This window comes from Corynebacterium macginleyi, assembly GCF_003688935.1.
Lineage (GTDB): Bacteria > Actinomycetota > Actinomycetes > Mycobacteriales > Mycobacteriaceae > Corynebacterium > Corynebacterium macginleyi.
Genome location: NZ_REGE01000001.1, coordinates 1 through 228,401, shown reverse-complemented (window position 1 = coordinate 228,401; position 228,401 = coordinate 1). Strand labels below are relative to the sequence as shown.

Here is a 228,401-nt window from a genome sequence, read left to right as displayed (position 1 = left end):
CTCAGGAATCCCCGCAGACGAATGGGGAGACGGTTGTAGATGTTGCAGGGATCATTACGCGCATGGCGCATGGCGGCTGGCCCGCTAACCGGAATTATTCCGTCGAGGCGGCGCAAGAGAACCTGCGCAGTTATATCGATACCGTGACCCACGTGGATATCACCGCCGCCGATGGTGTGCGAAGGGACCCGGTAAAAGTAACGACACTTATTCGTTCGCTTGCCCGTGGGGTAGCCACAGAACAGTCCATTTCTTCTATTGCTACAGATATTGGCGCGCAAAGGGCTACGGTCAGCGAGTACCTTGCCGCGTTGCAGCGCATCTTCATCGTGGAAGAACAATTGGCATGGTCCTCTCATCTTCGCTCCCGGGCTAGCCTGCGAACGGCACCGAAGAGGCATCTGGCGGATCCGGCATTGGCGGCTGCTGCCGTGGACGCGTCCCCAGATAAGTTACTGCGCAACCTTGCCTTTGCCGGACAGCTTTTTGAATCCCAGGTAGTCCATGACCTGGCGGTGCTCAGTGGGAAGCGTATTTTTCACGCCCGTGACGCCTCTGGGCTGGAAGTAGATGCGGTATTTGAGCTGGCAGGCAGAACCGTCTTCGTAGAAATTAAATTGGGGCAAAGCCAAGAGATTATTGAGGAGGCGGTAAGCAATTTGCAGGCCTTCGCGCAGCGTTTTGAGTGGGAAGTTCCGCCGGTCTTGATGATCGTGACGGGAGGAAACCTGAGCTTTTGGCATCCGAGCGGAGTGCACGTGGTGTCCCTGACACACTTGGCGCCGTAGCGTGGCTCGGCAGCAGAGGTCGCGTCGTTGTTGAGGGTTAGCAGTCACGAGGGTAGAGTGCTAATCAGGTTGTTTGACCCACAGTTGTTCACCCGCGACGACGGCTGTGCTGGACATCCACAACCGGCACGCGCGCGCCATTAAGGTGCGCAAACGAACAATACGGAGGAAACATCATGGCAACTATTAAGCCGCTTGAGGACCGCGTCCTCGTACAGATCGTAGAAGCAGAATCCACCACCGCATCCGGCCTGGTTATCCCGGACTCCGCAAAGGAAAAGCCGCAGGAAGCAACCGTTATCGCCGTCGGCCCGGGCCGCTGGGAAGATGACGATGACCGCATCCCCATGGACGTGAAGGAAGGCGACACCGTTGTCTTCTCCCGCTACGGCGGCACCGAGCTGAAGTACGACGGCGAAGAGTACTTGCTGCTGAGCCAGCGCGACATCCTCGCCATCATCGAGAAGTAGGAACTACTTATGGCAAAGCTGATTGCATTCGACCAAGAAGCCCGCGAGGGAATTCAGCGCGGCGTCGATACGCTGGCTGATGCCGTCAAGGTCACCCTCGGCCCGCGCGGCCGCAACGTCGTTTTGTCCAAGGCCTTCGGCGGCCCGACCGTTACCAATGACGGCGTAACCATCGCCCGCGATATCGATGTTGAGGAGCCCTTCGAGAATCTCGGCGCGCAGCTAGTTAAGTCCGTTGCGGTCAAGACCAACGACATCGCCGGCGACGGTACCACCACCGCGACCTTGCTGGCCCAGGCGCTCATCTTTGAGGGCCTGCGCAACGTTGCAGCCGGCGCTAACCCAATTGAGCTCAACCGCGGCATTTCCGCGGCGGCAGAAAAAGTCGTTGAGGAGCTCAAGGCACGCGCCACCCCGGTCAACTCCGCTTCCGAAATCGCGCAGGTAGCCACCGTGTCCTCCCGTGATCCGGAGGTCGGCGAGATGGTTGCCGGCGCCATGGAAAAGGTGGGCAAGGACGGCGTCGTCACCGTCGAGGAGTCCCAGACCATGGACTCTACCGTGGATGTCACCGAAGGTATTTCCTTTGACAAGGGCTACCTTTCCCCGTACTTCGCTACGGAGGAAGAGACCAACCACGCTGTGCTTGATGATGCCGCTATTTTGCTCGTCCGCAACAAGATTTCTTCCCTGCCGGACTTCTTGCCGCTGCTGGAAAAGATCGCGGAAACCAGCCGCCCGACCCTCATCATCGCGGAAGACGTTGAAGGCGAGCCGCTGCAGGCGCTCGTAGTCAACTCCATCCGCAAGGTCCTGAAGGTCGCCGCTGTAAAGGCACCGTACTTTGGCGAGCGCCGCAAGGGCTTCATGGATGATCTGGCCGTAGTTACCGGCGCCACCGTGGTGGACCCTGAGGTGGGCGTCAACCTGAACGAGGTCGGCCTCGAGGTATTAGGCTCTGCACGCCGCGTGACTATTACCAAGGACGATACCGTGCTTGTCGATGGAGGCGGCAGCGCCGCAGCCCTCGACGATCGCCGTGAACAGATCCGCGGTGACATCGCCCGCACCGACTCCACGTGGGATAAGGAAAAGCTCGAAGAGCGCTTGGCCAAGCTCTCCGGCGGCGTTGCCGTTATCCGCGTCGGTGCCGCAACCGAGACCGAGGTCAACGAGCGCAAGCTGCGCGTCGAGGACGCCATCAACGCCGCGCGTGCAGCGGTAGAAGAGGGCGTCATCGCCGGCGGCGGTTCCGTGCTGGTGCAGATCTCCAAGGAACTCGAGACCTTTGCCCAGGACTTCGAGGGTGAGGCCAAGGTCGGCGTTCTCGCCGTTGCCCGCGCACTAACCCGCCCGGCATTCTGGATCGCAGAAAACGCCGGACTCGATGGTTCTGTTATCGTCTCCCGCGTATCTGAGATGGCCAACGGTGAAGGCTTTAACGCCAGCTCTCTGGAGTACGGCAACCTCATCGATAACGGCATTATCGATCCCGTGAAGGTAACCCACTCCGCCGTGGTTAATGCCGCCTCCGTTGCCCGCATGGTTCTTACCACCGAGGCATCCGTGGTGGAAAAGCCGCAGAACGACAACAATGCTGAGACCGGTCACGGTCATCACCACTAATTCCTGCGCTTAACCTAGCCCATAACCCGCCACGCCTTCTCTCTTCGTTGGGGAGGGCGTGGCGGGCTTCTGGGTTGTACGTGAACCGTGCAGGAATAAGAAGCTGTGCGATGCCGCGGTTGACATGGCCCAGTGCTAGCGGACTATCTTTAACGGCGTCTCAGATTCCGGCAGAACCCCTCTGGCGGCCGTACCTAAAAGTGTCAGCAGGAAAATGCTCATAGCATGGGCGCGCTGTTAATCTCCGCTGCCTAAAGCCAAAGGGGAGCTAAGCCTGGTGGTCTATTCAGCCGCCGGGCACGCTCCTGCAGCGCAATGGCGCGGGGTAGGGGGTTAGGCGTTGACCGTTGCGCGGCGGCGATTGCGTAGTGCCACGACGCGCTCAGACTCGCTCATTCCGCCCCATACGCCATACGGTTCTGCCGAACGAAGGGCATGTTCGCGGCAAATCTCAATAACTGGGCAAGAATTACAAATGGCCTTGGCGTGGTTTTCGCGCTGGGCGCGGGCGCGGCCACGTTCTCCGTCTGGATGATAAAACACATCCGAGTTTTCACCGCGGCACGCACCTTGCAACTGCCAATCCCATAAATCTGCGGTAGGTCCGAGAAGAGACTTGGGCTGAGACACGTTACTTAAGCTCCTTTAGCAGAACGAGAATTTTTTAGGTTGGCGGCCAGTGGAGAGTAATCCGAGAACCGCAACGATTCGTAGTGTGTCGTGTCTGTGTAAACATAGGGTTACTAGTATTCAACTTCCCGGTATTGTCTCCCTTTAAGGGGCGCGTCAGTGCCCATTTACCTGCAATAATGACTAAGGTTAACGAATTATGAATTTTCCTCTCCCTGGCGTGTAGAGGGAATAAATCCTGTTGTGGATCCAGTACAACCGCAGGCATAACTTGCTTTCACCGCTCGTCTCACCCTTCGTTTCACGGTGGCACCGCCCAGCAAGAGCGTTACCGCGAGTCGCCCTGCCGGTTTGCTGGTGTGCAACGTAGTAGTCTCTTTGCATTCAGTGCCCCAGGGGAAATATGGTTGAATATCGATGTAAAAGTCTGCAGAGGGTGCACTCGTGAGCGATAACGATAAAGAGCTAGCGGATCTCGTCCCGCTGGCCGCTGCGGGAAGCCGCCGCGCACTGCAATCTATCCTGCACATTATTCATCCGCAGGTGCTGCGCTATTGCCGTGCGCGTATCGGTGGTGGTTACCAGCCCACCGCAGAAGACGTGACCCAGGAAATCTGCCTTGCTATTGCCACATCTATCGATTCCTATGAAGATAAGGGTCGGCCTTTCATGGCCTATGTTTATGGCATCGCTTTTCATAAGGTCACCGATGCCCACCGCGCTATGAGCCGGGATCGCTCCACGCCCACCGAAGAGCTTCCAGAAAACTCCACAAACGAGGCGACTCCCGAGGAATGGGCGCTGGAAAATGATGGTAGTAACAGAATGCGCGTCTTGCTCGATACCTTAAGTGACAAGGCAAAAAACATCGTTATTCTGCGCGTGTTCGTTGGTCTTTCGGCGGAAGAAACCGCCGAAATTGTGGGATCGACCCCGGGTGCGGTTCGCGTCGCACAGCACCGAGCTCTCGCACAATTGCGAAAGGCTCTCGGGCAAGCAGTAGCGTACGAGAGCTAAAGCCGTAATTTACGTTCTAGCAGCATGCTTAAACCCTAAGAAAGGAAGGAGGGACAGATACCATCATGGCCTCCAGACATTCCAAAAAGAATAACGATGACCTGACGGAGCAGCTCCAGCCCCTGGTAGATGATGATGTATTCCTTACCGAGCTGTCGCAGGGTAAGGATCCTTCCCACGGGTGCGATGAGCTCGCTGGGCTGCTGCTAGGGCTGAAAGGGGACATCGATAAGCAGATGCCGCCGGCCCCGCGCGTGGACGGGGTGGAAGACGAACCGGAAATCATCAGCCTCGATAAGGTGCGCTCTCGTCGGCGCAATCGCCCCGTCATGCATGGACTCATCGGCGCGGCCGCCGCCACCGTGATCCTCGCCGGCGCGGGAGGGGTCATGGCTAATTCCGGCCTGTTTGATCGCCCAGATGAAACTCGTAATGTGGAGCTGGCTAGCACCTTAGACGAGATGGAATCCCGCGCGGCAGAGGGAGATATTGAAGGTGCGCGCGAACTTATGAAAGAAGCCCGCGCCAAACTCGAAAACGCCGAAAGCAAGGAAGAAAACGCCATTACCGCTAAGGAAGAGGCCGAAAAGAAGCGTTCTGCCCGCCCGAAACCCGTAACCGTGACAGCAACCGTCACCGAAACTGTATCGAGCCAGCAGCAGGTCAAGCCCGAGTCGGCGCCGAAGACCGTGACGGAGACGCAGTACCAGACCTCCACCGTACTGGTAACGGAGCAGGCGCCGGCGAACCCGCAGCCGGAAATGCGCGAGCCTGAAGAGGCACCCGCCACAAGTACCCAGGTGGAGCCCGGCTCCGAGTAGCGAGGGGCGTACTAAACGCCTAGTGGCCCTCGAAGCCGTCCACGTAGCCCAGCGCGTAGTCCCACGGCACGTATCGGCGTGGGTCTGGCTCCGCCCCCGGCTCGTGCACTGGGGCGAGCTCGCCAGCCAGCGTGGCGCGCATATTAGCAGCCATAATATCCCACTCGTAGAAGTGGTTTTCCTGGCAATCTTCACACAAGAAAAAGACGCCATCGATTCCGCGCGGGCCGAGCACGGTTGCGAATTTCTCTACCAGGGCTAGATCGTGGATGAGGGCAAGGCGGTCTTCCTCAGAAAGCGGCATGACCTGCTCGTCTTCCTCCAAGAAGGAGGCGGGGTCATTCGGATCATCCGCAAAAGGATCGCGGGGCATATTGGCGAAGAAGTTCACGCCTGCGAGCCTATTGAACTTGCCCGCTTAAGGCAATTAGCCCCTAGCCTGAATGGTGCCATGGGCCGGGCACGCACTACAGTTGGGGTAGCCGCTGAACCTGTTAAAGGAGATACCTCGATGAGCGATTACCCTATTCCTACTGGTGGAGATGACCCGAACAAAGTAGCCCTGCGCGGCTTGACCTTCGATGACGTGCTTCTTTTGCCTGCCGAGTCTAATATCGTGCCTTCTGAAGTCGATACCGGCGCGCAATTTACCCGCAACATTCGCCTAGGCGTGCCGTTGGCATCCGCAGCGATGGATACCGTAACCGAGGCCCGCATGGCCATTGCCATGGCGCGCCAAGGCGGAATCGGTGTGCTACACCGCAACCTTTCCGCACAAGCGCAGGCTGAGCAAGTGGAAATCGTCAAACGCTCCGAGTCCGGCATGGTCACGGACCCGGTCACCGCCCGACCGGAGATGACCATCGGCGAGGTCGACGCACTGTGCGCCCGCTTCCGCATTTCCGGCCTGCCTGTCGTGGATGGGGACGGCACCTTGCTGGGCATTTGCACTAACCGCGATATGCGTTTTGAGCCGGACTTTAACCGCAAGGTCAGTGATGTCATGACCGCGATGCCGCTCGTCGTCGCGCACGAGGGCGTGTCCAAAGACGAGGCCCTGGAGTTGCTATCGGCTAATAAGGTAGAAAAGCTGCCCATTGTTGACGCCGACAATAAACTCAGTGGCCTTATTACCGTCAAGGATTTCGTAAAATCTGAGCAATACCCCAACGCCTCAAAGGATGCTTCCGGCCGCCTGCTGGTTGCCGCGGGTATTGGCACTGGCGAGGAATCCTATCAGCGTGCTGCTGCGCTTGTCGATGCCGGCGTTGATGCCCTCGTCGTCGACTCCGCCCACGCGCATAATAACCGCGTGCTCGAGATGGTCGCTCGCGTCAAGAAGGACTTCGGCGATAAGGTTGATGTCATTGGCGGTAACCTCGCCACCCGCGAGGCTGCCCAAGCAATGATCGACGCTGGTGCGGACGCCATCAAGGTTGGCATCGGCCCAGGATCCATCTGCACGACCCGCGTCGTGGCCGGCGTCGGCGCGCCGCAGATCACCGCGCTGATGGAGGCTGCAGCCGTGGCCGCCCCTGCGGGCGTGCCGATCATTGGCGATGGCGGCATGCAGTACTCCGGTGACATCGCCAAGGCGCTGGCTGCCGGTGCCGATACTGTCATGCTGGGCTCCATGTTCGCCGGCACCACTGAGGCACCCGGCGAAATCGTGGTCTACCAGGGCAAGCAGTATAAGCGCTACCGCGGCATGGGCTCTATGGGCGCCATGCAGGGCCGCGGGCTCTCCGGTGAGAAGCGCTCCTACTCCAAGGACCGCTACTTCCAGGCCGACGTACGCAGCGAAGACAAGCTAGTGCCAGAAGGGGTGGAGGGCCGCGTTCCCTTCCGCGGCGAGATCGATGCCATCGTGCACCAAATCATCGGCGGCTTGCGCGCGGCCATGGGCTATACCGGCTCGGCTACCCTAGATGAGCTCAAGACCAAACGGTTTGTCCAGATTACGGCCGCGGGCCTAAAGGAATCCCACCCGCACCACCTGCAGCAAATCGCCGAAGCCCCGAACTACCGCTAGGATTAACATGCGTGAATACGCCGAAATCGGCATCGGCCGCGAGGCCCGCCGAACCTTTGATTTAGACCAGGTCTCCATCGTTTCCCAGCGCCGCACGCGCTCGTCCAAGGACGTGGATACCACGTGGAATATCGATGCCTATACCTTCGATACTCCCTTCGTTTCGCATCCCACCGATGCCCTCGCTACGCCAGAGTTCATTATCGAGATGGGCAAGCAGGGCGGGCTCGGTGTTATCAACGCCGAAGGTCTGTGGGGACGCCACGAGGATCTCGACGGTGCTTTGGCACGCATCTATTCCGAACCGGGCGATAACTCCACCATTCAGGAATTGCACGCCGCCCCGCTTGACGATGCCCTCCTCGCATCCCGCATTGCCCAAGTTCGCGAGTCCGGTGTCACCGTCGCCGTGCGTGTCTCGCCCCAAAATGCTCGCGAGATGGCGCCGAAGGCCATCGCCGCTGGTGCCGAGCTACTGTTCATCCAAGGCACACTGGTGTCTGCGGAGCACGTTGCTACCGGCGGCGAGCCGTTGGACCTGAAAGAATTTATTGGCTCGCTTGAAGTACCCGTCATCGTCGGTGGCGTGGCCGATTACACCACCGCGCTGCACCTGATGCGTACCGGGGCGGTCGGCGTTATCGTGGGCGCGGGCGTGACAACCAACGCCGAAACCGTTGGTATCGATACCGCCATGGCCACCGCCATTGCCGATGCTGCCGCGGCCCGCCGCGACTACCTCGACGAGACCGAGGGCCGTTACGTGCACATCATTGCGGATGCGGAATTCGATAATTCCGGGACCATCGCCAAGGCCTTCGCCTGTGGCGCCGATAGCGTCGCGCTCGGTCCCCTTCTTGCCCAGGCTCGTGAGGCAGGCGGTAAGGGATGGTACTGGCCGGCTACCGCAGGTCACCCGCGGTTCCCGCGCGGATATGCACAGTTTGCTGGTGCCGATACCACCCTCGATGTGGATTTCCTCACTGCAAGCGACGCTGCACCCGCGGCTGCGCCGAGCTTAGAAACCGTCCTGCACGGCCCGTCCAGCGAGCCATTTGGCCAAACTAATCTCGTGGGTGCGCTGCGGCGTGCACTCGCAAAGTGCGGGTACACCGACTTAAAGTCCTTCCAGAAGGTTGAACTCGCGGTTCGCTATTAATTAACCCGCGGCGCGCCTCGCACCGTGTGACCCCGCGCTGCTTGTGCGGACCGCACCCCATGGTGCGAAAGCCGCCGCGATGCCTTACATAGGCGCGCTTCCTGGGCCGCAGGGCCTATGGGCTAGACTGTGGGGCGTGACTAAGCCAAATACTACCCCGCGCCCAGTTCTCGTCGTGGACTTTGGCGCTCAGTACGCGCAGCTTATTGCCCGCCGCGTGCGCGAGGCCAAGATCTACTCCGAGGTTGTTTCCAACTCCGCCCCCATCGAAGAAATTAAAGCCAAAAACCCCGCCGCGCTCATTTTGTCCGGCGGTCCGTCGTCTGTCTATGCGGACGGTGCCCCAGCGCTCAAGCCTGAGCTGCTGGAGCTTGGCGTCCCGGTCTTCGGTATTTGCTACGGCTTCCAGGCTATGAATCATATCCTCGGCGGTACCGTATCGTCTACCGGTGAGCGTGAATACGGCCGCACCGATATCGAGGTCAAGGGCGGTATCCTGCACGAGGGCCTCGAGTCCACGCACAAGGTGTGGATGTCCCACGGCGACGCTGTCTCCACCGCCCCCGAAGGGTTCGAAGTAACCGCTACCTCAGCAGGCGCCCCCGTTGCCGCCATGGAGTGCCCGGCTAAGCAGATGGCCGGCGTGCAGTACCACCCGGAGGTTATGCACTCGCCGCACGGCCAAGAAGTGCTCACCCGCTTCCTCACGGAAATCGCCGGTCTGGAGCAGAACTGGACCGCCGATAATATCGCTGAGCAGCTCATCGCGGATATTCGCGCTCAAGTAGGCGAGGAGGGCCGCGCTATTTGCGGCCTGTCCGGCGGCGTGGATTCTGCCGTGGCTGCGGCATTGGTGCAGCGCGCCATCGGCGACCGCTTGACCTGTGTATTCGTCGACCACGGTCTGTTGCGCGCGGGCGAGCGCGAGCAGGTTGAAACGGACTTCGTGGCCTCGACCGGCACCAAGCTAGTCACCGCTGACGAACGCTCCGCCTTCCTTCAGAAGCTCGCTGGCGTGCGCGACCCCGAGGAAAAGCGCAAGGCCATCGGCGCGGAGTTCATCCGATCCTTTGAGCGCGCAGTGGTCGGTGTGCTAGAAAATGCCCCCGCTGGATCCACCGTTGACTACCTTGTCCAGGGCACCTTGTATCCAGATGTCGTTGAATCCGGCGGCGGCGACGGCACCGCTAATATTAAGTCGCACCACAATGTTGGCGGCCTGCCGGATGACGTCGAGTTCGAGCTCGTCGAGCCGCTGCGCCTGCTTTTTAAAGATGAGGTGCGCGCGGTGGGCCGCGAGTTGGGCTTGCCGGAAGAGATCGTCGGCCGCCAGCCCTTCCCAGGCCCGGGCCTGGGTATCCGCATCATCGGTGAGGTCACTGCGGACCGCCTCGAGACCCTGCGCCAGGCAGATCTGATTGCCCGCACTGAGCTGAGCAATGCCGGCTTGGATGAGGAGATTTGGCAGTGCCCGGTCGTGCTGCTTGCCGATGTCCGCTCTGTCGGCGTCCAAGGCGATGGCCGCACCTACGGCCACCCTATTGTGCTGCGCCCGGTATCTTCCGAGGATGCCATGACCGCGGACTGGACCCGCTTGCCCTATGACGTGCTAGAGAAGATTTCTACCCGTATTACCAACGAGGTTAAGGATGTCAACCGCGTGGTTTTGGATTGCACCTCTAAGCCACCAGGAACCATCGAGTGGGAGTAAAACCCGCAAAACGGCATGCGTTAGAGGCGCTCAGTGTTTGAGCGCCTTTTCGCATACCTGCGGCTAGTTGCGGGGTGTTACGGGTGGCCGCCAGACGATGCGACCGCCTACTCTTTCTAGCCGCCCGCGCCGGGGCGGGGCATGGGGATCGTCGTCGTTGATACCGTTGTGGTAAGCGCAGCATACGACGAGATTTTTCATATTGGTCTCCCCGCCGCGGCTCCAGGCTGTAAGGTGGTGAACTTGGGATAAATCGGCCGGCTGGTTGCATCCGGGCCAAGCACAGCGCGGATTTTCCGCGGCCGCCATCATTCTTTGTTTATCGGTGGCCACGCGCGCCGTGCGGTAGAGGTTGACTGGCCCTTCTACCGGATGCACGAGGGTGACATATCCCGTTTCGCCGTCACCATTGCCGCTGCTATCACCGTCGCTGTGACCGCTACCGCTGTCACCGCTGCCGCTGCTAGTGGGGCTGGGGCCGGGGGCGGAATAGCCGGCATCGTTAAGCACGCGGCGCAGGTACTCGGTACCGGACATGGTCGCGCCATTGGTGAGATCGAGCTGCACGTCATCGCCGTGGCCATCGCGGATGCGGATGAATTTCTCCAGCGGCACGACGGCATTAGTGACCACCGTGGAACGCGCGGCGCTGCCGGCACCGAAGAAGATATCTTCTACCGCCTGCAGCGGTTTTTTATCAGTGGCCGTAATAGCGCCCTGCAGATCCGCAATAAAGCTGGAGGTGCCCGTAATGGCGAGCGTCCAGTAGTCATTGGGCCGCCGGTACGTGCGCACGCCGGGGCTGACCGTGGATTTTTTCATCTCGCGCACCCGGCGCCGAGCGTGTTTGATGATCGTGCTCATCTCCGCAGACATCGCACAGCATTCCGCGCGCAGTTCCCACGCCTGTTTTTTGCTGGGAGCGCGGTTAACTACGCGCTCGATGCCTGCGAGAAGGGCAATGGAGTGGGCGTTGGCGCGGGCATCAGCAATGGCGCGGCGCTGCATCCGGCTAAAGGCGGTGCGGCCATAGTAGCTTTCGCACAGAAGGAGCAGGTCGGCGGCGATGGCGTCGGGTGCGCCGCGCTCCATGAGCTTAACCCCAGATAACCCGCGGCACTCGGCGATGATATCCATGCCGGGTGCGAGGGCGGTGAGGTAGGTCTCGAGTGCGTTCATGCCGCCTACGCTAGGGCGGTGTCAGCCCACGTTCAATCGGTAGGGCAACCGCAAAGCCGCCAGCTGTGGATAACCCTGATCCGCAGCGCAAAACTAGGGGAAATCCTGTGGATAAGTCCCCACAGTGTCGCGTGGATTAGACAAAGGCTAGTTGGCGCGTGCCATCCACGTGGGAAAAGGCGATAAAGCTGATACATGACACCGCAATCCACACCAGCGCCGAGCTCCACGCGGGTACGCCCAGGATGGGCGCGAGCATGACGAAGAGCCACACAATCTCAGTGGTACTAGCTGCGCGATGGTGGGGATGGGTTCTTGTGCGTAACACCGTAGGCCTTGTTCACGTTCATGCATTTAATACTATTATTCGAACGTATAGTTGCATGTGTCCGGCGGAGGGTTCATACTGTGGGAGTGAGTCAAACGAGCGTTCGCCTAGAAAAAGCGGTGGCTGGACTAAATGGTTCCGACCGCGTTGCGGTGTTACGCGCCCGCATGCAGGCGATGGTGCAGGAGGATGAAGATGAGCTGGTAGATACCCTTCCGCAGTTGGCGCGGTTACTTCCCGCAGGTGGGCTCGCTCGGCGGAAAGTGGTTTCGTGTGCGGAGTGCCCCGCGCTCGTGGTGGAGCTTATTTGCCATCTTACGGCCCACGGGGGCCACGTGGGGATAGTGGGGTGGTCGGATCTTTCTCTCGCACAGGTTGCCGAAATGGGGCGGCTCAACAACGTGATCACCGTTCCCGATCCGGGTCTGGAGGCGTGGGCGGTAACCGGCGTACTGGCAGAGGGTATGGACCTTATTATCCATCGTGGCCTGCCCGGCGAGCTGAGCCCGGCCAAGGCGCGGCCGGTATGGGCGAAGATCCGCGGCGGGCGGGCCGCGGTGCTGACCGTGGGCGCACGGCTGCCGGGCACCGCAGTGCGCATTGGGGCTGAGGTGAGTACGTATCGGGGTATCGGCAAGGGCAGCGGGCGCATCCGTGGCATGGATATTGATCTTGCGGTGGACTCGAAAAAGGGCACCGCGCGCGGGAGCCTCACCACGGGCGAACCCCGCAGGTTGGAGGCCGTATGAGGGTGGCTGCGGTGTGGTTTCCGGATTGGCCCGTCCAGGTAATTGGGCAGGCGGGGCCGGTGTTGGTTGTGCGCAATCATGCGGTGTTGGTCTGCGATAGTATGGCGCGCCGGGCGGGCATTCGGCGTGGAATGCGTCTGCGCCACGCCCAGGCGATTTGTCCTGAGGTAAAGGTGGTGGAGGCGAACCCGGATAGAGAGGGCGCGGCATTCGCGGAGATTGCGGCGGGTTTGGATTCCGTGGCTTCGTCCGTGGAGGTCTTGCGCCCTGGGCTGGCCATCGTGGATGCGGGTGCGGCGCTGCGCTATCACGGGCCAGAAGCGCTGGAGATGCTTGCTGATGCCACCGCGTACGCCGGTTTTGATTCCACCCTTGGCGTGGCAGATGAGATTGCCACGGCCATCATCGCGGCCCGGCACCGCGGGGTAGGTGCGGTGGTGCCGGAGGGCGAGTCGCTGGATTTTTTGGCCGCCCAGCCTGTGAATGTTTTAGCTGCGGAGGCCGCGTTGGGTTTTTCTGTGGAATTTGTGGCCCAGCTGCATAAATTAGGCGTACGCCGGTTGGGGGATGTGGCGGCGCTACCATTTAAACAGGTGGTCACTCGGTTTGGGCAGCAAGGCAAACGCGCACACGAGGTGGCGCACGCACGGGCGGACCGGCGTGTATCCCCGGAGTTAGAGAGGCCTGACTTGTCCGTTGCCAGCGAGCAATCCATCGAGCGCGTGGATACGGCGGCGTTTGTGGCTCGGCAATTGGCCGCGCAGCTACACGTGCGGTTGGCGGAGGCGGAAGTGGTGTGCATGCGCTTGCGCGTGGTGGCGGAGCTAGCTACCGGTGAAACCGTGGCCCGGGTATGGCGCACGCATGAGGCGTTGACGGAGCAAGCTACCGCAGATCGGGTGCGTTGGCAGCTGGATGGTTGGCTTACAGCGGCGCGGTCGAGCGGCAAGGATGGTGCTGAAATAGTGCGGTTAGTGCTTGAGCCGGTCGAGGTGGCCAGGCCACAGGTCGCTGGCCTTTGGGGCGGGGATACCTCGCAGGAACAGGTCAAGCGGGTGATTTCGCGCGTGCAATCACAGCTGGGCATAGATCACGTCTTACAGCCGCGGGCCGCCGGTGGACACGGGGTGGCCGAGCGTATCGAGTACGTGCCCTATGGGGAGCAGCGCGATGTCACTTCGCAAGGTAGCTGGCCCGGCAGGATCCCCCCGCCGCTTCCTGCACGCCTAGGCGGCGGGCCGAACCACCCGGCTGCGCGCATTCGGCTGATCGATGCCGCCGCGCAGGACGTCATCGTCACCGCCGAGGCCCTCCTATCCTCTGTGCCCGTAGCACTCGGATGGGGTGCGCACCATTACCGCGTTATCGGCTGGGCTGGCCCGTGGCCGGTGGATACGCAGTGGTGGACCGAAAAGCCGCAGCACGTGGCGCGGTTACAAATTGTGGGCCAGGCTGAACGGGAACAATGCCAGCGCGCCTGGCTTTTGGTGTGGTCGCAGGGGCGCTGGTGCGTGGAAGCGACGTATTAAGAGCGAATATCTACCACGAGGCGCGTGGGATTTTCTAGTACTTGCACGGAATAAGGCTTGCGCTGGTTCATACCGATGACAAACTGGCTGCGGCCTTCATAAGTGCGGCCGTTGACAACTTGGGTGATAACCCCATCGCCGGGTGCATCGACGATGCCGATACGGGGCTCGTCGATGCCGGCCTCAAAAGGATAGACCACGCCGTCGATATTGACATTGAGTGCGGTTTCTCCTGCATAGTTAATGGGCTGGCCAGAACCTTGCTGTTTGGGATTATCGGCATAATCCACGAACCAGCCCGGGGACCCCTCACCTTCGAACTCGAAGACGGCGCGCTCGAAACCGTCGTGCTGGCCCACGCGCACTTTGGTTACCACGAGCTTCGACGGAGCCGTTGGCCGCAGTGTTTTCATGCTCATATCCGCCTCACCTAGTGGGCTGATGCGCGAGTTTCCCACAGAGGCTGCCATGGTGGTGTCATCCGCTGATTCGGCGCTGCAGCCGGTAAGGAAGGCTGCAGCTGCAAGCAGGAGCGAGAGACGGGCTTTATACATGACCACTAGAGTATAATTTCCCGTAATTGCTGCCTAGCATTGGGGCAGATCTTGACCGAATTGTTGCTAAATATGTGAAATGAATTGCACACGGGTTAGGCTAGGATATATGACCGATTTTTGTTCAGATTACCAGGTGGAACCGCTGCCCGGCACGGCGAAAAAACAATCCGTGTTTGTCCTCTTTGAATGGCCCGGCGGTTGGTCGCGCGACGTGCTTGATGGCAATACTTTTGGATCTGAGCTTACGGCCCAGCTGAAGGACAAACTCAAGGGCCGGGCCGGGCTACAATTGATTCGCCGCCCCGGTCGCGATGGCCGCCAAATCGGCAGCATGCACCGGTGCTATCTGGTATGGGCCGAGCAGGGCGTGATGGAATTGGTCCTTATGACTGGACCGGAAAAGATTCTGGATTTGGATTTATCTGCGCCGGGCCGCAATGGAGGCGGAACTCTCGATACTCCCCTGGTTTTGGTGTGTACGCATGGTAAGCGCGATAAGTGCTGCGCCGTGAAGGGGCGGCCGCTCGCCGCAGAACTAGTGGAGGATTACCCGGATATGGTGTGGGAGACCTCGCACACGAAGGGGCACCGCTTTGCACCCTCGGTCATGCTCATGCCGTGGGGATATTCCTTTGGCCGGATGAATAGGGAAGCCGCTGCGCAGATGATTGCGGCGGCGGCGGAAGGAAAATATTTTTACCCGGTCAATCGCGGCCGTGGCACCTTCGGCCCGCGCGGCCAGGTGGCGGAGTTGGCGGTAGCGCGTGAGCTTATTGATTCCTGCGAGGATCTCTACTACGGCCAGCTCCACGCAGAAGACCACAAACAGAGCACCGTGGTCACGCATGCCGATGGCCGACAGTGGAGCGTGGTGCTCGAGCAGCGCGCCGTGGAGGGAGTGGTTTCTTCCTGCGGTGACGCGCCCAAGACCGGCAAGGCATTTGTGGCCACGGATGTGGAGCTTATTAGCGGCGCATAATCTTAGCGGATAGCCAGTTGCCAAAGAACTGCGCTGCCTGCACCAGTACAATGATGATAAGCGTGGCTACGACGGTAACTTCCCACTCGAAGGCGCGGTAGCCGTAGACGATGGCGAAGTCGCCCAGTCCGCCGCCGCCGACGTAGCCGGCCATGGCGGACATATCTACGATGGCAATAAACAGGAAGGTATAGCCCAGAATCAGCGGGCCGAGAGCTTCCGGAACGATCACGGAGTAAATGATCTTCCACGGCGAAGCACCCATGGCACGGGCGGCCTCGATAACTCCCGGGTCGATTGCTACGAGGTTTTGCTCCACTACACGGGCCACGGAGAACGTGGCGGCGATGATCATGACGAAGGTGGCCGGTTCCCGGCCGATGGATCCGCCCATCACAGCGACGGTGAGTGGCTGCGCAAACGCCAGCAAGATAATAAAAGGGATGGGGCGAACGAAGTTCACCAGCAGGTTGACCACCAAGTAGACGACCTTATTTTGCAGGATGCCACCTGGGCGGGCGGTGTAGAGCAAGATACCGAGCCCCAAGCCCAGAATGCCGGCGACGACAAGGGTGGTCGAGACCATGATGAGGGTGTCGACGATGGCATCGATAAGCGATCCGCCTAAGCGGTCCCAGTCGGCTGCGGCGAGATAGGTGACGTTCATCGTTCAATCTCCTCAATTTGAGTGGTGGCAGAAAGGGCGCGGTAGAACTCTGCGATGGCGGCATCGTTCCCGCTCAAACGGACGGTGAGTTTGCCAAAGGAGTGCTGCTGCAACGTGGTGATACCGCCGTGGACAACGGCAATGGATACGCCCGCATCCTTTAGCTTGGCGGCGGCACTGAAGAAGCCGGATTCTTCGGTCAGGGTGATGGTAAAAAGGCGTCCTTCGTGGGCAAGCAGGTCATCGGTTTCCACCACATCGGGCTCATTGCGCAGTGAGGTGGCGACGAACTTGGCGGCCACGGCGGTCTGGGGATTGGAAAATACCTGGTAGACGCTGCCTTGTTCTACGACGCGACCATTTTCCATCACCGCAACCTTATCCGCGATGGAGCGCACGACTTCCATTTCGTGGGTGATGACCACGATGGTGATGCCGAGTTCCTTATTCACCCGACGCAGCAGGTCGAGGACTTCCTGCGTGGTAGTGGGGTCGAGGGCGGAAGTGGCTTCGTCAGCAAGCAGCAGCGAAGGATTTGTGGCCAGGGCACGCGCGATGCCCACGCGCTGCTTCTGACCGCCGGAGAGCTGCTCCGGGTAGCTTTTTCCCTTGTCTCCTAGGCCAACGAAATTCAGCAGCTCTTGTACACGCTGCTGGCGCTCGCGCTTGCCGATACCCTGCAGCTGCAGCGGGTACTCAATATTGCCCGCCGCGGTCCGGGAGTTCATGAGGTTAAATTGCTGGAATATCATGCCGATATTGCGGCGGATACCGCGCAGCTTTTTTTCGGACATGCCGACGATATTCTGGCCATCGAGCAGTAACTCGCCGGAGGTCGGCGTATCCAGGCCGTTGATCATGCGGACCAGGGTGGACTTGCCGGCGCCGGAGTAACCGATGATGCCGATGATGTCGCCGGAATTGACGGTCAAGGAGACATCGTCAAGAGCTTTAACTTCGATCTTTTTTTGCTGGAAGACCTTGGTGATATTGCGGAACTCAATGCGAGTGCCGTTCTGGGTGGAATCTGCCACGGGTTGCGTCCTTAGTGAGGAAGTGCCAAACCCCGCCGGGGTAAAAACCGGCGGGGTAGAAGGCAAGGGTGATTAGTCCAAATCTGCTTCGAGCTTGTCCAGGATTTCCTTGAGCTCTTCTGGGGTGCGCTTGACCTGGACGGAGGTGCCTGCGGAGTCCTCGTCGACGCCCTTTTGTACCGCATCAGAGTGCCAGAGCTCGGCGAGCTTCTTGATGTCCTCGTTATCGGCGTCTTCCTCGCGGACGGCAAAGACGTTGATATAAGGCTCTGCTTCTGCGGAGTTTGGGTCATCCTGGAAGACAGCAGTAGCCGGGTCGATGCCGGCGCGCTCCAGGAAGGAGTTATTGATAATCGCCGGAGTGCCCTCGCCGTGCGCGGAAGGGGTCTGGGCGGCATCGACCGGCACGACCTTAACCTTGGATTTCTTCTCGTCGATGTCTAGCGGGGTCGGGGTAATAATCCCGTTCTTCTTCAGGGTGATAAGACCCGCCTGGACCAGCACGTTGATGGCGCGACCCTGGTTGGTGGAATCATTCGGGATGGCAACTTCTTCGCCCTCAATGCCATCGAGGGAATCGTGGCCCTTCCAGAACAGTGCCAGTGGCACGATTTCGGTGGCAACGATGGGGACCAGGTTGGTGCCATTGCCGTGGTTGTACTCCGCCAGGAACTTCAAGTGTTGGAAATTATTGGTATCCAGCTCGCCTTGGTCTAGGGCCTGGTTGGGGGTGTTGTAATCCGAGAAAGACTTGATGTCGATGTCGTAGCCGGCGTTCTTGGCTTCTTGTTCAAAGGCAACCCAGGCCTGCTTTGCATCATCGGTGGTGCCAACGGTGATGGTCTTGTCATCATCTGCGTCGGAGGAGCAGGCCACGAGGCTAGTGGCGGCGACGGTAACGGCGGCGGTAACGGCCGCTGCGCGACGAATCTGCATGAGGTTCCCTTACATGTAGGAGTTGAAATAAATTGACCTTTTAGCAATCTAGCAATAAGCGAACCGCTTTGTCTATTGAATGTGTCTCAGCGTGCCGGTTTGATTAGAACAATAATTCGACATTATCCTGTGTGGGGTGGAATTTAATGGTGGAAAAGCTCTCCCGTGGTCGCGTTTAGAAAGGGTATTATCCGGCAAGGGCACCGCCGTACCTATCGCTGTAGACCACTTCGGTGGCGGCGCTGGTCCTGTCCAGCGCGGGCGCTCTATGGTGCCCTTTGCGGAGCTGCATGCGGTAAGTTCCTATAGTTTTCTGGACGGGGCTGCCGAGCCAGAAGAGTTGGTTGCCCGGGCCTTAGAGCTTGGCCTCGAAGGAATGGCCGTTGTGGATCGGGATGGCTTCTACGGGTTGATGAAATTTGCGGAAGCCGCAGCTAAGGCTGAACTTCCGGCGATTTATGGAGCGGAGCTTTCCCTTGCGGAGACCTTAGTGACCGTGCTGGCGCGCACGCCGGAAGGCTATCGCCGCCTCTCGCGCCTTATTGCCCGTGCACGGATGGATGCCGGTGAGAAGGGCAGCGTTGCATATCCACCCCTAGATGTCGTGGTGCGTGAGCTAGAAGGGGAGTGCTTTTTCCTGCTGGGGTGGGAAGCTATGCAAAAAATCGATCACGTTCTCGATAGAATAAAAATAGACAGCATAGTTCTCGAATATGCGTGCACAATGTCTCCCGAAGATGCAGATCGCCACAGTTTCTTAGATAAGTACAATAACCTCCGCGCCATCGCAACCGCTCGACCTGCGGCAGCGACGCGCGACCAGGTACGGCTCGCCGCCGCAAAACGTGCTTTGGCGCACCGCCAATCCTTAGCGGAAGCCGCACCGGATGCCCACCCGATGGGCGCAGGTTGGATGCGCTCTGGTGAGCAGATGGCCCAGTTGCTTCCAGGCCGCCCTGAGCTTATTGCCGAAACCGTCCGCCTTGCCCGCGAGTGCGCCTTTACCTGGGAAGCCCTCGCGCCCAACCTGCCGGGCTTTGTCGTGCCGGAGGGGCATACCGAGATGAGCTGGCTTGAACACGAGGTCTGGCGGCGCGGTAAAAAGCGCTACGCTGCGCGCCCGCCGGAAATACAGGCCAAAGCGAAAAAACAGATGCGGCACGAGTTGGACATCATCAAGCAACTGGGTTTTCCGGGCTATTTCCTCATTGTCTGCGACCTGGTGGATTTTTGCTACCAGGAAAATATCCTGTGCCAGGGGCGCGGGTCGGCGGCCAATTCTGCCGTCTGCTTCGCGCTGGGTATTACCAACGTTGAGCCCATCTCCGCGCAATTGCTCTTCGAGCGCTTCCTGTCACCGGAACGCGATGGCCCACCCGATATCGACATCGACATCGAATCCGGCCGGCGCGAGGAGGTCATCCAATACGTCTACCGCACCCACGGCCGTGACCACGCCGCGCAGGTAGCCAACGTCATTACCTACCGCCGCAAGGGCGCTACCCGCGACGCAGCCCGCGCGCTGGGCTATCCGCAGGGCTCGGCTGATGCGTGGTCGAAGGGTATAGCCGAGCCGCCTGCCGATGTCGCCTTACTCGCCGAGCAATTCCGTGACCAGCCGCGCCACCTCGGTATCCACTCCGGCGGCATGGTCTTATGTGACCGGCCGATTGCGGATGTGGTGCCGATGGAATGGGCCCGCATGGAAGGCCGCTCCGTGCTGCAGTGGGATAAGGATGATTGCGCCGCTGCCGGACTGGTGAAATTCGACCTGCTTGGCCTTGGCATGCTGGAGGCGCTGCACCACATGATCGATGCCGTGCGCACCACCACCGGCCGCGAGGTGCGCCTGTGGGAGCTCGACTTGGCCGAGCCCGCGGTCTATGACATGCTCTGCCGCGCCGATGCCGTCGGTGTCTTTCAGGTAGAGTCCCGCGCGCAGCTGGCCACGCTGCCGCGGCTAAAACCGCGCTGTTTCTTCGACCTCGTGGTGGAGGTTGCGCTTATCCGCCCCGGTCCGATCCAGGGCGGCTCTGTGCACCCTTACCTGCGCCGACGCGATGGCCTCGAGCCTGTGACCTATGACCACCCGGTGCTGGAGAAATCGCTGGGCAAGACCCTGGGCATCCCGCTTTTCCAGGAGCAGCTGATGCAGATTGCGGTGGATGCCGCCGATTTTACCGGCGCCGAGGCCGATGACCTGCGCCGCGCCATGGGCTCGAAGCGCTCGCCGGCCAAGATGGCCGCGCTGCGCAGCCGCTTTTTCGAGGGCCTGCGTGCCACCAACGGCATCGACGGTGAGGTCGCAGAGAAGCTCTGGGGCAAGATCACCGCCTTTGCCGCCTACGGTTTCCCGGAATCACACTCGCAGTCCTTCGCCTCGCTGGTGTATTTTTCCGCGTGGTTCAAGCACCACTACCCGGCGGAGTTCTGCGTGGGCTTGCTGCGCGCGCAGCCGATGGGCTTTTATTCGCCGCAGTCGCTCATTCAAGATGCCCGGCGCCACGGCGTGCGCGTGCTGCCGGTAAGCATCAACGACTCCGGGGCACAGGCCAGGGCACTGCCCACCGGCGAGATCCGGTTGGGGCTTAACCTTATTAAGGGGCTGGGGGATAAGGCCGCCGAGCGCGTGGAGGCCGCCGCGCCCTTTAGTAGTGTCCCCGATCTATCGCGCCGGGCGGATCTCAGCGTGGAGCAGGTGGAGGCGCTGGCCACGGCGGGCGCGCTAGAGTGTTTGGGGTTGGAGCGGCGCCAAGCGCTCTGGCAGGCTGGTGTCGCCGCCACCGAGCGCGCGGGCATGTTGCCCGGTACGTCGGCGCTTACCTCGCCGCACCTGCCTGGCATGTCGGCATTCGAGTTGATGGCTACCGATGTTGCTGCCACCGGAGTCACCCACGACAAACAGCCTATGGAGCTGGTTAGAGCCGCGCTTGGTGATGTCCTGCCTTCCTCCCACCTTCCCCACGTCCCCGATGGCACCCGCGTGCGCATCGCCGGCATTATTACGCACCGCCAGCGCCCGCGCACCGCCTCCGGCCTGACCTTTTTGGGGGTGGAGGATGAAACTGGGCTGATGAATGTGATGGTGTCACCAGGGCTGTGGTCCCGGCAGAAGGTGCTCGCTCGCACCGCCCGCGCGCTTGTTATCCGCGGCATAGTGCAAAATGCGACCGGCGCGGTAAGCGTGGTGGCGGACAAGCTGGAGCCGCTGGACTTTGGTGATTACCTCTCGCGCGGCTCCCGCGATTTCCGCTAGTTTTCTGCGCTGCGCAGTTCGTCTGTGTTGAGCTTAGTGGCCAATTCCTTGACCACTGCAAACGGAACCCACAGTAGCTGGAGATAGATGAGCTTGGCAAAGAAGATAGCGATATTATTCCCCGAGGTCGCTTCCTCCATTGCGACCTGCTCTGCACCGAAGAATCGAAGCACAGATGCGGTGGCGCCGGCGACGAGGAAGAGCGCTATGGACGTGGACACAGCGGTCTTAAGCCCCTTGTCGCGGGCCTCGGTATGCAAGCGCAGCTCGTATTCGTCCATCTCGGTGGTGGGAGCATCGAGGTGGCGAATGGAGTGGCGCAGCCGCATGGTGCAGAAGGTAGCCGCAATGCCGACAATCGGCCAGAGCAGATTAGATAGTCCAAGTGCGAAGAAGTGCAGGGCCGCAGCCACGATGGACAGGCCGAGGAAAACATCGCCGCCCAGTACTAAGCGCTTGCGGCGAGTGACGGCGGCGGGAAGTGAGGTAGTCATGAGGAATTCTTCCTATAGATTTCAGCGGACATAGGGGCAAATTCCTGGCGGGAAAAAATAGCCTCCACGGGAAGGTCAAAAACCTCGCAGACGCGGAAAGCTAAGTCCAGGCTGGGGGAGTGATCCCCGCGCTCGAGGGCGCCGACGGTCTGGGGGTTGACGTCGATGGCCTCAGCCAGCTGCGCGCGCGACATGTCCCGCTCGGCGCGCAGCACACGTACCCGGTTATAGATGGGTGCGGAAGGCTTTTTCTTTGGGGACATGATACAAAGTATTACATAAACCCAACACTCTGACAAGGTTTTCTATTTCACTTCGAAGATATCGCCCGGCTGGCAGTCTAACGCCGCACAGAGTGCCGCGAGGGTGTTAAAGCGTACGGCCTTGGCGCGATTATTCTTCAGGACGGACAGGTTAACTGGGGTAATACCTACCTCTTTGGCAAGCGCCGCTCCGGTAATGCCGCGCTCCTCCATTATCCGGTCGAGGTGGCAGATTACCTGGGGTTCTTGCTCCTTAGACAAGGCCTTCGACCTCCTCTTCGAGCTTGCAGCCGCGCTTGATGGCAACTGAGAAGAGCTGGAGGGTGCAGACAAAAAGGTAGGGCAGCGCAAGCTCGCCTGATGGGGATCCGCTCTGATCGAACCACCAGTCAATTTCGAGCTGCCAGGAAGCCCAGTTATTGCCCATACCTTCGAGTGGGAAGCGTCCGATAAACCAGACGAGAATTCCAAAGGTCATTCCATTAAGGAAGCGGACATTTTTCATATTGAAAACCTGCCCACGAAGCATTGGTTTGACCAAACGGTAGGCAAAGAACGCGATAATCAAGATTCCTGCAATCTTGACGACGAGCCCCGCGGTGAGCATCCAGAATGGCCCGCCGTCGAGGTTGTGCTTGCTTAGACCTTCGGGGATGGCCGCACTCAGTGCGGTGGAAAAGCGTCCGGTGACAAGTTCGCGCAGGTAGGTGGGACCGAGGATGAAAATAACGAACAGGCAAATGGCGGCCGCCGCCTTAATTTCGCGGCGCTCAGTTTGAGAGGTGGGTTGCGGGGTGGTCATGACAAGCCTTTCCGCCGATTGCTTATCGACTTTCGATGTTGTTGTAATTCGATAATATCGATTAACGATAAGTTGCGCAAGGGTGTGGAACCGATTGCTACTGTCAGTAGATATGAGCGAAGAAATGAACCCCATCTCGCCGCGTTTGGTTACGGTGCGCTACATTTGCCACCTGGGCTGGACGGCTTTCTTTGCCGCGGCGGCCGCAGCGGCAGGGTACTGGTGGACCCCGTGGTTCTACTGGGCGGCGGGGCTCTTTACCGTCCTCTTTTTCTGGCTGCTCTGGCTCATTCCGGCCCAGGTGCGCCGGATGGGCTGGTGTGAAACCGACGATGAGCTGCTCATTACGCGCGGCAAGCTGTGGCATTCCTTTACCGTCGTGCCTTATGGCCGCATCCAGTTCGTGGATGTGACCGCCGGCCCCCTCGAGCGTGCCTTCGGGCTTAAGGAGCTGCAGCTGCACACCGCTTCCGCCACCACGGACGCCACGGTGAAGGGTTTGGACGCCCCGCTTGCCGATGCCCTACGTACCCGCCTTACCCACCACGCCCGCGAACGGATGAGCGGGCTATGAGGTACCACCGCGTCCACCGCTTGACCCCGCTGCTGCGGCTGTGGTCGGTTATCCTGGCCGTCATCGCAGCATTTGCCTTAAACGTCAATATGGAGGCGCTGCGCGGACTCTTTGCCTTCGTTACCGGCGAACACAGCGCGGCAGACCTGCGCGATATTGGCCTCGCGCTGGCCGGGTTCATCGCAGTGTGCGCGGTGGTCTGGATCGTCTCTGGTGTGTGGTGGCGCCAAATGGGCTACCAGTTGGGCGAGGAGGAACTCACCTTGCGCCATGGGGTTATTTCGAAGCAACAGCGCACCGCGCGCTATGACCGCACGCAGGCGGTTGACGTCGTCGAGCCCGTTATCGCCCGCCTCTTCCGGCTTGCGGCTGTGCGCGTGGAAACGGCCGGCGGGCAGTCGTCCGCCATCGAAATCGCCTTTTTGAAAAAGCGCGATGCCGAGGCCCTGCGCGCCGAAATCCTCTCCCGCGTCCACGGCGAGCTGCGAGTCCGGCCGGCTGAGGAGCAGCCGGCCGAAGAAGAGGACAACGTCCTCATCCCCGAAATTCCGATCGCGCGTTCCCTAGCCGCGGCCGCCTTGCACGCGTCTACGATTGTGCTTTTCGCAGTTATCGTCTTTCTCGTGGTCACACCGCTGTCGCTGACCATCACGCTGCCATTTCTGTTAGCAACCGTGCCGCGAGCCTGGAACGTGATCGACTCCTCGTGGCACTATACCGCCAGCCTTGATGATGGCGTGCTCAATATCACCTACGGCCTTGCTGATCGCCGCCGCCAAAACATCCGCCTCGAGCGCATCCACGCCGTCCAGGTCACCCAGCCCTTCCTGTGGCGGCCCTTCGACTGGTACGAAACGCGCGTATCGGTCGCCGGCTACGGCGGTATGGCCAGCGGCGAGGGATCGGGGTCGACGCGTATCGTGCCCGTCGGCACGCGCGCCCAGGCCTGGCAATTCCTGCCCGCCGATGCCGCCCCAACCTACGCCTCGCCCGCGCGCGCCAAATGGGTCTCGCCCATCGATTATCGGCAGCAAACCGTCGCGCTGGCCGGCGACTACGTGATCGTGCGCGCCGGACGCTTCAACCGCCGCGTGCAGGCCATCGAGCTGCGTCACATTCAAGAACTCACCCTGCGCCGCGGACCGATATCCCAGCTGCTTGGCCTGGCCACGGTGGAACTTGACCTCGTACAAGGGCCTGTGTCCATGGCGGCGCGCAACCTCACGCTTGCTGATGCCCACGCGCTCCTCAACCGGCTGCGCTCTCGCGACCTGCCGGGACTTACACCGCTCCCTTAAAACCAAGCTGGCGCCAGGCCTCAAAGACTGCGGTCGATGCGGCGTTGGAAAGATTCATCGAGCGCCTGGCCGGGACCATCGGAATGCGCACCTGATCGGTAACTCGCGAATGGTTGACGTGCTCATCCGGCAGCCCGGTCGGCTCCGTGCCAAAAAGCAGAACGTCGCCATCTTGGTATTCGACCTCCGTGAACCACTTATCCGTATGCGTGGTAAACGCGAAAACGCGCGCCCCAGGAAGCGCCTCCATGCACGCATCGAAGTTCTTATGGATCTGCACATCTGCCAAATCGTGATAGTCCAGACCTGCGCGTTTTAAGTGCTTATCGTCAAAGTTGAATCCCAGCGGTTCAATCAGGTGCAGGCTCGCGCCCGTCACCGCCGCGGTGCGAATAGCATTACCGGTATTAGTTGCAATGACGGGATTATCAAAGACGATGTGCAGCTGGTTCATGCCTTCAGTCTAGGATGGGGGCTATGAGCGCTACCAAACTAGATGGCACCTTGTACCGTGACGAGATTTTTGCGGACCTCGCCGAGCGCGTGGCCGCCCTGAAAGACAAGGGGATAACCCCTGGCCTAGCCACCGTTCTGGTGGGCGAGGACCCAGGCTCCCAGTCCTATGTGAAGATGAAGCACCGCGATTGCGAAAAGCTGGGCATCAACTCCATTCGCAAGGACCTGTCGGCGGATATTTCGCAGGAGGAACTCGAGGCTGTCATCGATGAGCTTAATGGTGATGATGCCTGCACCGGCTACATCGTTCAGCTCCCGCTGCCTAAGCACCTGGATGAAAATGCCATCCTCGAGCGTATCGATCCGGAGAAGGACGCCGATGGCCTCCACCCGGTCAACCTGGGCAAGCTCGTGCTCAACGAGGAAGCCCCGCTGCCGTGCACCCCGAATGGCTGCCTGCACCTGTTGCGCCGCTTCGGCGTGGAGCTGGGCGGGGCCAAGACCGTCGTCATCGGCCGCGGCGTGACCGTTGGCCGCCCTATTGGCCTGATGCTGACCCGCCGCAGCGAGAACTCCACCGTCACCCTGTGCCACACCGGCACGAAAGATCTCGCCGCCGAAACCCGTAATGCCGATATCGTTATCGCCGCTGCCGGCCAGCCGCACATGCTTACCGCAGACATGATTAAGGAAGGTGCCGCGCTTCTTGATGTCGGCGTTTCCCGCGTTGATGGCAAGCTCACTGGCGATATCGCCCCCGATTGCTGGGACAAGGCCGGGTACGTCTCGCCCAACCCGGGCGGCGTCGGACCGCTCACGCGCGCCTTTTTAGTACGCAACATCGTTGAGCGCGCGGAAAAGCTGGCGTGAGCTTAGACAATCCCCACGACGCGCACCTCAAACCGTCCCCGCTGCCCGCCTCCGTGCAGTGGGGGGCCATTGGGCTCTTTATCGCCGGGGTGGCCTTGTCCGGCGGCTACGCCGTTTTCGAGTATTGGCGCAGGGCCACCTTCTTGCTCGGGCTCGCGTTGCTATGGCTGACGGTGGTGCGCCTGACCTGCGATTCGCGCCGTGTTGGCGTGCTAGCAGTGCGCTCGCGCCGCTTCGATGCCACGTTTACCGGAGCCACCGGCGCGTTGATGGCCTTTCTCGCCTACTCCGTGGATGCGCTGGGTAGCTAGTTATCCACAGGGGATTGTTTTAGCATCACCACACTGCGGCGTGTCGCGCGGTTTTCCACAGCCGCCGTGTTCTTGGCTTCGCGCTCTCCACCGCCCACGGTTTAGGCTCGAGACCATGATTTCGGATTACCTCGCAGCGATTAACTCCCCAATGGTGCTCATCGGGGAGTGTGCTGGGCTATCTGAAGCCGAATTGGTGGACCGCGGCTTTAGCGATAAAGAGGCCGCAGAATTCGCGCGCTTGGCGGATACGTATTTCGGCGCGACATCGTTTAGCGCCAAGCAGCGCGCCGCCCGCACCACTGCGCTTCCGCTCGATGCGCTGAAAATCATCGAGGTGCACGCGCAGAAGCTAAAGACCCAGCGCGCGGCGTGGGCCCTGCGCGAGGAGCTATGCCGGCTCAACGTTTCTACCAGCGAGATAGAAAAGCGCGCCCGCCGGCGCGTGAAGGAGGAGCGCACCCAGAAGCGCGCGGAGGGCGTGCGGCTGACCCGCCGTACCGATGATTTGTGGACGTTGACCATCACCGCGGAATCGGACCTGGTGGCTGAGATTAATAACCACGTCTCCACCGTGGACGATGCGCGCCGGGTATTTGCAGAGGGTGCGGCCACATCTACCATCACCACTAACGTGGTCCTTACCCTGGATGACATGGTGAAGGTTACCCACGGCGAGGACGAGGTCACCCTGCAACTGACCAATGGCGCTACCATCACCGGTGCGCAGCTAGCGGAGCGCGCTCTTGCCGATGTCGGCCTCATCACCCTCATCCACCCCGTCACCGGCCCCGTGAATCTGTACCACACGCGCCGGCTGGCCACGTGGAAGCAGCGGCAGATGGCGATGGCGGAAAATCCGGTGTGTCCGTGGCCCGATTGCCATATTCCGGCCGATGAATGCCAGGTTCATCACCTGCAACCGTGGCTGCTCGGCGGCGAGACCAATGCCGAGAACCTGACCATCGTCTGCAAGTATCACAATGCTGTCAACGATGATGATCCGAATGCCCCGCCGCGGCGTGGGCGCTTGGAACGTCGCCCGCATGAAGGCATTGTGTGGCGCCCGCCCTGGGCTGGATAAGACACATTGCCGAAGCCAGCGCAGCTAAATCTGCGCCGCTTAGGCGATCCATCTGCATGCCGCACTGGTGCGCAGAGGTTGCGCTTCGCAACAGCCGGGACCGTGAACCGCGGCCGTGAACCGCGGCCGAGGGGGTGTGGCATCGTGCCCCGCGCCGATGTGCAGGTGGGACTGGCTAGATGGCATAGTCGATTGTGCTGTCCGTGTCCCACGGGTGCGGTTGGGATAGGGTGAGGAAATTGCGCAGGATGCGGTCCATCTGGCGCGACTCCGTGAGGAATGCGTCGTGGCCAACAGGCGAGACCACCTTCGCCATGGCCAGCAGGTTGCTTAGGTTGCGCGAGAGGTGTTCCTGCTGGTGATATGGATAAAGAATATCCGTGTCGACGCCTACGACCATGGTCGGTACTTGCGAAGAACCAAGCGCGCGGTTCAAGCCGCCGCGGCCGCGGCCGATGTCGTGGCGGTTGAGGGCCTCGGTAAGCGTGACATAGGAGCCGGCATCGAAGCGATCCGTCAGCTTCGATCCCTGATAATCCAGATAGGAGTTCACAGCGAAGCGCTGGTCGTGCCGGCGATAGGGCCCAAGTGGTTCTTCGCCGGTTTGCGCCTGGACGCCAAAACGCTCGTCGATTTCTTGTTCACCGCGATACGTCAGGTGGGCGATACGCCGTGCCGCAGCCAGGCCCTCGCGGGGGCGCTGGGAGGAGGAGTAATAGTCGCCGCCGTGCCAGAACGGATCGCGCTCGATCGCGGAAATCTGCGCAGACTGGATGCCAATCTGCCATGCGGAGGCGCGCGCGGAGACGGCAATAACGCACGCAGCATCGACGGCATCGGGATACATCAGCGTCCATTCCAAGGTGCGTGCGCCGCCCATGGAACCACCGATAATCGCATGTACGTGCGTTATCCCGAGCTCTTCCAGCGCCTTTTTCTCTGCGGCGACCAAATCGCGAATAGATAGCGCTGGGAAGCGCGATCCCCAACTGCGGCCATCCGCATGTGGGGAAGAGGGGCCGGTGGAGCCATTGCAGCCACCGAGTGCGTTCATGGCAATTACGCACCACTTCGTGGTATCTAGCGCCTTGCCAGGGCCAATGAGATCGCCCCACCACTCGGCCACATCGGCATTGCCGGTCAGCGCGTGTTCAACCAGGATCACGTTATTTCCGCCGTGCGGATCGCCGAGGAAATGGCCGAAGCGGTGGTAGGCAATGTGGGCATCGGTAAGTGCGGCGCCAGCTTCGGTGCGAAAATCGCCAATACTTATACGCCTCATGCCAATGTGTTAAATCCCATTTCAAGGTCACCAATAATGTCATCGATATCTTCAATGCCCACGGACAAGCGGATGGTGGACTGCGTAATACCCGCCGCGGCCAGTGCTGCATCGTCAGATTGCGAGTGCGTGGTGGTCGCCGGGTGGACCGCGAGCGAGCGAGTATCGCCGATATTGGCGAGGTTGGAGTGAAGCTTTAGGGCATCGATAAACGCCCACGCTTCCGCGCGCCCGCCTTTAATATCGAAGGACAGGACGGAGCCGGTGTAGGAGTAGCCTAACTTCTCCTTGACCTTCTTATACGGCGAAGAATCCAGGCCGGCGTAGTTGACTTTCGTCACCTTGGGGTGGGCTTCCAGATACTTGGCCACGGCTTGGGCGTTGGCATTGTGCTTGTCGATGCGCAGCCCTACCGTTTCAATACCATTAAGCGTCAGCCATGCATTGAACGGGGAAATGGCGGCACCTGTATCGCGCAGTAGGCCGGCGCGGGCCTTGAGTGCGAAGGCCGGGGCGCCGAGGTCGGCGTACTTTAGGCCGTGGTAAGCCTCGTCCGGGGTGACGAAGTAGGGGAACACTGGCTTGCCGTCGCGCTCGACGGTCCAGTCGAAGGAGCCGCCGTCAATAATCGCGCCGCCCACCGCAGAACCGTTGCCGGTGTAGAATTTCGTGGTCGACACAACGACTATGTCCGCGCCGAGGTCGAGGGGGCGGGCCAGTGCAGCGGTGGCGATAGTGTTATCCACGATGAGCGGTACCTGGTTAGTGTGGGCGACTTCGGCGATGGCCGGGATATCGAGGACATCAGCGACCGGATTGCCGAAGGTCTCGCCATAAAACGCCTTGGTATTGGGCTGCACGGCGTCCTGCCAGGACTGGGGATCGTCTGGGTTCTCGACGAGTGTGACGTCAATGCCGAGGCGTTTGAGCGTGACCGTAAAAAGGGTGTAGGTACCGCCGTAGAGGCGTGGGGAAGTAACGATGTGGTCGCCTGCCGAGGCGAGGTTTAAAATAGCCGCGGTCTCTGCGGCCTGGCCTGAGGCAAAGGCCACGGCGGCCACGCCACCTTCAAGCGAGGCCAGGCGCTCTTCCAGTGCGTCCTGCGTGGGGTTGGTCAGACGGGTATAGATGGGGCCTGCATCGGAGAGGTTAAAGAGGTTGGCTGCGTGCTCGGCGTCATTAAAGACATATGAGGTGGTTTGGTAGATGGGTACGTTGCGGGAGTTGTGTACGCCGTCGAGGTTTTGCCCTGCGTGAATGGAACGGGTAGCGAAAGACCAGGTTGCGTTGGAATTGTCGTATTTCGTCGTCATGCAACGCAAGACTAGACCAAGCGGTATGTCACGTACAGCTCCCCGCGATGAAACCGCAGGATAGTCCAAGAATAAAAATAGACTGAGCGGTAAATTCCTCGTCCGATTTTCACTGCCTATCACCCTGGACCTCGGACGGGTGGTTGATGTACTGATGCGCCGGGTGGATCAGGCGATCCAGGAAGTAGCCAACGTTGGCTGGGCGCGGTATTCGGGTGGGTCGGCGCGTGCTGGTCACTGCGGACCTCAATATTGAGGCCAGCGCCGGTGATGGCCTCACCCGTTCGGGCCAAGATACCGCGTCCCAGATGTTTGGGTCTTCGCGGCGAAGACTTCGACACCGCCGGCGAGATCGCACAAGCGCTCAAAGAACACATCAAGTGGCACAACGCCGAACGCATCCCACAAGGACTTGAGGGCCTGACCCCGATGCAATATCGGAATCAGGCCCTTAAATCCCGAACCGCTGGGAACTAAAACAGTCCAACTTTTTGGGGGCTACTTCAGGTCATAATTATGCGGTTTATTTTCTCTCTACTTACGCAAAGCGTGGCCGATAAATTGACCATAAGCGGCTGTGCCGTGGGCGTTGAGGTGCAGAGGAAGGTTACCAGGAGCAGGTGGTAGTGGATCAACGAGGTTAACCCACCAGCGGTGTGGGGAGCACATGTCATGTCCATCCGACATAGGGTGTGCATCCAAGAATGTTGCTCCGTTTTGCTCAGACACCTCACGTAGGGTGTTTCGGAGCCGCTGTTCTGTGTCAGAGACAGCTGCGATAGGCAAAGGGATCATCGAGGAGGTCAAGCAAGTCGTGTTGCCGCGGGCAACCTGCGGGTAACTTGCGACAATTACCTTGGCGTTCGGTGCATGTTGGTGGGCAATATTCAATGCGCTGCGAAGACCACCGCGAATCGCGCGGTCAGACGCTGCGATATCCGCTTTGTAGGGATAAGTGTCATTGGCGCCGGCAACGATAACGACGTTTTTGGTTTGGTGGTTGAGGTTGCCGTCTGCTGCTGCTTTGCGGAGAGAGTCATCGACGTGAATGCCTCCAGTAGCAAACGACGCACCCGGGCACTGGTACTGGTCAACGTGTGCGCCGGAAACATGACTCATCTCGTTTGCTATGGCGTTGTCTGTAACGCAACCTACTCCGGTATTAGCCTTCTTATGCGCCTTATTTAGTACATAGTCAGCGACGGTTGGATTGGCTACAATACTGTCACCAACGAGAACAGTGTTTCCTGGGACTGCAGCTGTGGCACCCGTGCTCGTGCCCGCAAGCGCTGTGATGAAAGCAGTAGCTGCGGCGAGCTTACGAAAACGCTTCACCTTACCTCCGATTTTTACTTCCATGGAATTGGGGGCGGGGTCTAGTTCTTAAGGCTATTCGTAATAATGCCTGCCATTCCTGTGTGTCCAACATCAGTTGGGTGCATTGGCATTACGGAAGGAGCCGTGGGGGTCCTAACCGCGACTGCCCATCGCTGGCTTGTGTCAGGCTGGCAAGGATCATGGGTCTTTGCCTGGTTGTGTAGGTCGATGAAGTTTACGCCAAGCGAACCAGCGGCACGTCCAATTTCGCGGTTGAACTCTTCTTCTGCGCGAGTAGCGCCTGGGAAGGACAGCGGCAGCTTTAGTAGGTTGCTGTGAATTACACAGAGGGTGTCATTTACTGTCATTGGGACGTAATTGACCATCGTGATGCGGGCATTCGGAGCTGCGGACCGAATCCTGTGGAACTGTGCAGCCAGGAACCCGCGGAAGTTCGAGCCCTTGGGGATGTTTGGGAGAGTAGCGTTAGCTAGTGTATCGACGTAAGTGTCAGGCTGTAAGCCGCCATACATTAAGGTTACTTCCTTCGTATTGGGGCCGATATTGCCGGAACGTACTGCGTGTTCGATGTAGGCAGCTATCGTGTAATTGGTTCCGTTGCACGTGTAGTCTGCAAGGCTATAGCCGAGATTCCGGGCAGTTTGGTGCGCCCAGTTGTGATTGTCATTTTTGCACACGGGTGGCAGGGGTAGGGAGGCCAAGAAAGGGCTTGCCGCCGCGCGGTCCCCTTGGGCGCCACCGTTAGCAGAGAAAGAGTCACCAAAGGTGACCATTTCCTTGCCATGTGTTTCTGCCGCGTTGGCAGACTGGGCCATCGTCAAGGCTGTGCCAAGCGCGAGGAGACCGCTGGCGATCTTTTTCTTGATGCTCTTATTTCCGATCATAATTATTCTTTTCGACTGGGAGAAAAATTACCGTTCAGTAAACGCTCTCAATGTAGCATCTTAATTAGCTGCGGGCCAACGAATTATGTGAAAAATGTTGTCAGATGCGATACAAAAACACGTAATTCAAGGTTTTGGTCCTCACCCGGTGTGTTACCCAACCAGTTGTGCTGGTCAATGTGAAGACATTTGCAAAGAAGGTACGCTACTGAGACCAAGATGGTGGTGAGGCAGCCAGTCTCCGGTGGCTGGGTGAAGCCCCGGATGCGGTTGCCACACTATTTAGCGTTAATGACAAGGAAATCGTTACAGAGCGCACCGACGAGGTAGCCCCCACGGCGGCGGCGTGGCAATGGGCGCCTAGCTCGCTTGTATGCATCGTCCGGGTGCTGATTTTTCGGTGGCACACCGTGTATAGGGAGGGGGAGTTCTCGTTGGCATCGTGGAACAGGAATGCACTTCCGCGAATAAATGAGGTGAATTCGATACCCAGCAGTGTGCGCTTTCCTATGCGGAGCCGACCGGGATCAGTACCTTGCAGCAGGACCCGGTCTAGTTGGTCTGCGGCGCGAGTGTCGCCCATAGCTGGGACGTGGCGCTGTGTTTATCTATGGTGACCGCGTGCATCCACGGTGGCCTGCGGGCGGGCAACGGGCTCTTGCTGCCGAGGGCGGCATCATGACTGATCCCGCTTCTCACCGTGGACACCGTATACAGACCTGGACATGTTGGCGCTGTTTGGGCGCCTTATATAGAGGACATAGAAGACATCTTCCATGGCTGTGGTCTACCGGTGGATATTAAGACCTGGATTCCATGCACCACCTGCACCCATTGGCTGCGCACGCGCTTACGCCTCGTGCGAATCGTAAATGGGCGCTGGAACGTGCAATATTTGCCACGCTTGAGGTGCCGGCCAATCTGTTTAGACGGTTGGCCCTTGCGGCATTTGGCGTTTATGCTCGCCGCGGCGCCACAGGGTCTCGATGCGCTCGCGAGCGGCATCGGGAACCGCCTTGCCTTCTAGATAGTCATCGATGTAGGCGTAGGTGACGCCGAGTGCCTCTTCATCGGGAAGCTGTGGCTTATCGTCTTCCAAGTCTGCGGTAGGGACCTTGGCCCAGGTGGACTCTGGCGCTCCTAGGTGCTTGAGCAATGCCGCGCCTTGGCGTTTATTCAGTCCTGCCAAAGGGAGTAAGTCCGCCGCGCCATCGCCCCACTTGGTGTAGAACCCGGTGACGTTTTCCGCGGCGTGATCCGTTCCTACAACGAGCGCACCGAGCTCGCCGGCGATAGCATATTGAGCGGTCATGCGCATGCGTGCCTTGGCGTTGCCGCGATTGAAATCATTCAAAGTATCTTGGACTACAGCGCGCGCTACCTCTCGGCTTAGCGCCGCGGTGGCCGGTTGAATATCTACAGTGAGCCGATGATCGGGGCGAATGAAATCCAACGCGATCTGGGCATCGTCTTCATCCGCCTGCGTGCCGTGGGGCAGGCGTACGGCCCAGAATTCGGCGCCGTCTACTCGCTCTACTGCCAGCTGGGTGAGCTTTCCCGCCAAGGTAGAATCCTGGCCACCGGAAATGCCCAACACGTAGCCGCTAGCATGGGTCTTATCCAGGTATTCCACGAGGAAATTCACCCGGCGGGTGATTTCTTCTTCTGGATCGATAAAGGGGCGTACATCCAGCTGCTTTATGATGGATTGTTGCAAGTTTTCGGCATCGGGCGACATGACGTCCATCGTAGTCTCCTGACACAATTGCGTGTTGTGAATAAAGAAAGTTATGTCAAGGTAGTTGCGGCAATTGCCGCCCTTGGCGGTTTATTATTTGGATACGACACCGGCGTGATGTCTGGTGCTTTGCTGTATATCACCCCGGAATTTAATATGACCGCCCACCAAGAGGGATGGGTGACCTCTATGCTGCTGGTGGGGGCTGCGGTGGGTGCGTTGACCGCCGGGCGTATTGCTAACCGGTTTGGTCGCCGCTTTACGCTGATCGCCGGAGGCCTCATTTTTGTTTTGGGTTCCATCTGGTGTGCGTTGGCTGGATCGGTGACTATGCTAGCCACGGCCCGTACCTTCCTGGGCTGTGCCGTTGGTGCGGTATCGATTGTTTCGCCCATGTATATTTCGGAGATGGTGCCGGCCAAGATCCGCGGGCGCATGGTTTCCCTGAATACCTTGCTGATTGTGGTGGGCCAGCTCTTGGCCTACCTGGTAAATTCGGCCCTCGCGCCCGCAGAAAGCTGGGAATGGATGCTAGGGCTTGCAGCCGTACCGGGTGTCGCCCTTGTCGTGGGCATGTTTTTTTTGCCAGAAACCCCAGTCTGGTTGGCCACGCACAGCAAGATGGAACGAGCTCGTGAAGTTGCCGGCCGGGCCGGTATGGATCTGGCTGAGTTGACATCTCAGGAAACGGCGCGCCGGTCCAGTGGCTCCGAGTGGAAGGCACTGAAGGCCAATCGCTGGATGCGGGTGACAGTATTGCTCGCTATGTTAATGGGGCTGACACAGCAGATTACTGGTGTTAATGCCATCGTCTATTTCGCGCCCACCATGATGAGCCAGGTGGGAATTTCTACCACAAACTCGGTCTATACCTCGATTGTCATTGGCGTAGTCTCTGTCATCGCCTGCTGGGTGGGCCTCAAGATGGTCGATCGTATCGGCCGTAAGCGACTGCTCCTCATCGGCTTGACCGGCAACGTGATTTCGTTATTCATCTTGTCCGTCGCGTACTCACACGCTGCAGATTCCACCATGATGGCGATGGTCTCACTCGTATTTATGGCCTCGTTCATCGCCTTCCAGCAAGCAGCGGTATCACCGACGACCTGGCTGCTGATCTCGGAACTCGTACCTCTGCAGGTCCGTGGCCTGGGAATGGGCATCGCCGGGCTTTCGCTGTGGGCAACTAACTGGGCCGTGGCTCAGTACTTCCTGCCGTTGGTGGAGTGGCTCACCGGCCCGGTGGCCTTTGCGGTCTTCGGCGTGCTGGGGCTCATCGCCATCGGCTACACCCGTATTTTGGTGCCAGAGACCATGGGACGTAGCCTGGATGAAGTAGGTGAGGAGATGAAATCCTGCTACTCGCGAGAGCCCGCACCCCGTTGAGCCTGAGTGTTTTGGTCTTGGTGGCCGGGTGGGGTAAAGTTTCTCCTCGTGTCATGGCTGGGCTTCCCAGTCCGTGCTTTATTTATTCAACCGCATGTAGATTGCGCATAACGAAAGGAGCGCCCGATGAAGGTCCGTAAGTCCCTTCGGTCGCTGAAGAAGAAGCCGGGCGCCCAGGTTATTCGCCGCCACGGTAAGGTCTTCGTGATCAACAAGAAGGATCCACGTTTCAAAGCTCGTCAGGGCTAAGTGAAACTTAAGAAAATCCGCCTCCTCCAATTATTCGGAGTGGGGCGGATTTTTTGTTACTACCGTTTAGGGCCAGAATGTGAACTTTAACACATGTCTAGGTGAACAGAAGGTAAATCTGCAGGAATGTCAGGCGTGTAGTTTCATGGTTGGATGTCAGGGCGGTCAACATGTGGGGTCTCACCCTTAGTCCGCCTGGGAATACCACGGGTGTAACTACTATATATTGTGTTAGTTGCAGTCAATTCCCCCAAAGTATAGTGTCGTAGGTGTCGCTCGGAGTGGTGCAGGAATCGGCCTGAGAAAAGGTCGGCGCCACCGCTTTCCACGGGCAAAAAACAACTCGGAAAGGGATTTTAGGGAGTTTTTATGTCTATCACCGTCTACACCAAGCCTGCCTGCGTTCAGTGCAATGCCACCAAGAAAGCTCTTGACCGCGCGGGCCTGGAATATAGCGTGGTAGATGTTACCGTGGACAACGAGGCCCGCGACTACATTATGGCTTTAGGCTACGTCCAGGCACCAGTCGTGGAAGCACACGGAGAGCACTGGTCTGGCTTCCGTCCTGACCGCATCAAGAACCTCGCAGTACTAGCCGCCTCTGCGTAATTAGCCGGGGAAGGAGGTGCCATGATGTTGGTCGTGTATTTTTCCTCTACTACGGAAAATACGCACCGGTTTGTGCAGAAGCTAGGTTTTCCTAGCGCACGAATCCCCCTTCGCCGCACTGAGGAGCCGCTAGTGGTCGATGAGCCTTTCGTCTTAGTATGTCCTACTTACGGCGGGGGTGCCTCCATTAGTCACCAAAACTCCCGGCCCGTACCGGTGCAGGTGATTAGATTCCTTAACAATGAGCACAACCGCGGTCTTATTCGGGCGGTTATCGCTGGGGGAAATAGCAACTTCGGTGCCGATTTTGGTAAAGCTGGTGACGTCATCAGCGCCAAATGTAAGGTGCCCTATGTATATCGTTTCGAATTGCTCGGCAACGATGAAGATATAAAGATTTGTCGCGAAGGTTTGCTGGCTAACGCCTCCTTGCTGGGACTGGATGCGGCAGCCTAGCCGTGGTGCGACACACCTATAGATCCTAATTTAAGAAAGGCCGCGTCAGCTTTGAGTAAGCAATTGGGAAAGACAGTAGCAGAGCCAGTATCGCCGCAAGAGCAGCTGGATTACCACGCGTTGAATGCCATGCTGAATCTCTACGATGGAGATGGCAAGATTCAGTTTGATAAGGACCGCGAGGCCGCTAACCAGTTCTTTTTGCAGCACGTTAATCAGAACACGGTGTACTTCCATGACCTGGAAGAAAAGATCGGTTATCTGGTGCGCAACAAGTACTATGCTCCTGCGGTCATTGAGGCTTATGACTTCGAATTTATCAAGTCCTTATTCAAACGCGCCTATTCTTATAAATTCCGCTTCAAGTCCTTCCTTGGTGCCTATAAGTACTACACCAGCTATACCCTGAAGACATTCGACGGCCGCCGGTACCTCGAACGCTTTGAGGACCGCGTCTCTATGACGGCGCTTTTCCTGGGTGATGGCGATTGTGAGCTAGCAGAGCGCCTCGTCGATGAGATCATGACTGGCCGCTTCCAACCGGCTACGCCGACCTTCTTGAATGCCGGAAAGCAACAACGCGGCGAATTGGTCTCCTGCTTCCTGTTGCGCATTGAAGACAACATGGAATCCATTGGTCGCTCCATCAACTCCGCGCTGCAGCTGTCTAAGCGTGGTGGCGGTGTTGCGCTGCTGCTGTCCAATATCCGCGAATCCGGCGCGCCTATTAAGCACATCGAGAACCAATCCTCTGGTGTCATCCCGGTGATGAAGATGCTGGAGGATGCGTTCTCCTATGCTAACCAGCTGGGCGCACGCCAGGGGGCAGGAGCGGTGTACCTCAACGCCCATCATCCAGATATCATGAACTTCCTCGACACCAAGCGTGAGAACGCAGATGAAAAGATCCGCATTAAGACGCTGTCCTTGGGCGTGGTGATTCCTGATATCACTTTCGAGCTTGCTAAGAACAATGACGATATGTACCTGTTCTCGCCATACGATGTCGAACGCGTTTACGGCAAGGCCTTCGGCGATATCTCCATTACCGAGCATTACGAAGAAATGGTTGAAGATCCGCGCATTCGCAAGAAGAAGATTAACGCGCGCCATTTTTTCCAAACCGTGGCGGAGCTGCAATTCGAGTCCGGTTACCCCTACATGATGTTCGAAGATACGGTAAACCGCGCCAACCCGGTCAAGACCTCCCGGATCAATATGTCCAACCTGTGCTCGGAGATCCTGCAGGTTAATTCCCCATCGGAACTCAACGCGGACCTGTCTTATGACCAGGTGGGCAATGATATTTCCTGCAACCTAGGTTCGCTGAACATAGCCATGACCATGGATTCGCCGAACTTCTCCCAGACGGTGGAGACAGCGATTCGTGGACTGACCTCCGTGGCGGATAAGACCTCTATCGATTCCGTGCCGTCCGTGCGCAAGGGCAACGATGACTCGCATGCCATCGGCTTGGGCCAGATGAACCTGCACGGATACCTGGGCCGCGAGCGCATCGAGTACGGCTCCGAGGAGGGGCTGGATTTTACCAACGCCTACTTCGCGGCCATCATGTATGCCGCACTGCGCGCTTCCAATAAGATTGCCCGCGAACGCGGCACGACCTTTAGTGAGTTTGCGGAATCCGACTACGCTACCGGCGAGTTCTTCGACTCCTACGATCCAGCGGATTTCCAGCCGCGCACGGAAAAGGTTAAGGCTCTTTTCGATGCCTCCTCGGTCTACACACCCACCGCAGAGGACTGGGCGCTGTTGAAGGAGGACGTCGCCAAGCACGGGCTCTACAACCGCAACCTGCAGGCGGTGCCGCCGACGGGCTCGATTTCCTATATCAACAATTCGACTTCGTCCATCCACCCGATTGCTTCCAAGATTGAAATCCGCAAGGAAGGCAAGATTGGCCGCGTGTACTACCCAGCCGCGCATATGGACAATGACAACTTGGAGTATTTCAAGGACTCTTACGAAATTGGCTACGAGAAGATCGTCGATACCTATGCTGCAGCCACCAAGTACGTGGACCAGGGGCTATCGTTGACGCTGTTCTTCAAGGACACTGCTACCACTCGCGATGTCAATAAAGCGCAGATTTACGCTTGGCGCAAGGGCATTAAGACCTTATACTATATTCGCGTTCGTCAGATGGCCCTGGAAGGCACCGAGATCGAAGGTTGTGTTTCCTGCATGCTCTAAGAGCGAGTGCGGTCCAGGATAGCGCGGGAGGTACGCTCGGCGGCTTCGGCCTCGCCAGCGTTAATCTCCTGCGCTAATTCCATATGTAGCTGCGCGGTGCCGCGAATCGGATCCCGCTTTCGGGAACCAAATACGGACTTGCCCTTTAACATTGCCAACAATGTCGGCGCCAAAGCCGCGAACATCTCGTTGCCGGAGGCCTCCAGGATGATGGTATGGAATTGCAGGTCGGTTTCGAGCTCGTCGCCCACCCGTGGGGAAGGGGTGGTCTCGAGCTCGGCGAGGCGCCCGGCTAGCCGCAGCAATTCGCGGCGCTGCTGCGGGGTGGCATTACGCGCGGCAAGCTGGGCTGCCACCGGCTCGACGCCAAGGCGCAGCTCGTTGAGGCGGGCGGCCTGTTCCGGGCGTGTTTTATCGTGCGCCAGCCGCCACGAAATAATAGCTGGATCATAAACCGCCCAGCTGCTGCGCGGCAACACCCTGAGGCCCACCCTGCGCCCAGAGGAAATCATCCCCAAATGCTCGAGCGTGCGCATCGCTTCGCGCGCTACGGTGCGGGAGATGCCAAAGCGCTTTTCGATGTCCTCGAGCCGAAACCGTGTGCCTTCTGCCATATTCCCACTGACGATATCCGTGCCAAGTTGGTCGACTACAGGGCCTAATAGGGGAGTGGTTTTTACCATAGCGTGGTCGTCCTTTCTTGGCTGTATAGTGCGCTTTTAGCGTAGGCGCGATGCGGCGGGTTGAGGTGCGATGGCATTGGGTATGCTGGGACTCGAAATTCTACACAGTGAAGCATTGGAGTGACATCGCGTGCCGCACGAATACGATGACTACGTTGCTAGTCATGAAAGCCCGGTTAAAGCTATCAACTGGAATACCATCCCCGATGATAAAGACCTCGAGGTATGGGAGAGGTTGACCGGCAACTTCTGGCTCCCGGAAAAGGTCCCGGTTTCTAATGATCTCCCCAGCTGGAAAACGCTGACGGACAAGGAAAAAGAAACTACTATGCGGGTCTTCACCGGCCTGACTCTGTTGGATACTATCCAAGGTACGGTGGGCGCGATTTCTCTGCTGCCGGACTCGCAGACCCTGCACGAGGAGGCGGTGTATACCAATATCGCCTTCATGGAATCGGTGCACGCTAAGTCCTATTCCAATATTTTTATGACTTTGGCTTCCACGCCGATGATCAATGACGCCTTTCGCTGGTCCGAGGAAAACGAAAATCTGCAACGGAAGGCCAAGATTATCTTGGCCTACTACAACGGCGATGACCCATTGAAGAAGAAGGTGGCCTCTACGCTGCTGGAGTCCTTTTTGTTCTACTCCGGCTTCTACCTGCCAATGTACTTCTCTTCCCGCGCGAAGCTGACCAATACCGCCGACATTATTCGTCTGATCATCCGTGACGAGGCCGTGCATGGATACTACATTGGCTATAAATTCCAGCAGCAATACAAGAAGCTAGATGAAAAGCGCCAGGCAGAATTGAAGGAATACACCTTTGATCTGGCTTTCGAGCTCTATGACAATGAGATCGATTACACGGAGGACCTTTATGACGAGCTGGGCTGGAGCGAAGACGTCAAGCGTTTCTTGCGCTATAACGCCAATAAGGCCCTGAATAACCTGGGCTTCGAGGGCCTCTTCCCGGCCGATGAAACCCGCGTCTCGCCGGCCATCTTGTCCTCGCTGTCACCAAATGCCGACGAGAATCACGACTTCTTCTCCGGCTCGGGTTCGTCCTACGTTATCGGTAAGGCCGAGGACACCACGGACGATGACTGGGACTTCTAACCGCTCTTAGTCCTCGCGCACCTTCACTTCGGACTCAACCGAAAGGTTGATAACGAGCGGGGGTGCGTTTTTCAGTTTTTGACCTGCATATACCGTATTTTTTGTGACATGTGACACCGCAGTTAGGATCGAGGGGTATAAGCCTTGAATGGTGCCCGCCCCAGGTGCAGGGGCTATGGGACAGTTGTGGTAAATGAAGTAGTGCGCCAAGCTGGAAGACCTTTGTGGGAAGCTGGCAACAACTGGGGAAAGTGTCCTAATATTATCGGGGTAAACCTAGGTGTAGGCGGACTTAGTCCGCTGACACTTTGTTATTCAGGAGGATTCTATGACCGCTGTGGCGCCACGGGTCGACGACTACGTCGCTCCCACACGTCCAGAGCCAACCGGTAGAGCAAAGACCGGTTCAAAGGCTTGGGTATTTTTAACCACCACTGACCACAAGCAGCTGGGCATCATGTACATGATCATGGCTTTCAGCTTCTTTTTCCTCGGTGGATTTATGGCATTGCTGATTCGTGCGGAGCTCTTTACCCCGGGTCTGCAGTTCCTGTCGAATGAGCAGTTCAACCAGCTGTTCACCATGCATGGCACCGTGATGCTGCTGTTGTTTGCTACGCCAGTGGTATGGGCCTTTGGCAACTACATCCTGCCCCTCCAGATCGGCGCGCCGGACGTGGCCTTCCCGCGTCTGAATGCCTTTGGTTTCTGGGTTACCCTGCTCGGTGGTGTCGTCATGCTGCTGGGCTTTGTCACCCCTGGCGGTGCGGCTGACTTCGGATGGACAATGTATATGCCGCTTGCTGATGGCGTGCATACCCCCGGTATCGGCGCCGATATGTGGATCGTCGGCGTGGGTGCTACCGGTGTCGGTACTATTGCCTCCGCCGTCAACATGATCACCACCATTCTGACCTTGCGCGCACCGGGCATGACCATGTTCCGTATGCCGGTCTTCTGCTGGGCAATCTTCACCGCCTCCGTTATCGTGCTGATGATCTTCCCGTTGCTGACCGCAGCCGCCTTGGGCGTGCTGTATGACCGCAAGCTGGGCGGCCACATCTACGATTCTGCTAACGGCGGTGCCATTCTGTGGCAGCACCTGTTATGGTTCTTCGGCCACCCTGAGGTTTACGTTCTCGCGCTGCCGTTCTTCGGCGTTGTCTCTGAGATCGTCCCGGTGTTCTCTCGTAAGCCAGTTTTTGGTTACATCGGCTTGGTCTTCGCCATCCTGGCCATCGGTTCGCTGTCTATGGCCGTGTGGGCACACCACCTGTTTGTTACCGGCGCTATTTTGCTGCCATTCTTCTCGTTCATGACATTCCTTATTGCGGTGCCTACCGGTGTCAAGTTCTTCAACTGGGTCGGCACCATGTGGAAGGGCCACATCACTTGGGATACCCCGATGATTTGGGTCATGGGCTTCATGGGAACCTTCCTCTTCGGCGGTATGACCGGTGTCATGCTTGCCTCGCCGGCGCTGGACTTCCACTTGGCTGAATCCTACTTCCTGATTGCACACTTCCACTACACCCTGTTCGGTACGGTTGTGTTCTCCGCATTCGGTGGCCTGTACTTCTGGTTCCCGAAGATGACCGGCCGCATGCTAGATGAGCGCTTGGGCAAGATTCACTTCTGGCTGACCTTCGTCGGCTTCCACGGCACCTTCCTAGTTCAGCACTGGGTCGGCAACATGGGTATGCCGCGTCGTTACGCTGACTACTTGGAGTCTGATGGATTCACGGTCTTTAACCAGATTTCCACCATCTTCTCCTTCGTTCTTGGTGCTTCTGTTATTCCGCTCATCTGGAACGTCTTTAAGTCCTGGCGCTACGGCGAGGTCGTTACGGTGGATGACCCGTGGGGCTATGGCAACTCCTTGGAGTGGGCAACCTCCTGCCCGCCGCCGAGCCACAACTTCACCTCTTTGCCACGCATTCGCTCCGAGCGCCCGGCATTCGAGCTGCACTACCCACACATGGTTGAGCGCATGCGCGCGGAAGCCCACGTGGGCAAGCACTAGACCCGCACTTTAACTCCTGACTGCAGCCGCCTTCTCCAGCCTTAAAAAGGTAGGGAAGGCGGCTTTGGCGTGTATGGGATAATAGCCGATGTGAATACTCAAGCTGATACCATGACCATTACTAGCTTTGGACCGAATGAAGCCGGCGCAGCCGCGGCTTTTTTTACCACGTTGGCTGATTTTTCCGTCTCGCGTGCCGATCTCCATCTCGCCACGTCGTCCAACCATCTCTCGCTTACCGCGCAGTGTGGTAGTCTCGGCCGCGAGACCACAGCCCTCGAGGGGCATTTGCGCGACGCTATGGCGCCTTTTGGACATGAGGTGTCTGTAGCACCGAGCTACGCGGTCGCGCTCATCGGCGCGAAGATTACTGCGGCGGATATTACTGCGGCCCAGGGGGCGGTGAAAGGAAAGACGCTCCGCATGCGCAGGATAGAACTGGAGTCTCTTTGTGCCGTGGAGCTTACCGTGATACTAGAAGACGCCGCCGCAGCGCGACGTGACCTGCGGCAGGTCGCCAATGAACGCGACATCGATATCTGCCTCGAGAGTCTGGCTAACCGGAGGCAGCGGTTGGTGTGCTTTGACTGCGATTCAACCCTCATTGAAGGTGAGGTCATCGAGATGCTCGCCGCACACGCGGGTAAAGAAGAAGAGGTGGCCGCCGTGACCGAGCGGGCTATGCGTGGTGAATTGGACTTCGCGGAGTCGCTGCGCGAGCGCGTTGCGGTTCTTGAAGGACTCGATGCCTCCATTATCGATGAGGTCGCGCGCGATATCGAGCTTAGCCCGGGCGCGAAAAAAGCTATCAGTACGCTTCGCCGCTTAGGCCACCGCACTGCTGTGGTCTCGGGCGGCTTTATACAAGTACTCGAGGGCCTGGCTAAAGACCTCCAGCTCGACTACGTTCGGGCAAATACTCTCGAAATCCGCGATGGCAAGCTGACGGGCAAAGTCACGGGTCAGATCGTCGACCGCCAAGCCAAGGAGGATTTGCTGCGCGAATTCGCTGCGGATTCGGGAATCGGTATGGAGTCTACCGTCGCGGTGGGTGATGGCGCTAATGATATCGCCATGGTCACTGCCGCCGGGCTAGGCATTGCCTTCGATGCGAAGCCGGCGCTGCGAGAGGTCGCTGATGCTTGCATCACCTCTCGTCGCCTTGATGCTGTCCTACCCATGGTGGGGATTGCCGGTGACTAAGTTTGCGATAGCGCACCAACGCCTCGTCGCTGCCTGCACTGCCCGGGATTCCCACGAGGACCCTGCGGATCCGTCCACCGTGCAAGCTATGCAGATAGCCCTTCACCTTCCCAAGCAGGGGACCCCAGCGCGCAGTGAGGTGCTCGCCGCAGCCGCTCGCGCCGTGGTGGCTGCCTGCTTGGATGATCGCGCCGGTGAGGACGGTGCCTTCGCGGCAGCACTCGCGGGTTGGTATGGACACCGGATCCGCAAAATAGCTCGGCGCGCACGCAACAAGGCATGGCGCGATGTGCAGCTGCTGCCTGGTGTGACCGTCGATGATCGCGCGCGTGCTTTTGCGCCCTCTGCGGTGGGTGAGGTGGACCCGTTAATTAATAAGCTGCAGATCGGTCATACCGACCTCGCGATGGATCAGCCAGGGCCCCCGCTTGCCGATGCCCCCATTATCTACGTTGACCGCAGCCTCGTCATGACCGCAGGAAAAGCCGCTGCCCAGGTGGGTCACGGTTCGATGATGCTCGCCGCGGACATGAGTCAAGAGGAAGCCGCCGCCTGGGCGGCAGAAGGTTTTCCACTCGTCGTTCGCGAGGTGGACGCGGAGTTATTTCGCACCGCCTGTGCGCAGGAGGACGCGGTGGTCATTATCGATGCCGGGTTTACTGAGATCGCCCCAGACTCGGCTACCGTGTGTGCGCTGCGGCGACCAATCGCTTAAGCGCCCCGCGCACTGTCTCCGGGTTTGTGGTTTGCCAGAACGGCGGCATGGACGCTTTGAGGAAAGCGCCGTAGCGCTTGTATTCCAGCCGGTTATCCAGCACTGCGACGACCCCGCGGTCCGTGACGTGGCGCAAAAGCCGTCCTGATCCCTGCGCCATGAGCAGAGCCGCGTGATTGGCGGAGACCTCCATGAACCCGGATCGTCCGGCGGCGTCAGCGGCCTGTGAGCGGGCCTGAAGCAGTGGGTTATCGGGCCGAGGGAAGGGGATGCGGTCGATGAGGACCAGTGAGCACGATGGCCCCGGCACATCCACGCCCTGCCAGAGGGTCAAGGTGCCAAAGAGGCAGGAATTTTCCTTCGTGGAAAACTTTTCTACAAGCGTGCCGATAGCATCTTCGCCCTGCACATAAAGGTCAAACGGCAGGCGTGGCGCTAAGGCCTCCGCGGCTTCTTCTACCGCTCGGCGCGAGGAGAATAATCCTAGCGTGCGCCCGCCGGCTGCCATGATGAGCTGATACATTTCCTCCAGGGTTTCGGAGGAAAGGCCATCTCGCCCCGGCGCCGGGAGGTGCTTAGCGGTATACAAGATGCCGGATTTAGCCGGATTAAATGGCGTGCCTGCATCGAGTGAGTCAAAGGTACCGGACGGCAAGCCCCACTGTGCTGCCATGGCGTCGAACCGCCCGCCCAGGGTCAGGGTAGCCGAAGTGAGCACTACCGTTTGCTCTCCAAACAGGTTCTCGCGCAGCATTTGCGCGATAGACAGCGGCGCGACGGCAAGTGTATCGGTGCCTTCCAGCCATACCACATCGTCGTGCACGGCAGGATCGTCGGTAGCGAAGATTTCCAGGATTCGCCCGATCGCCTCGGCTAAGTCCGTGAGGTGATTGCTTAAGTTTTGGCGTTCGGCGTTCTTTTCGGGGTCATTGTTGACCTCGCCGTCTGGGGCGCGGGAGATGAGGGATTTGACGCGCAAGAACTCATCGGCAAGCGCTCGCAAGTGCGCCTGGGAGGTCTCATCTAAATTTGTCCAGCGGCCCGGTTCCTGGGCGTGCAGCACATCATCGAATTCATCAGCCAAATCTGCCAGGTTTCCGGCATTGCCTAAAGACTTTGCTCGATTTGCCGCCATCTTAATGGCGCGGGAGGTAATCTCCGCAGTGGAAACGGAGGTGATGCGCCCGTCGAGCTCGTGTGCCTCATCGATGATCGCGACATCATGCTCGGGGAGGATATTGGCCTCAGAGATGGCATCGATGGCGAGCATAGCGTGGTTGGTAACAATGATATCGACATCGGCAGCTGCCCTGCGGGCTTCTTCGGCGAAACAATCCGCACCGTGCGGGCAGCGCCCGGCGCCTAAGCATTCTTTCGAAGTTACCGATACCGCTCGCCACACGAGATCCGGAACGCCAGGCTCTAAATCGTCTCGGTCGCCGGTCTTGGTCTCCTGCGCCCAGTCGTGGATGCGGCGAACGGTCTTGCCCCGGTAGGAGATATCGGATTCATCGATTAGAGCTTCAGGGTCATCCGGGGTGGCCGCGATCTTATTCAGGCACACGTAATTGTTGCGGCCCTTCATGATGGCGAAGGTGGGGGTGCGCTCCATGACATCTGAGAGCGTCTTCGTCAGCCGCGGCAGGTCGCGCTCTACCAACTGGCGTTGTAGGGCCAGCGTGGCTGTGGATACGACGACGGTGGAACCCGATTTCATCGCATGCCGTATGGCCGGAACCAGGTAGGCCAGGGATTTACCCGTACCCGTACCCGCCTGGACGGCTAGGTGCCGCTCAGTCTCTAAGGCCTTGGATACCGCGTTGGCCATGCGAACCTGGCCTTCGCGGCGAGAACCGCCGAGCGCATCCACCGCTGCGCCGAGCAGCGTTTCCGTGTCGTGGTTCAGGGGCTCATTCACCCCACACAGTCTAGCGGCCTAGTCCGCGAAGCCCACCATTCGTGTGGGCACGGCGGCGTCACCACGCGAGAGTGCGAGGCCTTCCCATGGCAGAGTTTTGCGGGCCTCGTCTAGGTAGACGCGGGAGGCCTTCAGATCGGGCAGGTTCTCTACAATATGCCCGTCGCGCATCAAAGCAGTGGTTAACTCACGGGTGGTGAGCTGACCGGTATCCGGTGCCTCCGAGGAAAAGGGGTAGACGACTTCTTCTACAGCGACGCCGGAAGACCGGTAGGTGCGCAGCGCGCGCTTGGCCCCACCCACCGAGTGCTTAGAGGATGAGCGTTTGGCCACCGGCACGCCGTCAACCTCGACGACCTTGTAGACCATGCCCGCGGTCGGGGCACCAGAGCCAGTGACCACGGAGGTGCCTACGCCGTAGACATCGACGGGATCGCCGCGCAGACCCGCGATAGTGAACTCATCTAAATCAGAGGAGACAACGATATTGGTGTTGTGATTGCCTAGCTCGTCGAGCTGTTTGCGCACGCGGCGGGTCACTGCGCCCAAGTCACCAGAATCGATGCGCACTCCGCCAAGTTCTGGGCCGCCGACCTTGACAGCGGTTTCGACGCCCTTGGTGATGTCGTACGTATCCACCAGCAGGGTGGTATCGATGCCCAAGGTATCGATTTGTGCTCGGAAGGCCGCTTCCTCATTACTGGTGCCATCCGGGTTCGTATGCGCCAGGGTCCAGGCGTGGGCGGCGGTGCCGGATACCGGTATGCCGTAGCGGAAGCCGGCCTCCAGGTTGGAGGTGGCGGTAAAACCCGCGAGGTACGCCGCGCGGGCGGCGGTCACAGCCGCGTACTCGTGGGTGCGGCGGCTGCCCATCTCTAAAATTGGGCGCCCATCGGCGGCGGTGACCATGCGGGACGCGGCAGAGGCAACGGCGGAATCGGCATTCAAGATGGATAGCACGATGGTTTCAAGCATCAAGCATTCACCAAAGGTGCCGCGCACCGTCAAGATGGGTGAGTTGGGAAAGTACAGCTCGCCTTCGCGGTAGCCATCGATCTGCCCAGAAAAGTGCCAGTCGCGCAGGTACAGGCGGGTATCTGCATCCAGAAAATCCATCTGTTCTAGCTGCTCGGGGGAGAAGCGAAAGTTCTCTACAGCGCGTAGCACGCGGTCGGTGCCGGCGACGACGCCATAACGACGCTCATTGGGCAGGCGGCGGGAAAATACCTCACAAGTTACGTTGCGGTGGGCGGAGCCATCGCGAAGCGCGGCTTGCAGCATGGTGAGCTCGTATTTATCCGTGAGCAAGGCGGTGGAGTGATCGATAGGGCGTGCTATGTCATTCATGGGCTTGATACTACTCACAGCTTCAGCAGCTTTCAGTATACTCGGCCACCACCTCGGTGAGCTGGGGGCGACCGAATACTCAAAATGCCAGCGAAAATTGATTAGGCTATAAGGCATGAAGCCGCAACACCCCGAAGTCTGTATGAGCTCTCCCATGGCTACGCCCGACTTGGATGAAGCAATCGAAGTCGATGTGGCCACGAGCGAGAACCTGCCGTGGATGTGCATCGTCTGGGACGATCCCGTCAATTTGATGAGCTACGTGTCCTACATATTCCAAACCGTTTTGGGCTACGACAAAAAGCGGGCCAACGAGCTGATGATGCAGGTCCACACGGAAGGCAAGGCCGCCGTGTCCAGCGGTGAGAAAGACAAGGTAGAGGCAGACGTAAAAAAGCTCCAGATCGCTGGTCTGTGGGCGACGATGCAACAGGCAGGGTAGATAGATGCAACCGTGGAAAAAGAAGAAATCGCTCATGCGTGGGCCCAAATTCACGGCGGTATTCGAACCCATGGAGCGCGAAGTCATCGGCAACCTTACCGCCACCGTCTCTGAAGCGATCATAGGCCGCGCCCAGTCCGCGCCAAAGGACGAGCTGGCGGAAATGCTGGACATGCCCGTCGGCCATACTGAGGCCCCAAAGGATGCCTCCCTGGCGCGGCTATTCCCGGACTTCCAAAAGCCCGGCGATGAGGAATACGATGGTGAGGCGTCCCTGTTGCGTTCGCTGCACGAGAACGACATCGCGCGGGCGAAGCTGGCGAATCTGCAGGTCATCGGCGATGCACTTGGTCCCACCGGCGGGGTAGGGGTCGCAATTTCGGAGCAGGAAGCCCAGGCTTTCGTGGCGGGGCTCAATGACCTGCGCTTATACGTAGCTGCCGGGGACGCAGCTAATGACAATTTCATGACGGATCGCGATACTTTGGTGGAATGGCTGGCCTATTGCCAGGATTCTTTGCTGCAAGTGTTGATGGATCAATGATTGACGGCATTAGCATTGGCCATTTTTCCGGCGAGGATACCGGCGCCACCGTCCTATACTGCGGTCCGAAGGGGGCGCTAGCCAGCGTGGATGTGCGTGGCGGCGGGCCTGGCACGCGCGAGACCGATCTCTTGCAGCCGCACAATACGGTTGAGCGCGTCCACGCCGTTGTGCTCGCCGGCGGGTCCGCCTTTGGCTTGGCGGCCGCGGACGGCGTCATGCGCGAACTGGAAGCGCACGGCGTCGGTTTTCCCGTCTTTGGTGAGGATAAGCCCGGACCGCGCGTGCCTATCGTGCCGGCTGCGGTGATTTTCGATCTGCTGGTAGGGCCCTCCCGCCCCGGACCGGAGGACGGCGCGGCGGCTTTGCGGGCAGCAATGACTAGCCACGATGAGACCGTCGGCACGGTGGGCGCTGGCGTTGGTGCTACTGCAGGCAAGTTGCGTGGCGGCTTTGGATTCGCCACTCGTAAAGTGGGAAAGTACGAGGTCAGCGCCGCAATGGTGGCCAATCCCGTGGGTGAAGTCATCGACCCGCAATCCGGCTGCCTTTATGGCGCGCCGGGGAGAACACCGGTCAACGCGGCTGCCTACCGCGACTTGCCTCACCCGGCGGCGAAGCTGAATACGACGATTGGCGCCGTGCTTACTGATGCCCCCATCACAAAAGCCCAGGCCCGACGCCTTGTCGTGACGGCCCACGACGGCATTGCACGTGCCGTTCGCCCCGCGCATTCGCCATTGGATGGCGATACCATTTTCGCCTTGTCGACGGCGCAGCAATCCGCCGAGGTGGATATGGTCTCGCTGTGTGGTGCGGCGGCCGATGTGGTGGAGGAGGCCATTGTTGTCGCCGTCACGGCCGCACGTCCCGGCCTGGGGCTTCGCGCTTATCGCGAATTGCTTGACTAAGATATAGGCCATTATGACTATAGGTGGAACTTCACGTAATCGGCCGACGCCGACCAGCACGACCAATCGCGGCCGCGGCCGCTTAAGCACCGGCTTATTCTTGGCCCTGGGGTTCCTCGCGGTGGGATGGTCGGTTCACTTCATCAACGCTGTCGTCTTCGGTGGTGGGCTTTCTAATTACGGCATACGCCCGCTCGACGTGGACGGCCTGTGGGGCATTATTACGGCGCCGCTGCTGCACGGGAGCTTGGAGCACTTGATGTCCAACTCGCTGCCGGGCGCCCTGTTTTGCTTCCTTATTGGTTGGTCGGGCCGCCGGGTGTGGTGGGAAGTCACCTTGATCACCACCGTGGTGGCGGGTCTTGGCACGTGGTTGTTGGGGGGAGCAGGAACCTCCCATATCGGCGCGTCCGGGCTAGTCTACGGCTGGCTGGCCTACCTAGTGGTGCGCGGTATTTTTAATCGCTCCCTGCTACAAATTATCTTGGGCATTATCCTGGGCTTTTCCTATTCCGGGCTGATTTGGGGGGTGCTGCCGGTTTCTGAGGGTGTTAGTTGGCAAGGCCATCTTTTTGGCGCCCTGGGCGGAGTATTGGCCGGTATGTTCATCTCTTCCGATAACCCGGTGAAAGCTGAGAAGAAATAATGCCTACCGCGTCGTCTCCCATCGGCATCTTTGATTCGGGCGTCGGTGGGCTGACCGTGGCCCGCGCGGTGATGGAACAGTTGCCGCAAGAGTCCGTTATCTATACTGGCGATACTGCCCACGGGCCTTATGGGCCGCTGCCCATCTCGCAGGTACGGGCTTTTTCCCAGGATATTGCTGATAAGTTGGTAGAACGGGGCTGCAAGATGCTGGTCATCGCCTGCAATACCGCCACTGCGGCCTTCCTGCACGATGCCCGCGAGCGCTACGATATCCCCGTCGTGGAGGTCATTCATCCAGCTGTGCGCCGCGCTATGTCCACCACGCGCAATGGGAAAATCGGGGTCATCGGCACCACGGGCACCATCAAATCTGGTGCGTACCAGGATCTTTTTGCGCTCAACCCCAATGTTGAGGCGGTAGCTACTGCCTGCCCGGACTTCGTGCCCTTTGTCGAGCGCGGGATTACCGCAGGCCGCCAGATCCTCGGCGTTGCTGAGGGGTATCTCGCACCCTTGCAGGACCAAGGTGTGGACACCTTGGTGCTGGGCTGTACGCACTACCCGCTACTTACCGGCGTTATCCAGCTGGCAATGGGCGAAAACGTTTCTCTGGTGACGTCTTCGGAAGAGACCACCAAGGACGTCATCCGCCTGCTCACGGAAACCGACATGCTTGCTCCGGAAGGTAACCAGTCGGTCCACTCCTTCGAATCTACTGGTGATCCCGAGGTTTTCACCCGCCTAGCCAAACGCTTTTTGGGACCGCAAATTGGCTAAGCATAGCGAGATTCTTTCCCCCCCTTTTGCGCACGGTCCCAGCATTCGGGCCGGATTCATGGAACTATTGATTTCATGAAGCTGACCATCCTAGGCTGCTCCGGTAGCGTACCCACCGCAGACAACCCTGCTTCCGGCTACGTCGTGTCCTTCGACAATGCACCGTCCATCATCCTGGATATGGGTTCGGGTACACTGGGCCAGCTGGCTAAACTGCAGGATCCGTGCGATGCTCACGTGGCTTTTAGCCACCTGCACGCGGATCACTGCGCGGATTTCCCCTCCCTTATGGTGTGGCGCCGCTTCCATCCCACCGCCCCGGCCGTCTCGCGCAACTTTTGCTTCGGTCCCTCTACCACTCCGACGCACCTCGGCCGCTTGTCTTCCGATGAAACAGATGGGATCGACGATATGTCCGATACCTTGGCGTTTAGCCCGTGGGTAGCGGGGGAGCGTCAACTTGTCGATGACGTCTTTATCACCCCTTTCCCCGTCAATCACCCGGTCGAGGCCTATGCGCTGCGCATAGAGCACGCGAAAACCGGGAAGATCATTACTTATTCCGGCGATACGTCCTATACGCCCGCGCTTGTCGATGCCGCCCGGGGTGCCGATCTCTTCCTTTGCGAGGCTACCTGGGGGGCTTCCTCCGAGGGTATGGCACCTGGTATGCACATGTCGGGCGCGGAGGCGGGGCGTGCGGCACGGGAGGCGGGCGTTCGCAAGCTGGTGTTAATCCACATCCAGCCCTGGGGAGATGTGGAGGCCACGGTGGCCGCGGCGCGGCAGGAATTCGATGGTGAGATTGTGCTGGGGACTGCGGGCTTGCAGATCTAGGTTACGCTGGAGGGTATGACTGAATTTACTCGTGCCGATGGGCGCGCGCTTGACCAGATGCGCAGCGTCCGCATTACCCGCAATTTCACCACCAACCCGGCTGGATCCGTTTTGGTGGAATTTGGCAATACTCGCGTGATGTGCACCGCCTCCGTCGAACTCGGGGTGCCGCGTTTCAAGCGCGATTCCGGCGAGGGTTGGCTGACCGCCGAGTATGCCATGCTGCCCTCCGCCACCCACGACCGCATGCCGCGCGAGTCCATGCGCGGCAAGGTCAAGGGCCGTACCCACGAGATTTCCCGCCTGGTCGGCCGCTCCCTGCGCGCCGCCGTGGATTTGGAGGAGCTTGGAGAAAACACCATCCAGCTCGATTGCGACGTGCTGCAGGCCGATGGCGGCACCCGCACCGCCTCAATCACCGGCGCCTACGTTGCGCTTGCCGATGCCATCGCCCACCTCAAGTCCAAAGGCGTCGTTCCCGGTGAGCCGCTGCTGGATCCCATCGCCGCGGTTTCGGTGGGGATTATCGACGGTGAAATCTGCCTCGACCTGCCCTATGAGGAAGACTCCCGCGCCGAGGTTGACCTCAACGTGGTGATGCAAGAATCCGGCGACTTCGTAGAAATCCAGGGCACCGGCGAGCACGGCCTCTTCGGCCGCGAGCAGCTCAACGGCATGTTAGATGTGGCCCAAAAGGGCTGCAGCGAGCTCATCGCGGCGCAGAAAGCAGCGCTGGGATGGTAATTCTCGTTGCATCCGGCAATCCGAAGAAGCTAGCTGAGCTCGATCGCATCCTGTCTGAGGCTGGCATTGAGGGCGTGGATCTGCGCCTGCTTTCCGAGGTCGATCCCTACCCAGAACCCGTCGAAGATGGCCGTACCTTTGCCGATAACGCGCTCATTAAGGCTCGCGCCGGCGCCGTCGCTACGGGTTTGGTGACGATCGCGGATGACTCCGGGCTGGCCGTCGAGGAGCTCAACGGCATGCCCGGTGTGCTGTCCGCCCGCTGGTCCGGTGACCACGGCAATGACCAGGCCAATAATGACCTGCTCTTGGCACAAATGGCCGATGTGCCGGACGAACGGCGCTCTGCCGCATTCGTTTCCGTGTGCGCCCTTGTTACCCCAGACGGCGCCGAGCATGTGGCCGAAGGACGGTGGGAAGGCCACTTCCTGCGCGAGCCGCGCGGGGAAAACGGCTTTGGTTATGACCCACTCTTCCAGCCAAAAGGCGAGTCCCGCTCCGCGGCCGAAATGTTGCCAGAAGAAAAGAACGCGGTCTCGCATCGCGGCCGCGCCCTTTCCCAGTTGGTACCGGTCATCGCGGAGATGGCCGGATAATTAAGCGTTGAGCTGGAATTGTTCCTCGGTTTCCTTGCGGCGCTTGTGCTCCATCCAGAAAGATAAGAAAGGCACCACGCCGGCGAGCGCTGTAATAATCAGCTTGCTGGCTGGCCACAGCGCGCGCGGGCCTAAAATCAGGATAGAGAGCAGGTAGGCCATGTAGGCGATGCCGTGCACGATCGCGATATAGGTCGCCCATTCGGGAATCTCCGTGCCCATGATGTACTGGAAGAACATGCGGATGACCAGGATGATGAGGAAAATACCGGTCACCGTTGCCGCGACGGAAAAGAATTTCAGCGGTCCGCGGATACGCGCCTTGCGGTCCGGGTGTACCTGGTTGGTCATGATTTGCTTTCTCCTTTATTTTTTTGGGACTTCGTTGCACCCCTCTGCGGGGGAACCGCGGCGGCGCCGTGGCCTATTCAACGCATTAAACTCTTCTACATTAAGCTGCGGGCGGCGCGGCAAGAAATCCTCATCGATAGCGGTTTTCTTCGTTGGATCGCCACCCGCTGAACCCCCCACCTTAGAGCCAACGGACGAACCATACTCTGCGCCGGCCGTTGTTCCGACATTTTCAGAAGCGTGTCCTCGGTTCTGTAGCGAATCCATCTCGCGGGCCTCGCTTTCTGCGGCGAGGCGCTCGTTTTCATAGCGCAGGGTGGTGCGATAAGCATAGACCACGAACACGGCAAACAGCGGCCACTGAAAAGCGTACCCTAGGTTTTGGAAGGTTCCCGAGCCGGAGCGGAAGCGCGTCCACTGCCAGTAGGCCAGGAATAGGAAGAGCACGACGAAAAACACGATCAGGAGGATGTGCCACCATCGCACCTGTACGCGCCTGTTCTTCTGTTCCTCATGAGTGCTCACGAGTTCCACCCTACCCACCCGGCACCGAAAAACAGAACACCCCCTGGTTTCTTGTTTATTCGTGCGCCGTGTACACTATGGTAAGTTCCCCGCGCCCGTGGCGGAATTGGCAGACGCGCTAGATTTAGGTTCTAGTGTCTTAGGACGTGTGAGTTCAAGTCTCACCGGGCGCACAATCGGCGCCGTCGGCCCTCGTGGCCGGCGGCGCTTTCGCGTACCCCCACTTCATATCCGCCCTATGATGGTCATCATGAAAAAGCGGCTTTCCACCCTTTTTGCCCTTATCACCGTCATCCTTATAGCCGCCGTGGCTGCCACCGCGGTGGTGGTCTGGCAGGTAAAAAATCCGGTGGACGTGGAGACAGAATCGAGCAATACCAAGGTCATCAAGGCCGTAGAACGGGAGGAACAGGTGGTGCTCGTCTCGCTGGGGATGGAGGGGCTCTCGGAGAAATCCGCTAATAGTAAGCTGTGGAATTGGCAAGTCCCAGGCAGCCAGCGCACCCAGTACATCAAATACTCCTACCGCGCGAAGCTGGGTATCGAGGGATCGCAGGTCCAGGTGGAAAGAAGAATCCCCGCACCACTTCCGCGTGCAGATCCCGGAATTTATTTTCATCGGACATTCGGATGAGAACTTCGAAACTGCGGTGAAAGATAATGGCGCGCTGAGCTGGATTACCCCGGATATCGATACGGCGGAAACTAGCACCAAAATCCTCAACGAGGACAAAAAGAAAGAGGACTTCGCGGATAATCGCGATATCCTCCAATCCCAAGCCAAGCAGTTCTACACCGTAATTATCTCCGGCGTGGACCCAGAGGCCGAGGTGGATTTTTCCTTTCGCTAGCTAGTCCACCTCGGTGAACTTGCGGTCCCACGAGGAGCGGACCGGATTTGCATCTGCCAACAAAATATCGAAGCGGTCATTGGCGATCTCGACGATTTCGCTCAGCGCGGTGCGGTATTCTTGTTCCGGGGAGTTGGCTAGGCGGCGCACGCCGGCATCAATGACGCGGTCGACGGTGTCATTGGTATCCAAATAAGCCACAAACGGCATGCCGAAGCGCTCGCGGTAGGCGGCAGAAAGCTCGGTGATTCGCTCGGTTTGTACATCATCCAAGTCAGTCAGCCCCAGGGAGCCGCGGTCGGCGGAGATGGTGGCGGCCTCGTCGGCGTCAGCAAGCAGCAGCTCATCCATGGCTGGGTAGTCGTGGATGAGCGCATCGCGGCGTTCAGAATCCGCGGTCAGCACTGCAACTTGGATGGCGGCGCGCAGTTCGTTGACATCGCTAAATGGGCGGGACTGCCAGGCTAGCTCGAGTGGCCAGGTTTCATTATTAAATAGCGGGCGCAGCGCGGCGGTGAACTCCTCGCGCGAGGCCTTGTTGAGCTCGTCCAGGCTCACACCCTTACCTGCAACGCGTGAGACCTGTGCGCCCGCGCTGCCGGTGTGGAAGAACACCAGGTTGAGCAAAATGGCGGTAATCCCGCCGATGGACATGCCAGAAGAGACAAAGGTTCGCGCCCACTCCGGGAAGGCAGCGGCCACCTCCGGCTTGAAGGTCACTAGCATGGCTAGACCCAGGGCGGAGGTGACAATAACGGAGTTGCGCCCATCGCTGAGATCCGATTTTGCGATGGTCTGCAGACCCACCCACGCCACATTGGCAAAAAGCGCCAGCGAAGCGCCGCCAAGTACCGGCGATGGAATCGCGGCTACGACCGCACCGGCCTTTGGCAAAAGGCCCAGCACAATCATGAATCCCGCGGCCGCTACGGCCACCCAGCGCGATTTCACGTTGGTCAGGCGCACCAGGCCAACGTTTTGCGCAAAGCAGGTATAGGGGAAAGAATTCATCACGCCGCCTATTAGGGTGGATACACCATCGGCGCGGATGGCGCGTACTACGTCAGCGCGGCGGATGCGCTTTTTGACTATCTCTCCTGTGGCAAACACATCACCGGTGGTTTCGACCATGGTGATAATCATGACGATAATCAGCGAGAAGATTGCCACGAGGTCGAATTGCGGCATGCCGAAATAAAACGGCGTGGTAATGCCGAGGGCAGGGGACGTAGAGACTTCGTTAAAGGAGGCATCGCCAAGCGCGAGCGCTACGCCCGTGCCAAGAACCAAGCCGATGAGCACCGCCAACGTGCCCATGAAGCCGGAGGAAAAACGCTGCACGAGAATGATGACTGCTAGTGTGCCAAAGCCATAAAGCAAATCCCGTGTGGCCGGCACGCCCTCCGCATAATTGACAAAGTCATTAGCTGAAACCGCTAGCAGCGAGGTGCCCATGACCAGCAGCACCGAACCGGTGACCACCGGCGGGAAGAAGCGCAGCACCTTGCCAAAAACCGGTGCGGCGAAAAAAGTAAACAGGCCTGCGACGATGATGGCACCGTAAATCGCGGGCAGCGATGCAACCCCGCCCTCGCCATCGGTGGCACCCAGGCCAATCGCGATGATGGGCGAGACAGCCGTCGTGGTCACGCCCTGCACGATGGGTAGGCGTACGCCAATATGCTTGCCGATGCCCACCGATTGAATAATCGTCGCTATGCCGCAGGTTAATAGGTCGGCATTGATGAGATGGATGGTCGTTTCTGAATCAAGGTTCAACGAGCTGGCGATAAGCAGTGGAACGATGACCGCCCCCGCGTAAAACGCGAGGACGTGTTGCAGCCCAAGGGCGGCAAGTTTCGGCGTGGGGGGAACGATGTCGACGGGGTGCTTGGGCCGGGGCGCCACGAAGTCCTCCTTGGTACGGAAGCGAAGCTGACCGCATTAACAGTAGAGGCAGACACAGGTTGCGCCAAAGTGCACGTGAGCAAAGCCACGAACGGGGCTAGATTGCCCCCGAATAAAAACGTACGGGTGGTTTATATGAATCGGGTAACCAGCAAAGCATGATGACCGGTTTATAACTAGTGCTCAAGGGGATGTTTGCGTTTGTTAATCTCGCGAATCGAAGCAACAATGGGGAGGTGACGGGGCTTGATGCTGCGGGCTAAAAAGGCGGCATGTGCCCCGGGAAATTTGACCCAAAAGAAGGGAATTATGACTACCGCAACGAAGCCCCAGCAGTATCAAGGGTGGGAAGGTTTCGCCCCCGGCCCTTGGACCGAGGGTATCAACGTCCGGGATTTCATCCAGCGCAACTACACACCTTATGACGGCGATTCCAGCTTCCTCGCAGGGCCTACCGATAAGACTCTGCGCGTGTGGGACACCCTAGAAAAGAACTACCTGTCGGTTGAGCGCGAAAAGCGGGTCTACGACGTCGATACGCACACCCCTACCGATATCGATGCCTTCCCGGCCGGTTACATCTCTGAAGACGATGACGTCATCGTCGGTCTGCAAACCGATACGCCGCTCAAGCGCGCAATGATGCCATTCGGCGGCTGGCGCATGGTCAAGCAGGCTATTGGTGAGGCGGGTAAAGAGGTAGACCCTGAGGTGGAGAAGATTTTCACCCGCTACCGCAAGACCCACAATGACGCGGTCTTCGATATGTACACCCCGCGCATCCGCGCCGCTCGATCATCACACATCATCACGGGCCTGCCCGATGCCTATGGTCGCGGCCGCATCATCGGTGATTACCGCCGTGTGGCATTGTACGGCGTGGACTTCCTCATCCAGGAAAAGATTGAGGCCCGCGATGCTATTGCTGATGCCGGCTTTTCCGAGCACTGGGCCCGCTACCGCGAGGAGCACTCCGAGCAGATTAAGGCCCTGAAAAAGCTCAAGACAATGGCCGAGTCCTACGGTTTCGATATCTCTGAGCCGGCGCGCACCGCGCACGAGGCTGTGCAGTGGACTTACTTCGGCTACCTCGCCTCCATCAAGTCCCAGGACGGCGCCGCCATGTCCATCGGACGCTTGTCCGCGTTCTTCGACTGCTACTTTGAGCGCGACCTGGCCGCTGGCCTCATCACCGAGGAGCAGGCACAGGAAATTATCGATGCGCTTGTGCTCAAACTGCGTATCGTCCGCTTCTTGCGCACCATCGACTATGACCAGATCTTCTCCGGCGACCCGTATTGGGCTACCTGGTCCGATGCAGGCTTCGGTAGCGATGGCCGCCACATGGTTACCAAGACCTCCTTCCGCCTTCTGCAGACTCTCGTTAACCTGGGGCCATCACCGGAGCCGAATATCACCATTTTTTGGGATCCGGAGCTGCCCGCAGGCTACAAAGAATTCTGCGCGCACATCTCGATCGAAACCTCCTCCATCCAGTACGAGTCGGACCGTCAGATTCGCGATGAATGGGGCGATGACGCTGCGATTGCCTGCTGCGTTTCCCCGATGGAAGTGGGCAAGCAGATGCAGTTCTTCGGTGCTCGCGTCAATGCCGCCAAGGCCCTTCTCTACGCCATGAACGGTGGCCGGGACGAGGTCTCCGGCAAGCAAATCGTCGAAGGCTATGAGCCGATTCAGGGCGATGGCCCGTTGGATTTCGACGAGGTTTGGCAAAAGTACGAGGAGATGCTGGATTGGGTGGTTGGCACTTACGTCGAGGCCCTGAACATCATCCACTACTCGCACGATAAGTACGCCTACGAGGCCGTGGAAATGGCACTGCATGATTCCAATATCATCCGCTCCATGGGCTGCGGCATTGCGGGACTTTCCATCGTCGCCGATTCGCTATCTGCCATCAAGTACGCCAAGGTCACCCCGGTCCGCGATGAGACCGGCCTGATTACGGACTACATCACTGAGGGCGAGTTCCCGTTCTACGGCAACGACGACGACCGCGCCGATGACATCGCCGCCACGATCGTGCACACCGTGATGGCAAAGATTAAGGCCATCCCGATGTACCGAAACGCCATCCCCACCCAATCTGTGCTGACAATTACCTCAAACGTGGTCTACGGCAAGGCAACCGGTTCCTTCCCGTCAGGCCACAAGGCCGGCACTCCCTTCTCCCCAGGTGCTAACCCCGAAAACGGCGCGGATAATCACGGCATGGTCGCTTCCATGCTGTCGGTGGGCAAGCTGGATTACAAGGATGCCCTGGATGGCATCTCACTGACCAATACCATCACCCCGTCCGGATTGGGTCGCACCCCAGAAGAGCGCATCACCAACTTGGTGGGCGTGCTGGATGCCGGCTTCATCATGGAACAATAACAACCCCGAAAAGGAGAACCATCATGGCAACCCCAACCTTTGCAGAACGCCTTTCAGATATGAAGGCCAGCCGCGACGATCACAAGATGAATTCTGGTCTGTACCACGCCAATATCAACGTGCTGGACAAGTCCACGCTGGAAGATGCCGTCGAGCACCCGGAGAAGTACCCGAACCTTACCGTTCGTGTCTCTGGCTACGCGGTTAACTTCGTCAAGCTCACCAAGGAACAGCAGCTTGACGTTATCTCCCGCACCTTCCACCAGGGTTCATAATCATGGCTGATGGCATTACTGGTGTGGTTACCCTGTCGCCGGAATCCGGCGAGCGTGTTCGCGGCGTCGCCGCGGGCCTTGGGGTCGACCACGCACTCGATGAGATTACCCGCCCCGAACTCATGGAGGCGCGCCGCACTGGCGATATCGCCCTCGTGCATTCCTGGGAGCTGGTAACCGCCGTCGACGGCCCGGGGACCCGCATGACCATGTTCATGTCCGGTTGCCCCCTGCGCTGCCAGTATTGCCACAATCCGGACACGATGGAGATGAAGACCGGCACTTTGGAACGGGTAGACGATGTGGTTACGCGCATCAAGCGCTATAAGCCCATCTTCCGAGCCTCCGGTGGCGGCCTGACCATCTCTGGCGGCGAACCCCTGTTCCAGATTGCCTTCACCCGCCGTGTCCTTAAGGAAGTCCACGACGCCGGCATCCACACCACCATCGATACCTCTGGCTTTCTAGGCTCGCGCCTGCGCGATGAGGACCTTGACAATATCGACCTGGTGCTGATGGATGTGAAGTCGGGCGATGAGGAAACCTATCAGCGCGTCACCCGGCGTCAGCTGCAGCCCACGCTCGATTTTGGTGACCGTCTCAACAGGATAGGCAAGCCGGTGTGGATTCGCTTCGTCCTTGTGCCGGGGCTGACAGATTCGGCCGAGAACGTTGAAAACGTCGCCTCCATTGTGGAGCGGTGGAAGTCCAATGTGGAGCGCGTAGAGGTCTTGCCCTTCCACAATATGGGCAAGGACAAGTGGGAGGGGCTCGATATGACCTACCACTTGGCAGATACTAAGCCTCCGAGGCCGGAAGACGTGGAAAAAGTCCGCGACGTTTTCCGCGCGAAAGGCCTGGAGGTCTACTAACGTGGGTCGGCATGACTCACTACCGCCGCTTTGGCCACGACATTATTGAACATACCCTTGAAGTCCCGTGGGATTATGACAATCCGCGCGGGACTTTTGATCTTTATGCCCGCGAAATCATTCCGCAGGGTGGCGAGGAGCTGCCGGCGCTGCTGTACCTGCAGGGTGGGCCTGGTTTTCCGGCTCCGCGGCCGGTGAAACCGACGGGGCTTATTGGCAAGGCGCTCGAGCGCTACCGCGTTTTCCTCCTCGATCAGCGCGGGACGGGCCGCTCCCATCGCATCGATAGGCTAAGCCCTGCAGGAGAGCGCAGCGCGGAACACCTGGCTTTGCTGCGCCAGGACAATATCGTGCGCGATGCAGAGCGCCTGCGCGAACACCTGGGGCTCGGCACGTGGTCCCTGTTTGGCCAGTCTTTTGGCGGTTTTTGCATTACTGCGTACCTGTCTCAGGCTCCCGAATCCGTCAAGCATGCGTTTTTTACCGGCGGCATCCCCACGTTGCAGGGCGCGGATAGCCTCTACCGCGCGACTTTCAGCAAGCTTAAATCCCGTCAAAAGCGCTTTTACCACGAGTTCCCTTGGGCGCAACGCCGCATCGAAGAAATCATTTCCCACCTGGATAATTCCGACGAACGCCTGCACACCGGTGAGCGGTTATCCTCGCTGCGCTTTCGCACCATCGGCGCCAATTTGGGCCGGGGCACGGGCTTCGAAGACCTGGCATACCTCCTGGAAGAGCCCTTCCGCACCGTGCGAGGAGAGAAGGTGCTGCGGGATGATTTCCTATGGAGTATCGGCGAGTGCGTGAGCTTTGCAGAGGCCCCACTGTACGCGGCGATCCATGAGTCCATTTATGCCGGCAGCGGCGGGCAGGCGGCGACGCAGTGGTCGGCGCACCGCGTACGGGAGGAATTCCCGGAGTTTGCCGAGTCCGGAACCTGGCTTACTGGCGAGCATATTTTCCCTTGGCAGTTCGACGAGGATCCGGCGCTGCAGGCCTTCAAGGAGGGCGCGCACGGCCTGGCGGAGCGGGAATTTTCTGCCCCTTACGCGCTTGCCGATGTCCCCACTACCACCGCCGCAGCCATCTACTTCGACGATATATTCGTGCCCCTAGAGGAATCCTTGGCCACGACCGCCCACTTAGGCGATCTGCGCCCGTGGGTGACGAATGAGTACCAGCACAATGGCATCGGCGAGAACGGCGCGGAGGTGATGGGCAAGCTCTTTGCGCTTATTGATGACCACTAGCGAACATCTCCGTGCCTATGCGAGAATAAAACTCGCACCCGTAGTTAGGGAGAGGGAATGTTTAGTTTGATCATCATCGGCATCGTTATCTTACTGGTTCTTTGTACCTTATTTGATGGGTACTACATAGTGCGCACCCGTGAGGCGGCAATTGTGGAGCGTTTGGGTAAATTCCAGACGGTCGCGCACGCTGGGTTCCACTTGAAGTTGCCTTGGATTGACCGAGTGCGCGATAAGATTTCGTTGCAGGTGCGTCAGTTGGACGTGATGGTAGAAACCAAGACGAAGGACAATGTCTTCGTCCAAATTCCGGTCGCGGTGCAGTACGAGGTGGTGCAAGGCCGCGAGCGCGAGGCCTTTTATATGCTATCCAATCACGAGCAGCAGATTGTAGCCTACGTGCAAGATAATGTGCGTTCGTCGGTGGCAAATATGGGTTTGGATGAATCATTTTCTTCCAAGGACACCATCGCGCAGAACGTGGCGACCTCGCTGCGGGACAATATGGCCGAATACGGCTGGAACTTCGTCAACACGCTGGTGACCGATATCCGCCCGGATTCCCGTGTGCGCGAGTCTATGAATTCCATTAACGCGGCGCAGCGCGAGCGCGAGGCGGCCATCGCCCAGGCGGAGGCGGAAAAGATCCGTGTAGTTAAGGAAGCTGAAGGGGCCGCGGAGGCAAAGAAACTGCAGGGTAGGGGTGTCGCGGAGCAGCGCAAGGAGATTGTTGAGGGCATCGCCCAGCAGTATGAGCTCCTGCGCGATGCCGGGGTGCAGGAATCCCCCGAGGTCCTGATGTTGGTATCGCAGTACCTCGATGCGATGGTCGATGTCTCGAATAACGGCCAAGCTTCCGTGCTCTATATGCCGTCCAACCCGCAGGGGATGGGTGATCTATTCAGCGGCATGCGCGACGTGCTCATGGCAGACCGCGCCCTGGATGAATCAGCCGGGCGATAGGGGCCTACCTGGGCCGCGGGAGGAATGGCCCGAAGATAACGGGGACGCTATCCATAACGATGAGGTAGGTCGTTTCGGCGGGCTCCGAGGTTGGATCGTGAAGCTGATCATCGATCCGCCTAGCAAGGGTCGGTGGCCACGGTGAGAAAGTACCGCGCGGAAAAGCAGGGACCGTAGACCTGCGGTGCGTGGGAGGGGCATACGTCCATGCTTACTGGGCCGATGAAGAGCTCTCCGAATGACACTAAAAGATGGTGCCCGCTATTACTAAGAACGCCATAGATTTGCGGTTGCAGGGCCTGGTAGGCCGTTGAGCAGGCAATGAGTTAAGTGCAATCCGGGATGCGGTGCCGCTCGTCCGCGGTGACCTGTGCGGGGACCGCAGCATGTTGGGGAAAAGCCCCGCCGCGGCGAAGAAGTCGGCATGGTAGCCCTACTTCCTTGGCCAGTTACCCGGTGAGCATCGGGTTGAAGCGCTCGTCGGCATTGTTGCTGAGCTAGAACCGAGGTAGGAGATCTCGAAGGTCTCGTCGCGCGCGGGTCTCGGTGGGGAAAGCCACACTTAAGAATTTGCCGCAACCGCTGGTAAAACCAGGGGTAAGCGGGGAATTGAACAATGTTCAATAACTTTCACTAAAGTACTATCCTGGGCTAGATTGTATGCTAAATCTAATTTGGTGGATATTTCTACTAACGACATAGCGACAATCGATGCCCACCATATCTGGCATCCCTACGCCGAGCCCGGCGCGCCCACGCGCATTGTCGAGTCGGCCGCAGGCGTTTACCTCACTCTCGCCGACGGCACTCAACTCATCGACGCCATGTCCTCCTGGTGGGCCGCTGCTCACGGGCATAGCCACCCGCGGCTTACCGCCGCCGCCAAGGAGCAAATCGACCGCATGAGCCACGTGATGTTCGGCGGGCTCACGCACGAGCCGGCGGCCCGGCTCACGGCTAATCTTATGAAGCTCACGCGCTATGACTTCGCGCAGGTCTTTTATGCGGATTCGGGATCTGTATCGGTAGAAGTCGCCATCAAGATTGCCCTGCAATACCAGCAGGGGATCGGACATCCAGAGCGCACTAAGATGCTCACCTGGCGCTCGGGCTATCATGGCGATACCTTCGCTGCGATGAGCATATGCGATCCTGATGGCGGTATGCACTCTATGTGGACCGGCACGCTGGCGCAGCAGATTTTCGCCCCGGCGCCGCCCACCCGCGGGGCAAGCGAGCAGGCGCGCGCGGACTACCTGCGTGAGTTGGAGGGCTGCATTACCGATGAGGTGGCGGCCTTGGTTATCGAGCCCGTCGTCCAAGGCGCCGGGGGCATGCGCTTCCACGACCATGAACTGGTGCGCGAGGCACGCAATATTTGCGACCGTCACGGAATCGTGCTGATCGCAGATGAAATTGCCACGGGATTTGGCCGCACCGGGGATCTTTTTGCCACCCAGGCGGCGGGAGTGGTACCGGATATCATGTGCGTGGGTAAGGCAATGACCGGCGGATTCATGACGATGGCGGCCACGCTCGCCACCGCCCGGGTTGCCGAAGGTATGAACCCGCGCGCCCTCATGCACGGCCCGACTTTTATGGCTAACCCACTAGCCTGCGCGGTATCGGCTGAGGCGACCGCCATGATTCTGGAGGGCACATGGCGGGGACAGGTGGAGCGCATCGAGGAACAGCTGGGCGTGGGACTTTCCGAGCTGGAAGAGGATCCGGGCGTAGCGGACGTGCGCGTGTTGGGCGCTATCGGCGTGGTGGAGATGGAACGCGAGGTGGACATAGTCGGCGCCACAGATGCGGCGGTGGACCAGGGCGTGTGGCTGCGTCCGTTCGGCCGTCTCATCTACATCATGCCGCCATTTATTGTTACCGATGATGAGGTCGCACAGATTTGCCGCGGGGTGCGCGCCGCGGCAGCGGGAGGGAAGCGATGATTATTTTCGTCACCGGTACCAATACTGACGTGGGAAAGACCGTGGCGACTGCGACAATCGCCGTAGCTTTAGCCCAGAGTGGGTACAAAGTTGTCTATGCCAAGCCCTTGCAGACCGGCGAGGCGAACGATAGCGGCGACGCGGCGACGGTGCGGGCCCTGGCCGGGGTCGAGGTCATGGAGATGGCGCGTTTCCCCGAGCCGTTAGCGCCGAATCTTTCGGCGCGCCGGGCGGGCATGATACCACCAACTAGGGAGGAGCTTAGGGGTTGGGTCACGGGATTGGATACACCAGACCGCGTGGTGTTGGTGGAAGGCGCCGGCGGTCTGCTGGTGCGTTTGGCGGATGACTACACGCTTGCTGATGTCGCCACCAATCTCCTCATCGTCACTTCCCTAGGCCTCGGTAGCCTCAATGCCGCCGAGCTCACCGTCCACGAGGCGCAGCGGCGCGGCATTAACGTGATGGGCCTTATCGGTGGCAGCGTACCCGGGGAGCCAGATCTGGCGACGAGGCTGAATGTGGACGAGCTTCCGGTGGTCACGGGTTGCCGGTTGTGGGGCAGTGTGCCAGAGGGGGCCGGGGCGCTGGGGCGGGGCGAATTCGCCCGGATGGCCCGGGCCCAATTTCCCGCTGAGGTGTGTGCGGAGCTGCTTGCGCACGCCGACTAGCGCTGCCCCGATGAGGCAGCGCTAGCGGACCCAGTGCACCTTGCCGTTTACCCGAGCGAGGCGGCCGCGCAGGGGAGGAGCATTGGGATCGTCTTGGTTTACCCCGTTGTGGTAGGGGCAGCACACCGTGAGGTTGTCGGCGTTGGTCATCCCACCATGCTTCCATGCCTGTAGGTGGTGGATCTGAGATTTATCCGCCGGGTGATTGCACGGTGGCCACGGGCAGGTGGGGTTTTCGGCGGCGGCCATCAGCCGCTGCTTTTCCGATGCAAAGCGCGAGGTCCGATACAAATTGACCGGGCCCTTAACCGGGTGAATAAGCGTGGCTAAACCGTGTTCGCTGAAGGTGCGCTCGACTAACTGCGCTCCGGTAATGGTCGAGCCGTTGGTCAGCCGCAGTGTGACCTCGTCGCCATCGCCATCTAAAATCTGGTCTAGCGCGTTGAGCGGGATAATCACGTTTGTCGTGGTCTGTACCGTGGGCGCGCCTTCGCCGCGGAGGAGCTCACGGAAAGAATCGAGTGGGTTTTCAGGATCGAGGGCGGAATCGAGATCCGCGAGGAAAGACGAAGGAGCAGTAATGCGCATCGTCCACGGGCCTTCCGGGCGCCGCAGGAGCTGTATTCCTTCGCGTGGTGATCGGCGGCGCGGGCGCCATTCGCGCAGGCGCTTCTTAGCGCGCCGGGCTATCTCGGAGGCCGGGCTGTGTAGCCGACACAGCTCCACGCGTAGGTTCCATGCGGCGCGTTGGGTGGCCGCGCGAGTTGCATAGCGCTCGATGAGCTTGAGCGTGATCAAGTCGTGGTGGCGCGCGCCCGCAGCGGCAAGGCGCTGCTTGTGGGTGAAGGACGTGGCGCCAAAATAAACTTCCGCCAGTGCGAGCAGATCGCGGGCTTCCACATCCGGCAGGCCGAGCTCGATGAGTGCGCTTTCAGGCATGCCGTGCGCCTCGGCGAGTATATCCATCGCCGAGGAAATGTGGGTAGCGTAGGCCTGCAGTGCGCTCATGCCTGCAAATCTAGGAGCGTGCTACCGCGGCGCCAATAGGACGCTGCCCCTGCTTGTGGATAACTTGTATAAACGTCCACTAAATTATCCCGCAGCCACCGCCCGAAGGTAACACATCGGCATGCGTTTTAGCTCGCTGACCACGGAATCGCACTTGTTTAGGTCCGCCCAAACGGCATAATCCAATAGCGAGACCACGGTGTGGATAAGGCAGCGGGTTGGCTCAATGTGTTGCGCATCGTTGTGCTCGGTGGAAAGCGTACGAAGACTCTCGGCCTGTGGCACTAGGAGGCGTACTTAGGTACCGGCTGCGGTGGCGCGCGTCGCTGGGGGTGGACTAGATGGCCGGCCAGATGGAGCGCAGGGAGGGGTCCCCGCGCCACATTCGCGTTCTGCGGTCGATGAATTTGTCCAACACATCCGGCGATTTCGGTGCTGGCATGAGGTGCAGCAGGCTCGATTTCGGTCAGGCCGGTGGCCGCATCGTGCCGCTCGAGCTTGCTGATGAGCACGTATTTATTGGCAAAGAAATGATACAGCGTGCACACGGGAACCTCGGCACGGCGGGTGGCTTCATCGACGATAAAAGATTCGACACGCTTCCGAACGTGCGCATGCGCTAGCCGATGTCGCAGGGACGAGCATATTCTCTGCCGGCTTACTCGAGGCCCTTCATCACGCGCGCGACGTGCCCGGTGGCCTTGACGTTATAGTAGGCCTGGCCGATGGTGCCATCCGGCTCTATGAGGAAAGTGGAACGGATAACGCCCTGGACCACCTTGCCGTAGTTCTTCTTCTCCCCGAAAGCGCCATAAGCGGTCATAACGGATTTATCAGGATCGGAGAGCAGTGGGAAGTTTAGCTCTTGGTCATCGCGGAACTTCGCCAGTGTCTCGGGCTTATCGGGGGATATGCCTACCACCGCGATATTGAGCTCATTGAGCTTCTCCAAAGAATCGCGAAAATCGCAGGCTTCTTTCGTGCACCCGGGTGTGTTGGCGCGCGGGTAGAAGTACACGAGCACGCGCTGGCCCGCGTAATCGGAAAGGGATACGGTGTTGCCGGTGGCATCGGCAAGCGAAAAAGCGGGGGCCGTATCTCCTACGTTCAAACGAGTTTCAGTCATGGGTTCTACTCTACGTGTTCCCCGGCCTGCGCGGTGGAGACCCTGCACGGTAAGATAAGGCGAGTTAAGAGCAAAAATTAAGCTAGGAGGAAAATTCCGTGGCACGCAATATTGAAGATATTCAACGCGATATCGAACGCACCCGGCGCCAGCTGGCTAGCACCCTGGATGAAATTGCGGATCGCAGCAATCCGCAAAACCTCGTCGATGATGCCAAAGATGCAGCCACCGAAAAGTTGCAGGATCGAAATGTGCAGCTAGTACTCGGTGGCGTGGGCGCGGCTGTCGTCGGGCTCATCGCCTATACCGTGTTCCGTTCGCGCCGTCGCAAGAGCGACCTGAAGGAACTGCAGCGCTTGCTGTCTGAGCGTCACTAGTTTTCCCGGCCTTACCTCCACAGCGTGAACTGCTCTTTGTTAGTAGGTAACTGATTTCTCAGTCCACCTAGTGAGGAGCAGTTCAGCGGCGTGGGGGCTTTTTTCGTATGATAGGTCGCGATGAAAACTCCCATTCCTTTTTATTTGCAGGAAATTTTGACCCAGGTGCGAGGAAACCGCAGTGGCGCAGTGGCGAACTACATTCCTGAGCTCGCGAAGGCGGAACCGGACTACCTTGGCGTGGCCGTGTGTACCACCACGGGGCACGTATACTCCGCCGGTGATGCAGAGGTGGAATTCACCCTCCAGTCCGTGTCAAAGCCTTTTGCGTATGCCTTAGCTTTGCAGGAACTTGGTTTGGATGCGGTGCGCGAGATCGTCGGCATGGAGCCGTCCGGCGAGGCCTTCAATGAGCTTTCGCTCAACCGCGATGACCATCGACCCGTCAACCCAATGATCAACGCGGGAGCTATTGCGGTTACACAGTTGATTAATGGCGTAGATTCGGATCCCGCCGAGCGGGTGGAACAGTTACGCACCTACTTTTCGCGGCTGGCAGGCCGGGAGCTGGCCATCGATGGCAAGGTGCGCGATTCTGAGCTGCAGGTCTCCGATCGGAACCTTTCTTTGGCACACATGCTACGCAATTATGACATCATACAGGATGAGGCCCACGATGCGGTTTCCACCTACGTGGAGCAGTGTTCGATTTTGGTCACGGTGCGTGATTTAGCCGTGATGTCTGCCACCCTGGCCAATGGTGGTACGCAACCGGTGACGGGCGAGAAGATCCTCGATGCCGATGTCTGCCGCCTGACGCTTTCTGTCATGAGCTCTGCGGGCATGTACGACGGGGCTGGGCGCTGGATGGCGGAGGTGGGAATTCCAGCTAAATCAGGCGTATCAGGCGGCCTGTTAGGCACCCTGCCGGGGCAGTTGGGGGTAGCGACGTTTTCACCACGTCTCAATAAGGAGGGTAATTCCGTGCGCGGGGTGGATGCCTTGACCTTGCTTTCGAAGGATATGGGGCTGCATTTGATGTCCACGGATGAACGCTACGGTGTGCACCCCGTGCGCAGGATGGAAACCGAGGATGATCTCACGGTGATCTTCCTGCAGGGGCTTATCAACTTCAACGCGGCGGAGGCTATCTTGCATCAGCTGACCGAATGCGAATTCGGCGAGGGTACGGTGGTGCTGGAGCTATCCCATATCACCGGATCCAACCGGATGGGTCGGCGCATGCTAAAGGAAGGCCTCCGGCGCATCCGTGAGGCTGGTTTCGATATTGCCATCGTGGATCCGGACGGCGAATTGGAAGACCGCACCATGGCCGACGGCACTGAGGTACCCAAAGGCGAGCCGGCGGATTACGCCATCAGCGAGGAATTCATTTAGGTTTGGTTCACTTTACTTTTATAGGCTAGTATGAGTGATCACGTATCCTCCCACCGGGGATTCCGACCGAGTAAGGACTTAAAATGACATATAAATTCCCCAAGGTAATGGCCGTGGTGGTGGCCTCGGCCACCGTATTGGCAAGCTGCAGTTCTGCCGAAGAAACTACCGACAACAGCGGTGGCGGTGGCAAGGACGACGCTGCCCTGTCCTTCACGGACCTCGCGGGCCGCGACGTAGAACTCGATAAGGCCCCTGAGCGCGTCCTACTGGGTGAGGGACGCTCCATCTTTGCCACCGGCATCCTCAACACCAAGGATCCGCTGGATAAGGTCGTAGGCATCGGATCCGATCTGAAGAAAAATGTGCCGGACTACTACAAGGTCTTGGAAGAAAAGCTCCCCAAGGTCAATGAACTGCCGGAGGTCGGTGCTATTGCTAAGGGCGATGTCACCGTGGAAAACCTGGTGAGCCTAGACCCAGACCTCATCGTGTTATCCAAGGATCAGTACGAGGCTTCGCAAGAGGCAGGCCTGACCGAGAAGATGGATCAGGCGGGCCTGAAGTACGCGGTGACCGATTTCCGTTCCAAGCCGCTGGAAAACACCACCAAATCCATGGAAATCTTCGGTGAGATCTTCGGCCAAGAAGAGCGCGCCGAGGAATTCAACAAAGAGTGGCAAAAAACCGTGGACTTGGTCAAAGAGCGCGCGGACAAGGTGAAGGATAAGCCCAAGACCTTCGTCTGGCGCGCGGCCGGCGTCATGGACTGCTGTGGCTCCTGGAATAACTCCAATATCGCGCAGCTGGTCAACGAGGCCGGTGGCGAAAACGTAGCTGATGGCGTCATCACGGGCGAGGCCGGTGCCGTGACCCCTGAAAAGGTCCTCGAATCGGACCCAGACATGGTGATTGCAACCGGCGGCGACTGGTCTGAGAAGAAGGATGATCAGGGCAACCCCGTCGGCTACGCTGCGGTGGGCTATGGCATCGGCGAAGATGAGGCGGAGGCAAGCATCGCTAAGCTGCCGAGCAACCAGCCGGGCTTTGAGAACCTGCGCGCGGTCAAGGAGCACAAGCTGCACGGCATGTGGCACCAGTTCTACAACTCGCCGTTCAACTACCTCGCGCTGCTGCAGATCGCGGCGTGGATCAACCCGGAGGCGTATAAGGATATGGACGTCGATAAGCAGTGGATGGAAGCGCAAGAAAAGTACTCGCCGGTTGCTGGCGAGGGAACCTTCTTTAGCACGAATTAATGGTTAGCGCGGAGGTAGCTGCCCTAACGCAGCAACACAAAAAGCTCACCTGGCAGCGCATTAGTATCGTCGCAGGCCTGTGCCTTATCGCGGCGGTGGCGTTTGTGGTCAGCAACTTCGTTGGCGCCATTGACATCAGCCCCGGCGAGGTGATCAGGGGTATTATGAATCCCTCGAGCCTGGATGACCAGACGCACACGGTTCTGTGGAAGCTTCGCTTGCCGATGGCCGTCATGGCCCTGCTCATCGGCGTCAGCCTTTCCTTGGCCGGAGCGGAGATGCAAACCATCTTGAATAACCCGCTGGCGGAGCCGTTTACCCTCGGCATTTCCGCCGCGGCGGCCTTTGGGGGAGCTAGCTCCATCGTGCTGAAATGGCAGCTACTCACCCAACCGCAGTTCAACCTGGCGCTGGTGGCATGGTTATCCGCGGCGGTAGCCACGGCGATCATCGTCGTCGCGGCCATTATCCGCGGCGCCAAGGCGGAGACTATGGTGCTGCTCGGTATTGGTTTGGTCTTTTTCTTCCAGGCCATGCTCGCGCTCATCCAATACCAGTCTTCGGCGGAGGCGCTGCAGCAGATCGTCTTTTGGTCTATGGGTTCGCTCACGCGCGCTAACTGGGCCGCCAACGGCGTGCTAGCAGCTGTGCTGCTGGTAGCCCTGCCCATTTTGTGGGCGCTGTCGTGGCGGCTTACCGCCTTGCGGCTTGGCGATGCCCGCGCTGCCGCCATGGGCATCAATACCGCGCGGCTGCGCGTGGTGGTGCTCATCGTGGTGTCCCTCGTGGCTGCAACAACGGTGGCCTTCGCTGGCATCATCGGCTTTATCGGACTTGTCGGCCCGCACATCGCCCGCATGTTGGTGGGCGAGGACCAGCGCTACTTCGTGCCTGCCTCCATGGCTGCCGGTGCGGCAGTGATGTGCGCGGCGCACGCGGTGAGCCTGATGATTAAGCCTGGACTGTCCATTCCGATCGGCATTGTGACCTCGCTATTGGGCGTGCCGTTCTTTATCGCCATCGTGATGGCTCGAAGGAGGGCGCTATGGACGTAGAACTTACTCTGCGCGGTGTAAGCGCCGCCTATGGAAAGCACACGGTGCTCGAAGCGGTAGATGTGGATACGCTGCGGGGCGGACAGTTGGTGGGCCTCTTGGGGCCCAACGCGTCGGGCAAGACCACGCTGGTTAAGTCGCTGGCGGGCGTACATCGCGGATACAAGGGCGATGTAGAGTTCCAGGTGAATGGCGAAACCCCGTCAGGCAAGCGCCGCCGCCAGCTCATTGGCTACGTCCCGCAGGATCTGCCCAGTACGGCGGCGCTGCGGGCATTTGAGACGGTGCTGATCGCGGCGCGTCGGGAAGCATGCGAGGATCCCATCACTCGCACCGGCGAGGTGCTGCACGCGATGGGGTTAGATGCAATCGCTTCGCGGTACCTCAACGAGCTATCTGGCGGGCAGCGCCAGCTCGTAGCCGTGGCGCAGATGCTGGTGGGCACACCAGGACTGATGCTCTTGGATGAGCCGACTTCTGCGCTCGATCTACATCGTCAGTTCTTCGTCCTCGAGGAGGTGCGCGAGAAGGCAAAACGCGAGGGCAGCCTGGGCTTGGTGGCCATTCATGACATCAACCTAGCTGCGCGAATGTGTGACCAGCTGGTGGTGCTCAAAGCGGGCCATATTTGTGCCCAGGGCACGCCAGGAGATGTGCTCACGTGCGAGCTGGTGGAACATGTTTATGGGGTAGAGGCGGACATCGTGGAGCATCGCGGTGTTCCGGTGGTTGCCCCCCAACGTGTGAAATAAGCGAAGGCCGAGCGGTGTGCTCGGCCTTTTTGCTATCTTTTATCTTTAAAAGCGAAAATCGCGGGTTAAAAACCCGCGATTTAGCTATTGTGCGCCATCAGGGAATCGAACCCCGAACCCACTGATTAAGAGTCAGTTGCTCTGCCAATTGAGCTAATGGCGCAATCGTTGACACTTGCCGTGTGGCGTTCTGTGCAACGAATACAAACTTTAGCACTCTGGTTAAAAAAGTGTAAAATCGCCTGTTCATTGCGTGTTTCTGGGGGAGTGTAACAGTTTGGATAAGGGTGTGTTTGTTTCTGGTATTTGAGGTGGCAAGGCGATAGTCTGAATTGGTCTTGCAAGAACTATTGTGTGTCTAAGGTCTACTTGGTGATTAACTCTCTGCCTAATTCTCGCCGCATTGCTGCTGGGAGCATCGCGTGCATTTCCCTAGCAGTAGCCTCGTGCTCCTTTAATTCCGCCGCTGAAAACCGTTCGGAGCAGCAGCAAACTAGCGCGAGCTCTGCACAACAATCGAAGCAGCAGGAAAAATCGAAGCTTTCCGCCTCTGTGAAGGATGGGGCAAAGGACGTCGATCCATCCAAGCCGGTCACCGTGGAATCCACGTCCGAGCTAAAGAGTGTCACTATGACTAATGAGCTGGGCGTGGAAGTTGAAGAAAAACTCTCTGTAGATGGCAAGAAGTGGTCCACGGCGGAGGATCTTGGCTATAACCACACCTATTCCATCGTGGCCACCGATAAGGATGGCAACAGGAAGAACCTGAGTTTCTCCACCCCCCAGGCTGCAGGCATCACCCAAGTGGCAATGACGCCGATCCCGGGCTCAGAGGTGGGTGTGGGCCAGGTAATCGGCGTCAATTTTGGCGCCTATATCACCGACCGCAAGGCGGCCGAGGACACAATCACCGTCGAAACCAACCCGGCGGTGGAAGGTGCGTTCTACTGGGTAAATAACCAGGAGGTGCGGTGGCGCCCCAAGGATTATTGGGAGCCGGGCACCAAGGTTGAGGTCAAAGTTGATCAGTACGGGAAAAATTTCGGTGGCGGAATTTACGGTGGGGAGAATACCTCGACGGATTTCACTATCGGGGATCGTGTCGTCGCGCTGGTGAATAATGCCACCAAAACCATGGAGGTCTATAAGAACAAGGAGCTCCTGCGCACCATCCCGGTTTCGTTGGGCCGCGATTACCAGTACGACACCCCGAATGGTAGCTATGTCATTGGTGATCAATATCAGTCGCTGCTGATGGATTCTGAGACCTTCGGACTCTCACACGATGCAGGCGGCTACAAAACCGAGGTCGACTGGGCTACCCAGATGTCCTATTCCGGTATCTACGTCCACTCCGCGCCGTGGTCCATGTGGGCGCAGGGATATACCAATACCTCCCACGGCTGCATCAACGTCACGCCAGAAGCCGCGCAGTGGTTCCAGAACACCGTGAAGCGCGGCGATGTCGTCCTCGTATCCAATACCTACGGCGGGACTCTCAATCCAATGGATGGTTTGGGCGACTGGAATATGCCCTGGGAGGAATGGTCCAAGGGCAACGCGGACGCTAATCAGTAATCCGCATAGCTGTTAGGTGAATGGCTAAGCCCGTGGTCATGCACTTTTCTGCTCGGAACTGTGGGGCGGCAGGCCCAATTGGTGGGATAGTCAAGTATGCGCAGCATGTAGAACAGCTAGGGTTTTGCAGGTTTCTTCGCTGAGTACCACGGCACTAGGCATTTTGAAGGGCCAGCCCGGTATGTTGGCCGTCACGTTGTGTGGTGCGCACCGGGTATTCGCGTCGGCACGGCGGGGGAACATGGTGTGGCCCGAGTACGCGTGCACGCCCATCTCCATCCTCGCAGGCTTCCGGTCGGTTACGATGGCTGTACGGCTGGGACTGGACGTCATCCTGGGCGGACCCGTTGAGAAATGGAAGAAGGTGGCGCGCCTCGACCGCGACCTTGTGCTGCCAGCGTGCTATTCAAGGGCGAAAGCCTAGTCCGCCGGACGATTCGCGCCGCTTCGCCCGGACTGAGAACTGGACCTAAAAGTCTTGATGGGACAGTACAGTGCCGCATCGACGAGTCCGTGCGTTACGCCTTCTGGGAACGGAGAGCTAGGGGCATCGGCAAGCAGCTGGGTAGTGAGGAATTCCTTATCACCGGAGACTTGCCGGATATAGAGGGAAAGGCCCGCTCGGAGAAAATGGTGGATATATAAAAATCCCGAGCGCGGGGCTCGGGATATTGGGGTGGTTGACGGGGCTCGAACCCGCGACAACCAGGGTCTTGACGCATAACTTCAGTACCTGTACGTATTGGGAAGTAGTAGCAGGTCTCAATCGTTTTTCGTACGGCTATGTACGTGTTGCTACGTACTGTTACTGAGGGTTTAAACGTACTTTTTAGCGTACTTCTACGTACGTCTACTGAGCGCTACGACCTCGCTTGTGCGGTCGCGCGGATCAGTGCTTCCACGTTGGCCCGGTCGTTGTAATACTCGTCTGCGACTTGCTCCGTGTGACCGAAAATGTCCGCCCGTGTCCTAGCGTCCATTACGTCCGCGTACACACCGTGTAGCGTCGCTCTCCACGAATGACTGCGCAGGTCTACAAGGATCGTCACGCCCGTCTCGTCGGCTATCTGACGATACAGCTCCGGTACCTTGTCGTCGGCGTTGGTCGCGTCCCACGGCTTCGCCGTCGTTGTTGGTGACCCCACTACGTACCGCTCGTCGTCTTCGCGATGCTGTCTCAAGTAGTCCGTCACGTCGGCTCTCAGGATAGGGATATAGCGCCCTTTTTCTTTGCCCTGACGCCCCTTAACAATGTCGCGCGTCGCGTTGATGATGACGTTCTCGCCGTCGTCTTCGACGTGCTTCCACCGCAGCCGGTTAGCTTCGGAGATGCGCAGGCCGGTCACTGCTTGTAGCAGTGTTAGCCGTGTGATACGCGCATGCGCGTTCATCGTTGATTGTCGCGCACCGCCCTTCTTTGGCTCGATCAGCGGTCCCGAAACGTCACGCGCTAGTAAGTGCTGTACAACCGCGTCGTATTCACCGTTAGTGAGTGTTCTACGACCACCTTCTCCGGCGTTCCCCTGTGCTCGGATGTCGAGCCTTGCCCCGCGTATGGGGTTGCCTGAAATGACTCCGTCGCGGACCAGCGCGTCGGCAATGTAGGTAGAAAGTATGGTTCTCGCACTCGATACGCTGCCCGGATGTGTGCGCGCGATCGCTTGTAGTGTGCGCTCTAACACCCTGAACTGCATCGCGTCAAAAACGCTGTAGCCCTTGAGTTCAGCCGCGGCCAGGTTGAGCGATGCGAGATAACGCCGTTTTGATAGGTCTTTGAGCTGCGACGACTCTTCGATTTTCGGCCGTGTGACTTTCTCGATGTACACGTTCATCGGTGTACGCGGTGTCCACTCTGTTGAGGTTGTAGACAACAGCTCGTCGGCTTTGCGCCGTGCGCGTGCGCGTACTTCGCCTTTCGTCTTTGCCTTCGACCGTCGTTGTATGATCCTGCCGTCGTGTAATCGGACTGACCAGTCCAGCTGGTATCCGGTTTTCGTCTTTCTCGGTGTGGCTCGGTCGATCGATGTATGCCCCGGTTCGATCCGGGTTTTCGCTGTAGTGCTCATACCCTTTAACGTACTTTATGATCCGGGTTGGAAGGTACTTGCATCGTAAAGGTAAGTGCGTTACAGCAGGCACTGCGCGTAAGTTCTTGTTTTTGCTAGAGAACTTTCTAAGACGCTAAGAAACTAAATCGTACACATGCCGGTAACATCCGGAGATGTCGCTCATCGCGCCCCTAAGCAAGGTAATCTCGTGTGCGAGGCTGACAGGAACTTAGTGGTAGTGGGTCGCACCCACGTAAAGCAATTTTTGAGCACGGGAACCGTAGACCGCCACACATAGAAACCGGGAAGGCGTTACCTCCTGCCGGATAGCTTTGCTATCCCAGGAGATTTTTTATGTCCCCGGCTTTTCTGAAAACACCAGAAGCTGCTGTCTATCTCGGTCTGTCGCGCCGAACGCTCGAACATTGGCGCTACCAGGGTGAAGGCCCTCGCTACTCTCGTCTCGGTCGATCTGTCGTGTACGCGGTCACCGACCTCGACGATTTCACCCGCGCTCGCGCTGTCGGCGGTGGTGCATAATGCAAAAGGGAACGGCCCCCACCGCTGTGAACCGTGAGAGCTGGAGCGTAGATGCTTCAGTTGTCAATGTATCACCGGAGATTCGTGAACGTTACGAACAAATCGAAAATGATGCTGTCGGTTGGGACACCCGGTTGGTCGATTTCCAGTCGGACCAGCGTGGAAAATTGACCGATTTAGCCGTCGTTTTACACCGCGTAAATGCCTGGCGCGTGGATGAAAATGACCCGGATCTCATCATCAAACAAATGAATGATGATGAAGATCATTCGAACATCGAGGGTAAAACCGCAGGTCAAACCATTCGAACGCGATCAGGCCAAAATATCCTACGAGGCTGCAGTTTGGCCTGGCCGGATGGCCAGGTCCAAAATGGTACCGGTTCAACTGACGTCGCTGACGATTTCACGAGTGTTGACTTTGGCTCTCTAGCTAGCGTCCGCGCGATGGGTAGTGGTGAAAAGCGTCTCGTCATCGGTTTTGATACCGAATTCGTCAGCGACGAGGGTGAGGGTCGCCGCGACATTGTGAGCTACCAATTCAGTTGGATTGATCCGCTCGACGGTACGGAACATGAAGTCGTGATTGTGCCCCTTGAGGGACAGCGGCTTCTTGTTGATAGCTGCTTTTACGCGATCTCTCTGCTTGGGAAACTCGAGCGCTACGCCAACGGTTTTAAAGATGTTGGTGAAATTGGTACCTCGGACATGGACCCGCGCGGGATTCTGCGGTCTGAGCTTGGTAAGGATCGTCTACGGGATTCGTTGTTCAAGCGTGCTTCGATTCGTATCGTGCTTGCCGGTCATTTTCTGAACGTCGATGCGACCGCTTTCCGTCGTCCAAAACGTCGGTGCGATGACATCTTGCATGAACTTACATCCGCTGGTGGCGGGCTTGTGAGCCTGCGGCCGGTCCGTGTCGTTCGTACCTCAGGGTTTGGATCGTTCCGGCGTCTTCTTCCCTTCAGTGTTGTCTTCCGTGACACTCGCAATCAGGCGTCTCCAGAACATAAGAGTTTGGAAGCGCTCGGTGATGCGTGTGGTGTTGGAAAGCTCGACGTTGGCGCTGCCATTGAGGACATGGAAGCGCTGTCACGCGAGGATCTGCCGCGGTTGCTCGACTACGCAGCGAACGATGCGCGAATTGTGGTCCACTACCTAGGCACCGTCTGGGGCTACAACACAACCCCGCCGGTCACCATCTCGTCTGGTGGTGCGCGGGCGCTCAAGTCTGGGATTTTGAAGTTTTGGCGGGAAGAGGGGTTTATCGATTCTGGAGATATTGGTAGTGCTCTTGTCGATTCTGGTAAACCGAGCAACGCGATTTTCCGTCGGATGTTCCAAGGACTCAAGACTCGCGGTGTTGAGTTGGAATCTGACCGTGACTCGCTTGAGTACTACGCAGTTCGTGGTCTGGGGCCGGTTGACGGCGACGCGTGTGTATCTCACGCCTTGTGGGCCGACGCATTCGCTGGTGGCTACAACACTTGTCCGTCCCCGGGTGTGCATGCCTACCCTACGTACGACTGGGATCTGCAGTCTGCTTATCCCACTGCGATGGCCAGTATCTATGACCCTGATTACACCGATGGTGGTGTGATCAAGGAACACATCGACAAGCGTGAACTGACTCTCGATGATTTTCCGCTCGGGTATCTCACGCCTTTCGTTGGACATGTTTCGTGGGTCTTCCCCGACGATGTCGAAACTCCCTGCTTGCCGGTGCGGCGTGGTAACTCTCTGATCTTTCCTCAGACCTCATACGGCTGCGGCTTTGGCGAGGACGAGCGTCTCGACGAAGATGGTCTGGACCGTGAGGGTCGGGACCTTGGCGGACGGGATTACACCCGCGAACAGCTCGATGAGATCGCTGCGCGTGTCAACGGTGAGATCGGTGGTGTCTTTCACGGGTCTACCTGCGCCGGCCCCGAGGTCTACCTCGCGTTGAAGCTTGGCGCTCGCGTCTTTTGCCAGACTGGCATCACGCTCAAGCTTCTCACCCGCGAGGTAGATGGTGAGGTTGTGCGCTCCCGGTCTCTGCGTCCTGCGCTTCGTCAGATGGTTCTCGACCGTGCTGTAGCGAAGGAGACCTACGGGAAAAAGTCTCTTCAGGAGCTGACAATCAAGGTTGCGACCAATTCGTGCTACGGCAAGCTAGCTCAAGACGTCGTTGACCAGAACGGTTGGAATGCCTACGCCGAAGAGATGGAGAACATCGGTGGTTCTGCCGTAACTTCTCCCTACCACGCGGCTATGACGACGTCGTTGGTGCGTGCCGCGCTTACGGCTGTCTCTAACCAGACCTCTATTCTGAGTGCAACCACCGACGGTGTGATCACTGCCGATGATGATCTTGAAAGGCACGACCTTTTCGGTCTTGCTGAGATTCTCCGTGAGTCGCGTCTTGCGCTCGCGGACGACGATTCGATCTGGGAAGTGAAGCATCAGCAGTCTGACTTGGTGAACCTTTCTACCCGTGCGAACGTCTCGCGTGAGGACGGCGGTGTGCTGGCGAAGGGTGGTGTGCGAACCCCAAAAGTGTAAAGCGCGGCACTGTTGAGGAGCGGGAGTATTTCCGTAACCTCGCTCTGTCGCGCACCGGGAAAATCCCCAACCCCTACTCGACGTTCCCATCGTTCAAGTATCTGTCACGTTCTGAGAACCGCCTCGACTGTGTACTGGTCGCGCGCGAGCCTGAGCTATCCACGCTTGACTACGACCTCAAGCGTGAGCCTGTCCCTGAGACGTTCGAGTCCTCGTTCGTTGATGGGAACGAGCTCTGCGGGTTTGCAACCCGCCCCTGGTTGAGCGTGCTCCATTACGACAAGGCGCGGAGCATTGCGCGGCATCTTCAAAACCATCGTCCGGGTGCGTTCATCTGACGGGTTGTCTTCGCACTCGTGGGGATTGGGATAACTGGGACCGTAGGTACCGATCGAAGGGTGGGCGTCGAGTCCGCACTGCAGGCAGTGCTCTGTTGTCTGAAATCGTAGCTGCGCATAAAGCCGGGCTGATTGATGTGCCTGAGTTGTCGTCCTCGCGTCTCACGATCGGCGACAAACTTGAGTGGTTGTCCTCTCTCGGGGCCGGTGAGTTCACGCGGAGCCAGTGGGACCATATGTCTAAACGGGACCGCCGCGAGAATGTTTTACGTGACGCGAATATGGATGAAGTTCGCGCTCTGGTCGATAAATTGAATCGTGAGGAAGAAGAAATGAGTGACAGTCACGCGTCTTTTGTCAATGACTTGGCTGGCAGTGTTGCTAATGCTGATTTGCCCGATATGGAACCTGCACTCGAAGCAATAAACGAGATGAAGGCTCCCCAAGATGTGGCCGCGTCTCCTGACTTTGAGCGCCTAGACGAGGTTGTCAATGCTGTCGAAGAAGCACGCGCTAAGCGTGCGCAGCGCGAAGCCGAAAAGAAGTTTAAGGAACGTGCCGCTGAAGCTGCTGCGCGTCCTCAACGGCGCAAACCGAAGCATCGGTTTGTGCCTCGTAACCCATCTACTGAACCGGGCCCAGAGGGTCCAGAAATGGAGCTTTAATCATGGCTACTAGTAATCAGATTGGGCGCGCGATTAATCGTGCGCAAAAACTGCAAGAGCGGCAGGCTGCTCTCGATGCGAAGTTGCGCGAGGCTGCGCGTGAAGCCGACCGGATTGTCGGTGAGGCTTTGCGCGAAGGCGCGACCGATTCTCGGTCGCGTTGGGCGAAGTACGCAGACCTTAACATGAAGGAGTTTTACTTCTTGGTTGTTGAGGGTGTGGAACCTTCCCTCGATGACAGTGAAACTGCATCGGAAGGTGACAGTACCCCGCCTGCTGAGCCTGAAAATCACGGTAGTGATTTCGGTGAAGCAACCGCTGACTTTGTCAGCGGAAACCAGGGGTTCTAGGGGGCGGAGCGCCCCTAGCCAGCAGCCCGCAGGAGGACACGACCCGGAGGGTCGTTTGTCCGACAAGGGTGATGCTGGCCCCTCCTGTTGGAAGCCGCGTGCAGTGGGGCCACGAAGTAGGCCGAAACTGCTCACGCGGCTGGAGGCAGGAGGTACGTGGGCGCTAGCCCACTTAGCACGGGAACAAGGAGCTGTGGATTATGAGTAATGGGCGACGCGTGACAGTGCGTCTGGGTGACGCAGAGGCTGAGGTGGTGCGTGGCACCGCGTCGGCTCTCGGAGTCACCGAAAGCGAAGTTATGCGTCTGGCCCTAACCGCCTTGGCGGGTAGGCTGCCTGACGATGTAACTGAGCGTGCGACAGCGGCTCCGGTGTCGCGGGAAGTGGTCGAGATGCGTGACGCTCTCGACCGCGCCTTGGCGGCTATTTGTCGCATCGGCGTCAACATAAATCAGATTGTCCGCATGGCTCATGTCATGGGCTGGTCTGATGATGTGGTGCCTGGGTTGCGCGAGATTCCCGATGCCGTCGATGGGTTGGCCAAATACGTCGGGAAGGCGGTTGATGATGTCGGTAAGTAAAGTGCAGCGCTCTAAGAGTGTTGTGGCTTCCACTGTCTACGCCGTGTGGGGTACTCGTGAGGCAATGAAGGCGGGTGAATCTCGTGCGAGTGCGCTCTCTGTTGTTGGCCCTCGTGGCTATCATCCGTTGGCATGGGCGTTGGAGGTTCAAGAGCGCGTAGCAAGCTCTGCGCAACGTCGTAATGAGACCATCAACGTCATTCAATCTTTCAGCCCTGAAGAACTTGATCCAGATAAACCACGTGACGTGGAACGCGCACACTCTGCGGGGCTTGCTCTCGCGGGGAAAGTGGCCCCTGGGTGTGACGTGCTTGTTGCTACTCACACCGATACTGCGCACGTTCACAACCACATTCTCATAGCCAATCACGACCGCCAGACTGACTACGCTGCTCCGAAGGGTGCAGGCAATGCTTGGCACGTCCGGGAGGTCAACGACGCGGTGATGGAGTCGTATGGGTTGGAGGTGCTGGAACAGCATGAGGTGTCGTACTCACACGATGAGCGGATGGCTAAAGCTAAGGGGCTTGATATTGACGGTTCCGAACTGTCGTTGGATGAATTAACTCGTGAGAACTGGCGCGAATTTGCTCGCGCTCGCATCGATGAACTTCTTGAAGATGAGCGCGTTGTCGAGGCCCTGGACGACGATGGCGAAAAGGGTATCAACTCTGCCCTTGACGTGATGGAAGATATTGCGCCCGAGTATCACCTTTCCTTCTCACGTAAAGGTCGTGGCAAGCGCAAACGTGAGCGCTCGTCTTTCGCGGTTGTCGATGACAACGGTGATGTGCTCCGGGTGACTGGTGCAAACGGTAAAGGTAACGCTCGGGCCGCAAGTGCTGGCTCGCGTCTTGGTGCTGACTTCACATTGGACGGGCTTCGCGCCCAACTGCTGCAAATGCAGGCTGAAGAAAATATTAGGGAAATAGGTGAATTTGATTATGGCTATGAATATGCGCCGGAAGAAGAATCAGGATACTGGCGAGAATTTGAAGTTGGTGAATCAACTGGCTCTGGAGGTGCAGAAGTTTCAGAAGGTCGTTGCGGATCATCGCAAGGACGTGGTTCACCTGTCCGAGCAACAGGTGAAAATGGGCCAGGACATGAAGACGCTCTCCAGTTCCGTCGGGGAGTTGAAGAACTCCCCGACGGCATCCCTAGTCGAGAAACACTCGAAGACCTTGGCGGATATGGAGCCTTGGCTGAAGAACTTGGACACGCAACTGAACGTCTTAAAGAATACAACCGTAGGAACGGAGGAATACAACGCGGCAGTGAAGCAGACGGTGGCCGTGATAACGAAGGTCGCGGAGGCAGCGGCCCAGCTGCCGGTAGCGATTCAAAATCAGAAACAGTCTCTGACGAGCGGGGCGGCGGAGATCGCCAAGTCCCTGACGTCGCTGGGGACTCTGGTCCAGGCCGTCCTCGAAGCAAGCGAGGGGCCAATGAGTCTAAGCGACAGCGCAGTCGAGAGGCTGACCGACTGCATCGAGAAGCGTCTGAAGCCGATGGTGGATCAGAGGCTGAAAACGACCATGAACCAGAGTTTTAGTCGCTATGAGGACTCTTTCCAGAGCATGATTGATGATGGCGTTGAGCGTCTCGCCCAGGAGCGCGAGCGCTTGGATGTCTCTATTCAGGAAGCCGCTAAGACTGCTGACCTCATCGACAAGCGGTTAAAGGCTGGTGCTGTTAATGTGGCTGGTCTCTTGCTGTTTGCCGCTACTCTCTGCCTCGCTGTGGTTGTCGTGTCCGGTGTCTTTGGTATGACTATCTCGGTCTTTGGTCTGGATTTGGCTTTGCCCGAGATATGGCAGCGTACCCATGATGCTGAGTCGTGGAAGGGTCATCTCGGCTGGGGCTTGCTAGGTGTGGCGGTGCTGGCGGGTTTGTTCGGTGCTATCTGGTTCGTCGCAAAGTGGATTTGGGAGCACACTGACTGGGGTGTTCGTTCTGACAATTGACGATCCTTGTGGCCTGCGTGGGCTTCGTTGCCATCGGCGGTCTCGGCGTCGGCGTGATGACGTTCCTCGGCATCCCCGACGGTCTAGGGGCGCTCTGGAGTCACGTCGCTGGCGCTGAGACGTGGTACGGGACCGTTGGTTGGTTGATCGTGATCATGACGGTGGGCCTGACCCCCGGAAAGTAGACACGTCGGGGGTTAGCTATGCTGCTTGGGTCAGTGTAGCTGATGTGAGTGCTTCGAAGTCATTGGGGGCTAGAAGGTTGCACCAGGAGTGCCGTCTGCGGGTGTTGTAGCGCATGCACCATCGAAAGACTTCCTGCCGGCAGATAATGGGATTATCAAAGACTTTCCGATCACGTAGCACTTCACGTTTTAAGGTGGCGTTAAATGATTCTGCCAGGGCATTATCGGCACTAGTTCCCACCGCGCCCATGGATTGGCGTACACCAAGTTGGGCGCAGTGGTCCCTAAACGCCTGTGAGGTGTACACACTTCCATGATCAGAATGGAAAATAGCCCCGTCAAGGCTTCCGCGGACTGTGCTGGCATGGGACAAAGCCTCGATGACCAGTGAGACACGCATGTGGTCTGCGAGTGCATAACCTGCAAGTTTTCGTGAATAGGTGTCAATGACCGTGGCCAGGTACATGTTCTTACCGCCCTTACACGGCAGGTAGGTGATGTCGCCTACATAAACACGGTTCGGCTCGTCAGCGGTGAATGTACGGCCTACTAAATCTGGCATGACACGGTGACCAGGCTTGCGCCGGGTGGTGATGCATCGACGCCGTTTGCTAAAGCCTTTTATCCCCATGGATTTCATGAAGCGCGCAACCTTCTAATGGTTGATCGGGCCGAAGTCCGTATCGTCGTTGAGGCTTGCAGCGATGCGTTTAGCACCATAAAGCCCGTTCTCATCATCAAAGATGGCCTTGATTCTTGCACCAATAAGGGCATCGGAACATATCTTTAACCTGCGATTTTCGTGGGTGTTGACCCATTTATAAAACGAGGAGCGATTGAGCTTTAACACATGGCACATCCGCTTGACCGAGTACTCGGTTCGGTGGTCATAGACAAACTGGAAGCGGATCACCAGCGTGTCTCTTCGGCAAAATATTTCGCGGCCTTGCGCAGAATATCGCGTTCTTCGCGCAGCTTCGCGTTCTCTTTTGTCTCACTGGCGGATTCGCTCGGAATCAGTCGTCTCCTTGGCGTTGTCGCGCATGGCCTTCGTGCGGGCACGTTTGCCGGTGCCGTATTGCTGAAGCCAGGAGAAAAGCGAGGAACGATTGACTCCAAGCTCTGCTGAAGCCGCGTGAAGTGAAAGGTCCTCATTGTTTTCATAGAGGGCCACAGCATCACGTTTGAACTGTTCGGAATACCTAGGCATGGTGGTAGATTACCTTTCTTCCCAACCCAACCGGGCTGGATATCAGGTGTCTACCAAACAGGGGTCAGGTCCTCCACCGGCGTACAAGCTGACAATCATGTCATCGACATCAGTTAAACGTCTCGAGCCTTTAGGGACCATAGTTGGGATAAACGTCCCAGTCCTGTCTCTGGGGATATCCACGGTGACCGGCCCGTAGTTAGAATCCACGGTCTTCGAGTAGGTGCCGTTGCGGTGATTGTCTGTCCCAGCTGCAGCTTTGCCGCTCCTGTCGCCGGACTCGTAGCCAAGGTGGGCATCCATTTCAGCATTCAAACCCCTAGTAATCGAGGCTTGCAACATGCCCCGAACCAGGTCATTGGCATCCGTTGTAGACGTGCCTAGCTCATCAATCAGCTTCGCGATTTCAGGGTTAGCAAGCAGCTTCTTTTCAATCGCATCAATCTTGGCCTTATCAGCCGGATCTCGTCTTGTCACAGTAGTCATTCTGGTCCATCTCCTTGTGCGGGTTGGGGACCCACACACAAACCATCAGACACTCTCCGAGACTTCGGGACGTTCAGTAAACTCCCCGACCTCTAACTCCGCCGCCGCTTACACGGCGGCTTACACGTTTTCCATCGCTTCCTTACACACCCCGCCACGCACCCCGCCCCGGAAACCCGTACCGACCCTCGCCCCGTCTTCCGCCTCGACAACCGCACCGAACCCCGCAACGCACCCCGCCCCGAGGAAGTCTCCTTCCTTGGGCAACGACTACCGCGTTTTACAGACCCGTTCCGGCCCTCGTCCCGAAAGATCTGAACCGCCTCTCGCGCCACGCCCACCGCCTCGGAACCCCGAAGCGCACCCCGCAACGGAAACCTCGTATCGAGCCCCGCCGCGACTTCCGAACCGGACCCCTCAACGCGCCTCGCTACGGAACTCGTACCGAACCTCGCTACGGGAACCTCGGGGCGAGACCCGAACCGCTAACCGTCACGTTCTGCGTCACGCTTACCGCCTCGAAAACCCGCAGCGCCTACCGACTCCCGTACATCACCCGCTACCGGGAACGTTGTTTTACCCCGGATCGGCGTAATGGCATGCAGGTGTTCTCTTACAAACCCCGCGAGGGTGCGGAGGAGGAAATCTACGCCGCGATCGCCGACATCACCCTGTCCATGCGCACCACCGACTACCTGGATTTGCCAGAGCTGACGGTCACCACCCAGGAGGTGGACCTGGCCCCGGCCGAGCGACGGGTGTACGACCAGATGGTGCGTGACATGGTGCTCGACCTGGACGGGCAGGTGGTGGATGCCGTCAACGCCGCAGCCCTCTCGGGCAAGCTCATGCAGTTGGCCTCCGGCGCGGTTTATGACGACGCCGGGGAGAGCGTGGAGGTTCACGCCCGCAAGCTCGACGCTTTGGAGGACCTTGTTGAGGCTGCGAACGGGCAGCCGCTTCTGGTGGCGTACCGGCACGAACACGACGCCCAGCGAATCTGTCAGCGCTTCCAGCAGGGACGTATGTTGACCACCTCCGACGACTTCACCGCGTGGAACGCCGGCGACATTCCACTGGCGTTGATCCACCCCGCCAGCGCGGGGCACGACTTGAACCTCCAATCCGGTGGGCACCTGCTGGTCTGGTTTTCGCTCACCTGGAGCTTGGAGCTTTACCAGCAGACGAACGCTCGGCTGCACCGGCAAGGCCAAACCCAACCCGTCACCATCACCCACCTCGCCACCGCCGGCACCATCGACGAGCAAGTCCTGGCAGCCCTGGAAGCGAAGAACACCACGCAGGCCGCGCTGATCCAGGCCGTGGCCACCACCCTCAACCCCGAAAGGAAGTAACCCTCATGCACGTGATGAGCAAATACATTGACACCTATCGTGCGACGGTGGCCGCATTGGAGGACTACGTGGCCATGCAGCACATCCTTCAGACCACCGACCAGGCCATCAAGGACAAAGCCGAGAAACTCTACTGGTTCAACATCCCCGCCCCGGAAGGGATGCCGCCGGTGCGAAACCCCAAGGCTGGTGAAGACCGCATCGCCGCTGGCACGGACCGGGTGGATGCCTACCAGCAGCGCTACGCCCAGGCACGGGAGTACATGGACTGGTTCCTGTCCTCATGGGGCACATTGGGCGAGGATGACAGGTTCGTGTTGGACACGTTCTTTTTCGCTGCCGACGATGTCTCCCAAGAGGATCGGTTGCGGGCGGTGGCTGACCGGTTCTTTGTGGAGCGCACCACCGCTCACGCCAAGAAGTCTCGCGCGGTACGCAGACTCGCCTCCGCACTCTACGGATGAACCCACGCGTTTGCGGGTATCGCAAAGAGCGGATAATTTCGACGCTTGCACCCTCTACTGTGGTAAGCAGTCGGTAATCAGGTCAAGCCCCCAGTAGGATTCTGTTGAGGGCTTTGCCATGCATGCGAAGGGTGGTGAACAATGTCGAAGTGTCCAGCAAAGCCGTGCCGGTATCCCGGCTGCCCGCAGCTCACCCACGAGCGCTACTGCTCGGTGCACGCGAAAGTTGAGACTGCACGCTATCGCAAGTACCAGCGCGACCCAAAGATTAACCGCCGCTACGACAAGGCGTGGAAGCAGGTACGCAAGCGGTATCTCGCGGCCCACCCGTTGTGTGAGGACTGCCAGAAAGCAGGGCGGGTCACGCCAGCGGCCGAGGTGCATCACATCCAACCACTCTCGAAGGGTGGTACGCATGATGAGAGCAACCTTAGGGCGTTGTGTAAGCCCTGCTACTCTAGGCAGTCCGCGGTGGATGGTGACCGGTGGCGGCAAGCCCCACGCGTCTACACGCATTAGCAAAGTGTGGCTCACCACACATTGTCAATAGGGGTGCGATCTGGCAGATACTCTGTTACGGTTTTGTCATGGTGCAATCTCAAGCAAAAGATCCTACGTTAAAACGCACGCTCCGAACTCCGATTGTCATCACCGCCTTGGCTCTCACGTTCGGCCTCGGCACAACACCAGCATGGGCTGAAGAAACACAAGATGCTAACACGCAACCCACTTCAGCAAGTTACTACTTGACCACAGACCAGCTTCAGAGGTTCAGCCTTGACGCTCTTGACGTCGGCGAGTCGCAACCTGTCCGACCGGATGAGTTCACCACTTACGGATACTATCCTGGTGGGCTGAACGGTGCAGAAGCTAGGTTCTGCGCGCAACCCTGGAACGTGGGTAAATGCGCATCCGCTAAATCGGCAGCAGATGATGCACTTGCAAGATCCCAGGCCAAGTTCGGCAGGGATTCTCTGTATCAGGGTAAGGGTGACGCTTACCGCCACTGCTATTGGAGTGCCAGAATGACCATCGACATGGGCGTGGGAGAAGCTCAGGGGTTCGGTGATCGCCATGAAGCTGAATCTTCTGGCCGTGATAAGGAGATGGATCTCGCTAACAACGCAACTGGTCGATCAGTTGGTCAAAGCTATCGCACCTATGATAGCGCCTCCAACCGTTGTGAATGGCTTGCACGCAACAACCGGTTGGTGACGTTACGGTAGCTGACCAGAGTCCAATGAGCCGTGACAATTGGGAAGCCTTGCACCAGAGTGGTTCTAAAGGATTACTCTGGCGTAAGGCTATGTTTGTTTGCGGGATTGTGTTGGGCTGCTTTTCCTGTATTGTGGGGCTATTCCCACAGTTTGGGGTTGCCAGATCGTTGAGCGTCTACCCTCCCTTCGCTCAGGTGCTAGCTTTCCCGCAAGCACTGGGGCTGGTGATACTACTCCTTGGCGGGTGTGCTACCGGTGTCGGTTGGCGGAGGCGATGGTCAAGACTTGCCCTAACTTCTTGTTTAGTGTGGATTGTCGCGGGAGCAGGATTTTTGTTCGCTCCGAATGGTATCCCACATCAGGTCAGCGGCCAACAACATTCCACCGTTACAGAGGGGAACCTGACGGTCGTTACGTTTAATACGGGATCAATGCTGACCGCCAGCGATTTCCAACAACTTGTCAGTACATGGGATCCCGACATCATTGTTTTGCCCGAAACGTCCGGCTATGAGCTTCGTGAAGCGATAGAAACGTCAAAATATGACGGGCAGCTCTTTGAAACTCGTAATGATGGTCTTCCGAACACTTATACAGGGCAAATCGCCCCCACGTCAGTTGTAGTAAATAAAAGGCTTGGAGCAGCGCACTTTACACGAGGCCCGGTAACATCATTCGGAACAGTTGCCATCGAGTTTGACGATGCTCGGCTTCCTGTGATTCTAGGGCTACATACAGCACCACCGTTGCCTAGACTTATGAATCAGTGGCGGGATGACATCAATCGTGTCGTTGAGTTTGGTAACTCGATACAAAAACCGCTTATAATCGCGGGCGACTTTAACGCCACTCTTCGCCACGGTCCTCTTGCCACTAGAGGCAGGCTTATTGATTCGCAAGAGCTCTGTTCAACCACCCCCACTGGTACTTGGCCAGCTGGTGCGCCCAACCTTTTAAGATCACCCATCGACCATATCTTCGTAACACAAGGAATAACAGCCCACTCCTGTCAAGTGCAGCAGATTGGTTACTCCGATCACCTCGCTTACAAAACTCAAGTAGCTGTTCAGTGAGTGTTTTAGCACTGCTTAAAGTTGATGCCTCTAATCATTTTCGCAGCATAAAACGCGTTGCAAGCGATTCTGAGCGCCTTAGGTTCTCGGTGGCGGTTTGAGTCGTTTTTCTTCCGTTCGACGCTCTGCGGGGCCTACAGACCCCGCAGGGGGCATGAAATCTCTAGTGCCTAGGCTATGGGCTGGCGGGCTAGGCCCTCCGCGCACAAAAGTCCCGAATCAAACCTCGGACTGACCTATCAAACCCAGGAAGGAGGTGGGCTCGCGGCCAAGGACGGTACCAACTGCGGCGGCAGACGCGTCCGCGCCGGCGCGAAACCCGATCCCCTCAAGGACAAGCTCGAAGTCGGCAAACCCGCCTCCAGGCTGCTCGAACCCGCCGACCTGGACCCCTTCGGCCTGGACGGCGTGGACATGGGTGAAGGCGCTGTACTCGACGGGGAATACTATGCCCGAACCTTCCGCCTACCTGTCCGCGACACAGCGCTCCCGCCCCGAGACTCGTCTCGGTGTCCGGTGGGGTTCGCTTCGGGCATCGTTGCGTTATTCGGCCCGGGTGCCGTTTCGGGCACGTCCTCACGCTTCGGAGTCCGACACGTTTGCCGGAGCGCCCACCGACACGGAAGCGGGGTGCGGGTCGAGGCGGGGTGCGTTGCGGAGGTCGGGGGGCGCGGCGAGGGACGTTGAACGTCCTGCGTGCCTGGTGTCTTTCTGCCTTCGTCAGCCCTTGTCGTGGCGTTCGAGCTCTTCTTCGCACCGGTCGCCCAAGTCGGTAAACGTTTCGATATGTGCCGAAACGAGGCTTGTTGTGACGAGCTCCGACTCGAACAAGTCGCGAAGGGTCTGCGGCTTGCCGGGCCTGACCCCCGGAAAGTAGACACGTCGGGGGTTAGCTATGCTGCTTGGGTCAGTGTAGCTGATGTGAGTGCTTCGAAGTCATTGGGGGCTAGAAGGTTGCACCAGGAGTGCCGTCTGCGGGTGTTGTAGCGCATGCACCATCGAAAGACTTCCTGCCGGCAGATAATGGGATTATCAAAGACTTTCCGATCACGTAGCACTTCACGTTTTAAGGTGGCGTTAAATGATTCTGCCAGGGCATTATCGGCACTAGTTCCCACCGCGCCCATGGATTGGCGTACACCAAGTTGGGCGCAGTGGTCCCTAAACGCCTGTGAGGTGTACACACTTCCATGATCAGAATGGAAAATAGCCCCGTCAAGGCTTCCGCGGACTGTGCTGGCATGGGACAAAGCCTCGATGACCAGTGAGACACGCATGTGGTCTGCGAGTGCATAACCTGCAAGTTTTCGTGAATAGGTGTCAATGACCGTGGCCAGGTACATGTTCTTACCGCCCTTACACGGCAGGTAGGTGATGTCGCCTACATAAACACGGTTCGGCTCGTCAGCGGTGAATGTACGGCCTACTAAATCTGGCATGACACGGTGACCAGGCTTGCGCCGGGTGGTGATGCATCGACGCCGTTTGCTAAAGCCTTTTAGCCCCATGGATTTCATGATGCGCGCAACCTTCTTATGGTTGATCGGGCCGAAGTCCGTATCGTCGTTGAGGCTTGCAGCGATGCGTTTAGCACCATAAAGCCCGTTCTCATCATCAAAGATGGCCTTGATTCTTGCACCAATAAGGGCATCGGAACATATCTTTAACCTGCGATTTTCGTGGGTGTTGACCCATTTATAAAACGAGGAGCGATTGAGCTTTAACACATGGCACATCCGCTTGACCGAGTACTCGGTTCGGTGGTCATAGACAAACTGGAAGCGGATCACCAGCGTGTCTCTTCGGCAAAATATTTCGCGGCCTTGCGCAGAATATCGCGTTCTTCGCGCAGCTTCGCGTTCTCTTTTGTCTCACTGGCGGATTCGCTCGGAATCAGTCGTCTCCTTGGCGTTGTCGCGCATGGCCTTCGTGCGGGCACGTTTGCCGGTGCCGTATTGCTGAAGCCAGGAGAAAAGCGAGGAACGATTGACTCCAAGCTCTGCTGAAGCCGCGTGAAGTGAAAGGTCCTCATTGTTTTCATAGAGGGCCACAGCATCACGTTTGAACTGTTCGGAATACCTAGGCATGGTGGTAGATTACCTTTCTTCCCAACCCAACCGGGCTGGATATCAGGTGTCTACCAAACAGGGGTCAGGTCCGGTCATCGGACTCATCGTCGGCCCGATGGTCTACCTTGCCGAGAAGGTGATCGAGATCGGTGACGATGACTAGGGGTTAAGGGTTAGAAAGTGTGTCTGGGATCGGGGATTTTTAGGTTCTGACCTGTAGGTTAGCGTGAAATATATGCTTTGGGAGCATATATCTGGCCTCAACACGGTAAATCCCCGGTGTGGCTGCCAGTCTGTGGTAGTAGGCGGTGGTGTGGTGGCTCAATGCCAAAGAACCGACCACGCTGCTACTGCGGCGGTGATACCAAACGCAATGGAACAACCAGCAAAGGCACTACCCGATGACGATGTAAGGCCTGTGGAGCCTCAGTCAATAAAAGTCGGCCAGATGTCACAGTGGCAGACCACCAGCCCCGTTAGACCCCATGCGTAGCTACATCCACTCTATGCACAGTTCTTCACTTGCATACTTGGCAAGCATTAGACTTGCATGTACAGCAAGTGTTACACTTGCCTTAGTTGCAAACCAGGGAAGTTGACGTTAGGGAAAAGAACGATGAGCGACGACCTCAAGATCATTCACGACGTTCAAGAGCGCACCGCCTGGACACAGAGCCCGTGGGCGGTGGCGATAGTGGCGCTTGGCGTCGGCGGCGGTATCGCGCTATTCAAGCTGTCATGGTGGTACGGCCTCACGGTTCTTGTACCGACGTTCGTTCTGGGCTATCTCCTCAAAGATAAGATTGCAAACCCCTTCGTTCGGGTCAATCCCAATATGGGGCCGAGTAATGATCGCGCCACCTGGTCACGAGTACTGCTGCCAGGTGCCATGATTTTTACTACCACTCCAACGCCGGATTCCTGGCCCTGGATGGTGTTCTCCGGAGCGGTAGTCACTGCAGCTACCGCGTGGATGTTGTATGAGAACCGCAACGCCGCTGTAAAGGGTGTCAATGTCTAAGGAGTCTACGCACCAATCAGCCAAGCTAGATCCGGTCATCCACCCCATCAATCGGCTTAAAATTTGTGCCACGCTGTTCCATTCGGGCGCAACCGACGGCAGGCAGATGAAATACGCCGTGCTTGCAGAGCTCACCGAGCTTCCCGCCGATACGCTTTCCAAGCAGTTGAAACATCTTGAGGACAGCGGCTATATCAGCCGCACCCGCGAATATGGCTCCACGCGCGCCAAAGACGCCGTCTGGGTCGCGTTGACCAAGACTGGAACAGGAGCCTATGCACAGCACGTTGCGGAGCTTAAAGCCATGACAGAGGGCTCATAGATTGCGCAGCCACTGCGTAATGTGCTGCCTCAACTGCGGAAATTCGAGGTAGCCGTCACTCTCCAGGAAGTGCCCACCGTTCTCAATGGTAGTGAGCGGGGCCGAGAAAACGTCGGCAAGCGTGATGGCTGTATCTAAAAACAGAACTGCCCGACGATCCCGTAGAAATTGCCAGACAGTCCAACTGGCGCCAGGACCAACTCGCCAAAGTACAAACCCTGACCCACAACGAGAACCGAGCCGACCACGAAACAGGACGACCAGCCCTCTACGACAACGCTATCGACACCAACTACGCCCATTCAATCGGCATCCAAAAAGGCCAAATCTAGCCCAAGCGACACGCCGAGCCAGACACACATTTTGACCCTTAACCCATGACTAGCGCCTGATTTCTAGAACCTATAACGTACTCTTTAACGTACCCGGCGTGAAAAGCGGTGTACCCCGCAACCTGATCGTGCAGGTTACGGGGTATCTTTGGGGTGGTTGACGGGGCTCGAACCCGCGACAACCAGGATCACAACCTGGTGCTCTACCAGCTGAACTACAACCACCATCATTGCGTGAAAGCAACGATATATAGGTTAACTCACGCCGCGCAAATTACAAAAACGCCTGGTAATCGGTGGTGGTTTCGGCCTTGAGGTCTTCGGCTTCGGCGGAGGTTGGGCCTCCATCTGTACGAAAGACACTGCGGCGATAAAAATCCAACTCGCGGATGGACTCTATGATGTCCTGTAACGCGCGGTGGGCCATGCCTTTATCGGGCTGATTGTAGTAGGCACGTGGGTGCCAACGCCGGGCGAGCTCTTTGATGGTGGAGACATCGATCATGCGGTAGTGAAGCGCCTCATCCAGCCGTGGCATATAGGCGCGGATGAACGTGCGGTCGGTGGCGATGGAATTACCGGCTAGGGGAGCGGGGTGATCGCAGTGCTCGTTGATAAGCGTCAGGACCGCGTCCTCGGCTTCGCGGATGGATGTGGTGGACTGCCGGATTTCGGCGTCCAGGCCGGAGTTTGCATGCATCTCGTTGACGAAGGAATCCATCTGGGACAGTTCCTCCTCGGTGGCGTGGACGACGAGGTCGATGCCCTTACCAAGAATATTTAGGTTGCCGTCCGTGATGACGGCGGCCACCTCGACGATGACGTGACGCTCGGGGTCGAGGCCGGTCATTTCCATGTCGATCCACACGAGGCGATCATATTTTGCAGCAATTTCGGGAGAAGACATGGGTTCCATTCTAACCCTGTACAGCGGGGTCCTTTATGAGGCGGATCTGCACCTGTAAAGCAAAAAGAAAAATTTATCTATCGTTTTATCGACACAGGGTAGTGATTTACGGCATACTTTCTATATCGTGCTTCACCAGGGAGGTGCGAATGACTAAGGAGTTTCTCGATGGCAAACTTTCTCGATGCCCTTAATTCCATAATTTGGTCACCCGCCCTCGTGTTTTTGTGCTTGGGTGCGGGTGTTTATTTTACCGTGGTGACGCGGGGCTTGCAGGTCAGGTGCCTTCCGGATATGCTGCGTCAAATTTCCAAGGGCGAAAAATCTGACGACGGTGTTTCCTCTTTCCAATCGCTGATGGTCTCGCTGTCCGGCCGCGTGGGTGTGGGGAATATCGCCGGCGTGTCTACGGCCATTGCTTTCGGTGGCCCCGGCGCGGTGTTCTGGATGTGGGCGGTGGCTCTTTTGGGCTCGTCCACCTCCTTCATCGAGTGCACCCTTGCGCAGATTTATAAAGAGAAGGATCAGGACACTGGCGAGTACCGCGGTGGCCCTGCCTACTACATCGAAAAAGCATATAAGCACACTAAGGCTGCGCCATTTATGTTGGTCTACGGCATCTTGTTTGCCATCGCTATGATTCTAGCGACCAGTTACTTCCTGCCGGGCATTCAGGCCAATGCCGTTGCCGCGGCGGCCGATACCGCCTGGGGTATAAATTCTACCTGGGCCGCGGTTGTTCTAGCCGGTATTCTGGCCATCATCATTATCGGCGGCGTCAAACGCATCGCTAACTTCGCCACCCTGGTCGTGCCGTTTATGGCCGTCATCTATATCGGAATTTCCATCGTTGTCATGCTTATCAACTACGCGCAGATTCCAGAGGTCTTCGGCCTCATCTTCAAGTCTGCCTTCAACCTAGAGGCCGGGTTCTCCGGCATGCTGGGTGTAGCCATCATGTGGGGCGTTAAGCGCGGTATTTACTCTAACGAGGCCGGCCAAGGCACCGGCCCGCAGTCCGCTGCTGCCGCTGAGGTCTCCCATCCGGCCAAACAGGGTTTCGTGCAGTCCTTCGCCGTGTACATCGATACCCTATTTGTCTGCTCCGCTACGGCGTTTATGATCATCTCCACGGATATGTACACCGTGTTCCGCGGCGAATCCGAGGACGGCGAGGTTGCGTATCAGGGATCGCTTCCTGATGACGTCGCGGTCGGCCCCGGCTTCGTTCAATCCGGTCTCGATAGCGTCTTTGCCGGTTGGGGCCCGACGTTTATCGCCGTATCCATCGCCTTCTTCGCCTTTACTACCGTGCTGGCGTATTACTACATGTCCGAGGTCAACCTGACCTACTTCAACCGCTGGGTTAAATCTCGCGCAATCCGTCGCGGCCTGGTGTGGGCGCTGCGCATCCTTATTATTGTCTCGGTCATCGTGGGTGCCACAACGACCCCGGGGGCGGCTTGGGCGCTCGGCGATATAGGCGTGGGTACCACCGCATGGCTGAATATTATCGCCATCCTCTTCCTGCAGGTTCCGGCGCTGAAGGTTCTGAAGGACTACGAGAGACAAAAGAAGGCTGGCAAGGATCCGCAATTCGATCCAGAAGCTGTGGGCATCAAAAATGCTGATTTCTGGGTGGAGCGTAAAAACGCCCACACGGCAGCACAAGCGGCCGGAACAAGCCCGGAAATTTAGCCCATCTGGGAATAAAAACGCCCGATAAGCGGCGCGATGACCGGCGTGGGCAGCACCTTGCTAACGGCGTTCATCGCCTTCGATAAGGGACCAGGGACCACGCGTCGCTGGCCCTTTTGCATGGCCGCGATGGTCTCTTTGGAGCAGGACTCGTAGGTGGTCCACAGGGCATCGGGTACGACCTTATCCACGATGGTCTGGTCCTCTTCGGGGATGGTGGCCTCCCGCACCGGCCCAGGAGCCAGCAGGGTGCAGCTGATGCCAGAGCCCTTGAGCTCATAGTGCAGCGCCTCTGTAAACGCATTCACCCCGGCCTTGGTGAAGACGTAGGTTGCATTATTTGGGATGGGGATATTACCAGCCGTTGAGCCCACATTGCAGATAGCGCCCGTGCGGCGCGGAAGCATGTGTTCTAGTGCGGCACGGGTCAGGCGGTGCACAGCGGTGCCGTTCAGGGCGAATTGGGAGGACTCGTAGCCCCAGTCCTGGTCCATGAAGGAGCCAAAGCTCGCGATTCCAGCGGAGTTGACCAGAATGGAGACTTCCTTGGAGGAGATGGCATCAATGACCGCCTCGACTCCCTCATCAGTGGCTAAATCCGCAGGCAAGGCACTGGCTTCAACGTGGTGGCGGCGCTCCAGTTCTGTAGCTATGTCTTCAAGGATTTCGCCGCGCCGGGCAACGAGGATGACGTTATAGCCCATCGCCGCGAAATCGTGGGCCATCGCCTTACCGATGCCCTGGCTAGCGCCCGTAACCAGGGCATAGGAGGTACGAGATGGTGCCGGAAGTGACATGTTGAGCCTTTCGAAGGTGGCGACGTACTAAAGACCCTAGCGTAGACAAAAAGCCGACAAGCTGCGAAAAAGTCTTGAGACTTCGGGAAATTCGGATATTCAATCTCCTTGCCGGTACGCACTATCGTGGGAAATTGATTTCCTCACCGGATACTTGCCGGTTCCCTTTTTACCGCTTTTGGACCAGGAAAGATTTCCGCAAAGTAAGCGAGAACGTTTTCCATAGCGGCCGGTGTGATTCCGTCCTGTAACAGGCAGTCTTGCACGTCATTCTTGAGAAGGCATTGGCAGTGGTCGACCCTCACCCCCGAACCTTTTTGCGTAGCCCTCCTTCGTAAGCGGCAAATTCAATGTCGAAACCCGATGGGTTATCTCCATATGAAAGGGACACGCGGAAATGGCTCCGTTAGACTCGTCACTTTTTACACTGGCGCGGGGGCCACAAGAACCGGGCGACGGCTGTTGTGCCACGTTCGCTTACTGTAGGAGACGAATGCTATTGTATCGTCGCTCGATGTAGTCGAGGCGGCCCTACTAGACAACTATCGGAACGGGTGAACTTATGGTTCAGTGGCCTGTCTAGAAAAATATTGTGTATTAGTCTTCTGCTTAAGCCATCCGTTGAATACGGGTCAATATGAGGGAATAGCGTTTTGAGAGCGTCAACTCGGCGTCGCATTTCGGGCGAACGCTCAAAATAAGAAAACTATTAATGGAGTTCGGTTACGCATCGTGAATCTCATTCTTCGGAATGGTGATATCTCGAACTCCGGCTCGATAATGGTGGTCATATGGACCCTAAGTGTACGTGAAGTTTCGCAGTTGAGGGGCGGTCATTCCGCCGAAGTTTTCCTCGACATCGTGCGGTATAGTGTCACCTGTTGAAAAGGCTCCGATGGGGCGGTAGGGCTATCTCCAATTCGAGATTTGATAAACCGGTACCAATCTGGCTGTGCTGGTCCGTGATTCCACGCTTGGAAGATTCCGGCGGATAGATCACGGTTTTCCAAATGTCCATAGAGGCTTCCCGCAAGGTAGGAGAATTTCTGAGCCTTCATATTCGTAATCGAAGGGGGCAGAGCCTCATTAGACTTCGGTCGGGTAATCCAGGAAAGGAACTGCAATAGCGGTTCCATCAATTTCCCCTCCTTAACTTTTAGTTGAATCTAACACGAAATTGGTTCATCCCCTTCGTATCGTTGGCTTGAAGCGCGTCAATCCTTACCTATATTTTTAAGTGGGCAGGCCGACGCCGCCCCTAAATTAATCGAACATGTATTTAGAATTCTTTGAGGCTGTATTCACTTGCCAGGCGCACCGCGCGGGCACGGCGCGCTACATGTGCATCCGTCGGTGAAAAGAGCCCGGCGATAACACACCTCCTGGCTGTGTCCTGGACTCTCGATTAGGAGTAGTTAGTCGCCACGCCGGGCGAGTTGAGGCTCACGGCGCTGTTTGCGTTCCTTAGCCTCAACGCCCATGAATGGTCAGAACTTTAAGCTGGATATTCGACTATGAGGTCAAGCGTCGTCAAGCAATGCCTGCGGTGGAGGAAGCGCAGGTGGAGATGGTGAAGGATGTCGCGGCGCAGGGCGAGATTACGCGCCCGGAAGTGTCGACGGAGAAAGCTGCGATTAATGGTGATGGCATCATTCCCGCGTGGCATAGTCCACAGGGGAAGAAACATAAGGCGTATTTACATCAACCGTCGGGACGGGCTGAATTACGCCCGGCCGAGTGCGCCGGATTCTGGGTGGGAGGTCTACAATCCGCCGAAAGAGGACGCGCAGGCGGAGGCTCCGACCGGCGGCTGGGTGGAAGAATCACCGACACCGAGTGCTCCGGCATGGCGTGAACCGGCCAATAAGGCTGAGTATCCGGCGGGCGCTACCGTCACCCACAAGGGTAAGCAGTGGCGCTCCACCACGGGTGGCAATCGCGCTGAACCCGGCACTGACAACAGTGGGGAAGAGACCGGGGAGGAAGCCTAGCGGCGCAGCTGTGCTGGTGAGCCCGGCCGGGCCGCGTGCCACTCGCGTACCTCTTTTGCCAGCCACAGTCGCGTGCGACCCAAGATTGTGGCTACATGCTCGGGGGTGCGGTGATTGGCTGAATAGTTGCGCCAGGTTGCGTAGCTCACGCCGATATGGTCGGCGCAATCCGAGCCAGTCCACAATTCATCGCCGGTATCAGTGTCGATGATTTTAGGCTGCACGGTTTTTCCTCCTTTGGGTAGTGGCTGTGGCTAGGTTGTAGCCGGATAGTGCCGCTAAGGCTATGACAATAAGCCAGATGGGCGAATCGGCAATTATTGAGTACGCAGCGGCGACTACGATGCCTGAGACGGCGGAGGCCTGTTTCAATGTCACTGTAATGTGTCCTTTCGGTATATTTCGAGGTGTGCCCCTAGGGGGCTGGATATTTGGACTATCCAGCGCTTCTAGGGGATATTTGCGATGCCTGCCCGATTTTGCGGGTGGTCATTGCGGTACTGCTTTATCTGGATAGCCAGGCTACACAGTGAAATAATTAGCGCCGAGACTTCCATCACATCACCTCCTCTCTTCAGTTTTGTAAGTGTCATGCGTCCTTACGTTTACCAGTATGACACGCCAATGCGTGATTTACGGGCTGGAATAATAAATATTTTAAGAATTTTCCCGAAACGCAACCCAAGCCCGCCACGACGTCGGACTACTTTTTATGCCAAAAGCAGTGAAAGAAGAAAAACTTCTATGAACTCGAGACCGACTAAGTCCGCCTCATGAATAAACATTTCACGGTGGGCCGGGCGGGTGAGAAAGTCCGCCATGTCGTCATCCACCACAACGCCGGTATCCTTTTCATAAAGCAAATCTGGGAGTATGGCACACCCGGCAAACTAGTGCGCATTTCCAGACTGAATCCGTCGGCCGAATCAGCCAATTCGTCTACGATGCAAAGACCACGCGGCACGCGGCCAACGCTTGGATAAACCAGACCTCAATCGCCGTTGAGGTTTCAAACTCAGGTGGGACTGCGCAAGGCTGGCCCATCACCGACACAGCCGTCATCCAATCTGTCCGCTTGGCCGCGGCGGTGTGTTGGCACTTCAAGCTCGGCCGTCCCTTCGCCGGGCACTATATGCCGTTGGCATAAAGAATTCACCGGCACCAGTAGCCTCTATCACCTTGCCCCCGGCGGAAAATACCACCGTTGTTTTATGGACGAAGCACACCGCTTTTACGACGTCTTGGCCGCAGGCGCTATCCACCCCAACGGCGACTTGAAGCACCCCGGTGAACCCGCGCCCCAATCGCGAAAGGAACCAGCCTATGTGGTGACGATTAAGTATTTCCATGATTTCATTAAGGGCTTTCTTGGCCCGGTCATCTCGGACGTAAAAGACATCCGGGAGCAAATTATCGGCGGCCGGGACAGCGGCCAAAATGACGGCTGGTCCATTAGCCAGCTAGTGAAAAATTACCAGCCCAAACCTGGCGACCAGGGCACCATGCCCGAAATACTGGCGGTGGAATTGATTGAGCTGGAGAAAATGCGCACCGACCTCGACGACATCAAAAAAACGGAGCACAACAACAATGTCCAACGAAATTCAAGACTCGGTAGCAAACGCGCTGCGTAGCCAATCGTGGTTTGTGCGCTGAAAAGACACCATCGCCGCCGTAGCAGGCACGATCCTTCAACTGTTTAACCTGCTGGTTGTTGTTACAGCAGGCGCGCCGCAATGGGTTAACGCCGTCATCTCCGTCACCGTCGGTATTGCACAGACCTTGGTGCACGCGGCCACCTCGGGTGCGATTACCCCTTCCATGGCGAACCGACTGGAAAAGCCGCCCTCGAGCCCGCCCCCGTTACGGCGAAGGCTATCGTCTACTCAGAGGGAGAGGAAGCTGCTCGCCTGGCTGGTGAAGCCGTCCCTAACCACCAGGACGCAGAACACACACAAGGCGCGTACCCTCTGTCGCATAGTCACGGTCGCGGCGAATAGGGAGGTTGCCGATAATGGGCACGACCACTCTTGACTGTGCGTTCGCCCCACTACATCGCACCCTACCCCGGCTTATCGCCGGGGTATTCCTCACTCTCGGCACCGCGCTGCCTTTGCGTGGGAGGTATCAGCAGGTATCGAGGCTCGCGAGGGTAAACCAGCTCACGCTGGTGACTGTGATGCTGATGCTGTAGAGCGTGGCGTTTTTCAACGCTGACATGTCTCGTGGCTGGATGAGGGCAAAAATTACCTCCTGCTGGTTTTGAGCGTTTTCACCTCGTATTGCATAGCCCGCGATAAACCATCCCCGGTACATTATCTCATAGGGGGCAGTTCACGTAGGGTCGGGGCCTTTTTCGTTGTTTTAGCGGCCTAGTGCAGTTTAAACGGCCATGCAATTCCACGACAGGAAAACGCCCAAAACGGCCCGAAACTACCCAATGCACGAAAATGAAGAAACCCCCAACGAGGCAACTAAAGAAGAAAAATCTCGAGACACCGACTGGAACGATGCCTCGAGACTTCACAAGGTGCCCCCAGCAGGACTCGAACCCGCGACACATGGGGTAGAAACCCACTGCTCTAATCCGCTGAGCTATGGAGGCTGGACAGATCACTTATATTAGCCCAAAGCGATAGCGATTACTAAGCCAGGGGCCGGGTGGATTTGTGCGAGCGCAGAACTCGGACCAATTACGAGGCAGCCCGGGGAGTAGCGGCGGATGAAGGCTTAGGGGGCGGGACTTCGGCAAGAGCCCAAGGTCTACCTAGACGTCCAATAACCGCTTGATGGCGGTGGAAGTATCAAGTTTAATGCGAGCTGAGGAGTGGATTGTGGTGAGTTCGGAGAGGGTGAAAGGGGTAAATTGCCACGTCACAATGGGACACGGCGTCAGGAAGCTGGTACTGGCTTAGCGCCGGTGATTTCGCTGGTGTGACGCTGGGCATCGGCAAGCAAGGCATCGACCTTGAGAGCAGTGTTATAGGCATAATCACCCCTCTCTGTGGTGGTGACCCCCGAGCGACCTTGGCACAGCAACTGGGTATTGAGCTCCTCTTCCAACTTGCGGATGGAAAGGCTCCAGGAGGGCTGGGTCATGGCGAGGGCTGCGGCGGCACGGGTGAAGGACCCATTGTCTACAACGGAACAAAAATAACGAAGTTGACGGGTGTCTACAGGCTCTATCATGACACATGCAAAGGCATCATATGCGTTCGCTTTGTATTAGGTTGGCCCTATAGAATGCGAGTTATGGTCAATAAGCTGGTCAAAAGCACGCAGTCTGGAACGCAAAAACCCCGTCCTTCCGGGGGAATTTTTATTGCGGTAATGCTTTTTTCCGGCTTACTTGCTGGATTCATTTCTCTACTGCTTTTGGCGGATTCCTTGGCTGCCCTGGGCATTCCGGACCCAGGGCGAATAACTACTTTCGGCCTGCCGTTTTTCCGTGGACTGGCGTGGATGTTGATGGCGCTGTCCGTGGGTTCCTTTTTGGCTTCGTCGTTTCTTATCGCGCCGCGCGGGGAGAATGATTCCCTCAGGGGGGCGCCATTATCGGTCGACGGCCATATCGCCGCCCGTACCGGTACGTGGTCAGCTTTCGGCGTTGCAGCCGTAGGGCTAGTAGAAATTCCGATGATCATGTCGGACCTTACGGGCACGCCATTTTTTAAGGTCTTCAACCTGGCCATTCTGACAATGGCCTTGACGGAGATTTCCTCCACCATCGTGTGGGGAATTACAGTGCTCATGGCTCTTACTGTGGGAATTATTGGTAGCTTTAGCCGTACTTGGGCTATGCAGCCAGCCCTGCTCTTGCTGTCCGTCCTGCAGGTGATACCCATAGGTCTTGAGGGGCATTCCGCGACCGGCGGTGACCACGATTACGGCACGAATTCACTGCTGTGGCATCTGGTATTCGCGATGCTGTGGGTAGGTGGATTGATGGCGCTTATCGCGCACGGTCGGCGGTTGGGCCCGAACCTCCCCTTCGCCGTCAAACGCTATTCCACCATTGCTTTTATGGCCATCGTCGTGTTAGCGGTATCCGGGCTGGTCAATACGCTCATCCGGATGGATATTTCGGAACTGCCGCAATCGCCCTATGGCATCATCTTGATTACTAAATTCGTGCTCACCATCCTGCTGGGCATAATGGGTCTTATCCACCGCGAACTCACCATCCCGCAGTTGAAGAAAAACCCACGCCTGTTCATCCGCATCGCCATCGTGGAGCTCGCGGTCATGGCGGGCACGATCGGCGTTGCCATTACCCTGGGGCGCACCGTGCCGCCCCCACCGCGTGACCCGAATTTGAGTTCCATGCAGATCCTCATGGGCTATAACCTGCATGAATCGCCCACGGTATTCAATATCTGGACGATGTTCCGCTTTGACATCATGTTTGGCACGATCGGCCTGCTCTTGGCCGCAGCATATGGCTATTGTGTTTACCGCGTGCACAAGCGTGGGTTGAGCTGGGATAAGGGGCGCACCGTGTGGTTTATGGTCGGCTCACTGGGCCTTACCCTCGTCATGTCTACCGGGCTCGGCCTGTACATGCCAGCCATGTATTCGATCCACATGCTGGTGCACATGATTTTGTCCATGACCATTCCGCTGCTCTTGGTACTCGGAGCTCCCGTCACCTTGGTCATGGAGGCCTTCGAGCCAGGCCCCAAAGGTCAGCCCAGTCCCCACGATTATGCCCTGGCACTGACCCAATCTAAGTGTGTGCGGGTCTTCACCAATCCCTTTGTGAACTTGGTGCAGTACCTCTTTTTTCTCTACGTGCTCTACCTTTTCCCGAGCCTGTACGAATTCGCCATTTCGGAGCACGCCGGCCATCTCATCATGAACTACGTGTTCCTCATTTCCGGCTACTTTTATTTCTGGGAAGTTATCGGCCCAGATCCCTTACCCCAGCGCCATTCCACGCCCTTTCGGCTGGGCATGCTCTTCTTTTCGATGCCCTTCCACCTCTTCGCTGGCGTGTACCTGATGCAGCTGCAGACGGTGCTTGGCTTGGACTTTTATCAGTATCTCGAGCTGCCCTGGGAACATGACTTGCTACAGGATCAGCGTGTGGGCGGGGGTATAGCATGGGGCTTTGGCCAATTTCCCTTGGTCATTGTCTTTGGCAAGCTTTTCTTGGATTGGCTGCGCGATGACCGCGCAACTGCAAGGCGCCACGATGTGCAGGCGGAGGCGGACGATGATGCTGAGCTGGCTCGCTATAACGCGATGCTGGAGGACATGAGCCATGGCGATGAAAGCGGCTTCCGTGGGCGCTAAATGATTATCCATCTGTGGATAGCTCACCCGAACGTGACCATCCTGGTGTCACTTTGTTGAAGAGAACAACTAGTTATCCACAGCGCTGGATGGTTCGGCATGGTGCAAGTTGCGCTGCGGCAGCAGGATGTGAAGGCGAGCGAGGGACATACCACTCGCGCACTCACAACCTAGTAAAGGAATGTCAGCACTATGTCTCAATACCCAGTGATGTTAACCGGCCGCCTTACTCAAGACCCGATCTTGACCAAGACTTCGACCGGGGCTTATAAAACTAAATTGCGCATCGCCTCCTCACGGCGCGTTCCTGACCGGCCCGCCGATACCGGTGCTAACGCGGACGGCCAACGCGGCCAGCAGCAGTGGCGCGATGTGGACCACCTTTTTATTGACGTGGAAATGTGGAACCAATTTGCCATCAACGTCAAGAAATCTTTGGCCAAGGGCATGCCGCTACTGGTCTGCGGTTCGATCGTCTCCGATCAGTGGCGCGATGACGAAGGCAAGGACCACTACCGTACTTTTATCAAGGCCCAGTATGTAGGACTTGACCTTAACCGTCACGTTATCGGGGCAAAGCGCCTGGCACCGCAATACAACCAGGAAAATATCGCCATTCCCGAGCTTGGGGATAACGAAGTAGAGCCAGACGTGGATAACTTCGCATCGGGGGATACCGCCGCCGATACCGCTGCGGACCGCATCCAAGCGGGATATAGTGCGCCAACTCAAGAGGCCGAGGAAGCGGCGAGGCGCGACGAGGAGTCCGCCGAAGCCGTGCATGCATAGCCTTTGCCATCCGCCCGGGGCTCTCGCCCAGCCCGCGGCTCCCGGGCACGCATTCTGATGTAGTGTTTGTGTAGATAAATACGTCTCCCAAAATTTTGCAAAGGGGTAAAAGTGGGCGAATTCATCTACACGATGAAAAACGTGCGCAAGGCAATTGGCGATAAGGTCATTCTTGATGATGTCACGATGGCGTTCTACCCGGGTGCCAAGATTGGTGTGGTCGGCCCCAATGGAGCCGGTAAATCCTCCATTCTGAAGATTATGGCCGGCTTGGATCAGCCTTCCAACGGAGAGGCGTTCCTCGACCCGGGCGCTACCGTGGGCATCCTACAGCAGGAGCCGCCGCTAAATGAAGACAAAACCGTGCGCGGCAATGTCGAGGAGGGCCTTGGTGATATCTTCGAAAAGAAGCAGCGCTTCGAGGAAATCGCTGAAGAAATGGCCACCAATTACAGCGATGAGCTCATGGCAGAAATGGGCAAGCTGCAAGAAGACTTGGATGCCGCCGATGCATGGGAGGTTGATTCCAAGATTGAGCAGGCGATGGAGGCATTGCGGTGCCCACCTTCTGATGCCCCGGTGACCAACCTCTCCGGTGGTGAGCGCCGCCGCGTGGCCTTAGCTAAGCTCCTGTTGACGGAGCCGGACCTGCTGCTGTTGGACGAGCCTACTAACCACTTGGATGCCGAATCTGTGCAGTGGCTAGAAAAGCACTTGGCGGATTACCCAGGTGCCGTTCTGGCCGTCACCCACGACCGTTACTTCCTAGACCACGTGGCCGGCTGGATTTGCGAGGTGGACCGCGGCAAGCTGTACCCATATGAGGGTAACTACTCCACTTACCTGGATAAGAAGCAAGAGCGCCTCCAGGTTGCTGGCAAGAAGGATGCGAAGCTGCGCAAGCGCTTGAAAGATGAGCTGGAATGGGTACGTTCCGGCGCCAAGGCACGCCAGGCCAAGAACAAGGCGCGTTTGGAGCGCTACGAAGAGATGGCTGCCGAGGCGGAGAAGTACAAGAAGCTGGACTTCGAGGAAATCCAGATTCCCACGCCGCCGCGCCTGGGCAATAAGGTTGTCGAAGCGAAAGACCTGGTCAAGGGCTTTGACGAACGTACCCTGATAAAGGACTTGTCCTTTACCTTGCCGCGCAACGGAATCGTCGGCGTTATTGGCCCGAATGGTGTAGGTAAGACCACACTGTTCAAAACCATCGTCGGCTTGGAGGAGCCTGATGATGGCTCCGTTGAAGTAGGCGAGACCGTCAAGTTGTCCTACGTAGACCAGAACCGCGAGAACATCGACCCAGAGGCTACGGTGTGGGAGGTCGTCTCCGGAGGATTGGATTATATTCATGTCGGCCAAAATGAGATGCCTTCGCGCGCATACCTTTCCGCGTTCGGCTTCAAGGGACCGGATCAGCAAAAGCCGTCGAAGGTACTTTCCGGTGGTGAGCGCAACCGCCTGAACTTGGCGCTAACCTTGAAAGAGGGTGGCAACCTTATCCTTCTTGACGAGCCAACTAATGACTTGGACGTTGAAACCCTGGGTTCGCTGGAAAACGCCCTGGAAAAATTCCCTGGTTGCGCCGTCGTTATTTCCCACGACCGTTGGTTCTTGGACCGTACCTGCACCCACATTCTGGCATGGGAAGGCAACGTAGCGGAGGGACAATGGTTCTGGTTTGAGGGTAACTTTGGCGACTATGAGAAGAACAAGGTGGAGCGCCTGGGAGAAGACGCCGCCCGTCCTTCTCGCGTAACTCACCGCAAGCTCACCCGATAATCACTGAGGAGAATGATGGCGCCCGATAACGCGCATACCCACCAAGTGTCCACCCGCTGGGGCGATTTCGATATGTACGGGCACATGATGAATGCTAAATATATCGAGGTTGCCCAAGAGGCACGCTTGGCCTTTGCTCAGGAGAATATCTATGCCAAAGGCATCGATTTCACGGCCTTGGTGCGTCATCTCGACGTGGACTACATGCGGCCCATTCCCTTTGCGGGCAATGGTTATGTCATTGTAGAAACCTCCGTTTCCCACATCGGTTCATCGTCCTTTACCACGTCTCAGCAGGTCAAGACAGCCGCTGGGGAGGTAGCGGCAACGGTGAACTGCGTGCAGGTAGTCATTGACAAGAAAATGCAGACCCCGCGCCCGCTGACAGATGAAGAAAAGGATATTCTGCAGATGAGCGCTGCCTAAGTGGCGTGCTAACCACATAAAGAAAGGTAGAGGCTGTCAGCCATGGTCACCGAGTCGCTTGAAGTTCGCAGCGGAGGACTTGGCTTACGTGCCCTTCTGGCGCGCGCAGTCGGGGTAGACGCGAATGCGTCGGTGCGCTTGCGCCAGCTTGCTGATGACGTCGTTGACGCCTTCGTGACAACCCCCTTCGAGGTGGTTGCCTCGCGGCGCGTGCAGGGGTTTGCCTCCCGCGATGGGGCAGTGGTGTCAGCGCAAAGGCTGGAGCAACAGCTTGCAGCAGGTAATGGCACCGGCCTTATGGAACTCGGACCATCCCGCGATGCGTCGTGGCCAGGGGCATTGCCCCCGGCGCATGGCTTTAGCGTGGTGGATATTCTGCCGGTGGCGGTGGTCCGTGAGCTGTCAGATCAGGGCCAAAAGTTGACCCGGGAGTTTTCTGGGCCCATGGGTCCGCCACCCAGCCTGCTTAATCAGACCGTGGTCACGGTTGAGGGCAACGGACAGGCGGTGGAAATACCGATGCGGATGATCTTCGCCTGTACCAATCTAGGCCTTATTCCGGGGTTTTCTGCCTCTATGGATATTCCCCGGCACCTGCGGGTGTCCAGCCTTGGCCGGTGGGTGCGCCTTGATGCCCCCTTTGGTAGCATTTATCGCTCGACGCGGCTATCGGTGTTGTAAATACTCCCCATGATCTGGTGTTCCGCCGCTCAAAACGGACGGTGGAACATTTCTTCATTCCACTAGTCGGGGGTGGCTGGTGTTTCCTGAGTTAAGCCTATTTAACCCCATAGCCTGCGGTGTTTAGAAAATCGGAATTAACGCTGCCACCCCCGCGTGTGAGATTCGCACAAACTAATATTTACCCCCGCATTGTGCGTTAACCTGACAGCAAGATGTAAATTTTTGCCTTTTTAACCAACATATGAAGGAGAATTCTCCGTGCGCATTTCTGTACCCAAAGAAATCATGAACAATGAACACCGCGTCGCCCTCACCCCAACCGAGGTGCGGACCTTGGTTACGGATGGACACGAGCTTTTTATAGAATCAGGGGCAGGAGCAGGCGCGTCCTTCCCTGATGAGGAGTACGTAGAGGCGGGGGGCACCATCGTCGATTCTGCGGACGAGACGTGGGCCAAGGCCGAGCTCCTGCTGAAGGTAAAAGAGCCACTGGAGTCTGAATACAAGTACTTGCGTTCGGATCTCACGGTCTTTACCTACCTGCACTTGGCGGCGGATCGCCCGCTGACGGAGGCACTGACGGCATCGAAGACGACCTCGATTGCCTATGAAACCGTCACGGACCACCGTGGTACCCTACCGCTTCTGACCCCTATGTCCCAGGTCGCTGGGCGCTTGGCCGTCATCGAGGGCTCGCACCATCTTTTGTCCACGCAGGGCGGTCGCGGCCTCTTGGTTTCCGGTATCCCCGGCACTCAGCCTGCGCGCGTGGTGGTCATCGGTGGTGGCCAGGTAGGCGCGTCTGCCGTAGCCATGGCGCTCGGTCTGCGTGCAGAGGTTACGGTCCTGGACGTGGATCCACACGTTCTGCAGCGTTTTGACGATCAGTACGCCGGAGGCGTGCGGACTTTGATTTCTGATCCGTCGACGCTGGACAAGGAATTGGAAGCGGCCGACCTTGTTATCGGGGCCGTCTTGATTCCGGGCGCTGCGGCACCGAAGCTGGTGCGAGAAGACACAGTAAAGAAAATGAAGGAAGGTGCGGTGCTTGTTGATGTCGCCATCGACCAAGGCGGCTGCTTCGAAAACTCACGCAAGACCTCCCATGACGAACCGACCTTCGAGGTTCACAACACTCTGTTCTACTGCGTGGCCAACATGCCCGGTGCGGTGGCCAACACCTCGGCCCGCGCACTAGCCTCGGCGACGCTGCCATATATTCGCGCCGTAGCCAAAGACAACTTAGATGCTGCGATCGAGCGCTTCCCAGGCTTGCGCTCCGGCGTTATGACCCGCGGCGGCAAGCTGGTATCTGAGCCGGTCCGCCAGGCTTTCGATTGGCAGGACTAAAGAGCTGGTAATAGCGGCTCGCCTCAGTACACGGTAAAGGGGCCCGCGCACTACCTGATAGGGAGGTGTGCGGGCCCCTTTGTGGAAGCGTGCGGCGCGCTCACAAAAGCCATTCACTAGGCGCTGTAGGAGTGCCGCCTATGGCCTCCTCGATGGAATTCATTTAGGCATCGTCTTTCTTGCGCGGATTGGCAATGCCGATGCCGTGTGGGTACGGGGTGGTGATGCCCTCTGCGTGCATAACGTTGAGGACGCGAGACTGGACAAAGCGTTGGACGTCCCACTGGCGGCCTGGCAGGGTCTTGGTGGAAACACGGAAGGAAACGTAGTCCGGTTCGAACTTGGACATGCCATCGATACGCGGGGTGCTGAGCACCATCTTGCGGATCTTCTCGTCTTTGACGGCGTCTTTGACGGCCTTGTCGATGACCTCGCCGGCAACCTCTGGGTCATTAGAAAGCCCGACAGGGATTTGGATGCGGGCAACGGAGTACTCATCGGAGTGGTTGGCCACCCGCAGTATTTCACCATTGCGTACATACCACAGGGCACCGTCAATATCGCGGACGGTGGTAATGCGCAGGGATATGGACTCGACGTCACCGAAGACGCCGTTTCCTAGGTCAATGACATCGCCAATGCCGTATTGATCCTCAATGAGCATGAAGATGCCGGAGAGGAAGTCGCGGACCAGTTCTTGCGCACCGAAGCCGAGGGCAACACCGATAACACCGGCAGAGGCGATCAGCGGGGCGACATTGACGTCCAATTCATCCAAGATGGCAATGCCCGCCGAAACCCAGACTACGATGGCAACCGCGGAGCGCCCCACGTCAGCTAGCGTCTTAATGCGCGACGCACGGCGCGCCTCCCGGGTTTCGCGCAAGGTCTCATTCGATTGGCCTTCCCCGGCCTCTCCGGACTTGGTGCGGATGAGGCTGGGCTTTTTGAGGGTTGCCGCTTTGATACTGTTTTTTGCCAGCCGGTTGATGAGGTGGCGTAGCGCCCAGTGCGCAATGACGGCCAAAATGATAATGAGGCCGATGCGGATGGGTCGCTCAATAAGCCAAAGTTGAACGTTTTCGTCTTTCCAGAAGCTCGATACGGACTCGACTGCATCGTCTTTTTTCTGTGCAGCGCCCTGAGCGGTGATAAATAAGTTCGTACTCATCATTCTTTCTCGATCGTGGACACAAACTAACCGCACCCATTCTAGAGAAAATCCCGAATTCCCACTGCCGGTGCAGGACCAGGAGTCAGTGGGCGGGGCCAACTATAAGTTGGGCGGGGCCGAATATAAATTGCGGAATGACCGGTAAGGATGAACCGCTTAGTCTACGATGGGAAGGCATGACTGAATACAGCGCGCACACCGTGGCAAAAGGATTTTCGTCCCGATCCATTCACGCTGGTTATCACCCGGATCCACATATGGGATCCATTAACGTGCCGATTTATGCCTCAACCACGTTCGCCCAAGATGGCCTTGCGCAGCTGCGTGGCGGCTTTGAATATGGCCGCGTAGCCAACCCGACGGTTCGCTCCCTGGAAAAGACCTTGGCGGCGCTGGAAGGTGCCGCCTACGCCCGCGTCTTTGCTACCGGCATGGCAGCTGCCGATACGGTGGTGCGCATTTTAGTGCGCCCGGGCGACCACGTCATCTTGGGCAATGACTCCTACGGCGGTTCCTACCGCCTGCTCAATGATTTCACGGAGTGGGGCGTGGAAATGTCCATCGTTAATACCTGTGATGTCGATGCCGTTGCCGCAGCGGTCAAAGACAATACCAAGCTCATTTGGCTGGAAACCCCGACTAACCCGGCGTTGAATATTACCGATATTGCATCAGTGGCCAAGGTCAAGTCTAACGCGCAGGTGTTGGTGGATAATACTTTCGCCACGCCGTACCTCCAGAACCCCCTCGCGCTGGGTGCGGATCACGTTTTGCACTCCACCACGAAGTACTTGGGCGGGCATTCCGATGTCCTGGGCGGTGCCGTAGCCACCAATGACCCCGAGATGGATGAGCAGCTGCTGTACTTCCAAGGCAATGTGGGGGCGGTCGCCTCGCCCTTCGATGCTTACCTGACCTCCCGCGGCATTAAGACTCTGGGCGTGCGTATGGACCGCCACTGCGCAAATGCCCAAAAGGTGGCGGAATTCCTACAGTCTCGCCCCGAGGTTAAACAGGTGCGCTACCCGGGGTTGGCGGAGCATCCGGGCCACGAGCTTGCTGCACAGCAGATGCGTGGGTTTGGTGGCATGGTCTCCGTGCGCTTCCATAACCCAGAGCACGCCAAGCAGATTTGTTTGAAGACGCGGCTTATCTGCTTGGCGGAATCGTTGGGTGGCGTGGAATCACTCATCGAGCACCCGCGGAACATGACCCACGTATCGGCAGAAGGCTCCGAACTAGCACCGCCGGAAGACATGGTACGCATCTCCATCGGCATCGAGGACATCGAAGACCTGTTGGCGGATTTACAGCAGGCTCTCGATGCCCTTTAAAAGGCGCTCTAAAACGCGTGCTTAGTGGCCGCCGACCACCTTTAAGAGAGAACCGGCGGTCTTATCTGTTTCCTGTAGCATGAGCGGATCCGTGCCCGGCATGGGGGAAATTGTCGTATCCGGCCACTGCGCATAGGTGGGAATGCCCACGATATGCAGGCGTTCATCTAGGCTGCCGTCAGGATGTACGGTGCGCCGCGTGGCACCATCGGTTTCGGGGGATCCGGTGGCCTGCCCGTGATCAGTAAACGGGCGCACCCGCCCATTCTCGACCAATCCGCGGGTGAGCGGATCGCCGGAGACGCGGATATCGGGTTTGTGCATAAAGGCATCGACAAGCGTGGGCGCCGATGCCGAACGCGGGCCAGAGGTCAGGGTGACGTGACCTGACTCGATCGCGAGGCTGGGGTGATCGCCGAGGAAGCGGACCAGGTGAGCATCGACAAGCGCGAGCAATTGGCGTACGCGGAAAAGCGGAGGTCCCGAGCCCACCATCTGCCCAAAGGACATGAACTGCGCGTAGCGCCCCGTGCGGGACTCACGGGTATAGCGGCCTTCCGCGCCGAGGATGGAAGCGGGCTTGCGCGACTGGGACAGCGACCACAGCGCGGCCTTCATGGGCGAATCGTGGCCACCGGCAGCCTCCTGGATATCATCCGCCAGGCACTCCGCAATGTGAGCGGTCAACGCCGAAATATCGCCGATAAAACCAGCAACTTGGTACATCAGCTCGGTCATATCCCACGGCTGGGTGACCAGGGGAGTAAGGGCGGCGCCGAGATCATCAGGCGCGGTCGAATCGATGACCGCGAAGATCTCTTCGCGCGGGCGGAGCAGCGCCGCTGGATTCACCCGTTCCAGCGTGGTGATATACGCCTCGTAGCTATCGCGCGCGATGGCGGGCCAAACCTGGGCGTCAAAGTCGATGTCCTCGGTGCCCTGGAGCTTATAGATGACCTCATGCAACCGCCGCCGCGGCATCGTGGGCGGCAGCTCGTTGTACTCGGATTTGGGATGAAAGGGATAACCGCGGCCGGACGAGACGATGAAATGTGGCTCCTTCCCGCTCGCCTCGTAGCGCAGGCCGGAGCGGGTAGTGGCATCCTCGATGAACCTGCCGCCGCGCTCGATGGTGGTCAGCGCCATGATGTCATAAAAGCCCATGCCAAGACCGCGCACTAACACGTCTTCGCCAGCAGGAATGGCGGCGTAGTCTTGTTCCACGGGGTTGCCCGGTGCGATCCACCGCAGCCCAGACTCCGCCAGGTGCTGCTCCTCATCATTAAAGCGCGGCGCTATCCAGCCATAGGCGAGGACCGTGGCATCGGCGCGCACCTGCGAACCATCGTCCAGGTGCAGGATATCCGCCTCACCAATCGCGGTGATGGTCTCCACGCGGTGGTGGTGGCTGACGGTGGAAATGCTCTCGGGCAAGCGCGCTAACACCACGTCATAGACCCAGCGCAGGTACTCGCCGTATAGCGCGCGTGTGGGGTTGGACTCCGGGCGGATAGCGGCCAGTTCCGCGTGGTACTCGGTAGCAATGTGCGGGGCGGCAGGGTGCTGGGCAAAAAGCTCGCGCTTGGCAGCAGCGACCTTACCCCCCTCGCCGCGCAGCAGCTGGATCCACTCGTATTGCGTCGGCCCCTCGAGCACAGGGGCGTTTACCGTCGCGCCGGGCTCGGTAAAAAGCGTAACGGCGCCTACGCGCGTATTCATGCACAAGGTCTTGGTTTGGTCAGTTTCCCAGACGCGGCCGGCGCCGTGCTGGGCCTCGTCAATGAGGTGAACGGTAAGGGGGGAGCTGGAATCATCCATACGGGCGGTGAGGCGTTCCAAGATGGAAATGCCGCGTGGTCCCATGCCGACGATCGCGATTGCGGGAGTAGCCATAACTCCTATCGTGCCACACCGCACCCTGGACGGTTTTATTAGACACTCCGGTTTTAGATAAGTAGACCAAGATGTCTACCATAAAATTAGAAAACCCCGGTGAGTACTGGTTAGAGGGTAGACCATGCGGTCTTGTTTTTGTGGTGGCGGTGTGTTCTAATGGGCTGGTCCAACTTCAACCTTTAAGGAATTGACCTCCCTTATGAAGTATCTACATCGGCTTTTTAAGCCTCTCGCCGCGGTGGTTGCCAGCACCGCGCTTGTTGTAACGCTAAGTTCTTGCGCGAATACTACCCGCGCGGCCGAAGATGGCATGGTGACCTATGCCGAGCCAAATATGTTCAATAACCTCTATCCACCGGCGGGAGGCTATTATCCCAACGGAGGCGTGCTCAATAACATTGCAGACCGCCTTCTCTGGCAGGACCCAGAAACTTTGGAGCTTCACCCATGGATTGCGGAGGAGCTGCCTGACACCAATGCGGATGACACGGAATTTACTTTCCATATTCGTAAAGGCGTGACCTATTCCGATGGTTCCGTGCTGGATGCAGCAAACGTGAAAAAGAATTATGACCTGTATGCCAATGGTGATGATTCCCGCATGCTAACCCCGTCAGAGCAGCTTCCCAATTACGTGAAATCCGAGGTCATTGATGACTACACGGTGAAGTTTTACTTCAGCGAGCCGTCCCCAGGTTTCCCGCAATCCACGTCCGTAATGAATCAGGCCTTGTTGTCTAACGACACGTTGGACTTGGATGACACGGGCTTTTCACCTGGCCGCGCTACTGATATTTCTGGTTCGGGGCCCTTTGTTATTGAGGAAGAGCATATGGGCACCAAGTTGGTGCTAAAGGCGCGCAAGGACTATGACTGGGCGCCGCCCGCCCGGAAAGACCACCAAGGCCCTGCAGAAATTGAGGGCATCAATGTGGTGCTGGCGGCAGAAGATTCCGTGCGCGTGGGGTCTCTCGTGGCTCGTCAATCCGATATTGCCCGCCAGATCGAAGCCCCCGATGAAAAGCACTTGAAAGATAAGAACCTTCAGGTCCTAGCTGCGCCAACCCGGGGTGTGAATAATAGCTACCACTTCCACTTCCGGCACCCGCTATTGGCAGATAAGCGCGTACGCCAAGCACTGATTCATGCCATCGACCGCGATAATATCCTGAGCACCTTGTATTCGGATTCTTATCCCAAGGGTTCATCGATCCTTGCTCGCACCGCCGTAGGCTTTAAGGATCAATCCGACAATTATGCCTTTGACCCGGATACATCCCGGCGATTACTCGATGAAGCCGGCTGGATTCCAGGCGAGGATGGCATCCGCGTGAAAGATGGCGAGCGCTTTTCTCTGACATTCAATGAGTCCGTCCCGCAGCCTCGTTCCCGCGAGATGTTTACCAAGGTCCAAGAGATGCTGAAAAATATCGGGGTTGAAGCCAACCTCTATCCGGGAGACCGGACTGCACAGGATAAAGCCATGAAGGACCAAGATTCTGTACAGGTCCGCCACTCCATGGTTGGGCGAGCCAACGTGGATACCTTGGCTACCTGGATCAACGGAAAGGGTCGCAATTCCTTCCTCAATTATGACGAAAGAACCGATTCCTTCGGTGACCCCAAGCTGCAGGACATGGTGGAGGAGCATTTCTCCTTAAAGGGCGAAAAAGAACGCCTCGAAATGAGCGGCCGGATGCAGGATTACCTTTCGAAGCAGGCCTATATTCTGCCGCTCTTTGAGGAACCACAAGTTTATGGCTTCCAGCCCTATGTGGAGGGACTTACAACCGAAGCCATCGGGCGCCCTTCTTTTTATGCGGTCGAGATAAAAGAGGAAGAAGGGCAGGAATAAAACATGAGTTCAACATCGATTGTGCTGCGAATAGGTCAAGCCGTTGTGGTCATCTGGGCCACGTTTACCGTGGCATTTATCCTGCTTACGGCGCTTCCCGGAGATGCCGTCGCCTCCCGCTACGACAACCCCAACTTGGGGCTTACACCTGAGCAGCTCGCCACCATTCGAGAGGTTTACGGGGCCGATGAGCCGCTTGTTAACCGTTATATGAATGCTCTAAGCGGGTTTATCACCGGTGATTTTGGCTTCTCCGTGGCCACTGGTACGCCAGTGGCAGACATGCTTGCTGATGCCCTGCCGTCTACCCTCGCCCTGGCGTTGCTTGCCTTCTTATTTGGTCTGGTTCTGGCTTTTGTCATCGCAATTGCCGCTACCTTTGGCCCCCTGGTGCGGTTGCGCGGTTTCTTTCGCGGCCTGCCTTCCGTATTGGGCTCGGCCCCAACGTTTTGGGTAGGCATCATCTTGATTCAAGTATTTTCCTTCGCGTTGGGGTGGGTTCCAGTCATTAATGCTTCTACAGCGCAGGGGCTCGTTTTGCCGGTTATTACCTTGGGTCTTTTCGTCTCCGCGCCGTTGGCCCAGGTGCTGATGCGCTCTATCGATGAGGTGATGGATATGTCATTTGTACAGGTAGTACGCGCAAAGGGGGCCAGCGAAGCTTGGCTGTTATGGCGCAATGTCTTGCGCAACGCCATCCTGCCGGCACTTACCATGGCTGGTCTAACCTTCGGCGAGCTGGTGGGCGGTTCTGTGGTGACGGAGGCCGTCTTCGCGCGCCACGGTATCGGTGCGCTGACCGTGGACGCTGTAGCAAATCGCGATACCTCGGTGCTACTCGCCATCGTGGTGCTGGCGGCTACCATATTTGTCCTCATCAACCTTGTGGTGGACTTGCTTTACCCAGTTCTGGACGTTCGCCTGCGTGCCCGGGATAAGGGTAGTGCCGCTTCCGTCGCAACCTCGCATGCCACTTACCACGTTGGGGTGCAACACGCGGCCCGTAAAGCGGATGAAAAGAAGGCTTAAGCATGAATTTGAAGACGAAGAAACTCCTAACCTCTCCCGGTTCCGTAATTTCCGTAGTGGTATTAGCTATCGCTGTTGTATGTGCGCTATTTCCGCATCTTTTTGCCGCCCAAGATCCTAACCAGGGCGGCGATACACAGGCACTATTGGCTCCCAGCTCGCAACACTGGTTTGGTACCGATGCCGTTGGACGCGATCTCTATACTCGCGTTATCTACGGCGCACGCCAATCCCTGCTCGGCGCCCTCATTGCGGTGCTCTTCGGTCTTAGCGTAGGGACGGTGCTTGGCATTATTGCCGGCGTACAGAAAGGCTGGGTGGATGCGGTCATTATGCGCGTTGTGGATGTGCTCCTATCCATTCCGGGCCTGCTGCTATCGCTATCTGTCATCATTGTTTTGGGGCATGGCACCTTTAACGCCGCTATTGCTGTCGGTATCACTTCTGTTGCCACTTTTGCCCGCTTGGCCCGCTCGCAGGTATTGAGCGTGGCCGAATCGGACTTTGTGGAGGCGGCCTATGGCTCGGGTGGCACGCCTTTCCACGTGCTTACTCGCCATATTTTGCCTAACTCCTTGACCGCAGTTTTTGCACTCGCGGCATTGCAGTTTGGCCTAGCCATTCTGCAGCTGGCAACCCTGGGATTTTTGGGTTATGGCACTCCGCCACCTACGCCGGAATGGGGGCTATTGATTTCGGAATCACGTGATTATATCGCCACCGCCGGCTGGCTAACCTTGGCCCCCGGCGCCGTCATCGTCGCCGTAGTACTTGCGGCTAATCACTTAAGCCAGACACTGCGAAAGGCTGCCTAATGTCTCTTCTAAGCGTAAAAGATCTGTCCATTACCTATCGCACAGACAAAGGCGAGTTTCAGGCCACCAGCGGCATTAACCTTGAGGTAAATGCCGGGGAAATGACCGCCATTGTCGGCGAATCTGGTTCCGGTAAGTCCACCTCCGCAATGGCAGCCATTGGTCTGTTGCCGGAAAATGCCTCCATCGTATCCGGTTCCATTTCTTTCGATGGCCGCGATGTCACGCAATTTTCGCAGAAACAGTGGCGTAGATTGCGTGGTCGTCGCATCGCTTTGATCCCGCAGGATCCCGATAATTCCCTGAACCCCCTAAAAACCATCGGTGCCGCGGTGGAAGAAGGAATGGCCGTGCGTTCGCAGGGCACTAAACGCTCGCGTCGGCAGCGCGCGGTGGAGCTTTTAGAACGCGTCGGCATCGATGATCCTGAGCGCCGCTACGGCCAGTATCCCCATGAACTTTCCGGTGGTATGAAGCAGCGTGCGTTGATTGCCGCGGCCGTAGCATTGGAACCGGAACTTATCATTGCGGATGAGCCCACCTCGGCGCTCGATGTCACCGTGCAGAAGATCATTCTGGATTTGCTGGATGATATGCGCGATGAACTAACTATGGGCATATTGTTTATTACCCACGATCTTGCCGTGGCCGGGGATCGCGCTAATTCCATCGTGGTGATGGAAAAGGGCCATGTGCGCGAGTCTGGAGTGGCCGCCAATGTGTTAACCGCGCCCCAGCATGAGTACTCTAAGCGCCTGCTTGCCGATGCCCCCTCATTGTCCACTCCCACCCTCACTCGCCGCACCGCAACCGAAGGGGCCACGCCTTTATTGGAGGTGGAAGGGTTGAGCAAACGGTTCGGGGATTTTAATGCCGTGCGCGATATAAGTTTTACGGTTGCGCGAGGTACCATCCACGCCCTTGTAGGTGAGTCAGGTTCGGGTAAAACCACCACCGGCCGTGCTATCTCCCTTTTTTCTCAGCCCACCGAAGGAACCATTCGGCTCTCGGGTGAGGAATTGACCGGTGTGAAGGGAAAGCGCCGGCGGGAACTGCGGCAAAAGATTCAACTGGTGTACCAAAATCCTTTTAGTTCGCTCGATCCGCGCCTGAGCATTGGGGAAACGATCGCTGAGCCGGTCCGGAACTTTACGCGAGCTTCGCGGCGCGATGCCCATAAAAAGGCACAGAAATTTTTGGACTTGGTTGCTCTTGATTCAGCGATGGCAGGCCGCAAGCCGAAGGAGCTATCCGGCGGGCAGCGACAGCGCGTAGCTATTGCCCGCGCCATGATCGTCGAGCCAGAGCTGGTGGTCCTTGATGAAGCCGTCTCGGCGCTTGACGTTACAGTGCAAGCGCAGATCCTTCGCCTACTTGATGAGCTGCAAAAAGAACTAGGTCTGACGTATATCTTTATTTCGCACGATTTGGCCGTGGTCAATCAGATTTCGGATACGGTATCCGTGCTGTCACATGGGCAGCAGGTGGAATCGGGCCGCACCACAGAGGTTTTTGCACATCCGGAAACCGGCTATACCCGTGAACTTATTGCGGCCATTCCCGGCTCACGCTACCGCGCGGGCGACCTAAACTTAGGGCTGTAGTCCAACTAGGCCCCTCTATTTGCTTTAATCAAACGATAGAAAGGTGACACCGATGGTAGATATTATCAACGAACTCTCCGGTGCTTCTGAGGAAGTACAGCGCCTGCGCACAGCACGCCCGCAAGCCCAAGACAATGCCCAATTGAGCTTTAGTGCATTGCTCGAACCGGAGGACCCTGGCACCTTTTCTTATGTCGAACGCTATGCGATTGCTGCCTTTACCGCGGCCATCAATCATGCGCCCGCGGCAACATTCTATTTTGACCTGCTCAGCGATGAAGCAAGCGAGCCGCTTGTAGCCGCAGTTCGCGCCGCGGCCCGGCGCGGGGCATCGACGGGGCCGTACCAAGATGCAGATTTTCTCGTCTTCGGCGAAAATGCGGCTGGCGAAGCCCAAGACTCCGAAGGAGCATTAGGGAAGCGCTTATCCGCTGCATGTGAATGGGCGCATCTCTTGTCTTTCCATCCCAAGAACGCGTCCCCGCAGGCCATTGGTCATCTTGATGCCGCTGGGTGGTCTGCCACCGATATCGTGAGCCTTTCCCAGCTCGTTTCATTCCTCGCATTTCAACTCCGCGTGGCCCACGGGCTGAGCGTCCTGTCGGGGCAGGCTCCGACTGTCTTGGAAGCGCGCCGGGCTACCGGCGAAATCCAGCCTGACTGGGAAGCAACCGAGAATACTCTTCAGCCCGATGGAGTAATCCCAGACCACTTTGTTAATCACTCACTCGGTTGGCTGCCGTGGGTGGCGCCGCTTCCCAAAGAGGACTTCACCCCTGCGCATATGGACGCGCTCATCAAGCCTGAGCGCATTGACTCCGAGTATTTCCGTGTTCTCGCCCGAGATCCCGCCGCCCTGCAGGCGCGTACCCTGACGGACTTGGATATTTTCTACAACACCGAAGGAGGATTGTCGCGCGCGGATAGGGAACTTGCCGCTACCGTTGTTTCGCGTTTCAATGGGTGCGTTTACTGCGCATCCGTGCACCAGGCGCGGTGCGTGAAAGAAGGCGGGGAGAGGGAAATAGTGGATCGCCTTCTTGCAGAGGGCGTCACAGCGGATCTTGGTTCTGGAGAATGGGATCTCATTCGCCGCGCTGCTCTGGCGCTGACTTCATCGCCGATAAGCTTTGACGCTGCGCTTTGCGCTGAGCTGCGCGATTCCGGATTCGACGATCAGTCCATCGTGGATATCATTTATGCATCCTCCTTCTTCAACTGGGCTAATCGCCTTATGCTCACCTTGGGCCAGGCCAATGTTCCGGAGCGTTATCGGTAGGTAGAGGACACTGTGGTGTCGCGTCAGGGACACAGCATTTTGCCTATGATGGGGTGGCATGACCGATACCACAAATGTGCCAGAGAAAATCGCCGTAGTTACCGGTGCCACCGGTGGCATGGGGCGCGAGATTATCAAGGATCTCGCTCGCGACCACCACGTTTATGCGTTGGGCCGTAGCGCTGATGAGCTGCCAGAGGCCGCGAATATCACCCCGGTTGCCAGCGACCTGGTTGCCGGTTTGGACGAGGGCATGGAGTTGCCCGAGTTAGAGCGAGTTGATGTCCTCGTGCACGGCGCGGCGCGTGCCACGAAGTTCTCGGTGGAAGAAGCTACCCCGCACGATTGGCGTGCACACATGGACCTCAACGTCCACGCGCCAGCGGAGGTTACCCGCGCGCTGTTGCCGCAGCTGCGCAAAGCAGAGGGCACTGTCGTCTTCATCAACTCGGGGGCGGGGCGCAAGAGCTATGGCGATAATGTGGTCTATGCAGCCACGAAGCATGCGTTATATGCGCTTGCTGATGCCCTGCGTATCTCCGAACCTGGCATTCGCGTCTCCACCGTGGCACCAGGACCCACCGATACTCCGATGCTGGAGGGCCTGCAGGACTACAACCCAAACGAGGTTATTGCGCCCGTGGAGGTGGCGCACGCCATCCGCGCCGTCGTCGAGGCTGGGCCCACCACCCAGCTGACGGAGATTCAGGTGCGCCCACGCATTGAACTGAACTTGCGCAAGAACTAAGCGTTAAGCGGCGTCGACCGCGCGGTTGCGCAGGGCACGGGCCACGCGGTCGCGCTGCTCGGTGATAGTGCGACGCAGGCCAGCTGCTAGATCTTTCTGCAGGAAGGCATCGGCGCGATCGAGGCCGTCCTGGGTGATATCCCAGGACGGGAATAATCCGGTCACCGTGGTCAGGCCTACCTCGGAGGACTGGGACTCCCAGATCTTTTCGGCTACCTCGAAGAATTCCGTAGTGGGCAGGAAAGTATCGGAGTGTGGATAAAGTAAGCCCTCCAGTTTGGAGGTGAGCTCGCGGTTGGTGAGATCCCCGGCGACGATTTCTTTCCAGACCACGCGCTTATTGTCAGCGGTGGCAATCGCTGCGCGGGCGCGCAGGGAAGAGTAGTAGCCCGTCGCAGAGTTATCGCGCTTGAGCTGGGCGGCGATAGCGGCTTCGGCATTAGCCAGCGCACCCGCGGCAGCAAGCGCCGCGACAGCGGACCAGCGCAACCCGGCATCATCAGAATCGGCGAGGAGATCGTGCAGGTAGTCGCGGGCCGGTTGGTGCAGCTGAATCCTGGATAGTGCCTGCGTGCAGATGATGGAACGCTGCGCATCGGTGCTGCGGGCGCCATCGACAAGCGCCTGTGCTAAAACCGTACTGTCTTGCGCCCAAGCCGGATCGGCATAGTTCTTCAGCGCCGTAGCAGCCTGCGATACGATGCGCTCCAGGACAGCGAGCTCGGTTTCTGCCCTCATGCCGCGGGCCACCAGTCGGATGAAGTCGCGGGCGCGCATGGTGCCGGCGCGAGTCATCTCCCACGCAGTGGACCAGCACAGGGTACGCGCCATGGGGTCGTCGAATTTCTCAATATTATCCAGCAGGAAGCGCAGGGAGCCGGCGTCCACATCGATGAGGCAGTAGGTTAGATCGTCATCGTTGGGCAGGATGAAGTCGATGTCATTGATGTTGCGGCCGACTAGCTCTGGGATCGTGGTGGCCGGGCCATCCACGTCCATCTCGAGGCGTTCGGTACGCACGACCTTGCCGTCCCGCGTGCCGTACAGGCCGACTGCCACGCGGTGGGTGCGCAGGGTATCGCCGCGCTGGGTAAGCTGCGCCCGGGTAATGGTGCCCTCGTCATCGGTCTCAGTGGCAACCGATAAGGTATTGATGCCCGTCGTCTTCAACCACTGCTGCGCCCAGAAGGATAGATCGCGCCCGGAGGCCTCCTCGAGGTGGCGCAGCAAATCATCAAAGGTGGCATTGCCCCATGCGTGGGCGGCGAAGTGGCGGCGTACACCGGCGAAGAAGTTCTCGCGGCCGACATAAGCCTGCAGCTGCTTGAGCACCGAGGCGCCCTTGGCGTAGGTGATGCCGTCGAAGTTTTGCTCGACGGTTTCGATATCGCTGGCATCGGTGGAAATGGGGTGGGTGGTAGGCAGCTGATCCTGCTGGTATGCCCAGGACTTTTCCACGTTGGCGAAGGTCACCCAGGCGGTATCATATTCGGTTTCTTCCGCCTGCGAGATGGCCGCGGCCCATGTGGCAAAGGATTCGTTGAGCCACAGGTCATTCCACCATTCCATGGTTACGAGGTCACCGAACCACATGTGGGCGAGCTCGTGCAGGATGGTATCGGCGCGGCGCTCATACTTGTAGTGCGTGGCCTGTGAGGTAAACACATATTCATCGCGGATGGTCACGCAACCAGCGTTTTCCATCGCACCAGCGTTGAACTCGGGGACGAAAATCTGGTCGTATTTGCCAAAGGGGTAGGGAAAGCCGAAGTTGCGGTGGTAGAAGTCGAAGCCCTGCTTTGTTTCAGTAAATAGGCGCTCGGCATCGAGAGAATCTGCCAGCGAAGCGCGGCAGTAAATGCCGAGTGGAACCTCGAGCTGCTGGGCTGGCTTGCCCTCGGGGTGTTGGGTAAGTTCGCCGCGCCAGGTATCGGTGACCTCCTGGTACGGACCGGCGCACAGAGCGACCAAATAGGTCGAAAGCGGGTAGTCAATCTCGGAATGGAAGGTATCGCCCTCGCGGGTGACTGAGCCATTGGTGATGATGGTCCACTCGTCCGGAGCTTTACAATGCAGGGAGTAGGTGGCCTTCAAATCCGGCTGGTCGAAGCAGGCAAAAACGCGCTTGGCATCGGCGGTTTCACACTGGGTGTAGAGGTAGACCTCGTTATCGGCAGGGTCTACGAAGCGGTGCAGGCCCTCGCCGGTACGAGAGAAAGGGATTTCAGCGGTGACCTCGAGCGTGTAATCCGCTACTTGCAGCCCAGAGAGGGGGATGCCGTAGGTGGGATCATAGGACTGCGTGGGCAGCGGGTTTCCGTTCAGGCGCACCTCGTGGAGCGTGTCAGCGCGCAGATCGATGAAGGTAGAACCGGCCTCCAGGGTGCTAAAGCGAGCTGTGGTGGTGGACAGAAAGTGGGTATCCGAATGCTTAAGGTCTAAAGTGACATCGTAATGGTCAACTTTGAGCATCTGCGAGCGAACTTTCGCTTCCTCCCACGTGAGGTTTACGGAGGTCATTGCTTAGATTCTCCTTTGCTAACGAAAATAGTGATGCATCAAGGTTAGCAGCGGGTTTACAGTGGTGGGGCCAACTGCACTTATTTCAAGGAGGAATAATGACTACCCCAGTTAAGTTTTGGTTCGATGTTTCCTGCCCATTCGCATGGGCAACGTCGCGCTGGATCAAAGAGGTAGAAAAAGTACGTGATATCGCGGTGGAATTCGAGCCGATGTCCCTGTCCGTTCTTAATGATGGCCGCGATCTCGATTCCGAATACATGAAAATGATGGAGGCCAACTGGGGCCCTGCCCGCGTATTTGCCAAGGTAAAGACCGAGCAGCCTGAAAAGGTAGATGAGCTTTATACCGTCATGGGTACCTTGATTCACGCCAAGGGCAATGACGGCAAGAAGGGCGATGGCGGCTATGACGAGATCATCGCCCAGGCGTTAGAACAGGTTGGCCTCCCCGCAGACTTTGCGGAGGTGGCTCACACCGAAGAATATGACGAGAAGCTGCGCGAGTACCACCACAACGGTATTTCTTCGGTGGGCGATGAGGTAGGCACCCCGGTTATTAAGTTGGGCAATACCGCCTTCTTTGGCCCGGTTATTACCCGAGTTCCCAAGGGTGAGGAAGCCGGTGAGCTTTTTGATGCCTCCGTGCGCCTCGCTCAGTTCCCTTACTTCTTCGAGCTCAAGCGCTCCCGCACGGAGATGCCACAGGTAGAAGAGGACTAGTTATAAGTGCTGCTGGCCCTGTCTGCGGCGCACGGCAGCTGCAAGGCAACACACCGCGATGACCGGCGTGAGTAAAAACGCCGGTAGCCCGGCGATATTGATGATGGGCAGGGTCGTCTGAGCCTGGAATTCTGACCAAGCGGCGGCCACCCACGTGGCCCATGATGCCGCGGTGAGTAGGGATAAGAACCCAATCACCGCGGCCAAACCGCCGAGGCGATTTTTCTTTATTACCCGCTGATTCAGCCACCACAGCCCCAGAACAAGGTGGGTGACAGTGAAAAGTACGGTGTGGATAAGCGGCACGAGGTAGTTCTTAGTGGTTAAGAAAATATTTGCCGCACATAACAGTACCGCGATAGCAAGGACGCTGCCGTAGAGCGCGAGGACGCGAGGGCTCATTTTTTCGTCTTTCTGTGCGGCACATAATCTGCGCTTTAGCTTAACAGTGCCGGATTATGAGCGAAATAGGTTATGCAAAGTGGTGCCTAGAAGGCGGTGGTGCCGGTACTGTAGGGGTTATGCGCGTATATCTTGGAGCTGACCACGCAGGTTTTGAGACCAAAAACCTAATTTCTGAACACCTCACCAAACAAGGCCATGACGTTATCGACTGCGGCGCTCATACCTATGACGCCGAGGATGACTACCCCGCATTCTGTATTGAAGCGGCCCTATGCACTGTCAACGATCCAGGTTCCCTGGGAATCGTGCTAGGCGGATCCGGTAATGGCGAGCAGATTGCCGCCAATAAGGTCAAAGGAGCGCGCTGCGCACTGGCGTGGTCGCCAGAAACCGCGCGCCTGGCCCGCGAGCACAATAATGCGCAGCTTATTGGCATCGGCGGCCGCATGCACTCGCAAAAAGAGGCTCTCGAAATCGTGGATGCCTTCTTGGATCAAGAATGGTCCCGGGCCGAGCGCCACCAGCGTCGCATCGATATCCTCGCCGAATACGAGCGCACCAATATTCCACCTGAGCTGTCTAAGGACCCACGCTAAAACCGCCGGGATCCGTGAATAGACATAAATGAACGCCGCTGGCCTTTGGGCCACGCGGCGTTTTATGTGGTGGTTCTAATAGGCGTACTAGGCGTCGTTCATGTCATTGGGGTGAGGCCCACCGCGGCCATCTTCGCCTTCCTCCAAAGAGGTAATGGCTGCCATTTCCGCATCCGTGAGCTCGAAGTCAAAGACATCAAAGTTTTCTGCAATGCGCGATGGCGTCGAGGACTTGGGAAAGAGAATGACCCCATTTTGCAGGTGCCAGCGGATAATGGCCTGGGCTGGGGAAACTCCGTGCGCCTCGGCGGCTTCAGTCACCTCTGGCGCCTCCAGAATATCGCTCTTGCCCTGTCCCAGCGGGCCCCATGCCTCTATGGCGATGCCGTGGGCGCGACCCGCGTCTAGTTCGCGCCAGCGCTGCAAGTAAGGGTGCAGCTCTACCTGGTTAATCGCGGGGACGACATCTGTGTGCACTTCCAACTGATCTAAGTGCTCAGGCTCGAAGTTGGACACACCAATGGATTTTGCCTTGCCGTTTTTGCGCAGTTCAATGAGCTGTTTCCAGGCCTCCACGTACGTGCCGTTGGCCGGGGTAGGCCAGTGAATGAGGTACAGGTCAACGTAGTCAAGGCCCAGCTTCTGCAAGGATTCATCCAGCGCCGCAGCGGCATCGGTGTGGCGGTCATTCCACAGTTTGGTGGTAATGAAAAGTTCTTCGCGCGGAATACCAGAGTTGGCGATGGCCTTGCCCACGCCTTCCTCATTGCCGTAGATAGCCGCGGTATCGATGTGGCGGTAGCCCACGCGCAGCGCTTCAGCTACGTATTCCTCGGTTTCGGCCGGCTCCATTTGGAAGACGCCAAAGCCAAGTTGGGGGATTGTGTTTCCATCGTTCAAAGTAATCAAGGGTACGGTCATGGACACAAGATTACGCTTTTCTACCCGACGCCCTAATGCGACGAACCTACGCCTGCGGTTGGCGGTGATCGGGTAACGAGATGGAGTGAGACACCGGCAAGCGGTGTTTCGTTAGATCCGAACTAACCCCAGCTGTACATGAGAAAACCCACCGTGTGGTGGGTTAAAGCGAGGGAATGACGGGAATCGAACCCGCGTCTTCAGCTTGGAAGGCTGAGGTATTAGCCACTATACGACATTCCCACAGCGTTACCTTGAACGCTAACGGACACTTTAGCGCATGAGTGGACCAAAACGAAAATAGGGAACATGTGCAGCGGGTACGCCGTTAAAGTAGATAGGACCAATCCCAGTAAAGAAAGCGATGGTCGTTGTGGAACTCCTACTTATTGCAGTTGTCCTCGGTGGTGGCGCGTGGTTTCTATCCTCGCGTAACTCCAAGAAAAGCCAGGAGGAGCAAGAGGCGCAGCAGTTAGCGGATGCCCAGGCGGATGCGCGTCGCTGGATCGAGCGCTTGGGTGGCCAAGTCATGCAAATCTCCGGTACGGATACCGCCTCCCAGCAGGCAATGGCAGATGCATCGGAGCGTTTTACTGCGGCCAATTCCGCTATTTCGCGGGCTACCACGGTCAAGCAGGCGAACCTGGCCCGAGAATCGGCGCTCGAGGGCATGCATTACGTGAATGCGGCCCGCGAGATAATGGACATGACCCCGGGGCCGGAATTGCCGCCACTGGAGGGACAGCGTGCTGCAGGTAAGGTCACCGAAAAGCGCACGGTAGATGCCAATGGCGAGCGGTTGACCGCCTCGCCCTATGCATCTTCTGAAACCCCGAATTTTTACCCCGGCGGAACCGTGGCTGGACGCCCCGTTCCCGCCGGTTGGTATTCCCGTCCGTGGTGGGCAGATGCCTTGCAAACGGGTGTATGGGTGATGGGTTATTCGATGATGTTTAACGCCTTGTTTGCCGGGATGTCCGGCGTTGGTTATTCCGCAGCCGCCGCAGAAAACGGCAATTGGGGTAACGCTGAGGGCGGTGACGGCATGGACGGAGCCGACGGCGGGGGAGACTTTGGAGATGCCGGGCTAGCCGGCGATATGGGCGGCGATGTCGGAGGAGGAGACGCCGGTGACGGCGGTGGTTTCTTTGACGGCATGTTTGATTTTGATTTCTAGGTCAAATAGCCGGAAAATTATGCGATTAACCTGCGCTTACGCCCTTTAATGGCGGGTTGATTTAGGAGATTTAAAATCAACACGCTAAACTGTCTCAAGTATGCAACGCAGCCAAGGCGACTTGGTGGCCTACATACGGGGCGTGGCGCAGTTTGGTAGCGCACCTGCTTTGGGAGCAGGGGGTCGCAGGTTCAAATCCTGTCGCCCCGACGTATGGGGGTCTGAAAATGCCCTAATAAGGTTTTTCAGACCCCTTTTTTATTTTTATGTACGTAGAAAATCAATGAAGCCAGGGAGATTCACTCGTGAAGACCACCGTAGACAAGCTGAGCGATACCCGCGTTAAGCTCACCGTCAACGTTCCGTTTGCGGAGCTAGACCAGGAAATCGATCAAGCTTACGCGGCAATCGCGCAGCAGGTTTCTATTCCAGGTTTCCGTAAAGGTAAGGCCCCGCGCCAGCTGATTGACGCTCGCTTCGGCCGCGGCCCGATTCTGGAGCAAGTTGTCAATGACATGCTACCTTCCCGCTACGAGCAGGCCGTTCAGTCGGAAGAACTGAAGGTCATTGGCCAGCCTGACGTCGATATTTCCAAGATCGAGGACAAGGACTTCGTAGAATTTACTGCCGAGGTGGACGTCCGCCCTGAGTTTGAGGTGCCAGACTTCTCCGAAATCTCCGTCACCGTCCCGGCCATCAAGGCTGATGAAGAAGATGTGGACAAGGCCCTTGAGGATCTAGCAGAGCGCTTCGGCGAGCTAAAGGACACCCAGCGCAAGCTGAAGACCGGTGACTACGCGATCATCGACATTACCGCTGAGGTAGACGGTGAGAAGATCGAGGAGGCTTCCACCGAAGGTCTGTCTTACTCTATTGGTGATGACAACCTCGTTAAAGGTCTGGACACCGCACTGCGTGGCATGAAGACTGGAGAGGATAATGAGTTCACCTCCACCATTCAGTCTGGTGAGCATAAGGACGAGGAGGCTACCTTCAAAGTTCATGTGCAGCAGACCAAGGAGCGCAAGCTGCCAGATATGGATGATGAGTTCGCCCAAATGGCCTCCGAGTATGACACCATTGAGGAGCTGCGCGAAGCTACCAAGAACGAGGTAGAAGAGTCCAAGAAGGCTGAGCAGGCCGGCCAGATCCGCGATGAGGTGCTGAAAGCTGCGCTGGCAGACGTTCACTTTGAGCTCCCTCAGTCCGTCGTTGACGAGCAGGCTCACTCCCAGCTGCACCAGATATTGGGCCAGCTGGCACACGACGAAAAGGCACTGGCTGGGCTACTTGAGGCACAGGGTACCTCGCGTGAAGAGTTTGATAAGCAAACCCGGGAGCAGGCTGAAGAATCTGTACGCACGCAGATCTTCCTGGACGCCGTGGCAGAAAAAGAAGAGCCGGAAGTTTCTCAGCAGGAGTTCTCGGACCATATCCTCTTTACCGCACAGTCTTACGGAATGGACCCGAACCAGTTCCTCCAGCAGCTGCAGTCTAACGGCCAGATTGCTAACCTCTTCTCCGATGTACGCCGTGGCAAGGCATTGGCTGCCGCCATTTGCCGGACCACCGTTAAGGATGAAGAAGGCAACGACGTAGACGTTGACCAGTACTTCGGTGAGGTAGAAGAAGACGACAACGAAGCTACCGACGCGGAGTAAAATTCCTTTGTTAAATCCAGCTTGACTCCTCGCCAAAGTGAGGAGTCAAGCTGGATTTTTCTCATTGTGGGGGTGAAAACGCCTACACAGATGGGTGCAAACGCTGATAGCGAACAGACCCCACAATGATCGTCACTTTAAGTAGTGTGGTGGCATTAGAGATTAACCGTCCTCAAGGAGACTATTCGAATGTCTAAGAAAATTAACCAGCTGGAGATGACCACCCCTGCAGGCTCCGGACTGAACTTGGGTGATAGCGTCTATGAGCGCCTGTTGCACGAGCGCATTATCTTTCTGGGAACCCAGGTGGACGATGAAATTGCGAATAAGCTGTGCGCACAGATCCTGCTGCTTTCCGCAGAGGATCCCACGCGGGATATTTCGCTCTACATCAATTCCCCGGGTGGGTCTGTTACCGCGGGTATGGCCATTTATGACACTATGAAGTACTCGCCCTGCGATATCTCCACCTACGGCATGGGTTTGGCAGCTTCCATGGGCCAATTCCTGCTCTCTGGTGGTACCAAAGGTAAGCGCTACGCGCTGCCGCACGCGCGCATCATGATGCACCAGCCTTCCGCTGGGGTGGGCGGTACCGCTGCGGATATCGCCATTCAGGCCGAGCAATTCGCCCAGACCAAGCGAGAGATGGCCGAGCTCATTGCAGAGCACACCGGTCAGACCTTTGAGCAAATCACCAAGGACTCGGACCGCGACCGCTGGATGACTGCGCAGCAAGCCAAGGACTACGGCATTGTTGACCACGTTATCGAGTCCGTGAACGGCCCACTGAGCAACTAGGGAATAAGGAGAAAATTATTATGAGTAAGTCCCAGATGCCAAGTTCCCGTTACGTACTGCCTTCCTTTATTGAGCAGTCCGCTCAGGGGACGAAGGAGACCAACCCCTACTCCAAGCTCTTTGAAGAGCGCATCATTTTCTTGGGTACTCAGGTCGATGACACCTCTGCTAACGACATTATGGCCCAATTGCTGGTTCTTGAGAGTCAGGATCCGGACCGTGATATCACCATGTACATCAATTCGCCGGGTGGGTCCTTTACTGCCTTAATGGCAATTTATGACACCATGCGCTACGTTCGCCCAGATGTCCAGACAGTGTGTCTAGGTCAGGCTGCGTCCGCCGCTGCAGTGCTGCTTGCCGCTGGGGCACCTGGCAAGCGCGCGGCGTTGCCGAACTCCCGCGTCTTGATCCACCAGCCAGCAACCCAGGGCACCCAGGGTCAGGTTTCGGACCTGGAGATCCAGGCCGCAGAGATCCAGCGTATGCGCACCTTGATGGAAAATACTCTGTCGGAGCATACCGGCCGGACAGCCGAGCAAATCCGCATTGATACCGACCGTGATAAAATCCTGACCGCGGCAGATGCTGTCGAATATGGAATTATCGATACCGTATTTGAGTACCGCAAACTCAATTCTTAAACCCCGGTATGACTCTAAGCACGGTGTGATTGGTTAATCACGTTGGTTCAACCCTTGCGAGGCTGCTTCGAGAGAGGCTCTCGCAAGGATTTTTACTTTTGTGTACGAGTGTTTGAGTTCAGAGGGCAATTGGAGCACTTTCCCTTGGGGGAGGGTGTTGTGTCGGGTATTAGCGGTATGTGAGTATTTACCCCAAACGGGGTGAATCCCCTGAAGAAATATCTGCAGGTCGTTAGGTAGAATTTCCAGTGCGATGTTTGGCGTATTACGCCCAATTTGTGAATTAGGCCTCCGAGTGGTCGTATTATCCTATGAGAAATAATGATCCACAGGCGGGGAAACGCATCCCCGCAACCGCTCCTTCAAACGGGGAGCTCACATTCTTTGGACACCCGTGGGGGCTGGCTAACCTGTTCGGCGTGGAGATGTGGGAGCGATTCAGCTTCTACGGCATGCAGTCCATCGTACTGCTGTACATGTACCACGCCACAACCGATGGCGGCCTAGGCCTCGACCGCGCCGATGCGACCTCGATCGTTGGCGCGTACGGCGGTTTGGTGTACGTGGCGTGCCTGTTAGCATCGTTGGTGGCAGACCGCATCCTCGGTGCGGAGCGCACTCTGTTCTACTCCGCGATCATGGTGATGGCAGGGCACCTGGCTTTGGCCTTCATTCCCGCCGTGACCGGCCTGGCGATCGGTTTGATCCTCATCGCCGTCGGCTCCGGTGGTGTAAAGACCACCGCTTCGGTGGTGCTGGGATCTCTGTATCGGCGTGACGATCCTCGCCGTGACGGCGGCTTTTCGGTCTTCTACATGGGCGTTAATATCGGCGCTCTGTTCGGCCCGCTTCTTACCACCGCATTGTGGGGCTGGAAGGGCTTCCACTGGGGCTTCGGCATCGCTGCCGTCGGTATGGCCCTAGGTCTTATCCAGTACACCCTTATGCGTAAGACCACAATTAAGGATGCGGGTCACGATATTCCGAACCCGGCGAACTCCAAGCAGCGCATGATGGGCCTTGGCGCGATTGTCGTCGTCATTCTCGTTATGGTCATCGGCTTGGGTACCGGAATCATCAAGGTAGAGTGGCTGTCCAATATCGTTACCGTTGTCGCCCTCATCGCCGCTGTGTACTTCTGGATTCAGATGTACACCTCTGATTTGGTGACCCGGAAAGAAAAGAACCGCCTACTGGGCTTCATTCCGCTGTTCATCTCCGGTGTGCTCTTCTTCGGTATTTTCCAGCAGCAATTTACCGTAATGACCATTTACGCCGATGTGCGTCTAGATCGCCAGGTCTTTGGTGTAGAGATCCCCCCGTCACTGGTGCAGGCCATCAACCCGATTTTCATCGTTATCTTCTCTGCAATCTTCGCGGCCATGTGGACGAAGCTTGGTGAGCGTCAGTGGTCCACGCCGGTGAAGTTCGGCGTAGCCAATATCATCATTGGTGTCTCGCTATTCTTCTTCCTGCCTTTTTCCGGCTCGGGCGCGAACTCCACGCCAATGTATGTCATTATCTGGATCCTCTTTTTGTTCAGCATGGGTGAGTTGATGCTTTCCCCCGTGGGTAACTCCTTGGCTACCAAGGTGGCACCAGAGGCTTTCCCATCGCGCATGATGGCCGTCTGGATGATGGCTATCGCCATGGGTACCGCGCTTGCCGGGTCGCTGGCTAGCTTCTACAACCCTGAGGATGCGGCGGCGGAAAACACCTTCTTCGTTTCCTTGGGGGTTGGCTCCATCGCACTGGGTGTCGTCTTGCTCATACTGAGCCGCTGGGTCGTCAAGAAGTTTGCCAACTTCCGTTAAAAGGAAAGTTGAAGCCCCATATCTTGCAAGGGGTGCGGGCGTAGGGCCGACGCACCCCTCTTAATGTTTTGTACCACCGTAGTAAATATTGAAGACAGATCCGGTTTCTTAAAAGTGCTTTTAAGAGAATATTTCCGGAACTTGACTGGCGCCAAGGCTTGGCCGGAAGATTAACTGTAGACAAAATACAGTTGAGTTTTTAGAAATTCAAGGAGCTCGCTTTATTATTGCGGTGTACGCCGATATTGATGCGTGACGAATTACAGCGTCGCAATTGCATTTTTTACATTTGTTGAGAATCAAAAGGCGTCAATGCTGTGACAGTGACTCCCAAGCCGTCGACTTCAGCAATGGTTTTAGCGCACCGCGGATGTGTTGGCAACCTCCAGTTCCCCGGTGCGCTGAAGCAATTAACTGCGGTAGTGATTTCCGCCGCACTTGACCTCATCGGTGTTATCTTGCCCGGGTGATGTCCCAGCACCGGTGACTAAGGGCATCTTCAATGCCAATTTCCTATGCCCTTTCGGGCCCGGCCGCTGAGACGGACGGTCAGGTCTTCCTAGCTCTCGGGGCTTCGGGCGTTGTGATTGCCAGTGCCCACGGTGTATCGGTTTCATCCTTGGTACTGGTCGGTCGGCGCGACGCAGAAGTGTGCTGGGGCGTGGCGATGCGTGTGGTGGCTCGGTTGCTGGCCGGTGTAGCCTTCGACGGCGTTCTACAGTAACCCGCGGGCTGGGCAGACGGTCCTATGGCCAGGTAGCGTGCCCCACAGCGACTTAAAATTCACAGAAATTAGCCGGAAGGGACTTAAACCTTTTAAAGGATGAATCCCAAGTATGGTTGATGCCTATCAATACGGCAATTTTGAGATGTGAGAGAAATGAACACGATGCCGACGTTCCGTGGTTGCATCGGAGACATATTCACCGCTTTCACCATTGGCAGGGGTTTGGATACAGTGCCTTAGAGGAGGCGTTCTTCGTATTCGTTGATGGCCACGAGCCAACTGAGCTAGAAATGCTCGACATCAGGGCATTCTTGCTTGACTTTGGCTGGTTGCAATAAGAGTGGTACGAGATAACCCTGGCAGGCATCGCCCCGGCGCTGCCGGGGTTATCTGCTTGTGTCCTCGTCCTGGGGATCGGCAAGCGCTCGCTCTTCACGCGTGGGCTCACGTGGTGGCAGGACGGCCTTGGGGTTTCGGACAGAAGTTAACGGCCGACAATAATCGGCGTTTGTCCGGCGATATATCCGACCTCGGTAGAGGAAGGTAATGTCGCAGTGTTGCTTCGTATCGTAGGGGAAGACGAGCTGATGCAGCGGAATAGAGCGCGTTTCTTTACCGAAGAAGTCCTGATCTGGTGCTTCCAGGGCTTCCTCCACGACCTTGGACGTGCCGGGGTAGTGATATGAAAAGTGGTCTCCTGCTACTATTCCGTCATCTCTTCCAGCGCGCAATGGGAAAAGACCCCGGCATAGGTACAGACGATGTAGATTGCTCTGTGCGCGGCGCGGGCCTGGAAAATACTTCATTACTGTGGGCAGTTTTGGTGACATCGACGGGGTAAGCAGTGGCGCTGGGGTCCGTGGCAGCGGTGGAAGTAGTGGCGGATCCACATCCACGTTGGGCGTGGTGGGCGGCTAAAAATCTGCGAATTTCGCCACGCGGAGGGAATGAATGTCAACCGCGTCAGGTTGATTTACTAAGCTAGATTTTTGATCAACGAACCGCGGGGATGAAAGTAAGCGAGCCTTCCACCCCACCTGTCAAAGCGGTAAACAAGAGCGAGTGTGAAAGTACTGAATGGCACGTATGCAAGAAAGCGCTGACCTTCTGAAGTGTTCCTTCTGCGGAAAGAGCCAAAAGCAGGTGAAAAAACTCATCGCTGGTGGCGGGGTCTACATATGCGACGAGTGCATTGAGCTCTGCAATGAGATCATTGAAGAAGAGCTTGGACATGAGCAGGCCGAGCAGTCTTCTGAGGCGGAGGTACGCCTGCCCAAGCCTTCGCAGATTTCCTCCTTTTTGGACAAGTATGTCATTGGCCAGGACAAGGCTAAGCGCGTGCTTTCGGTAGCGGTTTATAACCACTACAAGCGCATTAAGGCCGAAGAATCCGCCGCCTTGGATGCGCGGCGGAAGAAGGCCACGGGCGAAGAAGTAGAGATTTCTAAGTCTAATATTTTGATGCTGGGGCCTACTGGTTCCGGTAAAACCTACCTGGCGCAGACGTTGGCGCGCCTGCTGGATGTGCCTTTCGCGATTGCGGATGCCACCAGCTTGACCGAGGCCGGCTATGTAGGCGAGGACGTGGAAAACATCCTCTTGAAGTTGCTGCAGGCAGCGGACTTTGATGTGGAGCGCGCCCAGCGCGGTATTATCTACGTCGACGAGGTGGATAAGATTTCCCGTAAATCCGAAAATCCCTCCATTACCCGCGATGTCTCCGGTGAGGGCGTGCAGCAGGCGTTGCTGAAAATCCTGGAGGGAACCGTGGCCGCCATCCCGCCGCAGGGTGGGCGTAAGCACCCGAACCAGGAATTTATCCAGCTAGATACCTCTAACATCCTTTTCATCGTTGCTGGCGCCTTCGCGGGCCTCGACCAGGTGATAGCGGATCGCGTGGGCAAGAAGGGAGTTGGCTTTGGAGCCAAGCTGGGCACCAAAGATGAGCGGGAAAAGGTGGATCTCTTCTCCCAGGTCCGCCCGGAAGACCTTGTGAAGTTCGGCTTGATCCCAGAATTTATCGGCCGCCTGCCCGTGGTGGCTACGGTGGATAACTTGGACCGTGAGGCCCTCGTTAGGGTGCTTACTGAGCCCAAAAACTCGCTAATTAAACAGTATAATCGCCTCTTTGAAATGGATGACTGCGAGCTGGATATCGATGCAGGCGCACTGGACGCTATCGCAGAGCTCGCCCTCGAGCGCAAAACCGGCGCGCGCGGGTTGCGTGCCATCCTGGAAGAACTGCTCGTGCCGGTGATGTTTGAGTTGCCGGATCGGGAAGATATTTCCGCCGTGCGCATCACCGCAGGGTGCGTCACCCAGGGTGCAGAGCCTGAATTTACCTATGAAGATGAGGAAAAGGAATCGGCCTAGCTAACAAGGCGCAGCAGGCAAAGAGGGGGCACACCGGCAAGTAGCTGTTGCCCCTTGTTTTAGGCCTCGCCGTAGATATCTTGCGGGGAGGCCTCATCGTCCTCGTCAGAATCGGAAGACACCAAGTAAGACTCGTGACCGGAATCGGGGATATTGGCGGTAAGAAACGCCAGCACGGTATCGACGGTGAGCCTGTGCATGCCGGTGGTATTTGATTGACTGGACATATCCACACCTAACAGGTTGTCCATCATCGCCTGGTTGGTCACGCGATACGAGGTGAGCGAGGCGATAATGGTGAAAATATCGTTGGTGGAAATGCCCGGGCGGAAGGCACCGGCGTCCTGGCCCAGCAAGAGTAGACGATCTAGATGAAGTGCGACGGCACTAAAATCCGCTACGGGATGAGTGGAAGACCCCACGATGGACTGGGCTGTTTCCCAGGTCATCATGCGAATGGCTTCGGGGTGGTTGACGTATTGCCAGAAAATCCAGTCCACCAGCTTTCGAACGCCCTCGACCGGGACCGCAGAATCGAGTTCCAAGTCTTTTTCGTCGGGTCGAAGGCGCTCGGCTGCAGCACTCAGGGCGCTTAAGTAGAGGCCCTGCTTATCGCCAAAGTGGTAACGAATCATCCGCTTGGACATGCCGGATTCTGCGGCGATGGTATCTAGCTTAGTTTCAGCAAAACCCCGCGCGGAAAACTGCGAAATGGCGATATTCACCACGGCATCGGTGCTGGTGGAATCCGCCCCGTGAGCGTCGGAATCCTCCGCCTGCTCCGCAGCGCGCAGCGGTTCGGTGTGCTCGGTGCTCATAGCAAGTGTCCTATCTATGCTTCGCGGTGCCGATGTGGCGAAAGTGGGTAATGTCTTGGATACTGCACAGACGGCCGCAAGACGGTCCAGTGTGGTAGTGGATAACCGACGTGTAGCTGACCAAAGGTAGTGACTGCATCACTGCTTCGCACTTCCTGGAGGGGGACTGTGCCGCTTCCATCATGCCCGAATGATCCCGCCTTGCGGAAGCACCGTTCCCTTTGGGGGCGTTAATTTGGAGGTAAACGGGGGTAATATCCTGAAATTCGCCGAATTTTCCCTCCGAAAGAGGGGATTAATTTCACAACACGCTACCTTCGGATGGCGCTAAGCTCGGGGGTGAATACATTCCGTGGAGGGTGGCGTGCAAGATAGGCGTGTACAACTCCGCACCGTACGAGGAGGAATTAGCATGACCCAGCCAGTAAAAGTGACCGTCACCGGCGCCGCCGGAAATATCGCCTACTCTCTCCTGTGGCGGATTGCCGCGGGAGATGTCTTTGGCAAGGACACCCCCGTAGACCTTGCCCTGCTGGAAATTCCGGCAGTAGTAGACAAGGCCGAGGGCGTAGCCATGGAGCTTCGCGATTCCGCCCTGCCGCTGGTTAATTCGATTACGGTCACTGATGACCTCAAGGTTGCTTTCGAGGATGCTTCTGCCGCATTCTTAGTTGGCTCGCGCCCGCGCAGCAAAGGCATGGAGCGCGCAGATCTGCTCGAGGCTAATGGCGCTATTTTCACCGAGCAGGGCAAGGCCATCAATGATTATGCAGCGCGCGATGTGCGTGTGCTGGTGGTGGGCAACCCAGCCAATACGAATGCGCTCATTGCCGCGCACAGTGCCCCGGATCTGGATAACTCCCAGTTCAACGCGCTCATGCGTCTGGATCATAACCGCACCTTGGGCCAGCTGGCGGACAAGACGGGCTTGGCCACCAAGGACTTTTCCAAGATTGTGGTGTGGGGCAACCACTCCGCGACCCAGTTCCCGGATATCGCCTTTTCCAACGCGGAGGTAGATGAGCAGTGGTACCGCGAGGAAATGATTCCTAAGGTGGCCAAGCGCGGCGCTGAGATCATTGAGGTGCGCGGCAGCTCCTCTGCTGCGTCGGCAGCATCTGCCGCCGTGGACCATATGCACGATTGGATCCACGGTACCGAGGATTGGCATACCGCCGCCGTGCCCTCGGATGGCTCCTACGGCGTCGATGAGGGCCTCATTTGCGGCTTTCCCACTATCTGCCGTGATGGCAAGTGGGAAATCGTCCAGGGGTTGAAGCTTAGCGATTTTCAGAAGGAGTGCATTGCCGCCTCCGTGGACGAGCTGCGCCAGGAGCGCGAGGCAGTGGCAGACCTCCTATAAGAACGGCACGGATAAGTCCTTCCGCCCATCACCGTGTACCGGTGGTGGGCGAATATGCTGCTTAGTTGACGTACCGGGTAGAATCAGGCGGGTGACTGAGCAAAATGATGAGCAATTAGTTGGTACCAATCGCGCCGATTCTCTGCCCACATCCTGGGAGCCGCAGGCGGTAGAAAAAGACCTCTATGAAGGCTGGGTTAACCGCGGTTATTTCACCCCGGATGCGAATTCGGAGGCGGAGGGTTTTTCCATTGTGCTGCCACCGCCGAATGTTACTGGTCAGCTGCACATGGGCCACGCATTAGACCACACGCTGATTGATTCCATCATTCGCCGCAAGCGCATGCAGGGCTACTCTACCTTGTGGCTGCCCGGTGCGGACCACGCGGGAATTGCCACCCAGACAAAGGTCGAGGCCAAACTCAAGGAGACCGAGGGTAAAAAGCGCTGGGATTATGAGCGCGAAGAGTTTATCGAAAAGGTCTGGGAATGGAAAGAGCAATACGGCGGCACCATCCAGAACCAGATGCGAGCCATCGGTGACTCCGTGGATTGGTCCCGCGAGCGCTTTACCCTGGATGAGGGCCTGTCCCGCGCGGTGCAAACCATCTTCAAAAACCTCTACGATGAGGGCTTAATTTATCGGGCCAACCGCCTGGTCAATTGGTCGCCGGTGTTAGAGACGGCAGTTTCTGATATCGAGGTCGTCTACAAGGATGTCGAGGGCGAGCTAGTCTCCATCCGCTATGGCTCGCTTAATGACGATGAGCCGCACCTTATTGTCGCCACCACTCGCGTGGAAACCATGCTTGGCGATGTCGCCATTGCCGTCCATCCCGATGATGAGCGCTACGCCCACCTCGTGGGCCAAGAATTAGACCACCCCTTCCGTGACGACCTGAAGTTGAAGGTCATCGCCGATGATTACGTGGATATGGATTTTGGTACCGGTGCGGTAAAGATAACCCCGGCCCACGATCCCAATGACTACGCGATGGGCACCCGCCATAACCTGGATATGCCAACAATCATGGATACCACCGGTCGCATCGCCCATAGCGGTACCCGCTTTGATGGCATGACGCGCGAAGAGGCGCGCGTGGAAATTCGGGAGGCGCTGCGAGAGCAGGGGCGCATCGTCAAAGAAATCCGCCCATATGTCCACTCGGTGGGGCACTCGGAGCGCTCCGGCGAGCCTGTCGAGCCACGCCTGTCGCTGCAGTGGTTCGTCGATGTCTCGCAGATGGCAAAGGCTTCTGGCGATGCCGTGCGTGAGGGAGATACTGCTGTGCACCCGCAGTCGCTCGAGCCGCGTTATTTCGAGTGGGTTGATGACATGCATGATTGGTGTATCTCCCGCCAGCTGTGGTGGGGCCACCGCATCCCTATTTGGTACGGCCCAGAGCATACGAACGAGTCGGGTGAAGTTGAACGTGACATCGTGTGCGTCGGCCCCGATGAGGAGCCGCCGACAGACTACGAACAGGATCCTGATGTCCTCGATACCTGGTTCTCTTCGGCTCTGTGGCCATTTTCCACCCTGGGCTGGCCCGATAAGACCCCGGATCTGGAGAAATTCTATCCCACTAACGTGCTGGTCACCGCCTATGACATCTTGTTTTTCTGGGTCGCTCGCATGATGATGTTCGGCACCTTCGCTGGCACCAAGACCCCTGAGCTTATGGGCCAGGGTATTGATGGTCGCCCGCAGATTCCTTTCAAGGATCTCTATCTGCACGGCTTAGTTCGCGATGAGCAGGGTCGCAAGATGTCGAAGTCCCTGGGCAATGGCATTGACCCCATGGATTGGGTGCGCGATTACGGTGCCGATGCGCTGCGCTTCACCCTGGCTCGCGGTGCCAACCCGGGCGTGGATTTGCCGCTGGGCTCTGATGCCGCTGCGGCATCGCGTAACTTCGCCACCAAGCTCTTTAATGCCACCAAGTTCGCCCTGATGAATGGCGCCGGTGTGGCACCGCTGCCTAGCCGCACGGAGCTTTCCGATGCCGACCGCTGGATCCTCGACCGCGCCGAAGAGGTGCGCACCCAGGTGGATTCCTACTTGGACGATTTTCAATTTGCCAAGGCCAACGAGCTGCTCTACCACTTCATTTGGGATGAACTCTGTGACTGGTACTTGGAGATCGCCAAGACACAGATCCCCCGGGATGGCGAAACGGTAGAAGGTCGCAACACCCAGATCGTGCTGGGCCGCGTCCTTGACGTGGTGTTGCGCCTGATGCACCCCACCATGCCGTATGTGACCGAGGTGCTGTGGAAGGCCTTGACTGGTGGGGAATCCATCGTTATTGCCCCGTGGCCCACGGCGGCCGATACCAATGGTGGCGCCACCAAGGATGCGGTGGCCGCTCGCCGCATCGAGGACGCCGATAAGCTTATTACCGAGCTACGCCGCTTCCGCTCCGATCAGGGCGTTAAGCCTTCGCAGAAGGTGCCGGGCCGCCTCGATTTTGTCGCGGCAGACCTGCAAGGCCAAGAAGAGTTGGTCCGCAACCTTGCCAACACCATCGCGCCGGATACAGACTTCAACCCTTCGGCCTCAATCGAAGTGCGCCTGTCCCAGGCCACCGTGGAGGTTACGCTGGATACCCACGGCGCAGTCGACGTCGAAGCAGAGCGCAAACGCCTGGAAAAGGACCTGGCCAAGGCCAATAAAGAATTGGAACAGACCGGCAAAAAGCTGAGTAATGAAAATTTCCTAGCCAAGGCGCCGGGAGATGTAATTGAAAAGATCCGGGCGCGCCAGGATATCGCGCGCGAAGAAGTCGAGCGCATCACTCACCGCTTGGAGGGTCTTAAATAGTGACAGATCAGCGCTTCAATCATGATGTTCACGGCGAGTCCAATGGGGGAGAAGATGATTTTGAAATCGTCGATGCCCTCAAAGAGGGCACCGATGGCACCCCGGTGGAGATCACGGAATCGGGGTTGACACTCAACCTTGGCCTGGGTGAGGACGAGGAATATAACGACGTCGCACCCCAAGAAGTCTCCCCGGAGGAGCTGCAGGCTCTCGGTGAGGTAGAAGAAGAACTCAACCAGCGCTGGCCGGAGACCAAGATCGAGCCCACCCTGGAGCGCATTGAGATGCTTATGGATTTGCTGGGGCACCCCGAACAATCCTTTGACGTCATCCACATCGCGGGCACCAACGGCAAGTCTTCTACCGCGCGCATGGTCGATTCGCTGCTGCGTTCTTTCCACCGCCGCGTGGGCCTGTTCACCAGCCCGCACCTGCAGCGGGTCACCGAACGCATTGGTATCGATGGCCAGCCCATCCACCCGCGCGATTACGTGCGCCTATGGCACGAAATAAAGCCGTATGTGGAGATGGTGGATGCGCACTCTGAGGTCCCCATGTCCAAATTTGAAGTCCTGGTGGGTCTGTCCTATGCAGCGTTTGCCGATGCCCCCGTTGATGTCGCCGTCGTCGAGGTCGGCCTCGGCGGGCTGTGGGATGCCACGAATGTGGTCAATGCTGATGTTTCCGTGATTACCCCGGTGGGGTTGGACCACATGGAGTACCTGGGTAGCGATATTCGGGAGATTGCGGGGGAGAAGGCAGGCATCATCAAGCGCCGCGCTGATGCTGAAGACCCTCTGACTCCGAATGAAAACATCGCTATCATCGCAGAGCAAGCCCCTGAGGCTATGCAGGTTATCCTGCAACGCGCAGTAGATATGGATGCGGGCGTGGCGCGCTCCGGCGTGGAGTTCGCGGCCGTTGAATCTCGTATAGCTGTCGGTGGACAGCAGGTCAACATCCGGGGCCTGGGTGGCATGTACCAGGATATTTTCTTGCCGCTGCACGGCGAGCACCAGGCCAAGAATGCGGCCGTTGCCCTTGCCGCGGTGGAGGCCTTCTTCGGCGCCTCTTCCGGCCATTCGTTGGATATTGCCTCTGTGCGCACCGGTTTTGCGAAGACGATTTCGCCCGGTCGCCTCGAGCGCGTGCGCACCTCGCCCACGACGTTTATCGATGCCGCCCATAATCCCCACGGCGCCAAGGCACTCGGTGCAGCACTGGACCGTGACTTCGACTTCGCGCGGCTTATCGGCGTGGTCTCTGTCTTTGGCGATAAGGACGCTCAGGGCATCCTTATCGCACTGGAACCGTACTTGAGCGAGGTGGTCATCTCTCAGAACTCCTCGCCGCGTGCGATCGATGCCTATGAATTAGCGGAAACTGCCCGCGATATTTTTGGCGAAGAGCGCGTCTATGTGGCCGATGATCTGCCCAGTGCCTACGCGCAAGCCGTGGAGCTGGCCGAGGAATCCGAGGTGCAATCCGGCTCCGGTATCGTAATTACTGGTTCGGTGGTCACCGCCGGCGAAGCCCGCGCGATGTTTGGAAAGGAGCCCGCATGACCAGCCCTCATCCTCGGTCCGGCTCGCCTCGTCCGCCGCGCCGCAGCGAAGACATTGCGGACAATGAAATCGGCCCATTAGGCTTAGGGCAGGACCCCGTTAAGGATCCGCTCAAGAGTTTTAATGGCATGGTCATCGCCAGCTCGCTCATCATGGAGTCGATCACGCTCGTTTTGGCACTGCCGCTGTTGTACAAGCTGTATGACGGTACGCTGTGGACGCCGTTTAACTACGGCTTGGTGATAGGTGCCCTGATATTCCACGTGGGCATGATCGCGTTCATGACAAGGAAGTGGGCATTGACCGTTATTGTGTGGGCACAGCTGTTGGGCCTTATCCTTGGCTTCCTGGCGCACTGGTCCATCGCCGCGATCTTCATCATCTTTGGCATGGAATGGCTGCTTGCAGCGTATTTGCGCAGTAACCTAATCGCCCGCATGAAGCGCGGTTACTTAACTACCCAGCACCTCAACCAGAAATAGTGGCTATGCGTACCATCTATCTCGTCCTCGCGGCCTTGGCCTGCATTGCCGCGGTAGCGGCCCGTGCGGCCACGGGAGCGCCGTGGCTGCCGCTGGTAGCACTCATCATCGCTGCCGTGTTTTTGATTTTGGCTCTACGCGCTAATTTTCAGCGGGTAGAAGAAGCCACCATCGATGATTTGGATAAAAAGCAGCGCGCAGAGATTATGCGTTTGCTAGACAATGGCCAGTTCGGCACGGCGGTCAACCAGGTGCGCCTATGGTTTAGGGGTACCTCGCACGAGCGCGCAACGGAGATAGTCCAGCAGCTTACTTAATGCTTACTTAAATCACCTATCGCGCATTCTACCGCTTTAAGACCTCGGTCGTGGACGAGCTGCGGGAATTCGGTACAGTATGGATCATGACTGAACGTACATTGATCCTCATTAAGCCCGACGGCGTAAAGAACGGCCACGTGGGCGAGATTATTGCCCGCATCGAACGCAAGGGCCTCAAACTGGCGGAGCTGGACCTGCGCGTGGCTGACCGCGAGACCGCAGAAAAGCACTACGAAGAGCACAAGGATAAGCCATTCTTTGGCGAGCTGGTGGACTTCATCACCTCTGCACCGCTCATCGCCGGGGTCGTTGAAGGCGAGCGTGCTATCGAGGCATGGCGCCAGCTGGCCGGTGGCACCGACCCAGTCTCCAAGGCTGTACCCGGTTCCATCCGCGGAGACTTCGCACTCAGCGTAGGGGAGAACATCGTGCACGGATCCGACTCCCCCGAGTCCGCAGAGCGCGAGATTGGAATTTGGTTCCCCAACCTCTAAGCACTGCAACTATACTAAGAAATAGAGCCCTCAGACATATCTGCTGTACGCGGTGAACGCGCCACGGGCAAGGACGATGCGGCAGCTGCGACTACCAACGCAGCTGCCAAGGCAGCTGCCGCAACACCAGCATGAGCAGAAAGTGCCGCGAAAAGAATCATCCCAAGCGGGGTACCCGCGGTAAAGACGAGCTGATCCTTTGTGGCGAACTGGTGCACCAAACCATCATCTCCCAAAGACTGCCCGAGAGAATCCCAGGCAATACCTGCTGCTGTCATTAACAAGGACGCGGCAGCACCAATTGCTGCGATGAGCACGAAGACAGGGGTGAATGCCAAAGCCAGGATCTGCCCGGCCAGAAGTATCAGCATTAGCATCTGCAAGGTGCTAAAACGTACCCGATCTAATACCTTCAGAATTGTTGCGGCTGAGCCAAGCAGTGAACCGACCGCGAGAGCAGTTGCCATAAACCCCCAGGACTTTTCGTCGAAGGTATTCATAATCCACGTAGGGCCAGCACTTCCCAGGAAGCCATTGACAACTGCTGCGACCAACCAGGTGCCGAGTCCCACCCGTACCCAGCTAGGGAGCATTGGGGACGCAAGAGATTTGTTCTGAGTCGATGAACCGGTGCCTTCCGGTTCTGATTCAGTAGCTACGCCATTGGAGCTTTCTCCTGCTGGTTCTCTACGAACCGAGAGAAACGGAAGTACAAAGAACATGGCCACTAGGAAAGTGGCGCCGTCGATAAGCAATACCGTGTTAAATCCCAAGGTGAGCACCGCCGCTGTACCGATGAGGGGGCCAGCGATAAACAGCAGATCACCGAGTATCGACAGGGATCCATTGACGCGGGTGCGCTGGTCACCGGAAAACAGCTCAGACAAAAGGCTAAACCTTGCTGGCCCAAAGAATGATGAGGCACAACCGTACGCAGCACTTGAGAGCGCGAACGCAGTGATGGAATCGCCGCGACTAACCACCCAGGCTACAAGTCCCCACTGCGCCAGCATCCGAACGACATCACTACCCAGCATCCAGATCACTGGTCGGTGAGGGGGCGGCAGTTTTCGGACCACTAAAGAACTAAAGAAGCGGCCGGCCCACAGTGAAATAAGCACCACCGTCAAGCCGCGGCCCGACGGATCTGCTCGGTGTGCCTGAAGTGCAAAAGCGATCGGGATGAGGCCGTCACCCAACCCGGAAACGACAGCGGCTGCAAAGATGAGCGAAAACTTAGATTTAAAAGAAAGATTATTCATTAGATTAACTCGGTATCACCCTTAACCGGCGTAAACAGAAGCCCCTCCTTAAACCTAAACTGCCAAAAAGAGAGAAGGATATGCGCTCGCCCCCGAAAAGTGGACACATCGGGGGTTGGTCCCTTTCTCTCGACAAGAAAAAATCAAACAAAGATGGACCAATCCTTAAACGTTGTAACACCAATTAGTGCTATGCATAACATAGCGCATGCTAAAGAAGGTTGCATCACATTTACGTCTTATATTCTCAAACCTCTTTATCAGTTGATCCGTTCCGGTTTTCCTACTGGAGCAGATGGTCACGCTTAAACCAAGCCCTGTCTAAGTTCACGACATATTTGAGAACCTGCTCCTGCTAAGGGGACCGGCCCCCGATGTGTCCACTTTTCGGAGGTCGGGTCCTAGGCTCCACTAAAGCTCTAGTCGGTACCATTGAACCCTCGTTGAAATTCCGGCTTGGGTTGGCCTGGTATACGTTATGTTCTGGATTGGTCCAAAGGTGTTTCCCATAGAGCGGAGTTTACCAAGTTAGCGTTTCCCAATCTGATAAAGGCAGCGTACGCCAGTAGGGGAGAGGGTGATGTGCCAGCTTTCTACTTTGGAGCGCAGGCCAATATTTTCTACCGTCACTAGCCCGTGCTTTTTAAGTTCCTGGACCGGATCGGACAGGGTATCTAACTTCACCTGCATCAGGTGGGATAAAGCTTTAGTGGTAGTCGTATTGCCTTGGATAGCCCCGGCGGTGACGAGGGCGGTGAGGATGTCGAGGTGGGCATCGGCAAGCTGCATGGCACTATCTGTGACCCCTGTTAAGGGATCTTCAGCCACGATGCGCTGCATGCGGCGGCGGCCAATGCGAAAGGACTGGGAAAACATGGACCATATACCCAGCGGGAATGCGAACGCCCACATCGCGCCGGTCACGATGCCTTCCACCGGTGGGGCCGGCGAGATATCCGGCAACCAGCCGGCCGCGGATAGCGGGGCCATGGCCAGCGGTAGGGCAATTGGAATTACTGGCGCCCAATAAGCAATGGCGGGGTAATCGCCCTCAAGGTAGACATCCTGGGTCGCCCCGATGGAACGGGGATAGTGGCGGATGAGGTACACCAATCCAATGACCGCAAAAACTGCAAAAACGCCGGCGCCCATCAGCATGTAGCTGGCCCCTGTGTGGGCAAAACCGAGGGCAAAGCCGGCCGGAACGCCTAATAAGCATGCATCTTTCGGCATAATCTCATTGCACTGCCGGTACTGCGATAATTTTCTGGCGGGAATCGGTGCTAGTTCTGCCATAGTGTCAAACGTATCATCGCACACAGCCTGCTCGCCCCGTCAGGATTCTGTGACACAATGGAACTCACGCGCAGCATGCGCGCATAATTTCATAGCCCACACGCTTTAACGCGGTGCATTTAATTGCGGCTATTCGTGCGGCAGCGGCACGGTTCCTCTAGGGGTTGTGCCTGCGCCCGAGTAGCTGGTGCACCATACAATCGAAGTACAGGAGTAAGCCCAACTAATGGCGGCACAGAACTCTCAAGGAACAACTGAAAACCTACAGGCAGCTGCGGCTTTGGCCCAACGCATAGACCTGAGCGAGCTCAAGGATAAAACTCGCGTGTATGCCATGGCCAAAAAGCTCGGCCTATCATCACGTCGGCTGGTGGCGCAGCTTAAGGAGATGGGCCTGAACAAGACCGCTCAGAGCTCTATTACTCGCGCGGAAGCAGGTGACCTCTTCGCCGCTTTGGAGCGCCAAGCTGGGGCTGCGGAGGCGGTACATTCTTTAGCCGCTGACGAGAACCCAGCGGACCAGAAGCCCGAGAGCAAGGCCAAGACCACCAAACGCCCTCGGCGCACCCGCAAGGCCACTAAGAAGTCCGCGCCCGCGGCAAAGAAAGAACCAACACAGCCTGATACTGCCGAGACAGATAACGCTCCCGCTGAAAACACCGCAGCCGATGTGGAAGAGGAGAAGAGCCTGCGCTACCGCGTGCGCAAGAACGTGGATAATGAAATCTCCCAGATTGAAGAAAAGGTCGATGCCTCGTTGGTAAAAAGCGCACTGCCGGATGTCAAGCAGGCGCTGGACCATTTACCGGATCCTGAGCCGACGAAAGCGCCGGCGCGCGCTGCAGACACCGATGCTGCGGAGGCTGGCACCGCTACTGGCAGTGCGGGTGACCTGACGGGTACCGTGAATCCAGCTAAGCTTCGCGAGGTGCTAGCTGAGGCGGGCGAGGACCTCGACGATGATTACTTCGCACCGCGCATGGTGCCACAGGCAGAGACGGACGAAGATTCTGCCACGTATGACTTTGCGCCGCTGTTTATGCCACCGGTGCAGCAGGCGGCCACCGAACTGGACGAGGCCACAGACATTGCGGCGATCACTGAAACCACTGATGTGACGGATCCTGCCGAAGACGCCGAGTCTGACGGTCCCGAGGCGAGCCATGGGGCATGGCGCGGGGCTTCCGACAAGCGCCGTCGCGGCCGTCGCGGTACCTCCCGCGGCCGCGGTGGCTACGATAACCCCCCAGGAAAAGCAGCGGATAAGGAGCTGGAGTTTATCGATGAGCCCAAGGCCATCCGCGGCTCCACCCGCATTGAGGCACAGAAGCGTCGCCGCGAAGAATTGCGTGAAAAGGGCCGCGAGCGCCAGCATATTGTGTCCCAGGCGGAATTTTTGGCGCGGCGCGAGGCCGTGGAACGGACCATGGTGGTCCGCGATAAGCAGCGTGAAGACGGCGCGGGCATCGTCACGCAGGTGGGTGTGCTTGAAGATGACCTCCTGGTTGAGCACTTCGTTACCACCGATGCTCAAGCCTCCCTCATCGGCAATATTTACCTAGGCCGCGTGCAAAACGTTTTGCCTTCCATGGAGGCGGCATTCGTAGACATCGGTCAAGGCCGCAATGGTGTGCTCTATGCCAGCGAGATTGATTGGCGTAAAACCAAATTGCACGGGCGTTCCCGCAAGGTAGAAAACACTCTGAAATCCGGCGACCAAATTGTGGTGCAGGTGGCCAAGGACTCGATTGGCCACAAGGGTGCGCGCCTGACCACCCGGATTTCCCTGGCCGGTCGCTACCTCGTCTACGTTCCAGGCGGGCGTAGCGCCGGAATTTCGCGCAAGCTGCCGGCACCGGAGCGCAAGCGCTTAAAAGAAATCTTGAGGCGTGTGGTGCCCGGTGATGGCGGTACCATCATCCGCACAGCTGCTGAAAACGTGCCCGAAAAGGCCATTGCTACCGATGTGCAGCGCTTGCATAACCGGTGGGAAGATATTTCCGCTCAGGCCGAAAAAGAAAAATCCTCGAAGGGTGCTAAGCCGGTAACTCTTTATGAAGAGCCGAATATGCTCATCAAGGTTGTTCGCGATCTTTTCAACGAAGATTTCCACCGTCTGATCGTGGACGGGAAGCGATCCTTTAACACGGTTAATGCCTACGTGGAATCCATGGCCCCGGACCTCGCGGACCGGGTGGAACGTTATCAGTCGAACGAACATGGAGGCCAAGACGCGTTTGCCGCCTACCGCATTGATGAGCAGCTGCATAAGGCGCTTTCCCGCAAAGTGTGGCTACCGTCCGGTGGCACCTTGGTCATTGACCGCACTGAGGCTATGACCGTCATTGACGTCAACACCGGCAAGTTCACCGGTTCCGGTGGCAACCTGGAAGAGACCGTCACCCGTAATAATTTGGAGGCGGCCGAAGAAATCGTGCGCCAGATGCGCCTGCGCGATCTGGGCGGCATGATCGTGGTGGACTTTATTGACATGGTGCTACCGGAAAACCAGGACTTAGTTTTGCGGCGCCTGAAGGAAGCCTTGGGTCGCGATCGCACGCGCCACCAGGTATCTGAGGTCACCTCTTTGGGCTTGGTGCAAATGACGCGCAAACGTTTGGGCACCGGGCTAGTAGAGACCTTTTCTACCGAATGTGAGCACTGCCGTGGCCGCGGAATCATCATTCACGAGTATCCCGTCGACGAACTAGAAGACAGTCACTCCAGCCATCACTCGCATGGCTCCCCTAGGGCGCACAAGAAGCCTGCCAATGATCCCCAGCAGCACCCGGCTGCCGTTGCGATGCACGAGCACGAAGATGCGGACGAGCACCCGGAGAAGAATGACCAGAAAGGGCAGAAAAACCACACGGTGCGAAGGAGCGCTTCCCAGTCGCGGAAGTACCAGAAGACCAATGGTCCTCTCTACGGCAGTGATGATAAGCAGTCACCGTCCCTAGAGGAGCTGGTGGCCAATGTAGTCGTATACGAAGAGCCAGCCGAATGTGAGCAGGAGGCACCACAGAAACGGACCGAAAACCCCAGCGGAAACCGGGACCAGCGTGGCCGCGGTGAAGGCAAGCAGAAAAAGCGCCGCCGAGTCCAGAAGAGGTCGGCGGTCACGGAAATCGAGGCCATCGCCTATGCTGCGGCGGAAAACGCCGCCGACAGCGATGAGGTACAGGAATTTAATTCTTATGTGCCCGATGGCCAAGAAAAGTTGGCGACGGAGGAGAAACGTACCCAGCGGGGTAAGAAGCGGCGCCGGGCGACGCGGACCTCGCCCGCGTCCCGTCGCGCGCAGGCGCAGCCGAGTCACGGCCAGTGGGGCGCTGAGGAGAAGCAAGCAGTGGCTCCGGATGCAGCGGAGAAGACCTACGAGGAGGCAGTAGCGGAGTTTGAGGCTTCGCCGCGCCGGAAGCGGCGCACGCGTGGCAATTCGCGTTCCGATAAGCGCCCACGTCCAGAGGATTTTGCCCGGCCGCAACGAGAGTTATCCGCAGGATCCACTGATCAGGCACGGGGTGAGGGCATGGCACAGCGGGTAGCCAAGCAGCAGAAGCCCGGCAACAAGACAGGCGGGCGTGGTCGGCGTCGCAGCGTCCGCACTCAGACGGATTCTCGCCGGGCTCCTGTACAGGCCTCGCACCGGGCGCATGCACAGGAGGGTGGGCAGAGCGATAAGCCCGACAACGCCTCGCGGACGGCGGTGCCGCGCAACGAAAATATAAGCGGCAGGAAGAGAAATTCCGCGGCACAGGCAGGCCGTCGCGTCAAACGCCGCGTGGTGCGCACCAACCCCGGGGATAGGGACACCTCGCATAATGCGGGTGCTCTCTCGGCGACGCCTGTTCACGGCGAGAAAGAAGCCCAGAACGGTGCGCCTGCGCAGGCCGAAAAGAAAGTTGTTCGCCGCGGAAAGAAGCGTGCGGTGAAAAAGGCGTCTACTAAAGCGCCGGGGAGCTCGCAGGCTAATGCCAAGGATGTGGGCCGGCGGCGGCGCGTAGCACGAAGAGCTACTTCCTAGCGCACCGCCACGCGGGTATGAAGCGTCTGGTTTGTATTTTGTACCCGCGGCGGGGTAGTCTTTGACAGTCGCTGTTTGGAACTCTCGGCGCTAGATCAAACCACAATTGCCGCCCGGTGATTGTGAATATGTTCGCGCGAGGTCTGAACGCAATATGTAAGTGTCCATTCGGATAACGGCCTGTATGTCGTGTCCGAGCGAGTTTAGATAAGGGGTAACCCTCTATGTACGCGATCGTCAAGACCGGCGGCAAGCAGTACAAGGTTGCTGAAGGTGACCTCGTCAAGGTCGAGAAGATCGAGGGTGAGCCAGGCTCTGCCGTGGCTCTCACCCCGGTTCTGCTCGTCGATGGCGCCACTGTAAAGTCCAAGGCTTCCGACTTGGAGAAAGTTTCCGTCTCCGCGGAAATCGTCAAACAGGGTAAAGGTCCAAAGATTGATATCCTGAAGTACAAGAACAAGACTGGTTATAAGAGGCGCTTGGGTCACCGCCAGCCTCTAACCACCTTGAAAATCACCGGTATCAAGTAAGCCTTAACCGGGCTGTAAATCATCCCCGAAGGAGGGAAACGACATGGCACACAAGAAGGGTGCTTCCAGCTCCAGCAACGGTCGCGATTCCGAGTCTAAGCGCCTCGGCGTCAAGCGCTTCGGTGGTCAGCAGGTTAACGCCGGTGAGATCATCGTCCGTCAGCGCGGCACCAAGTTCCACCCAGGTGAGAATGTTGGTCGCGGCGGCGACGACACCCTGTTTGCACTTGCTGCTGGCTCCGTAAAGTTCGGCACCAAGCGTGGACGCCGGATGGTCAATATTATCCCGGCCGAAGAGGCTGCGGCAGAAGCTTCCGCTTAAGCACGACCGCAGCGGTCTATCCTCGGGCAGCTTTCACTACGAGTGAGAGCAGCTCGAGGATTTTCTCGTGTTACCTCTCATTGTCTTGGGAAGGCGTGGGTTAGAGTCCGGGCTTGGCTAAGCATTACACTGGCTAAGGCAATTGATTTAAATAAGAAGGGGTGTGGCATATCATGGCACGTTTTATTGACCGCGTCGTCTTGCACTTGCAGGCTGGCGACGGTGGGCATGGTTGCGTGTCTGTCCACCGCGAGAAATTCAAGCCATTGGGTGGGCCGGACGGTGGCAACGGAGGTCACGGCGGCGACATCGTCTTGGAGGTCTCCGAGCAGATCCATACCTTGATGGATTTCCACTACCGCCCGCATATTAAGGCCGAGCGTGGCGGCAACGGTGCTGGCGATATGCGCAATGGCGCGCGCGGTAAGGACTTAATTTTGGAGGTCCCCGCCGGCACTGTTGTGCGCACAGAAACGGGCGAAACCCTTGCGGATCTCACCGTGCCGGGCACGCGTTTCGTCGCGGCCGAGGGGGGATTCGGAGGACTGGGCAATGCGGCCCTGGCGTCGAAGAACCGCAAGGCACCCGGCTTTGCACTGCAGGGCGAGCCTGGCCAAGCCCACGACCTGGTGCTCGAACTTAAATCCATGGCGGATGTGGGGCTTGTCGGTTTTCCTTCGGCTGGCAAGTCCTCGTTGATTTCGGTGTTGTCCGCTGCCAAGCCGAAGATCGGGGACTACCCGTTTACCACCCTGCAGCCCAACTTGGGTGTCGTGGACATGGGTAATAGCTCCTTTACCATTGCTGATGTCCCCGGCCTCATCCCCGGCGCCGCCGATGGTAAAGGTTTGGGATTGGATTTCCTGCGTCACATTGAACGCACGGCGGTGCTAGCCCACGTAGTCGATACTGCTTCCATTGAACCGGGCCGCGACCCGGAATCTGATATCGAGGCGCTGGAAAATGAGCTGGCCAAGTACCAGGAGGCGCTGGAGAGCGATACCGGTTTGGGTGATCTGCGCGATCGCCCGCGCGTCATCATTTTAAATAAGGCCGATATTCCGGAGGCAGAAGAGCTCGCGGAGTTCGTTAAGGACGACTTAGAAGAAAAGTTCGGCTGGCCGGTGTTCATCATCTCTGCGGTCGCCCGCAAGGGCTTGGACCTGCTGAAATTCAAGCTCATGGAGATGGTGACCGAGCATCATAAGGCGCAGCCGAAGCCCCAGCGGGATCCTTCTCATACGGTGATTCACCCCAAGGCTCAGGCGCACAGGAAAAAACCCGGCAACTTCGCGGACTTTAGCGTGCGGCCAGACCCAGAGGTGCAGGGCGGATTCATCGTGGATGGCGATAAGATCAAACGTTGGATTACCCAGACCGACTTTGAAAACGATGAAGCCGTGGGCTACCTGGCGGATCGCTTGGCCAAGGCCGGCGTGGAGGATGAGCTGCACAAGCAGGGCGCGGTGGAAGGCTGCCCCGTGACCATTGGTGGTCTTACCTTCGAATGGGAGCCGATGGTCGGCGGCGATCCCACCATGGCCAGCCGCGGCGAGGACGCCCGGCTAAAGGGCACCAATCGCGTCTCTGCGGCGGAGCGCAAGCGTGCCTCCCAGGCTCGGCGTGGCTTGGTCGATGAATTCGACTACGGCGATGAGGAAGAGGTCACCCGCGAGGCCGCCAATCGCGACCGGTGGCAGGGCTAGCCATCTCGCGAGTGGGGCTTCTTTCCTTAAGGGGAGTGTGCCCCCACTTCGGACAAAGCTGCTGGCGCACATGGGGGATATACGCCCCAATGGAGGGGACTCGTGCCGGAAGCTTTGTACACTGTAGATCTATGTCTTCTGATCAACAGAAAGAACCTCAACATAAAGAATCCATCCTTCCGCTCCCCGTAGAGCCCTTTAATGGTCCTACCGCTGATACTCCGTTCCCCGATGCTCGCGATGAAAACCCGATAGCCTCTGGGTTTAAATCCGAATTGCGTAATTCCATTGCGGAGGCCAAGCGCGTCGTTGTAAAAATTGGTTCCTCTTCCTTGACGGATGAGAATTTCCGCGTTTCGCCGGAGAAAATCGATCATATTGTTGATGCCGTCCACGCCCGCATGGGGCGCTCCGATGTCATCATCGTTTCCTCCGGTGCGGTTGCCGCCGGTATGGGCCCACTCGGCTTGCATCAGCGCCCCACCGACTTGGCTACGAAACAGGCGTCGGCGTCTGTGGGCCAGGTTCACCTCGCTTATGAATGGGGCCGCTCCTTTGCGCGCTACCAGCGCACCATAGGGCAGGTGCTGCTCACGGCTTCCGATGCCGGGCACCGGGACCGCGCCCGCAACGCGCAGCGCACCATAGACCGCCTGCGCCAGCTGCGCACCATTCCCATAGTGAACGAAAACGATGCTGTTGCTACTTCGGAGATGCACTTTGGCGATAACGACCGACTGTCGGCCTTGGTCGCCAACTTGGTGGGTGCGGATGCGCTCTTCTTGTTCTCTGACGTCGATGGCCTCTATGACAAGAACCCGGCTGAGCCGGATGCCAAGTTCATCGACGAGGTGCGCAGCGGTAAGGATCTCAAGGACGTTGTCGCCGGCGATGGCGGCAAGGTCGGCACCGGTGGCATGGCCACGAAGGTCTCGGCCGCCCGCCTGGCTACCCGCGGCGGCATTCCGGTCCTGTTGACCTCGACCGATAACGTTGGCCCCGCGCTTTCTGATGCCTCTGTGGGCACCGTTTTCCACACCCGCGAGGAACGCCAGCTGTCGGCGTGGAAGTTCTGGGCCCTCTACTGCGCTGATACCGGTGGGGCCGTGCGCCTGGACGCGGGTGCCAAGGAGGCCGTGACCAAGGGTGGTACGTCCTTGCTTGCCGTGGGTATTACTGATGTTCACGGCGAATTCAACAAGGGCGAGATTATCGATATCTTGGGCCCGGCGGGCGAGATTATCGGCCGCGGCGAGGTGCGCTTCGGCTCTGAAGAATTAAACGCCATCAAGGGCATGCAGATGAGCGAGCTGCCAAAAGATAAGCGCCGCTCGGTGGTGCATGCGGACTACCTATCCAACTTCGCCTCGCGCATCTAGCTGCCTGCCGTACGCTGGTTCCATGAAGTATTTTATGGGACCAGAAATTTGGCAGCCGCTGGTAGATGACTTAAGCGCTGCTGGCCACGACCGCGTAGAGAACCTCGAAGACGCAGAGGTCTATGTCAATACCACACCCAGCCCTCGCCGCGTCCCGGAAATACCGGACAATATCGGCTGGGTGCAGCATTGTTTTACCGGCGTCAACCAACTCATCGATGCCGGATTGATTACCCCTGAGGGCTTACCCTGGTGCAATTCCGCCGGCGCCTTTGCCAAGCCTGTGGCCGAATGTGCCCTGGGCCTGCTGCTCTCCCAGGCACACCAGCACAAGGCCTTTGCGCAGGCCGGCACGTGGTCGGTGGCTAAGGAGCTGGATGAGACGCAGGAGTGGATTTATGACCAGCAGGGGCCGAAGGAGGTAGCGATTTTGGGCGCTGGGGGCATCGGCAAGCAGCTCATTGCCTTGCTCAAGCCCTTTGGGGTGCACTTTACCGCCGTGAATCGCTCCGGCCGCCCGGTGGAGGGTGCCGATGAGGTGGTGGCCATGGATGACGCCACGCACGTGTGGGGCGAGGCTGATGTCATTTTCTGCATCCTGCCCGCAACGGCGGAAACGGAGGGGCTTATCGATGCCGCCAAGTTCCGCGCCATGAAGCCGTCCGCCCTGTTTATCAACGTTGGGCGCGGCAGCACCGTGGTCACGGATGACTTGGTGGATGCCCTGCGCGAGGGCCAGATTGCCGGCGCCGGCTTGGAGGTCGTGGACCCAGAGCCGCTTCCCGATGACCACCCGCTGCTCTCCCTGCCCAATTGCACCATGACCCCGCATATCGGGGCGACGAAGCACGTGGCGCAGTACCACATGGGCGATATTTTCAATGCCAACGCCGCCGCGTGGGAGAAGGGTGAGCCCATGCCCACCCAGGTGGACCCGGAGGCGGGATACTAGAAAAATCAAAAGCCACGGACAGCGGTGGCCGGGTGCGTCGCGTGTGTACCGAAGAAAGGACGTACTGCCCACTGTCCGTGGCAAGTGAAAATAAAAGTTCAACTCGTTGAACTACTGCTAAACTAACACTTATCCAAGGACGACGCAAGCACGATTATGAAGATGGTGGATATGCACCTAGAAGAACTGCCTACCCGCAGCCAGGATTATCTCAAGGTTCTGTGGGACTTATCGGAGCACTCCGGTGGTACCCCGGTTGCGCTGAAGGATGTGGCGGGGCGCCTGGAGCAAAAGGTGCCTACCGCCTCAGAGGCGATTAAGAAGCTCGCCGCCCAAGGGCTGGTGGAGCACGAGCGTTATCAGGGTGTCTCATTGAGTCCTGTGGGCCGCGAGCTGGCGATGCAGATGGTGCGCCGCCACAGGCTTTTAGAAACCTTCTTGGTAGAGACCCTGGATTATTCCTGGGACGAGGTGCACGAGGACGCTGACCGCCTCGAGCACGCCTGCTCCGATCGCTTTATCGGGCGCATCGATGCGCTGCTGGGCTCCCCCGACCGCGATCCGCACGGCGATCCCATTCCCGATGTCGGCGGCGGGATCGAGGATCTTGGCACGCTCACGCTGGCTAGCGCCCCGCTCGATGCGCCCGTGACCGTGGAGCGCGTCTGTGATGAGAATCCAGGCCTGCTGCGCTACCTTGACCGCTTCGGGGTGGAGCTGGGCAATGAGTTGCGAGTCAGCGATAGCGTGGCCGGCTTATTGACGGTGCAGATCGAAGGCGGCGAGATGTCGCTGGCGGAGGTGGCCGCCCGCGAGATCACAGTCCGACTCGCCTCAACCAATTAACCTGCGATGCAGCGCTGTGTTGCTGCTTCGCGCTGCGCCGTGCAGCGCCGCACGCTAGGAGACCGCCTGATGTGCCGCCATGCTGGCGAGGTAAAACACGCCGGCCACAATGGCGATTGTGCCGCCGGCCGAAAGGCTCAAGTGCGCGGCGATAAACAGTCCGGCAACCGCGATAGTGATGCCGATGATGCCCGCCCCGATAAGCAGCGCCTCTGGGCGCGATACCCACGGGCGCAGGCCCGCGGCCGGTGCCACGAGCAAGGCGATGGACAAGATGGTGCCGACGGCGGGGATGACGGCGGCCATCGTCAAGCAGATAAGGCCGAGCGTCAGGGCATCGTAAAGCCCACTATGCGGGGACGTGGTGGGGTCGAAATACGCCTGGAAGAGGCGGCGCCGGCAGGCTAGTACCGCGAGCAAACAGGTAACCACCAAGCCGGCTGCGATGGCGACATCGCGGTGGTTGACCGTGGTAAGTGATCCCACCAAAAAACTATCGACGTGCAGCGGCAGCGGCTGGAACCAGCGCAGCAACAAGATGCCCAGCGCAAAGCCCAGGGTCAGCGTGGTGCCCGCCGCAGCGGTGGAGGACACGCCATGCACCTTGCCCAGGTAATGCATGAAAATCGCCAGCGGAATGCAGACCGCCACGGAACCGAGCATGAGCCCATCACTCAAGTTGGTGCCCAGCGCATTGGCCACGACGACGCCGAGGACCGCGCCGGGAAAGGTGCCGTGGGAGAGGCTCTCAGCAAAAAAGACGCGGTTGCCCAGCACCATGAGCGTGCCCACCAGCCCGGAGAGACTACCCACCGCGATGGCTTCGAAAAATGGCAACGTTAAGACACCCATATGCGCCTGCCTAAAAGTGCGAGCGGAACGGTTACAGATAGCGACAGCGCGACGATGGCCTGCGGGGAAATCTGGTGGGAGGTTACCGAAAGCATGAGCCACAGGCCCACGCATACGGCTAGCACCGCGCCAACCAGTGCCCATAGGAGCATCTGCCCCGGGGTACTAGCTAGGACGCGCCCGACCAGGCCTGGCACCACGACGAAACCCAAAACGAGCAAAACGCCGATGGCGGAGCTCGCGGCGACAACGATCAGGCCCACCGCAATGTTGGCGATGACATCGACAAGCCCCACGCGGATGCCGGTTGCGCGCGCTGATTCGCGGTCAAAGGCCACGGCGACCTGTAAGCGCCAGGTGGCCAGGATGAGCAGGGCGGCAACCACGCACAAAATGATGGAAGGCACCATCCGGTCGGTGGTGACATCGAGTAGGCGGCCAAACATGAGGGCCTCCAGCTGGCCAGAGCGATCCCCCACGGCGAGGCTGATGACCACGCCGATGCCATACATCAAGGTCAGTACCACCGCAGTGCCGGATTCATGATCGTGGCCATCGCTGCCGGAATTCAGGCGCGCCAAAATGAGCACCGCGACGCCCGCTGCGACGGCGGCACCGGGCATAATGCCGGGAAAACCCGCCACGGCCAGGCCTACGACGATGCCTGGGAATACCGAGTGGACTAGCGCCTCGACGCTAAATTCCATCCGGCGCAGGTTGACCACTACGCTGACCACCGCGCCAGTTAGGGCTACACACAGCAAAAACAGGGCGGCGCGCTGTATATAGGGGGCAGTAAGCAAGAGCGTCACATGTCCCCCTGCAATACCGACGTGGCCTCCAGGTAGCGCTCGACCGCATCCTCGGTATCAAGGACCTCACTGTGGCCGTCCACGATGAGCATCCCGGCATCGCAGGCGCGCTGCGCCAAAATGGGATCGTGGGTGGAAATGAGCAGGGCAACCCCGCTCTCCTTGAGCTTGGCGATGATCCCCAAAAGCACCTGCCTGCTGTCTTGGTCCAGGCCATTGAAAGGCTCGTCCATGAGCACCAGGTCCGGGTGGGCGGCGAGCGCGCGGGCGATAAAAATGCGTTGGCGCTGCCCGCCCGAGAGTTTGCCCCAGCGGATCTTCTCCTTATCCGCCATGCCGACGAGCTCTAGCGCTTGGTTGATCTGCGGGCGCAGGCGTCGCATGCTGCCCATGCGCTCCCACCACGCGGCCTTATTGAGCAGGCCCATTTCCACGACCCGGCCGGCGGTGACGGGGAAGGTGGGATCGCAGGTGTGGTGTTGGGGAACATATCCCAGCGTCGCCGTGCGCTCGTGCTCGCCGCGCAGCGTGGCAAGGCCAGCGATGGCTTTTAAAACCGTTGATTTACCAGCACCATTAGCCCCCAGCAGCGCGATGGCCTCACCTTCGTGGATGGTCAAGGAGACATCGTTCACGACGGTGGTGGTCCCATAGCCGCAGGAGGCGTGAGAAAGCTTTAGAAGCGGTGCACTCATCGTGCGTTATCCAGGCTTTCTGGCAGATCGGCCACTTCACCGTCCCAGGCTTCTACCAGGGTGGTGACGTTGTGGATGATGGAGCCGATGTAGGTGGCGCCGTCGCTATTCGGCACGCCCAAGGAGTCGCCGTAGAGGGCGTCATCATCCATAATGGCCTTGACGCCTGCGGCGCGGGCGATGGCCTCGATGGACTTAGAGTTATTGGAGTTTTCCGCGAAGATGGCCTTGGCGCCAGAATCGCGGACCTCTTTGGCGGCGTCCTCGATGTGCGAGGAGGTGGCGTCCTGTTGATTATTGAAGTCCGTGAGCGCAGAGCCGATGAACTTGACGTGATAGTCGTTGGAGAAGTAGCCGAAGGCATCGTGTGAGGTAAAGAGCACGCGGTCCTGCTCCGGGACTGTCTCCAGGGACTCGGTGACCCACTTATCCAATTCGTCGAGCTGCTTAGTGTATTTTTCACCGACTTCCTTCACAGATGGCTCCTTATCGGCCAAGGCGTCCACGATATTTTGGACCTGGATCTTGGCATTTTTGGGAGAGGTCCATACGTGCGGGTCGTGGGTGAATTCTGGTTCCTCGCCGTCTTCGCCGGGGAACGGCCACTCGCGCAGATTTACCTTGTGCTTGGAGTTATCATCGCCGGCGGTGACGATGGTCTCGCCGTCAAAACCGGAGGACTCTACGGCGTTATCGAGGAAGTGCTCGAGGTCGACGCCGTTTTTAAAGAGGAAGTCCGCATCCGCCATAGCACTCATTTGCTGCGGGGTCATCTCGTGCTCGTGCGCGCTGGCATTTGGCGCCAAAAGGCAGGTGAGATCGAGGGTGGTCTCGCCATCGCCCTCGGTGGTTTCCTTGCCGCTGGAATCGACCTTGTGGAGCGTCATGCCACCCTGGGCAATCTGGGTGAGGTAATCGCAGATCTGCGTGGTGGTGGCAACGGCCTTGATGGTCTGATCCTCGCCCGAACCGGAGCCTGCGTCGGAACCATTGCCGCCGTCGTTCGTGCTGCAGGCGGCGAGGGCGACCCCGCTCAGGGTCAGCATCAGGCCCAGCTTGGCCACGTTCTTTTTCATGAGTGCTCCTTCTGTGCAATGAAACCTGTCAAGCAAAGAATAAACATACCCAAATAACTATTTCAAGGTATTGAACTATTAGATTTGTAGTTGTGAGCTTTACCGCACTTTCGGGTGCGGGTAGAGGGGTGGTTTTCTCTGCGTAGCCTGCCCGATGTGGGCAAAGAGTAAGGTGTGGGGCGGGCGGCTGAAAAACTCAAGCAGGTTCGTTAGTGTGGTATGACATGAGCAACGCTGAACGTGAAGAAGTTCTGTCCAAAGCCCGCGCTGCTAAGGACGTTGCCCCCTTGGTGGCGCAGTTGTCTACGCCGCGCAAGAACGAAATCTTGCAGCGCGCAGCCGCACATCTCATTGCCCATACCGATGATATTCTTGCTGCTAACCAGCAGGATATAGCGGCAGGCCACGAGCGTGGCATGTCTGATTCCTTGATTGACCGCTTGGCCTTAGACGCTGCCCGCGTCGAGGGTTTTGCAAATGGCCTGCGTCAGGTTGCTGGCCTGCAAGACCCGGTAGGCGAGATCCTGCAGGGGCGCACTATGGATAACGGCATACAGATGAAGCAGGTGCGTGTCCCGCTCGGTGTGATGGGCATGGTCTACGAGGCCCGACCAAATGTCACCGTGGATGCTTTCGGCCTCGCCCTGAAGTCCGGCAATGTGCCGCTGCTGCGCGGTTCAAAATCCGCACGGAACTCCAATGCCAAGCTGGTTGAGCTTCTGCAGGACACCCTCGCGGAGTTCGATTTGCCGCGCGAGGCAGTCCAGCTCCTGCCGTGCGAGACCCACGATTCTGTCCAGGACTTGATTACCGCCCGTGGTCTGGTGGATCTGGTCATCCCCCGCGGCGGCGCTAAGCTCATTGAGGCTGTGGTGACCGGCGCTACTGTTCCGACCATCGAGACCGGTACCGGCAACTGTCATTTTTACATCGATGCTTCGGCCGATATGGACAAGGCTATCGATATGGTCATCAACGGCAAGACCCGCCGCACCTCGGTGTGCAACTCTACTGAGTGCGTGCTTATTGATGCCGCGCTTGATGGTGCCACCAAGCTCCGCATCGTCCGTGCCCTCCAGGAAGCAGACGTTACCGTCCACGGTGACGTAGACGAGCTCGAGGGCTTCGGCGCCATGAACGTGGTCCAGGCTACCGAGGAGGACTGGTGCGAAGAGTCGCTGTCCATGGATATCTGTGCCAAGGTAGTGGACGGCGTTGACGGTGCCATCGCGCACATCGCGAAATTTAGTACCGGCCACACCGAAGGTATCGCGGCCCAGGATGCGGACGTCTTGGTCAAGTTCGGCAACGAAGTCGATGCCGCGGCCGTCATGCTGAATGCTTCTACCGCTTTTACTGATGGCGAGGTTTACGGCATGGGTGCAGAGATCGGAATTTCCACCCAGAAGCTGCACGCCCGCGGCCCGATGGCCCTGCCGGAGCTAACCTCGTCTAAGTGGGTCCTCCAAGGCACCGGTCATGTGCGCCCATAAGAACGTGCGTCTTTTCCCTCGCTCCCGCGCCGCCGTCGGTTTCGCAGCCATTGCCGCCACGGCTGCGCTTGACATGTCCTTGCTTGCTCCCGTCGCGGCTGCCGGTGGAGTAGATGATAACCATCCGCAGGCCGAGACCTGCCCCGACTACGTTTTCCTTGCCGCGCGCGGCTCGGACCAAAACAAGGAGTACGGCGAGTACTTCGGCCCGCAGCGCTATTCGGAACAAGGCGCGGAATCCAATGGTTATGAAGGGCCGAACCTCGCCGGGCTCTTCCACCTGGTAGAACAACGCCATCCCGGCGCCATGGATAATGCCTACGTGCTGGCGCTGGATGCGGATGCTTATCCAGCCTCGATGAACCTGCCACCGCTGGCTCAAGAAGGTGAAAACCTGCGCCCGCTGCAGCTGATGCGCCGTCTAGGTGGAGTCCTGCTGGAACACCCCTTGCACGAGCTGGTCTATCAAGTCACCGTCGGCTTTGTGCAGAGTCTGCGCAGCGGCATGAACAATGTGCCGCGCGTGGTGGAGCGGTATGAAGAGGAAACCGGCTGCAGCCCGCGCTATATCGCTGCTGGGTATTCGCAAGGAGCCATTATCGCCACCAGCGCGGAGCGCTACTTCGCCTCCCAGGGCAAGCTTGCCGGGGCGATCTACCTAGGCAACCCCTTGCGGCGTCCTGGTGGCATGGCCGGTCCGGTCCCGCGATATCTCATTCCTCAAAGCGATGCACTGCCGGCCGATCGCCGCATCGATTACTGCCTTGCCGGCGACTTCGTCTGCGATCTCAGCCTGCGTAATGCCAAAGACGCCTTGGTCACAAAGGCTGCCCACCACGCTTCATATTTCCGTGATAGCCAGGGTGATGTGGCAGTGGAACAGGACAATGCGCGGGTGGCCGATACTGTGGCTGGCTGGCTTAAATCCCCGGCAGGGTAGCGGCTATACTCGCCAGCCATGACTAGTTCCCAGCGCATAGGGATCATGGGTGGCACCTTTGATCCTATCCACAACGGCCACTTGGTCGCCGCCAGCGAAGCGGCGCACCGCTTTGCCCTCGATACCGTAGTTTTTGTTCCCACCGGCCAACCGTGGCAGAAAGCCTCTCGCGAGGTCACCGCGGCAGAACACCGGTATTTGATGACGATGGTGGCGACGGCCTCCAATCCGCGCTTTACCGTCTCCCGCGTAGACATTGACCGCAAGGGTCCTACCTACACTATCGATACCCTGCGCGATTTGCGCGAGCTCTTTCCAGGTGCCGAGTTTTACTTCATTACCGGAGCGGATTCCCTGCAATCGATCATGAGCTGGCATAATTGGGAAGAAATGCTGGACATGGCGCATTTTGTGGGAGTCACACGGCCCGGCTACGAGTTGAGTACGGATATGCTGCCGACCAGTGTGCGGGAGGACATCAGCATTATCGATATCCCGGCCATGGCCATCTCTTCCACGGATTGCCGCGAGCGGGCCGCTCACAATCGCCCGGTATGGTACCTCGTTCCGGATGGAGTGGTGCAGTACATCAACAAAAATAACCTGTATTCTGCGCAACCGGATAAGCCTTTATAAGTCAAGTTTGGGTACAATCGCATCGAACGTGCAAGAATAGACAGCTAAAAGAGACCTCCCCACCAGACGCGAAAAGGGAAATTTTATACATTGTCTATTTCTGATCTCGCCCGCCGCATGGCGGCAACCGCAGCGCATGCCGCACAGGACAAGCTAGCTGGCAATATCGCAGCAATTGATGTCTCCGATGTCCTCGCTATTACCGAGGTTTTTGTGCTGGCTTCTGCCGATAATGAGCGCCAGGTCGGCTCCATCGTGGATGAGGTGGAAGACCAAATGACCGCCCAGGGCTTTGAGCCGCAGCGCCGCGAAGGTAACCGTGAAAACCGCTGGGTGCTGTTGGACTATGGAAATATTGTTATCCACGTGCAGCGCACGGACCAACGCGAGTACTACGGGCTCGACCGCCTGTATCACGATTGTCCCTTGGTGGACATCGAGGGCATCGAGCCACCCGCGCGCCCCGGGGAATGGAACAATGACATCAATCCGCGCACCGTGGATTCCATTGATGAGCTGCCATTGGCGCAAAAGGCCCCTGGCGAGGACGAGGAGCTTTAACCCCATTATGAGCCGCCGCCTGATTCTGATCCGCCATGGACAAACCACCTACAATGCCTCCGGTCGCATGCAGGGGCACTTGGATACTGAGCTTTCCGATGTCGGCTATGAACAGGCCCGCGCCGCCGCGCGGCTGCTCCGGGATCAGGGCGTGGTGAAAATCGTTGCTTCCGATTTGCAGCGCGCGCGAGAAACCGCGCGCGTGGTGGCAGAATTGCTCGGCCTAGACTTTTCCACGGACCCTCGCCTGCGCGAGACCAATCTGGGGCGGTGGCAGGGCAAAAGCTCAGCCGAGGTGGATGCGGAATTTCCTGGCGCGCGAGCCATCTGGCGTCACGACCCCACCTGGGCCCCGCCAGAAGGCGAGTCCCGCGTGGATGTGGCTTTGCGCGCGCGCCCGGTTATCGATGAGCTCATGCAGGAATTTTCCGGATGGGATGACGGTGCGGTGCTCATCGTCGCTCACGGTGGCGCAATTTCCGCACTCACGTGCCACCTGTTGGGCTTGGATCATTCCCAGTACGGCATTTTATCCGGCTTAAAAAATACCCACTGGTCGCAATTGACCGCCCGCCCAGATTTCAACCCGGACAAGCCCGTGAATTCACTGGAATTTACGCCGGACACGGTGGCGGGCGCGCAGTGGTACTTCGATGGTTGGAATATGGGTGGCGAGGTCACCGGTGATGGAGGTGCAGATACCTAGTGACCGTTCGCGTCGTTACCGACTCCGCGGCCAGCCTGCCCCCAGAGACTGCTGCAGCACTTGCTATCACCGTTATAGACCTGCACGTGCTGGATAGCGAGGATCACAGCGGAAAACTGCGCACCACCTCCGGCCTATCTTCTCTGGAATTAGCCGCGGCTTACGGCCGGGAAATGGAAAAGTCACAGGATGACGGCGTCATCGCTATCCATCTGTCCAAGAAGCTTTCGTCTACGTGGTCGGCGGCAGCGGCCGCGGCTGCGGTTTTTCCCGATACGGTACGCGTTATCGATTCCGGCTCGGCCGGCATGGTTACGGGCGCGGCGGCGATGGCGGCAGCTACCAAGGCGGCACAGGGCGCAGCGCTAGAAGAGTGCCACGCGGCGGCGTTAGACAGTATCGGGCGCGCTGCTACTTGGCTGTATTTGCATTCCATTGAGGATATGCGCCGCTCGGGCCGCATGTCTGCAGCCACCGCCATGTTGTCCACCGCTTTCTTGGCTAGCAAGCCGATTATGTCCATCGTGGACGGCAAACTGGAACTGGTGGGAAAAACCCGCACACAGACCAAGGCCTTTACTAAGCTGGTAGAAATGATTTCCGCCCGCGCCGCCGGGAAGCCCGCCTTCATCGCCATCCAGCACAACCAGACCAGCGAAGCGGCGGACAAGCTGCAGAGTCTCTTGCGCGATGCCCTTCCAGAAGGTACGTCTTTTATCAACACGCCCTTAACCGAGGTGCTAGCCGTACACGCTGGCCCCTCCGCCATCGGGGTATCTGCCGTGTTTAGTACCTAGGCCCTCGCACACACGGGCGAAGCTCGCCGCGTGAGGCACCCCCGATTGTGGATAACCCCTAACTATGGCCCGCCTAGTTGTCCCGATCAACGTTTTATCCACAGCACCTCCGTCCACAGTCTTGGACCACCCGGTGCCGCTTTCTATCCTGTGGGACATGGCGGCACCCAAAATCAGCGAACGAATTCGCGAATTTACCCAACCCACCGGTGAGGAAGAACTCCTCCACGTCGATTACCCGCGCCCGCGCGTCCATATAAGCCACTGGCAAGCCTGCGCGGTAGCTATCACAGTAGTGGTAGGCGTCCTGGTTTGGCTTGGCCTTGGATCCCGCCATTCGGATGCGTCCGGCATGCCCGAACCCGCAGCGATGGGCAGTATTACCGCCGAGCCGAGCGAAATCATCGTATCCGTCGTCGGCGAGGTTGCAGCACCCGGCCTGAAGACCCTTGAGCCTGGCGCCCGTATCGCCGATGCCCTTGCGGCCGCCACGCCTTTGCCGGAGGCGGAGACAATGACGCTCAACCAAGCACAGCGGCTTGCAGATGGCCAACAACTTCTTATCCTGCCCCGGGGCGCTCTGCTGCCCGACGCCGCGCTTGCCGGTGCCCCACAAACTCCCGGCGCAGCACCAGGAGGCGGCAATAAAGTCAGCCTCAATTTCGCCACCGCCGCCGAACTCATGGATCTCAATGGGATAGGGGAGGTGACCGCGCAAGCCATCGTCTCCTTCCGCGAGGAGCGCGGAGGGTTTCAGGATATCGAGGAATTGCTCGAGGTCAGTGGGATTGGCCCCGCAAAATTTGCCAAGCTCAAAGATAACGTGCAGCTGTAGGCAGAAGGGTCATGCAGCGATGAGAGAACTTCGCCTGCTTCCAGGCGCCTTGACCTCGTGGGCGGCGGTCATCGCGGTGCTGGTGTTCGGGCAGGGGTGGGCTGTGGCGTGTATCGGCAGTGTCGTAGGAGTCTGCGTACTCGCTCGGCAGTGGGGCCAAGCTATTTTCTGTGGCGTACTCGCCGCCGCCGCTGCCTTCGTTGCCGCCGTCCGGCGCGCGCGTGCAGACGCCTTTGAATTTGGCCGCTTTATCACTGGCCGCGTGGTCGCCGCGCCCACCCAGACAAGCACCGGCGGGTGGCTCATCCGCCTCGATGTCCCGGGCTATCCCGCACAGCTTCTGGTTTTTAGCCCCGAACCACTGGCGGTACCTGCCGGAACGCAGGTCACAGCAGCGATACAACTTTCCAGTTCCGACCAACCCGGAGTGGGGACCGTGGTAGCCAACGCTTCCCACCTGAGTATCTCCGCACCCCCTTCGGGTCTGGCCGGCTGGGCGGCAAAGGTGGCAGATAACTTCCGCACGGTGGTGGTTGAGGCGATAGGCTCAAGCAGTCAGGGTCTCATCCCAGGGATGGTGCTTGGCGATACCTCCCTGCAAAGCCCCGACGAGCGTCAGCTCTATATCGATACCGGGCTATCCCACCTTAGCGCTGTATCTGGTGCTAATGTGGCCATCGTCTGTTCCTTCGCAGCCATCGTCTGCGCCGCGTGCGCGGCCGGACCGCGCACCAGGGTGACGGTATCGTTAGCGGCGCTAGCCACTTATGTCGTCTTGGTGGGCCTTGAACCGTCGGTGCAGCGCGCGGCCGTCGCCGGGGTAGTAGGCCTGCTAGCGGTGTTGCACTCGTCCACCATGGAACCCATCCATGCGCTAGGCCTCGGCATTCTCATCCTCCTATTTGTGGATTCGGATCTAGCGGTGCATTTTGGCTTCGCGCTATCGTGCGCGGCGACCTTCGGAATCGTCTTGCTGAGTCCGCTTATTTATTCGCAACTCGCGGTAACCGGTTGGCCCGCCATCGTCCTGCGTGCCGTGGCCGTGGCGATTGCCGCCGATATCCTCACCCTGCCGCTCATCGCCCTAATGTCTGGCGAGGTATCCGTCGTCTCGGTCCTCGCGAATATACTAGTAGCGCCCGCAACCGCACCCATTACCGTGGTCGGGTTGCTCGCAGCCATCGCCGCGCAGCTAGGCCCCTTGAGCATCATCGCCGCAGGATTATTAAAAGTTATCGAACCCGCAGCATGGTGGATCAATACCATCGCCCACGGGGTGGCCAGCCTGCCCGTAGTCACCATCACCGCCCACCCGCTATTTACTCTCCTCGGTTATGGATGGGTCATTGCGGGACTGCTCTATCACAGGCCGTGGTTAACCCTGGCGGGGGTTATTGTGGGCATCGCCTGCCTGGGTGCGGTAGCCGCATAGCGCTAAAATGATGGGCATGCCTCCCGTACACCTTATTCTCGGCGATGATGAATTCCTCACTGAACGTGCTCGCCACACTATCCATACGGCCGCGGCCGAAGGCGAGGCTAATCGCCCTGAATTGATGACGCTCAAGGCCTCCGAGGTATCCGAAGGCGAAATCTTGGAGGCCACCAGTCCGTCGCTGTTTGGCGATAACCGCGTTATCTTCATCACCGAGTGCGAACGTGCCGGGAAAGAGGTAGTCGATATCATCTTGCGCGCCTGCGCCAATCCCGCGCCGGGCATGACCATGGTAGTGGTCTACTCCGTGGCCGCGAAGACGCTGAAGAAAAAGAAGAAAGCGCCGGAGCTAGTGGCGAAGCTGCGCAAGATTGCGGAGGTGCACGAGGTGTTCTCGCTCTACCCCAATGAGCTGGGCCAGTGGGCCACCCGCGAGTTTGCCTCCCACGGCGTTCGCCCCACCCCGGATGTTGTGCACGCCGTTCTCGACGGCGTCGGTTCCGACCTTCGCGAACTCGCCTCCGCCATCTCCCAGCTCGTGGCCGATACGGGTGGCAACGTCACGCAAGAAGCGGTGCGCAATTATTACATAGGTGTGGCCGAGGTAGCTAACTGGGACATTGCCGATGCCGCCGTCGCCGGCCGTGTAGAGGCCGCCGTCTCCACTTGCCGGCGCGCCCTCCAGCTCGGCACCAGCCCCGTGGCCATCGCCGCGGCTTTGGCTAATAAAGTTGGCGCCGTTGCGCGTCTGTATTCCGCCCGCGGGGATCAGTACTCACTAGCCAGCCAGACTGGGCTTGCCCCGTATGTCGTGAAAATGACCCAGCCGGTGGCTAGACGCTGGACTGCCGATGCCATCACCGCCGCCGTCATCCTAGTCTCTGAACTGGACGCCGCCGTGAAAGGCCGAGGTGGTGAGCCCGAATTCGCCGTTGAGGCGGCCGTAAAACGAGTCGCAGAATTGGCACGTTAAGCTAGAGTCCATGCCTGAGGAACAAGTGCAAGAATTCGCCCATCGGCTCTTCAACATGGCGCGGGAGGGAAGCCTGGATCTCCTGAACTATATTGACCAGGGCGTCAATATCAATCTGGTCAACCAAGACGGCCAGTCTTTTCTCATGCTTGCCGCCTACCACGGTCACGCTGATCTCGTGACCGCACTAGCAAGGGCCGGCGCCGACGTGAACTTGCTCAATGATCGCGGACAATCGCCCCTGGCAGGTGCTATCTTCAAAAAAGAAGATGCGGTTGTTGATGCCCTGCTAGACGCTGGCGCTTCTGCTACCGCCGGTCAACCAACCGCCATCGATTCGGCTCGCATGTTTGGCCGCGAGGATCTCCTCGGACGCTTGAAAGGCGAGTCCGCGCAGTGAGCTGGACATCCTTTTGCACCATTCTCTTGATGAACCTGGTGGGTGCGGCCTCGCCAGGTCCGGATATCATCCTCGTTACCCGCTATGCCACCAAATCGCGCCGCCATGCCATCGCCGCGGCTGCAGGCATTCAAATTGGCGTGTTTTTCTGGTGCGGTGCCACAGTCTTCGGTGCGGCCGCCCTTTTAACCGCTTTTCCCGGGATCCTGGGGGCGGTCCAGGCCATCGGTGGTAGCTTCCTTGTTTTCATGGGATGGCGGGCGCTGCGCAGCGGCTTGGAGCAACGTACCAACCCACCCGTTGATTTGGAGGACGCCGAGGCCAAGCTGGGTCGACTGCGCCATTCCTTCAACATGGGGCTGGCAACAAACCTTTCTAACCCGAAGATTGTGCTTTTCCTCGCTGCCATGATTGCCCCACAGCTACCGGCCTCACCACCGTTGTGGCTGGCCATCACGCTGACCCTGGCCCTGGCGCTAACGGCCTTTGCCTTCTTTCTCGTGGTGGCCACTGTAATTTCTACGAATGCGGTGCGCCGCAAGCTTATTGCCGCGGGCCCGTGGGTCGATATCGGATCCGGCTTGTTTTTCATCATTGCCGGCCTCGCGCTCGTAGTTGCCGGTGTGCAGCAGTTGATAGCCTAAAGCCCGGGCAGGGGTTGAGGATCGGCTTCTGCCACCACATCCAGCGCCCACTGGATCCACTGTTTTACCGTCGAGGCCCGGCGACTCGCCGTGACAGCGCCCAAGCCGAGTTCTTCTATCGCAGCCGCGATCTCGTGCGTTTCAGCGACCACCCCGCGCCGTAGGCTCATCTCCATCGCTTGCCGGAATACCCGCCGCGCCGCCAACGCGCGCAGTAGGGCAGCATTGCGGCCGTCGCGCCGCGGCTGTGTAATGGCTTTTTCGCCGCGAGGGGTGAGCTGATAGTGGCCATCGGCCAGCGTCATTAGCCCGAGGTAGCAGGCTGCATTCGCGTAGTAGTCTGCCTGGCGCAAATGAAAATCGTACTCGCCAGCAATTTCCTCCTTGCTCCTTGGTTGCTGCGCGATGAGCTCTACCAAGTTGACCACACGCTCAAAGCTATTGGCCTGCGGGAAAGGAATTCCCGTCGGCTCTGGCTCGGCATCGACGGAGCCCACAATACCCAGCGCATCGTCTACGCTGAGGTGCGAAGAGCTCAGGGCGTAGCGGGCGTGGTCTATGAGTGCGATGCTGCGAAAATCTGCGGGATCAGTGAAATCGTACCGATACAGGTGAAATATTCCATTAGAGTAGACCAAGAAAACGGGCACCACGGCTTTGGAAAGCCGTTGCTGGAAGCGCCGGTATGGAAAGTACAATTGCCGGATATTGAAGTCTTCCGAGATGTGGTTTTTGGCTTCCACAATTACCAAATGCTCGAGTGATTCGAAGCCACCGTCGATTTCCATCTGCGCGCGATCGACCTTGACCTTCACTCCCACACCCGGCACAGGAATCGTCATTTCGAGCGATGACATGCGCCCCGCGACGGTGGCCTGCAATGGTTTGCAACCCAAGAAGTGCTCTATCATGCCGCTTGCCGATGCCACATTCAACGCCATCGATTCCGAATTCACGCTCTCGATGTCAAGAGTGTCAAGGCCCGCGGGCATGTCCAACGTGCGCACGGAACCCGCCCCGGTGTGGGTGGGTTCCGGGAACCGTTCGTACATGTCCAACGGCCCGACGAAGTATTCGCTGCGGCTGACTGGGATGATTCCCAGGCCCAGTTTCTTGAAAATCCACGGCCTCGAGGTGGAAAAATCGTGCTTGGCCATGAGCCGCGGTTCTCGGCCCGATAACTCCTTGAGCTCCTTGGCCGAGAGGTAGAAATATCCGTTTTCCTCCAGCTGTTTTCCGAAACCTGCGGCCACAATGCGCAGCCAGCCCCAATCATCGAGGCCAAGCTTTTCCCCGTCCGGAACTCCGAATAGTGCGCGAAGTTCCCGCTGTTCGTGTGCACTTGGTGCTTTACCCATGGCTTATCTCGTAGTTGCGCACGAGCAATTCATCTACTTTGCCGCGGCGCGATCCCACGGAGTTAATGGCGCGGGTGGCGGCTACGGTGTCTATGAAAAAGTCTGTGTAGAGTTCGCGGATAAATTCCGTCGCGGAGTTGGAGAGGAGGAACTTCACCCCGCGGGCATCGAGATCATCGCATACGGCCTTCAGACGCTCTTGTTCTGCGCGGTCAAAACCGCCCTTTTGATAACCTGTAAAGGAGCTGGTGACGTTGACTGGGTCGTAGGGCGGATCGAAATAGACAAAGTCTCCTTCCTCAGCGCCGGCCACCGCCGCAGCGAAATCACCCCGCGTGAAGATGACCTCATTGCCCCGGAAATATTGGTGGACCCCGCGAAGCGTATCCGCGTCACAGATAGTGGGGTTCTTATAACGGCCAAACGGCGCATTAAATTGACCCGCAGAATTTACCCGGTACAGGCCGTTATAGCAGGTCTTATTCAGATATAGCGTCCGCGCGGCACGCTCTGTAGTGGAAAGCGCCGCGAACCGTTCCACATCGCGGTCGACCGCGCGCAGCTGGTAGAAAAAATCCGCATCGTTCGGGTAGGTCGATACGAGGCTGATGAGAGCCTCGACGTCTTCGCGTACCACCTCATATAAATTGATCAGTTCTGAGTTGAGGTCATTGACTCGCGCACTGGCTGGAGTCAGCGAAAATAAAACCGCGCCCCCGCCGATGAAGGGTTCATAATAACGCCGCGGTGTCCCAGCGGGTAGGGCGGCGTGAATGTGCGGCAAGAGCTGGCGTTTCCCGCCGGCCCATTTCACCAGAGACTTGACGTTGTTCATCGGTGACTTATCTTAGCCGCCCCTGCCGACGCGAACACGATTACCCTTACGAACATATATTCCCATATAAGGAGGTGACGTGCTGGGAAAAAATCACTCTGCACAAGGCGACGTTGTCTAGAATCCAAGCGGCGGTTGGCGCAATAAAAATCCCCCGAATAAGTCGCTGCATGCCAGCAGTACTTTATTCGGGGGAGGGAAGATGACTAGGGATTAGTCCATCTTGTTGAAGGCGGTTGCCATACCAGACTTCTTGTTAGCAGCAGCGTTGCGGTGGAAGACGCCCTTGGAAACGGACTTATCCAGTGCACGGGAAGCTACGCGCAGCTGCTTTTCTGCCGCAGCCTTGTCGCCAGCCTCTACGGCGGCGCGGAACTTGCGGATCTCGGTGCGAACGGCGGAGCGCACGCTCTTGTTGCGTTGACGAGACTTCTCGTTGGTCAGAACGCGCTTTTGCTTGGACTTGATATTAGCCATGAAATTACCTCTTGATAATCGAAGATGATTGATTAAGACACAAACCTGCCGGACGTGTCTCGCCATCCCCACTAGGTGTAGGGAAATGCGCCGGCGTTGGTATTCGAAGAGCGGACCCAAGGTCCTGCCCGCCCCGACCAACGCGCCCGGTAAGTAAGTAGCTTGCATATAGTAGCAGCGCAGCCGCGCATGAGCCAAGTCCGCAGCCGCTACACCACCGAATTACGCCCAGTGGTAGCGCGAGCGCAAGCGATTGGCAATCCTTTCAAACCTGCGCTCCGGAAAAAGAATGCCCTGGCGGCGCACCTGTTCTTCGGATACCTCCACTAAGCGGTCTAAACGCACCCAACAATTGCGTCCAGACGTGTCCCATTCGCCGCTGCCGATTTCTAGCCAGGCATCGTCAAGCGCATGCTCCGGGTTGGCGGAAATGAGCAGGCCTGTCACGGTGGTGCGGGTGCGCCCGACCACCAAAATGGCGCGCTCACGGGGAGGGGCCTGCTTGCAGTCCGCCGGCGTCCACATCCACACCACCTCGCCGGAATCGGCTTGGCCATCCATATCGGGGGAGAAGGAGATGGAACGGGGACGTGCCGCGGTGGCCTCAACCTGGATGGAGGCGACCTTGCGCGGCTCGTGGCTTTGGGTGGACCTGTCCAGCCCTAACTGGGAGTTGATGCGGGTGAGACCAGAGTCCACGGGCTCGCGCTCGCTGATTCCGAGCGCTTCGCGCAGACGGGTGAGCATGCCGGAATTCATGTCGACTATTGTAGACGTATGTCTGAAAACTTTGCGGCCACGACGTTTACGGATCCCGCCCGGATCCGTAACTTCTGCATTATTGCTCACATCGACCACGGAAAGTCGACGCTAGCAGACCGCATCCTGCAGCTATCTAAGGTGGTTGCGGAGCGCGATATGCGTGACCAGTTTCTCGATAACATGGATATCGAGCGCGAACGCGGGATTACTATTAAGGCGCAGAATGTTCGCCTGCCGTGGGTGCCGCACACTGGGGCGTCGGCAGGGGAGCAGATCGTCATGCAAATGATCGATACGCCCGGCCATGTGGACTTTACCTACGAGGTCTCCCGCGCGCTCGAGGCATGTGAGGGTGCCATCCTGCTTGTCGATGCTGCCCAGGGCATCGAAGCCCAAACACTTGCCAACCTGTACTTGGCGATGGAAAATGATCTGGAAATCATTCCGGTTCTCAACAAAATCGACTTGCCTGCAGCCGACCCGGATAAATATGCGCTGGAAATTGCCAATATCATCGGTTGCGAGCCCGAGGAGGTGCTGAAGGTATCGGGCAAAACCGGCGAAGGCGTGGTCGAGCTGCTCGATAAGGTCTGTGAGCTGGTGCCACCGCCGTCCTCGGAGCATGGGCCCGATGCGCCCGCACGGGCCATGATTTTTGACTCCGTCTATGACACCTACCGCGGCGTTGTGACCTATATCCGCATGGTGGACGGCAAGCTCACGCCGCGCCAGAAGGTGACGATGATGTCCACCAACGTCAACCATGAGCTGTTGGAAATCGGCATCGTTTCGCCCACGATGCAAAAATGCGAGGGCTTGGGTCCCGGCGAGGTGGGCTACCTCATTACCGGCGTGAAAGACGTGCGCGAGACTAAGGTGGGCGATACCGTCACTTGGTCCCACGGCGGCGCTGAGATCCCGCTCAAGGGTTATAAAGACCCTGATCCGATGGTTTATTCCGGACTTTTTCCCATCTCCCAGTCCGATTTCCCCGACCTGCGTGACGCGCTGGAAAAGCTACAGCTTAACGATGCCTCCTTGACCTTCGAGCCTGAAACGTCAGTCGCCCTGGGCTTTGGCTTTCGCTGTGGTTTCTTGGGCCTGCTGCACATGGAAATCACCCGGGACCGCCTGGAGCGTGAGTTTGGCCTCGACCTGATTTCTACTGCTCCGTCGGTGACCTACCGCGTGGTCGCCGAAGACGGCGAGGAAAGCTGGGTCCACAATCCCTCGGACTGGCCGGAGGGCAAGCTCAACGAGGTCTATGAGCCCGTCGTCTCCATGACGGTCATCGTGCCCGAACAATTCGTCGGCCCGACCATGGAGCTATGCCAATCCAAACGCGGCCAAATGGGCGGGATGGATTATCTGTCCGAAGACCGCGTGGAGCTGCGCTACACCATGCCTTTGGGCGAAATCATCTTCGACTTTTTTGACATGTTGAAATCCCGTACCAAGGGCTATGCCTCGCTAAACTACGAAGAGGCCGGCGAGCAGCAATCCGACCTTGTCAAGGTGGATATCCTCCTCAACGGCGACCCGGTCGATGCTTTTTCTGCCATCGTCCACCGCGACTCTGCCCAGTGGTACGGCAATAAGATGACCAAGAAGCTAAAAGAGCTTATTCCGCGCCAGCAATTCGAGGTCCCGGTCCAGGCAGCCATTGGTACCAAGGTTATCGCTCGGGAAAACATTCGGGCCGTGCGTAAGGACGTGCTGGCTAAGTGCTATGGCGGCGATATTTCGCGTAAGCGCAAGCTCTTGGAAAAACAGAAGGCGGGTAAGAAGCGCATGAAAACCTTGGGCTCCGTGTCAGTACCGCAGGAGGCCTTCGTGGCGGCCCTGTCGACGGATGCAGACGACTAGGTCCTGGCAAGCGCAGTGCAATAGCACTTTAACTTGTTAGTCAACAGCTTGTGCGGCGGCCGCTGCCCAAGAGCTCGGTTCATCTGCACCTTTAGGGCATTCCAGGGGCCGGGAATGTCCTTTTGGAGTACGTGCGGACTGCGGGGACGTGGCGTTAATTTTCGATTCGAAAGCTACCGATGGTTCTTCGGCGAGCCAGAGCTACTTCCTCCCGGTTTTCTCACGTTTAACTTGCGGTGGAAAATAAGATGAAGCCTCGCTCTCGCGCAGTGGTACTGTGACCCGCATTTGCTGTCACAACCTTCTTGGTCCCGGGTATCGAAGATGCCGATGAATTCGATTATTTCGACGCAGCTTCCCCGAAGCCTAAGAAGCCACCGAACTCCGTGTTCAACAACCCTATGGACATGACACCGTCTAGCTAACCTCGGGTTAATCGCGAACGCGCATTGTGCTTCTATCACCACACCAAGATCGTGGCCTGACCATGCTCCAGCGGGGTAAGCACGCCACAGCGCACTGCAGGCACACAGTTATTACAGTGGTTACAGCGTGCAAGGCTTATGGCTTGCCAAAGCGGCAACCGCTGGACCAGCGGTTGCTAATGGCGGTGGCAATTACCAGTGCGACGGTTGGCGGATCTGTGCTTTCTAAGGAAACGCAGAACTCCGCCCGGTAGAACGTCCAAGGCGGTCACCTAGCCGGGTGGCGAGGCCCAGGGAGGCAGCCATTCAATGCGGCCGTGATTGCGATGAAGGCGGCCGCGAACCGGTGGGGCGTGCGGGTCATCGTCGTTGACGCCGTTGTGATAGGGGCAAGCAATGGTCAGGTTGTCGATATTCGTCTCGCCGCCGTGCTTCCACGCTTGGAGATGGTGAACCTGGCATTTGTCGGCGGGATAATTGCATTCTGCCCATGGGCAGGAGGGGTTTTCGGCGGCGGCCATTAGCCGCTGCTTTTCGGAGGCGAATCGCGAGGTCCTATAGAGGTTGACTGGGCCCTCGAAGGGGTGAATGAGGGTGATTAGGCCTACCTCGGCAAGCTTTTTCTCCACCAACTTGGCCCCGGAAATTTCGGCACCATTGGTCATCTGTAGCGTCACCTCTTCGCCGCCGCCTTTTAAGATTTTATCCAGCTCATCAAGGTGGATCACAATATTGGTGCGTGCCACTGGGCGGGTGGCGCCATCACGGAAGAAGATGCGCTCTACGGCCTCGAGCGGGGAGTCCTCCCCAATGGTGGAGTGCAGGTCGGCGATGAAATCGGAATCGCCGGTAATAGACAGCGTGGACGGCCCACCTTTGCGTCGGGTCACGCGCACCCCGCGCTGAGGTTGGTGGGGAGGATACATCTCCTTGAGTCGAGTGCGCGCTAGCGTGTCGATGTCCCGCGACGTCACACACAACTCTGCCCGCAGCGCCCAAGCATCCCGCTGAGTCCTTGTGCGGGAGACGTATTTTTCAATCAGCTTGAGCGTGGTTAAGCAGTGCTTGGTCTCCCGGCATGTGCGCTGGCGTCGGGTGAAGGATGTCGGTCCGAAGTAGGCAGTGGCAAGCAGCAGTAATTCGCGCGATTCCTGCCGGGAAATACCGAGCCGTTGCAGGTCCGCTTCAGCAAGGCCAAAGACCTCGCCGAGAAGCTCCATCGGCGAGGTTAATTGGCGAGCGTAGTCTTGCAAGCGGGTCATGCTCGCGAGGTTAAGCCACCGTCCATCCTTGCAAAAGCCCGCTTACCCCGGCCTGTGGATAACTCGCCTCACGCGTCACATTTGGCACGGCACCTCCATTCACCCTGTGGATAACCTGCGGTATTGTCGAATAGGACAGCGAGTAAAGGAGCCCACATGACCGATCCCACGAAAAGCGTCCGCCCTCACCACCCCGGCCGTAAGTCCGGCCTGCGGCAAGCACAGAAGTTGCCGCCGCTACCGGTGACTCGGGCGCGCATCGGCACGCAGCTGGCCACGGAGATTTTTCAGGATATGGGCGAATCCATGGTGGAGGATCTGCAAAATATTCGGCGCGATTTACACCGCCACCCGGAAATTGGGCTGCATCTGCCGCGCACCCAAAAAAAGGTCCTTGAGGCGCTTGAAGGCCTGCCGCTCGAGATCCATGTAGGGCAGGATCTTAGTTCCGTGGTGGCGGTGCTGCGCGGCGGCAAGCGCGGCGAGCGGCCGGTATCGGTGCTGCTGCGCGCAGACATGGATGCGCTGGAGGTACACGAGCAGACCGGCAGCCCCTTTGCATCGATCAATGAGTACATGCACGCCTGCGGCCATGACCTACATACAGCGGGGCTAATTGGGGCGGCGCGTATGCTGAGCGAGCACCGCGAGGAGCTGCATGGCGATATCACCTTTATGTTCCAGCCCGGCGAGGAAGGCCCGGGTGGTGCGCAGCCGATGATCGAGGAAGGCGTGCTCGATGCCGCCGGCCGGCGCCCGATCGCCGCCTATGGTCTGCACGTGGGCCCGCAGGACCGGGGCACGTTCCACTATGTCCCCGGTCCGATGATGGCTAGCTCGTCCAACCTGACTATTACGGTGCTGGGAAAGGGCGGGCACGGGTCGCGCCCGCATGATGCTATTGACCCCGTCGCGGCGCTCGCGGAAATCCAGATGTCGCTGCAGACAGCACTAACCCGCCGCTTCGATGCGCTAGAACCCATTGTGATTACCGTGACCAACCTGTGGGCGGGCAATGGTGCCTATAACGCCATTCCAGATCGCGCGGCTCTGGGGGCGACGGTGCGCGTGCTTCGCGATGAAAAGATCGACGCTGTCCGCCAAATGATCACCGAGGTCTCCAGCTCGGTGGCTGCCTCGCACAGGTGTACCGCGCAAGTAGATTTCGAGGTGTTGTACCCGACGACGAAAACGAATCCGCGGGAGAATCAATTCGCAGCCACACTGTGGGGGCAAATGTTTGGCGCGGAAAATGTGCAGCCCTTCGAGGCCCCGATGATGGCCTCTGAGGATTTCGGCTATGTCCTCTCCCAAGTGCCGGGCACGTTTATGTGGATGGGCACCGCCAACCCTTCGACACCCGAAAACCAGCGCGAGTGGAACCACTCGCCGATGATGCGTTTCGATGACTCGGTGCTTGGCATGCAGGCGGCCGCGCTGGCAGCCGTGGCTTTCGAGCGCTTGGCCACCGAAAACGAGTACCCTTCCGCGCAGACCAAGACCATGCGTGATGCCGCCGGCGTGCAGCAATAATTCAACCCTGCTTGCTTTCCGGAACGGGTGTGTAGAGCAATAGTCGGACAGAAGTAGCCTGCGTGCTGGATGGCGATGTGCCGCTGGCAGAATTCGCGGGCGGTGGCGGGGGCACCGGCAGCCAGGGACTGGGTGGCGTGACGCTTAGAAATCAGCTCGCACTGCTGATCCCGGCGGTTGGCAAGGACCTCTTTGGGGTATCGATAAACAAGTAGCCCGAGCAGGGCGAAGGCACCAGGAAGCAGCAGCGCCGGGGATGCACGCAGCGCTAAGGCCACGCGCGGACAGTGGGCCACCGCACGGAGATGATATGACAATCGGTCAGCAACCGGTTCGTACTCGGTCATCGCGGGATAGGGTGCTCACGAGCCCGCCAGACTCCTTGCGCCAAAAAATATATACCGCACCCAACCTGTGCCGCAGTAAAAATCGCCCGGGCCGCTCTATTGCCCTGCGGCGGCGATAAGCTTGCGGGTGTAGTTGCTCGTGGGTGCGGACCACACGCGCTCGGTGGGGCCGTGTTCGACCAGCTCGCCGCGGTTGAGTACGGCGACCCTATCGCAGAGCCCGTGCACTACGGCAAGATTGTGGGTGACAAACAGCAGAGTCAGCCCGCGGTCCTCGATAAGACGGGCTAGCAATTCCAGTACCTGGGCCTGCACTGACATGTCGAGGGCGGAGACGGCTTCATCGGCAAGCAGGATGTCCGGTTCGCCGCACAGCGCGCGGGCGATGGAGATACGTTGGCGCTGCCCGCCGGAAAACTCGTGGGGATAGCGGTCGAGCGCAGTGCCGGGAATGCCTACCTCTCCTAATGCTGCTGCGGCGCGCTTACGCTGCTCGGTCTTGGACGGGCGCCCGGGCATGGCCTCGGCAATAGATTTCCAAATCTTGAGCCGCGGGTTTAGCGAGCCCTGCGGGTCTTGGAAGACCATTTGCACGCGCCCGTCCACGACGCTAGTTCCGGAGGTTGGTGCATCTAGTCCCGCTACAATTTTGAGCAGGCTGGTCTTGCCAGAACCGGAGCCGCCGACGATACCGAGCCGCTCGCCGCGGCGCACGCGGAGATCGATCCCCGTTAGCGCGACCTGGGAGCCATGCTGCTTGCTGATGCCCTCTAGTAACACCATGTCCTTTTCCCCACTCGCCGGGGTGAGGGCAAAGTTCGGCGGCTGCGAGGCCGAAACCAGTTTTCGGGTATAAGCGTGGCGTGGCTGCATAAGCACGCGTGCGGTGAGGCCTTCCTCGACGATGTGGCCATCGCGCATGACTAACACACGCGGGCACATGCGCTGAATGACGTTGAGATCGTGGGAGATAAAAAGCAGCGCGGTGCCATGTTGTTTAGTCACGCGCTCGATGGCGCGAAGGACCCCGTCTTGCGTGGTGGCATCGAGGGCGGTGGTGGGCTCGTCGCAAATGAGAACGTCGGGGCTTCCCGCCATGGCCATGGCTAAGAGTACGCGTTGTCGCTGCCCGCCAGACAGCTGGTGTGGGAAGCGGGAAGCGAGATCGGCGTCGAGGTCGACCTCTTCTAAGGCTGCGACGATATCGCGCGCGCCGGCGTGGGTAAGCTGGGCGCTAATGCGCATCAAAGGATCCAGCGCGCTCATGGGTTCTTGGAAGACCATGGACATGGTCTTCCCCCGTAGCGGGCGGATGGCGGCATCGCGCGCGCCAACGATCTGGTGATCAGCTACCGTGATCTCGCCGGCGGCGGCAATGCCCGAGGGTAGTAGCCCGATAATGGAGAGCGCGGTCAGTGATTTACCAGAGCCGGATTCGCCGATGATGCCGAGTTTTTCGCCCGCCTTGAGCTCGAAGCTAAGCGGGCCCACGAGGGAAGATTCGGAGGCGCTGAGGCTGAGATCGCGCACGCTTAACAGGCTCATCGCGTGGCTCCTTTCATGCGGGGGTCGAGGGCGTCACGGAGGGCATCACCAAGCAAGTTAAAGCCCAAGACCGTGGCGACGATGGCAAGTCCTGGCCAGAGGGCCTGGAGGGGGTCGGTGCTCAGCAGCGATTGGGAATCCTGCAGCATGCGGCCCCACGAGGCAGCCGGGGGAGGCGTGCCCAAACCGAGATAGGACAGGCCCGCCTCCGCGAGGATGGCGAGGGCAAAATACACCGAGGCCTGGACGATGATGAGCCCCGCGATATTCGGCAGCACGTGGCGCACCGCAACTTTCCATCCCGGCACGGCGGAGATGCGGGCGGAGGCGATATAGTCCTGCGTGACCACCTGCAGCGTCCCAGAACGCGCTACCCGGGCGAAGTACGGGATGCCGGAGATACCGATGGCAATCATGGCCGTCAGGGTCGATGGGCCCCAGACAGCGCCGGCAATAATGGCGAGCAAGAGAGCTGGGAAGGCGATTATCACGTCGGCGCCGCGCATGACCAGCGTTTCTACCCAGGTGCCGCGGCGCATTCCGGCCATAATGCCAAGCGGGATGCCGATTAGACCTGAGATGCCGACGGCGATAAGCCCTACGAAGACCGTGATTTTCGCGCCCGCCATGAGGCGCGAGGCGGTATCGCGGCCGAAGCGATCTGTGCCCAGGAGGTGATCTGCGGTGGGGCCGGATAGCCGGCTCCCCGGCTGCGCCAGGGTGGGATCGTACGGAGTCCATACCAGCGCTACAAGAGCAATTACTACGACCGCGCCGACGAGTGCGGCACCGAGCCAACCAGAAAAACGCATGTTCATCGCGCGTCACCTGCTTTGATTCGAGGATCGATGAGGCGGTAGGCGACATCGGTGAGCATGTTGACTGCCAGCGCAAAGGTAACCAGCAGCATAACGAGGGTCTGCACCGTGGTCAGATCGCGCACGGAGACCGCATCAAGCAGCATGGAACCCACGCCGGGGATAACGAAGACGGATTCAATGACCACGGCGCCTACCACCATTGAGGTCAATTGCAGGCCAGAAACCGTCAGTACCGGCAGGGCGGCATTGCGTAGCCCGTGGCGGCGCAGCGCCTCCCGTGGGGAATCACCCAGGGCGCGCGCGGTGCGGATATAGTCTTGGTCCATAACATCGAGCATTGAGGAGCGCATATAGCGCGTGAGCATGGCGCCTTGGACCAGGGCCAAGGCGATGACCGGCAGGATCAGGTGGCGGAGGAAATCACCCACGCCGCGGTTGGGTGGCACCCAGCCATTGGCCGGAAGCCAGCCCAGGTGGACGGCAAAGATAGCCACCAAGATGATGCCTACCAAAAAGCTTGGCACGGCGATGCCCAATTGCGTTCCCGCAGATACTAAGCCGGCAACCCGCGAATTGCGGTTATGCGCCAGCCACATGCCGATGGGAATCGCGCAGGCCAGCGCCAAGGCCATGGCCAGGCCGATGAGGATGAGCGTGACCTGCAAGCGGTCAACAACGAGCGGGGTGATATCCTGCTGCGAGGACAGCGACTTGCCAAAATCGCCAGTGGCAAGGCCCCTCATCCAATCGCCGTACTGTGCGAGCAGCGGTCGGTCAAGGCCGAGTCCTGCACTGAGCTTAGCGATGGCGTCCTCAGTGGCGTTGACCCCCAACGCGACGCGCGCCGGGTTGCCGGGCACTGCGCGCATGAGCGCGAAGATAATGAGGGAGGCGAGAAAAAGCGTGAGCACAAAGCGCAGCAGCGGCCGGATTATGGCCTGCCCGGTTGTTCGAGAGGTACTCATTGGTCCTCCTGGGTGTCGGTGAGATCGCGCAGGACGATTGCGTCGGTAACCTGATCTGTGTGTAAGCCGCTGATGCCGTGGCGCGTTAAAACGACATTCGGCATATTCATCACGGTCAGTGCCCCCGCATCGGCCATGATCTCGTCCACGGCCTGTGTCATGAGGCGGGGATAATCTGCAGGTGCGGCGGTATCGGCCTTATCGAGCAGCTCGCGTGTGCGAGCGGAGTCGTAATTTAGGTAGTAATCCGGGTTGCCAAAAAGCGCTGGCACATCGCGGGCCTCCACGTGGGAGATAATCGACATTTGGTAGTCCTTGGCACCGTGGACCTGGCCCAGCCACACGGCGGGGAACTCGGCGCTTTCGAGGGTGACGTCGAAGCCGACATCGGAAAGCTGCGAATACAGCAGCTCGGAGATAGCCTGGGCGTAATAAAGCGTGGGCACGGTAACGGTGAGCTGGGTACCCTGGGCGTCGGCTTCGGCAAGTAGCGAGCGGGCTTTATCCGGGTTGAAGCCGTAATAGTTCTTGCCCTCAAACCAAGGGTCGGTAGGCGGGATGGGCGCGCCGCCGGTATCGGTGGCCATGCCAGACCACACGATGTCATTGGCGGCCTGGCGGTCGACGGCGTAGGCCACGGCCTGCCGCACTCGTGGATCGTCGAAGGGGGCGCGGTCATTGTTCATTGATAGCAGCACCTCACCATTGGTGGTGCCTACGTTGACGTCGATGGAATCATCCAAGGAATCGAGGATTTCGGGGTTGCCCACGCCCCAGACAACGTCCACGCCGCCCGAGCGCAGCGCGGTGACCGAGGAAATGGCATCGGGGAAGTAGCGTACCGTGACATCGTGTGCAGACGGCGTGCCCCAATAATCATCGCGCTTGTGCAAGGAGATGAATTCCGAGGGCGAAAATCCCGCAACCTCGTAGGGTCCGGTACCAATAGGTTGGGCTGCGAGATCATCCATTCCGTGCGGCGACATCATCGCGCCGATGGTGGTGCCCATGGACCACAGCCAGCCATTGGAGGGCTTGGAAAGGCGCACCTTGAGGGTGTGGTCATCCACTGCGGTGGCGGTATCGACGGGATCCATGGCGGCGGAAATGCCGTTGGCCCAGTCATTTTTTACGTAATTAATGGAAAAAGCGGCGGTTTGAGCGGTGAAAGGGTCGCCGTTGGAAAAGGTGACGTCATCGCGCAGGTGAAAAGTATAGGTCTTCGCATCCTTGCTGATGTCCCATTCTTTGGCTAAGCCTGGGGTAATGGAGCCGTCTTCATCGATGCGCACCAAGGTCTCATAGACGTTATCCATGAGAACCGAGGGCGCGGCGGCCCCACCCGTGGTGGTAAAATCTAGCGAGGTTGCCCCAGAACTGGAAGCCACCGTCAGGGCGGCGTCGTCTCCGGAAGTATCTACCACCGCCGTATGGCCCGCTGAACAAGCTGTTACCGTGCCCAGCACTGCCACCATCGCGATACAGCCCAGCGCTGAGCGCGCACGCAAAATTTTCATAGATGAAGAATAACTTGTGTATTAGTAAGCACATAAATGTCTGATAACCATTCGGGGGGAGACGCATTTGCCATGAATTAGGGCAATCTCGGCGGCAGTTCCCAGGGCGAATTAGGGGGGCGCTGAGCGGTCAGCGCGGCGGCGCTAGACCGCTGGATACAGTGCGGTTTAGCGCGTGGTACCAGCCACATTGGCCGAATCGAGCTGCCAGCCCTTGGCCAACACGCGCATATTCTGGATGACATTCTCGTGCGAACTCGACTGCAGAGAAATCATGAGCTCATCTGCCTTGGCGTGCTCTTGAAACTTCTCCAAGTATGCGGTGACTTCCTGGGTGGTGCCGACCGCAGAGTAGCGCAGCATATCCAAGATTTGCTGGCCTTGGTAGGACGCGATGATTTGCTCTACCTGCTCATCGGTCAAGAACTTGCCACGGCCAGCGAAAGCCTTGACGCGGTTGAAGCACACGCGCTCGTATTCGGCTTCCGCCTCGTGCATGGTATCAGCGGCCGTGACATTTACTCCGGCGATGACATACGGCTTGGTAAACCGTTCAGAAGGCTGGAAGTTTTCCCGGTAGTAGGTGGTAGCCTCCTCGAGGTGCTGCGGGGCGAAGTGGGAAGCAAAGGCGTATGGCTGGCCAAGTTTTGCCGCTAGCGAAGCACCGAACATGGATGAGCCCAGAATATAGATGGGAACGTTCGTATTCGCGCCGGGAACCGCGCTGACCCCGGGGATATAGCTCTTGCCCTCCAGATAAGCTTTGAGCTCTTGGACATCTTCTGGAAAGCGCTCGGCGGATTGACCATCGCGGCGCAGCGCCCGGCCTAAGGTATTCATGTCCGTGCCGGGGGCACGGCCGACACCTAGGTCGATGCGATCCGGGTACATCTCCTCGAGGGTGCCGAATTGCTCGGCGATGACGTAGGGCGAGTGGTTGGGCAGCATCACGCCGCCGGAGCCCAACCGTATGCGCTGCGTTTTGGCACCAATGTGCGCGATGAGGACGGCAGGCGCAGAGGACATAATGGATTTCATATTGTGGTGTTCGGTGTACCACATGCGGGAATACCCCAGTTTTTCGGCTTCTTGGGCCAATTCCACCGACCGGTTAATGGATTGGGCAGGGGTTTCACCGTCATAGATGGTGCAAAAATCCAATACGGAAAGTGGCGCGTGATAAGTCATGGGAAAGTAATCCATTTCTCGCGGAGATAGTTCTTGTAGTGCAACGGTACGCAGGGTGGCACTATTCCGTATTTATCCGCGATTATCTCGCGCGCGCCTGAGAACCACGCGCGTTGGCGCGCCTGCCCGGTCGCAGACGAAAACCCCACCGTGTGACCCACAGAAGGCGGGCCCGCGGCGGGGTGGGGAAAAGGAGCTTAGTTCTTTGGCGATGCTGCGGCATCGAGTGGGGAGTCGACGACGACATCGCCATCAGCATCGGCCGCCGCGGTCACGGAGTTGGAGTGTTTCTGGTCGGTCTTGGTGGAGACATCGACTATTAGCCCAATGACTGCAGCGATGATGGTAGGCATAATCCAGCCCAAATCCACTGCTTGGCCCGGTGCCAGCGATAAGACGGGTTCCAGGGCGCCGGTACCCCAACCCTGGGCGGAAATGACGGTCAGGGCGGACCAAATAACTGATGTCCACAGGGCCAGGCGGTAAGTCCAGTAGAACACGACGGACTGTTTGACCACCGCCTGGATAAGTGTAAGCAGAATGAGGGAGATAGCTGGTGGGTACAAGAAGATGATAAACGGCACCGCGATGGACAGCACGGTATCGAGCCCTTGGAAGGCAAAGAGGATGGACATCGCGGTGAAGGTGCAAGCCCACAGGTGGTAGCTCGTTTTTGGTACTAGCATCTCGAAGAATGCGGAGGTGGCGGTGATAAGGCCCACCGCGGTGGTCAGGCAGGCGAGGACGACGATGGTGGAGAAGAGGGCTTGGCCAAAGGTGCCCATGGTGAGATTTGCGGCCTCGGCAAGGAGCGGCGCACCGGATTCATAGGACTGGCCATCGGGCAAAGTTTGGCCCACCCAGGCTAGCCCGAGGTAGATGGCGGCCAGCAGGCCACCGGCGACTAGCGCTGCAGTGATGGTGCCCTTGACCAGGGAGTTGTGGGTTTTAAAGCCCTTGGAGCGCAGGGAACCGACGATGACGATGGAAAAGGCCAGGCCGGCGATGGCATCCATGGTGTTGTAGCCTTCGAAAAGGCCAGTGACCATGGGAGCAGAGGTGTATTCCTCGGTGGGCATCTGGGGATCGCGCGGGTTATTCAGCGCGGCAAGAATAATGAGGACGACCAGCAGTGCAACCAGCGCCGGGGTGAGGAATTTGCCCAGCGTATCGATGATGGAATTGGGCTTCCACGCCAGGCCTAGCGCGACGAGGAAGAAGACCGTATTGAATACACCGCTGGCGATGGTGCCTTCCCAACCTAAAAGGGGAGTGATGGCTGTTTCCATGGATACCGCGCCGGTACGCGGTAGCGCGTAGAAAGCGCCGATGGATAGGTAGGCCATGGCGGAAAAGAGCACGCCGAAGATAGCGCCGCCATTAGCGCCTAAGTCGCGCACGGAGCGGCCCGAGATAGCGACCGCTATGATGGCGAGGACGGGCAAGATAACGCCGGCGGCGAGGAAGCCCAACACTGCGGGCCAGAAGTTGGTGCCGGCGGAAACGCCCACCATCGGTGGGAAAATAAGATTGCCGGCGCCGAAGAACATCGAAAAGAGCATGAGCGAGGCAATGACAACGGTCGCCTTGCTCTGGGGGGTGCCTGAGGCAGTGGGGGTAGCCATCGCGGCTCCTTAAATAGTGCGTACTAAAACCCTCAGCCGCGCCGGAGCCCTGGTGGCAGAGGCGCGGGCGAGAACATGAATTCTGTAGTCCTATAGGGACTATTCGTGTAATGAGATACTACTGCCCACCTACTGAGAAATCAAAGCATGCTGGAAATGTAATAAAAGCCCCACCGCGTATGCGATGGGGCGAGGGAGAAAAAATCGGTCCAGACCTAATCGAGCTCGGCGAAGGCCTTCTGCATGCGGTCGAGGGCTTCACTGAGGATTTCGCGGGAGGTGGCGAAGTTTAACCGCGCGTGGCCGGATCCGCCGGTACCAAAGGTATCGCCCTCGTTGAGGGCAACGCGGGCGTTATCGCGCAGCCACTTGGCCGGTTGCGGATTGCCAGCGATGGCGGTATTCGAAAAGTCCAGCCATAGCAGGTAGGTGGCCTGCGGTCGCGAGGTCTTCAGCCCGGGAATGCGCTGTGGCAGTTCTTTCACTAGCCAGTCGCGGGTCTCGTGCAGGTACGCAATTTCCTTGTCCAGGAAGTCTCCGCCGTGGCGGTAGGCGGCCTCGGCGGCAAGCACGCCCAAGGTGCCGGTGCCGTCTTTGGCGACGCCGGTTAGCCCATTCCACTTCTGAGCATCGGCGGCATTAGAAAAGATGATCTGTGCGCATTTTAGGCCTGCGGTATTAAAAGCTTTAGAGGTGGCGGTAACGGTGATGGTGCGCTGCGCGGCTTCCTCACCAAGTGATGCCACCGGGATGTGCTTTCCTTCATACACCAGTGGGGCATGGATCTCATCGGCTAAGATACGGGCATCGTATTTCTCCGCCAATTCGACCAGCCTGCGGAGATAGTCTTCTGAAAAGACGTGGCCATGCGGGTTATAGGGATTGGCCAAGAGAATCGAACCGGCACCGTCGCGGAAGGCCTGTTCGATCTCATCGAGCTCGAGGCTGGTCTCGAACTTTTCGCGCCCGGCCGTGCGGGGGAGCTCCAGTAGCGGTGGGTAGGAGGGAACCGGTACGATCACCGGAGAATTATCGCGGGTAAAATACTGCACGCCGAGCAAGAGGCCGCGGACGACATCGCCTATCCAAAAGATGCGATCGGCAGCAGGGCGCCAGGCATAGCGCTCCGCATAGAAATCGGCGACCGCCTCGGGCAGCCCCGAGGCCTTGGGGGAGGGGGTATAGCCGAAGGTTTCATTGTCCACCATCTCCTGCAGCGCCTGTTTGACGGCGGGGGCGGTGGGGAAATCGGACTCCGCGATCCACAGCGGGAGGACGTCTTCATCAAACACGGTCCACTTGCGGGTACCGCGGGCGTGCAACTCGTCTAGGCTAGGAAACTGCATGCACACAAGCTTAACGCTTTAAGCACAGTAGTCCCAGTGGATTTATTCGCTTGCTTCTTCGTGCTTGCTGTACGAATTCGCGCCGGTGACAAAGCCGTACTTTTTGAGCCGTCGGCGGTCCGAGGCGGAGCTGGATTGGGTAAGTCTAAGTAGTTCGCCGTACAGGCCGCCGGTCTGTGCGAGCTCGGCAGGCGAGCCCATTTCATCAATCCGCCCCGCCTTGAGGGTAATGACGGTATCGACATCCGCGATGGTGGATAGGCGGTGCGCGATAATGAGCGTGGTCCGGCCCTTCATTAGCTCATCGAGGCCGGCTTGGACAGCGCGTTCGGCCTTGGTATCAAGAGCAGACGTCGCCTCATCCAGTACCAGGATGGGTGCGTCCTTGAGCATGGCGCGCGCGACGGAGATACGCTGCTTCTGTCCGCCGGAAAGCTTCAGCCCGCGCTCGCCGATGACCGTGTCATAGCCATCCGGGAAGGACTCAATGAAATCATGGGCATTGGCGCGCTTGGCGGCGGCCACAATTTCTTCCTCGGCGGCCCCGGGCTTGCCATAGGCAATATTATCGCGGATGGTACCCGAAAAAGGTAGGACTCCTGGAAGACCACACCGACGGACGCGCGTAAGCGGGAAGCGGTCAGGTCATCGATACGGTAGCCCAATACATCGAGGTGGCCGGCCGAGGGATGATAGAGGCCCAGCAGTAAGTTAACCAGGGTGGATTTACCGCCGCCCGATTCACCCACAAGAGCTACCTTCTGCCCCTCGTGCGCGCTAAAGGAGATATGTGCAACGACTGGCTTTCCTTCCTCATAGGCAAAAGTGACGTTATCGAAGGCAAAGACCGGCGCGCCGGGTATGGGCTTCAATGGGCGGGTGGGGCTGAGATTTAGCTCGGGGGTACCGGAACCCGTGATAGCGGCGACCAGCTCGCGCGGGGCGGTGGGCTCTAGGTCTTCTGCCATGACCGTGAAGTAGTCGCGCGAGCCAGCGATGGCGCGCTGAGCCGTGTCTATCATCCAGCTCATCATGAATACGGGTTGTTTGGCCATGGTGACCATCTGCAAGAGCATGACCATATCGCCGATGGAGAAATGGCCTTCGAGAGTGCGCCAAAAAATAACTGCGTAAAGACCCAAAAAGATAGCGGCCATGGCGACACCGCGGAGGGAATCCATCACGTGCCACCAGCGGGACTGTGGCCGCGTGGTATCGACTACGGTGCCATAGCGCTGGGCAAAATGATCCAGCTCGCGGGATTCGGCGACGAAGGATTTAGTGACCTTGACCTGGCCTATGACCTCAGCAAACCGGCCATTGGCCTGGTCGATGTTATCGTTTTTAATCGCCTCAAATTTTTGCCAGCGCTTCGAGGTCAGCGCGGTCAGCCACATATAAATGGGGAACAGCAGTGCCAATAGGATTGCCAGCGGCCAGTAGTACCAGGCGGTAATGGCCAAGACTGCGATGGTTTGGAGGATCATCGTAAAAAAGTTATTGGCAAAGGACTGGATAAATTGCGTGATATTCGCAATGGAGCGATCCAGCCGGGCAATGATGGTGCCGGTGACCTGGTTGTCGTAAAAGCCCTGTGGCAGCGCCAGGAGCTTAGCAAAATAGCGGTTGGATAAAATTTGGCGTAGGCGCGAGACCATGACATCGCCGATATAGCTGCCGACATTGCGGAATAAAGCGTTGGCGGCATCTGCCAGGAACAGGGCGAGGGCTAAGAAAAGGACGGAACGTAGGGCATCGCCAAGCGACTCGTTTGTGTGAAGAGCCGCCACGACGATGTCGGTGGCTTCCCTGGTGAGGAAAGGGGAAATGAGCGCAAGGATGGCGGTGACCATCGCTGCGAGCAAGACACCGAGGTAGTAGGGCCATAGGGCAGAGGTGCTGCGGGTAATGCGTAGCAGGGATTTCATGGAGAGGTGCTCGATTCGAAGACGCGTGGAGAGGGAAGCTAAAAGAGACGAACCAGTATGCCACACGCCACGGCGCGCAGCCCTGATACGAACCTTGGGCGGGATTTCGGCTAAAGTATTTGTGCAGAAATAAAAGTTATCCTCGCGTGCAAAGGATCCATCCACGGTGAAAATTTCTCACACTTTAGGCGCAGGCGCGGTCAGCCTTCTCGCCGTGACCCTGGCCGGATGCAGCATTCTCCAGCCGGAAGAGACCGGGTTGGGGGACAATATCACCGTCTCTAGCTCGGAAGAATCGCCTTATCAAGCGAAAGACATAGACGATAAGGAAGTTACTTCTAACCTGGCAAGCCCAGTGAAGGATGACGGCCTTGGTGTCAGCTGGGAGCTGCAGGGGGTGTATACGGATTATAATTCCGGCGGCTCCGTGGTGACCATTCTGCTCAAGAATGAAAACGAAATGGCCCTACCTACCGACGCTTTCGATGATCCCGTCCTTGAGCGCGCCGACGGCAATGGCGGCTGGTCTAAGGTAAAAGCCTTGCCCTATAGTGAGAATTCTGGGTCCGGCGTGGAACCGCCGGGACTTGATCACCCATTGGGGGCTGGCGCCTCGGTCAACCTGCAATACCGTTACGATGTCGCGCCGGGAAACTTGTGGAATGCCCGCCTGCATATTGGAAACGTCACTTGGGTCGGTGACTTGAACCTATGACGGAACGGGTAGTCCTAGCGGGTGCCGATGGAACGGCTATTGGAACTGCTCTAAAATCCGAGGTTCATACCACGGCTACCGCCTTGCACTTTGCCTTTTCCGCGTGGGTTACGTGCCAAGGAAAGGTGCTTATCACCCGCCGCGCACTGGGCAAGCAAACCTGGCCCGGCGTGTGGACTAATTCTTTCTGTGGACATCCTGGCCCTGGAGAATCGACTACTGATGCCGTAATTCGCCGGGCTGAATTCGAATTAGGCATCCCCGCGAACGCCCTGTCCAACCTGCGCGTGGTGCTGCCGGATTTTTCCTATCGTGCGGTGGATTCTTCCGGCTTGGTGGAAAATGAAATCTGCCCCGTCTACTGCGTAGAGCTTGATTCCCAAGCACAGTGGCAGCCGCACCCGGATGAGGTCGACACCTGGGAATGGGTCTATCCCGCCAACCTCATCGCAGCGGCTGATTCACTACCGGCAGTATTTAGCCCGTGGATGTGTGAGGAACTGGCGGAACCCGAGTTACGCGCGGCGCTTCAGTCCCAGGCGCACTAGCTGGCCGAGTTAGTATTCCTCATAAAAAGCCGCCGCCACGTAGTCCAGGGTGGCATAGGTGATGCGCTGATCCTCGGTATCTAAATCAAATTCGAGGACAAGGTGGTCACTGCCGTAGCGGGGGAAGCCCGGCTCACCGGTGGTGGCGAAGTGACAGAGCCACTCGTTCAGCTCGCAGTCTGTGCCAAACAGCGGGTAGAGCTCATCGCAGTGCACAGCCGGCTGGAGTTTCCTCGTAAATTCCATCATCCAGGTAGGACCCGGGGCCCCGGAAGCCACCTGTGCCGTCCAACGGCGAACGAGGGAATCGCCGATCATCCGGCCCATCAGGCGGTCCGGGTCCACGTACTGCGCGAGCTGGCGCCATTGCGCGTAGCGTCCGTGTGGGAAGCCAAAGTGCTGGGAAAGATAATTGCAAATAACTTTGCCAAAAGCCATATTATCGATGCGCTTGGCGGCCGGAAGATCATAAAACTCATCCCGGGTGGAGCTCACCACGATGGGGATATCCGCCAACTCGGATGCTTGCATCGGTGCCGGTCCGAGTGCCAAGTCATAGCGGTGCTTCTTGCGGAACTTTGTGTATCCCTTTTCCAATGCTTCGGGCGAAAGCGATTCTAGGGCACTGCGTTCGATAGGAACTGAAAGGCAGCTGCGTAATCCCGCTACGCGGTGTTCAAAGGTATCGCGCGGGTAGGCAGGCGATAGGGCGAGGACGCGGCGGAAAGCACCGCGATAGTGATCGCGCCGGGCAAGCCAGAGGCTAATCGCAGCACCGGCTGATTGGCCGACCAACGTGATATTCGTTTTATCTCCGCCGAAGGATTCGATATTGTCGTGCAACCACTCCAAAGCCAGCACGCAGTCATCGATGCCGCGGTAGCGATCCGCTTCATCATCAGCAAAGCGAGCAAAACCTGCTAGGCCCACGCGATAACCCACCCGCACATGGATGATGCCCTTTCGCGCCGTCACCGTGCCTGGTACCCGGTCATCCTCATGCGTGCCGCTTTCGAAGCTTCCCCCGTGGATATAGACCACCACGGGGCAGTCTGCCGCGTTATCGGGGGCGGTGATACTTAGTGCTACCTCATCTGGCTGCGGTGTGCGCCCATCCTGGTCGAGGGTTCGATCCAGCGGTCGCGCCGGGGAGAAGACGCTAGGGATATCGCAAAAGCGCAGTGAATGAAAGTAGGAGAGGCCATCGCGGCGAACGCCGGTGATGCGTCCAGATGGGGTGACAATGGTAACGGGTATCTGTGCGCTCGACATACCTGCCAGATTACCGTGGGGCAGTAATATAAGGACCCATGGAGTGGTTGACTGACGTGGGCAGCGTATCTTCGCAGTTTTTGGTGCAGGCGCCCGTGTGGGTTCAGATGATCGTCATGGTCATCATCGTGGTTCCTATCATGATTGGGTTGGCCTGGTGCCTGATGTGGGCTGTGGACCGCAGTGCCGCCCTAATTTCTCAGTTTCGCAACCGCGGCACTACAGTAAAAAACCATGGCTGAACAACATTCGGAGGGCGCGGACGATAACACAGCGGGCGGCGACGTCCCCAGCGCCAGCGCGGATGAGATCCAACCGGGAGATCCGCGCGAAGGATTGTGGGATCCAGAGCGTGAAAGAGAAAAGCGCGCTAGATCTACACCAGTTGTCGGCACCTTTCAGCCTGTTCGCCGCAAACGTTCCCTCCCCAAATCCCGGGTATCGCTCGCGCTGTGGTTCATTATTGCGCTAGTTCTCATCGGTGCACTCATAGGTAGCCTATGGCCCTAGTGTGGGCTAGTGGGAAACAGTAATACCAGGGGCACTCTGGTGCCATAGCCACTGAGCAATTACAGCTTCGATCGTGGGTAAAACGGGTCGATAAGCAAATCGGTTGGTACAGTGGGCACGGATTATTATTAGCTGTGCGAAAGGATATCGCGTGACCCTGCAACAAGTGCATACTCCGGCTGATTTTAACATTGAGCCTGGGGAGACCTGCCTCACCGCCCTGATGGATACCGCGAAAAAGCGCCCGCATGGCGTGATGTTTACTCGCCCGGCCAATTATGAATGGGTGAATGTCACCGGAAAAGAATTTATTAATGAGGTCTTTGAAGTAGCCCAAGGCTTAATCGCGTTAGGGGTGGAGCAAGGAGATCGCATTGCTCTCATTTCTGCCACGCGCTACGAATGGTCCCTGCTGGACTACGCCATTTGGGCTGCTGGTGCGGCTTCGGTTCCGGTGTACCCCTCCTCGTCTGCCTCCCAGGTGCGCTGGATTATTGAGGATTCCGGGGCGGTGCTGGCGATTACCGAAACCCGTGAGCATTCCGAATTGGTAGAAAATCTGGTCTTACAAGACGATGGGGAACCAAACCTTAAGGGATCTCCCTCGCAGCTGCGACGTGTTTTAGAGATTAATTCTTCTGCCATCGATACCTTGAAATTTGAAGGTCGCAGCGTTGGCACCGACGAGGTGTCTGCGCGCATTGCCGCCACCAACACCGATGATCTTGCTTCCTTGGTCTATACTTCCGGAACTACTGGCCGCCCGAAGGGCTGCATCCTAACGCACCGGAACTGGCTCTCCGAAGTCAGAGCGCTAAATACTAATCCCATCGGCGGATTCGCCGTGCCAGGAAGCCACACCCTGACATTTTTGCCCCTGGCCCATGTCTTTTCCCGTGCCGTGTCGATTGCCGTGGCCATTCGCGGTGCCTCGCAGAACCACTGGTCCGATTTTTCTACCATCTCCATTGAGTTCGCCCGCTCTCGTCCTAATGTGATTTTGGGCGTGCCGCGCGTATTTGAAAAGGTTCGCAACTCCGCAGCCTCGAAGGCGGCGGATTCTGGCATTAAGAGCTTCCTTTTTGAGCAGTCTGAAAAGATTGCCATCGAATACTCCAAGGCACTCGATACGCCGGAGGGTGCAGATCGCCTGTTGAAAATCAAGCACAAGCTCTTTGACAAGCTGGTGTACTCAACTATCCGGCAGGGTGTGGGAGGCAATGTTCAGTACTGCATTACAGGCGGTTCCGCGATGGGCCACGATTTATTGCACTGGTTCCGTGGCATTGGCATTCCGGTGTATGAAGGTTATGGCCTGACCGAAACTGCTGCTGCCGCGGCAGTCGATTACTTAGATCAATCTATTGGGACCGTGGGCCCGCCGCTGGGCGGGGTTACCCTGCGAATCAATGATGACGGCGAAGTCTGCATCAAGGGCGCAATGGTTTTCCAAGGGTATTGGAATGCCCCCGAAGCCACGAAGGAAGCCTTTGATGATGGCTGGTACAACACGGGTGATTTGGGAGAAATTGATGATGACGGCAAGCTCACCATCACCGGCCGGAAAAAGGACTTGATTGTCACTGCGGGCGGCAAGAATGTTTCGCCTGGCCCAATGGAGGATATTTTGCGAGGTCACCCGCTGATTTCGCAGGCTATGGTGGTAGGCGATGGTAAACCGTTCGTGGGAGCCTTAATCACCTTGGACCCGGATATCCTTAAAAGGTGGAAACTCGACCACAATATCCCCGAAAACCGCTCCATGAGCGATATTGCTACCGACCCTACCTTGCGCGCCGAGCTGCAAGACGCCGTCAACAAGGTGAACGCAACCGTGTCCCATGCGGAGGGTATTAAGAAGTTTTACATTCTCGAAAGTGACCTTACTGAGGATGAGAATGAGCTCACACCAACGATGAAGGTCAAGCGCAATGTGGTGGCCCAACGCTACGCCAGCGCAATTGAACACATCTACAAGCGCTAGATCTAGGTGCAATGGGGTACACCCGGGGAACTTATTCCTCGGGTGTTTTTCTTCTTCCAGTTCAAAACGGGTGTAAGCGCGAACCTGCCATAAACCTGTGAAAGGCTTCGGAGTGTCGCGCTCCCGCGGTGGATGATCTGGCATAGAGTCATGAGTCGTTGCCGAAAACCTCAACCTCTACTAGAGGTTCGAAATGAAAACCGCGGAAGGAGTGGCTCGAAGCCTATGCAGAAGATCGCCGCCGAGCTGCGTCACCGCGAGCTCACCCAGGAGATTTATAATATCGGCGACGAAGTCGCGGAATACCTTGAGCACCTCATTGAAGCAATCGAGGATTGGGACGAGGAACTGTCCATGGATTGCCTGGCTGAACTCGGCGATATCGTCGATGATGCTCGCGTGGACTCGGGGCGCTGCGTCGGTGAGCTGATTGGGCTTCGCCAGGCGCTGGTGTCCGGGGTGCGTTCGGGAACCATTTCTGCTGCTTCCTCCGGTGCAAATGATGCTGAGGAGCCTGAGCAGCTCACCCCGCGCTTATTGGATGAGTGCTTTCCTATTGCCAAGCCCATCGTCGTGCATGAATTGGCAAAAGCGCTGCGCCAGCGCACGCAGGCGGTAGCAGATTACCTCCACGAGCTCGTAGAATATGTGCTGGCGCAAACCGATGCCGTTGCCCGCAACCTCGACATGGTATCTCTGCCGCATCTTTATAAGTGCACCGGGGAATCCGCGCTCATCGCCGTGCAAGCATGGAAGCACACCGTGCTCGATACGCACCCGGCGTACGTGCGCTCTATGCGTGGGCACAATCCGCCGACCTTCCTGGAAGAACGCGCCCGCATTGCCGCGGTTGTAGAAAAAGTTCGCGCTAAGCGCGAGGCGGCCCGCAGGGCCACAACTGCATAGTTTCTTTGGACTTCCTTGCTTAAAGCAAGGGGATTGTGGCGGCCACTGAGACTCCCTCTCTCGGTGGCCGTCTGATTGTCATTTTTCCATTTAGCGAATCCGCCGAAGGCTCTGGCCCCTTAGACAAAAGATTAGAGGCGGGAGCGCTGGGCGCGCACCGCGTTCTGGCGCGCAGAGATAGTGGCAATAACCTCCGAGATGAAACGTTCTGGGTGCTGGACTAATTGGTGCGGAGAAATCCGTATGACGGTAAAACCGGCATCGCGCAGACGCTTGTCACGGGAGTGGTCAACTTGGTCCCGCGGCTTCGTTGGCATCGTGGTGGCCGTGACTTCGCCTGGCGGCTCAATGGTGGTAGCCGGCCCAATGGCTGTGGAAGAGGACCCGGCCGTATGCTTATCGTCCGGTTCGGCGATGTCGATGATATAGGTCTTATTGATGCACAGCTCTGCGGTAATGCCGGGAAGGGCAGCGTACTGAACCTCGAAAAACATTGGCCATGGAAAACCCGCCTGGATGAGCAGGGCCCGGGCAAAGGAGGCATAGGGAGACGGGGAAGCGGCGCAGCTGTGGTGGATTACTTCTCGCACGACCGCGCTATTGCGTATCCTGCCCATTCGAGCGAACTCCTGCCTGAGCTTCTTCTTCGTGATGCCTGTTCGCAAGGCAGAGTCGGCAGCAACGAGGCCTTCGCGAAAACCGTGGAATCGGGCGATGTCGATTACTGCGCGGGCAGGAGAAACGGTGCGGGCGCCATGTACCAGCAATGGATCGGGTAATTTCGTCTTGCGGTAAACGCGTTCTGGATGGCGCCGGTGCTTATTAGGCAAAGAGTTATGGGGAAGGGCCATTTCCACCTTTTCCTCGGTGGAGTCAAGTACCCATAGCCCATGGACACGGGCAGCGGACTTAGAAATGAGTACAGCGGTATAAGCGCTGCGGGCCGCGGCAATGGCGCGCAGGCGCAGCTGGGAGGACAGGCTCAAACCGTGGTAATGGTCGCGGTGCACCGCGATGCGGGGGGCGAGCTTGAGGTAGGTACCGTTAGCAAGGTCGCGCCAGAAGGTGGGATGGTTGTGCCGGATGGACGGAATGTTGGTTAGTGCGTGGTTCATGATTCCGAGCACATATGAGGTACACGCGGCCTGCTACCCGAAAATGCGTTGGATGTGGAGTTCTTGTTGAATCTTCACGAAGTGTGAATCGTGATGCTCTCGTGACGCCACGCGCTTAAGTTATCCACACCCGCGCTAAGGGTGGGTTGCGCGACTGAGGTCGGTTAGTGCGAATCGATGACCAAGCTAGCGGCGTGCTCGCGCAAATAATCCCGAAGGTAAGGCAGGGCAAAGTCTACTTGGCCACTGGCTGGTATGTCGATTAATCCCGAGTCCAGCAAGCGGCGGCGGTAATTGGAGGCATATTGCGGGCTTTTTCCTAGGCGGACGGTGATGTCACTCATGGATGAGGGGCCATTGTCTTGAGCCATGTGGAGCAGAAATGTCCGATCGATGGGGGAAAGCTCTGCTAGGGCAGGCTCATGGACCAGCTGCCCCAGCTTTCGGCGTGCTTTGGAAATACCTTCCTGCGCAGCTTCCACCGAAATCGCATTGTCGGTTCGGTGGCGGAAAGCCCATAGGCCAACGAGCTGAATCATAAAGGGATAACCCTGGCAAGCGGACACGGCAGAATGTAGCGCATCCGGGTCCCATTTAACCTTTGTTTCTTCTACGGAGGCCTGAAGTGCCTTCCGGACGTCCGTATCCGCCACTCGGTCCAATTCAATGCGATTCGCACGGCGAAGAAAAGTGACAGGGTTAGAGTTATCTTGGCTAGCCAAGAGCGGTTTAATTGAGGATGGGATCCCTGCCATAACTACGGCAATATTTTCCCCTTCTCGCACGAGATGCTGGATAGTAGCACCAAAATCAATGACCTCATCACTGCGCAGGTGGTGCATTTCATCCAACGCAATGAGCACCCCTGTGGGCTTGCCGTGGGAAATCCGGTCGAGTTCACGCTGCGCATGGAGAAGGTCTTTCAAGGCCTTTCTTAAGGGGTAGGTTTCCGTGGATAGTGCTCTTGGATCCCATTCCATACCGATGTCCAATTGAAAAAGATGCAGGTTGAAACCTTTTAGCGCTGCACGGTTGAGGTGAAGGGTATTAATAATTTCAGCACGGAGCCGCTCTGCGAAACCGGCAGATGCCGTATCATTTAGGATGCGCCACCCGCGATCTGACGCGGCATCTTTGAAGGCATTGAGCAATACCGTCTTGCCTACACCGCGTGGACCCACGACGAGAGAGATGCGTTCATGGGATCCGGGGCCATCGTCCAAGGCATAAGCGAACTCCTCAATGGAGTCTTTGCGGCCGGCCAAGTAGGGAGGCGTGGCTCCAAGTGTGGCGGTAAACGGATTCTTCCGGTTGTACATAGCTCAAATGTAAAACACCGTGCTTGTGTACGCTTGTTTATCTTTTGAATTTTGTTTATAAAACTATTAGGCACCGAACCAACGAGCTGGTTGGTTCGGTGATGCAGCTATACCGCCGGGGGAGGGGTGACCTTGTCCAGCTGCTCGGTAATCTGCGGCCACAGCTGGCCCATGATGTCATCCCAGGTAAGAATCCACACGGCCTTGTCCTTATCCGCTTTGCCCACGACAACGAGCTGCTCATTGCGGGAGCGCATATGATCAAGCGTCTTTTGCACGGTGGTGGCAGAAGAGACGGAAACCGGGTCGCGGGAAAACTCGAGGACCGGGGTAGTGGGATCTGCTAAAAGGGTATCGCGCACGTGCACCACGCGGGGCACGCGGGAATCCTTGGGGAAGACGAGCACGCGCATGATATTTTTGCGCAGGACGAGCTCCTGGAGCTGTTCTACCGTGGCATCGGAAGGCAGAGGCACCACCTCAGAGCCGTGGGCGCGCGCCATGGCACCCACCGTGGAGTTTTCCAGCTCGATGACTTCGGAAATCTGATTGGCGGAATTATCATCAAGCGCGCCGGTTTCGCGGGAGTGCTCTACCAAGGTGCGTAGCGTTTCGGCGTCGTAGCCTGCGGCACCAGCGCGTTCGACCGGTTTTTCACCCGTCATGGCCACTAATTTATTGGCCATGGTATTGATCCACTTCAGCAGCGGGCGCAAGACCCACACGAACCCGCGGGCGGGAATGGCAATGATCTGAAGGGCGGATTCGGGGTGCGCGATGGCCCAGGACTTGGGCGCCATTTCCCCCAGCACCAAGTGTAGAAAGGTGACTATGAACAAGGCGAGGATGAAGCTGGCGACATCGGCAATGCCCAACGGTAGGCCGAGAGTCTCCAGCGGAGTCATCAGAAGGTGATGGACCCACGGCTTGGTTACTGCACCGAGCACGAAGGTGGCAGCGGTAATACCCAACTGTGCACCCGCTAGCATGATGGTGAGCTCATTGAGTGAGCGCAGTCCGGCGCGGGCGGTGCGCGAGGATTCCGCGTTTTCTTCCAGCCGGTTGCGGCGCGAGCCCATCAGAGAAAACTCGATGACCACGAAGAAACCTGATGCGGCAATGATGAGCAGCGTGACGATGAGGTTGAACCACCACGTATCGGTCATTATGCCTCCTCATCTTCGTCGTTGGCATGAACATAGTCCTCAATAAGCTCGATGGCGAGTGAAGATGGCACGTGGCGGTCCACCCCATCCACGCGTATGCGAATGGAGCGGGTAGGTGCTTCATCATGGTCCACCCAGTCCTCCGGCTTTGCCTCCAAGGCGATGGTATGGACCTCGCCTATCTCTGGTAGGGCTCCGGCGTGCGCGATGAGTAAGCCAGCGATGGTTTCAAAATCGCCTTCTGGAAGATCGTGGCCAATGGCGCGCTCTATCTCATCGATCGGCGTATCGCCATCGACCAGCCAGTGGGATTCATCCTGCTCGGTGATTTCTTCGGTTTCTTCGATATCGTGTTCATCGGTGACATCACCCAAAATCTCTTCGGCCAAGTCCTCCATGGTGACGATGCCGACGAATCCGCCGTATTCATCGATGACGCAGGCCAGCTTTTGTTCTTCTTCGCGCAGCTCATCGACGACATCGGGAAGTGGCATGAGCTCCGGAACCACCAAGGGATTGCGCATGATGGCGGTAGCGCTGGTGGCGGGTGGGAGATCGGAGCCGAGGACATCGAAAAGATGAACTACGCCGATGGGATTGTGCGCATCATCGATGACGGGGTAGCGCGTGTGATTCTCAGACATCAATTCGCGCACTTCGCCTAAGGTCGTGCTCGGATCGATAACATCCACTCGGGAGCGGGGGATCATGGCGTGTTCGACGTCGTGCTCGGGAAAGTCGAGCAAACGGTCCAATACCATGTAGGTATTCTCATCCAACACGCCGGTTTCGTGCGAGGAATCCACAATGGATTCGAGGTCATCGGCAGTAGCGGATGAGTCGACGTCTTCTACCGGCTCGATGCGAAATAGCTTCAAAATCGCGTTGGAGGAGTACTCGAAAAAGCGAATGAGCCAGCCGAAAATGCGCAGATACCACTGCGTGGACGCGGCCAAGCGCAGCGCTGTTTTCATGGGCGCGGCGATGGTGTAGTTCTTGGGGAAAAGCTCCGCGAAAAGCATCGTAGCAACGGTGGAAATAAACAATGCCGCGATGGTGCCGACAGCCACGGATACGCCAGTGGGAATGCCCACGCCGCCAAGCAGCACGCCAAGGCCTTGGCCCACCAGGGGCTCTGCCACATAACCGATGAGCAGGCCGGTAACGGTAATGCCGAGTTGCGCACCGGAGAGCATGAAGGAAGTGCGCTTGGTGATGTCGAGCGCGCGCTGGGCAGATTTATCACCTTCAGCCGCCATGGATCGCAATTGGGTGCGGTCCACAGACATGAATGAGAACTCTTGTGCTACGAAGTAGGCGTTCGCGACGATGATGAACCCAATGACGAAAAAGCCAGCCAGGATCATCATAATAGCCGATAACATGAGTTACTCCCCACCACCTTTGAGGTGGCGGGGACATCGACTGGGAGGCTCCACTGGAGGCACCTTTCTATACGTGGGAAGTTGGCAATATACTACATGTTAAACACCCGTTTCGGCCACATTGTTTCCCGCCTATTAGGGTTTTATTCATGACTGAACCATTCGGGCTGTATATCCACGTTCCCTTCTGCGCCACGCGCTGCGGCTATTGTGATTTCAATACCTATACCCCCGGCGAGTTGGGTAGCCCGCGTGATCTCACCGGCCCGTACCTCGACGCCCTGGACAAGGAGCTGGAGATGGCGGCCAACCGCGTGGGGCGCACCGCGGATACCGTCTTCATTGGCGGCGGTACTCCCTCGCTTTTGGGGAGCTCGGGGCTCAGCCGCATCCTGGCCACGGTGCGCTCCACCTTTGGGCTTAGCCCAGGCGCCGAGGTCACCACCGAGTCCAACCCGGAATCTACCTCGCCGGAGTACTTTGCCATGCTTGCTGATGCCGGCTTCAATCGCATCAGCCTCGGCATGCAGTCCGCCTCGTCCAGCGTGCTCCAGGTGCTCGAGCGTGCCCACACGCCCGGGCGTGCGTTTGACGCTGCGCGCGAGGCCCGTGCGGCCGGATTCCAGCACGTCAACCTCGACATGATTTATGGCACGCCCACCGAAACCGACGATAATGTCCGCGAAACGTTGGACCGCGTGCTCGAGACCGGCGTCGACCACGTCAGCGCGTACTCTCTTATCGTAGAAGACGGCACCCGCATGGCCCGCAAGGTCACTAAAGGACTGCTGCCCGCCCCCGATGAAGACGTGCTGGCCCGCCGCTATGAAATGATTTCCACCACCCTCGAAGATGCCGGCTTCGAGTGGTACGAGGTTTCCAACTGGTCGCTGCCCGGCGGCGAATGCGAGCACAACCGCATCTACTGGGTGGATGGTAATTGGTGGGGCGCAGGCCCCGGCGCCCACTCACACTTAGGCGATGAACGCTTTTACAACGTCAAGCACCCCAATCGCTATATTCAAACGATAGAAAACGGGGAGCTGCCCATTAAAGACAGCGAAATCTTAACTGGCTCCGATCGCCATATGGAAAAGGTGATGCTCGGCCTGCGCCTGCGCGAGGGAATCCCAGAATCCTGGCTCGATCCCCACGCGGCCCCGGCCTTGGAGGGTTTCATCGACCGCGGCCTGCTCGAGCGTGCTGGCCAAAGAGTGCGCGTGACCAAGCCCGGGCGCCTGCTTGCTGATGGCATCATCTCCGACCTCCTCATCGCCGAAGAGTCCTAGCCGCCGTCAGAAAGTGCTTATATTCGCCCCTGAACCACCAAAACCCCTTATTCGGGCTTATTCTTGTTAGACTTTGGGCATGGACGACGCACTCAACCCCTACACCCCAGGTTTTGGGCTTGCGCCGACGGTCCTTACAGGGCGAGACAAGGGCTTACAAGCCTTCGATAACCTCATCAAGCGCGCGGAAAAGGATTTTTTGGGACGCCCAATGTTGCTCATTGGTTTAAGGGGCGTAGGGAAAACAGTTTTATTGAATCAGCTTAAAATACGTGCGGACCAAAACGACTGGTTGACGGTTAAAGTCGAGGCCTCCCAGGGGTCGCGAGGCCATGAAAGCGTCCGTAGAGCGATTGCGGATGGGCTGGCAAAAGCATCTCTTCGTTTTCGTACGAAAGCCAAAGTTAAAGATAGCGCAGCGGCATTAACGCGAGCAGTCGCGGCCTTTAATGTTTCACTAGGGGCCGGCGCGATTGATTTGGGTGTGGAGCCGAAAGAATTTCCTCCTTTAACAGGAAATCTGGAACTTGATCTACAAGATGTCGTCTCTGCAACTGCGGAAGCATTGCGGAAAGAGAAGAAAGCGGTGGCGCTGTTTATTGATGAAATGCAAGACCTCGATGAAGAGATGCTCGGGGCCTTGATTTCGGCACAACACGAAGCAGGTCAAAATAGGCTGCCGTTTTATATCATCGGGGCTGGATTGCCGAGCCTTCCAGGAAAGGTGGCTCGTTCGCGTTCTTACGCAGAGCGCATGTTTGAAATCCACAATATTGACCGTCTAGGAATGATGCCTGCATCCGTACTTTCTACAAGAATTCGGTTCGCAGATTTGGAGAGTAGGTCAGAGTTCTCCATTTTCACTTAATCATGCGCAGCAGGCAGCACGGTTGGGTATCGACCAACTCGATTCCGGGTTCTTTCAAGCTCGGTGGGACCGGGCTACTCCTGCTGAAAGAGAATACCTGATCGCTATGGCAGAAATCGGGGATGAATCCGCTGAAACAAAGGATATTGCTGAATTTTTGGATAAGGAAACCAGTAAATTGGGGCCAGTTCGAGCAAGCCTTATTAATAAGGGGCTGATTTATTCACCCGAACATGGCAAGGTGCGATATACCGTCCCCAATTTTCAAGAATTTATTAAACGCCGTAGAGAATAGGAGCGTTGAGAAGTGTCCACCTCAACTGATGCCCGCCGCAAGGAGGTCCTGCGGGCCATCGTTGCGGATTACATTGCCTCCCAGGAACCTGTCGGTTCTAAAACGCTGGTAGAGCGCTACCGGCTGGGTGTTTCTTCCGCGACTATCCGCAATGACATGGCGGTGCTGGAATCTCAGGGTCTGATTTCGCAGCAGCATGCCAGCTCAGGGCGCGTTCCTACGCAGCAGGGCTACCGGCAGTTCGTTGATTCTCTGCACGAGGTTAAGCCGCTTTCTACCCCGGAGCGGAAAGCGATGCTGAACTTCTTGGAAGGCGGTGTAGACCTCGAAGATGTGCTGCGCCGCTCCGTGCAGCTTTTGGCCCAGGTCACCGAGCAAGCGGCCGTGGTGCAGCTGCCCAATTTGAAGGTCTCGCGCGTTAAGCATTGCGAGGTGGTCACGCTATCTCCGGTGCGGGTGCTGCTTGTGCTAATCACGGATAACGGTCGTGTGGATCAGCGAAACGTGGAACTGGATGAGGTCATTAACCAAGACCAGACGTATCGCCTGCGGGATATCGTCAACGATGCGCTGGTGGGCGAAACGCTGACAGATGCCCCCGCGGAGCTCGCCCGCCTCGTTGATGACGCCCCGCTGGATATCCGCCATCACGTGCTCAAGGTGGCGACAACGCTCATTGAAACCCTGGTGGAACAGCCTTCTGATCGCCTGATTATGGCGGGAACTTCCAACCTCACCCGCGTCGCACGCGAATTTCCAGAGGGCCTGCCCAAAATTATTGAGGCTCTAGAAGAACAAGTCGTCGTGCTGAAATTGCTGGCACGGGTGCCGGATCTGGGTCATGTTTCCGTTGTGATTGGGGATGAAAACGAGGAGGATCAACTGCGCGATGCCTCCGTCGTTGCCGCCGGATATGGCTTTGGAACCGGGGGACAGGCGGCGACGCTGGGAGGCCTTGGAGTGGTGGGGCCGACGTTTATGGACTATTCGGGAACAATCTCTAAGGTCTCTGCTGTTGCACAATATGTGAGTGAAATTTTGGCCGGCGAGTAGTGCGGGTAGACTAGCCGGTCGCTACGTAAATTTTTGCAAGTTCATACCAACAAGACAATCGAGTAAGGAATACCTCTAACAGTGGCTCGTGACTACTACGGCATCCTCAATGTAGATAAGAACGCAACGGACCAGGAAATTAAAAAGGCGTACCGTAAGTTGGCCCGTAAATATCACCCGGATGTGAACCCGGATGATGAGGCAGCGGCGGAGAAATTTCGCGCGGCCTCGGTAGCCCAAGAAGTTTTGCTGGATCCGCAAAAGCGTCAAATCGTCGATATGGGCGGCGATCCCATGGAGCAAGGCGGCGGTGGCGCTGGTGCCGGCGGATTTAGCGGATTCGGCGGCGGTGGTTTGGGAGATATCTTCGCCGAGTTCTTTGGCGGCGGTGCCGGCGGCGGATCCCGCAAGCCTAATTCGCGCGTGCAGCCCGGCAACGACGCTCTTTTGCGCACCCGCATCACCCTGGAGGAGGCCTATAACGGACTAAAAAAGAAGGTCACCGTCGATACCGCGGTGCTCTGTGACTCCTGCGGTGGCACCGGATCGAACTCTAAGTCCAAGCCGATCACCTGTGGTAACTGCAATGGTATGGGCGAAATTCAGGAGATGCAGCGCAGCTTTTTGGGTAATGTAATGACTACTCGTCCGTGCCCGAAGTGCCAGGGCTTTGGCGAAATCATCGAAGATCCCTGCAATCAGTGCGCGGGCGATGGCCGCGTGAAAAAGCGCCGCGATCTCACGGTGTCCATCCCGGCCGGCATCAACGATGGCATGCGCATCCGTATGGCATCTCAGGGCGAGGTTGGCCACGGTGGTGGGCCCGCCGGCGACCTCTACGTGGAAGTGCACACGCAAGAACATGAGGTCTTCCAGCGCAATGCGGATGATTTGAACGTTACCGTGCACGTGCCGATGATCGATGCTGCGTTGGGTACTAACTTCACCATCGAACAGCTCAACGGCGAGAAACTCACCATCGATATCGAGCCGGGCACTCAGCCGGGCGAGTCCATCAAGGTCGAAGGCGCCGGGATGCCTCGCCTGCGTACCGATGGCTACGGGAGCCTATTTGCCCACGTGGACGTGGTTGTTCCCAAAGATCTGGATCGCAGGAGCCGCGAGGCGCTGGAAAAGATTCGCAATAGCCGCGATGAGGGTGCCCGGGTACGCACCGCCAGCGACGGGCAGGAAGACTCCTTCTTTACCCGCCTGCGAGATAAGTTCCGCCGCTAATGTCGCTTCCCGTCTTCATTCACCCGGATCTTTCCGCCGCCACGGCGGGAGATAGCCTCACGCTGTCGGGGCCCGAAGCGCGCCACGCCGTGACGGTGAAGCGGATGCAACAGGGGGAGAAGCTGGTGCTTATTGATGGCACCGGTATCCGCCTCATCCTTACCGTTATGGAGACCTCGGGCAAGGACCACCTGACCGGTACAGTCGTGTCCGTCACCCGCAGTCCCGCGCCAAATCCGCGAGTCACCGTGGTGCAGGCCATTCCTAAGTCGGAGCGCGCCGAGCTAGCTGTTGACCTGGCCACCCAAGCCGGGGCGGATGAGATCATTGCGTGGCAGGCGGATCGCTGCGTGGCCAAGTGGGACGGGAAGAAGGCACCGAAGGCCGTGGCTAAATGGCAGGCCGCGGCCGAAGCGGCCGCCAAGCAATCCCGGCGAGATCGCATCCCGCAGGTCCGTGGCCCGCTGACTACCAGCCAATTGCTTGTGGAGCTAACAGAGCGCGCAGAATCCGCGAGCGTGTTAGTCCTGCACGAGGAAGCGACTGAGTCCATCCGCGAGGTGGACTTGCGCAGCGAAATCTTCCTACTGGTTGGCCCCGAGGGCGGCATTGGGGAAGAAGAGCTGACAACCCTGCGCGAGGCCGGGGCCGTTCCCATCAAATTGGGCCCGGAGGTTGTGCGCACCGCCAGCGCGGCAATGGTGGCCCTGGCGGCTATCGGCATGCGTACTGAGCGCTGGTAGCCTATTACACGTGCCTATCATCACCAAGAAATGTGAGATCGATTCCGCTCATGTCAGCAGCGTATTGGGCAGCGCGGACGATAACCTCCGCGTGCTCAATGACCGCCTCGATGCGGATCTTTTTGCCCGCGGCAATATTGTCACCGTCACCGGTCCCGATTACGAGGTGGCCCGTGCTGTGAAGATCCTCGACGAGCTTGAGGCCATAGCTAGGCGCGGACATGGCGTATCCACTGATACTGTCAAGCACACCATGGACATGGTGGCCGTGGAGGCGCCGCAGTCGGTGGCGGCGGCGATGGCGGCGGACATCGTCAAGCGCCGCGGCAAGTCAATCCGACCCAAGACCGTGGGGCAATCCTACTATGTGCAGGCCATCGACAATAATACGGTGGTCTTTGGCATTGGCCCCGCCGGTTCCGGCAAGACCTACCTAGCGGTGGCCAAGGCCGTGCAGGCCCTGCAAAATAAGCAGGTTTCACGCATCATCCTTACCCGTCCGGCAGTCGAAGCGGGCGAGAACCTGGGCTTTTTGCCGGGTACGCTTAATGACAAGATCGACCCGTACCTGCGCCCGCTCTATGATGCGCTGCGGGACATGCTCGATCCAGAGATGATTCCCAAGCTGATGGATGCCGGCATCATCGAGGTTGCCCCCTTGGCGTATATGCGCGGGCGCACGCTCAATGATGCTTTTGTCATCCTCGACGAGGCACAAAACACTACGCCGGCGCAGATGAAAATGTTTCTAACCCGCTTGGGCTTTGGTTCCACCGTCGTGGTCACCGGTGATATCTCGCAGGTGGACCTTCCACGCGGCCAGGTATCTGGCCTGCGTGTGGTGCGGAGAATTCTTAATAACGTGGATGATATCTACTTCGCAGATCTTAGCGCCCAGGACGTGGTGCGCCATCAACTGGTGGGCCGCATTGTGGATGCCTATGATTCTTTTGATAATAAAAAGGATGCGGATGACGAGGGGAATAAGTGAGTATCGAGTTTCTCAATGAGTCGGGCTTTGATGGCGTCAACGAGGAAATGCTTGTTGATGTTGCCTCTTATGCCTTCGGCGCTATGGACATCAACCCTGATGCGGAATGCACTATCACGTGCGTGGATCTGAAATCCATCGAGGATTTGCACATTCGTTGGATGGACCTGGAAGGCCCGACCGATGTGATGAGCTTTCCCATGGATGAACTCACCCCAGGGGCTATGTCCGGTGGTGGGCGTCCCGACGGCGCAGATCCAGGGCCTGCCATGCTTGGCGATGTCGTATTGTGCCCCGAATTTGCCCTCCGCCAGGCCGATGCTGCCGGGCATTCGCTCGGACACGAGCTTGCACTATTGACGGTGCATGGCTGCTTGCATTTGCTGGGCTACGATCATGTTACCGCGGCGGAAGAAAAGGAAATGTTTGCCAGGCAGAATGAGCTGTTGGCGGATTGGTATGATGACCTTGTTGCACGGGGGAAGAGCTACCAGCCAAAGCCCTCGGGACCGCAGGCATTTCCAGATGCTGCTGAGCGAGCACGCCTCGATGAGCAAGTGCCCGGCGGCGGTATTCCGGCTATCGGGGAGCCACGGGGCAAGGAAGCCTAAGAATAATTTCGTCCATTTCTTTGTCCCTGTCCGTAGGCAGTAGGACAATGGATAACCATGACTATCCTTTCCATCCAGTCTCATGTCACTTACGGCCACGTGGGAAATTCCGCGGCCGTCTTTCCTCTTCAGCGTGCTGGCCACGAGGTGTGGCCCGTGCACACGGTGAACTTCTCCAACCACACCGGATACGGTGAGTGGGGCGGATCAACGATTCCCGCCAGTGATGTCACATCGATAATCGATGGCATCGAAAAGCGCGGCGCTTTTGAGAGTATCGACGCGATACTCTCCGGATATCAGGGTGGTACGGATATTGCCGATGCCATCGTGGATACCGTTAGCCGCATCAAAGCCGTCAACCCCGAGGCACTGTACGCCTGCGACCCTGTGATGGGGAATGCGAAGTCGGGTTGTTTCGTCTCTGATGATATTCCGCCGCTACTGCGTGATCGGGTGGTCCCCGTTGCTGATATCATCACGCCGAACCATTTCGAGCTGGGCTATCTTACTGATACCGAAGTCAGCACCTTGGACCAGACCTTGGCGGCGGTGAAGAAGGCACAGGAAATGGGGCCTAAGACGGTGTTGGTGACCTCCGTAAAGCGCCCGGAAACCCCTGCGAATTTGATCGAGATGCTCGCAGTCGACGGCGAGCGGGCCCTTCTCGTTTCGACCCCGCTGTTGCCGTTTAAGCGCAACGGTTCTGGCGACGTTACCGCCGCGCTATTTACCGGCCACTACGTTGAAACCCATGACGTAGAAGAGGCGTTGTGCCGTACCGCATCTTCCGTCTACGAGCTCTTGCGCACGACGTATGAAGCTAAAGCCACCGAGCTGCAGCTCATTCAGGCCCAGGATGCCTTTGCTCATCCGAGTATGCAATTTAAGGCGGAGGAGCTCTAAGGCTGCTCCCCAGAGGGGATGCGGTCGTTAATTCGAGACAAGAACGTCGCTGTTCTGGTGAATACGTGAGGTCCGTCATATAGAGTGATAGGTGTAACTTAATCAACGACGCGATTGGAGTCCCGTCTTGTCCAGCACCGGAAGCATCAGCGCATCCCCCGACGGCCTGTTGATGGCCCTTATCCAATATCCAGTTCCCGTAGTCAACACCCCAGAAGACGTTCAAGCAAGCGTCGATGAAATCTGCCGCATGGTCGCCTCGACCAAGGCTGGTTACCCAGACCTCGATCTCATCGTCTTTCCGGAATACTCGTCTTCGGGGCTAAACACCAAGATCTGGTCCTACGATGAATTCCTCATTGGGCTCGATGACCCTAAGGTGGGTCAGTACAAGCAGGCGTGTAAGGACAACAACGTCTGGGGCGTCTTCTCTATCATGGAACCCAACCACGAGGAAGGAAAGCCGCCGTTTAACACGGCGATAATCATCAACTCCGAGGGCGAGCTTGCGCTGCATTACCGGAAGCTGCAGCCGTGGACCCCAATCGAGCCGTGGTACCCAGGAGATTTGGGCATGCCGGTTTGCGATGGACCGAAGGGCTCCAAGCTCGCGGTCAATATCTGTCACGACGGTATGTTCCCCGAGCTCGCCCGCGAAGCGGCGTATAAGGGAGCTAATGTTTATATCCGTATCTCGGGCTATTCCACCCAGACCCAAGACCAGTGGGTGATGACTAACAAGACTAACGCCTTCCAGAATCTGATGTACACGGCATCGGTGAACTTGGCAGGCTATGACCAGGTCTTCTACTACTTCGGTGAAGGCAATGTATGCAATTACGACGGCCACATGATTTCTGAGGGTCACCGTAATCCAGGCGAAATCGTCACCGCAGAGATATTCCCTGCGCTAGCTGATAAGGCGCGCATCAATTGGGGACTAGAAAACAATATCTTCAACCTGGGCAATCGGGGATACGTGGGCTGCCCAGGCGGGAAGACTGAAAACTACCTGACCTGGGTAGAGGACCTAGCCAAGGGCGAGTACAAACTGCCGTGGTCTGACGATGTCCGCATCAAGGATGGCTGGAAGTACTACCCGGACGGACCGCAGCTTGGCCCGCTCCCGGATGAATTCAAGAAATAGGCGCCTGGCTAGTTCTCTTAGCTACTGAAGGCCCCGCCCCCTCGTACATTATGAGGGAGCGGGGCCTTCGGGCTGGTGTTGGTCTGCTTGGATTTTAGGGGGCGTTGCAACGATGTCTGTTACTTTGGTGTGATACGGACTTGACTGAAGTGTCCCAGGTTTTGTTCCGTTTGAGTAGATGGGAAAATCTTCGAACATGCCGAAGAAGTTTGATCAGGATGCGAAGGACCGTGTGGTCCGCCTTGTTGAGGATCGCATTCTGGCGGAGAATATTTCGACGCAGGAAGCGTGCAAGATAGTGGCGCCGAAACTGGGCGTGTCGTGGCACACAGCCCGGCAGTGGACGCAGGCCGCTCGTCGTGAAGGACGCGTTGTCGAACGCTTGCCTGAGGATCTGGCTGCGGAGAATGCGCGGTTACGCCGTGAGAATCAAGAACTGCGGGATACCAACGAGCTATTGAAGGCTGCCTCAGCTTTTTTCGCGTCGGAACTCGACCCAAAACGTCGGAAATGATCCGGTTCATCGATGAGCATCGGAATCGTTTCTCAGTCGAGTTCATCTGCCAGACGTTAAACATCCACCGTGAAGGCGGTTTTATCACGTCGCGTGGTTACCGCCAATCCAAGGCGCGTGGGCTGAGTGCCCGTAGTCTTCGCGACGCCGCCCTCATTGAGTACATCAGTGAAATTCATGCTGACAATTACGGCGTCTACGGAATCCGCAAGATGTGGCACGCGCTGCGCCGCCAGGGCATTGACATTGGCCGCGAGCAAACAGCCCGGCTGATGCGCAGCGCTGGCCTGTCCGGCAAGGGCAAAGGTAGGGCACCAATCACAACGCGCAAACCCAAGGGCCCGGATCTTCGCCCTGACTTGGTAAATCGTGAATTCAAGGCCCCTGGTCCCAATCGGCTGTGGGTGGCGGACATTACGTATGTGCGCACCAGGAAAGGCTTTGTGTACACCGCGTTCGTGACCGATGTGTACTCCCGGAGGATCGTCGGATGGACGCTGTCGTATTCGATGCGCACCGAAGCCTTGCCGCTGCAGGCGCTGAACCAGGCGATCGTGTGTGCCAAGGAAACAACGGGTTTGATTCACCATTCGGATCACGGGTCGCAGTATGTCAGCGTGGTCTACAACGAGCGACTTGCCCAGCACGGGATTGCCGCTTCCACTGGGACGGTTGGCGACTCCTACGACAATGCTTTAGCTGAGAATGTCAACGGCTCCTACAAGAACGAGTTGATCCATACCCGCACTTGGAACGATGTCGTCGACGTGGAAATCGCGACGTTCGAGTGGGTCAACTGGTGGAACGAATCACGGCTCCATCAGAGCTTGGGCTACCGCACGCCGGCTGAAGTAGAAGCCGAGTTTTGGGAACATCACCCCAGTCGAGAAATAATGGAAATCAAGGCAAATGCCTAGGAACAAAACCCGGGGCACTTCACATCAGCATCAAACAACTCTTTACGGGTGATCCCATCGGGCCTAGGCATATTCATGTTGATGTCGTCGACGCGCTGGGCGATAGCCTCATTGAGTTCATCAAGACTGTAGAAGGTGATCCCGTCGAAGTAGCCGAGGATGCGCGAGTAGACGAGTTGGACGGCGCGTTCCACAGCGGCCTTATCCCGAGGTTTTCCAGGTCGGGCCGGCACGAGCAGGATGTCGTAGTAGTCGGCGAAGTCCGCGTAGCGTTGTTGAATGCGCCGGCCGGGCTTGTTCTTCACCGGCCGGTAAGTCGCGGTCGGTGCGTTGTCAGGAACGATGATGCCAGGGCATTTACCGAGGTAGTCTAAGGCTTTCACATGGCAGGAAATCCAGTTGTCCATCTTCTCGTTAGCTGTTGCTGTCACAAACAACAGTGAAGAATAGGGGCAGATGGCCACGAATAAGCTGGCTTTCATGCCGACTTCACCGGTGGCCTTGTCAATGATGGAAACCTTGTCGCCGGCCCAGTCGACATAGAGTTCCTGGCCTGGCTCGTGTTCGATAATCGAGGTCATTCCAGTGGTGCGGATGTGGGTGCGCAGGCGTTCGCAGAACTGGGAGTACTGATACTTCGACTCGCCTTCACCGACAGGTGCAGCAACGTAGTCCAGCCAGAGCTTGTGGCGGGTCAAGTGCTTGTTATTGGCTAGTCGCTTGGCGAGCTTTTCGAAGTCTGGCTGGTCGTAGCGCTTGCGACGGGCCCCGCGATGGTCGCTGAAGTGCTCGTCGAAGAATGATGGATCCAGCTGAGCAAACGACTCCTTAGTGATGCTCAGGTCCGCAATCAGTGTCTTGGTTTTGGCAATATCCCGGTTGGAACATCCCAACGCCGCAGAGATGGCAGCATAGCTTCCCCCGTCCAAGCACATCGCCATGATGTCTTTGAAGTTGGCCATGAAAGGCCCTCCTTAAGGTCATGAAAGGTGATGACGCGCCGGCACAAGTTGTGCCAACGCCACCTATACAATGACCGAAAATAGAGAGCCCTACCACCTATCCGGAAACCCCCGACCAACTATGCGGATTGCCCCTACCAACTACGCCGAAACGGCACTTGGCTTGGATCGTTGTCACTGGGACGAAGGCACGCGGTGAAATCCCTTCAATGTCCATCAGACGCATCCGCTTGGCCACAGTCTTGCGATTCACACTGATCTGGTAGCGCTCATCTAGCTCTGCGGTAATCCGCGGGGCACCATAGACCTCGTCGGAGTCTTTCCAGATCTGATGAATCTTGCGGTCAACATCATCATAAAACGCTGCACGATCATCTTTTCCGGATAAGCGTTGCTGCTGCATATGAGACCATGTGTAGTATCCAGACCGGGACACCTTCAACAAGCGTGCCATACGCTTGATGCTGTAGTTAGCCTTGCTCTGGCCACATTAATTCGAACTTTTCTGCTCGCGTTGCTGTGCGGCGAAGAAGACTGTCGCTTGTGACAAAAACTCATTATCCATCTTGGCATCTGCCAGCTCACGACGCAGACGAGCATTCTCCGCACGAAGATCCGCCTCGCTTAGCCCATCGGAGGATCCTTAGGCGTTGACGCTCATTTTTTACCCATCGGCCTAAAAGACTAGGTGCGACACCAAGTTCTTTCGCTACATGAGCAATGGGGCGCTGCGATTCGATTACCAGGTTCGCGGCTTCACGTCGATACTCAGGTGTGTATTTCTGGCGTTGTTGACTCACACTGAATATCCTCTCTTACGGCCACACAATCCGCACTAATCGGGTGTCCACTAAACGAGGGTAACCTCACTAAGGCATGTCAGGCAACCTTCACCATTACGGCAAGCCCCTGCGGATAGCAGCTGCTACAGAAATTAACCTAATTTTCCAGAGCACCGCCATCCCCACGGCTAAGTCCATAGTCTACGAGCTGAGTTCATCCACCAGTGTTTACTTTCCCGAGCGGGGGCCACTAACCAATCGACGGGCAAGTACAAATGCTAGGGGTAATGGGAAGAGCGCATAGACCAAAATCCTAAGCCATATATCTACTTCTTCTAATCCTATAGTATGCGCAAGCCCACTATCATCTAATACGATTTCAGAAAACCCCCAAATAATAATTTGAGTCAAAAGCCAAATTATTAGCGTCGCCAGGAAGAATTTCAACCATTTCATTTACGGGCTGCAATTCCCTCGTGCTGAAACCGTCTTAATTTCGTTAGAACCAACTTTCCATTGATAGCAAGTCCCATCATTAATATTCCTTAGGTTGTCAAGGGCTGTCTTTAACGACCGCAAAGCTACTGTAGATCCTGCGGTCAGGCAAAGAAGTCCTGCGATTGCCACAATCGCAGGGTGACGTAGGTTACCAACTTTTGCACAGCCATATCCCACTGCTAACGCAAGAGAACCTGTGCCGGCGGCTTTCAATGCACGAAGTTCGCCCCCGTACCAGTTGTAATAAACTCCCCGCCCGTAGGTGACCCGTGGATCCAGAACAATTTCGCCCTCAACCTCTTGAGTGTTCACAACCTGCTTAAGCGAAGAACCGTCCTCGCTGATTTCATACCACGTGTCGAGTAAATTACCACCCTCATCGACAGCCCATGGCGCTGATATCACGGTTTCCGATATTGCAGAAACGCCATCGCCAGAATCCAGACGGAATCCAATAGAACCATCATTAAACGCAACAGTCTCCACTCCGTCTGGCATAGATATGTTCCATTCCACTTCGACAAAGTCTTCGTGCTTAGCGACTTCCTCTACCTGTATTAGCGTGCCAACCTCGCCAGATGCCCGCGCAACTGCACCAGCTTTAGTATCTGTGGCGTACTCAGTCTGCGCAACATCTTCAAGCTGAACGGAATCTCCAAACGAAACCGAAATTTCACCAAATCCTGTAAATCCAACCACACCTTCATTAGTTGTCTTTGCCATGGATGGACGTGCTACATCAACGCTCTCAGAAAAGCCTTGCTGTAGCACTTGGGTTTCTGCGTCATCAACTGTCGCAATAAGGGCCATTTCTTCACGACCCACTTGTTGAGCGGCCGCAACAGAAGTATTAGCGAGCCCCAAGGAGAAAGCGGCTACTACGGCTGTAATAGCTTTATTAATTTTTAACATTTTCTAAGAAACACCCTTCTAAGGAACACCCCTATTGGACGGTCATAATGATACTTCAAACCCTTGTTCAGTATACAATATAGGATATCAGGGAACCTCTCAACATATTTGTTTCACTTATGAAAGATTTACCTTAGCTTTTACTGGCTGACATATAAGGCAACCCCATCGCTATCAGGCTTAAGTCCGCTAAGAGTAGTTAACTAGTCATACATAAAAGACCAAAACATTCACCTACTGTGCTAGCTGAGGTTACCCTCGTTTAGTGGACACCCTATTAGTACGGATCTTGTGTCTGTAGGAGAGGATGTTCATTGTGAGTTCGTCAAGGAAAAAATACACCCCAGAGTACTGGCAGGAGGCCGCCAGACTAGTCATTGAGTCCGGACGCCCAATCGCTCATGTGGCTCAAGGAGATCGGTGTAGCCGAGGGCCTTGTGGGCAAATGGGTCAAGCTTGAACGAGAACGTCAAGGTTCAGCTGATGGCCGCAGTGATGCCGATATTCGAGCCGAAAACGCTCGTCTGCGTCGTGAGTTAGCTGAGGCCAAGATGGATAATGAGTTCTTGTCAAAAGCCACCGCCTTCTTCGCTTTGAGGCAACGCGATCGGAAAAATTTGAGCTAATACAGCCAGAGCAAGGCGAACTACAGCATAAAACGTATGAGCAGGTTATTAGAGGTTTCCCGTTCTGGCTACTATAAATGGGAAAAGGCTCAAGCAGTACGGCTTCGTGGTGAAAATCAGCGTCAGAGATTCCTCGACCAGTTAGACAGGAAAATTCATGACATCTGGGAAGATTCTGACGAAGTCTACGGTGCCCCGCGGATTACTGCAGAACTCGCCGAGGATGGGGTTTATGTGAATCGCAAAACCGTGGCCAAACGCATGCGGATGATGGGTATTGAGGGCATCTCACCCAGGGCGTTTGTTCCCGTAACGACGATTCAATCCAAGCGGAGGTCCACGCTTCCAGACCTGGTGAAACGTCTATGTGATCAAGGTCAGCTCAACCGGGTGTGGATGTCGGATATTACCTATCTACGCACGAATGAGGGCTGGCTGTACCTGTGCGTTATCCGCGACGGGCACTCCCGCCGGGTCCTAGGCTGGTCTATGGATAGCGTGCAGGGGTCAAGTCCGCGTAGGTGGTGTATGAATTCTTTCGAATTGTCGGTGATCTGCTAGCAAACATCGGGTCCGGCACACGGGCCTGGGTGTGGTTGGTCATTAGGCTACAATCTCCTTGCCTGCCGGAGTGGTGGTGCCGGCGTCGATGACATTGGCTGTGATCAACGCCTTGGTTTGCTCTAGGCTTGTCAACAACATGTAACGTTTCTGCTGAATCCACTCATCATGCTGCTCAGCAAGGAACGGGTCTGACTAAGCGAATCACAGCATCACGGTGGGAGAAGATCCCGACAACATCAGTGCGCCGGCAGATCTCGCGATTGAGCCGTTCGGTGGGGTTATTCGACCAGACTTTTCGTCCACACTGACTTCGGCGTGTGGGTAATCGCCAACTGGGGTTGCCCGCAAATCGTGGACACGTAGTGGAGCTACCTAGTGGTTAGGCAACTATTTCTTTTCTGCTGGTCGTTAGACCAATGCGGTTCTCAAAGTCGACGGGGCTGACCATCCCGAGTGCGGAGTGCCGGCGCCGACGGTTGTAGACGACTTCAATCCAGTAGGCGACGGCCTTGCGTGCGGCATCCCGGGTCGCCCAGCGCTTACGGTCGTGAATTCAGTTTTAAGCGTCGACCAGAACGACTCGGCCATCGCGTTATCGAAGCACACGCCAGTACGCCCTACGGACTGAGCAATGCCCAGGTTGCGGCAAACTTCCCAGAGTTTTTCGCTGGTGAATTGGGTTCCGCGGTCAGCATGAAACACCAGCCCATCAGGAACGCCACCGCGTAGTGCATGCGCCATCCGCAGGGCCCGTTGGACCAGGTATGTATCTTGAACGCTATCCATAGCCCATCCCAGTACTCTGCGGGAATGGCCATCGCGGACCGCGCACAAGTACAACCATCCTTCAGCAGTGCGCAGGTAGATAAATATCTGACATCCATACTCGGTTGAGCTCACTGGCATCAAACACACGCTTGACCAGGTCAAAAAGCGTGGACTTACGCGTAGATTGAATCGTTGTCACCGGTACAAAGGCACGTGGTGAGATCCCTTCAATGACGATTAGCCGTATCTGCTTAGCCACAGTCTTGCGGTTAAGAACAATCTGGTAGCGCTCGGCTAATTCTGCGGTGATCCGCGGAGCACCATAAACCTCATCGGAGTTTTTCCAAATCTGGTGAATCTTGCGGTCGACATCATTGTAAAATGCTGCACGATTATCTTCGCCGGATAGTCGTTTCTGCTGTGTATGGGCCCATGTGTAGTATCCAGATCGAGACACTTTTAATAGCCGTGCCATGCGTTTGATGCTGTAGTTCGCCTTCTCTCGCTGCATCAATTCGAACTTTTCTGCTCGCGTTGCCTTAAAGCGAAGAAGGCTGTCGCTTGTGACAAAAACTCGTTATCCATCTTGGCTTCTGCCAGCTCACGGCGCAGACGAGCATTCTCAGCACGAAGATCAGCCTCACTCATCCCATCTGATGCTCCTCGGCGTTCACGCTCAAGTTTGACCCACCGGCCTAAAAGGCCTGGTGCGACGCCAATCTCCTTAGCCACATGAGCGATCGGGCGCTGCGACTCGATTACCAGGCTCAAAGCTTCACGCCGGTACTCCGGCGTGTACTTCATGCGCTGTTGACTCACAATGAACATCCTCTCCTACGGACACAAAATCCGCACAAATAGGGTGTCCACCAAACGAGGGTAACCTCAGGTTTGGCTGTGTTCTTGGCGGGGTCTTGAGCAATGGATTGTGCAACACTGCTCGATGGGCAAGCACTAAGGGCGTTGGATTTTTCAGCTAGTAGAAGTATTGGTCAGGTGCTTGTAGAAAGCGGTGAGAAATACGCTGAGGAGAAGATCGCCACCTGAGCTTAGCCAGCAGATTTGTTGTGGCGTGAAACAATCGGAGATTTTGGTGCGGTGGGCTATCATTGCAGGCAATGAGTTCTGATATTGATGCACAGTTTGATGCGGCATTCGCGGATCTGCCAGATGATCCCGATCATGCCGGTTCAGAAGCCGCCGGGGACAAAGCTGCTTCTTTAGATTATTCGCAGTACACGGATACCCCAGAAGGCTACCGCTCCGGGTTCGTGTCCTTTGTTGGACGCCCGAATACGGGGAAATCCACACTCACTAATGCGTTGGTGGGCCAAAAGATTGCCATTACTGCGGACCAGCCGGAAACAACTCGTCATACCATCCGCGGTTTGGTCCACCGCGAGGACGCACAAGTTGTTGTAGTGGATACGCCGGGCCTGCACCGGCCTCGCACGTTATTGGGGGAGCGGCTTAATGAAGTGGTCAAAGAAACGTATGCGGATGTGGACGTTATCGGTTTGACCATTCCAGCTGATGAGAAGATCGGCCCGGGGGACCGGTGGATTTTAGATAATGTACGCTCGATTGCGCCGAAGACTTCCATCATCGGCATCGTGACCAAACTGGATAAAGCCTCCAAAGACCAGGTGGGCGCACAACTTCTGGCTTTGCACGAACTCTTAGTGCGAGAAGATCCGGAGGCCGTAGTAATTCCGGTTTCCAGTAAAAAGGGAGTGCAGCTGGATGACTTGATACAGGTTATCGTGGATCACTTGCCGGAGGGCCCGAAGTTCTACCCGGATGATCACATCACAGATGAAGGTCTAGAAAAGCGTATCGAAGAGCTTATCCGTGAGGCCGCACTGTCTGGCCTGAAAGCGGAGCTACCGCACTCGGTAGCAGTACAAGTCGATGAAATGCTGCCCTCTCGCACGCGTGACGGAGTCCTGGATATTCATGCCATTATGTATCTGGAGCGCCAGGGACAAAAACGTATCATCGAAGGTAAAGAGGGCTTGCGTTTCCGCCGGATTGTGGGCAATGCCCGCAAGGAAATCATGGAGCTGTTGGGCCAAAACGTGTACCTGGACCTGCGCATCAAGGTGCTGAAAAATTGGCAATCGGATGCCAAGTCGCTGGGCAGGCTCGGTTTCTAAAAGGTCATGCGCGAAAATTATCGCGATCGCGCCGTGGTCATTCGCTCCTATGATTTTGGAGAAGCCGACCGCGTTATCGTACTTCTGACCCAGCACCATGGGTTGGTGCGTGCGGTGGCTAAGGGCGTGCGTCGAGCAAAATCCCGCTTTGGATCGAGGTTGCAGCTGTTCGTCAATCTGGATGTGCAGCTGTACGTGGGAAAGAACCTGGCCACGATTTCTCAGGCGGATACGGTGGATTATTTTGGGGCACGCCTTATTGAAGAATACGAGCGCTATACGGCCGCCTGCGCGGTCTTGGAATCGACCGAGCGGCTCATCTATGCGGATGGCGACGGTGATCCTTATCTCTACAACGCGGTGGTGGCTACGCTTGAGCAGTTGCAAACCGAGGAGCCGACACAGACCCTCGATGCATTCCTCTTGCAGGCCATGCGGCATGCCGGGTGGGCGCCCAGCCTTTTTGATTGCGCCCAGTGCCAGCGCCCCGGCCCACACCACGCCTTTCACCCGGCCGTCGGAGGCGCCGCCTGCCATGAGTGCCGACCGCCAGGTGCTGCTGAGGTGGATCCGGAAACTTTGCACCATCTGTGGCTTTTGGCACATGGTTACCCGACGAATCCGACGAATGTGCAGCGGCAGGAGGGGCATCGGCTAGCTCGGGCGCATTTGCAGTGGCATATGGAGCGACATGTGTCCGCATTACGAGTGATGGAGCAGTAAACTGTAGGCCGTGATTACCCCAGATCCTTCTCGTCGCCTGACCCCGCCGAATATCCCGGCAGAGCTAAAGCCGCGCCATATCGCGTTGGTGATGGACGGCAACGGCCGCTGGGCGCAGGAAAAGGGCATGAAACGCACGGAAGGGCACCGCAGGGGAGAAGCAGTGCTTCTCGAGGTTGTCGATGCCTGTCTCGCCGCCGGTGTCTCATACCTTTCGGCATATGCGTTCTCTACAGAAAACTGGCGGCGCAGCCCGGAAGAGGTGCGCTTCTTGATGGGTTTTAATCGCGATGTGCTGCGCCGTCAACGTGGGTGGCTCCATGAACGCGGTGTGCGCGTGGTGTGGGTGGGACGGCGCCCGCGCCTGTGGCGCTCGGTAATTAAAGAGCTCGAGGCCGCCGAAGAATTGACTAAAAATAATACGAAAATGACGCTGGCTATGTGCGTCAATTACGGTGGCCGGGCGGAAATGGTAGATGGCGTGCGCCAGATTGCGGAAAAGGTCGCAGCTGGTGATATTAGCCCGCGAGATATCAAAGAAAGCACCATTGCCGAGCATCTCTATGATCCCGGCATGCCGGATGTGGACCTATTCTTGCGGCCTTCTGGCGAAAAACGAACCTCGAATTTCTTGTTGTGGCAATCCGCTTACGCAGAGATGATTTATCAAGACAAGCTTTTTCCTGATTTCACCCCAGAAGATCTCTTCGCTGCCATTGAGGAGTATGCTCGCCGCGATCGCCGCTTCGGAGCTGTCAAGTAGGGGAGTAGGAGCGATCGAAAACGCGCGAGACTACTGTGTGCCAGAGCACTGAGAGCACACGCCGAAAATCTCCGCATCGTGGCCGGTGAGTTCGAAATTGTACTCGGAGGCTACAGCTGAAGCCCATTTTTCAATTGGGCCACCATCGATTTCCTCGGTGCGGCCGCATTTGGTGCATACCAAGTGGTGATGGTGCGCGTCGGTTTCGCAATGGCGATAGAGGGTCTCACCATTGGGCATGTGCAGCGCATCTACAGCATCAATATCGCACAGAGATTGTAGGGTGCGGTACACAGTGGTGAGACCGACCTTTTCTTGCCGTTCCTGGAGCCGACGATATATTTCCTTGGCGGAGGAAAATTTGTCGATTTCCCGCAGGACCTCGACAACCGCGGTGCGCTGCTTCGTATTGCGCGATCCGAGCTTAGGGATACTCTCATGAATGGACATGTCATTCATATTATCAACCCCTTTTCAACAAGTGCTACGGTGGATCGCCTTTATATGCAGGTCAATTGTTAAGAGGTGATCTTGGCGGCGTCTTCCAAAAGGTTTAAAACTTCCGGCGCCACCAAGGAATAAGTTACTTCGCGCCCATTGCGCTCAGAGCTGACAATCCCGACCTGTTTAAGAACTCGCAAGTGCTGGCTAATCAGCGGTTGGGATTTGCCGGTGGCTTTTACCAACTCGTGTACGTAGTGGTCGCGTTCCGCTAAACGGGTAATGATGGAAATACGCAGGGGTGAATCTAGGGCCGCGATTATGCTCGCAGCCGCGGAGATATTAAATGCTAAATGAACGGTCGTCATAGGGGTCGGGAACCTTTAATGCGGTATCTATTATCTGTCGACCAGGATTATATTACCTGAAGTTGGCGATTACCTGTACAGCAACCGATTTAAATGTACACCCCTCATCCCACTACCGGCAGGGGTTACGGGTTAGACTGGACGGGATTGTCACGACTGTCCCCTACCAGAGGAGTCCTTTACAACCATGGCATCCCTTATTGATACCGTTGTTAATCTGTGTAAACGCCGCGGCTTGGTCTACCAGGCGGGTGAGATTTACGGCGGTTCTCGCTCCGCATGGGACTATGGTCCTCTCGGCGTTGAGTTGAAAGAAAACATCAAGCGCCAATGGTGGCGCCACATGGTCCAGTCCCGCCCCGATGTCGTGGGTGTGGATACTTCCATCATCCAACCGCGCCAGGTGTGGGTCTCCTCCGGCCACGTGGAGGTCTTTACTGATCCCCTGGTGGAATCCCGCCACACCGGTAAGCGCTACCGCGCCGATCACCTGATCGAGGCCTACGAGGAAAAGCATGGACACGAGCCAGAAAATGGCCTGGCGGATATTAATGATCCGGAAACCGGACAGCCGGGTGACTGGACCGAGCCGAAAGCTTTCTCTGGCTTGCTAAAGACGTTTTTGGGCCCGGTTGATGACGAGCAAGGGCTACACTATTTGCGCCCCGAGACTGCACAGGGCATCTTCATCAACTTCAAGAACGTGATGACTTCATCGCGCATGAAGCCGCCTTTCGGTATCGCCAATATTGGTAAGTCCTTCCGCAACGAGATCACCCCGGGTAACTTTATATTTCGTACTCGCGAGTTTGAGCAGATGGAGATGGAGTTCTTCGTCAAACCAGGCGAGGACGAAGAGTGGCACCAATACTGGATCGATGACCGTTACAAGTGGTATATCGACTTAGGCATCAAGGAAGAAAACCTGCGCCTGTACGAGCACCCAAAGGAAAAGCTGTCGCACTACTCCAAGCGCACGGTGGATGTGGAGTACGCCTTCGGCTTCAAGGGCTCCAAGTGGGGCGAGCTGGAAGGCGTGGCTAATCGCACCGACTATGACCTGTCCGTCCACGACAAGGGCTCCGGAGAGGACCTGTCCTACTATGACCAGGCCAATGACGAGCGCTGGATTCCTTACGTTATCGAACCGGCCGCTGGCCTTGGTCGTTCCATGATGGCCTTCCTGGTAGATGCTTACGACGAAGAAGAGGCACCGAACGCTAAGGGCGGAACCGATAAGCGCGTGGTCCTGCGCTTGGATCGCCGTTTGGCACCCATCAAGGTTGCTGTCCTGCCGTTGTCAAAGAAAGAGGAGCTATCCACTCCGGCCCGCGAGCTGGCGGATAAGCTGCGTGCCTATTGGAACGTGGACTTTGACGTCTCCGGTGCCATCGGTCGTCGCTACCGCCGCCAGGATGAAGTTGGTACCCCATTCTGTGTCACCTTCGATTTCGATTCGCTTGAGGATAACGCCGTGACCGTGCGCGAGCGCGACACGATGGAACAAGAGCGCGTAAAGATTGACGATCTTGAATCCTACCTCGCCGCGCGCCTGATTGGATGCTAAGCAGATGCACTACACCAGCTGGGATCGCTCTGACCGAGGAAAGCCCGTCCTCCTCGTTGAGGAAGGCCCGGAGCGCTTGGGTGTCTTTGCGGGGCATTCCGCCGAGGTAGATGGAAATTCATGGCGGGTCGAGGTCAGCGATTTGGGCGCTTCGGCCACGCTTGATGATGGCTCCGTTTACCGGCTTGCCGGCCGCCTCGGCCGGGACAAGCGCCTGGAGGCATCGCTCAATGGCCGCACTTTTCATTACGTCAACGAAAATAGTGGCGATTGGATCATCGATGACGTCGATGGCAATAAGGTCGCGCAGTTTTCCGCCAAGAATTCTGGCGTTCGTAAGGCCATTCTGGAATTCGAGGACGATGCTAAAGGTTTGAGTACCGCCGAGATCGTCGGTTTAAGTTGGTTCACCCGCGCGATTTTGGAAAAGAACACCAAAAATTCCGCCTGGGTATGGATCATCACGTTGGTACTGGCATCCATCGTCGCCCTGCTGGCGGTGTTCATTCTCTAATGGGGGCAATGATGCCGTGGCAGTGGAACGGTAGTACCCTGCGCGATGCACGCGGCACCGATTTAGCTTGGGTACGCGACGGGGTACTGACCATTACTGGCACGCTGTCCGGGGAGCACGCACGCCCCGATACGGTATTCGACGTGGAGACGTCGCTAGACGGTACAAACACCTCCTGCCGCTTTTTCCTGCGGGCGCGACCCCGTGTCAGCCGCAGTACGGATTCCGGCGCCGCGCCGCGTGTTGAAGTCTCGCAGGTAGGTTTGACCGTCGCGCGCTTGCGTGCTACCTGCGGGGATGCCCGCTACCTTTTAGAACGCTGCGCGATCTTTGGCAAGCAGCGCCGGATAATGGCCCTTGGCGGACAAGACAGTAGCCCGCTGGGCAGCGAAGTTGCGCGTGTTACTCCGCGGGGCAGGGGGCTGGAGATATCGGCCGCTAACGGCGAGGGGTGCACGCTTCCGCACGCGGATGCGGTGGTGCTGAGCTACAGCTGCCTGCTTGTTGATGCCGCACCGCGTATCGTACGCGGCTAAGCGCGACCAAGCAGGCCCTCTAGCCGAGGATGTGGAATGAGCCTCCCTTAGAAGGAACCGCCCCGGAAACCTCCTCCGCCACCGCCGCCAGAGAATCCTCCGCCGCCGAAGCTGCCGCCTCCGCTGAAACCACCCCCGAAGCCACGGCCACCGCCGCCGAGGATTTGGCCTAAGACCATACCGGTAACGATATTTCCGGCCGTGGAACTCGTTTGCTGGCGTTGTTGCTGGCGGCGGTACTCATCGTAATCATCCTGGGCCCGCTGTAAGGCGGCTTGCGCTGCCGCAACGGCTGCGCGGGATGATTGCAATGCGCCCCGGATGTCACTGCGCTGGATGTGCAGGGCTTGGGCGTGGAGCCGTTTGGCATCGGCAAGCGCGGTGCGCGCACCGGAACCGACGATGCGCCCGCGGGAGGAAATGAGATCCTCGGCGGCCTGAATATTGGATTCCGCCACCGACATTTGCTGGTCAAAGAGCTCGAGCTGGCGCGCGTGGTGGGAGGTCTTTTCCCGCACGCGGTCGAGGCGTTCATCGAGCTCGGTATCGATGCTCATGAGCGCGGTGTATTGGCCCAAGGGATCCGTATCGCCTTGCTCCTTGGCGTTGGTTGTCGCAGCAGAGGCGCGCTGCAGTAGATCCTCGAGTGCCTCCCAATCCGCCTGGGTTCCCTGGGATTTTCCTTGGCGCTCCAGCTCGCGGGCTTCCTCGATTTCGCCCTCGACCTCGGTGATGAGCGCGCCTAAATTGCGGCGAGCGGCGGAAATATTCTCCTTCGCGTGCTCTACACCGGTAAGGAGCCTATCGGTGACCTCCGTGGCGTGTTCAATATCGCGGATAAGACCCACGAGCGGCCCCTGTTTTCCGGCGGGCTGGCCCCGCACCTCGCGGGCTTGGTCCAGGAGCTGTTCCGCCTCATCGAGGGAGAAGCTCGCCAATTCTGGGTTATCAGCAATAGAGGATAGGACCTCTGCGGAATAGGCCTCTTGGAGTTTCTTAAGGATTTCTCCGGCTCCCGGCAGGCGGGTTCGCAGCCCGACGGTGCGCTGGGTGAGCTCGTCCAACTTAGAGTCACTCTGCAACAGTAGATCTCGCATCTGGGCAAACTCTTCTGCCTGGCTATCTAAAGCGTCATCGGCCTGGCCGCAGGTGGAGACGATTTCTACCAGCATCTGCCGGCGTTCTGCTTGGGATTCTGGCACCGCATCATCGAGGCGCTGGCGAATCCGGAAGGCTTTTTGCAGAGTAGCGGTGGAATGATTCATCGCCTTAGTAAACGGGCGGGTGCGCTCCGGCCCGAACTCGGACAGGGCGATGTTGAGTTCTTCTTTGCCGCGGCGAATGGATTCATCCGTGGATACCAATTCCTCTTGGGCCAACTTATCCAGGGTATCCAGTGGTAGACGGTTTAATTGATCGGTATCCTCTGGCGCAATCTCGCGGGCGGATTCTAAAGTCTGAGCCTGGTTCTTCTTCGTATTGCGGCGCGAGTAGTACCAGATGCCGCCGCCTGAAGCGACGATGGCGGCGGCGCCACCGCCCAGCCAGGCCATGCCGGAAGAGTCGGAGGAGCTGGAGGTGCCAAGGGCGGCATCAGCAAGCGCTATCGCGGAAGCACCGTATTCCTCGGCGGATAGCTTGCTGTAGGCGGCATCGTACATCTGATCCAGGCGGCCCTCGGGCCACTGTTCGCCGGTCTGTACGCCCACCTGGCGTTCCTTGACACCGACGACATAGGCTGCGGAATTCGGGCCTTTTTCGTTGACGATGTTCCGCGCATAGCTTTCTGGGTCCGTGCCAAGATCGTTTGCGAAGACAACGAAGATAATGAGCGACTCATCTCTTTGCAGCTGGGTAATCTTCTCATTGATCTCCCTAATCTCTCCGGCGCTCAGCACACCTGCCTCATCAGTTACCCTATCTGTCACCGGCGCTGTATCCGCAGCTTGGCTAAGTGATGTGGTCTCTGCAGCTAGGGCCTGGCCTGCGCCAATGGAGGTGCAGCCGAGCATAAATGCCGCGATGGTAGCGCGGCCGATCTGTGCACTAAGATTCATGCCTACAACCCTACCTGCCCGAACGCCCTATCCGGAGAACCTCCTTTGCAGGCGGTAGGCTGGGATGCATTGTGAAATACGTTGTTGTTTTAGGTGCCGCGCAATACGATGGCCGCCCCTCCCGCATTCTTGCCGGGCGCCTGCGCCATGCCGGGGAGCTGGCGACCTCTTGTGGTCTGCCAGTGATTACCGTGGGCGGTCGGCTGCCCGGGGATCGGTTCACCGAGGCAGGGGTAGCCCGCGATTACCTGCGCGAGCACTTCCCGGAGCTTAAGGTATCCGCCGTGGAGAAAGGCCTCGATACGCGTGAGTCCTTAGCTGCGGTTATGGATGCCAATGCCCTTGGTGATGCCATCATCGTCACCGATCCCTTGCATAGGTTGCGGACCTGGATCATCGCCCGGCAGGAAGGGCTAAAAGCCTCGGTTTCTGGTACGCCCTATTACCCCGCCCGGCGATTGTCTAAGCCGTGGTGGCGCTATCTCGCGCACGAATGCGGTGGGCTGTTTTTTATCGGCTTATCCAGCATCGTGTCTCTTCGTTGCGCGCGAGCCTGGAAGAAGCGGCTGTATCGCGTGGAGCGGATACTGCGACCGAACCAAAAGCTGCGGCACGAAACAATACAAAATAAAGACCCAGACTGTATGCTGGGGGAATAGACTTAAATGCCGTGTCTTATTCTTATGTTGCAGCTGATTTTGCCCGGCGGGCCGAAGAACGGCCCAAGGGATCCACGATTTGCGATATCGAAAAACACCGGGGGGTATTTTCCCGTGACCGCGCCCGCGTCTTGCACTCGGCTGCGTTGCGGCGATTAGCGGATAAAACCCAGGTCGTAGGCCCGCGCGATGGTGATACCCCGCGTACCCGCCTTACCCACTCGCTCGAGGTCGGTCAGATTGCGCGCGGTATCGGTGCAGGTCTTGGTCTTGATCCGGATCTCTGTGACATGGCCGGACTCACCCACGATATTGGCCACCCGCCCTATGGACATAACGGTGAAAATGCGCTCAATGAGGTCGCACAAGGCGGTTTCGAGGGCAACGCCCAAACGCTGCGCATCCTCACCCGTCTGGAACCCAAAGTCCTGGTCGAGGATGCCGATGGCACCGCCTACAGCTTTGGCCTCAACCTCACGCGTGCCGCGCTCGATGGGGCGTGTAAATATCCCTGGACTAGGACTAATCCGGATGGGACCATCAACCGTAAATACGGCGCCTATGATGAGGACGCGGACATATTAGCGTGGCTGCGCGAAGGCCACAGCGAGAAGAGTAAGTGCATCGAAGCCCAGGTCATGGACTGGTCCGATGATATTGCCTATTCCGTGCACGACGTTGAAGACGGCATCATCTCCCAGCGCATTTCCTTGAACGTATTGTGGGACTTGGTTGAGCTGGCCCATCTTGCAGAAAAAGGAGCCGAGGCCTTTGGTGGAACCGCCGATGAGCTCTTGGAAGCTGCGGATAGCCTGCGCACCCTTGATGTCATCAATGCTCTGGGCAATTTCAAATACACCCTGCGCGATTATGCGAATCTGAAAAAGATGACGTCTGAGCTGGTTGGTCGTTATGTGGGCGCCACCATCGGTGCCACCACGGAGGCGAATTCTGCGCTGATCAGCGCCAACACATTCGGCCGTATGCACGGTGAACTGCGCGTTCCGCCCTTGGTGCAAGCAGAGGTCAAGCTTTTAAAGACTATCGCTGTGCTCTACGTAATGGATGAACCAGCGCACCTAGCACGCCAGGACCGCCAGCGCGAGCGCATCTACCGCGTCTACGACTACCTCGTTGCCGGGGCGCCCGGTTCGCTCGATGCCACCTTCCGTCTGTGGTGGGAGCAGGCCGATACCGATGCTGCCCGCGATCGCGCCATCATTGATCAGATCGCTTCCATGACCGAATCCCGCCTCGAACGGCTTGCTCGGCGGAGTGTTGACCTTTCGGGGTTCTTGGACTAGTAGCTATACGGTTCGTGGGGCACCTTTGGAGGGCCTAGGGTGTGCTCTTTCGTCAAAAGTGCAACCTCCGCTGCTACTTTTGAAGCGAAAAAGTGATAACTGAGGGCGCGCAGTGCTCAGTTATTGCAGAGGACCTAAAACATCCTCATAAGGTCAGCATCCGCAGAACTTCAGTATCTGCGGAATATCCATTAGCGCGCTGGCCTAACCCCTTTAGCGTTTACTACGGCGGCGATGGTGGATGCTTCATTCTCGCGCAGTAAGTTGGCTAGTTCTTTTAGGTTGCGCGGACCGTAATCCACGCAACCATGGGTGCGTGCTAAGGCATTAGAGAAATCCGTAGGGGGTACGGATGGGTTTCGTAATTAAAATGCGTTGCAGGATTAATCCTCTGCGTCCGGGATAGAACAGAACGTTTGGTAATGGTCGTCGGTGTAGTACCACACATCGGGGTCGGTTTCGGTACCCCCGCCAGTGACGATGCGCCTCGAACCGCGATGATTGCTGCCCGGGGTTTCCACCGTGTACTCGCGGTAGTAGTCCTGCGCCTGCTGAGGGAGGACGCCTTCATAATTGCCAAAATGGGAATTGTCATTGTTGGGGTAGTTATAAGGGCCGCCGGCCAGAATATCTGCTGCGGTTTCTTCGGCCTCGCTGGGAAGGGAGGATATTGCGCAGGTTTCATCCGAGGAGCTTGATTCCTCGTTACCGCTGAGGTCGAAACCGAGATAACTAGCGGCTGCGACGATGGCGAGTCCACCCAGGGCTACTGGAAGCGATTTCTTAGACGCTTTGGACTTGGACATATTCCCCATTTTTACAGGAAACGTCTCGCAAACATAAACGCCCACCATGTCAATGCCGATATCCAAAATTGCCCCGTCACGGGATGGGAATACCCGGGCAAAAGTCTGTCCCACTTCTGGATAAAACCCGGTGATTCTGTGTACCTGCTAAGTCGCAAAAACTAGTACCACGATACTGGCTCTGGCGTTTGATCATTCAATTAACGGGCGGGGTAGTCTGTAGCCATGGCAAAGGGCAGAATTCCGGACAGTGATATCCAAGCTATCCGTGAACGCGCGCCCTTAGAAGAAATCGTGGGCGACTATGTTCAGCTCAAACCTGCCGGGCACGATTCTTTGAAGGGCTTAAGCCCCTTCAAAGATGAAAAGACGCCTTCTTTCCACGTTCGGCCGCAGCGCGGTTACTATCATTGCTTTTCCACCGGTAAGGGCGGCGATGTATTTAGCTTCCTGATGGAGATGGAACAGGTTTCGTTTCCGGAGGCCGTTGAAGCCGTGGCACAGAAGATCGGCTACCACATTAGCTATCAGGGCGGCTCGACTGGTGCCCGCAATGAGAAACCGGGTACTAGGCAGCGTTTAATTGCGGCGAACAAAGCGGTGCATGAGTTTTACCGGAAGCAGCTGGAAACCCCAGAAGCGGCCACGGCGCGGAATTTTCTGCTGGATCGTGGGTTTAGCCGCGAGGTTATTTATGATTTCGAGTGCGGTTATGCCCCCGAAGGTTGGGATACCGCTACGAAACATCTATTGCGCATGGGATTTTCCTTTGAAGAGCTAGAGGCAGCTGGCATTTCCAAGATGGGCCAACGCGGTCCCATCGACCGTTTTCACCGCCGGTTGTTATGGCCTATCAAGGATCTTTCCGGCAACGTCATTGGATTTGGTGCGCGCAAGCTCTTTGAGGATGACAAGCTGGGCAAATACATGAATACGCCCGAGACCATGCTTTATCACAAGTCCAAAGTGCTCTTTGGGCTGGATTTGGCTAAGCGCAATATTGCAGAAAGACACCAAGCCGTGGTGGTGGAGGGTTATACGGATGTGATGGCCATGTATGCGGCGGGCATTAAGACTGCCGTGGCCTCGTGCGGTACAGCCTTCGGGGGCGAGCACCTGCAGGTACTGCGCCGACTCATGCTGGATGATTCCTACTTCCACGGCGAGCTTATCTACACTTTCGACGGCGATGAGGCGGGGCAGAAGGCTGCGATGCGTGCTTTTGACGGCGAGCAAAAATTTACCGGTCAATCCTTTGTCTCCGTGGCCCCAGACGGCATGGACCCGTGCGATCTGCGTTTGGAAAAAGGCGATGTTGCGGTGCGCGATCTGGTGGCAGACCGGATCCCCATGTTCGAGTTCGTCATTCAGTCAGTAATTGCTAAGTTTCGGATCGATACTGCTGAGGGCCGGTTGCAGGCTTTGCGACGGACAGTGCCCATCGTCGCGCAAATCCGGGACCAGCCTTTGCAGCGCGAATATGCTCGCCGCCTTGCCGGTTGGGTGGGCTGGAACGATCCGGAAGAGGTGCTGCGCCAAGTGCGCGCGGAGGCAAAGAAGCCGAAGCAGGCGGATAAGCCGACGATCCGCCGTTTTGATAATGCCCAGCAGCAATCGGCGCAGCAAGACGTGCCTATGATCCATCCGCCAAGTCCAAAGGAAACTCATCTGTGGCCGCAGCGGGAGGCACTGAAATTGGCCTTACAGACGCCAGAGGTCGTTGGCTCGTACTTTGATGGCATTACTGCCGATGCCTATTCCAACGACGCCTACCGCATCGTCCGGCAGGCGATTTCCGCCGTGGGTGGCGCAGAAAACGGCGCCACCATGTCGGGGGTGGACTGGATTGCCGCCGTCGCCGGGGAAATGCAGGATCTCACGGGAAGAAATTTCGTATCTGAACTGGCAGTAGAAGCCATACTGCCCACGGACGTGGGCGCAGAAAAGTATGCGGATTCCGTGCTCTCTCGGCTGCAGGAGACCGTCGTGGGGGATCAGATTGCGCAACTTAAAGCCCAATTAGGACGAATGAGACCAACCGATGATGAGGCCGGCTATAACTCCTTATTTGCGGACCTCATCGCCCTCGAGCAGGCCCGCCGTGAGTTGAATGACCGCGCCTTCCGCGGTACGCCAGGTATATAAAATCCCTGTGAGGAACTCTAACGTTAGTTCAGGAGTGTGATGTCTAGTGACTTTTTGGACTCCGAGTCCATTGACTTTTTGGACTCGGAGTCCAGTTAGTTTTTTGACGCGGAGTCCAGGAAGTTTATGGACAGGATGTCTAACGACTTTTTGGACTCTGGCTTCTTGACAATG

The 228,401-nt window shown here is 57.8% G+C and carries 221 protein-coding genes, 6 tRNA genes and 9 pseudogenes (1 of these 236 running past the window's edge); 154 read left to right on the top strand and 82 right to left on the bottom strand.

From position 1 onward, the window contains the following. From D9V82_RS01170 to groL, 3 genes are all read left to right on the top strand, one after another. Positions 1–788, top strand: the 3' portion of a protein-coding gene (locus D9V82_RS01170) for an ATP-binding protein (RefSeq protein WP_234456932.1). 454 nt of this gene lie to the left of the window's left edge; the window shows 788 of its 1,242 coding nt (coding positions 455–1,242); its start codon lies off the left edge, out of view; its stop codon occupies positions 786–788. A 176-nt stretch (positions 789–964) separates the two neighbouring features. After that, positions 965–1,258, top strand: coding sequence for a co-chaperone GroES (gene groES / locus D9V82_RS01165; protein WP_005277188.1), 294 nt, complete (start codon positions 965–967; stop codon positions 1,256–1,258). A gap of 9 nt (positions 1,259–1,267) precedes the next feature. Next, positions 1,268–2,884 carry a chaperonin GroEL gene (gene groL / locus D9V82_RS01160; protein ID WP_121910572.1) on the top strand — a complete coding sequence of 539 codons (1,617 nt, stop codon included), beginning with the start codon at positions 1,268–1,270 and terminating at the stop codon, positions 2,882–2,884. Positions 2,885–3,217: 333 nt separating this feature from the next. Here the strand turns inward: groL and D9V82_RS01155 are convergent, their stop codons facing one another. Beyond that, the gene (locus tag D9V82_RS01155; protein ID WP_121910571.1) at positions 3,218–3,514 is read right to left on the bottom strand and encodes a WhiB family transcriptional regulator; all 297 of its coding nucleotides are present in this window, start codon (positions 3,512–3,514) and stop codon (positions 3,218–3,220) included. 444 nt (positions 3,515–3,958) lie between these two features. Here D9V82_RS01155 and D9V82_RS01150 point away from each other — a divergent pair, with 444 nt between their 5' ends. Both D9V82_RS01150 and D9V82_RS01145 read left to right on the top strand, forming a co-directional pair. Next, on the top strand, positions 3,959–4,531 hold the full coding sequence (locus tag D9V82_RS01150) for a sigma-70 family RNA polymerase sigma factor (RefSeq protein ID WP_121910570.1): 573 nt from the start codon (positions 3,959–3,961) through the stop codon (positions 4,529–4,531). A 65-nt stretch (positions 4,532–4,596) separates the two neighbouring features. Continuing rightward, on the top strand, positions 4,597–5,352 hold the full coding sequence (locus tag D9V82_RS01145; RefSeq protein WP_121910569.1) for a hypothetical protein: 756 nt from the start codon (positions 4,597–4,599) through the stop codon (positions 5,350–5,352). Between the two features lie 19 nt (positions 5,353–5,371). On the opposite strand, the gene D9V82_RS01140 is transcribed toward D9V82_RS01145, so the two are convergent. After that, positions 5,372–5,743: a DUF5319 domain-containing protein gene (locus tag D9V82_RS01140; protein WP_121910568.1), complete on the bottom strand. Its 372-nt coding sequence runs from the start codon at positions 5,741–5,743 to the stop codon at positions 5,372–5,374. 120 nt (positions 5,744–5,863) lie between these two features. On the opposite strand from D9V82_RS01140, the gene guaB reads away from it, so the two are divergent. The 3 genes from guaB to guaA all read left to right on the top strand — a co-directional run bounded on the left by guaB (position 5,864) and on the right by guaA (position 10,254). Beyond that, the gene (guaB, locus tag D9V82_RS01135) at positions 5,864–7,384 is read left to right on the top strand and encodes an IMP dehydrogenase (RefSeq protein ID WP_121910567.1); all 1,521 of its coding nucleotides are present in this window, start codon (positions 5,864–5,866) and stop codon (positions 7,382–7,384) included. Positions 7,385–7,391: 7 nt separating this feature from the next. After that, on the top strand, positions 7,392–8,543 hold the full coding sequence (locus tag D9V82_RS01130; protein WP_121910566.1) for a GuaB3 family IMP dehydrogenase-related protein: 1,152 nt from the start codon (positions 7,392–7,394) through the stop codon (positions 8,541–8,543). A 136-nt stretch (positions 8,544–8,679) separates the two neighbouring features. Next, positions 8,680–10,254 (top strand): glutamine-hydrolyzing GMP synthase, encoded by a 1,575-nt coding sequence (gene guaA, locus D9V82_RS01125; protein WP_204084073.1) that lies wholly within the window; start codon positions 8,680–8,682, stop codon positions 10,252–10,254. A gap of 63 nt (positions 10,255–10,317) precedes the next feature. Here the strand turns inward: guaA and D9V82_RS01120 are convergent, their stop codons facing one another. Continuing rightward, on the bottom strand, positions 10,318–11,433 hold the full coding sequence (locus D9V82_RS01120; RefSeq protein ID WP_121910565.1) for an HNH endonuclease signature motif containing protein: 1,116 nt from the start codon (positions 11,431–11,433) through the stop codon (positions 10,318–10,320). A 136-nt stretch (positions 11,434–11,569) separates the two neighbouring features. Further along, entirely contained in the window at positions 11,570–11,761 is a 192-nt protein-coding gene (locus D9V82_RS12145; RefSeq protein WP_167449694.1) for a hypothetical protein, read from the bottom strand. 80 nt (positions 11,762–11,841) lie between these two features. Here D9V82_RS12145 and D9V82_RS01115 point away from each other — a divergent pair, with 80 nt between their 5' ends. Continuing rightward, positions 11,842–12,510, top strand: a complete 669-nt coding sequence (locus D9V82_RS01115; protein ID WP_121910564.1) for a hypothetical protein — start codon at positions 11,842–11,844, stop codon at positions 12,508–12,510. Then, the gene (locus D9V82_RS01110; RefSeq protein WP_121910563.1) at positions 12,507–14,039 is read left to right on the top strand and encodes a DNA polymerase Y family protein; all 1,533 of its coding nucleotides are present in this window, start codon (positions 12,507–12,509) and stop codon (positions 14,037–14,039) included. The genes D9V82_RS01115 and D9V82_RS01110 overlap by 4 nt, the downstream gene beginning before the upstream one ends. On the opposite strand, the gene D9V82_RS01105 is transcribed toward D9V82_RS01110, so the two are convergent. Next, a complete protein-coding gene (locus D9V82_RS01105; protein ID WP_121910562.1) occupies positions 14,036–14,593 on the bottom strand; it encodes an AMIN-like domain-containing (lipo)protein in 558 nt (185 codons plus the stop codon). The two genes, D9V82_RS01110 and D9V82_RS01105, sit on opposite strands and share 4 nt — an antisense overlap. Positions 14,594–14,702: 109 nt before the next feature. On the opposite strand from D9V82_RS01105, the gene D9V82_RS01100 reads away from it, so the two are divergent. After that, positions 14,703–15,575, top strand: a complete 873-nt coding sequence (locus D9V82_RS01100) for a sucrase ferredoxin (protein WP_121910561.1) — start codon at positions 14,703–14,705, stop codon at positions 15,573–15,575. On the opposite strand, the gene D9V82_RS01095 is transcribed toward D9V82_RS01100, so the two are convergent. The 3 genes from D9V82_RS01095 to D9V82_RS01085 all read right to left on the bottom strand — a co-directional run bounded on the left by D9V82_RS01095 (position 15,562) and on the right by D9V82_RS01085 (position 18,212). Next, entirely contained in the window at positions 15,562–16,242 is a 681-nt protein-coding gene (locus D9V82_RS01095; protein WP_121910560.1) for a methionine ABC transporter permease, read from the bottom strand. The genes D9V82_RS01100 and D9V82_RS01095 overlap by 14 nt on opposite strands. Further along, positions 16,239–17,276 carry a methionine ABC transporter ATP-binding protein gene (locus D9V82_RS01090; protein ID WP_121910559.1) on the bottom strand — a complete coding sequence of 346 codons (1,038 nt, stop codon included), beginning with the start codon at positions 17,274–17,276 and terminating at the stop codon, positions 16,239–16,241. Before D9V82_RS01090 ends, D9V82_RS01095 begins: the two co-directional genes overlap by 4 nt. Before the next feature lie 72 nt (positions 17,277–17,348). Further along, the gene (locus D9V82_RS01085) at positions 17,349–18,212 is read right to left on the bottom strand and encodes a MetQ/NlpA family ABC transporter substrate-binding protein (protein WP_121910558.1); all 864 of its coding nucleotides are present in this window, start codon (positions 18,210–18,212) and stop codon (positions 17,349–17,351) included. A 136-nt stretch (positions 18,213–18,348) separates the two neighbouring features. Between D9V82_RS01085 and D9V82_RS01080 the strand changes: the two genes are divergently transcribed. Then, positions 18,349–21,468, top strand: coding sequence for an error-prone DNA polymerase (locus D9V82_RS01080; protein ID WP_121910557.1), 3,120 nt, complete (start codon positions 18,349–18,351; stop codon positions 21,466–21,468). On the opposite strand, the gene D9V82_RS01075 is transcribed toward D9V82_RS01080, so the two are convergent. From D9V82_RS01075 to D9V82_RS01060, 4 genes are read right to left on the bottom strand one after another with little or no spacing between them, the layout of a single operon-like run. Next, positions 21,465–21,962, bottom strand: coding sequence for a hypothetical protein (locus D9V82_RS01075; protein WP_121910556.1), 498 nt, complete (start codon positions 21,960–21,962; stop codon positions 21,465–21,467). The two genes, D9V82_RS01080 and D9V82_RS01075, sit on opposite strands and share 4 nt — an antisense overlap. Then, on the bottom strand, positions 21,959–22,225 hold the full coding sequence (locus tag D9V82_RS01070; protein WP_121910555.1) for a helix-turn-helix transcriptional regulator: 267 nt from the start codon (positions 22,223–22,225) through the stop codon (positions 21,959–21,961). Before D9V82_RS01070 ends, D9V82_RS01075 begins: the two co-directional genes overlap by 4 nt. A 42-nt stretch (positions 22,226–22,267) precedes the next feature. Beyond that, complete coding sequence (locus D9V82_RS01065; RefSeq protein ID WP_259466584.1) at positions 22,268–22,486, bottom strand: helix-turn-helix domain-containing protein; 219 nt, start codon at positions 22,484–22,486, stop codon at positions 22,268–22,270. Continuing rightward, positions 22,479–23,027: a hypothetical protein gene (locus D9V82_RS01060; protein ID WP_234457666.1), complete on the bottom strand. Its 549-nt coding sequence runs from the start codon at positions 23,025–23,027 to the stop codon at positions 22,479–22,481. The genes D9V82_RS01065 and D9V82_RS01060 overlap by 8 nt, the downstream gene beginning before the upstream one ends. Positions 23,028–23,139: 112 nt before the next feature. Here D9V82_RS01060 and D9V82_RS01055 point away from each other — a divergent pair, with 112 nt between their 5' ends. Next, positions 23,140–23,601, top strand: a complete 462-nt coding sequence (locus D9V82_RS01055) for a PH domain-containing protein (RefSeq protein WP_121910553.1) — start codon at positions 23,140–23,142, stop codon at positions 23,599–23,601. Beyond that, the gene (locus tag D9V82_RS01050; RefSeq protein WP_121910552.1) at positions 23,598–24,899 is read left to right on the top strand and encodes a PH domain-containing protein; all 1,302 of its coding nucleotides are present in this window, start codon (positions 23,598–23,600) and stop codon (positions 24,897–24,899) included. The genes D9V82_RS01055 and D9V82_RS01050 overlap by 4 nt, the downstream gene beginning before the upstream one ends. Here the strand turns inward: D9V82_RS01050 and D9V82_RS01045 are convergent. After that, positions 24,883–25,353 carry a tRNA (cytidine(34)-2'-O)-methyltransferase gene (locus D9V82_RS01045; protein WP_121910551.1) on the bottom strand — a complete coding sequence of 157 codons (471 nt, stop codon included), beginning with the start codon at positions 25,351–25,353 and terminating at the stop codon, positions 24,883–24,885. The two genes, D9V82_RS01050 and D9V82_RS01045, sit on opposite strands and share 17 nt — an antisense overlap. Positions 25,354–25,376: 23 nt before the next feature. On the opposite strand from D9V82_RS01045, the gene D9V82_RS01040 reads away from it, so the two are divergent. The 3 genes from D9V82_RS01040 (at position 25,377) to D9V82_RS01030 (ending at position 27,620) form a co-directional block, all read left to right on the top strand. Next, complete coding sequence (locus D9V82_RS01040; protein WP_121910550.1) at positions 25,377–26,225, top strand: bifunctional methylenetetrahydrofolate dehydrogenase/methenyltetrahydrofolate cyclohydrolase; 849 nt, start codon at positions 25,377–25,379, stop codon at positions 26,223–26,225. Next, positions 26,222–26,536 (top strand): DUF3017 domain-containing protein, encoded by a 315-nt coding sequence (locus D9V82_RS01035; protein ID WP_121910549.1) that lies wholly within the window; start codon positions 26,222–26,224, stop codon positions 26,534–26,536. The genes D9V82_RS01040 and D9V82_RS01035 overlap by 4 nt, the downstream gene beginning before the upstream one ends. A 115-nt stretch (positions 26,537–26,651) precedes the next feature. Beyond that, a complete protein-coding gene (locus D9V82_RS01030) occupies positions 26,652–27,620 on the top strand; it encodes an HNH endonuclease signature motif containing protein (RefSeq protein WP_121910548.1) in 969 nt (322 codons plus the stop codon). A gap of 175 nt (positions 27,621–27,795) precedes the next feature. Here the strand turns inward: D9V82_RS01030 and metX are convergent, their stop codons facing one another. Together metX and D9V82_RS01020 are read right to left on the bottom strand one after the other, a co-directional pair. Continuing rightward, positions 27,796–28,902, bottom strand: coding sequence for a homoserine O-acetyltransferase MetX (metX, locus tag D9V82_RS01025; RefSeq protein ID WP_121910547.1), 1,107 nt, complete (start codon positions 28,900–28,902; stop codon positions 27,796–27,798). Beyond that, positions 28,899–30,215 (bottom strand): O-acetylhomoserine/O-acetylserine sulfhydrylase, encoded by a 1,317-nt coding sequence (locus tag D9V82_RS01020; RefSeq protein WP_121910546.1) that lies wholly within the window; start codon positions 30,213–30,215, stop codon positions 28,899–28,901. Before D9V82_RS01020 ends, metX begins: the two co-directional genes overlap by 4 nt. 270 nt (positions 30,216–30,485) lie before the next feature. Between D9V82_RS01020 and D9V82_RS01015 the strand changes: the two genes are divergently transcribed. Beyond that, entirely contained in the window at positions 30,486–30,692 is a 207-nt protein-coding gene (locus D9V82_RS01015; RefSeq protein ID WP_121910545.1) for an IS3 family transposase, read from the top strand. 57 nt (positions 30,693–30,749) lie between these two features. Here D9V82_RS01015 and D9V82_RS01010 read toward each other — a convergent pair whose 3' ends face one another. From D9V82_RS01010 to nadE, 3 genes are all read right to left on the bottom strand, one after another. Continuing rightward, a complete protein-coding gene (locus D9V82_RS01010) occupies positions 30,750–31,550 on the bottom strand; it encodes a GDSL-type esterase/lipase family protein (RefSeq protein ID WP_238995878.1) in 801 nt (266 codons plus the stop codon). A 41-nt stretch (positions 31,551–31,591) separates the two neighbouring features. After that, the gene (locus D9V82_RS01005) at positions 31,592–32,437 is read right to left on the bottom strand and encodes a GDSL-type esterase/lipase family protein (protein WP_121910543.1); all 846 of its coding nucleotides are present in this window, start codon (positions 32,435–32,437) and stop codon (positions 31,592–31,594) included. Between the two features lie 925 nt (positions 32,438–33,362). After that, positions 33,363–34,184 (bottom strand): ammonia-dependent NAD(+) synthetase, encoded by an 822-nt coding sequence (gene nadE, locus D9V82_RS00995; RefSeq protein WP_121910542.1) that lies wholly within the window; start codon positions 34,182–34,184, stop codon positions 33,363–33,365. A gap of 27 nt (positions 34,185–34,211) precedes the next feature. Here nadE and D9V82_RS00990 point away from each other — a divergent pair, with 27 nt between their 5' ends. The 5 genes from D9V82_RS00990 to nrdE all read left to right on the top strand — a co-directional run bounded on the left by D9V82_RS00990 (position 34,212) and on the right by nrdE (position 39,089). Further along, a complete protein-coding gene (locus D9V82_RS00990; RefSeq protein ID WP_121910541.1) occupies positions 34,212–35,561 on the top strand; it encodes a sugar porter family MFS transporter in 1,350 nt (449 codons plus the stop codon). A gap of 126 nt (positions 35,562–35,687) precedes the next feature. Next, positions 35,688–35,810, top strand: a complete 123-nt coding sequence (gene ykgO / locus D9V82_RS00985) for a type B 50S ribosomal protein L36 (protein WP_003847162.1) — start codon at positions 35,688–35,690, stop codon at positions 35,808–35,810. A gap of 369 nt (positions 35,811–36,179) precedes the next feature. Beyond that, positions 36,180–36,419 (top strand): glutaredoxin-like protein NrdH, encoded by a 240-nt coding sequence (gene nrdH / locus D9V82_RS00980; RefSeq protein WP_121910540.1) that lies wholly within the window; start codon positions 36,180–36,182, stop codon positions 36,417–36,419. 24 nt (positions 36,420–36,443) lie between these two features. Next, positions 36,444–36,875, top strand: coding sequence for a class Ib ribonucleoside-diphosphate reductase assembly flavoprotein NrdI (gene nrdI / locus D9V82_RS00975; protein ID WP_121910539.1), 432 nt, complete (start codon positions 36,444–36,446; stop codon positions 36,873–36,875). A gap of 51 nt (positions 36,876–36,926) precedes the next feature. Beyond that, positions 36,927–39,089, top strand: coding sequence for a class 1b ribonucleoside-diphosphate reductase subunit alpha (gene nrdE, locus D9V82_RS00970; protein ID WP_121910538.1), 2,163 nt, complete (start codon positions 36,927–36,929; stop codon positions 39,087–39,089). Here the strand turns inward: nrdE and D9V82_RS00965 are convergent. Next, positions 39,086–39,772: a FadR/GntR family transcriptional regulator gene (locus tag D9V82_RS00965; protein WP_121910537.1), complete on the bottom strand. Its 687-nt coding sequence runs from the start codon at positions 39,770–39,772 to the stop codon at positions 39,086–39,088. The genes nrdE and D9V82_RS00965 overlap by 4 nt on opposite strands. A 130-nt stretch (positions 39,773–39,902) precedes the next feature. Between D9V82_RS00965 and nrdF the strand changes: the two genes are divergently transcribed. The 4 genes from nrdF (at position 39,903) to D9V82_RS00945 (ending at position 44,833) form a co-directional block, all read left to right on the top strand. Beyond that, a complete protein-coding gene (gene nrdF / locus D9V82_RS00960; RefSeq protein ID WP_121910536.1) occupies positions 39,903–40,892 on the top strand; it encodes a class 1b ribonucleoside-diphosphate reductase subunit beta in 990 nt (329 codons plus the stop codon). Positions 40,893–41,220: 328 nt separating this feature from the next. Continuing rightward, positions 41,221–42,915 (top strand): aa3-type cytochrome oxidase subunit I, encoded by a 1,695-nt coding sequence (ctaD, locus tag D9V82_RS00955; RefSeq protein WP_121910535.1) that lies wholly within the window; start codon positions 41,221–41,223, stop codon positions 42,913–42,915. 81 nt (positions 42,916–42,996) lie between these two features. Continuing rightward, positions 42,997–44,118 (top strand): phosphoserine phosphatase SerB, encoded by a 1,122-nt coding sequence (serB, locus tag D9V82_RS00950; RefSeq protein ID WP_121910679.1) that lies wholly within the window; start codon positions 42,997–42,999, stop codon positions 44,116–44,118. After that, complete coding sequence (locus tag D9V82_RS00945) at positions 44,111–44,833, top strand: peptidyl-tRNA hydrolase (RefSeq protein WP_121910534.1); 723 nt, start codon at positions 44,111–44,113, stop codon at positions 44,831–44,833. Before serB ends, D9V82_RS00945 begins: the two co-directional genes overlap by 8 nt. Here D9V82_RS00945 and D9V82_RS00940 read toward each other — a convergent pair. After that, positions 44,799–46,751, bottom strand: a complete 1,953-nt coding sequence (locus D9V82_RS00940; protein ID WP_167449704.1) for an ATP-dependent DNA helicase — start codon at positions 46,749–46,751, stop codon at positions 44,799–44,801. The genes D9V82_RS00945 and D9V82_RS00940 overlap by 35 nt on opposite strands. Before the next feature lie 18 nt (positions 46,752–46,769). Further along, positions 46,770–48,098, bottom strand: a complete 1,329-nt coding sequence (locus D9V82_RS00935) for a nicotinate phosphoribosyltransferase (protein WP_121910532.1) — start codon at positions 48,096–48,098, stop codon at positions 46,770–46,772. 115 nt (positions 48,099–48,213) lie between these two features. Here D9V82_RS00935 and clpS point away from each other — a divergent pair, with 115 nt between their 5' ends. The 8 genes from clpS (at position 48,214) to rdgB (ending at position 53,597) form a co-directional block, all read left to right on the top strand. Beyond that, positions 48,214–48,540 carry an ATP-dependent Clp protease adapter ClpS gene (clpS, locus tag D9V82_RS00930; protein ID WP_183122410.1) on the top strand — a complete coding sequence of 109 codons (327 nt, stop codon included), beginning with the start codon at positions 48,214–48,216 and terminating at the stop codon, positions 48,538–48,540. A 4-nt stretch (positions 48,541–48,544) separates the two neighbouring features. Continuing rightward, the gene (locus tag D9V82_RS00925; RefSeq protein ID WP_121910531.1) at positions 48,545–49,084 is read left to right on the top strand and encodes a DUF2017 domain-containing protein; all 540 of its coding nucleotides are present in this window, start codon (positions 48,545–48,547) and stop codon (positions 49,082–49,084) included. Next, positions 49,081–49,995 (top strand): P1 family peptidase, encoded by a 915-nt coding sequence (locus D9V82_RS00920; RefSeq protein ID WP_121910530.1) that lies wholly within the window; start codon positions 49,081–49,083, stop codon positions 49,993–49,995. The genes D9V82_RS00925 and D9V82_RS00920 overlap by 4 nt, the downstream gene beginning before the upstream one ends. Positions 49,996–50,008: 13 nt before the next feature. After that, the gene (locus D9V82_RS00915; protein WP_121910529.1) at positions 50,009–50,641 is read left to right on the top strand and encodes a rhomboid family intramembrane serine protease; all 633 of its coding nucleotides are present in this window, start codon (positions 50,009–50,011) and stop codon (positions 50,639–50,641) included. Beyond that, entirely contained in the window at positions 50,641–51,420 is a 780-nt protein-coding gene (gene murI, locus D9V82_RS00910; protein WP_121910528.1) for a glutamate racemase, read from the top strand. The genes D9V82_RS00915 and murI overlap by 1 nt, the downstream gene beginning before the upstream one ends. Positions 51,421–51,495: 75 nt before the next feature. Next, positions 51,496–52,257: an MBL fold metallo-hydrolase gene (locus tag D9V82_RS00905; protein WP_121910527.1), complete on the top strand. Its 762-nt coding sequence runs from the start codon at positions 51,496–51,498 to the stop codon at positions 52,255–52,257. A 15-nt stretch (positions 52,258–52,272) separates the two neighbouring features. Beyond that, on the top strand, positions 52,273–53,001 hold the full coding sequence (rph, locus tag D9V82_RS00900; RefSeq protein WP_121910526.1) for a ribonuclease PH: 729 nt from the start codon (positions 52,273–52,275) through the stop codon (positions 52,999–53,001). Further along, positions 52,995–53,597 (top strand): RdgB/HAM1 family non-canonical purine NTP pyrophosphatase, encoded by a 603-nt coding sequence (gene rdgB / locus D9V82_RS00895; protein WP_121910525.1) that lies wholly within the window; start codon positions 52,995–52,997, stop codon positions 53,595–53,597. Before rph ends, rdgB begins: the two co-directional genes overlap by 7 nt. Here the strand turns inward: rdgB and D9V82_RS00890 are convergent, their stop codons facing one another. Both D9V82_RS00890 and D9V82_RS00885 read right to left on the bottom strand, forming a co-directional pair. Then, positions 53,598–53,948 carry a DUF3817 domain-containing protein gene (locus tag D9V82_RS00890; protein ID WP_121910524.1) on the bottom strand — a complete coding sequence of 117 codons (351 nt, stop codon included), beginning with the start codon at positions 53,946–53,948 and terminating at the stop codon, positions 53,598–53,600. A 15-nt stretch (positions 53,949–53,963) separates the two neighbouring features. Next, on the bottom strand, positions 53,964–54,473 hold the full coding sequence (locus tag D9V82_RS00885) for a hypothetical protein (protein WP_121910523.1): 510 nt from the start codon (positions 54,471–54,473) through the stop codon (positions 53,964–53,966). A 91-nt stretch (positions 54,474–54,564) separates the two neighbouring features. Here D9V82_RS00885 and D9V82_RS00880 point away from each other — a divergent pair. From D9V82_RS00880 to D9V82_RS12520, 3 genes are all read left to right on the top strand, one after another. Further along, positions 54,565–54,646: transfer RNA gene (locus D9V82_RS00880), tRNA-Leu, on the top strand. Positions 54,647–54,723: 77 nt separating this feature from the next. Beyond that, positions 54,724–55,107, top strand: coding sequence for a hypothetical protein (locus D9V82_RS12525; protein WP_234457667.1), 384 nt, complete (start codon positions 54,724–54,726; stop codon positions 55,105–55,107). 16 nt (positions 55,108–55,123) lie between these two features. After that, the gene (locus tag D9V82_RS12520; RefSeq protein WP_234457668.1) at positions 55,124–55,324 is read left to right on the top strand and encodes a hypothetical protein; all 201 of its coding nucleotides are present in this window, start codon (positions 55,124–55,126) and stop codon (positions 55,322–55,324) included. Here D9V82_RS12520 and D9V82_RS00870 read toward each other — a convergent pair whose 3' ends face one another. Next, the gene (locus D9V82_RS00870) at positions 55,325–57,232 is read right to left on the bottom strand and encodes a solute carrier family 23 protein (protein WP_121910522.1); all 1,908 of its coding nucleotides are present in this window, start codon (positions 57,230–57,232) and stop codon (positions 55,325–55,327) included. A 309-nt stretch (positions 57,233–57,541) separates the two neighbouring features. Here D9V82_RS00870 and pflB point away from each other — a divergent pair, with 309 nt between their 5' ends. From pflB to bioD, 7 genes are all read left to right on the top strand, one after another. Continuing rightward, a complete protein-coding gene (gene pflB / locus D9V82_RS00865; RefSeq protein ID WP_121910521.1) occupies positions 57,542–59,629 on the top strand; it encodes a formate C-acetyltransferase in 2,088 nt (695 codons plus the stop codon). Between the two features lie 23 nt (positions 59,630–59,652). Further along, complete coding sequence (grcA2, locus tag D9V82_RS00860; protein ID WP_121910520.1) at positions 59,653–59,904, top strand: autonomous glycyl radical cofactor GrcA2; 252 nt, start codon at positions 59,653–59,655, stop codon at positions 59,902–59,904. Positions 59,905–59,906: 2 nt separating this feature from the next. Next, positions 59,907–60,776: a pyruvate formate-lyase-activating protein gene (pflA, locus tag D9V82_RS00855; protein WP_121910519.1), complete on the top strand. Its 870-nt coding sequence runs from the start codon at positions 59,907–59,909 to the stop codon at positions 60,774–60,776. 11 nt (positions 60,777–60,787) lie between these two features. Continuing rightward, positions 60,788–62,029 (top strand): alpha/beta fold hydrolase, encoded by a 1,242-nt coding sequence (locus D9V82_RS00850; protein WP_121910518.1) that lies wholly within the window; start codon positions 60,788–60,790, stop codon positions 62,027–62,029. Positions 62,030–62,086: 57 nt separating this feature from the next. Beyond that, complete coding sequence (locus D9V82_RS00845; protein WP_121910517.1) at positions 62,087–62,992, top strand: SPFH domain-containing protein; 906 nt, start codon at positions 62,087–62,089, stop codon at positions 62,990–62,992. Between the two features lie 683 nt (positions 62,993–63,675). After that, a complete protein-coding gene (locus D9V82_RS00840) occupies positions 63,676–64,941 on the top strand; it encodes an adenosylmethionine--8-amino-7-oxononanoate transaminase (protein ID WP_411776405.1) in 1,266 nt (421 codons plus the stop codon). After that, positions 64,938–65,612 (top strand): dethiobiotin synthase, encoded by a 675-nt coding sequence (gene bioD / locus D9V82_RS00835; RefSeq protein ID WP_121910516.1) that lies wholly within the window; start codon positions 64,938–64,940, stop codon positions 65,610–65,612. Before D9V82_RS00840 ends, bioD begins: the two co-directional genes overlap by 4 nt. A 21-nt stretch (positions 65,613–65,633) precedes the next feature. Here the strand turns inward: bioD and D9V82_RS00830 are convergent, their stop codons facing one another. Both D9V82_RS00830 and D9V82_RS12515 read right to left on the bottom strand, forming a co-directional pair. Further along, entirely contained in the window at positions 65,634–66,620 is a 987-nt protein-coding gene (locus D9V82_RS00830) for an HNH endonuclease signature motif containing protein (protein WP_121910515.1), read from the bottom strand. Positions 66,621–66,704: 84 nt separating this feature from the next. Next, positions 66,705–66,905: a hypothetical protein gene (locus D9V82_RS12515; RefSeq protein WP_234456460.1), complete on the bottom strand. Its 201-nt coding sequence runs from the start codon at positions 66,903–66,905 to the stop codon at positions 66,705–66,707. 116 nt (positions 66,906–67,021) lie between these two features. Here D9V82_RS12515 and D9V82_RS12510 point away from each other — a divergent pair, with 116 nt between their 5' ends. Then, positions 67,022–67,243, top strand: a complete 222-nt coding sequence (locus D9V82_RS12510; protein WP_200441307.1) for a hypothetical protein — start codon at positions 67,022–67,024, stop codon at positions 67,241–67,243. A gap of 35 nt (positions 67,244–67,278) precedes the next feature. Here the strand turns inward: D9V82_RS12510 and bcp are convergent, their stop codons facing one another. Then, positions 67,279–67,746, bottom strand: a complete 468-nt coding sequence (bcp, locus tag D9V82_RS00820) for a thioredoxin-dependent thiol peroxidase (protein WP_121910514.1) — start codon at positions 67,744–67,746, stop codon at positions 67,279–67,281. Between the two features lie 98 nt (positions 67,747–67,844). On the opposite strand from bcp, the gene D9V82_RS00815 reads away from it, so the two are divergent. From D9V82_RS00815 to D9V82_RS00795, 5 genes are all read left to right on the top strand, one after another. Continuing rightward, positions 67,845–68,123 (top strand): DUF3618 domain-containing protein, encoded by a 279-nt coding sequence (locus D9V82_RS00815; RefSeq protein ID WP_121910513.1) that lies wholly within the window; start codon positions 67,845–67,847, stop codon positions 68,121–68,123. Between the two features lie 120 nt (positions 68,124–68,243). Next, entirely contained in the window at positions 68,244–69,521 is a 1,278-nt protein-coding gene (locus D9V82_RS00810) for a glutaminase (RefSeq protein WP_121910512.1), read from the top strand. An 83-nt stretch (positions 69,522–69,604) separates the two neighbouring features. Then, complete coding sequence (locus D9V82_RS00805) at positions 69,605–70,780, top strand: ABC transporter substrate-binding protein (RefSeq protein ID WP_121910511.1); 1,176 nt, start codon at positions 69,605–69,607, stop codon at positions 70,778–70,780. After that, a complete protein-coding gene (locus D9V82_RS00800) occupies positions 70,780–71,835 on the top strand; it encodes a FecCD family ABC transporter permease (RefSeq protein WP_121910510.1) in 1,056 nt (351 codons plus the stop codon). The genes D9V82_RS00805 and D9V82_RS00800 overlap by 1 nt, the downstream gene beginning before the upstream one ends. Further along, on the top strand, positions 71,826–72,587 hold the full coding sequence (locus D9V82_RS00795; protein WP_121910509.1) for an ABC transporter ATP-binding protein: 762 nt from the start codon (positions 71,826–71,828) through the stop codon (positions 72,585–72,587). Before D9V82_RS00800 ends, D9V82_RS00795 begins: the two co-directional genes overlap by 10 nt. Positions 72,588–72,677: 90 nt before the next feature. On the opposite strand, the gene D9V82_RS00790 is transcribed toward D9V82_RS00795, so the two are convergent. Next, positions 72,678–72,750, bottom strand: a tRNA-Lys gene (locus D9V82_RS00790). A gap of 209 nt (positions 72,751–72,959) precedes the next feature. Between D9V82_RS00790 and D9V82_RS00785 the strand changes: the two genes are divergently transcribed. Next, positions 72,960–74,165, top strand: coding sequence for a L,D-transpeptidase (locus tag D9V82_RS00785; protein ID WP_121910676.1), 1,206 nt, complete (start codon positions 72,960–72,962; stop codon positions 74,163–74,165). Between the two features lie 860 nt (positions 74,166–75,025). Here the strand turns inward: D9V82_RS00785 and D9V82_RS00775 are convergent. After that, positions 75,026–75,997: a site-specific integrase gene (locus tag D9V82_RS00775; RefSeq protein WP_244208151.1), complete on the bottom strand. Its 972-nt coding sequence runs from the start codon at positions 75,995–75,997 to the stop codon at positions 75,026–75,028. 570 nt (positions 75,998–76,567) lie between these two features. Here D9V82_RS00775 and D9V82_RS00770 point away from each other — a divergent pair. From D9V82_RS00770 to D9V82_RS00735, 8 genes are all read left to right on the top strand, one after another. Further along, entirely contained in the window at positions 76,568–76,753 is a 186-nt protein-coding gene (locus tag D9V82_RS00770) for a helix-turn-helix transcriptional regulator (RefSeq protein WP_121910508.1), read from the top strand. A 26-nt stretch (positions 76,754–76,779) separates the two neighbouring features. Then, positions 76,780–79,296 carry a hypothetical protein gene (locus tag D9V82_RS12505; RefSeq protein WP_234457669.1) on the top strand — a complete coding sequence of 839 codons (2,517 nt, stop codon included), beginning with the start codon at positions 76,780–76,782 and terminating at the stop codon, positions 79,294–79,296. A gap of 433 nt (positions 79,297–79,729) precedes the next feature. Further along, positions 79,730–80,299 (top strand): hypothetical protein, encoded by a 570-nt coding sequence (locus D9V82_RS00755; protein ID WP_121910507.1) that lies wholly within the window; start codon positions 79,730–79,732, stop codon positions 80,297–80,299. 2 nt (positions 80,300–80,301) lie between these two features. Then, positions 80,302–80,649 (top strand): hypothetical protein, encoded by a 348-nt coding sequence (locus D9V82_RS00750; protein WP_121910506.1) that lies wholly within the window; start codon positions 80,302–80,304, stop codon positions 80,647–80,649. 200 nt (positions 80,650–80,849) lie between these two features. Then, positions 80,850–81,230: a MobC family plasmid mobilization relaxosome protein gene (locus D9V82_RS11995; protein ID WP_147446185.1), complete on the top strand. Its 381-nt coding sequence runs from the start codon at positions 80,850–80,852 to the stop codon at positions 81,228–81,230. A gap of 64 nt (positions 81,231–81,294) precedes the next feature. Beyond that, positions 81,295–82,785 (top strand): relaxase/mobilization nuclease domain-containing protein, encoded by a 1,491-nt coding sequence (locus D9V82_RS00745; protein ID WP_167449702.1) that lies wholly within the window; start codon positions 81,295–81,297, stop codon positions 82,783–82,785. A gap of 25 nt (positions 82,786–82,810) precedes the next feature. After that, positions 82,811–83,197: a hypothetical protein gene (locus D9V82_RS00740; RefSeq protein ID WP_121910504.1), complete on the top strand. Its 387-nt coding sequence runs from the start codon at positions 82,811–82,813 to the stop codon at positions 83,195–83,197. Further along, the gene (locus D9V82_RS00735; protein WP_121910503.1) at positions 83,194–83,382 is read left to right on the top strand and encodes a hypothetical protein; all 189 of its coding nucleotides are present in this window, start codon (positions 83,194–83,196) and stop codon (positions 83,380–83,382) included. Before D9V82_RS00740 ends, D9V82_RS00735 begins: the two co-directional genes overlap by 4 nt. Before the next feature lie 16 nt (positions 83,383–83,398). Here D9V82_RS00735 and D9V82_RS00730 read toward each other — a convergent pair. Together D9V82_RS00730 and D9V82_RS00725 are read right to left on the bottom strand one after the other, a co-directional pair. After that, a pseudogene (locus tag D9V82_RS00730) lies at positions 83,399–84,592 on the bottom strand (IS3 family transposase). Between the two features lie 72 nt (positions 84,593–84,664). After that, positions 84,665–85,078 (bottom strand): annotated as a pseudogene (locus D9V82_RS00725) (transposase); the annotation flags it as partial. Positions 85,079–85,677: 599 nt separating this feature from the next. On the opposite strand from D9V82_RS00725, the gene D9V82_RS12500 reads away from it, so the two are divergent. The 5 genes from D9V82_RS12500 (at position 85,678) to D9V82_RS00700 (ending at position 89,187) form a co-directional block, all read left to right on the top strand. Next, on the top strand, positions 85,678–86,433 hold the full coding sequence (locus D9V82_RS12500; protein WP_234457670.1) for a DEAD/DEAH box helicase: 756 nt from the start codon (positions 85,678–85,680) through the stop codon (positions 86,431–86,433). A gap of 5 nt (positions 86,434–86,438) precedes the next feature. After that, a complete protein-coding gene (locus D9V82_RS00715; RefSeq protein WP_121910502.1) occupies positions 86,439–86,897 on the top strand; it encodes a hypothetical protein in 459 nt (152 codons plus the stop codon). Between the two features lie 141 nt (positions 86,898–87,038). Continuing rightward, positions 87,039–87,416 carry an HNH endonuclease gene (locus tag D9V82_RS00710; RefSeq protein ID WP_121910501.1) on the top strand — a complete coding sequence of 126 codons (378 nt, stop codon included), beginning with the start codon at positions 87,039–87,041 and terminating at the stop codon, positions 87,414–87,416. A 68-nt stretch (positions 87,417–87,484) separates the two neighbouring features. Continuing rightward, the gene (locus D9V82_RS00705) at positions 87,485–88,123 is read left to right on the top strand and encodes a DUF6973 domain-containing protein (RefSeq protein WP_121910500.1); all 639 of its coding nucleotides are present in this window, start codon (positions 87,485–87,487) and stop codon (positions 88,121–88,123) included. Between the two features lie 296 nt (positions 88,124–88,419). Further along, the gene (locus tag D9V82_RS00700) at positions 88,420–89,187 is read left to right on the top strand and encodes an endonuclease/exonuclease/phosphatase family protein (RefSeq protein WP_161970719.1); all 768 of its coding nucleotides are present in this window, start codon (positions 88,420–88,422) and stop codon (positions 89,185–89,187) included. An 893-nt stretch (positions 89,188–90,080) separates the two neighbouring features. Here the strand turns inward: D9V82_RS00700 and D9V82_RS00690 are convergent. Continuing rightward, positions 90,081–91,274, bottom strand: a pseudogene (locus D9V82_RS00690) (IS3 family transposase). Here D9V82_RS00690 and D9V82_RS12140 point away from each other — a divergent pair. The 4 genes and pseudogenes from D9V82_RS12140 to D9V82_RS00675 form a co-directional block, all read left to right on the top strand. Beyond that, positions 91,273–91,419, top strand: coding sequence for a hypothetical protein (locus D9V82_RS12140; RefSeq protein WP_167449701.1), 147 nt, complete (start codon positions 91,273–91,275; stop codon positions 91,417–91,419). The pseudogene D9V82_RS00690 and the gene D9V82_RS12140 overlap by 2 nt on opposite strands. 453 nt (positions 91,420–91,872) lie before the next feature. Then, on the top strand, positions 91,873–92,277 hold the full coding sequence (locus tag D9V82_RS00685) for a hypothetical protein (RefSeq protein ID WP_121910498.1): 405 nt from the start codon (positions 91,873–91,875) through the stop codon (positions 92,275–92,277). Further along, on the top strand, positions 92,270–92,599 hold the full coding sequence (locus tag D9V82_RS00680) for a transcriptional regulator (RefSeq protein ID WP_121910497.1): 330 nt from the start codon (positions 92,270–92,272) through the stop codon (positions 92,597–92,599). Before D9V82_RS00685 ends, D9V82_RS00680 begins: the two co-directional genes overlap by 8 nt. Before the next feature lie 125 nt (positions 92,600–92,724). Next, positions 92,725–92,931: pseudogene (locus tag D9V82_RS00675) on the top strand (IS1249 family transposase); the annotation flags it as partial. A 149-nt stretch (positions 92,932–93,080) separates the two neighbouring features. Here D9V82_RS00675 and D9V82_RS00670 read toward each other — a convergent pair. After that, positions 93,081–93,156, bottom strand: a tRNA-His gene (locus tag D9V82_RS00670). Positions 93,157–93,205: 49 nt separating this feature from the next. Next, entirely contained in the window at positions 93,206–93,847 is a 642-nt protein-coding gene (gene orn / locus D9V82_RS00665; protein WP_121910496.1) for an oligoribonuclease, read from the bottom strand. A gap of 159 nt (positions 93,848–94,006) precedes the next feature. Between orn and D9V82_RS00660 the strand changes: the two genes are divergently transcribed. Further along, positions 94,007–95,536 (top strand): alanine/glycine:cation symporter family protein, encoded by a 1,530-nt coding sequence (locus D9V82_RS00660; RefSeq protein WP_121910495.1) that lies wholly within the window; start codon positions 94,007–94,009, stop codon positions 95,534–95,536. Here the strand turns inward: D9V82_RS00660 and cmrA are convergent. Then, on the bottom strand, positions 95,533–96,333 hold the full coding sequence (gene cmrA / locus D9V82_RS00655; protein WP_121910494.1) for a mycolate reductase: 801 nt from the start codon (positions 96,331–96,333) through the stop codon (positions 95,533–95,535). The genes D9V82_RS00660 and cmrA overlap by 4 nt on opposite strands. A gap of 1,637 nt (positions 96,334–97,970) precedes the next feature. On the opposite strand from cmrA, the gene D9V82_RS00645 reads away from it, so the two are divergent. Then, entirely contained in the window at positions 97,971–98,324 is a 354-nt protein-coding gene (locus D9V82_RS00645; RefSeq protein WP_121910492.1) for a hypothetical protein, read from the top strand. On the opposite strand, the gene D9V82_RS00640 is transcribed toward D9V82_RS00645, so the two are convergent. From D9V82_RS00640 to D9V82_RS12130, 3 genes are all read right to left on the bottom strand, one after another. Next, positions 98,321–98,548 carry a hypothetical protein gene (locus D9V82_RS00640; RefSeq protein ID WP_121910491.1) on the bottom strand — a complete coding sequence of 76 codons (228 nt, stop codon included), beginning with the start codon at positions 98,546–98,548 and terminating at the stop codon, positions 98,321–98,323. The two genes, D9V82_RS00645 and D9V82_RS00640, sit on opposite strands and share 4 nt — an antisense overlap. After that, positions 98,538–98,702, bottom strand: a complete 165-nt coding sequence (locus tag D9V82_RS12135) for a hypothetical protein (RefSeq protein WP_167449700.1) — start codon at positions 98,700–98,702, stop codon at positions 98,538–98,540. Before D9V82_RS12135 ends, D9V82_RS00640 begins: the two co-directional genes overlap by 11 nt. Positions 98,703–99,034: 332 nt before the next feature. After that, on the bottom strand, positions 99,035–99,187 hold the full coding sequence (locus tag D9V82_RS12130) for a hypothetical protein (RefSeq protein ID WP_167449699.1): 153 nt from the start codon (positions 99,185–99,187) through the stop codon (positions 99,035–99,037). A gap of 2 nt (positions 99,188–99,189) precedes the next feature. Between D9V82_RS12130 and D9V82_RS13055 the strand changes: the two genes are divergently transcribed. The 3 genes from D9V82_RS13055 (at position 99,190) to D9V82_RS11990 (ending at position 100,518) form a co-directional block, all read left to right on the top strand. Next, a complete protein-coding gene (locus D9V82_RS13055) occupies positions 99,190–99,471 on the top strand; it encodes a peptidoglycan recognition protein family protein (protein WP_121910674.1) in 282 nt (93 codons plus the stop codon). Between the two features lie 64 nt (positions 99,472–99,535). Beyond that, positions 99,536–99,958: a hypothetical protein gene (locus D9V82_RS00630; protein WP_121910490.1), complete on the top strand. Its 423-nt coding sequence runs from the start codon at positions 99,536–99,538 to the stop codon at positions 99,956–99,958. A gap of 380 nt (positions 99,959–100,338) precedes the next feature. Next, the gene (locus D9V82_RS11990) at positions 100,339–100,518 is read left to right on the top strand and encodes a hypothetical protein (RefSeq protein ID WP_147444081.1); all 180 of its coding nucleotides are present in this window, start codon (positions 100,339–100,341) and stop codon (positions 100,516–100,518) included. Between the two features lie 337 nt (positions 100,519–100,855). Here the strand turns inward: D9V82_RS11990 and D9V82_RS00620 are convergent. Both D9V82_RS00620 and D9V82_RS12495 read right to left on the bottom strand, forming a co-directional pair. Further along, positions 100,856–100,929 (bottom strand) — tRNA-Arg (locus tag D9V82_RS00620). Positions 100,930–101,216: 287 nt separating this feature from the next. Further along, positions 101,217–101,513 (bottom strand): helix-turn-helix domain-containing protein, encoded by a 297-nt coding sequence (locus D9V82_RS12495; RefSeq protein WP_121910488.1) that lies wholly within the window; start codon positions 101,511–101,513, stop codon positions 101,217–101,219. A 54-nt stretch (positions 101,514–101,567) separates the two neighbouring features. On the opposite strand from D9V82_RS12495, the gene D9V82_RS00610 reads away from it, so the two are divergent. The 6 genes from D9V82_RS00610 (at position 101,568) to ald (ending at position 108,650) form a co-directional block, all read left to right on the top strand. Beyond that, a complete protein-coding gene (locus D9V82_RS00610) occupies positions 101,568–103,619 on the top strand; it encodes a bifunctional copper resistance protein CopD/cytochrome c oxidase assembly protein (protein WP_375231821.1) in 2,052 nt (683 codons plus the stop codon). A gap of 192 nt (positions 103,620–103,811) precedes the next feature. After that, complete coding sequence (locus tag D9V82_RS00605) at positions 103,812–104,408, top strand: single-stranded DNA-binding protein (RefSeq protein ID WP_234457673.1); 597 nt, start codon at positions 103,812–103,814, stop codon at positions 104,406–104,408. Positions 104,409–104,519: 111 nt separating this feature from the next. Then, complete coding sequence (gene ettA / locus D9V82_RS00600; RefSeq protein WP_121910485.1) at positions 104,520–106,190, top strand: energy-dependent translational throttle protein EttA; 1,671 nt, start codon at positions 104,520–104,522, stop codon at positions 106,188–106,190. A gap of 12 nt (positions 106,191–106,202) precedes the next feature. Then, a complete protein-coding gene (locus D9V82_RS00595; protein ID WP_121910484.1) occupies positions 106,203–106,616 on the top strand; it encodes an acyl-CoA thioesterase in 414 nt (137 codons plus the stop codon). Positions 106,617–106,658: 42 nt separating this feature from the next. Next, a complete protein-coding gene (locus tag D9V82_RS00590) occupies positions 106,659–107,297 on the top strand; it encodes a DUF8185 domain-containing protein (protein ID WP_121910483.1) in 639 nt (212 codons plus the stop codon). 261 nt (positions 107,298–107,558) lie between these two features. After that, complete coding sequence (gene ald, locus D9V82_RS00585) at positions 107,559–108,650, top strand: alanine dehydrogenase (protein WP_121910482.1); 1,092 nt, start codon at positions 107,559–107,561, stop codon at positions 108,648–108,650. A gap of 163 nt (positions 108,651–108,813) precedes the next feature. Here ald and D9V82_RS00580 read toward each other — a convergent pair whose 3' ends face one another. Further along, positions 108,814–109,824 carry a mechanosensitive ion channel family protein gene (locus tag D9V82_RS00580; RefSeq protein ID WP_121910481.1) on the bottom strand — a complete coding sequence of 337 codons (1,011 nt, stop codon included), beginning with the start codon at positions 109,822–109,824 and terminating at the stop codon, positions 108,814–108,816. A 176-nt stretch (positions 109,825–110,000) separates the two neighbouring features. On the opposite strand from D9V82_RS00580, the gene D9V82_RS00575 reads away from it, so the two are divergent. Next, positions 110,001–111,158 carry a cystathionine gamma-synthase gene (locus tag D9V82_RS00575; RefSeq protein ID WP_121910480.1) on the top strand — a complete coding sequence of 386 codons (1,158 nt, stop codon included), beginning with the start codon at positions 110,001–110,003 and terminating at the stop codon, positions 111,156–111,158. 21 nt (positions 111,159–111,179) lie between these two features. Here the strand turns inward: D9V82_RS00575 and D9V82_RS00570 are convergent, their stop codons facing one another. Then, positions 111,180–113,051 carry an FAD/NAD(P)-binding protein gene (locus D9V82_RS00570; RefSeq protein WP_121910479.1) on the bottom strand — a complete coding sequence of 624 codons (1,872 nt, stop codon included), beginning with the start codon at positions 113,049–113,051 and terminating at the stop codon, positions 111,180–111,182. A 202-nt stretch (positions 113,052–113,253) separates the two neighbouring features. On the opposite strand from D9V82_RS00570, the gene D9V82_RS00565 reads away from it, so the two are divergent. From D9V82_RS00565 to D9V82_RS00540, 6 genes are read left to right on the top strand one after another with little or no spacing between them, the layout of a single operon-like run. Beyond that, on the top strand, positions 113,254–114,909 hold the full coding sequence (locus D9V82_RS00565) for a TIGR04028 family ABC transporter substrate-binding protein (RefSeq protein WP_121910478.1): 1,656 nt from the start codon (positions 113,254–113,256) through the stop codon (positions 114,907–114,909). 3 nt (positions 114,910–114,912) lie between these two features. Next, entirely contained in the window at positions 114,913–115,938 is a 1,026-nt protein-coding gene (locus D9V82_RS00560; RefSeq protein WP_121910477.1) for an ABC transporter permease, read from the top strand. A gap of 2 nt (positions 115,939–115,940) precedes the next feature. Further along, on the top strand, positions 115,941–116,753 hold the full coding sequence (locus D9V82_RS00555; RefSeq protein WP_121910476.1) for an ABC transporter permease: 813 nt from the start codon (positions 115,941–115,943) through the stop codon (positions 116,751–116,753). After that, positions 116,753–118,357 carry a dipeptide ABC transporter ATP-binding protein gene (locus D9V82_RS00550; RefSeq protein WP_121910475.1) on the top strand — a complete coding sequence of 535 codons (1,605 nt, stop codon included), beginning with the start codon at positions 116,753–116,755 and terminating at the stop codon, positions 118,355–118,357. The genes D9V82_RS00555 and D9V82_RS00550 overlap by 1 nt, the downstream gene beginning before the upstream one ends. A 52-nt stretch (positions 118,358–118,409) precedes the next feature. Beyond that, positions 118,410–119,636, top strand: coding sequence for an alkylhydroperoxidase domain protein (locus D9V82_RS00545; RefSeq protein ID WP_121910474.1), 1,227 nt, complete (start codon positions 118,410–118,412; stop codon positions 119,634–119,636). 58 nt (positions 119,637–119,694) lie between these two features. Then, entirely contained in the window at positions 119,695–120,384 is a 690-nt protein-coding gene (locus D9V82_RS00540) for an SDR family oxidoreductase (RefSeq protein ID WP_121910473.1), read from the top strand. Between the two features lie 3 nt (positions 120,385–120,387). On the opposite strand, the gene pepN is transcribed toward D9V82_RS00540, so the two are convergent. Further along, positions 120,388–122,904 carry an aminopeptidase N gene (pepN, locus tag D9V82_RS00535; protein WP_121910472.1) on the bottom strand — a complete coding sequence of 839 codons (2,517 nt, stop codon included), beginning with the start codon at positions 122,902–122,904 and terminating at the stop codon, positions 120,388–120,390. Between the two features lie 98 nt (positions 122,905–123,002). On the opposite strand from pepN, the gene D9V82_RS00530 reads away from it, so the two are divergent. Beyond that, on the top strand, positions 123,003–123,626 hold the full coding sequence (locus D9V82_RS00530; protein ID WP_121910471.1) for a mycothiol-dependent nitroreductase Rv2466c family protein: 624 nt from the start codon (positions 123,003–123,005) through the stop codon (positions 123,624–123,626). Here D9V82_RS00530 and D9V82_RS00525 read toward each other — a convergent pair whose 3' ends face one another. Then, positions 123,627–124,028, bottom strand: coding sequence for a hypothetical protein (locus tag D9V82_RS00525; RefSeq protein ID WP_121910470.1), 402 nt, complete (start codon positions 124,026–124,028; stop codon positions 123,627–123,629). Positions 124,029–124,147: 119 nt separating this feature from the next. Between D9V82_RS00525 and D9V82_RS00520 the strand changes: the two genes are divergently transcribed. Continuing rightward, positions 124,148–124,627 (top strand): ribose-5-phosphate isomerase, encoded by a 480-nt coding sequence (locus D9V82_RS00520; protein ID WP_121910673.1) that lies wholly within the window; start codon positions 124,148–124,150, stop codon positions 124,625–124,627. A gap of 87 nt (positions 124,628–124,714) precedes the next feature. On the opposite strand, the gene D9V82_RS00515 is transcribed toward D9V82_RS00520, so the two are convergent. Next, positions 124,715–125,548 carry an aldo/keto reductase gene (locus D9V82_RS00515; protein WP_200441754.1) on the bottom strand — a complete coding sequence of 278 codons (834 nt, stop codon included), beginning with the start codon at positions 125,546–125,548 and terminating at the stop codon, positions 124,715–124,717. 171 nt (positions 125,549–125,719) lie between these two features. Beyond that, a tRNA-Gly gene (locus D9V82_RS00510) sits at positions 125,720–125,791 on the bottom strand. A 121-nt stretch (positions 125,792–125,912) separates the two neighbouring features. On the opposite strand from D9V82_RS00510, the gene D9V82_RS00505 reads away from it, so the two are divergent. The 9 genes from D9V82_RS00505 to clpX all read left to right on the top strand — a co-directional run bounded on the left by D9V82_RS00505 (position 125,913) and on the right by clpX (position 134,745). Further along, positions 125,913–126,725, top strand: coding sequence for a DUF1542 domain-containing protein (locus D9V82_RS00505; protein WP_121910468.1), 813 nt, complete (start codon positions 125,913–125,915; stop codon positions 126,723–126,725). Between the two features lie 136 nt (positions 126,726–126,861). Continuing rightward, a tRNA-Pro gene (locus D9V82_RS00500) sits at positions 126,862–126,935 on the top strand. 95 nt (positions 126,936–127,030) lie between these two features. Beyond that, positions 127,031–128,386, top strand: coding sequence for a trigger factor (tig, locus tag D9V82_RS00495; protein WP_121910467.1), 1,356 nt, complete (start codon positions 127,031–127,033; stop codon positions 128,384–128,386). Positions 128,387–128,602: 216 nt separating this feature from the next. Next, positions 128,603–129,187 (top strand): ATP-dependent Clp protease proteolytic subunit, encoded by a 585-nt coding sequence (locus D9V82_RS00490; protein WP_411763115.1) that lies wholly within the window; start codon positions 128,603–128,605, stop codon positions 129,185–129,187. Between the two features lie 20 nt (positions 129,188–129,207). After that, positions 129,208–129,831, top strand: coding sequence for an ATP-dependent Clp protease proteolytic subunit (locus D9V82_RS00485; RefSeq protein WP_121910465.1), 624 nt, complete (start codon positions 129,208–129,210; stop codon positions 129,829–129,831). Between the two features lie 311 nt (positions 129,832–130,142). Continuing rightward, positions 130,143–131,645: a peptide MFS transporter gene (locus D9V82_RS00480; RefSeq protein ID WP_121910464.1), complete on the top strand. Its 1,503-nt coding sequence runs from the start codon at positions 130,143–130,145 to the stop codon at positions 131,643–131,645. Positions 131,646–131,962: 317 nt separating this feature from the next. After that, entirely contained in the window at positions 131,963–132,115 is a 153-nt protein-coding gene (locus D9V82_RS12125; RefSeq protein WP_167449698.1) for a hypothetical protein, read from the top strand. Between the two features lie 32 nt (positions 132,116–132,147). Then, positions 132,148–132,369: a hypothetical protein gene (locus D9V82_RS00475; protein WP_121910463.1), complete on the top strand. Its 222-nt coding sequence runs from the start codon at positions 132,148–132,150 to the stop codon at positions 132,367–132,369. A gap of 1,080 nt (positions 132,370–133,449) precedes the next feature. Further along, a complete protein-coding gene (clpX, locus tag D9V82_RS00465) occupies positions 133,450–134,745 on the top strand; it encodes an ATP-dependent Clp protease ATP-binding subunit ClpX (RefSeq protein ID WP_121910462.1) in 1,296 nt (431 codons plus the stop codon). Positions 134,746–134,804: 59 nt separating this feature from the next. Here the strand turns inward: clpX and D9V82_RS00460 are convergent, their stop codons facing one another. Further along, entirely contained in the window at positions 134,805–135,563 is a 759-nt protein-coding gene (locus D9V82_RS00460; RefSeq protein WP_121910461.1) for a TetR/AcrR family transcriptional regulator, read from the bottom strand. Positions 135,564–135,975: 412 nt separating this feature from the next. On the opposite strand from D9V82_RS00460, the gene D9V82_RS00455 reads away from it, so the two are divergent. The 6 genes from D9V82_RS00455 to ndk all read left to right on the top strand — a co-directional run bounded on the left by D9V82_RS00455 (position 135,976) and on the right by ndk (position 142,611). After that, on the top strand, positions 135,976–136,926 hold the full coding sequence (locus D9V82_RS00455) for a malate dehydrogenase (protein WP_121910460.1): 951 nt from the start codon (positions 135,976–135,978) through the stop codon (positions 136,924–136,926). 82 nt (positions 136,927–137,008) lie between these two features. Beyond that, positions 137,009–139,750, top strand: coding sequence for a valine--tRNA ligase (locus D9V82_RS00450; RefSeq protein WP_420826862.1), 2,742 nt, complete (start codon positions 137,009–137,011; stop codon positions 139,748–139,750). Next, positions 139,750–141,315, top strand: coding sequence for a bifunctional tetrahydrofolate synthase/dihydrofolate synthase (gene folC / locus D9V82_RS00445; RefSeq protein WP_121910458.1), 1,566 nt, complete (start codon positions 139,750–139,752; stop codon positions 141,313–141,315). Before D9V82_RS00450 ends, folC begins: the two co-directional genes overlap by 1 nt. Next, positions 141,312–141,797 (top strand): DUF4233 domain-containing protein, encoded by a 486-nt coding sequence (locus D9V82_RS00440; protein ID WP_121910457.1) that lies wholly within the window; start codon positions 141,312–141,314, stop codon positions 141,795–141,797. Before folC ends, D9V82_RS00440 begins: the two co-directional genes overlap by 4 nt. A 5-nt stretch (positions 141,798–141,802) precedes the next feature. After that, positions 141,803–142,114, top strand: coding sequence for a hypothetical protein (locus D9V82_RS00435; RefSeq protein ID WP_200448866.1), 312 nt, complete (start codon positions 141,803–141,805; stop codon positions 142,112–142,114). Between the two features lie 86 nt (positions 142,115–142,200). Further along, positions 142,201–142,611, top strand: coding sequence for a nucleoside-diphosphate kinase (ndk, locus tag D9V82_RS00430; RefSeq protein WP_121910672.1), 411 nt, complete (start codon positions 142,201–142,203; stop codon positions 142,609–142,611). Between the two features lie 14 nt (positions 142,612–142,625). Here ndk and D9V82_RS00425 read toward each other — a convergent pair whose 3' ends face one another. Then, on the bottom strand, positions 142,626–143,873 hold the full coding sequence (locus tag D9V82_RS00425) for an MFS transporter (protein ID WP_121910455.1): 1,248 nt from the start codon (positions 143,871–143,873) through the stop codon (positions 142,626–142,628). 528 nt (positions 143,874–144,401) lie between these two features. Next, complete coding sequence (locus D9V82_RS00420) at positions 144,402–145,169, bottom strand: ArsR family transcriptional regulator (RefSeq protein ID WP_121910671.1); 768 nt, start codon at positions 145,167–145,169, stop codon at positions 144,402–144,404. A gap of 226 nt (positions 145,170–145,395) precedes the next feature. Between D9V82_RS00420 and D9V82_RS00415 the strand changes: the two genes are divergently transcribed. The 7 genes from D9V82_RS00415 (at position 145,396) to D9V82_RS00385 (ending at position 154,931) form a co-directional block, all read left to right on the top strand. Continuing rightward, positions 145,396–149,196, top strand: coding sequence for a translation initiation factor IF-2 N-terminal domain-containing protein (locus D9V82_RS00415; RefSeq protein ID WP_121910454.1), 3,801 nt, complete (start codon positions 145,396–145,398; stop codon positions 149,194–149,196). Positions 149,197–149,420: 224 nt separating this feature from the next. After that, positions 149,421–149,726, top strand: a complete 306-nt coding sequence (gene rplU / locus D9V82_RS00410) for a 50S ribosomal protein L21 (RefSeq protein ID WP_121910453.1) — start codon at positions 149,421–149,423, stop codon at positions 149,724–149,726. 43 nt (positions 149,727–149,769) lie between these two features. Beyond that, a complete protein-coding gene (rpmA, locus tag D9V82_RS00405) occupies positions 149,770–150,048 on the top strand; it encodes a 50S ribosomal protein L27 (protein ID WP_121910452.1) in 279 nt (92 codons plus the stop codon). A gap of 173 nt (positions 150,049–150,221) precedes the next feature. Next, the gene (obgE, locus tag D9V82_RS00400; RefSeq protein WP_121910451.1) at positions 150,222–151,754 is read left to right on the top strand and encodes a GTPase ObgE; all 1,533 of its coding nucleotides are present in this window, start codon (positions 150,222–150,224) and stop codon (positions 151,752–151,754) included. A 131-nt stretch (positions 151,755–151,885) separates the two neighbouring features. After that, positions 151,886–153,133 carry a glutamate 5-kinase gene (proB, locus tag D9V82_RS00395; protein WP_121910450.1) on the top strand — a complete coding sequence of 416 codons (1,248 nt, stop codon included), beginning with the start codon at positions 151,886–151,888 and terminating at the stop codon, positions 153,131–153,133. A gap of 22 nt (positions 153,134–153,155) precedes the next feature. Beyond that, complete coding sequence (locus D9V82_RS00390) at positions 153,156–154,085, top strand: D-isomer specific 2-hydroxyacid dehydrogenase family protein (protein ID WP_121910449.1); 930 nt, start codon at positions 153,156–153,158, stop codon at positions 154,083–154,085. Between the two features lie 156 nt (positions 154,086–154,241). Next, on the top strand, positions 154,242–154,931 hold the full coding sequence (locus D9V82_RS00385) for a metal-dependent transcriptional regulator (RefSeq protein ID WP_121910448.1): 690 nt from the start codon (positions 154,242–154,244) through the stop codon (positions 154,929–154,931). A 54-nt stretch (positions 154,932–154,985) separates the two neighbouring features. On the opposite strand, the gene D9V82_RS00380 is transcribed toward D9V82_RS00385, so the two are convergent. From D9V82_RS00380 to D9V82_RS00365, 4 genes are read right to left on the bottom strand one after another with little or no spacing between them, the layout of a single operon-like run. Beyond that, a complete protein-coding gene (locus tag D9V82_RS00380) occupies positions 154,986–155,783 on the bottom strand; it encodes a metal ABC transporter permease (RefSeq protein WP_121910447.1) in 798 nt (265 codons plus the stop codon). Next, entirely contained in the window at positions 155,771–156,595 is an 825-nt protein-coding gene (locus D9V82_RS00375) for a metal ABC transporter permease (protein ID WP_121910446.1), read from the bottom strand. Before D9V82_RS00375 ends, D9V82_RS00380 begins: the two co-directional genes overlap by 13 nt. Then, positions 156,592–157,290 (bottom strand): metal ABC transporter ATP-binding protein, encoded by a 699-nt coding sequence (locus D9V82_RS00370; protein WP_121910445.1) that lies wholly within the window; start codon positions 157,288–157,290, stop codon positions 156,592–156,594. The genes D9V82_RS00375 and D9V82_RS00370 overlap by 4 nt, the downstream gene beginning before the upstream one ends. Next, positions 157,287–158,366, bottom strand: a complete 1,080-nt coding sequence (locus D9V82_RS00365) for a metal ABC transporter substrate-binding protein (RefSeq protein WP_121910444.1) — start codon at positions 158,364–158,366, stop codon at positions 157,287–157,289. Before D9V82_RS00365 ends, D9V82_RS00370 begins: the two co-directional genes overlap by 4 nt. 224 nt (positions 158,367–158,590) lie before the next feature. Here D9V82_RS00365 and D9V82_RS00360 point away from each other — a divergent pair, with 224 nt between their 5' ends. From D9V82_RS00360 to D9V82_RS00310, 11 genes are all read left to right on the top strand, one after another. Further along, the gene (locus tag D9V82_RS00360; RefSeq protein WP_121910443.1) at positions 158,591–159,859 is read left to right on the top strand and encodes a glutamate-5-semialdehyde dehydrogenase; all 1,269 of its coding nucleotides are present in this window, start codon (positions 158,591–158,593) and stop codon (positions 159,857–159,859) included. Beyond that, positions 159,846–160,799 (top strand): cutinase family protein, encoded by a 954-nt coding sequence (locus D9V82_RS00355; RefSeq protein ID WP_234459366.1) that lies wholly within the window; start codon positions 159,846–159,848, stop codon positions 160,797–160,799. The genes D9V82_RS00360 and D9V82_RS00355 overlap by 14 nt, the downstream gene beginning before the upstream one ends. An 18-nt stretch (positions 160,800–160,817) precedes the next feature. Continuing rightward, complete coding sequence (gene nadD / locus D9V82_RS00350; RefSeq protein ID WP_121910442.1) at positions 160,818–161,435, top strand: nicotinate-nucleotide adenylyltransferase; 618 nt, start codon at positions 160,818–160,820, stop codon at positions 161,433–161,435. 117 nt (positions 161,436–161,552) lie between these two features. Further along, entirely contained in the window at positions 161,553–161,996 is a 444-nt protein-coding gene (rsfS, locus tag D9V82_RS00345; protein WP_204084081.1) for a ribosome silencing factor, read from the top strand. Between the two features lie 7 nt (positions 161,997–162,003). Next, positions 162,004–162,702 carry a histidine phosphatase family protein gene (locus D9V82_RS00340; protein WP_121910440.1) on the top strand — a complete coding sequence of 233 codons (699 nt, stop codon included), beginning with the start codon at positions 162,004–162,006 and terminating at the stop codon, positions 162,700–162,702. Continuing rightward, positions 162,702–163,499: a DegV family protein gene (locus tag D9V82_RS00335; RefSeq protein ID WP_121910439.1), complete on the top strand. Its 798-nt coding sequence runs from the start codon at positions 162,702–162,704 to the stop codon at positions 163,497–163,499. Before D9V82_RS00340 ends, D9V82_RS00335 begins: the two co-directional genes overlap by 1 nt. A gap of 157 nt (positions 163,500–163,656) precedes the next feature. After that, on the top strand, positions 163,657–164,334 hold the full coding sequence (locus tag D9V82_RS00330; RefSeq protein WP_121910669.1) for a ComEA family DNA-binding protein: 678 nt from the start codon (positions 163,657–163,659) through the stop codon (positions 164,332–164,334). Between the two features lie 19 nt (positions 164,335–164,353). Continuing rightward, on the top strand, positions 164,354–165,766 hold the full coding sequence (locus D9V82_RS00325) for a ComEC/Rec2 family competence protein (RefSeq protein WP_121910438.1): 1,413 nt from the start codon (positions 164,354–164,356) through the stop codon (positions 165,764–165,766). 7 nt (positions 165,767–165,773) lie between these two features. Continuing rightward, positions 165,774–166,742: a DNA polymerase III subunit delta gene (holA, locus tag D9V82_RS00320; RefSeq protein WP_121910437.1), complete on the top strand. Its 969-nt coding sequence runs from the start codon at positions 165,774–165,776 to the stop codon at positions 166,740–166,742. A gap of 10 nt (positions 166,743–166,752) precedes the next feature. Then, positions 166,753–167,142: an ankyrin repeat domain-containing protein gene (locus D9V82_RS00315; protein ID WP_121910436.1), complete on the top strand. Its 390-nt coding sequence runs from the start codon at positions 166,753–166,755 to the stop codon at positions 167,140–167,142. Next, on the top strand, positions 167,139–167,786 hold the full coding sequence (locus D9V82_RS00310; RefSeq protein WP_121910435.1) for a LysE family translocator: 648 nt from the start codon (positions 167,139–167,141) through the stop codon (positions 167,784–167,786). Before D9V82_RS00315 ends, D9V82_RS00310 begins: the two co-directional genes overlap by 4 nt. Here the strand turns inward: D9V82_RS00310 and D9V82_RS00305 are convergent. From D9V82_RS00305 to D9V82_RS00290, 4 genes are all read right to left on the bottom strand, one after another. Further along, positions 167,783–169,144 (bottom strand): type II restriction enzyme, encoded by a 1,362-nt coding sequence (locus tag D9V82_RS00305; protein WP_121910434.1) that lies wholly within the window; start codon positions 169,142–169,144, stop codon positions 167,783–167,785. The genes D9V82_RS00310 and D9V82_RS00305 overlap by 4 nt on opposite strands. Beyond that, positions 169,137–169,979: a DNA adenine methylase gene (locus D9V82_RS00300; protein ID WP_121910433.1), complete on the bottom strand. Its 843-nt coding sequence runs from the start codon at positions 169,977–169,979 to the stop codon at positions 169,137–169,139. The genes D9V82_RS00305 and D9V82_RS00300 overlap by 8 nt, the downstream gene beginning before the upstream one ends. Positions 169,980–170,192: 213 nt before the next feature. Continuing rightward, a complete protein-coding gene (rpsT, locus tag D9V82_RS00295; RefSeq protein ID WP_121910432.1) occupies positions 170,193–170,456 on the bottom strand; it encodes a 30S ribosomal protein S20 in 264 nt (87 codons plus the stop codon). Positions 170,457–170,678: 222 nt separating this feature from the next. Beyond that, positions 170,679–171,215: a type II toxin-antitoxin system PemK/MazF family toxin gene (locus tag D9V82_RS00290; RefSeq protein ID WP_121910431.1), complete on the bottom strand. Its 537-nt coding sequence runs from the start codon at positions 171,213–171,215 to the stop codon at positions 170,679–170,681. 18 nt (positions 171,216–171,233) lie between these two features. Between D9V82_RS00290 and lepA the strand changes: the two genes are divergently transcribed. After that, complete coding sequence (lepA, locus tag D9V82_RS00285) at positions 171,234–173,084, top strand: translation elongation factor 4 (RefSeq protein ID WP_121910430.1); 1,851 nt, start codon at positions 171,234–171,236, stop codon at positions 173,082–173,084. 697 nt (positions 173,085–173,781) lie between these two features. Here the strand turns inward: lepA and D9V82_RS00280 are convergent. After that, entirely contained in the window at positions 173,782–174,771 is a 990-nt protein-coding gene (locus D9V82_RS00280) for an HNH endonuclease signature motif containing protein (RefSeq protein WP_121910429.1), read from the bottom strand. 156 nt (positions 174,772–174,927) lie between these two features. Here D9V82_RS00280 and D9V82_RS00275 point away from each other — a divergent pair, with 156 nt between their 5' ends. Together D9V82_RS00275 and D9V82_RS12120 are read left to right on the top strand one after the other, a co-directional pair. Further along, complete coding sequence (locus D9V82_RS00275; RefSeq protein WP_121910428.1) at positions 174,928–176,304, top strand: M20 metallopeptidase family protein; 1,377 nt, start codon at positions 174,928–174,930, stop codon at positions 176,302–176,304. A 62-nt stretch (positions 176,305–176,366) separates the two neighbouring features. Beyond that, the gene (locus D9V82_RS12120) at positions 176,367–176,519 is read left to right on the top strand and encodes a hypothetical protein (RefSeq protein ID WP_167449697.1); all 153 of its coding nucleotides are present in this window, start codon (positions 176,367–176,369) and stop codon (positions 176,517–176,519) included. 228 nt (positions 176,520–176,747) lie between these two features. Here the strand turns inward: D9V82_RS12120 and D9V82_RS00265 are convergent, their stop codons facing one another. The 8 genes and pseudogenes from D9V82_RS00265 to D9V82_RS00230 form a co-directional block, all read right to left on the bottom strand. Then, entirely contained in the window at positions 176,748–178,196 is a 1,449-nt protein-coding gene (locus tag D9V82_RS00265) for an ATP-binding cassette domain-containing protein (RefSeq protein ID WP_121910427.1), read from the bottom strand. Continuing rightward, on the bottom strand, positions 178,193–179,014 hold the full coding sequence (locus D9V82_RS00260) for an ABC transporter permease (RefSeq protein ID WP_121910426.1): 822 nt from the start codon (positions 179,012–179,014) through the stop codon (positions 178,193–178,195). Before D9V82_RS00260 ends, D9V82_RS00265 begins: the two co-directional genes overlap by 4 nt. Beyond that, complete coding sequence (locus D9V82_RS00255; RefSeq protein WP_121910425.1) at positions 179,011–179,982, bottom strand: ABC transporter permease; 972 nt, start codon at positions 179,980–179,982, stop codon at positions 179,011–179,013. Before D9V82_RS00255 ends, D9V82_RS00260 begins: the two co-directional genes overlap by 4 nt. After that, positions 179,979–181,499, bottom strand: coding sequence for an ABC transporter substrate-binding protein (locus tag D9V82_RS00250; RefSeq protein ID WP_121910424.1), 1,521 nt, complete (start codon positions 181,497–181,499; stop codon positions 179,979–179,981). Before D9V82_RS00250 ends, D9V82_RS00255 begins: the two co-directional genes overlap by 4 nt. Positions 181,500–181,667: 168 nt before the next feature. After that, entirely contained in the window at positions 181,668–182,687 is a 1,020-nt protein-coding gene (locus D9V82_RS00245) for an LLM class flavin-dependent oxidoreductase (protein ID WP_121910423.1), read from the bottom strand. A 197-nt stretch (positions 182,688–182,884) separates the two neighbouring features. Then, positions 182,885–184,312 carry a branched-chain amino acid transport system II carrier protein gene (gene brnQ, locus D9V82_RS00240; RefSeq protein ID WP_121910422.1) on the bottom strand — a complete coding sequence of 476 codons (1,428 nt, stop codon included), beginning with the start codon at positions 184,310–184,312 and terminating at the stop codon, positions 182,885–182,887. A 215-nt stretch (positions 184,313–184,527) separates the two neighbouring features. Then, positions 184,528–185,658, bottom strand: coding sequence for a MalY/PatB family protein (locus D9V82_RS00235; RefSeq protein WP_121910421.1), 1,131 nt, complete (start codon positions 185,656–185,658; stop codon positions 184,528–184,530). A gap of 42 nt (positions 185,659–185,700) precedes the next feature. Continuing rightward, positions 185,701–187,586 (bottom strand): annotated as a pseudogene (locus tag D9V82_RS00230) (ABC transporter ATP-binding protein). A 166-nt stretch (positions 187,587–187,752) separates the two neighbouring features. Here D9V82_RS00230 and D9V82_RS00225 point away from each other — a divergent pair. After that, positions 187,753–188,301 carry a hypothetical protein gene (locus tag D9V82_RS00225; protein WP_121910420.1) on the top strand — a complete coding sequence of 183 codons (549 nt, stop codon included), beginning with the start codon at positions 187,753–187,755 and terminating at the stop codon, positions 188,299–188,301. After that, the gene (gene idi, locus D9V82_RS00220; RefSeq protein WP_121910419.1) at positions 188,298–188,849 is read left to right on the top strand and encodes an isopentenyl-diphosphate Delta-isomerase; all 552 of its coding nucleotides are present in this window, start codon (positions 188,298–188,300) and stop codon (positions 188,847–188,849) included. Before D9V82_RS00225 ends, idi begins: the two co-directional genes overlap by 4 nt. Before the next feature lie 9 nt (positions 188,850–188,858). Here the strand turns inward: idi and D9V82_RS00215 are convergent, their stop codons facing one another. Next, on the bottom strand, positions 188,859–190,121 hold the full coding sequence (locus D9V82_RS00215) for a carboxylesterase family protein (RefSeq protein ID WP_121910418.1): 1,263 nt from the start codon (positions 190,119–190,121) through the stop codon (positions 188,859–188,861). A 38-nt stretch (positions 190,122–190,159) separates the two neighbouring features. Here D9V82_RS00215 and D9V82_RS00210 point away from each other — a divergent pair, with 38 nt between their 5' ends. The 4 genes from D9V82_RS00210 to D9V82_RS00195 all read left to right on the top strand — a co-directional run bounded on the left by D9V82_RS00210 (position 190,160) and on the right by D9V82_RS00195 (position 193,521). Next, a complete protein-coding gene (locus D9V82_RS00210) occupies positions 190,160–190,363 on the top strand; it encodes a hypothetical protein (RefSeq protein WP_121910417.1) in 204 nt (67 codons plus the stop codon). Beyond that, entirely contained in the window at positions 190,356–190,631 is a 276-nt protein-coding gene (locus D9V82_RS00205) for a hypothetical protein (protein ID WP_121910416.1), read from the top strand. The genes D9V82_RS00210 and D9V82_RS00205 overlap by 8 nt, the downstream gene beginning before the upstream one ends. A 151-nt stretch (positions 190,632–190,782) precedes the next feature. Beyond that, positions 190,783–192,615: an AMP-dependent synthetase/ligase gene (locus D9V82_RS00200; RefSeq protein WP_121910415.1), complete on the top strand. Its 1,833-nt coding sequence runs from the start codon at positions 190,783–190,785 to the stop codon at positions 192,613–192,615. Positions 192,616–192,840: 225 nt separating this feature from the next. Further along, positions 192,841–193,521, top strand: coding sequence for a hypothetical protein (locus D9V82_RS00195; protein WP_121910414.1), 681 nt, complete (start codon positions 192,841–192,843; stop codon positions 193,519–193,521). A 131-nt stretch (positions 193,522–193,652) separates the two neighbouring features. Here the strand turns inward: D9V82_RS00195 and D9V82_RS00190 are convergent, their stop codons facing one another. The 4 genes from D9V82_RS00190 to D9V82_RS00175 form a co-directional block, all read right to left on the bottom strand. Beyond that, positions 193,653–194,636 (bottom strand): hypothetical protein, encoded by a 984-nt coding sequence (locus D9V82_RS00190; RefSeq protein WP_121910413.1) that lies wholly within the window; start codon positions 194,634–194,636, stop codon positions 193,653–193,655. Between the two features lie 164 nt (positions 194,637–194,800). Then, positions 194,801–195,955: an ATP-binding protein gene (locus D9V82_RS00185; protein ID WP_121910412.1), complete on the bottom strand. Its 1,155-nt coding sequence runs from the start codon at positions 195,953–195,955 to the stop codon at positions 194,801–194,803. 107 nt (positions 195,956–196,062) lie between these two features. Next, a complete protein-coding gene (locus D9V82_RS00180) occupies positions 196,063–197,121 on the bottom strand; it encodes a CNNM domain-containing protein (protein WP_121910411.1) in 1,059 nt (352 codons plus the stop codon). Then, positions 197,121–198,506, bottom strand: a complete 1,386-nt coding sequence (locus D9V82_RS00175) for a hemolysin family protein (RefSeq protein WP_121910410.1) — start codon at positions 198,504–198,506, stop codon at positions 197,121–197,123. Before D9V82_RS00175 ends, D9V82_RS00180 begins: the two co-directional genes overlap by 1 nt. 149 nt (positions 198,507–198,655) lie before the next feature. On the opposite strand from D9V82_RS00175, the gene hemW reads away from it, so the two are divergent. From hemW to D9V82_RS00120, 11 genes are all read left to right on the top strand, one after another. Then, positions 198,656–199,795, top strand: a complete 1,140-nt coding sequence (hemW, locus tag D9V82_RS00170; RefSeq protein WP_121910409.1) for a radical SAM family heme chaperone HemW — start codon at positions 198,656–198,658, stop codon at positions 199,793–199,795. A gap of 79 nt (positions 199,796–199,874) precedes the next feature. Next, complete coding sequence (locus D9V82_RS00165; RefSeq protein WP_234456849.1) at positions 199,875–200,663, top strand: ATP-binding protein; 789 nt, start codon at positions 199,875–199,877, stop codon at positions 200,661–200,663. Positions 200,664–200,685: 22 nt separating this feature from the next. Then, positions 200,686–200,958, top strand: a complete 273-nt coding sequence (locus tag D9V82_RS12490) for a hypothetical protein (RefSeq protein WP_234456848.1) — start codon at positions 200,686–200,688, stop codon at positions 200,956–200,958. Positions 200,959–200,970: 12 nt separating this feature from the next. Next, complete coding sequence (gene hrcA / locus D9V82_RS00160) at positions 200,971–202,011, top strand: heat-inducible transcriptional repressor HrcA (protein WP_121910408.1); 1,041 nt, start codon at positions 200,971–200,973, stop codon at positions 202,009–202,011. Positions 202,012–202,092: 81 nt separating this feature from the next. Next, positions 202,093–203,247, top strand: coding sequence for a molecular chaperone DnaJ (dnaJ, locus tag D9V82_RS00155; protein WP_121910407.1), 1,155 nt, complete (start codon positions 202,093–202,095; stop codon positions 203,245–203,247). Further along, positions 203,247–203,990 carry a 16S rRNA (uracil(1498)-N(3))-methyltransferase gene (locus D9V82_RS00150; protein WP_121910406.1) on the top strand — a complete coding sequence of 248 codons (744 nt, stop codon included), beginning with the start codon at positions 203,247–203,249 and terminating at the stop codon, positions 203,988–203,990. Before dnaJ ends, D9V82_RS00150 begins: the two co-directional genes overlap by 1 nt. A 10-nt stretch (positions 203,991–204,000) precedes the next feature. Further along, the gene (locus D9V82_RS00145) at positions 204,001–204,981 is read left to right on the top strand and encodes a PhoH family protein (protein ID WP_121910405.1); all 981 of its coding nucleotides are present in this window, start codon (positions 204,001–204,003) and stop codon (positions 204,979–204,981) included. After that, complete coding sequence (ybeY, locus tag D9V82_RS00140) at positions 204,978–205,592, top strand: rRNA maturation RNase YbeY (RefSeq protein ID WP_121910404.1); 615 nt, start codon at positions 204,978–204,980, stop codon at positions 205,590–205,592. The genes D9V82_RS00145 and ybeY overlap by 4 nt, the downstream gene beginning before the upstream one ends. A gap of 57 nt (positions 205,593–205,649) precedes the next feature. Further along, positions 205,650–206,498, top strand: coding sequence for a pyridoxal kinase PdxY (pdxY, locus tag D9V82_RS00135; protein ID WP_121910403.1), 849 nt, complete (start codon positions 205,650–205,652; stop codon positions 206,496–206,498). 127 nt (positions 206,499–206,625) lie between these two features. Then, on the top strand, positions 206,626–207,645 hold the full coding sequence (locus D9V82_RS00130) for a formamidase (RefSeq protein ID WP_121910402.1): 1,020 nt from the start codon (positions 206,626–206,628) through the stop codon (positions 207,643–207,645). 196 nt (positions 207,646–207,841) lie between these two features. After that, positions 207,842–209,076, top strand: a protein-coding gene (locus D9V82_RS00120) for an IS3 family transposase (RefSeq protein ID WP_183129504.1) whose coding sequence is annotated in 2 segments (ribosomal slippage) — positions 207,842–208,130 and positions 208,130–209,076 — 1,236 coding nt in all. Because the reading frame shifts where the segments join, the coding sequence is not laid out codon by codon here. Here D9V82_RS00120 and istA read toward each other — a convergent pair. From istA to D9V82_RS00095, 5 genes are all read right to left on the bottom strand, one after another. After that, on the bottom strand, positions 209,073–210,038 hold the full coding sequence (istA, locus tag D9V82_RS00115; protein ID WP_121910399.1) for an IS21 family transposase: 966 nt from the start codon (positions 210,036–210,038) through the stop codon (positions 209,073–209,075). The genes D9V82_RS00120 and istA overlap by 4 nt on opposite strands. A gap of 97 nt (positions 210,039–210,135) precedes the next feature. Beyond that, positions 210,136–210,441, bottom strand: coding sequence for a helix-turn-helix domain-containing protein (locus D9V82_RS00110; RefSeq protein ID WP_167449696.1), 306 nt, complete (start codon positions 210,439–210,441; stop codon positions 210,136–210,138). A 178-nt stretch (positions 210,442–210,619) separates the two neighbouring features. Further along, positions 210,620–210,838, bottom strand: a complete 219-nt coding sequence (locus D9V82_RS13050; protein ID WP_375231832.1) for a transposase — start codon at positions 210,836–210,838, stop codon at positions 210,620–210,622. 210 nt (positions 210,839–211,048) lie between these two features. Further along, complete coding sequence (locus tag D9V82_RS00100; protein WP_121910397.1) at positions 211,049–211,276, bottom strand: hypothetical protein; 228 nt, start codon at positions 211,274–211,276, stop codon at positions 211,049–211,051. Continuing rightward, positions 211,277–212,230, bottom strand: a complete 954-nt coding sequence (locus tag D9V82_RS00095) for a hypothetical protein (protein ID WP_121910396.1) — start codon at positions 212,228–212,230, stop codon at positions 211,277–211,279. A 377-nt stretch (positions 212,231–212,607) separates the two neighbouring features. Here D9V82_RS00095 and D9V82_RS00090 point away from each other — a divergent pair, with 377 nt between their 5' ends. The 3 genes and pseudogenes from D9V82_RS00090 to D9V82_RS13040 form a co-directional block, all read left to right on the top strand. Next, complete coding sequence (locus D9V82_RS00090) at positions 212,608–212,856, top strand: hypothetical protein (RefSeq protein ID WP_239088634.1); 249 nt, start codon at positions 212,608–212,610, stop codon at positions 212,854–212,856. 36 nt (positions 212,857–212,892) lie between these two features. Further along, positions 212,893–213,144: pseudogene (locus D9V82_RS13045) on the top strand (IS3 family transposase); the annotation flags it as partial. Positions 213,145–213,246: 102 nt separating this feature from the next. Further along, positions 213,247–213,348, top strand: a pseudogene (locus D9V82_RS13040) (DDE-type integrase/transposase/recombinase); the annotation flags it as partial. Between the two features lie 111 nt (positions 213,349–213,459). Here D9V82_RS13040 and D9V82_RS00080 read toward each other — a convergent pair. Next, positions 213,460–213,752, bottom strand: a pseudogene (locus D9V82_RS00080) (transposase); the annotation flags it as partial. 47 nt (positions 213,753–213,799) lie between these two features. Then, a pseudogene (locus D9V82_RS00075) lies at positions 213,800–215,016 on the bottom strand (IS3 family transposase). A 290-nt stretch (positions 215,017–215,306) separates the two neighbouring features. Here D9V82_RS00075 and era point away from each other — a divergent pair. The 3 genes from era to D9V82_RS00060 are packed head-to-tail and all read left to right on the top strand — an operon-like array spanning position 215,307 to position 217,830. Next, complete coding sequence (gene era, locus D9V82_RS00070; RefSeq protein WP_121910394.1) at positions 215,307–216,344, top strand: GTPase Era; 1,038 nt, start codon at positions 215,307–215,309, stop codon at positions 216,342–216,344. A 6-nt stretch (positions 216,345–216,350) separates the two neighbouring features. After that, positions 216,351–217,067: a DNA repair protein RecO gene (gene recO, locus D9V82_RS00065; RefSeq protein WP_121910393.1), complete on the top strand. Its 717-nt coding sequence runs from the start codon at positions 216,351–216,353 to the stop codon at positions 217,065–217,067. Positions 217,068–217,077: 10 nt separating this feature from the next. Continuing rightward, positions 217,078–217,830 (top strand): isoprenyl transferase, encoded by a 753-nt coding sequence (locus D9V82_RS00060; RefSeq protein ID WP_121910392.1) that lies wholly within the window; start codon positions 217,078–217,080, stop codon positions 217,828–217,830. A 30-nt stretch (positions 217,831–217,860) separates the two neighbouring features. Here D9V82_RS00060 and D9V82_RS00055 read toward each other — a convergent pair whose 3' ends face one another. Together D9V82_RS00055 and D9V82_RS00050 are read right to left on the bottom strand one after the other, a co-directional pair. Next, positions 217,861–218,280 (bottom strand): Fur family transcriptional regulator, encoded by a 420-nt coding sequence (locus tag D9V82_RS00055; RefSeq protein ID WP_121910667.1) that lies wholly within the window; start codon positions 218,278–218,280, stop codon positions 217,861–217,863. A 68-nt stretch (positions 218,281–218,348) separates the two neighbouring features. After that, entirely contained in the window at positions 218,349–218,639 is a 291-nt protein-coding gene (locus D9V82_RS00050) for an ArsR/SmtB family transcription factor (protein WP_121910391.1), read from the bottom strand. Between the two features lie 187 nt (positions 218,640–218,826). On the opposite strand from D9V82_RS00050, the gene D9V82_RS00045 reads away from it, so the two are divergent. Genes D9V82_RS00045 through D9V82_RS00035 form a run of 3 tightly spaced genes read left to right on the top strand, consistent with a single transcriptional unit; the run spans position 218,827 to position 221,256 of the window. Next, positions 218,827–220,206, top strand: coding sequence for a glycine--tRNA ligase (locus tag D9V82_RS00045; protein ID WP_121910390.1), 1,380 nt, complete (start codon positions 218,827–218,829; stop codon positions 220,204–220,206). A 4-nt stretch (positions 220,207–220,210) separates the two neighbouring features. Further along, positions 220,211–220,720 (top strand): hypothetical protein, encoded by a 510-nt coding sequence (locus tag D9V82_RS00040; protein ID WP_121910389.1) that lies wholly within the window; start codon positions 220,211–220,213, stop codon positions 220,718–220,720. A gap of 8 nt (positions 220,721–220,728) precedes the next feature. After that, a complete protein-coding gene (locus tag D9V82_RS00035; RefSeq protein WP_121910388.1) occupies positions 220,729–221,256 on the top strand; it encodes a hypothetical protein in 528 nt (175 codons plus the stop codon). 47 nt (positions 221,257–221,303) lie between these two features. Here the strand turns inward: D9V82_RS00035 and D9V82_RS00030 are convergent, their stop codons facing one another. Beyond that, positions 221,304–223,313, bottom strand: coding sequence for a TPM domain-containing protein (locus D9V82_RS00030; protein WP_121910387.1), 2,010 nt, complete (start codon positions 223,311–223,313; stop codon positions 221,304–221,306). A 71-nt stretch (positions 223,314–223,384) separates the two neighbouring features. On the opposite strand from D9V82_RS00030, the gene D9V82_RS00025 reads away from it, so the two are divergent. Both D9V82_RS00025 and D9V82_RS00020 read left to right on the top strand, forming a co-directional pair. Beyond that, positions 223,385–223,972 (top strand): YdcF family protein, encoded by a 588-nt coding sequence (locus tag D9V82_RS00025; RefSeq protein WP_238995882.1) that lies wholly within the window; start codon positions 223,385–223,387, stop codon positions 223,970–223,972. Between the two features lie 11 nt (positions 223,973–223,983). Continuing rightward, positions 223,984–225,276 (top strand): deoxyguanosinetriphosphate triphosphohydrolase, encoded by a 1,293-nt coding sequence (locus D9V82_RS00020; protein ID WP_121910385.1) that lies wholly within the window; start codon positions 223,984–223,986, stop codon positions 225,274–225,276. Between the two features lie 383 nt (positions 225,277–225,659). On the opposite strand, the gene D9V82_RS00010 is transcribed toward D9V82_RS00020, so the two are convergent. Next, complete coding sequence (locus tag D9V82_RS00010) at positions 225,660–226,091, bottom strand: guanyl-specific ribonuclease (protein WP_183122524.1); 432 nt, start codon at positions 226,089–226,091, stop codon at positions 225,660–225,662. A gap of 216 nt (positions 226,092–226,307) precedes the next feature. Here D9V82_RS00010 and dnaG point away from each other — a divergent pair, with 216 nt between their 5' ends. Beyond that, positions 226,308–228,227, top strand: a complete 1,920-nt coding sequence (gene dnaG, locus D9V82_RS00005; protein ID WP_121910384.1) for a DNA primase — start codon at positions 226,308–226,310, stop codon at positions 228,225–228,227. The last annotated feature ends 174 nt before the right edge of the window (positions 228,228–228,401 follow it).

What these genes read in the sequence shown, in the direction of transcription:
- groES (WP_005277188.1), top strand. Translation starts at nt 965, where the DNA reads ATGGCAACTATTAAGCCGCTTGAGGACCGCGTCCTCGTACAGATCGTA.
- groL (WP_121910572.1), top strand. Translation starts at nt 1,268, where the DNA reads ATGGCAAAGCTGATTGCATTCGACCAAGAAGCCCGCGAGGGAATTCAG.
- D9V82_RS01145 (WP_121910569.1), top strand. Translation starts at nt 4,597, where the DNA reads ATGGCCTCCAGACATTCCAAAAAGAATAACGATGACCTGACGGAGCAG.
- guaB (WP_121910567.1), top strand. Translation starts at nt 5,864, where the DNA reads ATGAGCGATTACCCTATTCCTACTGGTGGAGATGACCCGAACAAAGTA.
- D9V82_RS01130 (WP_121910566.1), top strand. Translation starts at nt 7,392, where the DNA reads ATGCGTGAATACGCCGAAATCGGCATCGGCCGCGAGGCCCGCCGAACC.
- D9V82_RS01120 (WP_121910565.1), bottom strand. Translation starts at nt 11,433, where the DNA reads ATGAACGCACTCGAGACCTACCTCACCGCCCTCGCACCCGGCATGGAT.
- D9V82_RS01110 (WP_121910563.1), top strand. Translation starts at nt 12,507, where the DNA reads ATGAGGGTGGCTGCGGTGTGGTTTCCGGATTGGCCCGTCCAGGTAATT.
- D9V82_RS01105 (WP_121910562.1), bottom strand. Translation starts at nt 14,593, where the DNA reads ATGTATAAAGCCCGTCTCTCGCTCCTGCTTGCAGCTGCAGCCTTCCTT.
- D9V82_RS01100 (WP_121910561.1), top strand. Translation starts at nt 14,703, where the DNA reads ATGACCGATTTTTGTTCAGATTACCAGGTGGAACCGCTGCCCGGCACG.
- D9V82_RS01095 (WP_121910560.1), bottom strand. Translation starts at nt 16,242, where the DNA reads ATGAACGTCACCTATCTCGCCGCAGCCGACTGGGACCGCTTAGGCGGA.
- D9V82_RS01085 (WP_121910558.1), bottom strand. Translation starts at nt 18,212, where the DNA reads ATGCAGATTCGTCGCGCAGCGGCCGTTACCGCCGCCGTTACCGTCGCC.
- D9V82_RS01075 (WP_121910556.1), bottom strand. Translation starts at nt 21,962, where the DNA reads ATGACTACCTCACTTCCCGCCGCCGTCACTCGCCGCAAGCGCTTAGTA.
- D9V82_RS01070 (WP_121910555.1), bottom strand. Translation starts at nt 22,225, where the DNA reads ATGTCCCCAAAGAAAAAGCCTTCCGCACCCATCTATAACCGGGTACGT.
- D9V82_RS01060 (WP_234457666.1), bottom strand. Translation starts at nt 23,027, where the DNA reads ATGACCACCCCGCAACCCACCTCTCAAACTGAGCGCCGCGAAATTAAG.
- D9V82_RS01055 (WP_121910553.1), top strand. Translation starts at nt 23,140, where the DNA reads ATGAGCGAAGAAATGAACCCCATCTCGCCGCGTTTGGTTACGGTGCGC.
- D9V82_RS01050 (WP_121910552.1), top strand. Translation starts at nt 23,598, where the DNA reads ATGAGGTACCACCGCGTCCACCGCTTGACCCCGCTGCTGCGGCTGTGG.
- D9V82_RS01045 (WP_121910551.1), bottom strand. Translation starts at nt 25,353, where the DNA reads ATGAACCAGCTGCACATCGTCTTTGATAATCCCGTCATTGCAACTAAT.
- D9V82_RS01040 (WP_121910550.1), top strand. Translation starts at nt 25,377, where the DNA reads ATGAGCGCTACCAAACTAGATGGCACCTTGTACCGTGACGAGATTTTT.
- D9V82_RS01030 (WP_121910548.1), top strand. Translation starts at nt 26,652, where the DNA reads ATGATTTCGGATTACCTCGCAGCGATTAACTCCCCAATGGTGCTCATC.
- metX (WP_121910547.1), bottom strand. Translation starts at nt 28,902, where the DNA reads ATGAGGCGTATAAGTATTGGCGATTTTCGCACCGAAGCTGGCGCCGCA.
- D9V82_RS01020 (WP_121910546.1), bottom strand. Translation starts at nt 30,215, where the DNA reads ATGACGACGAAATACGACAATTCCAACGCAACCTGGTCTTTCGCTACC.
- D9V82_RS01015 (WP_121910545.1), top strand. Translation starts at nt 30,486, where the DNA reads ATGGCCTCACCCGTTCGGGCCAAGATACCGCGTCCCAGATGTTTGGGT.
- D9V82_RS01005 (WP_121910543.1), bottom strand. Translation starts at nt 32,437, where the DNA reads ATGATCGGAAATAAGAGCATCAAGAAAAAGATCGCCAGCGGTCTCCTC.
- nadE (WP_121910542.1), bottom strand. Translation starts at nt 34,184, where the DNA reads ATGGACGTCATGTCGCCCGATGCCGAAAACTTGCAACAATCCATCATA.
- ykgO (WP_003847162.1), top strand. Translation starts at nt 35,688, where the DNA reads ATGAAGGTCCGTAAGTCCCTTCGGTCGCTGAAGAAGAAGCCGGGCGCC.
- nrdH (WP_121910540.1), top strand. Translation starts at nt 36,180, where the DNA reads ATGTCTATCACCGTCTACACCAAGCCTGCCTGCGTTCAGTGCAATGCC.
- nrdI (WP_121910539.1), top strand. Translation starts at nt 36,444, where the DNA reads ATGTTGGTCGTGTATTTTTCCTCTACTACGGAAAATACGCACCGGTTT.
- D9V82_RS00965 (WP_121910537.1), bottom strand. Translation starts at nt 39,772, where the DNA reads ATGGTAAAAACCACTCCCCTATTAGGCCCTGTAGTCGACCAACTTGGC.
- ctaD (WP_121910535.1), top strand. Translation starts at nt 41,221, where the DNA reads ATGACCGCTGTGGCGCCACGGGTCGACGACTACGTCGCTCCCACACGT.
- D9V82_RS00935 (WP_121910532.1), bottom strand. Translation starts at nt 48,098, where the DNA reads ATGAATGACATAGCACGCCCTATCGATCACTCCACCGCCTTGCTCACG.
- clpS (WP_183122410.1), top strand. Translation starts at nt 48,214, where the DNA reads ATGAAGCCGCAACACCCCGAAGTCTGTATGAGCTCTCCCATGGCTACG.
- D9V82_RS00925 (WP_121910531.1), top strand. Translation starts at nt 48,545, where the DNA reads ATGCAACCGTGGAAAAAGAAGAAATCGCTCATGCGTGGGCCCAAATTC.
- D9V82_RS00920 (WP_121910530.1), top strand. Translation starts at nt 49,081, where the DNA reads ATGATTGACGGCATTAGCATTGGCCATTTTTCCGGCGAGGATACCGGC.
- D9V82_RS00915 (WP_121910529.1), top strand. Translation starts at nt 50,009, where the DNA reads ATGACTATAGGTGGAACTTCACGTAATCGGCCGACGCCGACCAGCACG.
- murI (WP_121910528.1), top strand. Translation starts at nt 50,641, where the DNA reads ATGCCTACCGCGTCGTCTCCCATCGGCATCTTTGATTCGGGCGTCGGT.
- D9V82_RS00905 (WP_121910527.1), top strand. Translation starts at nt 51,496, where the DNA reads ATGAAGCTGACCATCCTAGGCTGCTCCGGTAGCGTACCCACCGCAGAC.
- rph (WP_121910526.1), top strand. Translation starts at nt 52,273, where the DNA reads ATGACTGAATTTACTCGTGCCGATGGGCGCGCGCTTGACCAGATGCGC.
- rdgB (WP_121910525.1), top strand. Translation starts at nt 52,995, where the DNA reads ATGGTAATTCTCGTTGCATCCGGCAATCCGAAGAAGCTAGCTGAGCTC.
- D9V82_RS00890 (WP_121910524.1), bottom strand. Translation starts at nt 53,948, where the DNA reads ATGACCAACCAGGTACACCCGGACCGCAAGGCGCGTATCCGCGGACCG.
- D9V82_RS12525 (WP_234457667.1), top strand. Translation starts at nt 54,724, where the DNA reads ATGAAAAAGCGGCTTTCCACCCTTTTTGCCCTTATCACCGTCATCCTT.
- pflB (WP_121910521.1), top strand. Translation starts at nt 57,542, where the DNA reads ATGACTACCGCAACGAAGCCCCAGCAGTATCAAGGGTGGGAAGGTTTC.
- grcA2 (WP_121910520.1), top strand. Translation starts at nt 59,653, where the DNA reads ATGGCAACCCCAACCTTTGCAGAACGCCTTTCAGATATGAAGGCCAGC.
- pflA (WP_121910519.1), top strand. Translation starts at nt 59,907, where the DNA reads ATGGCTGATGGCATTACTGGTGTGGTTACCCTGTCGCCGGAATCCGGC.
- D9V82_RS00850 (WP_121910518.1), top strand. Translation starts at nt 60,788, where the DNA reads ATGACTCACTACCGCCGCTTTGGCCACGACATTATTGAACATACCCTT.
- D9V82_RS00845 (WP_121910517.1), top strand. Translation starts at nt 62,087, where the DNA reads ATGTTTAGTTTGATCATCATCGGCATCGTTATCTTACTGGTTCTTTGT.
- bioD (WP_121910516.1), top strand. Translation starts at nt 64,938, where the DNA reads ATGATTATTTTCGTCACCGGTACCAATACTGACGTGGGAAAGACCGTG.
- D9V82_RS00830 (WP_121910515.1), bottom strand. Translation starts at nt 66,620, where the DNA reads ATGAGCGCACTGCAGGCCTACGCTACCCACATTTCCTCGGCGATGGAT.
- D9V82_RS12510 (WP_200441307.1), top strand. Translation starts at nt 67,022, where the DNA reads ATGAATTTGTCCAACACATCCGGCGATTTCGGTGCTGGCATGAGGTGC.
- bcp (WP_121910514.1), bottom strand. Translation starts at nt 67,746, where the DNA reads ATGACTGAAACTCGTTTGAACGTAGGAGATACGGCCCCCGCTTTTTCG.
- D9V82_RS00810 (WP_121910512.1), top strand. Translation starts at nt 68,244, where the DNA reads ATGAAAACTCCCATTCCTTTTTATTTGCAGGAAATTTTGACCCAGGTG.
- D9V82_RS00805 (WP_121910511.1), top strand. Translation starts at nt 69,605, where the DNA reads ATGACATATAAATTCCCCAAGGTAATGGCCGTGGTGGTGGCCTCGGCC.
- D9V82_RS00800 (WP_121910510.1), top strand. Translation starts at nt 70,780, where the DNA reads ATGGTTAGCGCGGAGGTAGCTGCCCTAACGCAGCAACACAAAAAGCTC.
- D9V82_RS00795 (WP_121910509.1), top strand. Translation starts at nt 71,826, where the DNA reads ATGGACGTAGAACTTACTCTGCGCGGTGTAAGCGCCGCCTATGGAAAG.
- D9V82_RS00775 (WP_244208151.1), bottom strand. Translation starts at nt 75,997, where the DNA reads ATGAACGTGTACATCGAGAAAGTCACACGGCCGAAAATCGAAGAGTCG.
- D9V82_RS00770 (WP_121910508.1), top strand. Translation starts at nt 76,568, where the DNA reads ATGTCCCCGGCTTTTCTGAAAACACCAGAAGCTGCTGTCTATCTCGGT.
- D9V82_RS00750 (WP_121910506.1), top strand. Translation starts at nt 80,302, where the DNA reads ATGGCTACTAGTAATCAGATTGGGCGCGCGATTAATCGTGCGCAAAAA.
- D9V82_RS11995 (WP_147446185.1), top strand. Translation starts at nt 80,850, where the DNA reads ATGAGTAATGGGCGACGCGTGACAGTGCGTCTGGGTGACGCAGAGGCT.
- D9V82_RS00745 (WP_167449702.1), top strand. Translation starts at nt 81,295, where the DNA reads ATGAAGGCGGGTGAATCTCGTGCGAGTGCGCTCTCTGTTGTTGGCCCT.
- D9V82_RS00740 (WP_121910504.1), top strand. Translation starts at nt 82,811, where the DNA reads ATGATTGATGATGGCGTTGAGCGTCTCGCCCAGGAGCGCGAGCGCTTG.
- D9V82_RS12500 (WP_234457670.1), top strand. Translation starts at nt 85,678, where the DNA reads ATGCAGGTGTTCTCTTACAAACCCCGCGAGGGTGCGGAGGAGGAAATC.
- D9V82_RS00715 (WP_121910502.1), top strand. Translation starts at nt 86,439, where the DNA reads ATGCACGTGATGAGCAAATACATTGACACCTATCGTGCGACGGTGGCC.
- D9V82_RS00710 (WP_121910501.1), top strand. Translation starts at nt 87,039, where the DNA reads ATGTCGAAGTGTCCAGCAAAGCCGTGCCGGTATCCCGGCTGCCCGCAG.
- D9V82_RS00705 (WP_121910500.1), top strand. Translation starts at nt 87,485, where the DNA reads ATGGTGCAATCTCAAGCAAAAGATCCTACGTTAAAACGCACGCTCCGA.
- D9V82_RS12140 (WP_167449701.1), top strand. Translation starts at nt 91,273, where the DNA reads ATGGTGGTAGATTACCTTTCTTCCCAACCCAACCGGGCTGGATATCAG.
- D9V82_RS00685 (WP_121910498.1), top strand. Translation starts at nt 91,873, where the DNA reads ATGAGCGACGACCTCAAGATCATTCACGACGTTCAAGAGCGCACCGCC.
- D9V82_RS00680 (WP_121910497.1), top strand. Translation starts at nt 92,270, where the DNA reads ATGTCTAAGGAGTCTACGCACCAATCAGCCAAGCTAGATCCGGTCATC.
- orn (WP_121910496.1), bottom strand. Translation starts at nt 93,847, where the DNA reads ATGGAACCCATGTCTTCTCCCGAAATTGCTGCAAAATATGATCGCCTC.
- D9V82_RS00660 (WP_121910495.1), top strand. Translation starts at nt 94,007, where the DNA reads ATGGCAAACTTTCTCGATGCCCTTAATTCCATAATTTGGTCACCCGCC.
- cmrA (WP_121910494.1), bottom strand. Translation starts at nt 96,333, where the DNA reads ATGTCACTTCCGGCACCATCTCGTACCTCCTATGCCCTGGTTACGGGC.
- D9V82_RS00645 (WP_121910492.1), top strand. Translation starts at nt 97,971, where the DNA reads ATGGTGATGGCATCATTCCCGCGTGGCATAGTCCACAGGGGAAGAAAC.
- D9V82_RS00630 (WP_121910490.1), top strand. Translation starts at nt 99,536, where the DNA reads ATGGACGAAGCACACCGCTTTTACGACGTCTTGGCCGCAGGCGCTATC.
- D9V82_RS11990 (WP_147444081.1), top strand. Translation starts at nt 100,339, where the DNA reads ATGGGCACGACCACTCTTGACTGTGCGTTCGCCCCACTACATCGCACC.
- D9V82_RS12495 (WP_121910488.1), bottom strand. Translation starts at nt 101,513, where the DNA reads ATGATAGAGCCTGTAGACACCCGTCAACTTCGTTATTTTTGTTCCGTT.
- D9V82_RS00610 (WP_375231821.1), top strand. Translation starts at nt 101,568, where the DNA reads ATGCGAGTTATGGTCAATAAGCTGGTCAAAAGCACGCAGTCTGGAACG.
- D9V82_RS00605 (WP_234457673.1), top strand. Translation starts at nt 103,812, where the DNA reads ATGTCTCAATACCCAGTGATGTTAACCGGCCGCCTTACTCAAGACCCG.
- D9V82_RS00595 (WP_121910484.1), top strand. Translation starts at nt 106,203, where the DNA reads ATGATGGCGCCCGATAACGCGCATACCCACCAAGTGTCCACCCGCTGG.
- D9V82_RS00590 (WP_121910483.1), top strand. Translation starts at nt 106,659, where the DNA reads ATGGTCACCGAGTCGCTTGAAGTTCGCAGCGGAGGACTTGGCTTACGT.
- D9V82_RS00580 (WP_121910481.1), bottom strand. Translation starts at nt 109,824, where the DNA reads ATGATGAGTACGAACTTATTTATCACCGCTCAGGGCGCTGCACAGAAA.
- D9V82_RS00575 (WP_121910480.1), top strand. Translation starts at nt 110,001, where the DNA reads ATGACTGAATACAGCGCGCACACCGTGGCAAAAGGATTTTCGTCCCGA.
- D9V82_RS00570 (WP_121910479.1), bottom strand. Translation starts at nt 113,051, where the DNA reads ATGGCTACTCCCGCAATCGCGATCGTCGGCATGGGACCACGCGGCATT.
- D9V82_RS00565 (WP_121910478.1), top strand. Translation starts at nt 113,254, where the DNA reads ATGAAGTATCTACATCGGCTTTTTAAGCCTCTCGCCGCGGTGGTTGCC.
- D9V82_RS00560 (WP_121910477.1), top strand. Translation starts at nt 114,913, where the DNA reads ATGAGTTCAACATCGATTGTGCTGCGAATAGGTCAAGCCGTTGTGGTC.
- D9V82_RS00555 (WP_121910476.1), top strand. Translation starts at nt 115,941, where the DNA reads ATGAATTTGAAGACGAAGAAACTCCTAACCTCTCCCGGTTCCGTAATT.
- D9V82_RS00550 (WP_121910475.1), top strand. Translation starts at nt 116,753, where the DNA reads ATGTCTCTTCTAAGCGTAAAAGATCTGTCCATTACCTATCGCACAGAC.
- D9V82_RS00545 (WP_121910474.1), top strand. Translation starts at nt 118,410, where the DNA reads ATGGTAGATATTATCAACGAACTCTCCGGTGCTTCTGAGGAAGTACAG.
- D9V82_RS00540 (WP_121910473.1), top strand. Translation starts at nt 119,695, where the DNA reads ATGACCGATACCACAAATGTGCCAGAGAAAATCGCCGTAGTTACCGGT.
- pepN (WP_121910472.1), bottom strand. Translation starts at nt 122,904, where the DNA reads ATGACCTCCGTAAACCTCACGTGGGAGGAAGCGAAAGTTCGCTCGCAG.
- D9V82_RS00530 (WP_121910471.1), top strand. Translation starts at nt 123,003, where the DNA reads ATGACTACCCCAGTTAAGTTTTGGTTCGATGTTTCCTGCCCATTCGCA.
- D9V82_RS00525 (WP_121910470.1), bottom strand. Translation starts at nt 124,028, where the DNA reads ATGAGCCCTCGCGTCCTCGCGCTCTACGGCAGCGTCCTTGCTATCGCG.
- D9V82_RS00520 (WP_121910673.1), top strand. Translation starts at nt 124,148, where the DNA reads ATGCGCGTATATCTTGGAGCTGACCACGCAGGTTTTGAGACCAAAAAC.
- D9V82_RS00515 (WP_200441754.1), bottom strand. Translation starts at nt 125,548, where the DNA reads ATGACCGTACCCTTGATTACTTTGAACGATGGAAACACAATCCCCCAA.
- D9V82_RS00505 (WP_121910468.1), top strand. Translation starts at nt 125,913, where the DNA reads ATGGTCGTTGTGGAACTCCTACTTATTGCAGTTGTCCTCGGTGGTGGC.
- D9V82_RS00490 (WP_411763115.1), top strand. Translation starts at nt 128,603, where the DNA reads ATGACCACCCCTGCAGGCTCCGGACTGAACTTGGGTGATAGCGTCTAT.
- D9V82_RS00485 (WP_121910465.1), top strand. Translation starts at nt 129,208, where the DNA reads ATGAGTAAGTCCCAGATGCCAAGTTCCCGTTACGTACTGCCTTCCTTT.
- D9V82_RS00480 (WP_121910464.1), top strand. Translation starts at nt 130,143, where the DNA reads ATGAGAAATAATGATCCACAGGCGGGGAAACGCATCCCCGCAACCGCT.
- D9V82_RS00475 (WP_121910463.1), top strand. Translation starts at nt 132,148, where the DNA reads ATGCCAATTTCCTATGCCCTTTCGGGCCCGGCCGCTGAGACGGACGGT.
- clpX (WP_121910462.1), top strand. Translation starts at nt 133,450, where the DNA reads ATGGCACGTATGCAAGAAAGCGCTGACCTTCTGAAGTGTTCCTTCTGC.
- D9V82_RS00460 (WP_121910461.1), bottom strand. Translation starts at nt 135,563, where the DNA reads ATGAGCACCGAGCACACCGAACCGCTGCGCGCTGCGGAGCAGGCGGAG.
- D9V82_RS00455 (WP_121910460.1), top strand. Translation starts at nt 135,976, where the DNA reads ATGACCCAGCCAGTAAAAGTGACCGTCACCGGCGCCGCCGGAAATATC.
- D9V82_RS00440 (WP_121910457.1), top strand. Translation starts at nt 141,312, where the DNA reads ATGACCAGCCCTCATCCTCGGTCCGGCTCGCCTCGTCCGCCGCGCCGC.
- D9V82_RS00435 (WP_200448866.1), top strand. Translation starts at nt 141,803, where the DNA reads ATGCGTACCATCTATCTCGTCCTCGCGGCCTTGGCCTGCATTGCCGCG.
- ndk (WP_121910672.1), top strand. Translation starts at nt 142,201, where the DNA reads ATGACTGAACGTACATTGATCCTCATTAAGCCCGACGGCGTAAAGAAC.
- D9V82_RS00425 (WP_121910455.1), bottom strand. Translation starts at nt 143,873, where the DNA reads ATGAATAATCTTTCTTTTAAATCTAAGTTTTCGCTCATCTTTGCAGCC.
- D9V82_RS00420 (WP_121910671.1), bottom strand. Translation starts at nt 145,169, where the DNA reads ATGGCAGAACTAGCACCGATTCCCGCCAGAAAATTATCGCAGTACCGG.
- D9V82_RS00415 (WP_121910454.1), top strand. Translation starts at nt 145,396, where the DNA reads ATGGCGGCACAGAACTCTCAAGGAACAACTGAAAACCTACAGGCAGCT.
- rplU (WP_121910453.1), top strand. Translation starts at nt 149,421, where the DNA reads ATGTACGCGATCGTCAAGACCGGCGGCAAGCAGTACAAGGTTGCTGAA.
- rpmA (WP_121910452.1), top strand. Translation starts at nt 149,770, where the DNA reads ATGGCACACAAGAAGGGTGCTTCCAGCTCCAGCAACGGTCGCGATTCC.
- obgE (WP_121910451.1), top strand. Translation starts at nt 150,222, where the DNA reads ATGGCACGTTTTATTGACCGCGTCGTCTTGCACTTGCAGGCTGGCGAC.
- proB (WP_121910450.1), top strand. Translation starts at nt 151,886, where the DNA reads ATGTCTTCTGATCAACAGAAAGAACCTCAACATAAAGAATCCATCCTT.
- D9V82_RS00390 (WP_121910449.1), top strand. Translation starts at nt 153,156, where the DNA reads ATGAAGTATTTTATGGGACCAGAAATTTGGCAGCCGCTGGTAGATGAC.
- D9V82_RS00385 (WP_121910448.1), top strand. Translation starts at nt 154,242, where the DNA reads ATGAAGATGGTGGATATGCACCTAGAAGAACTGCCTACCCGCAGCCAG.
- D9V82_RS00380 (WP_121910447.1), bottom strand. Translation starts at nt 155,783, where the DNA reads ATGGGTGTCTTAACGTTGCCATTTTTCGAAGCCATCGCGGTGGGTAGT.
- D9V82_RS00370 (WP_121910445.1), bottom strand. Translation starts at nt 157,290, where the DNA reads ATGAGTGCACCGCTTCTAAAGCTTTCTCACGCCTCCTGCGGCTATGGG.
- D9V82_RS00365 (WP_121910444.1), bottom strand. Translation starts at nt 158,366, where the DNA reads ATGAAAAAGAACGTGGCCAAGCTGGGCCTGATGCTGACCCTGAGCGGG.
- D9V82_RS00360 (WP_121910443.1), top strand. Translation starts at nt 158,591, where the DNA reads ATGAGCAACGCTGAACGTGAAGAAGTTCTGTCCAAAGCCCGCGCTGCT.
- D9V82_RS00355 (WP_234459366.1), top strand. Translation starts at nt 159,846, where the DNA reads ATGTGCGCCCATAAGAACGTGCGTCTTTTCCCTCGCTCCCGCGCCGCC.
- nadD (WP_121910442.1), top strand. Translation starts at nt 160,818, where the DNA reads ATGACTAGTTCCCAGCGCATAGGGATCATGGGTGGCACCTTTGATCCT.
- rsfS (WP_204084081.1), top strand. Translation starts at nt 161,553, where the DNA reads ATGGCGGCAACCGCAGCGCATGCCGCACAGGACAAGCTAGCTGGCAAT.
- D9V82_RS00340 (WP_121910440.1), top strand. Translation starts at nt 162,004, where the DNA reads ATGAGCCGCCGCCTGATTCTGATCCGCCATGGACAAACCACCTACAAT.
- D9V82_RS00330 (WP_121910669.1), top strand. Translation starts at nt 163,657, where the DNA reads ATGGCGGCACCCAAAATCAGCGAACGAATTCGCGAATTTACCCAACCC.
- D9V82_RS00325 (WP_121910438.1), top strand. Translation starts at nt 164,354, where the DNA reads ATGAGAGAACTTCGCCTGCTTCCAGGCGCCTTGACCTCGTGGGCGGCG.
- holA (WP_121910437.1), top strand. Translation starts at nt 165,774, where the DNA reads ATGATGGGCATGCCTCCCGTACACCTTATTCTCGGCGATGATGAATTC.
- D9V82_RS00315 (WP_121910436.1), top strand. Translation starts at nt 166,753, where the DNA reads ATGCCTGAGGAACAAGTGCAAGAATTCGCCCATCGGCTCTTCAACATG.
- D9V82_RS00305 (WP_121910434.1), bottom strand. Translation starts at nt 169,144, where the DNA reads ATGGGTAAAGCACCAAGTGCACACGAACAGCGGGAACTTCGCGCACTA.
- D9V82_RS00300 (WP_121910433.1), bottom strand. Translation starts at nt 169,979, where the DNA reads ATGAACAACGTCAAGTCTCTGGTGAAATGGGCCGGCGGGAAACGCCAG.
- rpsT (WP_121910432.1), bottom strand. Translation starts at nt 170,456, where the DNA reads ATGGCTAATATCAAGTCCAAGCAAAAGCGCGTTCTGACCAACGAGAAG.
- D9V82_RS00290 (WP_121910431.1), bottom strand. Translation starts at nt 171,215, where the DNA reads ATGAATTCCGGCATGCTCACCCGTCTGCGCGAAGCGCTCGGAATCAGC.
- lepA (WP_121910430.1), top strand. Translation starts at nt 171,234, where the DNA reads ATGTCTGAAAACTTTGCGGCCACGACGTTTACGGATCCCGCCCGGATC.
- D9V82_RS00280 (WP_121910429.1), bottom strand. Translation starts at nt 174,771, where the DNA reads ATGACCCGCTTGCAAGACTACGCTCGCCAATTAACCTCGCCGATGGAG.
- D9V82_RS00275 (WP_121910428.1), top strand. Translation starts at nt 174,928, where the DNA reads ATGACCGATCCCACGAAAAGCGTCCGCCCTCACCACCCCGGCCGTAAG.
- D9V82_RS00265 (WP_121910427.1), bottom strand. Translation starts at nt 178,196, where the DNA reads ATGAGCCTGTTAAGCGTGCGCGATCTCAGCCTCAGCGCCTCCGAATCT.
- D9V82_RS00260 (WP_121910426.1), bottom strand. Translation starts at nt 179,014, where the DNA reads ATGAACATGCGTTTTTCTGGTTGGCTCGGTGCCGCACTCGTCGGCGCG.
- D9V82_RS00255 (WP_121910425.1), bottom strand. Translation starts at nt 179,982, where the DNA reads ATGAGTACCTCTCGAACAACCGGGCAGGCCATAATCCGGCCGCTGCTG.
- D9V82_RS00250 (WP_121910424.1), bottom strand. Translation starts at nt 181,499, where the DNA reads ATGAAAATTTTGCGTGCGCGCTCAGCGCTGGGCTGTATCGCGATGGTG.
- D9V82_RS00245 (WP_121910423.1), bottom strand. Translation starts at nt 182,687, where the DNA reads ATGACTTATCACGCGCCACTTTCCGTATTGGATTTTTGCACCATCTAT.
- brnQ (WP_121910422.1), bottom strand. Translation starts at nt 184,312, where the DNA reads ATGGCTACCCCCACTGCCTCAGGCACCCCCCAGAGCAAGGCGACCGTT.
- D9V82_RS00235 (WP_121910421.1), bottom strand. Translation starts at nt 185,658, where the DNA reads ATGCAGTTTCCTAGCCTAGACGAGTTGCACGCCCGCGGTACCCGCAAG.
- idi (WP_121910419.1), top strand. Translation starts at nt 188,298, where the DNA reads ATGACGGAACGGGTAGTCCTAGCGGGTGCCGATGGAACGGCTATTGGA.
- D9V82_RS00215 (WP_121910418.1), bottom strand. Translation starts at nt 190,121, where the DNA reads ATGTCGAGCGCACAGATACCCGTTACCATTGTCACCCCATCTGGACGC.
- D9V82_RS00210 (WP_121910417.1), top strand. Translation starts at nt 190,160, where the DNA reads ATGGAGTGGTTGACTGACGTGGGCAGCGTATCTTCGCAGTTTTTGGTG.
- D9V82_RS00205 (WP_121910416.1), top strand. Translation starts at nt 190,356, where the DNA reads ATGGCTGAACAACATTCGGAGGGCGCGGACGATAACACAGCGGGCGGC.
- D9V82_RS00195 (WP_121910414.1), top strand. Translation starts at nt 192,841, where the DNA reads ATGCAGAAGATCGCCGCCGAGCTGCGTCACCGCGAGCTCACCCAGGAG.
- D9V82_RS00190 (WP_121910413.1), bottom strand. Translation starts at nt 194,636, where the DNA reads ATGAACCACGCACTAACCAACATTCCGTCCATCCGGCACAACCATCCC.
- D9V82_RS00185 (WP_121910412.1), bottom strand. Translation starts at nt 195,955, where the DNA reads ATGTACAACCGGAAGAATCCGTTTACCGCCACACTTGGAGCCACGCCT.
- D9V82_RS00180 (WP_121910411.1), bottom strand. Translation starts at nt 197,121, where the DNA reads ATGACCGATACGTGGTGGTTCAACCTCATCGTCACGCTGCTCATCATT.
- D9V82_RS00175 (WP_121910410.1), bottom strand. Translation starts at nt 198,506, where the DNA reads ATGTTATCGGCTATTATGATGATCCTGGCTGGCTTTTTCGTCATTGGG.
- hemW (WP_121910409.1), top strand. Translation starts at nt 198,656, where the DNA reads ATGACTGAACCATTCGGGCTGTATATCCACGTTCCCTTCTGCGCCACG.
- D9V82_RS00165 (WP_234456849.1), top strand. Translation starts at nt 199,875, where the DNA reads ATGGACGACGCACTCAACCCCTACACCCCAGGTTTTGGGCTTGCGCCG.
- D9V82_RS00150 (WP_121910406.1), top strand. Translation starts at nt 203,247, where the DNA reads ATGTCGCTTCCCGTCTTCATTCACCCGGATCTTTCCGCCGCCACGGCG.
- pdxY (WP_121910403.1), top strand. Translation starts at nt 205,650, where the DNA reads ATGACTATCCTTTCCATCCAGTCTCATGTCACTTACGGCCACGTGGGA.
- istA (WP_121910399.1), bottom strand. Translation starts at nt 210,038, where the DNA reads ATGGCCAACTTCAAAGACATCATGGCGATGTGCTTGGACGGGGGAAGC.
- D9V82_RS00110 (WP_167449696.1), bottom strand. Translation starts at nt 210,441, where the DNA reads ATGCAGCAGCAACGCTTATCCGGAAAAGATGATCGTGCAGCGTTTTAT.
- D9V82_RS00100 (WP_121910397.1), bottom strand. Translation starts at nt 211,276, where the DNA reads ATGAAATGGTTGAAATTCTTCCTGGCGACGCTAATAATTTGGCTTTTG.
- D9V82_RS00095 (WP_121910396.1), bottom strand. Translation starts at nt 212,230, where the DNA reads ATGTTAAAAATTAATAAAGCTATTACAGCCGTAGTAGCCGCTTTCTCC.
- era (WP_121910394.1), top strand. Translation starts at nt 215,307, where the DNA reads ATGAGTTCTGATATTGATGCACAGTTTGATGCGGCATTCGCGGATCTG.
- recO (WP_121910393.1), top strand. Translation starts at nt 216,351, where the DNA reads ATGCGCGAAAATTATCGCGATCGCGCCGTGGTCATTCGCTCCTATGAT.
- D9V82_RS00055 (WP_121910667.1), bottom strand. Translation starts at nt 218,280, where the DNA reads ATGTCCATTCATGAGAGTATCCCTAAGCTCGGATCGCGCAATACGAAG.
- D9V82_RS00050 (WP_121910391.1), bottom strand. Translation starts at nt 218,639, where the DNA reads ATGACGACCGTTCATTTAGCATTTAATATCTCCGCGGCTGCGAGCATA.
- D9V82_RS00045 (WP_121910390.1), top strand. Translation starts at nt 218,827, where the DNA reads ATGGCATCCCTTATTGATACCGTTGTTAATCTGTGTAAACGCCGCGGC.
- D9V82_RS00040 (WP_121910389.1), top strand. Translation starts at nt 220,211, where the DNA reads ATGCACTACACCAGCTGGGATCGCTCTGACCGAGGAAAGCCCGTCCTC.
- D9V82_RS00035 (WP_121910388.1), top strand. Translation starts at nt 220,729, where the DNA reads ATGATGCCGTGGCAGTGGAACGGTAGTACCCTGCGCGATGCACGCGGC.
- D9V82_RS00030 (WP_121910387.1), bottom strand. Translation starts at nt 223,313, where the DNA reads ATGAATCTTAGTGCACAGATCGGCCGCGCTACCATCGCGGCATTTATG.
- D9V82_RS00010 (WP_183122524.1), bottom strand. Translation starts at nt 226,091, where the DNA reads ATGGGGAATATGTCCAAGTCCAAAGCGTCTAAGAAATCGCTTCCAGTA.
- dnaG (WP_121910384.1), top strand. Translation starts at nt 226,308, where the DNA reads ATGGCAAAGGGCAGAATTCCGGACAGTGATATCCAAGCTATCCGTGAA.